Below are 229196 nucleotides of genomic sequence, written 5' to 3'. Positions count from 1 at the left end.
CCAGCCCTTCGGCAGCCCGATCGAGAAGCCCTGGGCGCTCCTGTACGTCTGCGCGACGGCGGAACCCGAGCCCGACGCCGACCCGTCGTCGCCCTTCGAGCCGCCCGACGCGCTCGCGTCCTCCCCCGGGGAGGCCTTCTCGCCGTCCTTCGCATCGGAGCCGGAGTCGGAGCCCGACTTGCCGCCGCTGCCGCCGTCCTTGCCGGTGGCGTCGTCGGCCTTCTTGGTGTCGTCGCCCTTGTCGCTTCCGGACGTCGCCCCGCTGGAGGTCGTCGTCTTCGCGCCGTCGCTCTCGCCGCCCTTGGCGCCGTCGTCGCCCCCGCCGCCGAGGGTGAGGGCCAGTACGGTGCCGAGCACGGCGAGCGCCACGGCCACCGCGATGATCACCAGCGTCCGGCGCGGCACGACATCCGTCAGCGACGCCTTCGGAGCCGGCCTCGGCGGCCGCTCGGGGGCCACCGGCCACCCGGACCCCGAGCCGCTCCGCGTACCGGCGCCACCCGCCGATCCCGTGCCCCCGGCCGAACTGGAGTTCACCGACGTACGGTCACGACCGCCCGCCCTGCCCGGCGCGGAGGAGCTCGGCGAGGCGGACGGCACGGAGGCGCCGCCGGCCGTCCCGGCGGAGTCCGGATCGCCGGAGGACTTGGCTCGGGCCGTCGCCGCCGCCCCAGCCGCCGTCGCGGCCTTGCGCACCGAACGCAGCGCTCCGCGCAGCCGCTCCGGGCCCTCCGGGCTCTCCGGCAGCGGCGGCATGGCCACGACCTTCGTCGCGTCCGGCGGCTCCGGCACGGAAGGCTCGGGCTCGCGCAGCACCTCGACGAGCATCGCCCGCGCGCCGGCGTCGTCGAGCCGCTGCTCGGGGTCCTTGGCGAGCAGGCCGTAGATCACGTTCTCCAGCGGGCCCGCGTTCTTCGGCTGCTCCACCGGCTCGGTCATCACCGCGGTGAGCGTCGCGATCGCGGAGCCCCTGTCGTACGGCGGCACGCCTTCCACCGACGCGTACAGCAGACCGCCCAGCGACCACAGGTCGGCCGCGGGTCCGGGCTTGTGGCCGCGCGCCCGCTCCGGCGAGATGTACGAGGGCGCTCCGACGAGCATGCCGGTCGAGGTGATGGACGGGTCGCCCTCCACCTGCGCGATGCCGAAGTCGGTGAGCACGACCCGGCCGTCATGGTCGATCAGCACGTTCGACGGCTTCACGTCCCGGTGCAGGATGCCCTCGCCGTGCGCCGAGCGCAGCACGTCGAGGATGGCCAGGCCCACCTCGGCGGCGCGCTTGGGTGTGAGCAGGCCGTCCTCACGGATGGCCTCGGCGAGGGACTTGCCCTCGATGAGCTCCATGACGATCCACGGCCGGTTGTCCTCGTCGACCACGTCGAAGACCGTCACCGCGCCGTTGTTGCGGATCCGCGCGATCGCCTTGGCCTCCCGCAGCGTGCGCGTGATCAGCCGGCGCTTCTCGTCCTCGTCGATGGCCGACGGGAACCGCAGCTCCTTCACGGCGACCGTCCGGCCCAGGGTCTCGTCCTGCGCGCGCCACACGGTGCCCATGCCGCCGCGGCCGAGAACATCCCCCAGCCGGTACCGCCCGGCGAGGAGACGTTCGCTCTTGTCCTGACGGGATGCTCCCGCCCGCTCCGCCTCCGACATGCGTCCCCTCATGCAACCCGCCCTGACAGAGCCTTCATTGTCCCTCACCCGACAAGTGCCCAACGCCCTGGGGGCCCCTGGAACCGCAACGGCTCAGCCAGGGGGACTTCCGAACCCCGGCCGACGGTTCACCAACCGGCACACATCGCACCCACCCGCCTCTCCGGGCCCGGAGCCCGGCGCACCCGCCCCGTGTGGCCCGCCACCCCACCCCCGGCACAGAAACGTGCCCCATGATGGGCCGCGACACGGAAGGACCCGCCCATGCCACAGCCCCGGACACCTCGGACACTCCTGTCCATATCCGTGTCCATCGCGCTCGTCGGCATGGCCCAAATCGGTCTGCCGGCAAGAACCCTGGCCGCCTCCCAGGGCCCTGTCACCCCGGCCTCGGACACCGCGCTGGCCCGCCTCACGACCCGTGGCGGTGCTCCGGCCGCCGCCCTGCTGGCCGACGAGGAGTCCGGGACACGCTTCACGAGCGCCGGATACGGAATCTCCCGCTCCGACCATTTCCGGGCCGGGAGCATCACCAAGTCGTTCATCGCGACGGTCGTCCTGCAACTCGCCGCCGAACACCGGCTGTCCCTGTCCGACTCCGTCGAGGACCACCTGCCCGGCCTGGTGCGCGGCGCGGGCCACGACGGCCGCCGCATCACACTGCGCGCCCTGCTCCAGCACACCAGCGGGCTCCAGGACTTCACCGCGGTCACCCGGGGGGCCGTCCCCGTGACCCCGCTTCAAGCCGTGCGCACGGCGCTCACCCTCCCCCCTGCCGACCTCGGCCGTTTCACCTACTCCAACACCAACTACGTGGTCCTCGGCATGGTCGTCGAGCAGGTCACCGGCCACTCGTACGCCACCGAGGCCGAGCGCCGCGTCATCACCCCTCTCCGTCTGACCGGCACCTCCTTCCCCGGTGCCCGGGCATCGCTTCCCGCGCCGCACGGACGCGCCTACGCGCCCGACGGCTCCGACGTCACCGAACTCGACCCGCGCGTGGCCGGCGCGGCGGGTGAGCTGGTGAGCACGCTGGCCGATCTGGACCGCTTCTACGCGGCCCTGCTCGGCGGCCGGCTGCTGCCCCCGCGCCAACTGCGCGAGATGCTCGACACCCGTGCCGCACACGGCTCGTACGGCATGGGCCTGTTCCCGGTGAAACTGCCGTGCGGGACCACGGTGTGGGGGCACAACGGCCGTATCTCCGGCAGCTACGTGCGCAGCGCGGCCACCCTCGACGGTCGCCGTGTCCTCACCTTCCGGGTGAACACGGACAGGGTCACGGATCCGGCACTCGAACCGGCCCTGCTCGCCGCCGAGTTCTGTCCCCGCACCCCGTAGAACGACTGGGCCGCGAGCGAAGATCCCAGCTCACAGCACTCGTTCGAGTGAGTTTCGAGTGAGCGCGAGCGGGTCGGCGGGGACGGACCCGACGAGCGGGAACCGGCGGTCAGAACGGCACGATGTCCGGCGCCCCGAGCCGTGCCGCGTCCGCCGTCAGGTCGTCCGGCTGGCGCTGGGACTCGCGCTCGGCCTCGACCCGCTTCTCGTAGTGCTCCACCTCGCGCTCGATCTGGTCCTTGTCCCAGCCGAGGACCGGCGCCACCAGCTCCGCCGCCTCCCGGGCGCTGCGGGTGCCCCGGTCGAAGGTCTCGATGGAGATGCGGGTGCGCCGGGTCAGGATGTCGTCCAGGTGCCGGGCGCCCTCGTGGGAGGCCGCGTAGACGATCTCGGCCCGGAGGTAGTCCTCGGCGGCCGGCAGCGGCCGGCCGAGGGACGGATCCGCCGCGATGAGGTCGAGGAGCTCCTCGGCGAGGGCCCCGTACCGGTTCAACAGGTGCTCCACACGCGCGACATGGATGCCGGTGCGCGCCGCGATCCGCGCTCGCGCGTTCCACAGCGCCCGGTACCCCTCGGCGCCGAGCAGCGGGATGTCCTCGGTGACGCACTCGGCGACCCGCTGGTCGAGACCGTGCACCGCCTCGTCCACCGCGTCCTTGGCCATCACCCGGTAGGTCGTGTACTTGCCGCCGGCCACGACCACGAGTCCGGGCACCGGGTGGGCCACGGTGTGCTCACGCGACAGCTTGCTGGTGGCGTCCGACTCCCCGGCCAGCAGCGGCCGCAGCCCCGCGTACACCCCCTCGACGTCGTCGCGGGTGAGCGGGACGGAGAGCGCCGAGTTCACGTGCTCCAGCAGGTAGTCGATGTCCGCGCTGGACGCGGCCGGGTGGGCCTTGTCGAGGTCCCAGTCGGTGTCGGTGGTGCCGATGATCCAGTGGCGGCCCCACGGGATCACGAACAGCACGGACTTCTCGGTGCGCAGGATCAGGCCCGTGGAGGAGTGGATCCGGTCCTTCGGCACGACCAGGTGGATGCCCTTGGACGCGCGGACGTGGAACTGGCCCCGCTCCCCGACCATGGCCTGGGTGTCGTCGGTCCACACGCCCGTGGCGTTGACGATCTGGCGGGCACGGATCCTGTACTCGCCACCGCCCTCGACATCACGCACCGTGGCCCCGACCACCCGCTCGCCCTCGCGCAGGAACCCGGTGACCCGCGCGCGGTTGGCGACCTTCGCGCCGTACGCCGCCGCGGTGCGCACCAGCGTCGCCACGTACCGGGCGTCGTCCATCTGCGCGTCGTAGTACTGAAGGGCGCCGACCAGCGCGTCCCGCTTCAAGGCCGGTGCGACGCGCAGTGCGTGGCGACGGGTCAGATGACGGTGGGAGGGCAGTCCGCGCCCGTGGCCGCGGGCCATCGACATGGCGTCGTACAGCGCGACGCCGGAGCCCGCGTACAGCCGCTCCCAGCCCTTGTGCTGGAGGGGGTAGAGAAAGGGGACGGGCTTCACCAGGTGCGGGGCGAGCCGTTCGAGCAGCAGGCCGCGCTCCTTCAGCGCCTCCCGGACGAGCGCGAAGTCGAGCATCTCCAGATAGCGCAGGCCGCCGTGGATCAGCTTGCTGGATCTGCTCGACGTGCCCGATGCCCAGTCACGCGCCTCGACCAGCCCGGTGGACAGTCCACGTGTCACGGCGTCCAGCGCGGTGCCCGCGCCGACCACGCCCGCGCCCACGACCAGCACGTCCAGCTCACGCTCGGCCATCTCCGCAAGTGACTCGGCGCGCTCCGCCGGCCCCAGTGTCGCTGTCCTCACCACTGCCTCCCGCTGTTGGTCGCGCCCGGCCGCGCCTGTCCGGCGACGCCCGGCTCACATCCCCCTTGCCCAAAGTCTGACCGCCTTGCCCCTCATCGGCCACCGTCCGCCCACGGCCTGTGGACAACTCTCGGCGACGCGCAAGGATTCTTGATCGACAATCCAGCAAATCGGTCATATTTACTCCTAGTCTGACATTGCTCTCGCCCGTCCTGTCCACAGGGCTTGCGCACCTGTCCCGCTTCGGTTACTGGGAAGGACGGCCCACTCCATGCCCGCAGACCTCGCCGTCATCGGACTCGGTCATCTCGGCCTGCCCCTGGCCCAGGCCGCCGTCGCCGCCGGTATCTCCACCCTCGGCTACAAAACAGGGCCGGAAGGCGGCTCCCTCACCCCCGCGGAACTGCGCCGGATGCTCGCGGGGGGCTTCCGGCCGACCACCAACCCGGTCGAGCTGGGCCGGGTACGCACCGCCGTCATCTGCGCCCCGACCCCGCGGGGCGCGGACGGCACCCTGGACCTCGGCCAGGTCGAGGCGGCCGCCCGCACCCTGGCGGCGCGGCTGCGCCCGCACACCACGGTGATCCTGGAGTCCGCCGTGCACCCCGGCACCACCGAGGGATTCCTGCGACCGCTCCTCGAACAGGGCTCCGGACTGCGCGCCGGACGCGACTTCCACCTCGCCTATTCGCCCAGCCGGGTCGACCCGGGCAACCGTGACTTCACCCCCGCGAACACGCCGAAGGTCATCGGCGGCCTGACCCCCGCGTGCACCGAGTCGGCCGCCGCCTTCTACGGGCGGCTCACCGACAAGGTCGTCCGCGCGCGCGGGCCCCGCGAGGCGGAGACCGTGCAGGTCCTGGAGACCAACTTCCGGCACGTCAACATCGCACTCGTCAACGAGATGGCCGTGCTCTGCGACGACCTGGGCGTGGATCTCTGGGACGTCATCCGCTGCGCGGAGACCAAGCCGTTCGGTTTCGAGTCGTTCCGGCCCGGACCGGGAGTGGGCGGCCCCGCGATCGCCCAGGACCTCGGCGGCTCGGGGCGCCCCCTGCGGATGGTCGAACTGGCCCGGCAGGTCAACAACCACATGCCCCAGTACGTCATCCAGCGCGCAGCCACACTGCTCAACGAGCACGGCAAGTCCGCCCGCGCCGCGCGCGTGCTCCTCCTCGGCGTCACCTACAAGGCGGACATCGCCGACCAACAGGGCGCCCCCGCCCACGAGATCGCCGTACGCCTGATGGAACTCGGCGCGTCCGTCAGCTATCACGACCCGTACGTCCCCGCCTGGAGCGTCCTCGGACGGCCCGTGCCGCGGGCGGACTCCCTCTACGAGGCCGCGGCCCACGCCGACCTGACGATCCTGCTCCAGCAGCACCGCACGTACGACCTGCAAGGACTGTCCGTGAAGGCCCAACTCCTCCTGGACACCAGGGGAGCGACCCCGACCGGGGCGGCACACCGGCTCTGACCTGGCGAAACCCCCTCCCGGACGGGCAATCCGGCCTGCTAGTGTGCGGCAACTCTCGTACGCGTGTGCGCCCCTTTCCCAGGTGCCCTCAGCCGTACGCGACAGTTCACGCGCGCTCCACGGGTGCGCCCGCGTCCCTGGGGGGAACCACATGAGTCAGTCGACGCCGCCGTCCGGTCCACCGGTCGACGACACCCTGGCCGCGCCCGACGCCCCGGCGCCCAGCGACCGGCCGCCCATACCCCGGCGGGCCTTCGCTCAGAGCGCGCCCCGGGCGGGCTTCCGGGGCGCGCCCGTCGCCCCGGCCGCCCCGGCGCGCGGCGACTTCGCGCTCGGTCTCGCCGCCGCCGTAGGTGCCGGCCTGGTCTCCGCCGTCCTGTACGCCATCGTCATCGGCCTGACCAAACACGAGTTCGTCTACGCCGCGATCGGGGTCGGCATCCTTGTAGGCATCGCCACGGGCCGCGTCGGCGGCCGCAGCGAGACCCTGCCGGTCGTCAGCGTCATCGTCGCCGTCGCGGCGACCTACCTCGGCCAGCTGGCCGGCAAGGCCATGCTCATCGCCAAGGAGGTCGGCGTCGGCTTCGACGAGGTCTTCTTCGACCACATCGACGTGGCTCAGGCGGCCTGGAAGGCCGATGCCCGCCTGAGTACCTTCGTCTTCTTCGGGTTCGCGGCGTACATGGCCTTCCAGTGCGCGCGCACGGCCACGCGCTGACGGAACGGGCCAACGGCCGAAGGGCCCGCCCACCGAGTGGTGGGCGGGCCCTTCGGCCGTACAGACCTGCGGGTCAGCGCTTGTGCTGCGCGTCCGCGACCGTCACCTCGACGCGCTGGAACTCCTTGAGCTCGCTGTAGCCGGTGGTGGCCATCGCGCGGCGGAGGGCACCGAAGATGTTCATCGAGCCGTCCGGGATGTGCGACGGGCCGGTGAGGATCTCCTCGATGGTGCCGACGGTGCCGAGGTCGACCTTCTTGCCGCGCGGCAGCTCCTCGTTCACCGCCTCCATGCCCCAGTGGTTGCCACGGCCGGGCGCGTCGGTGGCGCGCGCGAGCGGGGAGCCCATCATCACGGAGTCCGCGCCGCAGGCGATCGCCTTCGGGAGGTCGCCGGACCAGCCGACACCGCCGTCGGCGATGACGTGCACGTACCGGCCGCCGGACTCGTCCATGTAGTCGCGGCGGGCCGCGGCGACGTCCGCGACCGCGGTGGCCATCGGGACCTGGATGCCCAGCACGTTGCGCGTGGTGTGCGCGGCGCCGCCGCCGAAACCGACGAGGACACCGGCGGCGCCGGTGCGCATCAGGTGCAGGGCCGCGGTGTACGTGGCGCAGCCGCCGACGATCACCGGGACGTCCAGTTCGTAGATGAACTGCTTCAGGTTCAGCGGCTCGGCGGCACCGGAGACGTGCTCGGCCGAGACCGTCGTACCGCGGATGACGAAGATGTCCACGCCCGCGTCGACGACGGCCTTGGAGAACTGTGCCGTGCGCTGCGGGGACAGGGCGGCGGCGGTGACGACGCCGGCGTCGCGCACCTCCTTGATGCGCTGCCCGATCAGCTCCTCCTTGATGGGAGCCGCGTAGATCTCCTGGAGGCGGCGGGTCGCGGTCTCCGGGTCCAGCCCGGCGATCTCGTCGAGCAGCGGCTGCGGGTCGTCGTACCGCGTCCAGAGCCCTTCCAGGTTCAGGACGCCCAGGCCGCCCAGCTCGCCGATACGGATCGCGGTGGCCGGGGAGACGACCGAGTCCATCGGGGCGGCCAGGAAGGGCAGCTCGAAGCGGTACGCGTCGATCTGCCAGGCGATCGAGACCTCCTTCGGGTCCCGCGTACGGCGGCTCGGGACGACGGCGATGTCGTCGAAGGCGTACGCCCGGCGGCCGCGCTTGCCGCGCCCGATCTCGATCTCAGTCACGTTGTGGCCTTTCCGTCTTCGTTTCTGCGCCTCCCAGTATCCCCGACGCCCACGACAAGGGCGGCCCCGGAACCTCCGGGACCGCCCTTGTCGGTTGCTTCACGCACGCGTGTGACGTCTTTTCACGTGTACGGGTGACCGCTTGTCCGTACGGGTGACTACTTGAGGCGGCTGTAGTTCGGCGCCTCGACCGTCATCTGGATGTCGTGCGGGTGGCTCTCCTTGAGACCCGCCGAGGTGATCCGGACGAACCGGCCGCGGTCCTGGAGCTCGGGCACGGTGCGGCCGCCGACGTAGAACATCGACTGGCGCAGACCGCCGACCAGCTGGTGCACGACCGCGGAGAGCGGGCCGCGGTAGGGCACCTGGCCCTCGATGCCCTCGGGGACGAGCTTCTCGTCGGAGGCGACACCCTCCTGGAAGTAGCGGTCCTTGGAGAAGGAGCGCTGCTCGCCACGGGACTGCATGGCGCCCAGGGAGCCCATGCCGCGGTACGACTTGAACTGCTTGCCGTTGATGAACAGCAGCTCGCCCGGGGACTCCTCGCAGCCCGCGAGCAGCGAGCCGAGCATCACCGTGTCGGCGCCCGCGACCAGGGCCTTCGCGATGTCGCCGGAGTACTGGAGGCCGCCGTCGCCGATGACCGGGACACCGGCCGCCTTGGCGGCGAGCGACGCTTCGTAGATGGCCGTCACCTGCGGTACGCCGATGCCGGCGACGACGCGGGTGGTGCAGATGGAGCCGGGACCGACACCGACCTTGATGCCGTCGACGCCCGCGTCGATGAGCGCCTGCGCGCCGTCACGGGTGGCGATGTTGCCGCCGATGACGTCCACGCCGGAGGAGTTCGACTTGATCTTGGCGACCATGTCGCCGACCAGGCGGGAGTGGCCGTGCGCGGTGTCGACGACGATGAAGTCGACGCCCGCCTCGATCAGCGCCTGGGCGCGCTCGAAGGCGTCGCCGGCGACGCCGACGGCCGCGCCGACCAGCAGGCGTCCCTCGGAGTCCTTGGCGGCGTTCGGGTACTTCTCGGCCTTGACGAAGTCCTTGACCGTGATGAGGCCCTTGAGCACGCCCGCGTCGTCCACCAGCGGAAGCTTCTCGATCTTGTGGCGGCGCAGCAGCTGCATCGCGTCGGCGCCGGAGATGCCTACCTTGCCGGTGACCAGCGGCATCGGCGTCATGACCTCGCGCACCTGGCGCGAACGGTCCGTCTCGAACGCCATGTCGCGGTTGGTGACGATGCCGAGCAGCTTGCCGCCGCCGTCGGTGACCGGCACACCGGAGATGCGGAACTTGGCGCAGATCGCGTCGGCCTCGCCGAGCGTCGCGTCCGGGTGCACGGTGATCGGGTCGGTCACCATGCCGGACTCGGAACGCTTCACCAGGTCGACCTGGTTGGCCTGGTCCTCGATGGACAGGTTGCGGTGCAGAACACCGACGCCGCCCTGACGGGCCATCGCGATCGCCATGCGCGATTCGGTGACCTTGTCCATGGCGGCGGAGAGCAGCGGGATGTTGACCCGCACGTTCTTCGAGATGTGCGAGGCGGTGTCGATCTGGTCGGGCGCCATGTCCGACGAGCCCGGCAGCAGCAGCACGTCGTCGTAGGTCAGCCCGAGTGTCGCGAATTTGGCGGGCACTCCGTCGACGTTGGCAGTCATGACACCTTCCCCAAATGGCCTTGATCGGTGCGGATGTCCATGCTAACGGGAAGCATGGCTCTCTCATTCCACGGTTGCGGATGGTCTGCGGCTTCGTATGTTCGTACGGGACGGCGGTCGTCCGCGTTCAGGCCGGCGCCCGGAGAAGCGCTCCGCGCCCGCTCGGACGGGCCCGGACCCGGACGGGCGGACACCGACCGGCGCCCTGACCCGTGCCCCTGAAGCGGCCCGGAGGCGGCCTGGCCGTACGGTTCGGCGGCGCCGGGGTCCGCCACCTTTTGCCTGCAATTTGCGGAGGAGGCCTCCGGCGCGCGGAGGTGCCGGTCGATCGCGGTGACCGGCATCACCGGAACGTGTCCTGCCCAACGAGACACGGCGGACGTGCCAGCACCCGGACTCGTGGGTCCGCACCGGGACCCCGTGGGTCGCGGCGGGACCGCGCGGTCGCTCAGGACGTGCCGCCCCGGTCGCGGCGTCACCGCGACCGGACCCGGATCCCTACTGCTCCGCCAGTGCCCGCAGCCGGCTCAGCGCCCGGTGCTGGGCCACCCGGACGGCACCCGGTGACATGCCCAGCATCTGACCGGTCTCCTCCGCCGTGAGGCCCACCGCGATGCGCAGAAGGAGCAGCTCGCGCTGGTTCTCGGGGAGGTTGGCCATGAGCTTCTTGGCCCATTCGGCGTCGCTGCTGAGCAGCGCGCGCTCCTCCGGACCGAGGGAGTCGTCGGGCCGCTCCGGCATCTCGTCGGAGGGAACGGCCGTGGACCCCGGATGACGCATCGCGGCACGCTGCAGGTCGGCGACCTTGTGCGCGGCGATCGCGAAGACGAACGCCTCGAAGGGACGCCCGGTGTCCTTGTAGCGCGGCAGCGCGAGGAGCACCCCGACGCAGACCTCCTGCGCCAGGTCCTCCACGAAGTGCCGCGCGTCGCCCGGAAGCCGGGACAGCCGGGACCGGCAGTAACGCAGCGCGAGCGGATGTACGTGGGCGAGCAGGTCGTGGGTGGCCTGCTGATCGCCGTCGACCGCGCGATGGACGAGCGCACCGATCCCCGTCGTCTCGTCTTCACGCATCGGTCCATGGTGCCTTGGCGTCTTCCTGTCCGTGGCACCGCGTCCATAGTTGTGCACCGAAGCGTTATGAGCAGGTGCGCCGGAACTCATCTCCTGCGCCCTCCCCTTTCGCTCGACCGACTTGTCCCCAAGGAACTCCACACCTCAAGGATGCGGCATCCGCCGGGAAACGGGGATCGGACACCGGAGAGGCACTCTCCGAGGACCCGGCCCTGCCCGCCGTACGGCGGGCAGGGACTACTTCCGTCATACCCGCGAGGCGGCTCACCTAGCGGACCAGACCCCACCGGAATCCGAGCGCGACCGCGTGCGCCCGGTCCGAGGCGCCGAGCTTCTTGAAGAGCCGCCGGGCGTGGGTCTTGACCGTGTCCTCCGAGAGGAACAGCTCACGTCCGATCTCCGCGTTCGAACGGCCGTGGCTCATCCCCTCGAGCACCTGGATCTCACGCGCGGTGAGCGTGGGCGCCGCGCCCATCTCCGCCGAACGCAGTCTGCGCGGCGCGAGCCGCCAGGTGGGGTCGGCGAGCGCCTGGGTCACGGTGGCGCGCAGCTCCGCCCGTGAGGCGTCCTTGTGCAGATAGCCTCGGGCGCCGGCGGCGACGGCGAGTGCCACACCGTCCAGGTCCTCGGCGACGGTGAGCATGATGATGCGCGCACCGGGGTCGGCGGACAGCAGCCGCCTCACCGTCTCGACGCCGCCCAATCCGGGCATGCGTACGTCCATCAGAATCAAATCCGAACGGTCGGCTCCCCAGCGGCGGAGGACTTCCTCGCCGTTGGCCGCCGTCGTCACGCGCTCGACACCGGGCACGGTCGCGACCGCACGGCGGAGCGCCTCTCGGGCAAGCGGGGAGTCGTCGCAGACGAGGACGGATGTCATGACCGTCCTCCGCAGCTGATGCGCGTCACCTTGAGCCTCCAGGCTGTTACGAATCGTCACCTGTGCGGTCCACACTCGCCGACGGATATGGCCGTCTGTCCGAGCGCTTGTTCCTTCAACCGCTTCAGCCAACTCAACGATGGTCACTCGAAAGAGTTACGGGGCAGTCGGCCGTCATCGGCACTGTACGTGAGGGCGCGGACACGAAGCAGACATGCGCGCCGACCCTCAACGTTTCATCACAACCGATGCCCCATTTAGCCTGTTTTCTTCCCATTTGCTGGTGTCTGAGGCTAGATTCGCAATGAGTCATATTTTCATCTCCTTAGATCGTAGATGTACGGTCGGTGGGCACAGAGCAGCCCAGAACGGCAACAAGGGGACACGCAATGGCAGATTTCTCCCGCCTTCCCGGTCCGAACGCGGACCTCTGGGACTGGCAGCTCCTCGCGGCCTGCCGTGGGGTCGACAGCTCACTCTTCTTTCACCCGGAGGGCGAGCGTGGTGCGGCACGGAGCGCTCGCGAGAACTCGGCCAAAGAGGTCTGCATGCGGTGCCCGGTACGCGCGGAATGCGCGGCGCACGCGCTGGCGGTGCGCGAACCGTACGGCGTGTGGGGCGGACTGACCGAGGACGAGCGCGAAGAGCTCATGGGACGGGCACGCAACCGGCTGGTCTCGGCATCGGCCACGGGAAGCGGTCCCGCTTCGAACAATTGAAGGAACGTTTCTTCGCGGTAGTAGCCCAGAACCGCTTACGGGACGGCCCAGTAGAGGACGGCCGCGTAGAGAACGGCCGCGTACGGGATCGGGACGGCCGCGTACGGACAGCGGCCCAGGGGAGAGACGGCCGGCCACGGACGGGACGGTCACGTGCGGGGCGGCGGGCCGGCGACAGGGGCGGACCCATCGCGTAGGCACGTGTCCCGTGGAGACAGGGGTCTAGCGGGCCGCCGCCCGCGCCAGCCGGTCCAGTGTCGCGGCCACCGCCGGCACCTCGGCGAGGTCGGGGAGGGTGAGAGCGACGATCTCGCGGCGCACGGCGGGCTCCACCGTCACGGTGCGCGCCCCCTTCGGACGTACGGACTCGATCGCGAGTTCCGGCAGCACGGCGACACCCAGTCCCGCGCCCACGAGCCCGACCACCGCCGGATAGTCGTCGGTGGCGAAGTCGATGCGCGGCTCGAAGCCGGCCACGCGGCAGACCTCGACGAGCTGACCGCGGCAGCGCGGGCAGCCGGCGATCCAGGCCTCACCGGCGAACTCGCCGATCGCCACGGCCTCCGCTCCGGCCAGCCGGTGCCCCTCGGGCACCAGGCCGACGAGACGGTCCATCAGCAACGGCCGTACGACGAGGTCGTCCCACTCCTCCACACCGGGCGCGCCCTCGTACCGGAACGCGAGCGCGATGTCGCAGTCGCCGGCCCGCAGTTTCTCGACGGACTCGGGCGGTTCGGCCTCCTCCAGGGAGACGCGGGTGCCGGGGTGGGCGGCGCGCAGCGAGGCGAGTGCCGTGGGGACGAGCGTGGAGCTGCCGCTGGGGAAGGACACCAGCCGGACGCGGCCCGCGCGCAGACCGGCGATCGCGGCGACCTCCTCCTCGGCCGCCGTGAGTCCGGCCAGGATGGTCGTCGCGTGCTTGACCAGAGCCTCACCTGCCTGGGTGAGGCGCATCTCGCGTCCCGTCCGGACGAGCAGCGGGGTGCCCACGGACGACTCCAGGGCCTTCATCTGCTGGCTGACGGCGGGCTGGGTACAGCCCAGTTCGCGGCCCGCCGCCGAGAAGGACCCGGTGGTGGCCACGGCACGCAGGACTCGGAGATGACGGGCCTCGATCACCCTTCGAGCATAAGCGAGTCTTGGATGCCGAGGCGAATAACGCATCGACGCTTTGGGCGCTATCGCCTAGCTTGGTGCCATGAAGCTTCTGTCGCTGAACGTCGGCCGGGCGCGGCCCGTCGCCTACACGGACCAGCCGGAGGGCGTGACCGGTATCGACAAGCGGCCGGTCGACGGGCCGGTGCGCGTGACGGCACCGGGACCCAAGGGGACCGGCGGGAGCGGGCTCGCCGGGGACACGATCTGCCACCTGCGCCATCACGGGGGTGACGACCAGGCGGTGTACGCGGTCGCGCGCGAGGACCTCGACGACTGGGAGCGCGAGCTGGGCCGGGTCCTGCCGAACGGCGTGTTCGGCGAGAACCTGACGACGCTCGGGCTCGACGTGTCCGGCGCGCTGATCGGCGAGCGCTGGCGGATCGGTGCCGAGGTCGTCCTGGAGGTCACCTGCGGGCGCATCCCCTGCCGTACCTTCCAGGGACATCTCGGCGAGAGGGGCTGGGTGAAGCGGTTCACGGAGCGGGGCGCGCCCGGCGCTTACCTGCGGGTGATCGAGCCCGGTGAGATCCATTCCGGGGACCCGGTGGAGATCGTGCACCGGCCCGGCCACGACGTCACCGTCGCCGTGCAGTTCCGCGCCTCGACGACCGAACGGCGGTCGCTGCCGAGACTGCTGGCGGCGGGCGACGCGCTGCATCCCGAATCGCTGGCGGCGGCTCGGGAGTACGTGGCGAAGTACGGCGGATAGAGGTCGCCCCCGGCCCGGCCTGACGGGGTGCCGAGAACTCCCGGACGCGGTCCGGTCCGGTCCGGCGCCGGGCGGCGGGGGCTCGAGCCGGTCACTAACCTTGCGCCATGACTACGGCTCTGATTACGGGATCGACCGCGGGGATCGGTGCCGCCTTCGCGCGGCGGCTGGCGGCGGACGGGCACAACCTCGTGCTGGTGGCGCGGGACACGAAGCGTCTGCGGGAGCAGGCGACCGAGCTGCACGACCGGCACGGCATCGAGGCGGAGGTGCTCACGGCGGACCTGTCGACGGACGCGGGCATCGAAGCGGTGGCCGCCCGGCTCTCCGACCGCAGGAACCCGGTCGATCTGCTGGTGAACAACGCCGGCTTCGGCAACAAGGGCCGCTATCTGGACGTGTCGATGGCGGACGAGCTGATGATGCTCAAGGTGCACTGCGAGGCCGTGCTCCGGCTGACCTCGGCGGCGGCGGAGGCCATGCGGGAGCGCGGCCGGGGCGGCGTCGTCAACGTCGCGTCGGTGGCCGCGTTCGTGCCGCGGGGCACGTACGGGGCGTCGAAGGCCTGGGTCGTGCAGTTCACGCAGGGCGCGGCGAAGGATCTGGCGGGCACCGGCGTCCGGCTGATGGCGCTGGCTCCCGGTTTCGTGCGCACCGAGTTCCACGAGCGGGCCGGCATGGGCACGGACAACATCCCGAACTGGATGTGGCTCGACGCCGACAAGCTGGTCGCGACCGCGCTCGCCGATCTGGCACGCGGCCGGACCCTGTCCGTTCCGGACCCCCGCTACAAGGTGCTGATGGGCGTGGTGAAGGTGACTCCGCGCGCCCTGCTGGGCGGCATCACGTCGAAGACCGGACGGAAGTACGGCCCCCAGTAGGAGCGTTCGCGCGGGTCGGACGGCGGTGCTCGCGCGGCCCCCGGCAGGGATCCGCGCGGCTCCCCTCAGGTACTCACGCGTCGGGTACGCGCACGTCAGGGCATTCGCGCGGGTCGTGCGGTGGGTGGTGTCGCCTCTCCGGTGGGACGATTGGAGGTGATGCGACCGGACCAGTGGCCGGAGGCGACGCCATGACTTTCGTACAGCTGATCGACTGCAGGACCAGTCGGTTCGACGAGATGAACCAGCTGATGGACACATGGGTCGAGAAGACCAAGGGGCGAAGGACCGCGACGCACAGCGTCATCGGCATGGACCGCTCCGACAAGAACCACTTCGTGGAGATGGTGGAGTTCCCGTCGTACGAAGAGGCGATGCGGAACTCGAGCCTTCCGGAGACCGAGCAGATCTTCCAGGAGATGGTGGCTCTCTGCGACGAGATGCCCACGTTCACGGATCTCGAGGTGGTACGAGAGGACCAGCTCCACGCGGCGAACATCCGGAGGTTCTTCGAGACGATCGCCGCCCCGGGTGAGCTGGCGCCGTTCAACGACCTGATGGCGGAGAGCTATCACGACCACGATCCCGCCAACGAGCAGGACACCATCGGGCTCGACGCGATGCGCCGCGAGATGGCCATGTGGCGCGGCGCCTTCGACTTCGCGTTCACCGTCGAGGACCAGATGACGGAAGGCGACCGTGTCTGCACCCGGTGGACCTGGAACGGCACGCACACCGGCGACTTCATGGGGATCCCGGCCTCCGGGAAGCAGGTCTCCATGACCGGCACGACCGTCTTCCGGTGCGGGGAGGACGGAAAGATCGCCGAGGGCTGGTGGCAGTACGACCGGCTGGGGCTGATGGCCGGCCTCGGAGCGCTGGACGCGCTGGCGGACTGACCCACCGGCTCCCACGGACCCGCGAGGGGCGGAGCCCCTGGTCCCGGTTTCCGGGGCCGGGGGCTTTTCCGGGCTTGCGGCCCGCTTCGGCGGCCACGGCGTGGGCGTGCCGTCCGATGCCGGGCATGCCGTCACAGCCGCCGGAGCCCGAGTCCGTGTCATCGGCCTCGTCCGTCTCGTCCTCGTCGTCCGGGGGCACCACGTCCTGCCGCTCGAACGGGAGGTCCTCGCGGCCCGCCTCGGTATCGGGGATACGGGCATGTCAGCCGCCTTCCGGAGTCCGATGACCCCGGTGACGCGCTGCCGCGCCCTGGTGATCTGCGCTTCCCGCGCACGTCGCGCGGGCCGGCCGCCACCAGGGGCGTCCCGCACCCGGGTGTGATGCCGTCCAGCGGAACAGGGTTGACGCCTGATCACATGACCGAGCCGGAAGCCAACACCCGCACCGGTCTTCCGCGAGATCTTCACAAACCCTTGCCGCCAAGGTCGCGATCATGAAATCTTGCGGCCTGGCGGCTCCGGTCGATCCCGGCCGGGGCGAGCACCGATCTCCCTGCACGGTCCGTAAGGGGGTCTTCGTTCCGAGGAGGCCTTGTGCACCCCAGCGAAACAGCCGTCACGCCCCGCAACTGGGACCTGTACCGGACCGCGGTCGTCGACATCCGGTTCCGGGACCGGATCGTTCGCGTCGAACCGCGCCCCCCGGGCACGGCCGGGGGCTCCTTCCCCGAACCGGCCGGCGGCGCCACCATCCATGTGATCACCGCGTGGAACCCCCTCGGCCGTGACGCGTCCCCCGAGGCCAACGCCGGCGCCCACCGCCTGCTGCGCGCCGAGGTCCGCGGCCGTGGTCTCACCTGGTGGCCCGCGGTGGGCGGCGACGTGTCCGGGACACACCGCGAGGAGAGCCTCGCCATCGCCGGTCTGAGCGACACCGCCGCGCGCGACCTGGGCCGCCGCTTCGGACAGGACGCGGTCTTCGCCTGGGCTCCGGACGCGTGGCACGTCCTGGCGTGCGACACCGACGCCGCCGCGGTGAGCGGCTGGGCGGCCGCCGAGAGGGCCGCTCTCCAGGTGCGGACAGGCGTCGAGGCAGGGGGAGTCGAGTGATGGGCATGTAACCGATGCGCACGCCGGACCACTGTCCGCACTGCGGCAGGCGCCTCGACGGTCCACCGGCCGAGCGGGTCAGGGCCGACGACTTCCCGGCCGAGGTGACCTACGCGACCGATCCGGTGTGCGGTGCCCGCCGGCGCGTCCGGGACAGGACGTCACCCCCGCGCCGCCTGGCCCGCCCGTATGCGGAGGGCCCGGGCTGACGTCCCGCCGCGCCGGGATGCGGCGGCCGGCTTCCCCCGGCTTCCCGTGGGGCGGACGTACCGCCCCCGCCCGACATCCCCGCACCCGCACCCGGATGCGACCCGGACGACACCTCCGCCCCAGCACTGGACCCCGGGCCCCGCCTCACCGGCACCCGGGAGTGCGAAGGCCGCCACGGACACCCCCATACTCTTCCGGCCGACCGGCGACGAGACGCTCTGCCCGCGCTGCACGGGCTGAACCACATGACCCACGGCGCCCGCGGGATGGGAATCGCGCGGACTCCCGGCCACAGTGGACTTGCCCGATCGAAGGATGTCGTGGCGGGGAGGGAAGGCCGATGGCGGAACCCGGTCCGTTCGAGCCGGAGACCGCCGTCGTGGGGCAGCCGAAGCGTTCACGGTGGCGCAGGTACACGGGGCCCGACCTGGTCGTGTCCGCCGCGAACGGGGTCCCGCTCGCCCATGGCAAATCACGGAGACCGATCCGGACGGGGCCCGACGCCGGAGATTTTCGGCCGGGTCACCGTCGAGCCGGCCGCGAACGCCGTCATCCACGGTCGGGTGCCCGGCCGGGACGCCGAACTGCGCCTCACCCAGCTCGACGGCACCGGCCATCTCCGGGTCGAGGTCAGTGACGCACGAGGGGAGCGAGCCCCTCCCGCGCACGGACGGCGAGCGCGGTCTCGTCCTCGTGGCGGCGTTCGCCGAGGACCGGGGTGTCGCTCCTCGGCCCGGCGCGCCCGTGTGGGCATCGGGGGTCACGGCCGTAAAGAGCCGCCCGTCACGGAACGTCCTACTTGACGAACCTGCCGTCGCCCACGACGACATGCGGTCGGCTGTTGATCGCGTCCTGCGCCCATTCCAGGATGGAGACCTCGACCGTGATCGTGCCGGCCCGGCTCACGTCCTCCGTCACGTCGTACACCTTGCCGGTCCGCAGCGTGAGGCTCCTGAGCGTGGATCCGTCGCTTCGCGTGATCCTGACCGACGCCACGTAGCCGGGCAAGGTCTCCTTGTCGAGCCCGACCTTCGCCTCGAAACCGGTCAGGCCGGTGGGAACGTTGAAGGAGAGGGGTTTCACCACCTTGTTGAAGACCCCGGGCGAGAACACGATGCTCTTCGGGTGCGGAACGTCACCGAGCGCCATGGCGTCCTCCCTCTCGTTGTTCCCGTATCCGCCGATGGGCCCGTCATCGGTCAGGTACCGCACCTTCACGTCCGTCAGTGCTTCGGCCGACGGCCCTTCAGCGTCGCCGCCGGGATCGGCGGGAGCCGTGGCTCCCCCGTCGCCCCCGTCGCCCGTGTCGCCCGTGTCACCCGTGTCACCCGTGCCGTCCGAAGCGGAATCGCCGGGGCCCGGCCGCGCCGAGGACGGGTCCGCGGGAGACTCCGGCGTCCGGGACTCCTCCGGAGCCTCGGGGCAGGCGGCGGCGTCCACGCACACCTTGCCGTCCCGTCCGGCATGTTGATCGATGTTGTTGGTGTCCCCACATCCCGCGACCGCGGGTACCAACACACACAGGAGAACGGACCCACAGACCGCTCTTCTCCAGGTTCGCATGTCCCCTGCCTCGGTCATCTGCGGACGACCGGGGCGCCCACTGCCCCGTGGGCCCCGCCGAGCCCCCCGTCGAAGGAAATCCTCAGCAGCCCGACCTTCGAGACGTCGAAGCCCCTGAGGGCGTAACTCCTGCCGTATTCGAGCGTCTCTGAGTACAGGACCTTCCCCGTGCCCTGGTCGACCAGGTTCACCTTCAGCGTCTCCGTCCTGTCGGTGCCCGGGGAATCCGCGGCGATCCCGAACGTCGCGTCGAATTTCGCGTACTTGCCCGCCAGCTTCATCTGGAAGTAGCCGCTCTCGTTCTCCCCGCAGGCGATCGTGCACTCGATGACGAATGCGGTACGGAAGGACTTCGCTCCGACGACCACGTCGTCGGAGCTCCATGAGGTGCACGTGCCCATCACGCAGCCGTCCGCGGAATCCCGGACACCGTCCGGGAGGTTCCCACCCGACAACTCGACGCTGACTGGAGCGACTTCGCCTTCCACCGAACCGGCTTCCCCCTCCTCACGGCCCGCGCCACCGTCCGCACCGTCACCGCTCGGCCCGTCACCGCTCGGCCCGTCGCCGGAGTCCGCGCCGCCCTCGTCGGTGCCGCCTCGCTCCCCCGAACTCCCGGCGGACGCGTCCGACTCTGGCGCGGAGGAACTCCCGGCCGACGGGTCGTCCGAGGCGTCCGAGTCGTCATTCCCGGAGCAAGTGGACCCCTGGACGCAGGCGTTGGCATCGCCGTCCGCCTTCTGATTGATCGTGGTGTCCTTGCACGAGGCGACCGCGAGCACGGACAGCGCCACGAGCGCCGACACGCGGACCACACTTCGCCATCCCCGCATGATTCCCATTGCCTAGCATTTCGACTGGACGCAGACCGTGCCGTCTCTGCCGGTCTTCTGGTCCACGCTGGTGCTGTCCGACTTCATGAGACCAGTGATGACCGCAGCGATGATCACAGCCAGAGCCCCGACAACACCGACAATGATCTTGATCTTGTGATCATTGGTCCACCCCGCCATACGCCCAACCTTCCTATGACAAATGAAGGTTGATGGTGACACAGAGGCACGGGTGATCACTGCGGAATACCGGACACATGCGGTCCTGTGGCCCGCTCGTTACAGGACCGGTCAAAACGGTGCGCGACCGCTCCGTCGGCACGGCTTCCGCCCATGCCTCGCTCTCCACCGACGAATGGCGGTACGCGAGGCGGAGTTCGCCGAGGCCAGGGACTGGGTGATCGGCACCTCGCCGCCCGGCAGAACCTCGCGCTGTTCCTCCAGGAGTACCGACGCGTCCGATGTCACCCGCCGCCCGACGGACCGACCCCCGAGGTCCTCAAGACAGCACTTCGCCCCGCCGCGATGCGGCGGGGCGAAGTGGTCGGGCCCGGGTCGGCCGTCGGTGTCACCCGGGAGGGGTGCCGGCGGCTGACGTGCGGCCCGTGGGAGTTCCCGGACTGCGTCAGTGCGAGTGGCCGTGGCCGCCGTGGCTGTGACCGGCGTCGCCCTCGTCCTCGGCCGGCTTCTCGACGACCAGGGTCTCGGTCGTGAGGAGCAGGGAGGCGATGGAGGCGGCGTTCTCCAGGGCGGAGCGGGTGACCTTGACCGGGTCGATGACGCCGGCCTTGACCAGGTCGCCGTACTCGCCGGTCGCGGCGTTGAAGCCCTGGCCCTTGTCGAGCTCGGCGACCTTGGAGGTGATGACGTAACCCTCCAGGCCGGCGTTCTCGGCGATCCAGCGCAGCGGCTCGACGGCGGCCTTGCGGACGACCGCGACACCCGTGGCCTCGTCGCCGGTCTTGCCGAGGTTGCCCTCGAGGACCTTCACGGCGTGGACGAGCGCGGAGCCACCACCGGAGACGATGCCCTCCTCGACCGCGGCGCGGGTCGCGGAGATGGCGTCCTCCAGACGGTGCTTCTTCTCCTTGAGCTCCACCTCGGTGGCGGCGCCGACCTTGATCACGCACACGCCGCCGGCCAGCTTCGCGAGGCGCTCCTGGAGCTTCTCGCGGTCCCAGTCGGAGTCGGTGTTCTCGATCTCGGCCTTGATCTGGTTGACGCGGCCGACGACCTCGTCGGAGCTGCCGGCACCGTCGACGATGGTGGTGTCGTCCTTGGTGACGGTCACGCGGCGGGCGCTGCCCAGCACGTCCAGGCCGACCTGGTCGAGCTTGAGGCCGACCTCCTCGGCGATGACCTGACCACCGGTGAGGGTGGCGATGTCGCCGAGCATGGCCTTGCGGCGGTCACCGAAGCCGGGGGCCTTCACGGCGACGGCGTTGAACGTGCCGCGGATCTTGTTCACGACCAGGGTCGACAGGGCTTCGCCCTCGACGTCCTCGGCGATGATCAGGAGCGGCTTGGAGGCGTTCGCCTGGATGACCTTCTCCAGCAGCGGCAGCAGGTCCTGGATGGAGCTGATCTTGCCCTGGTGGATGAGGATGTACGGGTCGTCGAGGACGGCCTCCATACGCTCCTGGTCGGACACCATGTACGGGGACAGGTAGCCCTTGTCGAAGGCCATGCCCTCGGTGAAGTCCAGCTCCAGACCGAAGGTGTTGGACTCCTCGACGGTGATGACACCGTCCTTGCCGACCTTGTCCATCGCCTCGGCGATGAGCTCGCCGACCTGGCTGTCCTGGGCGGAGAGCCCGGCCACGGCCGCGATGTCGGACTTGTCGTCGATCGGGCGGGCCGTCGCGAGGAGCTCGTCGCACACGGCCTTGACCGCGGCGTCGATGCCCTTCTTCAGGAGGGCGGGCGACGCGCCGGCCGCGACGTTGCGCAGGCCTTCGCGTACGAGCGCCTGGGCCAGCACGGTGGCGGTGGTCGTACCGTCACCCGCGATGTCGTTGGTCTTGGTCGCCACCTCCTTCACCAGCTGGGCGCCGAGGTTCTCGTACGGGTCGTCGAGCTCGACCTCACGGGCGATGGTCACACCGTCGTTGGTGATGGTGGGGGCGCCGAACTTCTTGTCGATGACGACGTTGCGGCCCTTGGGACCGATCGTCACCTTCACCGTGTCGGCAAGCTTGTTGACGCCGCGCTCAAGGGCGCGACGGGCGTCCTCGTCGAACTTCAGGATCTTCGCCATGGGAGCGGTTCAGCCCTCTCGGAAAACTCGGGAGATAAAACGAACGGCGCCCCCAGCGCCCGGTTCATCGAAAGTAGCGGGGGCCAGGGGCGCAGTTCACTGCAATGCTCGGTGCGGGGTTGTCCGGGGAATGACCCCGAACTCCCTATACCGGGTGAATTACTTCTCGATGATCGCGAGCACGTCGCGAGCGGAGAGGACGAGGTACTCCTCGCCGTTGTACTTCACCTCGGTGCCGCCGTACTTGCTGTAGAGGACGATGTCGCCGACGGCGACGTCGAGCTCGACACGCTTGCCGTCCTCGATGCGGCCCGGGCCCACGGCCAGGACGACGCCCTCCTGGGGCTTCTCCTTGGCGGTGTCCGGGATGACCAGGCCAGAGGCCGTGGTCTGCTCGGCGTCGAGCGGCTGGACCACAATGCGGTCCTCGAGCGGCTTGATGGCAACCTTGGAGCTGGTGGTCGTCACGATCCGACCTCCCCCTTCGGAGATCTCACGGGGTTAACTGTCTGGGGTGGCGACCAGGTGGATCCGTCGTCGCGGGTGCCGGACCTGCCTGTCGCTGTTGGCACTCTCCAGGGGGGAGTGCCAGACCTGAGACTATGACCGCGATTAGCACTCGGTCAAGCGGAGTGCCAAAGGCGTCGGCGTGGCGTGGGACGGAAACGTGCCGGAAGGGTGCCCGACCGCACCGGCCCGGCGCCCCCGGAAGCCTCCGGCGGGACCTGGGTCCCGCCGTCGCGGGGCAGGCGGGAAGGTGACCACAGGGCCTAGAGGTAGTTCTCCAGCCGGGCCGGGGTGAGTCCCTCCGCCTGGATGCGCCGGAGCAGCCGGACCGTGGCGTCCGCGAGGTCGGGTTCGCCGAATCCGCGCAGGATGTCGCCCGGCCTGAGCGGGCGCGCGTCCACCGCCCGGCCGAGGACGACGGCGGTGACCCCGCAGTCGGCGGCGGCGCGCAGGGTGGTGCCGTCGTATCTGCCGTAGGGGGGACGCAGCAGCCGGGGCCGCACGCCGAAGCGCTGCCGGAGCTTGTCCTGCTGTCCGCAGATCTCGGCGCGCTGGCCGACGTAGGGCAGGCCGCGCAGGGCGGCGTGGTCGAGGGTGTGGTTCTGGATCGCCGCGCCGACCGCCCGCAGCCGGGCGAGGTGTCCGTACCCCGGCCCGACGACCCGGTCGGTGAGGAACACGCTGACCGGCAGCCGCAGTTCGCGGACCAGGTCGAGGAACCGCGGATCGCGCTCCGCCCCGTCGTCGTAGGTCAGGAAGACCACCTTGTCGCGGGTGCGCACGTGGTCCACGACGGAGGGCAACCCCGGGCCCGCGGTGCGCGCGGTGGTCCGGGCGGGCACCTCGGGCGGCGCGGCCAGCGGGGCGGCCAGGCCCCAGCGGCGGTACGCCGGCTCCTGCGGACGCACCCGCTGGGCCGCCTTCTTGCCGAGCCGTTCGATGGGGTCGACGGACTGGGCGCAGCCGCTGAGCAGCACCGCCGCGAGCAGCCCGGCGACCGGCACGCGCGCTCTCACCGCCGCCGCCCCCCACCCCCGCCGCGCCACCCCGGCCGTGGCCCTGCCCTCGGCCCCGGTCCCGGCCCTGCTCCCGGCCCTCACAGGTAGTCCTCCAGGCGCGCGACCGCGTATCCCTTGCCCGTAACCGTCCGCAGGAAGCGGCGGATCATGTCGGTCATGGTGCCCTTCCAGTCCTCGCGGCCCCGGAAGTGGGTGAGGACGATGTCGCCGGGGTGCAGGTCCCGGTCCTCCTCGCGGTACTCCCAGTGGTCGACGAAGACCTCCTCGTTCCAGATGGGCGCGTACTCGATGCCGCAGGACTTGGCGGCGCGCAGGGTGTCCTGGTCGTAGTTGCCGTAGGGCGGGCGGAAGAGGGTCGGGCGCTTGCCGAACTGTCTCTTCATCACCGCCTGCATGCCGCAGATCTCGTGCTTCTGCCGCGCGTAGGAGAGCGCCGGCAGATAGGGGTGGTGCAGCGTGTGGTTGTTGAGGGTGATGCCGCGGTCGCGCATCCTCCGGAAGTACCCGTAGTCGTCGTCGACCAGGTAGTCGCTGAGGAAGGCGGTGTACGGGATCTTCAGATCGCTCATCATCCGCAGGAACGCGGGGTCCTTCTCCTCGCCGTCGTCGATGGTGAGGAAGACGACCTTGTCCTTCGTGGGGACGGTCGTGAAGACCGGCGGCAGCCCCAGCTCCTTCTGGCCGTCCACCTCGAATCCCTTGCGGGCCTTGATCACCGGCTTGTCGGCGGGCGGCGGCGGGGGCGTCAGCGGCACCTCGGCCAGTCCCCAGCGCCTGGCGGCGGCGACACGACGGGCCTGCGCGGCGCGCAGCCGGGTGGCGTACGCGTCGAGGGCGCGGGCCGGCGGCGCCTGGAGCCCGGCCCGCCGGCCGTGGGCCGGCCTGGCGGCGTCGGCACCGGAGCCCGAAGCGGTACCCGAGCCGGTCTCGGCGCAGCCGGAGACGAGGAGGCCGAGGGCGATCATGCCCACTCCCCAGCGCGCACCGGCCCCGTTTGCGCCGCTTTTATCATTTTGTCGTACGGGTCCCATGGGGCCGGATCCTCCCAGGTCACCGCCCCGCGGCGGCCCCGACACCGCCTCCTGAAGCACACCGTCCACCGACTGGCCCACAATGGCCGGGTGAACGACGTCTCCTTCGCCCCCCTCCTCACCGCCGAGGGCCGCGCCCTGCTCGAAGAGGTCCGCGACACCGAACCGGCACGGGAACTGGCCGTCGCCACCCGGCTGCGCCGCGAGCACCCCGCCGAACTCGTCTCGGCGGCCCTCGGACAGGCGCGGCTGCGGCAGCGGGCGGCGGTGAAGTTCGGGGCCGAGGACGCCGGGCGGATGTTCTTCACGCCGAACGGGGTCGAGCAGTCCACCCGGACGAGCGTCGCGGCGTACCGCGCCGAGCGGCTGCGCTCGCTGGGAATCCGCTCCGTCGCCGACCTGTGCTGCGGCATCGGCGGCGACGCCATCGCGCTGGCCCGCGCCGGGATCCGCGTCCTCGCCGTCGACCGTGATCCGCTCACGGCCGCCGCCGCCCGCGCGAACGCCGACGCGCTCGGACTCACGGACCTGATCGAGGTGCGCGAGACGGACGTCACCGAGGTGGACACCTCTTCGTACGACGCGGTGTTCGTGGACCCGGCGCGCCGCGGCGGCCGCGGCCGGATCTTCGACCCGGAGGCGTACTCGCCGCCGCTTTCCTGGGCGGTCGGGGCGGCCGCGCAGGCTCCCGTCGCCGCGCTGAAGATCGCTCCCGGCATCCCGCACGAGGCGGTCCCCGCCGAGGCGGAGGCCGAGTGGATCTCGGACGGCGGAGACGTGAAGGAGGCCGTCCTGTGGTTCGGCACCGAGCCGGGCCTGGTGCGCGCCACCCTGCTGCCGGGCCCGCGCGAACTGCGCGGACGCGGACTGCCCGATCCGGCGGTGCGGGCGGTCGGGCGCTATCTGTACGAGCCGGACGGCGCAGCCATCCGCGCCCACCTCGTCGCCGAGGTGGCCGAGGAACTGGACGGCGGGCTCGTCGACGAGACGATCGCCTACATCACCGCGGACGAACTGCGGCCCACGCCGTACGCCACCGCGTACGAGATCACCGATCGGCTGCCCTTCAACCTGAAGAAGCTGAAGGCGCTGCTGCGCGAGCGGGAGGTCGGTGTCCTGACCGTGAAGAAGCGCGGGTCGGCCGTCGAACCGGAGGAGCTGCGGCGGAAGGTGAAGCCGCAGGGGCCCAACTCCGCGACCGTGTTCCTGACCCGGGTGGCGGGCGCCCCGACCATGCTGGTGGGGGCGCCCGCGACACCGCCTACTGGTGGTGGACCGTCTTGAGGGGGGCCAGGTTCGGCTCGGCGCCGACCGGGCCCGACCTCACGGCCTCCGTCGCGGCCTGACCGCCGTCCGCGCGGAGCGTGAAGGCGCTCTGCGGCGAACTCGCGGGCACCTGGCCGTTGTAGTACGGGTGGTACACGAACTGGCTGCTGCTCGCGGCGATCGAGCTGCCCGCCGTGTCCAGCGCGCCCGCCGCGATCGACGCGGTGCCGCCGAAGCCGACCACGGTCTGCGTGCTCGCGGACTCCCGCAGCAGATAGCCCTTGGCCTCGCTCGACAGGGTGTCGCGCGAGGTCCACAGGACGGGTCCGAAGACGTTCATCGCCCCGGCCGCCGACACGCCGCCGCGCCAGCTGTTCGTGTAGGCGAGGGCGGCCATGGTCGGCGCGCTCCACCAGAACTTGGCGACCGCCACGGAGGTGGCCTCGTTGCCGCTCGCCGTGACCGGGTAGTACGAGTACGTCGACGGCCACTTGGAGAGGTACGTGTGCGTCAGCGCGTACTTGGCCGAGGCACCCACCGTGATGATCATGGTGTTGTTCGGGTTCAGGCTGTTGAGGTACGCCTTCACCGAGTCGGTCAGCTTGTTGCCGTCGTTGAGGACGACACCGCCCGCGCTTCCGGTGCCGTCGGCACCGGCCGCGGCGGCCGCCGCGAGCGCCGAGTGGTAGTCGGTGCCGGTGGCCAGGAACACGTACTTCGGCGTGCTGGTCACGGACTTCGCCACGGCGACCGAGGTCGAGTAACGGGACGTCCCCGCCAGCCGCTTCGGCGTGAAGCCGAGCGCGGAGACCTGCGAGGAGACCGAGCTGCTGAGGATGGACGTCCCGCCGATGAGGTAGACGTTCGCACCCGGCTTCAGCACCCGCTTGAGCTCGGCCTTGGCCGCCGAGGACAGCCCGCTCTTCGGGGTCGTCAGCACGGGGCCCTGCTTCTTGCCGGCCAGCGCGGGCGCGGTCAGCGAGTACGCCTCGGAGTCCTGGTTGATCAGCACCGCGGCCTTGGCGTCCATCAGGCCGGGCACGCTCCCGCCGACCGTGTTCCAGGTCCAGCGCGAGGAGGCCGTGTTGGTGGCGTAGGTGTCGGCGCCCCAGACCCGTGCCGTGGAGTTCTTGCGCAGCGGCTGCCAGCTGGGGTTGGAGCCGGAGTTGCCGGCCGGGTCGGCGGGCACCTTGGTCAGCTCACCGGTGGCCAGGTCCACGTACTCGATGGTGTGCACGTCGGAGCTGTCGCCCGAGGTGTGCACGTCGAAGATGATCCGCTTGCCGGTGGGCGACCAGGACGGGTTCGCGTAGCCCCGGGGGCCGGTGGTGACCTGCTGGACGTTCGTGCCGTCCGCGTTCGCCGTGAAGACCTGCGACATCCCGCCGTCGACGTGCCGGACGAACGCCAGCTTGGTGCCGTCCGGTGAGTAGGCGGGCTGCGCGGCGTCGGTCAGCACCCGCTTGACCGTCTTCGCCGTCGAGTCGTAGACCCAGACGCCGTCGTTGTCGTAGCAGCCGTAGTTCTTGCGCCGCTCGAACGCCACGAGCCCGGTCGTGCTCACGGTCGGGTCGGTGTCACAGACGGTGGACGGCTCCTGGGTGGCCGTCAGCAGTGGCTCGGGCGCCCACGAGGCGTCGGAGGGGCCGTAGGCGAGCTGGCCGCCGGTCGAGAAGACGACGTAGCGCCCGCCCCAGCCGAAGGTCAGATCCTCGTACGCGGCGCTGGACCGGACCCCTGTCGCCCAGGGCAGGGTGATCTGCGTGGAACCGCTCGGCCTGATGCTCGAGATCTGGCTCCAGGTGCTGACGAGCCGGCTGCCGTCCGGTGCCCAGGCGGCATCCCACCCCGACTGGTTGGGAACCGGGGTGGCCTTGCCCGTGGCGGGATCGATCAGGAGCGGGCCGTCCACGAGGATCTTGCCCTCGGTGCCCGGCCAGGGCCCGGCTTCGTCGGCGACGGCACCCGGGGCCGTCGCCAGGGTGGCCGCGGTGATGGCCACCGCGGTCGCGAGCGCCGCACCGCCGCGGCGCTTGAACATGCTCAAATTGACCCCCCATGGATCAGAAACGTCGGAATCGCCGCTCACTCGCCGGGCCGGTGCCTCTCCCCCGGAGGCTCACAGTCGCGTCATGGCAGCCGGGTCACTGTAGTTCGTGAAGTGACCAAGGGGAACAGAGTTACGAGAGCGCTTCCCACCGGGCCGCTGAACGGCGGGTCAGCGGCACTCGCGCGCCCGTGCCGTCAGCAGCTCCCGCTCCCGCTCGTTGCGCGCCAGCGAGGCCGCCCGCTCGAACTCCGCACGGGCCTCGGGCGTACGCCCCAGCCGTGCGAGCAGGTCACCGCGCACGCTGGGCAGCAGGTGGTAGTCGCGCAGGGCGGGTTCGCCGACGAGGGCGTCCACGATCTCCAGGGCGGGGCCGGGCCCTTCCGTCATCGAGACGGCCACGGCGCGGTTCAGCTCGACCACCGGGGACGGTGTGCGGGCCGCCAGCAGGCCGTACAGGGTGGCGATCCGCGGCCAGTCCGTGTCCTCGTAGGTGTAGGCCTGCGCGTGGCAGGCGGCGATGGCGGCCTGGAGGACGTACGGCCCCGGGCCGCCGACGGCGACGGCGCCCGCCCGGTCCAGCGCGGTGAAGCCCCGGCGGATGAGCATCCGGTTCCAGCGGCGGCGGTTCTGGTCCTTGAGCAGGACGGGCTCGCCGCCGGGTCCGGTACGGGCCGCCGCCCGGGACTCCTGGAGTTCCAGCAACGCGGCGAGGGCGTGCACCTCGGGTTCCTTGGGCATCAGCTCGGCGAGCACCCGGGCCAGCCGGAGCGCGTCCTCGCACAGTCCCGGACGGAGCAGGTCGTCGCCGGCCGTGGCCGCGTACCCCTCGTTGAAGACGAGGTAGATGACCTCCAGGACGGATCCGAGCCGGGCCTCGCGCTCGGGACCGTAGGGGACCTCGAAGGCGACGCCCTTCGTCGCGAGTGTCCGCTTGGCCCGCACGATGCGCTGGGCGACGGTCGCCTCGGGGACGAGGAAGGCGCGGGCGATCTCGGGGGTCGTCAGGCCGCCGAGCAGCCGCAGGGTGAGCGCGATGCGGGCCTCGGCGGACAGCACGGGGTGGCAGGCGGTGAACACCAGGCGGAGCAGGTCGTCGTCGATGTCGTCCGGGTCGGCGGGTTCGTCGAGGTGGTGGGGCGCCGACTGCGAGAGGTCCCGCCCGACCTCCGTGAGCTTGCGCGCGTAGCGCTCCCGACGGCGTACGAGGTCGATCGCCCGGTGCTTGGCCGTGGCCGTCAGCCAGGCGCCCGGGTTGTCCGGAACCCCGTCCCGGGGCCACTGCTCCAGCGCCGCGACCAGGGCGTCCTGGGCGAGTTCCTCGGCGATGCCGACGTCACGGACGATACGGGCGACGGCCGCGATGACGCGGGGCGACTCGATCCGGAAGATGGTCTCGACGACCGCGTCGACACCACCGGCGGAGACCGGACCGGCACCGCTGCCGGGGGCCGCGTCGGCGGCACCGGCGGGTGCCGTGTCCACTCCGTCGGCGGGTGCCGGATCGACGCCACCGGCGGGTGCCGGGATGGGCTGTTGTTCCACGCCCTCCATCAGACACCCGCGGCGGCCCCGGGCCAAGGAGCGGCTCAGCCCTCGGCGATCTCCCGCACCTCGCAGGTCACCGTCCAGTGCTCCTCGTGCACCTTCAGGAAGCGCTTGGTCCACTCCAGTGCCTCGGCCATGTCCTTGCACTGCATGATCGCGTAGCCGCCGACGACCTCTTTGGACTCGGTGAAGGGGCCGTCGGTGACGGACAGCTCCCCGCCCGACCAGTGCACGCGCTTGCCCTGCGCGGTGGAGGTGAGGCCCTGGGTGTCGAGCATGACGCCGGCCTTGGTGATCTCCTCCATCAGCTCGCCCATCCGCCGCATCAGTTCGGGGCTGGGGCCTTCGGCGGGGGCGGTGCGCTCGTCGATCTGGACCAGGGAAAGGTAGCGGGGCATGGTGGCTCCTCGTGTCTGTGGCACCTCGGGGCGGGGCTTCTTCCCGCCTCTCACCCGTGCGTCGAACGGGAGCCGCCGGTTTTCGACACGGTCCCCGGAATTCTTCGGATTCTTTTCCCCGGCGAGGCGGGACGGGTCAGTCGGCGAAGTCCTTGAGCTTCTGCGTGTCCAGCGTGAACCCGACCGGATCGGGCAGCTCGATCACCGCGCCGAACGCCCGAGTGGTGAGCGAGCGGTAGACACCGCCCTCGGGGTCGCCGTGCACGGTGACACTGTCCGTATCCCGGTCGATCAGGAGGTACACGGGGATGCCGGCGGCCGCGTATCCGTCGGGCTTCTCGATCCGGTCACGCCGGTCGGCGTCCCGGTCGTGCGAGGTGACCTCGACGACCATCAGAACACCCGCGGGCTCGGACCACTCGCCCTTTCCGGCGAAATACTCCTCGGGCGCCAGCGCACCGTCCGGCCGGGCGCGCCCCTTGCGATACGCCTGGATCTGGAGACCTTGCTCCGGAAAGAGGAAGAGTTCGGGGCGGTGCTGCATGCAGTGCTTGAGGAGCCAGGCGACGATCTGAGCGTGGTTGCCGTCCGGCATGGGCTTGACCCCGATCTTTCCGTTCAGGAATTCCAGCCGCGCCGACTCGGGCGCGTGACGAGCGAGCTCCTCGAACTCCTCGACGAGCATCTGGGGCCGGTCGGACGTGCTGGGGGTCATTGCGTCGCCTCCTCCCGTCCATCCTGCCCCGGTCACGGGCGGACCGTGCTGCGAGGTCGTCATGTGCCTGCGCCTTTCTCCGTCATCGCTCCGCGGGTCCCGCTCCTCAGGGCGGCGCGCAGCCGCCCGGCGTGGGCGCGCACCTCGTCGGCCGCGAGGGCGGGTTGCCCGCCCCAGCAGCCTCCGCACAGCCCGCCCCGCAGCTCCACACCGTCCCCGCCCGGCTTCCCGCACGCCGTGCACACCACCTCGTACCGGGGCGCCGGTGGCTGCGGCTCGGGCAGCGGGGGCAGTTTGGCGAGGAGCCGGGCGCGTACGAAGCCGTACGCGTGCGCCACGGGCTCCGGGAGCCCCGCCGTCAACGCCTGGACGAGTTGTGGCTCACCCGCGCCCCGCGCGAACCACTCGGCGGCCGGCTCCTCCAGTGCCGCGCACTCCCCCGCCGACAGCGTCAGCCGGGCGTCGATCCGGCCGAGCCGGGCCAGCACGCTGTAGGCGGTCGATCGCGCCGCCGCTGCCACGGGCCGCTCGGTCACCGGCGTCTCCCCGGCGAGGAGGGCGTTCCACCAGGTGTCGTCGCGAGCGGTGCGCGAGAAGAAGGTGTGCCAGACCCAGCGGGGGCAGCCGTCGACGGTGACGGGGCGTCGTACGCGGCGCAGATGACCCGCCGCCGAGAGGTTCTTGAGGGCGGTGGAGAGGGCGCACTGGCCGTACGGGAGGTGCTTGGCCAGGGTCTTGATCGAGAGGTCGGACTCGTCGGCGAGCCGGTCGATGTACGTCGCGATCGAGGCCTCGCGGGTGGACAGATGCGCGAAGTCGCGACCCGTGCGAGGGGTTTGGTCGGGCGCCGACCGTTTTCCGTAGCCCGGATTGGCGAGGGGATGGGCGGAGGGGCGCGGGGCAGCACTAAGCTGGCTTACAGCCATGGATCGAGCCTCTTTCGCTCTGTTGGCTAGACCCCCGCGTGGTGCTCCTAACACCCGTGGGGGTCGATGCGTTTCGAGGCGCACGCTATACGGACGCCACGCAACGCCGCCACCCGATCACGAAAAGTCATATCCCCTGGCCCGGACGGCACTTCGGCCGTCGGCAAGGGAGGGAGGGTGGGTTGAGCCTCCCACCCGATCCATACAAAAGAGGCTCGAATCCCGGGCCCCGAAGCTCAAGTCCCCGGAGCCGCGTCCTCGTTCATTTGAGCGATGCCCAAAGATCGCTCGCCTCCGGCTCGTTCGCGATCACCCGGTTGTGGTCCGAGGGCGCCGTCACCACCGGCATCATCACGGTCTCGACCTCGTCGGAGGAGAGGGACTTCAGGCTCTGGCCGAGTTTCGTCAGTTCGCCGAGCGAGTCCAGACCGGTGTCCGTCGTCAGACTGCCGGTCACCGCGTTCGCGACCTTGTAGAGCTTGGCCGGGTCGGTGAGCAGGTCGGTGGCGGCGATCTGCTCCAGCAGGGCCTTGACCAGCTTCTGCTGGAGGCCGATGCGGCCGAGGTCGCTGCCGTCGCCCACACCGTGCCGGGTGCGGGCCAGGGCCAGGGCCTGCTCGCCGTTCAGATGGTGGGTGCCCGCGACGAGGTGCAGACGGCTCTTGTCGTCGTCGATGTCCTGGTCGGTGGTGACGGTGACCCCGCCGAGGGCGTTCACCAGCTTCGCGAAGCCCGAGAAGTCGATCTCGATGTAGTGGTCCATCCGGACGTCCGTGACCGACTCGACCGTCTTCACCGCGCACACCGGACCGCCCACCGAGTAGGCGCTGTTGAACATCGCGCTGTACGCCGGTGCCGTCGAACTCCCGGACGCCAGCGGGCAGGACGGGCGGGTGACCAGCGTGTCCCGCGGGATGCTGACGACCGTGGCCGTGGTGCGGCCCGCGTCGATGTGCACGACCATCGCCGTGTCGGAGCGCGCGCCGGAGCTGTCTCCCCCGCCGAGCTTCGCGTTCGCCTCGCCGCTGCGCGAGTCCGAGCCCAGGACCAGGATGTTCAGAGCGCCACTGGGCAGCGGGGCGGCGGTGGCAGAAGCCGGGGCGGAGGCCGTGGCCGACGGTGTCACCACCGCCCTCGCCGGGCGGTCGTCGCCGAGCGCACTGTTGATGTCGACGCTTCGGATGTTCTGGTTCAGATGCCAGTACGCCCAGCCCGCCGCGCCGGCCCCCACCACCAACAGCCCCGCCAGGGTGAGGCCGACGGCCTTCAGCGTCCTCGGCCGCCGGCCCCGCTGTCTGTTCTCGTCGCCGTTCTCGTCGCCGCTCTCGTCATGTCCGGTCACGGACAGGAACGTAAGTCCGAAATATTAGGGGACTGTTAGGGAAAGAGGCGCGGGACGGTTTTCTTCGGAGAATCTCATCCTTCTCAGCCCGGACTCGGCGCCGAGTCGGGCCGGGACCGGGCGTGCGGTCGGCCGGGACCCGGCCCCGACTCGGCGCCGGTTCAGCCCAGCGTCACCGTGGGGGCCGGATTGCTGCCGCTCCAGGAGGCGTTGAACCCGAAGGTCACCGAACCGCCGTCCGGGACCGTCCCGTTGTACGAGGCGTTCGCGCAACTCACGACCGTGCCGGTCTGGGTGCAGGTCGCGTTCCAGGCCTGGGTGATCCGCTGCCCCGCGCCGTACGTCCAGTTCACCTTCCACGACGCCAGCGCGGCCCCCGAGCACGCGATGCGCACCTGCCCGGTGAAGCCCGTGTTCCACTGGCTCTGGACGCTGTACGTCGCCGTGCACGCGCCCGTGGGCGGTGGGGTCGAGGTCCCGCCGAGCGAGGTCGCGATCGCGTTGTAGGCCGGTTTGGGCGCGTAGTTCTCGTCGTACGGTGTCGCCGCGCCGTAGCCCGAGAAGACGTCCGGGATCCAGGAGTCGGAGTCGGTGAAGCCCCAGACGGTCACGCCGTGGCAGCGGGTTACGGCGACGCAGGCGTCGAAGACCGCCTTGTAGTCGGCGGCCTGCTGGGCCAGTTTCGCGCTGTCGGAGGGGAGTTGCATCCGGATGTCCAGCTCGGTGATCGCGACGTCCACGCCGAGGTCGGCGAAGCGCTGGATGTTCTGCTGGAGCGTGCCGGGGACCTGGCCGACGATGAGATGGGCCTGGAGGCCGACGCCGTCGATCGGGACGCCGCGTTCCTTGAGGGACTTGACCAGGTTGTAGAGGGCGGTGCTCTTCGCGTTGACGCCCTCGACGTTGTAGTCGTTGATGTAGAGCTTGGCGCTCGGGTCGGCGGCGTGCGCCCAGGTCAGCGCCTGGGCGATGTAGTCCGTGCCGAGGCCGTTGTACCAGAGGGTCGAGCGGTAGGTGCCGTCCTCGTTGAAGGGCTCGTTGACGACGTCCCAGGCCGCCAGCTTGCTTTTGTAGCGGGTCACTTCGGTGGTGATGTGGTTCTGGAGCAGGCCGCTCAGCTCGGCGGTCGTCCAGGTGCCGTTCGTGAGCCAGCTCGGGTTCTGGCTGTGCCAGACCAGGGTGTGACCGCGTACCTGCTGGTGGTGGGCCTGCGCGAAGGCGACGATCTGGTCGGCCTCGGCCCAGTTGAAGCTGCCCCGGGTGGGCTCGACGCTGCCCCATTTCATGGCGTTGCCCGGCGTCAGCGAGTTGAACTGGGCGCCGGCGATGTCGCCGTACGTCCCCGTCAGCTTGGAACCGGTGACGGCGGTGCCGATGACCTTGCCCTTGGCGGCCGCGAGGTCGCGCAGCGGGGTGTCGGCGGCGTGCGCCGTCGTGCCGGCCGCCAGCAGGGCGGCCACCGTCAGGGCTCCGGTGAACAGGGCAGCGACGCGGCAGCGTAAGGACCTGGTTCGGGAGGAACTGGTTCGGGAGGTTCTCATGGCGGGTGCCTCCGAAAGTTTCGGTCGTACAACCGATTGACTTCGCAGGAGTGTGGAGGGGGATGCCCCACCCGTCAACACCGTCCCCGCGCCAACTTCCGGCAAGCTCCGGCACCTTGGCCCCACGACCGACTCGGGCCCCCGGCCGCACCCTTCACCCTCCCGCCCGCACCCGGCGCCGGGCCGCTCACGCCGGAGGCGCCCCCGTGCTGCTGCGGACCACCAGGCTCGTCGCCAGTTCCATCCGCGTCCCGGCCGACGGCCTCTCCTGGCGGCTCAGGTCGAGCACCAGCTTCGCCGCCGCCTCGGCCATCTCCGTCAGCGGCTGCCGTACGGTCGTCAGCGGCGGCCCCACCCAGCGCGCCACCGGCAGATCGTCGAAGCCCACGACGCTCAGGTCCTCGGGGATGCGCAGCCCGAGCTCGCGGGCCGCCTCGTAGAGGCCGAGCGCCTGGAGGTCGTTGCCGGCGAAGACGGCCGTCGGCCGGTCGGGGCGGCGCAGCAGGTCGAGGCCGATCCGGTGGCCGGCCTCGTGGTGGAAGTCCCCGGCGACGATCAGCGAGGGGTCGACGGGCAGCCCTGCCGTCTCCAGCGCCGCACGGTAGCCGTCGACCCGCGCCCGGCTGCACATCATCCGGGACGGCCCGCTGATGGCGCCGATCCGGGTGTGGCCGAGCTCGACGAGGTGGCGGGTGGCGGCGAGGCCGCCCTGCCAGTTGGTGGCGCCGATGGAGGGCACGTCGACGCCCGGGTCGCCCGCCGGGTCCATCACCACGAACGGGATGGACCTGCTGGTCAGCAGGGCGCGCTGGGAGTCGTCGAGACCCGAGAGGACGAGGACCACGCCGTGCGGGCGGCGGGCGGCGACCTGGTCGGCCCAGGTCCGGCCGGGGGTGAGCCGCCCGGCGGACTCGGAGAGCACCACACTGAGCCCGGCCTCCCGGGCGACGTTCTCCACGCCCCGGATGACCTCCATCGCCCAGGCGCTCTCCAGCTCGTGGAAGACCAGGTCGATCAGCGGCGAGCGGGAAGCCTCGGCCCGGCGGCGCCGGTAGCCGTACGCGTGCAGCAGCTCCTCGACGCGGGAGCGGGTCGCGGGGGCGACGTCGGCGCGACCGTTGAGGACTTTCGAAACAGTCGGAGCCGAGACGCCGGCCTCCCGAGCGATCTCGGCCAGCGTCGCCGTCTGTGGTTCTGCGGACTTCCCAGGCTTCATGGCGGCGATCGTATCTCTGCGCCACCCCTTGACGGGCCCATCAGATCGTCTTACGTTCCCGGAACATTCGAAAAATGACTCGAAACATTCGCGATGGATCATCGGCGATCCTTCGCGCTTACCGAGAGGTGCCGTCCTATGGAGTCCTACAGCAGACGTTGGTTCCTCGGCGCGGGCACGGCCGCCCTGGCCTCTGTCGGCGGGCTCACCGCCTGCGGCTCCGGCAGCGGCTCGGGCGGCGACGAGACGCTCACCGCGTTCGTCTACGGGGACGACGCGGCGAAGATCCAGGTCAAGTCCGTCAACCGGTTCAACGCCTCGGCCGCCGCGAAGAAGGCCAAGGGCACGATCAAGCTGCAGAAGGTGCCCGCCACCGACTACCCGGCCAAGCTGCGCACGGCGATGGGCTCGCCCAACGCCCCCGACGTGTTCTTCAACTGGGGCGGCGGCTCCATCAAGGCCTACCGGGAGGCCGGCCAGCTGCTCGACCTGACCGACGTCATCGCGTCCGACCCGGTGCTCAAGAGCGGCTTCCTGCCGTCGGTGCTGACGGCGGGCGGACTGGACGGCAAGAGCTACGGCGTGCCGATGCGCGGCATGCAGCCCGTGATCCTCTTCTACAACAAGACGGTCTTCGAGGAGCACAAGCTCCAGCCGCCCACCACCTGGGACCAGTTGCTGGAGATCAACAAGAAGCTGAAGAAGGCGAACATCACCCCGTTCGCCCTGGGCGGCGCGGACATCTGGCCCGAACTCATGTGGCTGGAGTACCTGGTCGACCGGATCGGCGGCCCCCAGGTCTTCGAGAAGATCAAGAACGGTGACGCCTCGGCCTGGGGCGACCCGGCCGTCCTCAAGGCCGCCCAGACGGTCAAGGAGCTGATCGACGACGGCGCCTTCGGCAAGGGCTACAGCTCGGTCGGGTACGGCAACGGCGGCGCTCCCGCGGTCTTCGCCAAGGGCAAGGCGGCGATGCACCTGATGGGTTCGTGGGAGTACTCCACGCAGCTCGGCAAGTTCCCCGACTTCGCCAAGAAGAACCTGGGCTGGTGCGCCTTCCCGCAGATCGAGGGCGGCGCCGGCGACATCCGCAACGTGGTCGGCAACCCGACCAACTACTGGTCGGTGAACGCCCGCACCTCCAACAAGGACGCGGCGATCGCCTTCCTGCGGGACTCCGCCTCCCTGGCGTACACGAAGGAACTCATCGCCAACGGTGACGTCCCGGCCACCTCGAACGCGGCGACCCTCCTGGACGCCTCGCCGAACCCGGAGTTCGCCAAGTTCCAGTACCAGATGGTGCAGAAGGCCCCGGCGTTCACGCTGAGCTGGGACCAGGCGGTCGACCCGAACGTGGCGACCCCGATGCTCACCGAGGTCAACAAGCTGTTCGTGGGCAAGTCCTCGCCGACGCAGTTCGTGGCGGCGCTCAAGGAGCTGAAGTGAGCGTCACGCAGGTCAAGGGCGGCCCGCACGACGACGCGGGCCGCCCCCGCTCCGCCCGGCGGGGCAGGGCCGGCCGCCCGAGCGCGGCACTGGCCGTTCCCGGTGTGCTGTTCTTCGCGTTCTTCGCCATCGCCCCGATGGTCCTGGCCTTCTATCTGTCGTTCACCAAGTGGAACGGCCTGGGCGACCCCGAGCCGGTCGGTCTGGCCAACTGGCGCAAGCTGCTGAGCGACGACCGACTGACCCAGTCGTTGACGGTCACCGTCTCACTGACCGTGGTGAGCTGGGCGTTCCAGACGGTGATCTCGCTCCTGCTGGGAGTGTGGGCGGCGGGCAGACAGCGCAACCGCGCGGTGCTCTCGGCGATCTTCTTCGTACCGTTCCTGCTGTCGTCGACGGCGATCTCACTGCTGTTCTACGCGCTCCTCGACCCGAACTTCGGCATCATCCACCGGGACACCCTCGGCACGACGAGCGGCGCGTTCCTCGCGATCGTGTTCGTCGGCGGCTGGCAGTTCATCCCGTTCCACACCCTGATCTACCAGGGCGGGGCACGGCAGATCCCCGAGGTGCTCTACCAGGCCGCGGCGATCGACGGGGCCGGACGCCTGCGCCAGTTCTTCTCGATCACCCTGCCGCAGCTCCGCAACACCGCGACGACGTCGAGCGTGCTGATGATCGTCGGTTCGCTGACCTACTTCGAGACCGTCCTGATCCTCACCCAGGGCGGTCCGGGCACCGACACGGCGATCCTGCCGTACCTGATGTACCAGGCCGGCTTCAAGAGCTACGACTTCGGCTACGCGAGCGCCGTCGCCTCGTTCCTGGTGCTCGCGGCGACCGCGCTGTCCCTGCTGATGGTGAAGCTGTCCGGCTTCGGCGCGATGCGCAGTACCAGGGAAGGGATGTGACGTCATGTCACACGACACTTTGCCCCGTCCCGTGAAGACGGACTCCGCCCCGACGGCCGAGCGGCCCGCGCGCCGCCGCAGGCACTGGGCCAGGCGCGCCAACCCGCTCGCCGGCGCCGGCTCGCTGATCTGGCTGGCCGTCGTGATCATCCCGATCTACGCGATGTTCTCGGCCTCGCTCACCCACCAGGACGAGGCGCTGGGCCACAACGCCCTGAAGCCGCCGTCCCATCCGACCCTGGACAACTACAACACCGTCCTGCACAACGGCTTCGGCCACCTGCTGTGGAACACCGTGCTGGCGGCGGCCGGCGTCGTCCTGATCGTCCTGGTGCTGTGCGTCCCGCTGTCCTACGTGGCCGTACGGACCCGCAGCGTCTGGTCGGGGGCCGCGTTCCGGCTGTTCCTGCTGGGCGTGGCGATCCCCGCGCAGGCCGTCGTGGTGCCCCTCTATCTGATGATCGCCAAGCTGAACCTCTACGACAGCCTGCTCGCGATCGTCCTGCCGACCGCCGCGTTCGCCATGCCGGTGTCGGTGCTGGTCCTCACCGGCACCCTGCGGGACATCTCGGAGGAGATGTACGAGGCGATGGCGCTGGACGGCGCGTCCACCACCCGGATGCTGTTCCAGCTCGTCATCCCGATGTCCAAGGGCGGCATCAGCACCGTCGTCATCTACGCGGCGCTCCAGGCCTGGAACGGCTTCCTCTTCCCGCTGATCTTCACCCAGTCCGACGGGCCACGGGTGCTGACCCTCGGCCTGTTCAACTACGTGAGCGAGTTCGGCGTGAACATCCCCGCGATCCTCGCCTCCGTCGTCCTCTCCGGTGTCCCGATCTTCATCGTGTACCTGGTGGCCCGCCGCGCGCTGGTCGGCGGCCTCATGGGTGTGGGCGGCAAGTGAACGTGTACGACCAGGGGCGGTCGACCCCCCCCCTTTCCCCGACAGGAGTTCCATGACCACCGCTCCCTGGCGCGACCCCGCCCTGCCCGCCGCGACCCGCGTCGACGACCTGCTCTCCCGGATGACCCCGGAGGAGAAGACCGCCCAGCTCTACGGCGTGTGGGTGGGCGCCGCCACGGACGGCGACGGAGTCGCCCCGCTCCAGAGCGAGATGTCCTCCTCGTACGACTGGGACGAGCTGATCACCCGTGGCCTCGGCCAGCTCACCCGCTCCTTCGGCACCGCCCCCGTGGACCCGGTGCTGGGCGCGCAGGCCCTGGCCCGCGCCCAGCGCCGGATCGCCGAGGCGGGTCGCTTCGGCATCCCCGCCGTCGCCCACGAGGAGTGCCTGGCGGGCTTCACGGCCTGGCGGGCGACGGCGTACCCGGTCCCGCTGGCCTGGGGCGCCGCCTTCGACCCGGAGCTGGTGGAGGAGCTGGGCCGGCGCATCGGCGACGACCTGCGCTCGGTCGGTGTCCACCAGGGCCTCGCCCCGGTCCTGGACGTGGTCCGCGACCTGCGCTGGGGCCGGGTGGAGGAGACGATCGGCGAGGACCCGTACCTGGTCGCCACCGTCGCCACCGCCTATGTACGGGGCCTGGAGTCGGCCGGGATCGTGGCCACGCTCAAGCACTTCGCCGGGTACGCGGCCTCGGCCGGCGCCCGGAACCTGGCGCCGGTGCGGGCGGGTGTACGCGAACTCTCCGACATCACGCTGCCGCCGTTCGAGATGGCGCTGCGCGAGGGCGGCGCCCGTTCGGTGATGGCCGCCTACAACGACATCGACGGCGTCCCGGCGTCGGCCGACCCGTATCTGCTGACCGAGCTGCTGCGCGAGAAGTGGGGCTTCACCGGCACGGTGGTCTCGGACTACTTCGGCGTCGGCTTCCTCCAGAGCCTGCACCGGGTGGCCGGCAGCGAGGCCGAGGCGGCGCACAGGGCGCTGGAGGCCGGCATCGATGTCGAACTGCCCACGCTGAAGTGCTACGGCGAGCCGCTGGTGGCCGCCGTCCGCGAGGGCACCGTCCCCGAGTCGCTGATCGACCGGGCGGCCCGCCGGGTGCTGCTCCAGAAGTGCGAACTCGGACTGCTGGACGAGGACTGGCGGCCGGAGACCGGCCGCCGGGTCGACCTGGACTCCGCGGGCAACCGGGCGCTCGCCCGCAAGCTCGCCGAGGAGTCGGTGGTCCTGCTGGACAACGCGGACGGGGTGCTGCCGCTGGCCCCGGACACCCGGATCGCGGTGGTCGGCCCGCGCGCGGACGACCCCCTGGCCATGCTCGGCTGCTACTCGTTCCCCTCGCACGTGCTCACGCACCACCCCGAGGTGCCCACCGGTGTGGACATCCCGACCGTGCTCGAAGCGCTGCGCGCCGAACTGCCGGACGCCAAGGTGACGTTCGCGCGGGGCTGCGGGGTCACGGAGCCGGACCGCTCCGGTTTCGAGGAGGCGGTGGCACGGGCCACCGAGGCCGACGTGTGCGTGGCGGTGCTCGGTGACCGGGCCGGACTCTTCGGCCGGGGCACCTCCGGCGAGGGCTGCGACGTCGCCGACCTCGGCCTGCCGGGCGTGCAGGGCGAGCTGCTCGACGCCCTGGTCGCCACGGGGGTCCCGGTGGTCCTGGTGCTGCTCACCGGCCGCCCCTACGCGCTGGGCCGCTGGCAGGAGCGTCTCGGCGGCGTGGTCCAGGCGTTCTTCCCGGGCGAGGAGGGCGGCCCCGCCCTGGCGGGCGTGCTGTCCGGCCGGGTCGGCCCGTCGGGCCGACTGCCGGTGAGCGTGCCGCGCGACCCGGGCGGCCAGCCGTGGACCTACCTCCAGCCGCCGCTGGGCCTGAAGGGCGAGGTCAGCAACCTGGACCCGACACCGCTGTACCCGTTCGGCCACGGCCGCTCGTACACGTCGTTCGACTGGGAGGCGGCCGAGGTGCCCGAGGCGGAGATCGGCACCGACGGCTCGTACGACGTGTCGGTGACCGTCCGCAACACCGGTGGGCGCGCGGGCGCCGAGGTCGTCCAGCTCTACCTGCACGACCCGGTGGCCTCGGTGACCCGCCCGGACGTGCGGCTGATCGGCTACCGGCGCCTGGAGGTGGCGCCGGGCGAGGCCCGCCGGGTGACCTTCCGCTTTCACGCGGACCTCTCGGCGTTCACCGACCGCACCGGCACCCGGATCGTCGAACCGGGCGCCCTGGAACTGCGGCTCGGCGCCTCCAGCGCGGACGTGCGCCGCACGGTCCGGCTGAACCTGGCGGGTCCGGTGCGGCGGTTGGGCACGGACCGGCGCATGCGCTGCGAGACCGAGGTCGCGCGGGTGTCCTGACCCGGCGGAGGGACCGCTGCGGTGGCCGGCAGCCGGGTGAGGACCCGGCGGTCGGCCACCGGCGCACGCCGCCGGTGCGTCCGGCCGTGCGCGCACGGGACGCACCGGCCGGACGGCCGCCCGTCAGTCCACCGCCTCGAAGCGCCACCTGTGCACCGTCCGGGCCACCAACTCCCCGTCCGGCTCGGGGAGTTCGGGCAGCTCGGCGTCGTACGCCGCGTCCCACCAGGTGATGACCAGCACCCGGTCCTGGGGCGCCCGCAGGATCTCCCGTCGTACCGGCTCTCCGGGGACCGTCTGCTCCCGCACCCAGGCGAGCAGCTCCTCGCCCCGGCCGGTGACGGCCCGCGCCTCCCACATCAGCGCGACGGTCACGAGTACAGGTTCTCCTTGGCGACCTCGTGCACGTGATCGTGCGTGTGCGCCTGCCCGCGCCCCGGCACGTGCGGGTCCGTCACCGGCAGCGACGAGTCGGCCGACAGGTCCCAGTCGGAGGCGGCCCGGTTCCGGGCGACCATCTCGGCGCCCAGCGCGGCCACCATCGCGCCGTTGTCCGTGCACAGCTTCGGGCGCGGCACCCTGAGCCGGATCCCGGCGGCCTCGCAGCGCTCCTGGGCGAGCACGCGCAGCCGCGAGTTCGCGGCCACACCGCCGCCGATCATGAGGTGGTCGACGCCCTCGTCCTTGCACGCCCGGACGGCCTTGCGGGTGAGCACGTCCACCACGGCCTCCTGGAAGGACGCGGCCACATCCCGCACCGGCACGTCCTCCCCCGCCGCCCGCTTCGCCTCGATCCAGCGGGCCACGGAGGTCTTCAGGCCGGAGAAGGAGAAGTCGTAGGCCGGGTCGCGCGGGCCGGTGAGTCCGCGCGGGAACGCGATGGCCTTCGGGTCGCCCTCCTTCGCGTACCGGTCGATGACCGGACCGCCCGGGAAACCCAGGTTCAGCACGCGCGCGATCTTGTCGAAGGCCTCGCCGGCCGCGTCGTCGATGGTCGCGCCCATCGGCCGCACGTCGGAGGTGATGTCGGTGGACAGCAGCAGCGAGGAGTGGCCGCCGGACACCAGCAGGGCCATCATCGGCTCCGGCAGCGCGCCGTGCTCCAGCTGGTCCACGCAGATGTGCGAGGCGAGGTGGTTGACGCCGTACAGCGGCTTGCCCAGCGCGTAGGCGTACGCCTTCGCGGCCGAGACCCCGACGAGCAGCGCCCCGGCGAGACCGGGACCGGCCGTGACGGCGATGCCGTCCAGGTCCCTGGCCGACACCCCCGCCTCCTTCAGCGCCCGTTCGATGGTCGGCACCATCGCCTCCAGATGCGCGCGGGAGGCGACCTCCGGCACGACCCCGCCGAAGCGCGCGTGCTCGTCGACGCTCGACGCGATCGCGTCCGCGAGCAGGGTGGTGCCGCGGACGATGCCGACGCCGGTCTCGTCGCAGGAGGTCTCGATGCCGAGGACGAGGGGTTCGTCAGCCATGGGTCTCTGTTCCTTGTACGGAGGCGGAGGGGTCGTGCAGGCGCATCACCAGGGCGTCCACGTTCCCCGGCTGGTAGTAGCCGCGCCGGAAGCCGATGGGCTCGAAGCCGAAGCGCTCGTACAGCTTCTGCGCGCGGACGTTGTCCACCCGGCATTCGAGCATGACCTCGGCGCAGTCGAAGTCGCTGGCGGCCCGCAGCAGTTCGGTGAGCAGCCGGGCGCCGAGGCCGGTGCCCCACTGGTCCCGCCGCACCGCGATGGTCTGCACGTCGCCCAGGTCTCCCGAGGCGGCGAGCCCGGCGTACCCGACGATCCGGTCGGCCTCGCGGGCGATCAGGTAGCGCCGGGTGGCCTGCGGCCCGCGCGCGTGGGCGAGTTCGGACCAGAACATGCCCCGGGACCAGGCGTCCACGGGAAAGAGTTCCTTCTCCAGCTCCAGGACGGGATCGATGTCCCACCAGCGCATCTCGCGCAGCTCGGCGGTCACTTGGGGGTGACCACCTTGTAGTTCTTGGGCACCTGGGCGTCCGGGCGGCGCAGGTACAGCGGCCGGGCCGGTTCCGGCTCCTCGCCCGCGGCCAGCCTCTCGGCGGCCAGGGAGGCGAGCGCGGCGGCGGAGACGTTCTCGGGCGCGCGGGCGTCCGTGAAGATGTCGGGGTAGAGGAGCGCGCCGCCGCCGACGGCGGGCAGCGCGGTGACCGACGGGTCGATCTCGGCGGGGCGGTCCACGGCGGGCTCCGACAGCCGGGTGCGGCGGTCGGCGTAGCGCGCCCAGTAGACCTCCTTGCGCCGGGCGTCCGTGGCGACGACGAACGGCCCCTCGAGGCCGGTGTCGTCGACCGCGTACGCGAGGGCGTCGAGGGTGCACACACCGTGCACGGGCACGCCGAGCGCGAGCCCGAAGGTGTCGGCGGTCATGAGGCCGACGCGCAGCCCCGTGTACGGGCCGGGGCCGACGCCCACGACGATGCCGGTGACGGCGTCCAGTCCGAGGCCTGCCTCGGTGAGCACCCGGTCGACGGCCGGCAGCAGCAGCTCTCCGTGCCGGCGCGCGTCCACCTGGCTCGACGAGGCGATGACGGACGTGCCGTCGTGCAGGGCGACGGTCACGGCGGGGGTGGCGGTATCCAGAGCGAGCAAGAGCACACAAACAGCCTACGGCGCCGGAGCCCGACGCAAGGCCGCCCGGGACTCCCGTCCCTCGGCTGCTACCGTCAACGCAAGTACGTACGAAGGTCGAGAGGTGGGCACACAAGGTGGCTAGGAGCAGCTCGGGAATCGTGGCCGGGCTCACCGTGGCGGCGATCGCCACCGTCGGCTTCCTCGCCTTCCAGGCGTCCGCGAATGTTCCGGACACGCTGGGCGAACCGCACGCGAGCCCGTCGTCCACGTCCTCCGCGCCCAAGGCGGCACCCCGGGACAAGAAGAAGGACCCGGAAGCGCTGCCCTCCTCGTCCGGCTCCGGTGAGCGGGTCGTCTACTCGACCGGCGAGGACCGGGTCTGGCTGGTCGGCGCGGGCAACAAGGTGCGGCGCACCTTCGAGGTCACCCCGGGCACGGTCGACCCGGCCGCCGGCACGTACGCCGTCACGTCGCGGACGGGCTCGACCCCCGGGTCCGACGGAACACAGATCGAGCACGTCGTACGGTTCACGTATGTCGACAGCGTCCCCATCGGCTTCAGCGCCGCGGTGAACGGCTCCACGGAAGCCCCGGAGCCCGAGAAGAAGGTCGGCGGCATCCGCGCCTCGCGCGCCGACGGCGACGCGATGTGGGCTTTCGCGACCGTGAACGCGAAGATCGTCGTCGTCAAGTAGAGGCGCGTCGGCGCACCGACGCCGGGTGGGGGCCCGCGGGCACCCGGTCGCCGTCAGGCGGCCTTCGCGGGCCGCTCGGCGGCTCGCGGCCCGGACAGCGGCGCGCCGGGCGGCCTGGACACCGCCTCGGCCGCGGCGCAGGCCGCCAGCAGCTCCCGCATCGACACCCCGGCCACCGCGCGCGGCGCCGCCGGCACGTCACCTTCTGAAGCCGGCACTGCGGTCGGCTCTGAAGCCGCCATGGACGCCTCCTCGCGCTTCGGGGGCACGCGTGGTTAGGTAGACCTAACCACGTACTGGTGTCCATGTGACCACGGCCGGGACACCGAACGCAACATCTTGCCGACGCCCTGTCGGAACGTTGGCCGAATGTACGAGCGGAAGACGCCCGTCGGGCGAAGGGCCCACGGACCGCGAGCACGCGACGGACGGACCCCGGGTGCTTCCTCCCTCTCCGGACCCCGAGCACCTCATACCTCGCCGGACCCCGGGCACTTCCCGTAGGACCGCGTGCCCGTCGCCGTCAGGCCGTCAGCCCGGCCAGATCCTCCGCGGCCCAGCGCTCGCCGAGTCCCGTGACGCTCACGTGCCGCACCTCGTCGGTGGTGTCCCCGACGGCCCGGTGGATGACGAGGTGCAGACGGTCCTCGGTCAGCTCCTCGACCTTGCCCTCGCCCCATTCCACGACGATCACCGAGTCGGAGAGCGAGACGTCCAGGTCGAGGTCCTCCATCTCGTCGAGCCCGCCGCCGAGGCGGTACGCGTCCACGTGCACGAGCGGCGGCCCGTCGCCGAGGGAGGGGTGCACGCGGGCGATGACGAAGGTCGGCGAGGTGACCGCGCCGCGGACGCCGAGCCCCTCGCCGAGTCCGCGGGTCAGCGTGGTCTTGCCCGCGCCCAGCTCGCCGTTCAGCATCACGAGGTCGCCCGCGCGCAGCAGTTCGGCCAGTCTCAGGCCCAACTCCCGCATCTGCTCGGGTGAGTTGACGGTGATCTGCACGCCGACGCCGTCCTGGGCGGGCTCAGCCGGGTTGTGCGCTGCTGCTGGTGCTTCCATAGCCGCCAACGGTAGCTCCTGCCGGCACGGCTCCCGCGCGCACGAGGAGATCGGCGAGGCGGTCTATGACGACCTCGGGATGCTCCAGCATGACCAGGTGTCCGGCGTCGGGGACGAGCACCAGTTCCGCGTCCGGCAGCAGGTCGGCGATGGCCTCGCTGTGCTCGCTCGGCGTCACCAGGTCCTTGACCCCGGCCAGCACGAGGACGGGCATCCCGGTGAACCGGGCGAGCGCGGCGGTCTTGTCGTGCTCGGTGAACGCCGGGTAGAACTCGGCGACCACGTCGATCGGCGTGCCCTCGATCATCCGTTCGGCGAACCGCTCGACGGCCGGGTCGACGTCCCGGCTCGCGAACGAGTAGCGCTTGATGACCCCGGCGAACAGGTCGGCCGTGGCCCGCCGCCCCCGCTCCACCAGGGCGGCCTGCTGCCCGAGGGCCTTCAGGACGCCCGGGAGCACGCGCCGCACGGCGTTGACGCCCGCGACGGGAAGGCCGAAGTTGACCTCGCCGAGCCGCCCCGACGACGTCCCGACCAGGGCGACGGCGACGACCCGGTCGCGGATCAGGTCGGGGAACTGATCGGCGAGCGCCATGACGGTCATGCCGCCCATGGAGTGCCCGACGAGCACGATCGGCCCCTCGGGCACCGCCGCCTCGATGACGGCCAGCAGGTCGCGGCCGAGCTGGTCGATGGTGACCGGCTTCCGGTCCTCCAGCTGGGCGACACCCCGCCCGGACCGCCCGTGGCTGCGCTGGTCCCAGTGCACCGTGCGCACGACACCGCGCAGCGCGGCGCGCTGGAAGTGCCAGGAGTCCTGGTTGAGGCAGTAGCCGTGGCTGAAGACGACGGTGACGGGGGCGGGGGCCTTGCGGCCGAAGAGCCTGCGCCGACGCGGGGTGTGCGAGGCCTCCGGCTCGGCCTCGTCGACCTCGTAGTACAGCTCCGTGCCGTCGTCGGCGTACGTCTTGCCCGGCGTGCCGCGCAGCGCGCCGTAGGGGCCGGTCGAGTCGAGGGCCAGGCGGGCCTTCATGCGCATGCCGCGGCCGACCGTGAGCCGCTCGATCACGACTCCGGCCGCGGCCCCCGCCGCGACCACGCCTATCGCGGCGCCGGCGACTCCGGCCCTGCGCCAGTTCCCGGTGGAGGCGGCCGCTGCCGAGGCCGCCTCCACGACGGCCTCCGCGCTGCTCTCGCTCACGTTCCGCTCCTCTTCGCTCCGGCTCTCGGGTGTCGGGTGTCGGGTGTCGGCTCCGGGCTGTGCGCGCTCCGGCCGGCTTCCGCCCGCCGTCCACGACCCGCCGCTGTCCGCCCGCCGGGCCCCGCACGTCTGTTCGCCTAAGGGGTGTTACCCGTCTTGTTCCTCATTCACCTTCACGTAGACGCGCGGCACGCGGGTTCCGATGCGCGTGACGATCTCGTACGCGATCGTGCCCGCCGCGTTCGCCCAGTCCTCGGCGGTCGGCTCGCCGCCGTCGCCGGGCCCGAAGAGGACCGCCCGGGCGCCTGGCTCCGGCTCGTCGCCGCCGAGGTCGACGACGAACTGGTCCATGGCGACCCGGCCCGCGACGGTACGCCACTTGCCGCCGACCAGGACGGGACCGGTGCCGGAGGCGTGCCGCGGGACGCCGTCCGCGTAGCCGACGGGGACCAGGCCGAGCGTGGTCTCGCCGGGGGTGACGTAGTGGTGGCCGTAGCTCACGCCGTGGCCCGCCGGAACGTGCTTCACCAGCGAGAGCGACGCGCTCAGCGTCATCACCGGACGCAGTCCGAGGTCGGCCGGGGTGCCGAGCTCCGGGCTCGGCGAGATCCCGTAGACCGCGATCCCGGTCCGTACGAGGTCGAAGTGGCTCTCGGGAAGGGTCAGGGTCGCGGGTGAGTTGGCGATGTGCCGGACCTCCGGGCGGACGCCCTGCTCCTCGGCGTACGCCAGCATCTCGCGGAACCGCGCGAGCTGGGCCTGGATCGAGGGGTGGCCCGGCTCGTCGGCGCAGGCGAAGTGGGACCAGAGTCCGGTCACGGTGATCAGCCCGCGCGCCTCGGCGGCCAGGGCCTCGGCGACGAGCTCGGGCCAGTCGGCGGGCTGACAGCCGGCACGGCCGAGGCCGGTGTCGGCCTTGAGCTGCACCCGGGCGGGCGCGCCGACGGCCTCGGCGGCGGCCGTGACCTCGCGCAGCGCCCACATCCCGGAGACCGACACGTCGAGATCGGCCCCGATGGCCTCGGCCCAGGGGCCGCCCGGGGTCCAGAGCCAGCACATGATGCGGCCCGGGAGTCCGGCCGCGCGCAGCGCGAGCGCCTCCTCCGGGGTGGCCGTGCCGAGCCAGGCGGCGCCCGCCTCGCGCGCCGCACGGGCGCACGGGACCGCGCCGTGGCCGTACGCGTCGGACTTGACCACGGCCATCAGCGCAGCGGTCGGCGCCTGGGCGCGCAGGGTCCGCACGTTGGCCCGCAGGGCGGCCAGATCGATCTCGGCGCGGGCGCGCAGGGGCGCCGTCCGCGGGTGTGGTGTCTCTGTCATCGCGCCCCAGTGTCTCAGAGGCCCCGGGCGGCCTTCCGGCACCGGTCCCCTGGACGGCGCCGGGAACCGAGAACCGGTACCCGCCCGGACCGGGGCCGATGCCCGCCCGGACCGGCACCCGAACCGGTCCCGGCACGTGGACTGGTACCGGCCCCCCGGACCGGGCCGGGGCCGCGACGCCCTAGGTGCCGGACCTCCGGCCCCAGACGTAGACACGGTCACCCGTCCTGAGCACGTTCCAGAGTCCGCGGGCGTCGGCGAGCCGCAGGTTCACACAGCCCATCGAGCCGCCGGTCGTACGGATGCTGTCGCGGACGGCGTGGAAGGCCTGGCCGCGGCTGAAGAACTGGGCGTACGGCATGGGGGTGTTGTACAGCGTCGACCAGTGTTGCCGGTGCTTCAGGTAGATCTTGAACCAGCCGGTTCTGGTGCGGTGCCCGACCCCGCCGCTGCGCATCGGCACCGGCCCGAACAGGATCCTGCCGCCCTGCTGCACCCAGGTGACCCGGCGGGTGAGGTCGACGCAGGCGACCCGGTAGGAGCGGGCCGGGCAGCCGGTGCCGGTCGTGGGGACGTTGGTGGTGTCCGGGGCGCTCCGGGCGGACAGCAGCCGCACGCGGGCCCAGGTCAGCGGCCCGGCGAAGCCGCTGGTCGGCCGGATGCCCTGCTTCGCCTGGAAGGCGCGGATGGCCTCGCAGTCGGACGCCGACTGCTTCCCGTCCTCCTTCAGCCGCAGCCACCGCTCGACCTGCCGCTGGTAGGGGCCCGTCCGCTCGTCGCACGCCCTCGCCGGACGGACGTCCGCACCGCCGAAGGGCGGGTACCCGCCCGGCGCGGAAGGGGCCGGGGCGGGGCTCCCGGACGTGCCCGCGGACGTGCCCCGCGGATCTCGCGCGCCCTGCCCGGCGGTGGACGTCTCCGCGCCCGGCACCGGCATCGGCACCGGGCTCTCGCCCCACCAGGACGGATACGGTCCCCTCATCGCACGGGAGACCTGCTCACCGACGGGCCCGGCCACCGGCACCGGCGGCACGGGCGCCGCCACCGCCGTCCCCAGCGGCATGGCCGCCGCCACCGTCAGCAACACCGCGATCCCCCGGGACACCCTTCGTCTGATCATCATGCGATCAGCCATACGCAACGACGGGGCACCCTCGGGTGAGCCGCGCGGAAGACGCCACAAAGGTCCCCCGATCCGGCCAACGCGACCGGCGGCCCCGACCGGCCGGGGCGGCACGGATCCGACGCCCGGGGCCGGTGGGCCGCCGGTCGGACGGAGACGGATCAGGCGGGCCGCCCCGGGCGGACGACGCCGGAACAGGTCGGCCGCCGGGCGGACGCCGACGGAACACGCGGGCCGCCCGGCGGACAGCGACGGAACGGGCCGGCCGCCGGGCGGTCAGTCGTGTACGTCGCGCCACGCCTCCGGGATCGCGGCGGCCACGTCATGTGCCCCGGCGGGCGCGCCGTCCGCCGCGAAGCGCCCCGCGAGGCCGTGCAGATACGCGGCCACGCTCCCCGCGTCGATCGCGGAGAGTCCCGCCGCCAGCAGCGACCCCGCCAGCCCCGACAGGACGTCCCCGCTGCCCGCGGTGGCCAGCCATGCCGTCCCCGTCGCGTTCACCCGCACCGCCCCGCCCGCGGGGTCGGCGACCAGCGTCGTCGACCCCTTGAGCAGCACGGTCGCCCCGTACAGCGCCGCCAGCTCCCGCACGGAGACGAGCCCGGCCGCCTCCACCTCCTCCCGCGCGACCCCGAGCAGCGCGGCCGCCTCCCCGGCGTGCGGGGTCAGCAGCGTCGGCGCGCTGCGGGCCCGTACGGCCTCCCGCCCGGCGAGCCGCAGCCCGTCCGCGTCCACCAGCACCGGAACGTCCGCCGCCAGCACCTCCCCGACCGCCGAGGCGTCGTCCCCGGCCCCGGGACCCACCACCCAGGCCTGGACCCGGCCCGCCTCCGACGGCCCGCCGTCGGACACCAGCACCTCCGGAAAGCGCGCGATGACGGCGTCCGCCGCGGGCCCGACGTAGCGCACGGCCCCGGCGCCCCCGCGCAGCGCCCCGGACACGGCGAGGACCGCGGCTCCGGGGTAGCGGGCGGACCCCGCGGCGATCCCGACGACACCGCGCCGGTACTTGTCGCTGGCCGCCCCGGGCAGCGGCAGCCGGGCCGCCACGTCGGCGTGCTGCAGGGCTTCCAGATCGGCCGGGTCGGGCAGGTCGAGCCCGATGTCGACGAGGCGTACGGACCCGGCGTACCCGCGCGCCGGGTCGATGAGCAGCCCCGGCTTGTGGGTGCCGAAGGTGACGGTCAGATCGGCGCGGACCGCCGCGCCGAGCACCTCTCCGGTGTCCACCTCGACCCCGCTCGGCAGATCGACGGCGACGACGGCGGCACCCGACGCGTGCGTGAGTTCCGCGAGCCGCGCGGCATCCGGCCGCAGGCCGCCCCTGCCCCCGATCCCGACGATGCCGTCGACGACGAGGTCGGCCCGCCGCACGAGCGGTCCGGCGTCGGCCGGCGCCACCCGGGCGCCCCCGGCGCGCAGCAGCGCCGCGAGTCCCCCGGGGTGGGTCCGTTCCGGGGCGAGCAGTACGGCGGTGACGCCGGCGCCGCGCCGGGCGAGGCGCGCCCCCGCGTACAGGGCGTCGCCCCCGTTGTCCCCGCTGCCCACCAGCAGCACCACCCGGCGGCCGTACACCCGGCCGAGCAGGTCCGCGCAGGCGGCGGCGAGTCCGGCGGCCGCCCGCTGCATCAACGCCCCCTCGGGAAGCCGTGCCATCAGCTCCCGTTCGGCGGCCCTCACGGTCTCCACGCTGTACGCAGTACGCATGGTGCCGAGTCTCCCGCACCGGGGCACGCCGTGCCGCCCCGGTCACCGGGACCCCCGCCGCCCGAAGCCTCCCCGAACCCGAGGAACCCTCGTGACCTCCGGAAACCTTCGTAACCCCCGGAACCCTGGAACCCCCGGAGCTCCCGGAGCCCGGAACTCACGGAGCCCCCAAACTCCTCTGAACTCCTGAACCCCTGAACGCCCCTGGACTCCGGTTGGAGGACAGGTCCCGGCCCGGCGCTGTCCTAGCCCTCCGCAATCACCACCGCCGAGGCCACCCCGGCGTCGTGACTGAGCGACACGTGCCAGGACATGACGCCCAGTTCGGCGGCGCGGGCGGCCACCGTGCCCTTCACCCGCAGGCGGGGCCGGCCGCTGTCCTCGACGTAGACCTCGGCGTCCGTCCAGTACAGCCCGGGCGGGGCACCCAGCGCCTTGGCGAGCGCCTCCTTCGCCGCGAACCGGGCCGCGAGCGAGGCGAAGCCCCGGCGTTCGCCGCTGGGCAGCAGCAACTCCCTTTCCACGAAGAGGCGTTCGGCCAGTCCGGGCGTCCGCTCCAGCGACGCCCGGAACCGGTCGATCTCGGCCACGTCGATACCGACCCCGATGATGCTCATGCCCGCACCCTAGGGGCTCGCGGCGCGGCCCCGGGCCGCGGCACCGCTCACTCCACCGTCACCGACTTCGCCAGGTTGCGCGGCTGGTCCACCTCGTTGCCCCGGGCCGTGGCCAGTTCGCAGGCGAACACCTGCAGGGGGACGGTCGCCACGAGCGGCTGGAGCAGCGTCGGCGTGGCCGGGATGCGGATCAGGTGGTCGGCGTAGGGGACGACCGCCTCGTCGCCCTCCTCCGCGATGACGATCGTGCGGGCGCCCCGGGCCCGGATCTCCTGGATGTTGGAGACGATCTTGTCGTGCAGGACCGAGCGGCCGCGCGGCGAGGGGGCCACGACCACCACCGGCATGTCGTCCTCGATCAACGCGATAGGCCCGTGCTTCAGCTCGCCCGCCGCGAAGCCCTCGGCGTGCATGTACGCCAGCTCCTTGAGCTTCAGGGCGCCTTCGAGGGCGACCGGATAGCCCACGTGCCGCCCGAGGAAGAGCACCGTGTCCTTGTCGGCGAGGGAGCGGGCGAGTTCCCGTACCGGCTCCATGGTCTCCAGGACCCGCTCGACCTCGCGGGAGATGCGGGACAGCTCCCGGATCACGGCCCGGATCTCGTCGCCCCACTTGGTGCCGCGCACCTGGCCCAGGTACAGCGCCACCAGGTAGCAGGCCACGAGCTGGGTCAGGAACGCCTTGGTGGAGGCGACGGCGACCTCGGGCCCGGCGTGCGTGTACAGCACCGCGTCGGACTCGCGCGGGATCGTGGAGCCGTTGGTGTTGCAGATCGCCAGCACCCGGGCGCCCTGTTCGCGGGCGTGCCGCAGGGCCATCAGCGTGTCCATGGTCTCGCCGGACTGCGAGATGGCGATGACGAGCGTCTGCCGGTCGAGGATCGGGTCCCGGTAGCGGAACTCGCTGGCCAGCTCGACCTCGCACGGGATGCGTGTCCAGTGCTCGATGGCGTACTTGGCGATCAGTCCGGCGTGGAAGGCGGTGCCGCAGGCGACGATGACGACCTTGTCGGCCTCGCGCAGCGCCTGGACGGGGATGCGCACCTCGTCGAGCCTGAGCGAGCCGGCCGCGTCGATCCGTCCGAGCAGGGTGTCGGCGACCGCCTTGGGCTGCTCGGCGATCTCCTTGAGCATGAAGTAGTCGTAGCCGCCCTTCTCCGCCGCCGACGCGTCCCAGTCGACGTGGTACGAACGGACCTCGGCGGGGCTGCCGTCGAACCCGGTGACGGTCACCCCGTCCCGGCGCAGCTCGACGACCTGGTCCTGCCCGAGTTCGATCGCGGAGCGGGTGTGGGCGATGAACGCGGCGACGTCGGAGGCGAGGAAGGCCTCGCCGTCCCCGACCCCGACCACGAGCGGCGAGTTGCGGCGCGCGCCCACGACCACGTCCGGATCGTCGGCGTCCACCGCGACCAGGGTGAACGCGCCCTCCAGCCGTAGGCACACCAGCCGCATGGCCTCCGCCAGGTCCGCGCAGGAGGAGAACTCCTCGGCCAGCAGATGGGCCACGACCTCGGTGTCCGTCTCGGACGTCAGGTCGTGGCCCCGTTCGGCCAGCTCGGCCCTGAGCTGGGCGAAGTTCTCGATGATGCCGTTGTGCACGACGGCGACCCGGCCCGCGTTGTCGAGGTGCGGATGGGCGTTGGCGTCCGTGGGGCCCCCGTGGGTGGCCCAGCGGGTGTGCCCGATGCCCGTCGTCCCGGCCGGAAGCGGCCGGTCGCCCAGCTCCTTCTCCAGGTTGACCAGTTTCCCGGCCTTCTTCGCCGCGGCGAGGCCGCCGTCCGCCAGGACGGCGACACCCGCCGAGTCGTATCCCCGGTACTCCAGCCGCTTCAGTCCGGCCATCACGACATCGAGCGCCGACTGCGACCCCACATATCCCACGATTCCGCACATGCCCGGCAGCCTAAGGTCCGGCGTCCGCCGGAAAGAGCCGCCGCGTGCCCGAAATCGGAAATTCCTACCGTGGCACGAACGCCCCGGCGGACCCTCGCCGGCGACTGCCGGGCGCCGGACGGTCAGCCGAGCTTGGCGACCTGGGCGTCGACGATCTCCGTGGGGAAGTCCCAGTCCTTGCCGGTCACGGCGGAAGCCATGTCGACGGCGGGGAAGTAGGCGAGGGTGGACCCCTTACGGACGACGACACCCTTGGCCGGCGCGTCGGCACCCTCTTCCAGCTGGAGACTGACGGTCACGGCGAAGGCTTCGTCACCACCCTTGGGCGCGTCGGTCTTGACGACCTTCAGAACCTTGCTCGTGTCGCCCTCCGCCGTGAAGCTGTAGCCTCCGGCGCACTTCTCGGCGGCCGCGTTCAGGTCCTTCATCGCCTGCTCGGCACCGCCGCCCTCGTAGGAGGCGAGCGTCACCACGGCCATGGTGCCCACACCCGCGAAGAGCTTCTCCTCGTCAGTGGCGTCCGCGGCGGGCTTCTTCGGGTCGCCCGTCCACTGGCGCGCCACGGTGGCGGAGGGCTTGCCGACGTAGGAGCCGGTCTGGAGGTAGGCGAGCGGGGCGCAGGCCTTGTCGGCGACCTTCACCTTGTCCTGCGCGACGGTCGCCGTCGCCGGCACCTTCGCGGAGACCTTGCCGGTCTTGACGTCCGCCTGCGTGAGCGCGGCCTTCTCCAGCTCGGCGGCGGTGAGCGCCTCGGCCGCCGGGGCGGAGGACGCGGCCGCACCGCCCTTGTCCTCACCGCTTCCACCCTTGTCGGCCTTGTCGTCTCCGCCGCACGCGGTGACGAGCAGGGCGAGGGCCGCCGCGGAAGCGGCGAGGGCGGTACGACGGACGGCGGTGGATCTCAAGGCGGAAGCTCTTTCTGTCGGTCTCCTGTGTGCACACCGTGCACATCCGTCGAGCACGCTAGCCAGAAGATCATTCCGCCGGCCGTCCACAAGATCACTCGACATCCGATCGTGACGCCGACGTGATTCGGCACCGGCCGCCCCGACCCGGGGCGGCGCGAACACCTCTCGCCGACGGCGGGGCGCGACACCCCACCTGCGTCCGGTCACACCCGACAGGCACTCAATCACCGTCACACGCAACCGAGTTCAGGCCGAGAGCCCGCGCGGGTCGACCCGACGGGCCAACACCGTGAGCCAACTCGCCACCTCACCTGCCCCCACCTCGAACGCATTCGGCGCCAACCCGGCCCCACCAGCGCCCCCTTGGCGCGAACCAGCTCCCCATGAGGTCGAAAATCAGCCGATCTCGAAGGGAGTTCACGCACGACATCCCGCCCACTCTCATGGGAAACACACAGAAAACCCTTGGTCACACACATGCGCGCACAGCACCCACCGGCCATGACGGGTCGTTGATTTCGCGCCAGTAACACACGTCACAGAAGCGAACTCTCGTGCGATTCTGCGTACGCATGCCTATAGTTGCGCCGATGTGACGCCGGATCTGACCCTTCCGTCCTCACATCGCTCACCCAGTGACCGGGGGAACACCGTCACTCACGGGGAGGGGCCGCTTCGGCATGCCGTCCTGCTCGGGCCGGCTGCTGCAGCGGCCGCCGCCGTCGCGAGCGTGAACTCGCTTACGAGAGAGCGCCTCTGAACACCTCTCGGCGAAGCCCTGACCCGCCCTGTGCTCGTCACCACTCCCCATGGTCCCGTCCTCACACGATGGAGGGACACCACTCTTGCGTTCCAGATCACCGATGCTCCCGCACCCGAGACCGGGCCGGCGCGGCCCCTTCTCCCGCGTCGTCCTCACGGACATGCTCGGGATGCTCACCTCCGCCGTCACCTCGGCAGCCGCGCTGGCCGTCCTCGCCGCTCTCGCGGTACAGCCCGGCTCGATCAGGCCGAACACCGAGCCGGTGGCCGGCTCCTACCCCTGGTACGACGACACCGCCGCCGAGCAACTGCGTCAGGACCAGTGCCTGATGGCCGACGTACTGCGCCTGGGCGGCTCGTCGATGGCCGCGACCGCGCAAAACGGCCTCAACCAGACGCCGGACAAGCTCCACGTCCTGGCCGACCGTAAGAACTGGGAACAGACACCGCTCGCCGTCGCGTACAACAACGACCGCGACGCGGCGGACAAGGAGATGGACGCACTCTCCGCTCAGCGCGCGGGGTGGAAGAAGCCTCTGGACGGTCTTGCGACTCCCGGCGGGTTCACCGACACCGACTTCCACTGGCCGCCCGACGGCGACAAGAGCTTCTACTCCCAGACCGGTCTGTCCGCCTGGGTCGCCGACCGGTTCTGGAAGACCGACTCCGACTTCTACGACGACGCCACCCCGAAGGCCGACGACAAGACCCTCAAGGCCGTCGACCAGGTGGGCAACCCCCTCTACGGGAAGGACCCCGATCCCGCGGGGACGACGCAGGCGGAGTGGAATCGCGCGCTCGCCGAGCGCAGCGCCTTTCAGTGGATGCACGGGGGGCCCGCGACGAACGCCGGCGCGGACGACGCCCGTCTCTTCCTGTCCTCCGGCGGCTTCCCGCGCAGCGCGCCGCAGCCGGGCACGCCGGAGTACCGCGTCGCCGTCGAGGACGTGAAGTCGCGTTTCGCAGCGTGTGGTTGGCGGGATCCGGTCGACCCGGGCGGCGTGCTGGGTGACATCACCTCCGCGGCGGCCGGCGAGTGGCAGCAGGAGGTCGCTTCGCAGGCCGCTCAGCGCAACCAGGTCCTGGACGCGAACAAGGACGCGGTCAACGCCCTTTCCAAGGGTGCGAAGGCTTTGAGCGACATGCTGGGCCAGTCGTGGACCGCCGACCATCTGACCCGGTGGCAGGACTACTGGATGCCGGGCGGTCTGGGCTGGGTGGGCGACAGCCCCACCGTCATCGAGGTGCACGCCGCGAAGGACAAGTGTCTCGACGTCCAGGGCGGCAAGAAGGACAACGGCACACCGGTCCAGGTCTACACCTGCAACGACTCCGCGGCGCAGAAGTGGGTGCTGTTGGGCAGCGAGGACAAGCTGCACCTGCAGAACGTCAACTCGCTCAAGTGCCTGGACGTGGCCGGAAACGACACGGCGAACGGGACGAAGATCCAGATCTCGTCGTGCAAGGAATCCACGTCGCAGACCTGGACGTCCGAACTGCGCGGCGCCACCAGCCTGAAGAGCGTCGGTACGGGCAAGTGCCTGGACCTTCACACCTTCGACAACGGCAACGACGCCAAGCTCTACACCTGCAACGACAGCGCCGCTCAAAAGTTCGACATCAAGCCGTCCGGCCACAACGGCACCGGACAGCTGAACTACCCGGACAAGGCGCAGTTCACCAAGGCGACGGCCGGCATCGCCGCCGCGCAGGCCGCCGCGAAGAAGCAGCTCGCCGTCCTGAAGACCCAGCTGACCACCGCGCAGAAGGCCGCGACGACCTCGGACACGGCGGTCCAGGCCGCCTACGGCATCGCCGACACCAACGGCGCGCCCCGTGGCCGTGGCCTGCTGGCCGGACTGCAGAAGGACCAGGTCACCAAGGGTGCCGCCGCCGCGCTGACGGCCCTGGAGAAGGCCGGTGAGACGGCCGAGGCCGCCACCCGCGCCTCCGCCGGGGACAGTGCGACCATCGCGCAGCGCGCCCTCGCCCAGACCGCCCAGTCGAAGGCCGAGTTCCGCAAGAAGGCCGCCGAGACGGCCGAGTTGCAGGCCAAGGCCGCCGCCGACGCGGCCAAGGTGCACCGGGACAACGCCAAGAAGGACAAGGAGACCGCGGAGGCGAGGCTCACCGACGCGCTGAAGGCCGAGGGTGACGCCAAGGCGGCCGCCGCCGACGCGCACGCCAAGCGCCTCTCCGCCGAGGCCGAGGAGAAGACGGCCAAGGCGGAGAAGGCGAACGCCGCCGCCAGCCGCGCCGAGGCCGCCGAGCACCGCCAGAACGCCGAGTCCGAGGCGACGAAGGCGAAGAACGCCAAGGACAAGGCGGAGGCCTCCGAGAAGACCGCCCAGGACCGGCGCGACGACGCGGTCAAGGCGAAGGACAACGCCAAGTCCCTGCGGGACGACGCCTGGGACGCCGAACAGAAGGCCGACGCCTCGCGCGCCAAGGCCGACGCCAAGGACGCCTACGCCGAATCGCTCGACGCCGGGGACGCGGCGACCGCGGCCCGCGCCGCCGCGAACGACGCGGATCACGCGGCCGACGCCGCCGAGACCGCCGCGGGCAAGGCCCGCTCCGAGGCCGACGCCGCCACCCGGGCGGCGGCCGACGCGGACGCCGCGGCCACCCGCGCCGAGGCCGCCGCCAAGCGCGCCCGCTCCGACGCGGACGCCGCCCACGCCGACAAGCTGAAGGCCGACGCGGCCGTCAGGACCGCCACCAGCGCGGTCGCCGACGCCATCAAGGCTTCGAAGGACGCCTCCGCCGAGGCCAAGGCCGCGGTCAAGCTCGCCGACGAGGCCCAGCAGCACGCCAAGGACGCCAAGACCCAGGCGAACACCGCCAACGCGGAGGCCGCCAAGGCACTCGCGGCGTCCGCCAAGGCCGCCGGCTTCGCGCACGTCACCGCCCAGGCCGCCGTGGACGCCGCGGAATCGGCCGGACAGGTGGCCGACCCGGCCAACGACGCCATCCAGCTCGGCTCCCCCTACGTCGACAACGACTCGGCGGCCGGTCTGATCGTCCTGACCGGACAGGCCTCGAAGTCCATCGCCGACCAGCAGGTGGCCGTCGCCGACGCCCACGCCAAGAACGCGGCGGCCGAGGCCCAGGCGGCCAAGAACCTCGCCGACCAGGCCAAGGGCGACGCCAAGGAGGCCTACCAGCACGCGGCCAAGGCCGCCCAGTACGCGTCCGACGCCCGCGCCTACTCCAAGGACGCCCTCGGCTACGCCGCCGACGCGGCCAAGGCGGCGTCCTCCGCCGCGTCCTCACTGGCCCGCACCATCGAATACGACAACCGGGCCACCGAGGACGCCGCAGCCGCCGACAAGGCCGCCGGCAACGCCGAGGGCTACGCCAAGGACGCCCGCGACTCCGCCGACGCCGCCGAACTCGACGCCGCCGCGGCCCGCTCAGCGGCCGCCCAGGCCGAACAGGACGCCAAGGACGCCCGCGCCGCCGCCGGTCGCGCCGACACCGCCGCCACCGAGGCCGAACAGGCCGCGAAGGACGCCGACAAGTACGCCACGGAGGCACAGGAGGCCGCCGACAGGGCCGAGAAGGCGGAGAAGGCCAAGCAGATCAACGACGGAACCGTCCCCGACGAGAACGGCCACTCGATCGGCAACGTCTTCCACGTCGTCGACCACATCGAGAAGATCGGCGATCCGGAGGTCATCAGCAAGACCGGCGGCTGCGACCACTGGTGGGACCACCTCGCCTACAAGGGCAACTGCACGATCACCTCGAAGATCAAGTACAAAGAGGTCCTCGACCTGTACCAGTGCAGTGCCGAGGGCATCGACCCGCAGAAGTTCATGTGCCCGACCGAGGCCACGACGTATCTCGGCGAGATCACGACCGACGAACTGTCCCAGGAGGTCACGCACACCATCACGATCGCCGAGTGGCAGGACGGCGTCGATCCCGTCGACATCCTCTTCGGCAGCTGGATCAAGTGCGCCCAGAAGTTCACCTCCGGTTTTCAGAGCGGCAGCTGGAGCGGATGCGCCTGGGCGGGCCTGGACGTCGCGAGCCTGTTCGCCGGCAAGATCATCCGACCCATCGCCGATGCGATCAAAGCAGCAGACGCGGCCGCCCGGACCGGCATCGGATTCGCCGACGCGTGGAAAGCCCTGCGCGCTCTCCCCCTGAGCGAAGAGGCCATCGCCGGTATCGGCGCCAGGGCCCTCCAGGCACTGGGCAAGGCGTGCGGCAAGCCCCGCGTCGCCGCTCTCGCACGCACCGTCAGCGGCGAGTTCTGCTGGGTTGAGCTCGGTGGACCCGGCAGATGGTTCACCGAGAAGGAGTCGATGAAATCAGCCGACGCCGCCTATCAACGTGTGGTGACGGACGGGGTGCCTGAAGGCTTCGTGTACAAGGTTCCCGCCTCCACACCGAGTGGTTTCGTCAAGTTCGACGGCTATAAGAACGGGAAACTCATCGACGCCAAGAACCTGCACTATCCCGACAATTTCATCAACCCGAGCACCGGCAAGCTCAAGTTTCCCACCGCGGAGACCACAACGATGAAGAAACAGGTCGCGGCAGCCAATGGTGTGCCCGTCGTGTGGTACATGAACAACGAGCGAACCGCCACTGCTTTGCGACTCTGGGCGATCGACAACGACGTCAAGGGCATCGAGTTCGTATTCAGACCCGTCCCGGTCACGGGCTGAGCGACGGGTGTCTCCCCCTGTAGGAAGGGGGAGACACCCGTCGCCTTCCTGACGAGCAAGAGGAGTGAAATGAGTTACAGTCTGGGGCTCTATAGGTTCGTGGACGGTGAACTCGTTCCGCCTGACATGGACGTGGTGCGGACGGTTCTCGCTCCGTACGGTGTCGTGCCCGGGAAATCGACGGCCAACGGTATGGAATTCTGGATCCGCGCGGATGACGGCGGAGAAGCCGAACTGTCTGTCTCTGACAACATCATCGGGGTCGAGCGTCCCGCCATGGGCGAGATCCGTGGTGTCATCGCTGAACTCGCCGACAGGATCGGGGCGGGCATTCTCACCCCCCGTGGTGCGTTCCTCTTTCGTGAGGACAGCCGAGACCACCTACCCGAGGGGATGAAGAACGATTCCGTCTTCGTTCCCGAGATCACCCGCGAAGCCCTTGAAGGCGTCGAGGCTCGGACCGCATAACCGAGTTCGTCCGAGTGGCCGTGCCCAGGAGGGCCTGCGCGGAGACACCTGACATTGATCCTCCAGGCTGCTGCACAGGCCGCCTCAGCGGTCCGTCCGAACGGAAAGACGATCGACTGCTGGACCCTGCGTAGGGCCCTGCCGGTGCTTTGGCCTCGGCAGGGCCCAAAGCGTTGTCTCAGTTGCGGGCTCCGTATAAACGCGGCGGGCGGGTAGGTGAGACGGATCCCCCTTCGAAGACCATGACTGTTCGTGATCTACGTAGCGTGTCCGGAAGAGAGCTCACCCGGCCCTTCGCAGCGGGTCATCCACGGGAACGGTCAGCCCGACCAACAGGACTCAGGCCGGCGGCCGCCTCACCAGCACACCTGGACACCGGTTCTTCGTGACCGGCCGCGGCTGGACCCCGGCCTCCGGACTTCGACCCGGAAACGCGCTGCGCACCCCGGACGGCGAACGCACCGTGGCCGCGCTGACCGACCGGCGCGAGGCGAGGCCCCGGACGGTGTACGACCTGACCGTCTCCGGCCTGCACACCTTCTACGCCGTGGCGGGTGACAGCCCGGTCCTGGTCCACAACTGCAACGACCTCGTGGCCGACGGACGGGCGTTCTCCGGGCTGGCTCACACGCTCGACGAGCACACGGCCGGGCTCGTCAGCGTGCAGGAAGCCGTGGACCTTGCCATAAAGAAGACGGCGAAGCTCAATCGCACCACGCCCAACAGTCTGTTCGTCGACCAGCAGACCGCGCAGCAGGTCGTCGACTACGCACTGGCCAACAACGCGAACCGGATCAAGAACTGGCTCACCAAGACCAGGGACCCGGATCTGGACTTCGAGTGCTTCTTCGGGCAGAGGAACTCGCTCGGCAAGGTCTACTACCCGGACAGGTCCGTGAAGGTGGCGGGCAACGGGTACTACATCAAACTCGTGCGCGCCAAGGGGCACAAGGCCGGCTTCTACGTGCAGACGTGTTACCCGAAGTGACAAGGAGAGGCACGATGCCACGCTTCACGCTTTTCGACTTCGGTGTGTCGAGAGTCATGTCCTCCTTCCACCAGGACTGGATCCACGACGGGGACACGGCTGCCGACGTCGTCGCCAAACACCTCGCGGAGTCGGTCGACGAGGAGGCCCTGGCAGTACGTCGTGACGCACACGTTCTCGGCAACCTTCCTTCGTCGACCTCGGAGGTGCTGTGGGACGCCGGAGCGCAGTACATGCCGAGCCACGAACTCCTGGGGGGAGGAGCCGAGTGGACGCGGACGGTCGTCGCCCTGTGCGACGCGCGACTGTCGGCGAACGCGGATGTGCGCCCGCTCGCGGGGGCGGACGTCGAGGACGGCATGGCCTGCCTCGACGCGGTCGTCGCCGAGATCGAGGCCACGCAGTTCCTGGAGGCCGAGGTACGCGCGGCGCTCACCGACTGCGCGATCCGCTGCACCCCGGACCTGGCGTTCCGGATATTGCTGAGAGCGATCAGATGCGCCTCTGACTACCCCACGCTGTCCCCCGAGCAGTACGCGAGGCTGGAGGCCATCGGAGTGGCTCTCCAATACGGCGAGTTCCTCGTGGACTTCGTCAGGTACCTGATCGAACAGCCATAGCGGCCCGAACGGCGTTCCTCTCCTGGACCACATCGGAGAGGAACGCCGTCCCGGCAGGAAGTCGCGGCGCGATCCGTCCCTCGTAAAGGACAGCTCCATCTGCCTGTCGTCCTTCGGTCAGAAGCGGATCCGGGTTCGTGCTGGGCCGAAGCGTCACAGCTGATCGCGGCGGGGAGGATCCCTTCGGATCCGGCTTCGAACGCGAAGAACACAACGTCATCCGGACCAGCCGCCCGCAGTCGTGGACGGACCGTCTCCACGACCGTCGACAGATGACGGACAAGGTGGGGCGGACCTCGCGGAGGGCGAGATTCGCCCCACCGGCGACCTGCCCAGCGCTCATGGCCGCCACCTCACGTGACGCACCCCACCCCCCACCCCGTTCAAACTCCGTTAACAATGGACTGTGATCTCTCCGGTCCCCCCGTCGCCGCGGAGCGCCCACCGGTCCAGGCCGGAGGCGACTCCCTACGTCGACCTCACCCGTGCCGAGTGGAGCGCTCTTCGCGAGAAGACGCCGCTCACGCTGAACGCCGAGGAGCTCGAGAAGCTGCGCGGCCTGGGTGATGTCATCGACCTGGACGAGGTGCGGGACATCTACCTGCCGCTGTCCCGGCTGCTGAACCTGTACGTCGGCGCCACGGACGGGCTCCGGAGCGCTCTGAACACCTTCCTCGGCGAGAAGGGGTCCCAGTCCGGCACCCCCTTCGTCATCGGCGTCGCCGGTTCCGTGGCCGTCGGCAAGTCCACCGTCGCCCGACTGCTCCAGGCGCTGCTCTCCCGCTGGCCCGAGCACCCCCGTGTCGAGCTGGTCACCACGGACGGCTTCCTGCTCCCCACCAAGGAGCTCGAAGCGCGCGGGCTGATGTCCCGCAAGGGCTTCCCCGAGTCGTACGACCGCCGGGCCCTGACCCGGTTCGTCGCCGACATCAAGGCGGGCAAGGCCGAGGTGACGGCCCCCGTCTACTCGCACCTGATCTACGACATCGTGCCCGGCGACCGGCTCACGGTCCGCCGCCCCGACATCCTCATCGTCGAGGGCCTGAACGTCCTCCAGCCGGCCCTGCCCGGCAAGGACGGCCGCACCCGTGTCGGCCTCGCGGACTACTTCGACTTCAGCGTGTACGTCGACGCCCGCCCCGAGGACATCGAGCGCTGGTACCTGAACCGCTTCCGCAAGCTCCGCGCCACCGCCTTCCAGAAGCCCGACTCGTACTTCCGCAAGTACACCCAGGTCTCCGAGGAGGAGGCCCTCGACTACGCCCGCACGACCTGGCGCACCATCAACAAGCCCAACCTGCTGGAGAACGTGGCCCCCACCCGGGGCCGGGCGGCCCTCGTCGTGCGCAAGGGACCCGACCACAAGGTGCAGCGCCTGAGCCTGCGGAAACTCTGAGAACCCCCGCCCACTACGCTGCGGCCATGCTGCATCTGCGCCTGATCACCCCTGCCGGACGGACCGACGACGTGGTGCGTCTGATCGAGGGGACGGTCGGCACCACCCATCTCGTGGTCCTGCCGGGCGTCGCGCGCGATCCGGCCGGGGACGTCGTCCTGTGCGACGTCGCCCGGGAGGCGGGCGACGAACTCATCGGCGGGCTGCGGGAACTGGGCATCGACGACGACGGTTCGATCGCGGTCGAGGACATCGACCTGTCCCTGTCGAAGCGTGCCGACAGGGCGGAGGCCGACGCGCCGGGCGAGGGCGTCGACGCGGTCCTGTGGGAGCACCTGGAGGAGGCCACGCACGAGGAGTCGACGCTGTCGGTCACCTACGTCGCCTTCATCACCCTCGCCACGATGATCGCGGCCTGCGGTGTGGTGCTCGACAACGCGATCCTGATCGTGGGTGCCATGGCCGTGGGCCCGGAGTTCGGCCCGCTGGCCGGTGTCTGCACCGCGATCGTGCAGCGGAGCAGACGTCTTGCCCTGAGGTCCGCGAACGCGCTGCTGGCCGGTTTCGCGATCGCCATGGCGGTGACGGTGCTCTTCAGCCTGTTCATGGACGGGGTGAACCTGTTCAGCGAGGCGCAGTTGGAGGCGGCGCGCCCCAACACCGGGTTCGTGTACGCGCCGGACTGGTTCTCGTTCGTCGTCGCCGTGCTCGCGGGCGCCGCCGGCATGCTGTCGCTGACGTCCGCGAAGTCCGGGGCCCTGGTCGGCGTCGCGATCTCCGTGACGACGGTGCCGGCCGCCGCGAACGCCGCCGTGGCCCTGAGCTACGGGGACATGGGCCAGACCTGGGGATCGACCAAGCAGCTGCTGTTCAACCTGCTCGGCATCGTGGTCGCCGGCACGCTCACCCTGCTCGCCCAGAAGTGGTTCTGGGCGTCCCCGCGCAAGCAGCCGGTCACGTAGGGCCGGCCCCGTTCTCCCGCGAAGACCCGCACAGCACCGCCCCGCACAGCCGTGAGGCCCGGCGCTCCAGGAACGTGTCCTGGAACACCGGGCCTCACGGCTTCGGCTTCCGCGGCCTAGCCGAGCGCCGACTTCACGACGTCGGCGAGGCGGGCGGCCACCGACCGGGCGTGGTCGATGTCGGCGGCCTCGACCATCACGCGGACGAGCGGCTCGGTGCCGGAGGGGCGCAGCAGCACCCGGCCGGTGGAGCCGAGTTCCTGTTCGGCCTCGGCGACCGCGGCACTCAGCTCGGGGGAGGTCTTCACCCGCGACCGGTCGACGTCGGGCACGTTGATGAGGACCTGCGGCAGCCGCTCCATGACCGAGGCCAGGTCGCGGAGCGTACGGCCGGTCTGGGCGACCCGGGCCGCGAGCAGCAGGCCGGTCAGCGTGCCGTCGCCGGTGGTGGCGTGGCCGAGGATGATGACGTGTCCGGACTGCTCGCCGCCGAGCGCGTAGCCGTGCCGCTTCATCTCCTCCAGGACGTAGCGGTCGCCGACCGCGGTCTGGATGAAGGCGAGGCCTTCGCGCTCCATGGCGAGCTTGAAGCCCAGGTTGGACATGACCGTCGCGACAACGGTGTCGGAGCGCAGCTCCGAACGCTCCCGCATCGCCAGCGCGAGTACGGCCAGGATCTGGTCGCCGTCGATCTCCTCGCCCGTGTGGTCCACGGCGAGGCAGCGGTCGGCGTCACCGTCGTGCGCGATGCCGAGGTCGGCGCCGTGCTCGACGACGGCGGCCTTGAGGAGCTCCAGGTGGGTGGAGCCGCAGCCGTCGTTGATGTTGAGTCCGTCGGGCTCCGCGCCGATCGTGATGATCTCGGCACCGGCCCGCGTGAAGGCCTCGGGCGAGACCCGGGCGGCCGCGCCGTGGGCCTCGTCGAGGACGACCTTCATGCCGTCGAGACGGTTCGGGAGGACACCGATGAGGTGGGCGACGTACTGGTCGAAGCCCTGGTCGTAGGAGTTCACCCGGCCGACGCCCGCGCCGGTGGGGCGGTCCCAGGGAGCACCGGTGCGGTGCTCGTCGTAGACGCCCTCGATCCGGTCCTCCAGCTCGTCGGCGAGCTTGTGCCCGCCGCGGGCGAAGAACTTGATGCCGTTGTCGGGCATGGCGTTGTGGCTGGCGGAGAGCATCACGCCGAGATCGGCGCCGAGCGCGCCGGTGAGATGCGCCACCGCCGGAGTGGGCAGCACTCCGACCCGCAGGACGTCGACGCCGGCGCTGGCGAGGCCGGCGACCACGGCGGCCTCCAGGAACTCCCCGGACGCGCGCGGATCCCGCCCGACCACGGCCACGGGCCGGTGGCCTGCGAAGGTGCCCGCCTCGGCGAGTACGTGCGCCGCCGCCACGGAGAGTCCGAGCGCCAGCTCGGCCGTCAGATCCGCGTTGGCGACACCGCGCACGCCGTCCGTGCCGAAGAGTCGTCCCACTTGTCCTCCTGAGAAAGCCGCAGAGTACGGAAGCCCCCCGAAGAATACGGAAGTCATCCGATCACATGAGCCTTTGAGCACCTTGTGCCGTTATACGCCCAACGTTGTTGATAAACGAACGCCCCGGCGGCACTGTGTCGTGCCGCCGGGGCGTTCGGACGTGCTGTGACGCGTACTACGCGTACGGGCAAGCGGTGAAGATTAACGCTTGCTGTACTGCGGAGCCTTACGGGCCTTCTTGAGACCGGCCTTCTTGCGCTCGACCGCACGGTCGTCGCGCTTGAGGAAGCCGGCCTTCTTGAGGGCGCCGCGGTTGTTGTCCACGTCGGCCTCGTTCAGCGCACGGGCCACGCCGAGGCGCAGGGCACCGGCCTGACCGGAGACACCGCCACCCGAGATGCGGGCGACGACGTCGTAGCGGTTGTCGAGCTCGAGCACCTTGAAGGGCTCGTTGACTTCCTGCTGGTGCACCTTGTTGGGGAAGTAGTCCTCAAGGGTGCGACCGTTGATCTTCCACTTGCCGGTGCCCGGAACGATCCGGACGCGGGCGATGGCGTTCTTGCGACGGCCCAGGCCGGCGGCCGGCTGCGGGTCGCCGAAGCGGCCTTCGAGCGACTCCGAGGTGTACTCGCCCTCGACGGGCACCTCGGACTCGGTGGTGTAGCTCTCGATGTCGACGAGCTCAGTCTCTTCGACCGGCTGCTCAACGGTGGTCTCGGCCACGATTCTCCTCAGATTTCTTTATGTCTTAGGGGGTGGCCGGAACTACTGCGCGACCTGGGTGATCTCGAACGGGACCGGCTGCTGAGCAGCGTGCGGGTGGTTCTCGCCCGCGTAGACCTTCAGCTTCGAGAGCACCTGACGGCCGAGGGTGTTCTTGGGAACCATGCCCTTGATGGCCTTCTCGACGGCCTTCTCGGGGTTCTTCGCCATCAGCTCGTCGTAACGGACGGAGCGCAGACCACCCGGGTAACCGGAGTGGCGGTACGCCAGCTTCTGGGTCTTCTTGTTGCCGGAGAGGTGCACCTTGTCGGCGTTGATGATGATGACGAAGTCACCAGCGTCGACGTGGGGCGCGTAGATCGGCTTGTGCTTGCCGCGCAGAATGTTCGCAGCAGTGGTCGCCAGACGGCCCAGGACGACATCCTGGGCGTCGATGACGTACCACTGGCGAGTGATGTCGCCGGGCTTGGGGCTGTACGTACGCACGGTCGTAGCCTTCGCTTCTTCAGTGAGTGGGTCCTGACATGGCCACCACGGACGATCACGACAGCCTTGACCGCACTGCGGTGACGCATACCGCGTGCTGGTCGCTGGTCATCAGCCCCGGTGGACCGGTGTAAGGGCCCCTCACGTGAGAATGAGCAAGCCAATACACATAACGAACCGCAAGCTTACCCGCGGTGCCCCGGAAGGGTCAAAACGCGAGTGCTCACGCCGTCCTGGCCCGTCGTCCCCGTCGCGGAGCGACGGAGTGGTCCGGGTTGCCGAACGGCAGATGCCGGGGGCGCCGAAGCGTCACCGATGCAGTCAATACAGACAGGGTAAAGCAGTCCGGGAGGGAACGTCGTGCCACCGGCTCCGGCCAGGGCCGGCCGGCACGTCCCGGAACGGGCCGCCCGAGGCACCGGCACCGGTGAGGAGCGGGGCTCCCCGGCTCCCGGACCGGGCCGCGACAGCCCGCGGGGAGCGTCCGGCGGTCGTACGACGGCAGGGCCACCAGGAACGCCGAGCGCACCGGAAGACCGGCGGGCCCCACGCGCCCCGGAGGCCCCTGAACACCGCGTGACCGGCGGCGATGCCCACCGAGGGCCTCGCCGCGACCCAGGCGGGCGGAGCGCCGCGGAGGACGGCACCCGAGCCGCGGAGGCACGGCCGCCGAAGATCGCCCGTACGGACGTACGCATCCGCCGCGCCCCCGGACAGGAACGACGGCGCCCGTGTGACGAAGCCCGCAGGATCGGGCACCCGGGGAGCCGCCCCGCCGGACGCCACACCCGGCACCGGGCCACGCCGGGCACCGGGCCACCCCGGCCGACCCCGCCACCGGCGCGCGGACAACGGACAGCGGCGCCCGGCGACGCTCGTGTCGTCCGCCACGCCACCCACAGGTGCCGCACGACACCACGAACAGGGGAACGGCGGCGTGCCCCACACCTCACGCGGCGCCCCGCCCGACACCGTTCACGCGCGCCCGAAGGCATGACGTACCAACCACCCGGAGATGTCACTTTTGCCCGTGCGCACTCAGATCACGCTAGGGGCTCAAGTGACCGGTGCACCTGACCGGTACCCCCCAACCCCCGTCTAAGATGCGGCGCATGAGCTATGGGCAGGGTGGGCAGGGGCAGCCCCCATGGGATCCCTGGAAGTCGGGTTCTCAGCAGGAACCCCAGTGGAGCGCCGGTCAGCGTTCCGGCCGGAATCCCGACTGGGCCGCGATGGCGGAGGCTTCCGAAACGCGCAACAAGCGCCGCAAGGTGCTGTTCATCGTGGGCGGGGCGTTGGCCACCGTCGCGGTCGGCACGGCCGTCGCGATGGCCGTCGTCAACGCGAACGGGAACAACGACGCCTCGAACCAGCCGTCAAATCTCCCCGCCACCACGGCCATCCCGAGTTCCACCGCACTGGACCCGACCTTCGCGCCGACCTCGGCTCCGCCGCCGCTGGATCCGAAGGAGTTCATATCCAGCGCGCAGAAGGACACGGCACCGCTGAGCCCGGACATCCTCTTCCCGGGCACGCAGCTCACCATGGGTGACCGCGTCTACCGCAAGGGTCCGACGGCCGACACCAAGAACTGCGCCTCGGCCGCGAAGGACACACTGCCGCCGATCCTCACCAAGAACGACTGCACCCGCTTCATGCGCGTCACCTACACCAAGGACGGGGTGGCGGTGACGGTCGGCGTCGCGGTCTTCGACACCGAGGCGCAGGCGAACAAGGCCAAGGCCGACACGAACGACAAGAGCATCATCGCCTCGCTCGCCGGCAACGGCGTCAAGCCGTTCTGCAACTCGGCCGTCTGCCGTTCGACCCGCAACGCCTACGGCCGGTACGCCTACTTCACCCTCGCCGGGTTCACCAACGGCAAGGACGTGACGACGAAGGACACCAAGGTGTTCACGACCGGCAACGACCTCGCCGAGTTCGCCTTCCGTCAGATCCGCCGCCGGGGCGAGGCCCAGGCGTCGGCCGCGGCCGACCAGTAGCGGCCCGGGGCGGCGGCCCGCGACCCCGGCCGCCGCCCCGCCGAAACCGTCACGACCGTCCACGGCCGCCAAGTGGACGGTGAAGAGACGCAGTTGCGCCTCCCGACCCAGGCCGTGCGCACCGGATCCGGGACGAGCCAGGTCCGACAGCACCTAGCAGTTCTCGCACCCCGCGGCACCCGGCAACGTCCGCTTGTTCCGCGCCTCCTTGTTCCGCGCGGCGAGCAACTCGTCGGCCGGGTAACCGACTTCTTCGAGGGTCAGCCCGTGCGGCCGTACGACGTGGACGGCCGAGTCCCGTACGGCGGCGGCCAGCACCTTGCCCGGCCAGTCGGGCCCGCGGTGCCCGTCCCCCACGAACAGCAGGGCCCCGATCAGCGACCGCACCATGTTGTGGCAGAACGCGTCGGCCCGCACGGTGGCGGTGATGATGCCGTCCTCGCCTCGCACCAGGCTCAGTTCCTGGAGCGTGCGGATCGTCGTCGCGCCCTCGCGCCGCTTGCAGTAGGCGGCGAAGTCGTGCTCCCCCAGCAGTCGCTGGGCCGCCTCGTTCATGGCGTCGACGTCCAACGGCCAGTCGTGCCACAGGACATGACTGCGCAGCAGCGGGTCGGCGCCACCCGGTTCGTCGGTGACGCGATAGGCGTAGCGCCGCCAGATCGCCGAGAACCGCGCGTTGAACCCGGGCGGCGCCTCGGTGAGCGACCACACCCGTACGTCCTTCGCCAGCCTCCCGGCCAGCCGCTTCAGCAGCTTCTCGCGGTGCTCGGCCCACAGGTCCCCCGGCAGGTCGACATGGGCCACCTGGCCGCGCGCGTGCACCCCGGCGTCGGTCCGCCCGGCCACCGTCAGCTCGTACGTGGTGTCCTTCGACCGGGTCACCGTCCGCAGCGCGTCCTCGATCTCCCCCTGGACCGTCCTGCGCCCGCCGGCCTGCTTGGCCCACCCGGAGAACTCGCTGCCGTCGTACGACAGGTCCATCCGCACCCGTACGAACCCGGGCTCCGCTTCGTCACTCACACCTAGATCCTCTCAAGCCCGGGGTTCCTCCCCGGAAACGCGAAAGCGGGCCCGCCCCGAAAGGGACGGACCCGCTCACAGCAAGGCAGTGCCTCAGGCGTCCTTCGACTCCTCGGCGGGAGCCTCGGTGGCGTCCTCGGCCTTGGTCTCCTCGACCTTGGCCGGAGCCTCGGCGTCCTTGGCGGCACGCTTGGTGGCCGCCTCGGCCTCACCGGTGGCCTGCTGGGCCACGGTCAGGGCCTCCACCAGCTCGATGACGGCCATGGGCGCGTTGTCGCCACGGCGGTTACCGATCTTGGTGATACGGGTGTAGCCACCCGGGCGGTTCTCGTAGCGCGGGCCGATCTCGGTGAAGAGCGTGTGCACGATGCTCTTGTCCGTGATCACCGAGAGCACCTGACGGCGGTTGTGAAGGTCACCCTTCTTCGCCTTGGTGACCAGACGCTCCGCGTAGGGACGCAGGCGACGGGCCTTGGCCTCGGTGGTGGTGATGCGGCCGTGCTCGAAGAGCGACTTCGCGAGGTTCGCGAGGAGCAGCTTCTCGTGCGCGGCGCTGCCGCCCAGACGGGCACCCTTGGCGGGCTTCGGCATGTTCTCTCCTAGGTGTCTGCCCCGGCCGTATCAGGTACCGGGGACAGTGTCCGAGCGGGCGATTGCCCGTCGAAGATCCGGGGTCCCGAAGGACCCCGGAGGACGGAAGCCGTCCCAGTACTGGCTCAGTACTGCTCGGTCTCCACGAATCCCGCGTCCGCGTCGTCGTCGGCGCCGAAGGCGTCGGCGGCGGCGGTCGGGTCGAATCCGGGCGGGCTGTCCTTGAGGGCCAGGCCCATGCCGGCCAGCTTCGCCTTGACCTCGTCGATGGACTTCGCACCGAAGTTGCGGATGTCCAGGAGGTCGGCCTCGGAGCGGGCGACGAGCTCACCCACGGAGTGGATGCCCTCACGCTTGAGGCAGTTGTACGACCGAACGGTGAGCTCGAGCTCCTCGATCGGCAGGGCGAGATCGGCGGCGAGGGCGGCGTCCGTGGGGGACGGGCCCATGTCGATGCCCTCGGCGTCGATGTTGAGCTCGCGGGCCAGACCGAACAGCTCGACCAGGGTCTTACCGGCCGACGCCATGGCGTCACGGGGACGCATGGCCTGCTTGGTCTCGACGTCGACGATCAGCTTGTCGAAGTCGGTGCGCTGCTCGACACGGGTCGCCTCGACCTTGTACGTGACCTTCAGGACCGGCGAGTAGATCGAGTCGACCGGGATGCGCCCGATCTCCTGACCGACCTGCTTGTTCTGGACGGCGGAGACGTAGCCGCGACCGCGCTCGACGGTCAGCTCCATCTCCAGCTTGCCCTTGCCGTTGAGCGTGGCGAGGACGAGGTCGGGGTTGTGGACCTCGACACCGGCCGGGGGCGCGATGTCGGCGGCGGTGACCAGACCCGGGCCCTGCTTGCGCAGGTACATCACGACCGGCTCGTCGTGCTCCGAGGAGACGACCAGCTGCTTGATGTTGAGGATCAGGTCGGTGACGTCCTCCTTGACGCCCGGCACGGTGGTGAACTCGTGCAGGACACCGTCGATGCGGATGCTGGTGACAGCGGCTCCGGGGATCGACGAAAGGAGGGTGCGGCGCAGGGAGTTGCCGAGGGTGTAGCCGAAGCCCGGCTCCAGCGGCTCGATCACGAACCGGGAGCGGAATTCGTCGACGACCTCTTCGGTCAACGAGGGACGCTGAGCGATCAGCATGTGTGGATCAGTCCTTCTTTTCGTGGACGCCCGCTATTTGACGCCCGACGGAACAGCGCCTCGAAAGACGCCGGGTACAGCAAGGGTACGGGCGATACGGCCCTTTTACGGAGCCGTACCGCCCGGAAACCTCAGACCGACACAGGGCCGTCGAGATCGACGACCGAGCAGCCGTGCGTCAGACGCGGCGGCGCTTCGGCGGACGGCAGCCGTTGTGCGGGGTGGGGGTGACGTCCTGGATGGAGCCGACCTCGAGGCCAGTGGCCTGGAGGGAGCGGATCGCGGTCTCGCGACCGGAGCCCGGGCCCTTCACGAAGACGTCGACCTTGCGCATGCCGTGCTCCTGCGCGCGACGGGCGGCCGACTCGGCGGCCATCTGCGCGGCGAAGGGGGTGGACTTGCGCGAGCCCTTGAAGCCGACGTGGCCGGCGGAGGCCCAGGAGATCACGTTGCCCGAGGGGTCCGTGATCGAGACGATCGTGTTGTTGAACGTGCTCTTGATGTGGGCGTGCCCATGAGCGACGTTCTTCTTTTCCTTGCGGCGCACCTTCTTGGCAGCGCCCTGACGACCCTTGGGGGGCATCTATTTCTCCTACGGGGAGGTGGTCGGTCCTACAGCGAAGACCGCTGGTGAAGCGTTGTCCGCTGAGGACTACTTCTTGCCCGGCTTCTTCTTGCCGGCGATGGCGCGACGCGGGCCCTTGCGGGTACGAGCGTTCGTGCTGGTGCGCTGACCGTGGACGGGCAGGCCACGACGGTGGCGCAGACCCTGGTAGCAGCCGATCTCGACCTTGCGGCGGATGTCGGCCTGAACCTCGCGACGGAGGTCACCCTCGGTCTTGATGTTGGCGTCCACGTACTCGCGGATCTTGACCAGCTCTTCCTCGGAGAGGTCACGAACGCGCGTGTTGGGGTTCACGCCAGTCTCGGCCAGCGTCTGCTGGGAAAGGGTCCGGCCGATGCCGAACACGTAGGTGAGGGCGACCTCCACACGCTTTTCGCGCGGGATGTCGACACCGGAAACGCGTGCCATTCAATGGCTCCAGTTGTCGTTCGGAGGTCTTCCGCAGAACCGGATCCCGCCCGCCGTCGTCCCCTGATCCGAGGGATCGAGGATTCGGTACGGGCCAGGTCCCCGGCCTCCGACCGGGGGTGTCAGGTCTGATGAGACTCAGGCCTGGATCCTGCGTATGAACATGTACTGCTTGCGTCGCGCGAAGTATCTGCGAGGTGCAGAAGGTGCGGTCGTGCGTCAGCCCTGGCGCTGCTTGTGGCGCGGGTTTTCGCAGATGACCATGACCCGACCGTGACGGCGGATCACCCTGCACTTGTCGCAGATCTTCTTGACGCTCGGCTTGACCTTCATTAGGTGAGGTTCTCCGGGTCAGTGCCACCCCCCGCGTCCCGGAACCGGGAGCACGGAGCAAGGCAAGATCTACTTGTAGCGGTAGACGATCCGGCCACGCGTGAGGTCGTACGGAGACAACTCCACCACGACCCGGTCATCAGGGAGGATGCGGATGTAGTGCATGCGCATCTTGCCGCTGATGTGCGCCAGGACCTGGTGGCCGTTCTGGAGCTCAACCTTGAACATGGCGTTCGGAAGAGACTCGACGACAGTGCCCTCGATCTCGATGGCACCTTGCTTCTTGGCCACGCTTTGCCCTTCGAATCGACTACCTTGATCGACTTCGTGCTGGCGCATGTAGACATGCGGGTGCACGAGAGCCGACGAGTCAGTCTACGTCAGGGCCCCCGGAAAGACGAATTGGTCCCGGTCTTCTCCGCCACTCATGACGATGCCCCACCCTTCGACGCGGTATGCGTGAGGGGCGGGGCCGACCGTCCAGGGGTGGCGGGGAATCGGAGCGGGGAAAGAAAGAGTGAAATCGAACGCAAGATCGAAATCAAAGGATCTTGCCGGCTCCGTTCCCGAGCCGGGCCTCAGCCCGCGAGGGGATCGGGCGCGGCCGTGATGCCGAACTCGGCGAGCTTCGCCCTGCCGCCGTCGGGCGCCGTGAGGACCAGCGGCCCTTCCTCGGTCAGCGCCACGGAGTGCTCCCAGTGCGAGGACCATGTCCCGTCCGTGGTGATCACGGTCCAGTCGTCCTCGAGCACCTCGGTGCGCGGCGTGCCGAGCGACACCATCGGCTCGATCGCGAGGCAGAACCCGGGGACCAGCTTGGCCCCCTTGCCCCGCTTGCGCTCGACGTAGTTCAGCAGGTGCGGGTCCATGTGCATCTCGGTGCCGATGCCGTGGCCGCCGTAGTCCTCGACGATCCCGTACTTGCCGCCGCCCGGCTTCGGCTGGCGGCGGATGTAGGTCTCGATGGCCCGCGAGATGTCCACCAGCCGGTTGCCCAGCTTCATGGCCGCGATGCCGGCCCACATCGACTCCTCCGTCACCCGGGAGAGCTCGAGGAGCTCCGGGGCGTGGCCGGAGCCCACGAACGCGGTGTACGCGGCGTCGCCGTGCCAGCCGTCCACGATCGCGCCGCAGTCGATGGAGATGATGTCCCCGTCCTTCAGGACGGTCTTCTCGTCCGGGATGCCGTGGACGACGACCTCGTTGACCGAGGTGCAGATCGTCGCGGGGAAACCGCCGTACCCGAGGAAGTTCGACTTGGCGCCGTGCTCGGCGAGCACCTTGCGCGCGACCTCGTCCAGGTCCCGGGTGGTCGCGCCGGGAACGGCCGCTTCCCGCGTGGCCGCATGGATGGCCGCGACGACCAGCCCCGCCTCACGCATCTTGGCGATCTGCTCGGGGGTCTTGATCTGCACCATGGTGGCTGCGGCCTTTCTGGACCGGAACGACGGACTACTCCAACGATACGGGGGACGGGCCCCAGCCCGCCCGGGGTACCGGACCCCGTCCCGCGCGGGGTTCTCGCCCCCGCCTCGCACGTCGGCCGCGGCACCCGGAAGGGTGCCGCGGCCGATGCGACGTACTGCTTCACCAGCGCCCGCGGTACGCGCGTACCGCGGAAGGGTCCCGCAGGGGCGCCTAGCCGTCCTCGCGGGCCAGCGCCTCCATCGAGCGCGCCGTGACCTCTTCCACCTTGCCGAGCGCCAGGATCGTGACGACCAGGCCCTGAGCCTTGTAGTAGTCGATGATCGGCTCGGTCTGCGTGTGGTAGACCTCCAGCCGCGTACGGACGGTCTCCTCGGAGTCGTCGTCGCGCTGGTAGAGCTCGCCACCGCAGACGTCACAGACGCCCGCGTTCTTCGGCGCCTTGTACGACACGTGGAAGACGTGCGCCGAGTCGTTGCGGCAGATGCGGCGGCCCGCGATACGGCGGACCACCTCGTCCTCGGGGACCTCCAGGTCCAGCACCGCGTCCAGCTTCATGCCCGCGGTGCTCAGCATCCCGTCGAGCGCCTCGGCCTGCGAGACGTTGCGGGGGAAGCCGTCGAGCAGGAAGCCGCTCTCCGCGTCGGGCTGCTCCATGCGGTCCTTGGCCATGGCGATGGTGACCTCGTCCGGTACCAGTTCGCCCTTGTCCATGTAGGACTTCGCCAGCTTGCCGAGTTCCGTCTGCCGAGAGATGTTGGCGCGGAACAGGTCGCCCGTGGAGATGTGCGGGATACCGAGGTTCTTGGCAAGGAACGCGGCCTGCGTTCCCTTCCCGGCACCGGGCGGCCCGACGAGGACGATTCGCATCAGCGGAGGAACCCTTCGTAATTGCGCTGCTGAAGCTGACTCTCGATCTGCTTCACCGTCTCCAGGCCGACACCCACGATGATCAGGATGCTCGTGCCACCGAACGGGAAGTTCTGGTTTGCCCCGAAACCAACCAACGCCACTGTCGGTACGAGAGCGATCAGCCCCAGATACAGCGAACCCGGCCAGGTGATCCGGTTGAGTACGTAACTCAGGTACTCAGCGGTCGGCCGGCCAGCCCGGATGCCCGGGATGAAGCCACCATACTTCTTCATGTTGTCGGCGACTTCCTCGGGGTTGAACGAGATCGCCACGTAGAAGAACGCGAAGAAAACGATCAGGAGGAAGTACATCGTGATGTAAATCGGGTGGTCACCCTTGGTCAGGTTGGCCGTGACCCAGGTTTTCCACGCGGAATCGCTCTTCGAGAACTGGGCGATCAGGCTCGGAATGTAGAGCAGCGACGAGGCGAAGATGACAGGGATCACACCTGCCTGGTTGACCTTCAGCGGAATGTAGGTCGACGTGCCGCCGTAGGACCGGCGGCCGATCATGCGCTTCGCGTACTGGACCGGGATCCGGCGCTGCGCCTGCTCGACGAAGACCACCAGTCCGACCATGCACAGACCCACGGCGATGACGGTGCCGAACTCGATCCAGCCGCCGGCCAGCTTGCCCTGGATCTTGACGGTCCACAGCGCGCTCGGGAAGGTCGCGGCGATCGAGATGAACATCAGGATCGACATGCCGTTGCCGATGCCGCGGTCGGTGATGATCTCACCGAGCCACATGACGACACAGGTACCGGCGGTCATCGTGATGACCATCGTGATGGTCGTGAAGATCGACTGGTCCGGCACGATCTGGGAGGCCACGGGGCACCCGGAGAACAGGGCGCCGCTGCGGGCGGTGGCCACCAGGCCGGTGCCCTGGAGGATGGCGAGAGCCACCGTCAGGTACCGGGTGTACTGGGTGATCTTCGCGGTGCCGGCCGAGCCCTCCTTCTTGAGGGCCTCCAGCCGTGGGATGACCACGGTCAGCAGCTGCAGAATGATGCTCGCGGTGATGTACGGCATGATGCCGAGCGCGAAGACGGTGATCTGCAGCAGCGCGCCGCCGCTGAACATGTTGATCAGGCTGAAAAGCCCACGGTTCGAGTCGGCCTGGTCAATGCACGTCTGGACATTCTTATAGTTCACGCCGGGGATCGGAATGTGGGTACCGACCCGGTAGATCACGATGATGCCGAGCGTGAAGAGCAGCTTCTTGCGCAGGTCGGGCGTCTTGAACGCCCGGGCGAACGCGGTGAGCACGGTGCCTCCTGCGACCCCCGCGCTACTGCGTCAGAGGTGACGGTCTTGAGGTTCGACGGATGACTGACAGCTAACCAACAGTCAAAACCCGTCCGGAGTTCCCTTGAGGCACGCCGGACGAAAATCAACAGTGCAGGCCACCTTACCGGCGACACTGCCCCCCTAGGAACGACCAACCGGGGATGCCCCTTTTGTGGGCATCCCCGGTTGGGATCGTTCAGGTCATCGAGACGCCTGCTGAAATCAGACGAGCTCGGTGACGGTACCGCCGGCGGCGGTGATCTTCTCCTTGGCGGAGCCGGAGACGGCATCGACCGTCACCTGCAGCGCCACGGAGATCTCGCCCTGGCCGAGGACCTTGACGAGGCTGTTCTTGCGAACGGCACCCTTGGCGACGAGACCCTCGACGGTGACCTCGCCACCCTCCGGGTACAGCGCGCCCAGCTTGTCGAGGTTCACGACCTGGAACTCGGTCTTGAACGGGTTACGGAAGCCCTTCAGCTTCGGAAGGCGCATGTGGAGGGGCATCTGGCCACCCTCGAAGCGCTCCGGAACCTGGTAACGGGCCTTCGTGCCCTTGGTACCACGACCAGCCGTCTTACCCTTCGACGCCTCACCACGACCAACACGGGTCTTGGCGGTCTTGGCGCCCGGGGCGGGACGGAGGTTGTGGATCTTGAGCGGCTTGTTTTCCGCCATGATCTAGTCGACCTCCTCGACCGTCACGAGGTGGCGGACGGTGTGAACCATTCCGCGGAACTCGGGGCGGTCCTCCTTGACGACCTGCGTGTTGATGCCCTTGAGACCAAGGGAGCGCAGGGTGTCACGGTGGTTCTGCTTGCTGCCGATGTACGACTTCGTCTGCGTGACCTTGAGGCGAGCCATTACGCACCCGCCCCGGCACGTGCACGAAGGAGAGCCGCGGGGGCGACGTCCTCGAGGGGCAGACCACGGCGAGCCGCGATCTCCTCGGGACGCTGCAGGCCCTTGAGGGCCGCCACGGTCGCGTGCACGATGTTGATCGCGTTCGAAGAACCGAGCGACTTCGACAGGATGTCGTGAACGCCGGCGCACTCGAGCACAGCACGCACCGGGCCACCGGCGATGACGCCGGTACCGGGGGAAGCAGGCTTGAGCAGGACGACGCCCGCGGCCTTCTCGCCCGTGATCGGGTGCGGGATGGTGCCCTGGATACGGGGGACCTTGAAGAAGTGCTTCTTGGCCTCTTCAACACCCTTGGCGATCGCGGCCGGCACCTCCTTGGCCTTGCCGTAACCGACACCGACGGTGCCGTCACCATCGCCTACCACGACAAGCGCGGTGAAGCTGAAGCGACGACCACCCTTCACAACCTTGGCGACGCGGTTGATCGCGACAACGCGCTCAACGTACGCGGTCTTCTCGGCAGCAGCGCCGCCGTCACGGCCCTTCCGGTCCCGCCGCTCGCCGCCACCGGCACCGCTTCCGCGGCGCTGGGGTCCAGCCATTGGATTACCTCTCTCTTTTTCCGCTAGCTACGCAGCGTCAATGAAGTCACTGCGCGACGGGCGACTCAGAACTTGAGTCCGGCTTCGCGGGCGGCGTCCGCCAGGGCGGCGATGCGCCCGGCGTACTGGTTGCCACCACGGTCGAATACGACAGCCTCGACACCGGCGGCCTTGGCGCGCTCGGCGACCAGGGCGCCGACCGACTTGGCCTGCGCGGACTTGTCGCCCTCGGCACCGCGGACCGTGGTGTCCAGGGTCGACGCCGACGCGAGGGTGTGACCCTTAACGTCGTCGATGACCTGGGCCACGATGTGACGGTTGGAGCGCGTCACGACCAGGCGCGGACGCTCAGCCGTACCCGAGATGTGCTTACGGATCCGGATGTGACGACGCTTGATGGCAGCACGCTTGTAAGCGTCGCCCTTAGCAATCTTGACACCGTATGCCATGGCTTACTTACCCGCCTTTCCGACCTTGCGGCGGATGACTTCGCCTTCGTACTTGACGCCCTTGGCCTTGTACGGGTCGGGCTTGCGCAGCTTGCGGATGTTGGCCGCAACCTCTCCGACCTTCTGCTTGTCGATGCCCTCGACCGAGAACCGCGTGGGGTTCTCGACCTTGAAGGTGATGCCCTCGGGGGCCTCGACAGTGATCGAGTGGCTGTAGCCGAGCGAGAACTCCAGGTTGGAGCCCTTCGCCAGGACGCGGTAACCGACACCGCTGATCTCGAGCTTCTTCACGTAACCCGTGGTCACGCCGGTGATCATGTTCGCCACCAGCGTGCGGGACAGGCCGTGCAGGGCCTTGTTCTGACGCTCGTCGTTCGGGCGGGTGACATTGAGAATGCCGTCCTCACCCTTGGCGACCTCGATCGGCGCCGAGACGGTGTGGGAGAGGGTGCCCTTGGGGCCCTTCACCTGGACCGTACGGCCGTCGATGGTGACGTCCACGCCGGCGGGAACCGTGATGGGGAGCTTGCCAATACGCGACATAGCTGTTTCCTCCGTTCCCTTCTACCAGACGTAGGCGAGGACTTCTCCGCCTACGCCCTTCTTGCCGGCCTGCTTGTCGGTGAGGAGACCGTGCGACGTGGAGATGATCGCCACGCCGAGGCCACCGAGCACCCTGGGCAGGGAGGTGGACTTCGCGTACACACGCAGACCCGGCTTCGAGATCCGCTTGATGCCCGCGATGGAGCGCTCACGGTTCGGGCCGAACTTCAGCTCGAGGACGAGCTTCTTGCCGACCTCGGCGTCCTCGACCTTCCAGCCGGTGATGAAGCCCTCCTGCTGGAGGATCTCTGCGATGTGCGACTTGATCTTGCTGTGCGGCATCGCGACATCGTCGTGGTACGCCGAGTTCGCGTTACGCAGACGGGTAAGCATGTCTGCGATGGGATCAGTCATGGTCATGAATTGGCCTTCGGCCTCTCTCGCCGGGGTTTCCTGTATGCGCCATCCCTCTCCCCACTCAGTGGCGGGACGGGTGCGGTGCGGGGACCTACGGCGTAGTAAGCGTTTGAAGTGGGCTATGCCCACGGGCGTCTGAGCATCAGGCGCCCAACCCTCCTAGCCTAAGCCATGGAGAGGTGGGCACCTGACAGAGCCCTTTACTTACCGAGAGTCCTGGATCCCTGAATTACAGGGACTACCAGGAACTCTTGGTCACGCCCGGCAGCTCGCCACGGTGAGCCATCTCACGAAGGCAGATGCGGCACAGGCCGAACTTGCGGTACACGGAGTGCGGACGACCGCAGCGCTGGCAGCGCGTGTAGCCACGCACACCGAACTTGGGCTTACGAGCAGCCTTGGCAATCAGAGCCTTCTTCGCCATCTCGCTTACGCCTCCTTGAAGGGGAAGCCGAGGTGACGGAGAAGGGCGCGGCCCTCAGCGTCGTTGGTCGCCGTGGTCACCACGGTGATGTCCATGCCCCGGGTACGGTCGATCTTGTCCTGGTCGATCTCGTGGAACATGACCTGCTCCGTGAGACCGAAGGTGTAGTTGCCACGGCCGTCGAACTGCTTGGGGGACAGACCACGGAAGTCGCGGATGCGCGGAAGCGCGAGCGACAGGGTGCGGTCCAGGAACTCCCACATGCGGTCGCCACGAAGCGTGACGTGGGCACCGATCGGCTGACCCTCACGCAGCTTGAACTGCGCGATGGACTTGCGGGCCTTGGTGATGGCCGGCTTCTGACCGGTGATCGTGGTCAGGTCACGGACGGCACCGTCCATGAGCTTCGAGTCACGGGCGGCGTCGCCGACACCCATGTTGACCACGATCTTCACGAGGCCCGGGGTCTGCATGACGTTCTCGTAGGAGAACTCTTCCTGCAGCTTGCCCGCGATCTCCTCGCGGTACTTCGTCTTGAGACGCGGAGTGGTGGTAGCCATCAGATGTCCTCACCCGTCCGCTTGGCAACGCGGATCTTGTTGCCCTCGTCGTCGAAGCGGTAACCGACGCGCGTGACGACCTTGTTGCCGTCCTTCTCAACGACCAGCTGGACGTTGGAGACGTGGACGGGCGCCTCGGTCGTGACGATGCCACCGGCCTGCGAACCCTTGGCGGTCGGGCCGGCCTTCGTGTGCTTCTTGACCCGGTTGACACCCTCGACCAGGACGCGCTCGTCGCGCGGGTAAGCGGCAATGACCTTGCCCTGCTTGCCCTTGTCCTTACCGGTGATGACCTGAACCAGGTCGCCCTTCTTGATCTTCATGCTTACAGCACCTCCGGCGCGAGCGAGATGATCTTCATGAACTTCTTCTCGCGCAGCTCACGGCCGACAGGGCCGAAGATACGGGTGCCACGAGGGTCGCCGTCGTTCTTCAGAATGACGGCGGCGTTCTCGTCGAAGCGGATGTACGAGCCGTCCGGACGGCGGCGCTCCTTGACGGTGCGAACGATGACAGCCTTGACGACGTCACCCTTCTTCACATTGCCGCCGGGGATCGCGTCCTTGACGGTGGCGACGATGACGTCACCGATGCCCGCGTAGCGGCGACCGGAGCCACCGAGCACACGGATGCAAAGGATTTCCTTCGCACCAGTGTTGTCGGCGACACGCAGTCGCGACTCCTGCTGGATCACGTCTATCTCCTGTTTGTCTGCCGGTTCCCGGGGTGGGACCGTCTGGGACGGTCCCACCCCGAGCCTGGCGGAACGAACCTGAGGGGCCCCCGGGAATTTCTTCCCGGGGCCTCAGAGAATTACTTGGCCTTCTCGAGGATCTCGACGATGCGCCAGCGCTTCGTCGAGGACAGCGGCCGGGTCTCCATCAGGAGGACGCGGTCGCCGACGCCGGCGGCGTTCTGCTCGTCGTGGGCCTTGAGCTTGTTCGTACGGCGGATGACCTTGCCGTACAGCGCGTGCTTCACGCGGTCCTCGACAGCGACGACGACGGTCTTGTCCATCTTGTCGCTGACGACCAGACCCTCACGGGTCTTGCGGAAACCGCGGTCGGTCTTCTGCTCAGTCACGTTGCTCTCGCTCATCAGGCGCTCTCCACCGTCTCGATGCCCAGCTCGCGCTCACGCATGAGGGTGTAGATCCGCGCGATGTCCTTGCGGACGGCCTTGAGCCGACCGTGGTTCTCGAGCTGACCGGTCGCCGCCTGGAAGCGGAGGTTGAACAGCTCTTCCTTGGCTTCGCGGAGCTTCGCGAGAAGCTCCTCGTCACCCAGTTCGCGCAGCTCGGACGCCTTGGTACCGGCCGACATCACGCTTCACCTGCCTCGCGCTTGACGATCCGGCACTTCATCGGCAGCTTGTGGGCTGCGCGAGTGAGGGCCTCACGGGCGATCTTCTCGTTGGGGTAGGACAGTTCGAACATGACCCGGCCCGGGTGCACGTTCGCGACCCACCACTCGGGGGAACCCTTACCGGAACCCATGCGGGTCTCGGCGGGCTTCTTCGTGAGCGGGCGGTCCGGATAAATGTTGATCCAGACCTTGCCGCCACGCTTGATGTGGCGGGTCATCGCGATACGAGCGGCCTCGATCTGGCGGTTCGTCACGTACGCCGGCGTGAGGGCCTGAATGCCGTACTCGCCGAACGAAACCTGCGTGCCGCCCTTGGCCTGACCACGGCGCTTCGGGTGGTGCTGCTTGCGGTGCTTGACCCTACGGGGGATCAGCATGTCGGTCAGGCCTCCGTTCCGGTGCTCTCAGCCGGAGCGGCAGCCGGAGCCTCGGCCTTGGGGGCCTCGGCAGCGGGAGCCGTCTGCGGCTTACGACCGCCGCGACCGCCACGCTCGCCACCGCGGCCACCACGGCCGGCCGGGCGGTCGTTGCCGCCACGGGCCGGGCGGTTGCCGGCACGGGCAGCGGCGTTCTCGGCGCGAACCTCGGCGATGTTCTTGACGTCGCCCTTGTAGATCCAGACCTTCACACCGATACGGCCGAAGGTCGTCTTGGCCTCGAAGAAGCCGTAGTCGACGTTCGCACGGAGCGTGTGCAGGGGCACGCGGCCCTCGCGGTAGAACTCCGAGCGGGACATCTCGGCGCCGCCGAGGCGGCCGCCGCACTGGATCTTGATGCCCTTGGCGCCGGCCTTCATCGTGCCCTGCATGCTCTTACGCATGGCGCGACGGAAGGAGACGCGGGAGGAAAGCTGCTCGGCAACGGCCTGGGCGACCAGCTGAGCATCGGTCTCGGGGTTCTTGACCTCGAGGATGTTCAGCTGGACCTGCTTGCCCGTGAGCTTCTCGAGGTCGCCGCGGATGCGGTCGGCCTCGGCGCCACGGCGGCCGATGACGATGCCCGGACGCGCGGTGTGGATGTCCACCCGCACGCGGTCACGGGTGCGCTCGATCTCAACCTTCGAGATGCCGGCGCGCTCCATGCCGGACGTCATCATCCGACGGATGGCGACGTCTTCCTTGACGTAGTCCTTGTACAGCTTGTCGGCGTACCAGCGGGACTTGAAGTCCGTGGTGATGCCGAGCCGGAACCCATGCGGGTTAACCTTCTGGCCCATTACCGGGTTCCTTCCTTGCTGCTGACGACCACGGTGATGTGGCTGGTCCGCTTGCGGATCCGGTAGGCGCGGCCCTGGGCACGCGGACGGAACCGCTTCAGGGTCGGGCCCTCGTCGACGTAGGCCTCAGAGATGACGAGGCTGCCGGCGTCGGTGTGGTCGTAGTTGTGTGCGGCGTTGGCAATGGCGCTGTCAAGCACCTTGCCGACCGGCACGCTCGCGGCCTGCGGGGCGAAACGCAGGACCGCCTGAGCCTCCGTGGCATCCATGCCACGGATAAGGTCCACCACTCGGCGGGCCTTCATGGGCGTAACGCGGATGTACCGCGCCTGGGCCCTGGCTTCCATGGTTGTCCTTCCAGTGTCTGTCATGGTCGATTCCACCCCGCGTTAGCGGCGCTTCGACTTCCGGTCGTCCTTGACGTGACCCCGGAAGGTGCGCGTCGGCGAGAACTCGCCGAGCTTGTGGCCGACCATCGACTCGGTGACAAACACCGGGATGTGGGTCTTGCCGTTGTGCACCGCGATCGTGTGGCCGAGCATGGCCGGGATGATCATCGAGCGACGGGACCAGGTCTTGATGACGTTCTTGGTGCCGGCTTCGTTCTGTACGTCCACCTTCTTTACGAGGTGGTCGTCGACGAAGGGCCCCTTCTTGAGACTGCGCGGCATCTAAACCCGCTCCTAGCGCTTCTTGTTCGTCTTGCGGCGGCGGACGATGTACTTGCTCGAAGCCTTCTTCGGCGAACGAGTACGACCCTCCTTCTGACCCCACGGGGAGACCGGGTGGCGACCACCGGAGGTCTTGCCCTCACCACCACCGTGCGGGTGGTCGACCGGGTTCATCGCGACACCGCGGACGGACGGGCGAACGCCCAGCCAGCGCTTACGGCCGGCCTTACCCCAGTTGATGTTGCTCTGCTCGGCGTTGCCGACCTCGCCGACCGTGGCGCGGCAGCGCTGGTCGACCAGGCGGATCTCACCGGAGGGCATACGAAGGTGGGCCATCGTGCCCTCCTTCGCGAGCAGCTGCACGGAGGTACCGGCGGAACGCGCGAACTTGGCACCGCCACCGGGGCGGAGCTCGATCGCGTGGATCGTGGTACCGACCGGGATGTTGCGGAGCGCCAGGTTGTTGCCCGGCTTGATGTCGGCCCCGGGACCGTTCTCGACGCGGTCACCCTGCGACAGGTTGCGGGGGGCGAGGATGTAGCGCTTCTCGCCGTCCGCGTAGTGCAGCAGCGCGATGCGCGCGGTGCGGTTGGGGTCGTACTCGATGTGCGCGACCTTCGCCGGCACGCCGTCCTTGTCGTGACGACGGAAGTCGATCACTCGGTAGGCGCGCTTGTGTCCGCCACCCTGGTGGCGAACGGTCACACGACCGGCGTTGTTACGGCCGCCCTTGCTGTGCAGCGGGCGGACCAGCGACTTCTCCGGCGTGGACCGCGTGACCTCGACGAAGTCGGCGACGCTGGAGCCACGACGGCCCGGCGTAGTCGGCTTGTACTTGCGGATTCCCATTTCTCAGTCCTCGTCCGATATTCGGACCAGGGCGCTCCGTTAGGAGGCCTGGCCGAAGATGTCGATACGGTCGCCCTCAGCGAGGGTCACGATCGCGCGCTTGGTGTCAGCACGCTTGCCGAAGCCCGTCTTGGTGCGCTTGCGCTTGCCCTGACGGTTGATCGTGTTGACCCCGGTGACCTTGACCGAGAAGACCGCCTGGACGGCCTGCTTGATCTGGGTCTTGTTGGCCCGCGGGTCCACGACGAAGGTGTACTTGCCCTCGTCCAGCAGCGCGTAGCTCTTCTCCGAGACGACCGGCTTGAGGAGGACGTCACGGGGATCCGTGAAGCTCTTGCTCAGCGGGGTCTCGACGGTGTTCTTGCCTTCGAGCTCGTGGCGCTTCGCCTTGGCGACGCGTGCGACCTTCTTGGCCTTGGCGGCCTTCGAGGCAATGCTCGGGTGACGCGTAGCCATCAGGCTTCGCTCCCTTCGGTGTCAGCGGCCTGGGGGCCAGACACGAAGGACTCGAAAGCGGCCTGGGTGAAGACCACGTCGTCCGAGACGAGAACGTCGTACGTGTTGAGCTGGCCCGGCTCCAGGATGTGGACCTGGGGCAGGTTGCGCGCGGAGAGCAGCGCGGCCTCGTCGGAGCGCTCGATGACCAGGAGCACGTTCTTGCGCTCGCTGACCTTGCCGAGGAAGCTCTTCGCGGCCTTGGTGGAGGGGGTCTCGCCCTCGATCACGCCGGTGATGACGTGGATGCGAGCGTTGCGGGCCCGGTCGGTGAGGGCGTGGCGCAGGGCCGCGGCCTTCATCTTCTTCGGGGTCCGCTGCGAGTAGTCACGCGGGGTGGGGCCGTGGACGACGCCACCGCCGGCGAACTGCGGCGCGCGGGTCGAACCCTGACGGGCGCGGCCGGTGCCCTTCTGGCGGTAAGGCTTGCGGCCACCACCACGGACCTCGCCACGACGCTTGACCTTGTGCGTGCCCTGACGGGCGGCGGCCAGCTGCGCGACGACGACCTGGTGAAGCAGCGGAATGCTGATCTTCTCTACGTCGAAGATCTCGGCCGGGAGCTCAACGGTCCCGGCGGTGTCGCCGGAGGGCGACAGAATGTCAATGGTGCTCATGTCCTCAAGCCCCCTTGGCCGCGGTACGGACCAGGACGAGGCCGCCGTTCGGACCCGGGATGGCTCCCTTGATGAGGAGCAGGCCCTTCTCCGCGTCAACGGCGTGAACGGTCAGGTTCTGGGTGGTGACCCGCTCGTTGCCCATGCGGCCCGCCATGCGGACGCCCTTGAACACACGACCCGGGGTGGCACAGCCACCGATGGAGCCGGGGGAGCGGTGCTTGCGCTGGACACCGTGACCGGCGCCGAGGCCCTTGAAGTTGTGACGCTTCATGACACCGGCGAAGCCCTTGCCCTTGCTCTTGCCGGTCACGTCCACCTTGACGCCGGCCTCGAACACCTCGGCGGTGATCTCCTGGCCGAGGGTGTACTCGCTGGCGTCAGCGGTACGGATCTCGACGAGGTGGCGGCGGGGAGTGACGTCGGCCTTGGCGAAGTGACCCTTGAGGGGCTTGTTCACCTTGCGAGGGTCGATCTCGCCGAAGGCGATCTGGACCGACTCGTAGCCGTCGGAGTCATTCGTACGGACCTGGGTCACGACGTTCGGACCGGCCTTGACGACGGTGACGGGAACAACGCGGTTGTTCTCGTCCCACACCTGCGTCATGCCGAGCTTCTCGCCCAGGATGCCCTTGATCTGCTTAGCCATTCTCAGATCACCGATCCCTAGAGCTTGATCTCGATGTCGACACCGGCCGGGAGGTCGAGTCGCATCAGAGAGTCAACGGTCTTCGGAGTCGGGTCGAGGATGTCGATGAGGCGCTTGTGCGTGCGCATCTCGAAGTGCTCGCGCGAGTCCTTGTACTTGTGCGGCGACTTGATGACGCAGTACACGTTCTTCTCAGTGGGCAGCGGCACCGGGCCCGCGACCGACGCACCAGTTCGCGTCACCGTCTCGACGATCTTCTTCGCCGAGGAATCGATGACCTCGTGGTCGTAGGCCTTGAGCCGGATGCGGATCTTCTGTCCCGCCATGGCTACTAGTAGTCCTTTGTCTCGAAAAAAACGCTCTGGTACCCGAGGACTGGCGTCCTGGTCTCCGACCCACGCGGTCGGGTGTGTCGCGCTCCTGCCGACAGAGATCTCCGAAGAGGATTTCCCTACGAGGGACGCGGCCCGCCCTAAAGCAACCGCAGGACCGGGGGCAGGCTGCGTTGAACTTCCCAACGCAAGGCCACCGGGCACCTGGTCTGCACCCCGCTGACACTTCCCGGAAGATTCCCGTACGTCCGCCCCAGCGCTGCCTCACGACAGATTGGGCGACGAGTACTGTGGGACTCGCTTCCAGTCCTCCCGACGGGAGGCGCGCAGCATCGGCGCTCGACCGAGCAACCCCGCTAGTCTGCCATACGGGACGGGGGGCTGGCCAATCGAGCCGGAGATCGTACCCCCAAGGTGACGAAGGTCAAACCCCGGCACGACCAAGATCCCGGGACCAAGATCCCGGGGCGAGTCCCACCGAAGCCCGAGCCCGAACCGGCACCCTTCCGTGATGGCGTGAACATGCCGTGAGAGTGGGCCGGCGCTGCACGGAGAGATCGCGTTGCGGAAGGATCACCGACGTGGCGCGAGAAGGCATACCCCTGGACGAGATGGCAGAACTGCTGGAGCACCGCAGCCGGTTCTGGTCGGCAGAAGGGCTCCAGGCGTCCCCCGTGCTGTGGACGGACGACCGCGAGCACCTGGCCCTTCAGATCGCATCGACCGACTGGCACGTCCGTCTGACCGTGGAGTTGCACCGGAGCGGCTGGGCCGACCTCTTCTTCATCTCCCCCACCCATACCGGCCAGGAGCCCCGCCGTGTCCGCTCCCTCGATGCCTGGAGCTCCCTCCTGGACGAGGCGGTCACCCGGGCCTCTCGGCTGCGTCTGCTCCCCGCCCGCCTCCTGGCCCGTACCTGTACGACGGGGTGGCTGGACTGGATACACGGCGAACTGCTGCTGCTCCCGGACGCTCTGATCCGCGTGCGCAGAGGCCTGATGGATTCCGTGGCGAACTCGATGAGCGGCTCCGGAGTGACGGCGAAGGACCCTTACCAGGTGGTCGCCTACGACGCGGAGAGCATCCGGTCGGCCCACCGCACGAACAAGGTGATCGCCCTGGCGGAGCTGTCGGAGGCGCGCCTCCACAGGGGCCTCACGACGTCCGGGATGACGGCGACGATGCGGGACGGCACTCGCCACAAGCTCCTGTGGCTGTCGTCGGAGCCCGCGAGACAGCTGCTGAGGGATCGGTTGTTGCCGGTCCTGGGGCAACGGCTGACGCACTAGAGGCCGTCGTTCGGGTCGAGCCCGACCCCCGTGCCGGCCATGCGACTTCGACGGAGGACTCCGTATGGAAGTCGGTCCTTCACCGTGCCCCGGGCGACGCTCCCCAACGGGTACAGCCGCTTCGCGGCTTCCCAGGATTGCTCTGGCGTCACACGCGCCCCCATCGGTGGTCAGCGCCTTCGGCGCAACCATCGCCAGGTGTCACCGACGGCATCCTTGGACCGCATCCACAGGTACTCCAGCTTGTCCAGCACTCTCATCCGCGCCGTCTGCCACCTGAACCACGGCGGCAGCTGCCCGAACGGCACGAACGTGAGCGTGTCCCTGATGGCGTTGTCGGCGATGCCACCAGGGCCCTCGGCACGCAGCGCGGCGTACAGCTCCGGTGTCAACGTGCCGTTGAGCCGCGGCGCCCGCCTCCGCACACCGGCGCGGTGGGTCCCTGCCTAGCGGATTCCCTCGACCAGTTTCTCCAGCGCCCGGTCCGCGGTTTCCGCGAGCAGCGTGACGCTGTCCATGCCGATGAAGACCGCACCGTTCGGAGCGATGCCCAGGTAGCTGTTGCGACGGTCGGCTTCCCCGATCGGGTAGAGATCGGCGCCGGCCTCTTCGCTGAGTACGTCAAAGATTTCGTCGTCCCACTCGGCCACGGTCGGGTCGAGCCTGAACCCCATGCGGGCCATGGTTTTCCCCGGCCCTCGCTCGTTGCTCTCCAGCCCACCGAACTCGGCGAGGAACCTCCGAGCGCTCTCGTGCATCTCGAAGCCGCCGCGCTCGCGGAGCGCGCTTTCCCACTCGCCGGTGGGTACCGATCGGCCCGGCTGCCAGCCAGCCCCCCGCAAAACGCGATCCGTCTCCGCGGACCACCGCGAATTGATCTCCTGGCCCATTTCTAAGTCACCGCCGTAATCCCGAGCTGATCAAGCACATGTTGGCATGAGGAGCACGGCGCCTTGGGCACGCCGTGCTTTGGATTGCCTGCGGCACGTACGTCCACAGAGGCCATTACACCGCCCCGCGGATCCACCCCGGCATTCATGGCGTCCGACAGCGCCTCCGCCTCGCCGCATCGCCCGTGCTGATTGCCCGCCGGGCGCTGTCCCAGCGGAACCCGATCGTAGGCAGCCCGCACGTCCGGATGCAGATTGTGGTCGCCGCCGCCCTTGATACTGGCACCGCTGAACGGTGCGTCATGCCCCGGAACGGAAAGCCCGGCGGCACTTGTGGGCCTGGTGTCCTTGTTGGCCCCCGGCCGCGCCTGCTCTTGGTCGGCCCGCCGTCGGGCGGCATCGCGCGCGGCATTCTCACAAGCCGGCGAAAGCCCGAACGGGTCCACGGCGGTGAATGGATTCTGGACATATCCACGGGGATTCGGCCCTGGTGCAAGACCAAGGGGGTCCAAGGAGACGTACTGGCCGGTCTCCGGATCATAGTGCCGCTGGTAGTTGTAATGGAGTGCCGTTTCAGGGTCTCGGTACTGGCCCGGAAAGGCCAGAGGGCAGTACACGCCGGCGGAACCACGACCCTCGAGCAACGCCCCCCATGCCGTCGCTCGCGCCTTCCACCCCAGCTCCCCGTGCTCATCGACGAGTTCGGTGGGAGTTCCGACGAGATCGGTCACGATGCCGTGGAACTGCTTGTCCACCCACTCCTGGGAGAGATCTTCCGAGAGCACCCTCTCCACCTGGGTGACAGGACTGAACCGATCCCGTTCCCAGTCCCACACGGTGCATGTGGACGCTCCGTCGTCCGACCTGACGACCTGCTCGGCCAGGACGAATCCGTCCCAGGTGAAGGTCACCTCTTCGACCACCGTCTCGCCGGCGCCGGCGAGACGCTGTTTGGCGATACGCCGCCCGAAGGGGTCGTACCGATAGACCCACTTGGTGCCGTCGGGCGTGGTCACCGCGACCAGGCGATCCTGGCTGTCCCAGGTGTAATGCCAGACATCGGCCTTGCGCGACAGGCGCTTCTTGCGCCTGACTGTCACCCGGCCTTGGCCGTCGTATTCGTAGCGGATGTCCCCGACCCTGCGAACCCACCCGCTTTCGTTCTGCCGTGCGGGTCGGGCAGCCGTGTTCTGTCGGCATTCGCCTTGCAGAACGTTGCCTGCGGCGTCGTACGCATAGCGTTCCGACCAGACCGCCGCCGTGATACCGGTGATCCGGCCCACGTTGTCGACATCGACGGCACGATCGCCGTCGAGCGAGTCACTGATCGCGGCGACCGCGCCATCCGGGTGATATCGGTATACGCGGTGCTGGATCAGGTCCGGTTCGAACTGCTCCGAGGGACGCGAGGTCAGTGTCTGCGAGTTCAACCTGCCGCCCGCTCCCCAGGTCTGGCTCAGTGCGGTGGCGCCCAAGCGGCGCTCTACCTCCCGCCCGACCTCGTCGTACGCGAACGTGACGGTTCTGCCTGCCGTCCGCAGCAGCACCGGTCTGTCCCGTCCGTCGTACTCCCAGATGCTCTCGGCATTCGAGGGGGTCACCCGGCGGGTGCGTCTGCCGAGCGAGTCGTAGGTCGAGCGCACGGTGGCGCCGTTGCAGGTTTCGGCGAGCACCCGGCCGCGGGCATCACGCTCGTACGTCAGCTCCGTCTGACCGCTGACCACGCGATACACGTTGCCGACCGGGTCATAGGCATAGGTCGTGACCCCTTCGGGTGTCCGCTGCTCCACTACCTTGCCGTAGTGGTCGCGAACGTAGTCGATGGACTGGTTCTCGCCGTTGGTCTGCCCGGTGAGCCGACCAGCCGCATCGAACCGATAGCTCTGTGAACGGCCACCGAAGTCCTGCTCGCGGACCAACCGGCCCGAGGCGTCATAGAAGTAGCGCCATGCGAGGCCGAGTTGGTTGCTGACCGAAGTGACGCGCAGTTCGCCGTCGTAGGAGAACTGCAGGCGGGAGCCGTCGGAGTCGATTCGAGCCACAGGCAAATCGAATCCGCCGTACTCGAAGCGTGTCACCTGTTCCAGGGCGTCCGTGCGCTCAAGGACGTTGCCCTCGGCATCGTAGACACGGCGTTCCGTGCCACCGTCAGGCAGAACGCAGTGGCTCAACCAGCCCTCCCGCGTCCAACCGAATCGGGTCACCGCCCCGTCCGGGGCGGTCTCGGCAACTACTCTGCCGAACGCGTCACGCTCGTACCGCGTCGTCGCACCCTCGGCGTCAGTGGACGCGACGGGCAGCCCTGTCGCGTCGGGTTCCACCAGAGCGGTGCGGCCGCCGGCGTCGGTCACTGCGGTGAGCGCACCGATCGCGTTGTACCGGTAGGAGATCCGGGCTCCCGTGGGGTCCGTCTCGGCTGTCAGGTTCCCGAAGGTGTCGTACTCCATCCGCCAGACGTGGCCGTCGGCCTGGATCACCGACACGGGCTGGCCGAACGCATTGTTCTCTGCCGACTCCCGATGGCCGTCCGGCCGGATGACCGCCGTCGGCGCGCCGTGATCGTCGTACTCGTAACGCGTCGTCTGACCGAGCGGATCCGTACGCGACAGCAGTCGGTCGTAACGGTCCCACTCCGAATACGTCGTGTGGCCAAGAGGATCCGTCACGGCGACGAGTTGGTACAACTCGTTGTGCCGATAGGCCGTCGTGTTGCCGAGTGCATCGGTGTATCGCGTATCGAGGTGTTCCTCGTCGTACGCGATCGTGCAAGAGAGGAGGCCGTCGGCGCCCTCGCCACGTATGCAGCGGTCCTGGTCGTCGTAGGTGAAGCGATACCAGCAGCCGTTCCGGTCGGTCCACGACGTGATGCGTGCATGGGTGTCGTACGTGAGCTTCAACGGCAAACCGCTGGAGTTGTAGATCTCGGTCAGGTCGCCATCGGGGCTGTAGCCGTAGCGCCTCAGGACCGAGCCCTCCAGGCCGTCCTCCGGGTTGCGCAGACGAAGCCGGACGACGCGGTCGCCCTCGGTGTCGACGTGGAGATACCGACCGCCGGAATCACGTACCGCGACAGGGACGCCGCCTGCATCACGGTCGAAGTCGATGCGGAGGCCATTGCGGTCGGTGATCGCGGCAACGGGAAGTGTGAATGCTTCGTCGGCTGTGGCCGGAGCCGCCCGAGGGGCGAAGTGCCGGGTGATACCTGTGACCGGGTTGGTGATGCGCATCGGGGTATCGGGCGTGCCGTCCCAGTCCAGCGGCCAGCGGGGGCCCTCCAGCGGCATGACCGTGGCGCCCGGTTCAGGCACCGGGTAGAGAAGAATCATGCCGTCCTCTACCGCGAACGCTGCGCCCTCTTCGTCCAGCTCAAGGCGTTCGTCCAGGGTCGAAGCCCAGGATGCGCCGAAGGAACGGCCCCACCGGTACGTCGAAAGATGCGTACGCCGCAGGACCAGTGGGAGCAGCCCCGGCAGTTCGACGTCGGTCTCCTCCATCAGCATCTCGCCGGAGACCATGTCAATCGGGTCGCCCTTTTTGGTGCGTCCCAGGGCTCGCTTGCCCTTGCTCACCGCGTCGTCGATCCCGCGCCGGAGACCGCCCTTCCCCAAGCCCATCGCCATGGCCTTGAGCCCGCCCTTGCCGAGGGTTTTCATGCCCTTGGCGAGTCCGCCGAGCGTGGTGAGCCCCTTCATGCCCGGTATGCAGTCCAGCGCGGCGAAGGCCACATCCCATAGGGACGCCTGCCCTTTCGCGTACTTGTTGAGCGTGTCGGCGAGCACGACCAGCGCCGCGATCAGCACGATCGCACCGAGGATCGGCCCCCCGATGATCATCGCGATGACGCCCAACACCGCCACGACGACCTTGCACACCGTGACGATGGTGTCCCAGTTGTCGGAGAACCAGTCCCCGACCTCCTCCCACCACTTCCGGTTGTGAATACCGGCGTCGGACGCCTCATCGATCTTGTTCTTGGCGTCCCGCGCCGCCTCCTCCCGCATCCTGCGGGCGTCCGCCGCCATCTTCTTCGCCGCGTCCAGCGCACTGTTCGCGTCCGTCACATCCGACTGAGCCGAGGTCTGCGCCGACTTCGCGTGCTGGGCGTCCCGCGTCGCGGCCCGCACCTTCGCCTCGTCCGGCTTCTCGGTGTCCTTGCTGCCGGTCGGATCGTCCTTGTACTTGTCCGCTTCCTTGCCGGCCCGCGTCACCCACGAATCGGCGGACGACAGACGGGACTTGGCGGAGGTCAGGTCGGACTGGGCCTCGCGGCCCTTGGCGAGAGCCTTGTCCGCCAGCGCCTGCGCACGCTCCAGCTTCGGCCAGTAGTCGGCGAGCGCGTCCCCCGCCATCTCGTACGACTTCTTCAGCTTCCTCAGCTGCTTCGGAACACTCGAGAACTCGTCCTGGAACGCCTTCGCCGACTTCCCCGCCCACTGCAGGACAGCGTCCTCGTCCGCCATCCCCTTGATCAGGCGCAGCGCGTCCGACACGTCGTCCGCGAAGTCGTGCAGATTCTTCGAGAGCTGCCGCACCCGGTCCGGATCCCCCGGCGTCGGGTCCTTGTCCAGGTCCAGGACATGCCAGTCCCCCGGCCGATTTCCCGCCATGCCGCAACCCCCGTCACGTCCAGTTCGACAACGCCCGTACGCACAAGTGAACTTACAGGGAACGCCGATTCGACACGGCGGCCACCTCACGGCAGGGCACCGTGCGCGACCCCGCTTCCTCGGTCAGTACGCCACCGGCCCCGCCCGACCGGGATGCGTCCCATGTCCCTTGATCACAGGTCTCGTCGAGCCCGTAGCCTCACCCCATGTCTCGCACCACTCCCCCGCGGCCCCTGGACATCACCACGCTGTTCCCCGAGCTCGCACCCCTGGCCCGTACCGCCGTCCGACTGCATCCGCGTCCAAGTACCCCTACGGTCAGGGACAGTTCGATCGGCGGCCCCCTCCTGTGGCCCGCCGACGAGCCGTGGCCCACCTGTCCGGATCATGACGCGCCCACGCACAGCGGTCTGGCCCCCGACGACGTACGGCTACGGCGGCGCATCCTCGCCGACGGCTGGACCCGGCCTCGTGCCGAGGGCGCCGACTTCCTCACCCCCGAGGAGCGCGTGATCGTCGACCGTGCCGTCGCGAAGACGCGGATACCGCAGGACGGCCCGGTCCCGCTCATCCCCGCGGTCCAGCTCTACGCCGCCGACATCCCCACGCTGCCCCGCCCGGCCGGCACCGACCTGCTGCAAGTCCTCTGGTGCCCCTTCGACCACGACGAGGACCACCTCCCCGCCGCCGAGCTGTACTGGCGGGCCTCCGCCGACGTCACCGACCCGCTCCCCGCGCCCCCGGAGCCGTCGGTGATCGGCAGCGACGACTACCTGCCCGAACCGTGCCTCCTCCACCCCGAGACGGTCACCGAGTACCCGGCGCCGCACGAACTCCCCGAGGAACTGGCGGACCGGATCGAGGCCTGGGAGGACGAACAGGACCCGGACGACGAGAACCCGGACGACGAGGACGACATCGAGGTCGTCGACTACCAGTACGACCTCAGCGTCGCCCCCGGCTGCAAGCTCGGCGGCCACGCGCCCTGGAGTTTCAGCGATCCGTTCCCGATGTCCTGCCCCGAGTGCGGCGCGGACGTCCGCCCGTTGCTCACCGTCGACGGCTCCGAATGGGACGGCGGCAGCGGCAGCTGGCGACCCCTGGAGGACGCCGAGTACGACGGCCTGCATTTCCTCGGCCCGGCCTGCGCCACCCGGCTCAACATCGGCCGCGGCTACAGCATGCAGATCTACGTGTGCGTGTCCTCGTACGACCATCCGCACGTGCAGAACATGCAGTGACCGCTCTCCCAGCGGGCCTCAGAACGGCGCGAGCAACCGCTCCAGCTCCGCGTCGTACGCCCTGTACCCCGCCTTGCCCTGCTCCGGCGCACCGGAGTCCGGGCGCAGGGTGTCCGGCAGCTCGGCCACCCGCCACATCCGGAAGACGCCTTCGGGAGTGTTGCGCCCGGTGTCGCCCACGAGCTCACAGGCGACGCGGATGATCCCGGCGACCAGGCTCCCGCCCTCCTCGGCGTCCACTCCGGCCGCGATGCCGGCGGTCACCAAGGCGTCCAGCAGATTGGCCAGTTGGAGATCCGCGCCCATGCGGCACATCCGGCGTACGACGTGCGGCTCCTCCAGATACGCGACGTTCTCCGCCGACTCCGGAACCCAGGTGACTCCCGCCGACCAGAGCAGGAGGAACGGCGCCTCGACCGGGTGCTCGCGCAGGTATCCCAGCTCGTCCGAGATGGCCATCACGGGCGCGTCGAACCGGCCGATCGTCCGGACCGCCGCCATGATCCGTGCGATGTCCTCGCCCCTGGGCGCCAGGAAGTCCCCCACCGAGACATCGGCCAGGTCCCAGGTGCCGGCGTGGTTCACCGCGCCGATCTCGACGACTCCGCCCAGGGCGGCGAACACGGTACGGGCGTAGCTCTGCGGGTGGATCGCCGCTCCCTCGGTCAGTCCTGGGCGACGAAGCCGATGAACGCCGACCAGGCGGTGGGGGCCGTCGCCAGGCGTGCGCCGCCCGGGTTCTTGGAGTCGCGGATGTGGATCGCGGTGGGGGTGGGGGCTATCTCGACGCAGTCGTTTCCGTTGCTACTGCTGCTGTATGTGCTCTTGGCCCACCGCAGTCCGGAATCAACGCGGGCCGACGTCTCGCGGGTCATGTCTCCCCCAGCATTTGCTCGATGAAGGCCAGGGACTCCTCGGGCGAAAGGGCCTGGGCCCGGATGATGCCATAGCGCAGTTCGAGGACCCTGAGTTGCCTCGGTTCGGATACCGGTCGGCCTCCGAAGTCACCGTCGGTACGCCCCACTCCCGAGCCGTCATGGAACTTCAGCACCTCGACCAACCCACCCGTTCCCGGATGATTCGCGTGCGCTGTCGGCATCACTTGAAGCTCCACGAACGGCAATCGGGCCACCTCCAGCATGTGCTCGAGCTGGCGGCGCAGCACCATTGTGCCCCCGACAGGTCGGCGCAAGGTCACCTCTTCTTGGACGAAGCCGAGTTCGGGAGCCGGCGACCGCTCGAAGACAGACTTGCGGGCCACCCTCGCGGCAACCATCCGCTCCAGCTCGTCCGGCGAATAGGCCGGCCGCCAGGTGCCGAGCAACGCACGCGCGTACTCGGGCGTCTGCAACAACCCATGGATGTTGTGGTTGCTGTACAGCAGCAGTTCGACCGCCCGCTCCTCCAGCATCTTCAGCTCGCGGACCTTCTTCGGGTACCGGGCCTTCTCCATGTCCTCCGTGAAGGCCCGGAGATGCCCGCCGGCGTCCAGGACGTCGTCCGCGCGGTCCAGGAAGTCCGCCCGGGGAATCCGCGCCCCACGCTCCACCTTCCGGACCAGGTCCTCCCCGTACCCGATCGCCCGCCCGAACTCGACCACCCGCATCCCGGCCGCCTCTCGCCAGAGCCTGACCTGGCGGCCGGTCGCCTCGACCACCGGGGCGATCTCGTCCTCGGGGCTCACGTCCCGCCCCGGCTCGTCCGCACTCTCGCTGCTCACGCCCACCCACCTCCAACGCGCACCGTTCCCGTACGACACCCAGGACAGCCGGGACAGATCGGGACAACGACCGGACAAACCCCGTACGCACCGACGTCATCGCAGCTCACCGTAGGCGGAGTCGGACACGCTGAGTGACGTGAATCAGGAAACCGCCGGGCCCGAGGCCCAACGCGTCGAACCCGTCCGCAACTTCAGCGTGCTGCTGTCCCCCACGCCACGCGGTGCCCGTCTGGCCAGGCTGCTCGCGACCGAACAACTCCGCTCCTGGGAGCTGCCGTTGAACCCGGCCGACCAGATCGTCGCGGAGCTCGCGACGAACGCGGCGACACACGGACGCGTGCCGGGACGCGACTTCCGGCTCACGCTGTACGTCGTCGGCGACACCCTCCGCATCGAGGCGACGGACACCGTGGGTGACCGGCTTCCCCGACTCGGTGCGGCGGAGGCCGACATCGACTCGGGCCGCGGCCTGCTCCTCGTGGACGCGTTCGCGGACCGCTGGGGCGTGACACCGGGACCCGCCCCGCGCAAAACGGTCTGGGCCGAACTGCGCCTCGCGACCACGGCACCCGCCCCCGCACTCACCGGATCGCGGAGTTCCACGACCCGGTGAGCCGCGACGCGGCCGCCCACGACATCAAAGGCTTTTGAAAACCCCGAGGTGAGAACCCCCTACCAACCCACCAGCCTCCCCGAGGCCGGCTCATCACCCGCAAGGGTGACAATCGCCAACCGGGCTGGATTTAGAGGCTATTGCCGGGCATATGCTCGCGGCGGCAACACAACCGCAGACAGACAACGGCCCCCGGCCGGGACTGGCATCCCGATCGAGGGCCTCACCAACAAGGAAGCAGAACCCTTCCCGATGGATACCCAGAACTTTAGCGCGCCCCCGTGCGCCCAGCCCCGGATTCTGCGGGGCGTCACCCACATCAACGTCCGCCACACCACGCGGTTCACGACGGTCGGCAACCACCTCACCCAGCACCGCGCGCTCTCCCTGACCGCGATCGGGCTCGCCGTCCACATCCAGTCGCTGCCCGCCGGGGGCCGCGTCGACATCAAGTCGCTCGCCGCGCGTTTCCGGGAGGGCGAGACGCGCATCGCGGCGGGTCTGCGGGAGCTGGAGGCCCACGGCTATCTGTCCCGCAGGCGGGAGCGGCTACCGAGCGGCCGGGTCGTCACGCACACGGTGTCGTACAACCAGCCACAGAGGCCCGCCGTTCCCGCCCCCCGGCCGACGGCATCCGAGCCCGCCCCGGCACCGGGAGCGCCCCGGAGACCCGAGCGCGAGCGCGCGGCCGTGTCACCGGCGGCCGGACTCCCTCCCACACCGGCGCCCACCACCGCAACCACAACGGCACCGCATACGGCACCGGTACCGGGCCCGGCACCAGCACCAGCACCAGCACCAGCACCGATGCCAAAACGCCCCCTCCCCACCCCCGGTACCCACGACCCGGGCCGCCACCACACGGCCACCGTGCTCCTCGCGAGCCTCCACCGGGAGGACCCGCGTCTCCTGCTCTCGGAGCGCGACGTGAACCGCCTCGCTCCGGCCGTCAGTGCCTGGCTGGAACGCGGTGTCGCGCCCGAGGCCGTACGGGCCACGCTGACCTCGGGCCTCCCTCGGGAACCGCTGCGCCATCCGGCGGGCGTCATGTCGCACCGGCTCACGGAGTCGCTGCCGCCCCGGACACCCACCGTCCCGGTGACCGCCCGCCCGCACCCGCTCCAGAACTGCGACGGCTGCGACCGCGCCTTCCGCGCACCCGAACCGGGCCGCTGCGCCCGCTGCAGACACCGGTCCGATCTCCACGGCGAACCTGCCGCTGCACCCGAACACCTGACCCGGCCTCGGCCCGCCCTCCACAGCCACGGAACTCGCAGGAAGGCCTCCACTTCCTCTCCGTGACAAGGGCTTGTGGGACCGCCGTGCCGGTTCGATGATCCGGTCCATGTACAAACGAAGACGCATAGTAGGCACGTACCTCGGTGCGGCCCTCTCCGTCGCCGCGCTGCCCGGCATCTCCCTGATCGTCGAGGACCCGCCCTGGGAAGTGGTCCTGAGCGGTGTCGTCTTCCTCCTCGTGAACCAGCTCGTCCACACCTACCCCAGCGCCGTCCGCACCGCTCCCCCGGGCGCGGTGCTCGCACTCGCCGCGATCGGGATCGTCCAGGACACGTTGCTCTGGCTGCTCGTCTCCTGGATCGGCTCGCAGATGGACTACGGCGTCCATGTCGACGGCCTCCTCGCGGCGCTGGCCGGCGGCGCCGTCATGCGGCTGACGGTCCTCGCCGTGATGGCCATCGGCCCGCAACCGGTTCCCGAGACTGCCTGAGCCCGGACATGACGAAGGGCCCGTACGGCCGAGGCCGGTCGTACGAGCCCTTTCCGGAGTCCGGCCCCCGTCAGATCACACCCTGCTCCAGCATCGCGCCCGCGACCCGCTCGAAGCCCGCGATGTTCGCGCCGCTGACGTAGTCGCCCGCGACGCCGTAACGCTCGGCGGTCTCGTGGCAGACGTCGTGGATGCTGTTCATGATGTCGGTCAGCTCGCCCTCGACCCGCTCCCGCGACCACGAGGTGCGCGCGTGGTTCTGGCTCATCTCCAGCGCGCTGACCGCGACACCGCCCGCGTTGGCCGCCTTGCCGGGGCCGAAGGCGACGCCCGCCTGCTGGAACAGGTGGACCGCGTCGGGAGTGGTGGGCATGTTGGCGCCCTCGGAGACCGCCTTGACGCCGTTGCCGATCAGGGTGGCCGCCGCGGCCGCGTCCAGTTCGTTCTGGGTCGCGGAGGGCAGCGCGACATCGCCCGGCACGTCCCAGACGCTGCCGTTCGCGACGAACCGCGCCGACGCGCCGCGCCGGGCCGCGTAGTCGGAGATCCGCCCGCGCTCGACCTCCTTGACCTGCTTGAGCAGCTCGACGTCGATGCCCTTGTCGTCGACGACGTAGCCGCCGGAGTCGGAGCAGGTCACCGCGTTGGCGCCGAGGGCGGTGAGCTTCTCGATGGTGTAGATCGCGACGTTGCCGGAGCCGGAGACGACCGCGGTCTGGCCCTCCAGGTCCTCGCCGCGCTCCCGCAGCATGGCGGCGGCGAACAGGACGTTGCCGTAGCCGGTCGCCTCGGGCCGGATCAGCGAACCGCCCCAGTGCGCGCCCTTGCCGGTGAGGACACCGGCCTCCCAGCGGTTGGTGATGCGCCGGTACTGGCCGAACAGGTAGCCGATCTCCCGGCCGCCCACGCCGATGTCGCCCGCCGGCACGTCCGTGTGCTCACCGATGTGCCGGTACAGCTCCGTCATGAACGACTGGCAGAACCGCATGACCTCGGAGTCCGACTTCCCGCGCGGGTCGAAGTCGCTGCCGCCCTTGCCGCCGCCGATGCCGAGACCGGTCAGCGCGTTCTTGAAGATCTGCTCGAAACCGAGGAACTTCACGATGCCCAGGTTCACCGACGGGTGGAACCGCAGACCGCCCTTGTACGGGCCCAGCGCGCTGTTGAACTCCACGCGGTAGCCCCGGTTGACGTGGACCTTGCCGTGGTCGTCCTGCCACGGAACACGGAAGATGATCTGCCGCTCGGGCTCCACCAGCCGTTCGACGAGGGCCGAGTCCGCGAGCTCCGGGCGCTGCGAGAGGGCCGGAGCCAGCGTTTCGAGCACCTCGTTCGCGGCCTGGAGGAACTCGGGCTGCGCCGGATTGCGTCGCTCGATGTCGGCGAGCATGGACGCGATACGGCTCTTCGTGTCAGGACGTGTCACCTGGGGTCCCTTCTGATGGGGTTGCCGGAACGACAGACCAGAGGTCGGTTCTACCGGATGGTTTCCGGCGGCATCGGCATAGCGGGCCAGGACACGCCCGTACACGGGCGGACGCCTGAGACCCCGTCATCCGTACGACCGGCGGGGCTGCGCTCGGCGCCGTTGCCGGTGCGCGGACCGGTGAAGCCCCCGCGCGAGGCGGGAGATCGCCCCCACAGTGTTACCTCTAAATTTCGGCCGCGTTACGTGATTTCACATACACACGCCGAAGAGTCGCTTCACCTGCGGGGATTGTCTTTCGCACCGTAGCTTTGCTCGTTCTTCGTATACATGCGTGTCCACCCCGCGAGACGGAGGCCTGCCGGTCACTCGCCGGGCGCGACCGTTCCGGACATGCGAGAGGGCCCGTACGACCGAAGTCGTACGGGCCCTCTCCGGAGCTCGGGAAGAGCTACCAGGTCATGCGGTCAACAATTACTTGTTGATCTTGGTGACCTGGCCGGCGCCCACGGTCCGGCCACCCTCACGGATGGCGAACTTCAGGCCCTCTTCCATGGCGACGGGCTGGATGAGCGAAACGGTCATCTCAGTGTTGTCGCCCGGCATGACCATCTCGGTGCCCTCGGGGAGGGTCACGACGCCGGTCACGTCCGTGGTGCGGAAGTAGAACTGCGGACGGTAGTTGTTGAAGAAGGGGGTGTGACGGCCACCCTCGTCCTTCGACAGGATGTAGGCCTGGGCCTCGAACTCGGTGTGCGGCGTGACCGAACCGGGCTTGATGATGACCTGGCCGCGCTCGACGTCCTCGCGCTTGATGCCACGGAGGAGCAGACCGACGTTCTCGCCCGCCTGGCCCTCGTCGAGCAGCTTGCGGAACATCTCGATGCCGGTGACCGTGGTGGTGGTCTTCTCCTGCTTGATGCCGATGATGTCAACGGTCTCGTTGACCTTCAGGACACCACGCTCGATACGGCCGGTGACGACCGTACCGCGACCGGTGATCGTGAAGACGTCCTCGACGGGCATGAGGAACGGCTTCTCGGTGTCACGCGGCGGGGTCGGGATGGCCTCGTCGACGGCGGCCATGAGGTCCAGAACGGTCTGGCCCCACTCCTTGTCGCCCTCGAGCGCCTTGAGCGCCGAGACCTTGACGACCGGAAGGTCGTCGCCCGGGAACTCGTACTCGGAGAGGAGCTCACGGACCTCGAGCTCGACGAGCTCCAGGATCTCCTCGTCGTCCACCATGTCGGCCTTGTTCAGGGCGACGACGATGTACGGAACGCCGACCTGGCGGGCCAGGAGCACGTGCTCCTTGGTCTGCGGCATCGGGCCGTCGGTCGCGGCGACGACGAGGATGGCGCCGTCCATCTGCGCCGCACCCGTGATCATGTTCTTGATGTAGTCCGCGTGACCGGGGCAGTCGACGTGGGCGTAGTGGCGGCCCTCCGTCTGGTACTCGACGTGCGCGATCGAGATCGTGATACCGCGCTGGCGCTCCTCAGGAGCCTTGTCGATCTGGTCGAAGGCCGAGGCCTCGTTCAGGTCCGGGTACGCGTCGTGCAGCACCTTGGTAATGGCGGCCGTGAGGGTCGTCTTACCGTGGTCGATGTGACCGATGGTGCCGATGTTGACGTGCGGCTTAGTCCGCTCGAACTTTGCCTTCGCCACTGGGGTCCTCCTGCGGAGTGGTTCTGGTACGCCTTACTCATCGGCGCCAGGTGATCTTTGCTGGGATGCCGCCCGCCGGGATTCTCCCTTACCGGTCGAAGCCCGGCGGTCGGTGTCAAGCCTAAAGCGTGTAAACGGGGTGTGTTACTCGCCCTTGGCCTTCGCGATGATCTCCTCGGCGACGTTCCTGGGAACCTCGGCGTAGGAGTCGAACTGCATCGAGTAGCTTGCGCGACCCGAGGTCTTGCTGCGGAGGTCTCCGACATAGCCGAACATCTCCGAGAGGGGCACGAGGCCCTTCACGACGCGAGCGCCGCTGCGCTCCTCCATGGCCTGGATCTGGCCACGGCGGGAGTTGAGGTCGCCGATGACATCGCCCATGGACTCCTCGGGCGTGGTGACCTCGACGGCCATCATCGGCTCGAGAAGCACGGGGGACGCCTTGCGAGCGGCCTCCTTGAACGCCTGCGAACCGGCGATCTTGAACGCGAGCTCGGAGGAGTCGACCTCGTGGTAGCCACCGTCGAGAAGCGTGACGCGAACGCCCGTCATCTCGTAGCCGGCCAGGATGCCGAACTGCATGGCCTCCTGCGCACCGGCGTCCACCGACGGGATGTACTCCCGCGGGATACGGCCACCGGTCACCTTGTTCACGAACTCGTACGCCGGACCATCGGTCTCGGTGATGGGCTCGATCGCGATCTGCACCTTGGCGAACTGACCGGTACCACCGGTCTGCTTCTTGTGGGTGTAGTCGTGACGCTCGACGGTCTTGCGGATCGTCTCACGGTACGCGACCTGCGGCTTGCCGACGTTGGCCTCGACCCGGAACTCGCGCTTCATACGGTCGACCAGCACCTCGAGGTGCAGCTCGCCCATACCGCCGAGAATGGTCTGGCCGGTCTCCTCGTCCGAGTGAACGTGGAAGGAGGGGTCCTCCTCCGCGAGACGCTGGATGGCTACACCCAGCTTCTCCTGGTCACCCTTGGACTTGGGCTCGATGGCGACCTGGATGACCGGCGCCGGGAAGTCCATGGACTCCAGGATCACCGGGTTCTTGTCATCGCAGAGCGTCTCACCGGTCGTGGTCTGCTTCAGACCCATCACGGCGACGATGTCGCCGGCGCCCACCGCTTCGATCTCCTCACGCTTGTTCGCGTGCATGCGGTAGATCTTGCCGATGCGCTCCTTCTTGCCCTTGACGGAGTTCAGCACCGCGGTGCCGGTCTCCAGGCGGCCCGAGTAAACCCGGACGAAGGTGAGCTTGCCGAGGTGCGGGTCGCTCATGATCTTGAAGGCGAGCGCGGACAGCGGCTCGTCGATCGACGGCTTGCGCTTGACCACGGTCTCCGGGTCCTTCACGTCGTGGCCCTCGATGGCCTCGACGTCAAGCGGAGTCGGGAGGTAGCGCACGACCGCGTCGAGCAGGGGCTGAACACCCTTGTTCTTGAACGCGGTGCCACAGAACACCGGGGTGACCGTGACGCCCTCGGACTTGCCGGACGCGATGGTGACGCGACGGACCGCGGCGTACAGCTGCTCCTCGGTGGGCTCCTGGCCCTCCAGGAACAGCTCCATGATCTCGTCGTCGTGCTCCGCGACGGTCTCGACCAGCTGACCGCGGTAGAGCTCGGCGGCCTCGACGTGCGTGGCCGGGATGTCGACGACGTCGTACATCTCGCCCTTGGCCGCCTCGGCGGACCACACGAGCGCCTTCATGCGGACCAGGTCCACAACGCCCTTGAAGTCCATCTCGGCACCGATGGGGAGCTGCATGACGATCGGAACGGCACCGAGCCGGTCCTTGATCATGTCCACACAGCGGTGGAACTCGGCGCCGGTGCGGTCAAGCTTGTTCACGAAGCAGATGCGCGGCACGCCGTAACGGTCGGCCTGACGCCACACCGTCTCGGACTGCGGCTCGACACCGGCGACACCGTCGAACACCGTGACGGCACCGTCGAGGACGCGGAGCGAACGCTCCACCTCGACCGTGAAGTCGACGTGCCCCGGGGTGTCGATGATGTTGATCGTGTAGTCGTCGTCCTCGAGCGGCCAGTGACAGGTGGTGGCAGCAGAGGTGATCGTGATGCCACGCTCCTGCTCCTGCTCCATCCAGTCCATGGTGGCGGCGCCGTCGTGGACTTCACCGATCTTGTAGCTGACGCCGGTGTAGAAGAGGATCCGCTCAGTGGTGGTCGTCTTGCCCGCGTCGATATGAGCCATGATCCCGATGTTGCGGACCCTGGCCAGGTCAAGTGAAGTGGTAGCCATAAGGCTTCAGTCTTCTCTCGGTCTCGATGTGGGTAACGACTACCAGCGGTAGTGCGCGAAGGCCTTGTTGGACTCGGCCATCTTGTGGGTGTCCTCACGCTTCTTCACAGCGGCACCAAGGCCGTTGGAGGCGTCGAGAAGCTCGTTGAGCAGACGCTCGGTCATGGTCTTCTCGCGACGGGCGCGGGAGTAACCGACGAGCCAGCGCAGCGCGAGCGTGTTGGCGCGACCGGGCTTGACCTCGATCGGAACCTGGTACGTCGCACCACCGACACGGCGGGACTTGACTTCGAGCGTGGGCTTGATGTTCTCCAGCGCGCGCTTCAGCGTGATGACCGGGTCGTTGCCCGTCTTCTCACGCAGACCCTCCATGGCGCCGTAGACGATGCGCTCGGCGGTGGAGCGCTTGCCGTTCAGCAGCACCTTGTTGATGAGGGAGGTCACCAGAGGGGAACCGTAGACCGGGTCGATGATGACCGGGCGCTTCGGGGCGGGGCCCTTACGAGGCATTTTCTACTTCTCCTTCTTGGCGCCGTAGCGGCTGCGGGCCTGCTTGCGGTTCTTGACACCCTGGGTGTCCAGGGAACCTCGGATGATCTTGTAGCGAACACCCGGCAGGTCCTTCACACGGCCGCCGCGCACGAGCACGATGGAGTGCTCCTGCAGGTTGTGTCCCTCACCCGGAATGTAAGCGGTGACTTCGATCCCGCTGGTCAGACGCACACGCGCGACCTTACGCAGGGCCGAGTTCGGCTTCTTCGGGGTGGTCGTGAACACACGCGTGCAGACGCCACGACGCTGGGGCGAACCCTCGAGTGCGGGCGTCTTGTTCTTCTCGACCTTGTCCTGCCGGCCCTTCCGGACCAGCTGCTGGATCGTAGGCACTACTTCTCCGGTTTCTGTGTGCCGAATGGTGAAGCTAACCTGGAACGTCGCCGACCCACGCGGTCGGGTGTGTCGAACACTGCGGACCCCCGCCGTAAAGCGGAAAGAGCGCAGATTGCGGTGGCCGCTTACGACTCTCGGTTGCGGTTCGAAGGCACGCACGAGAGCCAGGGCACACCCCAGGCACAAGGTAAGAGCGTACCTACCTCACGGACTCCGGTCAAAACAAATGCCGTCCCGCCCGACACGCCGGACTTCTACCGATCCATTCTCGGGGGTCCAGGCGCCTCTCGCAGCTTCTCGTCGGTGAAAGTCCCGGATTCCGTGCTCATGGCACACCCTGGGTGAGTACGTTGACCGGTTGCTGTGCATCGGTCACCGTGCGTCGGCCACGGTGACCCTCGGGGGACAGGGGATGGATTCATGACGGCTGCGCCCTTACCCGGGGACGAGAGCCTGGACGACCGCGTGCCGTTCCTGGCACGGCTGGAGAACGAGGACCGGTCCGCCCTGCTGTCCCTCGGGCGCGAGCTGTCCTTCACGACCCGGATGGTGCTCCTGCACCAGAGCGAGCCCTCCTCGCACGTGCTGATCGTCACACACGGCTGGACCAAGGTGACGGCGTCCGCGGCCAACGGCTACGAGGCACTGCTCGCGCTGCGGGGCCCCGGCGACATCATCGGCGAGTCCGCCGCGCTCACCGGCCGGCCGCGCTCCGCGACGGTGACGGCCCTGGAGCCGGTCCGCACGGTCGCGGTCGTACGCGAACACTTCACGGACTTCCTCGCCCGTTCCCCCGCCGTCTCCTTCGCCCTCCTCGGCCTCACCTCGGACCGCACCCGCGCCGCCGACCGCCGCCGGCTGGAGTTCGCCTCGATGAGCGTGCGGGAGCGCTTCGCGGCGCTCCTCCTCGACCTGGCCCGTACGAACGGCCGCCGCACGGAGGAGGGCATCGAACTCTCCGTCCCGCTGAGCAAGCAGGAGCTGGCGGGCTCGGTGGGGGCCTCCCGGGAGATGGTCCAGCGTCTGCTGAAGGAACTCCGGGAACGGGACGCGGTGCTGACCGGCCGTCGGACGATGGTGATCCTGCGGATGGACGTGCTGCGCCGGATCGCCCGGGGCTGAGCGGAACCCACCCGAACGCCCCCGACGGCCCCGCCCGTCACCCGTGAGGTGCCGGCCCCGTACGCACACGCGGGCCCCGGTCTCCCCCGGAGAGGGGCGGTCCGCACAGACCTGCGACCCCGTCCGTCACCCGCGGAGGGGCGGCCCTGCACGGATGTGCGAATAACGGCCGTCACTCCGGTCTCCTGGGCACCGCAGGGATCACCCGAGATCCCTCCGGACCACGTGAAGAGCACCCCGTGGGGACGTGCGGGACCTCCCGGACAGGTGGGCCGCCCGTGACCGCGGACCGCTTCTGTGCACACGGTCACACTTCGAGTGGGACATCCGTCCTCACGCCGGGTCCATCGGTGACGCCACCCTGCTTGCCAGGCGAGGCCCCCACCGAAAGGCGACCATGACCGACCCCGTGAGCCGGACGATCCTCCTGCTCGACATCGAGAAGTACAGCGACCGGGACGACGTCGAGCAGGCCTACCTGCGCCGGATGCTGTACGACATCACCGACCGCGCGCTGGAGAGCGCCGGCATCGACGAGCGCCTGCGCCTGCGGGCGGACCGCGGTGACTCGGTGATGGAGCTGATCGACGCGGGTGCCCCGGTCACCGCCCTGCTGCGCGCCCTGCTCACCGAGGTCCCCGCCCAGCTCCGCGCGGTCAACCGGATGGCCTCCAGCTCCGCCCAGATCCGTCTGCGCGGAGTCGTCGCCGCCGGATACGTGGCCGTCGACGGCCACGACGGCTGGGTCGGCTCCGACCTCAACCACGCCTGCCGGCTCCTCGACGCCGAGACGCTGCGCGCGGCCCTGCGGGAGCGGCCGGACGACTTCGCCCTGTGCGTCTCGGAGAACGTGCACGCCGGGATCGTGCGGCACGACCACCCGGGCATCCCGGCGGACACGTTCCACCCGGTGACGGTGGACAGCAAGAACGGCCCCCTGCGGGCCTGGCTGCACGGCCCGGTCCCGCACGGGGCGGACGGCCGCGCCCGAGGCGGCCACGGTGAGAACCACAGTGAAGAGGGGGGAGCGCCGGCGCCGGGCGGCTCGGGGGAGAGCCCGGCGCCGGGCGCGGCCACCGCTCCGGAGACCCCCGAACCGGACCGTCCGAAGGCACCGACACCGGCACCGGAAGCGGCGGGACAGGCCCCGGCGGAGGCGGAGCCCGTCGCCCCCGCCGCGCCTCCCGCGAACGTCGTCTTCAACTTCACCGGCGGCTCGCCCGGCTTCGGCGGCAGCCTCGTCGCGGGTGACCAGCACGGCGTGTCCGGCGGCCGGGTCACCGGTGACGTCCACCTGGGCCGGAGCGGGAGTGAGCCGGCGTGACGGCACCGCACGCCACGGCGCGGGACGCCTCCGACGACGTACCAGCGCCGGCACCGAAGGCACCGGCGGGACCGGGGGACCCCCGTCCGGTGTCCGAGGCGCACACCGAGTCCGGCGAGCCCGAGGAGCGGACCCAGGAGGCGAGGGCGGCACAGCGCGAGCTCGTCGCGCACACCCCGGGATTCATCTTCGACGAGGCCGCGTCCTTCGGCGGCAGCCTGGTCGGCGGGGCCCAGCACGGGGTGTCGGCCGGCGGCTCGGCCCGTGACGTGTTCATGGGCGGCAAGACGGAGATCCACCACCACGGCACGGCGTCCGCCTCGGCGGCGCACACCTCCGGGGAGATCCCGCGGCAGCGCCTCGACGCGCTCGCCGGAGTCTTCGTCGAGGGTCCCGCCTTCGCCGCCGCGCTGACCCGGCTGCGCGACGAACGCGTCCTCGTCCTGGCCGGCGCCCACTCCACCGGCCGCCACGCCGCCGCGCTGATGCTCCTGCACCGGCTCGGCGTCCCCTCCGTGCACGCCCTGTCCGCCGAGACCGGCCCGGCGAACCTCGGCGCCCAGCTCTCCGCGCCCGGCGGACACGTCCTGCGCGACCTGCCGCTGAGCCGCAACCGACCGCTGCGGGACACCCACCTGTACGCGGCCCGCGACCGGCTCGCGAAGACCGACGGCTATCTGGTGGTGACCGTCGAGAACTCCCCCTTCCTGCTGGGGGTCGCCCCGTCCTCCTGGGAGCCGCCAAAGGCCGCGACGGTACTGCGCGCCCACCTGGCCGACCTGCGGAAAGACCCGGCGGGGCCCGAGGGTGCAGGAGGGCCGGCCACGACGGAAGCGGCGGGAACCACAGGAGTGGCGGGAGCTACGGGAACGGCCCGGGACATCGACGGACTGCTCGCCCTCGGCCCGGTCCACGACTTCCTCGCGCGGGGCGCCCACCGCCCCTCCGAGGTCGCCCGCTTCGCCGTGGAGGTCGCCCGCTACGACGGCGGCGAGGAGGCGGCGGCCCGCCTCGCCGACTTCGGGCACGCGGCCGTGGAGCAGCAGTGCCGGGAGTGGCTCTGCGACCCCGAGGCCACCCTGCGCGACAAGGCCTTCCTCATCTCGCTCGCCGTCTTCGACCAGGCGCCGTACGTGCTGGCCGCCGAACTCGCCGACAAGCTGTACGTGCACTTCCAGCGGCTCCAGCATCCCGAACAGCCGCCGGAGATCCCGGTGTTCGGGCTCCCCGCCGAGACCCGGCTGGAACGGGCGTGGGCCGACGGCGAGGTACGGGTCGAGGAGACGGCATGGGGCTCGGTGCCGCAGTTCACCGCCTACTTCAAGAAGGAGAACACCCCTCGTCTCCTGCTCGCCGAGGTGTGGACGGGCCACCCTTCGGCCCGGCCCGCGCTGGTCGCCTGGCTCAAGGAACTGGCCCGCGACAGCCGTCCGGTCGTCCGGACCCGGGCCGCCGCGGCCACCGCGCTGCTCGCCCGCGCCGACCTGCCCTCGGCGATGGAACTGCTGATCGACGGCTGGGCGGTGTCGAAGGCCTTCGGCCCCCGCGTCACCGCGGCGAACACGCTCACGCTCGCCCAGTTCCTCGACACGCCCGTCGTCCTGCGCCTGCTCACCCAGTGGTGCACGGACTCCCACTGGGGCCGCCGCTGGACCGCGATCCGCGCCTTCGGCCTGCTCACCCCGCTGCGCCCTGACCTCGCGGGACCCGCGCTGAGCGCCCTCGCCGCCCGCGCCCGCGCCGGCGGCAGCAACGAGACCGAGGCGAACAACCTGGTCGACTCGACGGCCCTGCTGCTCTCGGTGGGCGCCCGGCGCGGCGAGATGCTCTCCGAGCTGGTGCGCCTGCTCCACCACGACACCCCCTCGGTCCGCGCGCTCGCGCTGGGGGCGTTCGTCCGCGCCTGCGACAACGCCGAGGAGGGCGCGCTCGTCGAGTGGTACGCCGACACGGGCATGTACGAGGAGGACTCGGCCCGTGACCTGGCCACCCTGTGGCGGACCGCGCTCGGCGACCGCGGGCACACCCGTGGCGCCCTGTACGCCGTGCACACCTGGGTGCACCTGGCCGAGCGCCGGGCGGACGTCTCGCAGGCACTGGAACTGCTGCTGCCCGCCCTGGTCGTCACGGCCGACGACCAAAAGCGCCTGAGCCACGAACTGCTCAACCTGCGCGCCCCGGACGGCGGCCCGCGCCCACCGGTGGCCGACCGCCTGCTCGGCCGCCTGCTCCCCTCCACCGCAGCCACGTCAGATCCATCGAGGAGTTGAACCATGGCGGAGTTCCGCCGTCAGCCGGAGTGGCAGCAGAACGCCAACCGGCACACCGCGCTCATCGACCCGGTGCTCACCGTGCGGCCGATCGCGCGCTTCGACTACACCGTCCGCCGCGCGGTCACCGCGATCGACCACGCGCTGGTCTTCGTGACCGCGAAGGGCTCGTACGACGTCTACATGCCGCCGAACCGGCCGAGCCGCGCGGACGCGGCGACCCGCCGCTACACCTCGGTCTACGAGGTGGACATGGGCAGCCACCCGGTGCAGCTCGCCCTGGAGGTGCCGAGCGACGACGACGCGTTCTCCTTCGGCGCCACCGCCGACCTCACCTGGCGGGTCGCGGACCCCATCGCGTACGTGGCGAGCGGCGAACGCGACGTGCCGACGCGGCTCACCCGTGAGCTGCACCAGCTCGCGCGGCCGGTGAGCCGCGGCTTCTCCATCGAGGACAGCCCGGCCGCCGAGCGCGCGGTCCAGCGGGCCGTGGAGGCGGACGGTTTCGCCGCGGGCATCGGACTCGCCGTGACCTGTGTCGTACGACTGCGGCTCGACGACGAGGCGATCGCGCACCGGCGACGGCAGCGGAGCCTGCGCTACGAGTCCGACATGCTCGACCCCGAGCACGAGTTCCGGCTCCGGCTGGCCCACCAGCAGCACGAGCTGGAGGTGCTGCGGCAGCGGCAGGACCACCATCTGATCACCGAGAAGATCAACTTCTACCAGTACCACCTCCAGCACGGGGGCGTCGCCGCCTGGGCCCTGCATCTGGCCCAGCACCCCGAGGACACCAGGATGGTCATCGGGTCCATCGAGAAGGACCAGCTGTCGGCCATCAGGGGCCAGCTGCAGGTCATCGCCGGGGACACCCTGGAGGACTTCCAGAAGGCGGAATCGGCTCGCTCGACCCTGCGCGCCGTCGACGAGCTGATCCAGCAGCAGACGCCGTCGGCGCAGGGGGCGCTTCCCGCCGGGGCGGCACCCGGTCAGCCGCAGACACCGCCCCGGCCGCCGTACCCCGGCCAGTCCCCGCAGCCCCCTTACACCGGGCAGCCTCCCTACGCGGGGGGCCCGCCGCCGTACTCCGGCGGACAGCCTCCGTACGCCGGCGCCCAGCCCCCTCTCACGGGCGCCCAGCCTCCGTACACGGGTGCCCAGCCTCCGTACGGGAACTCCCAGCCTCCGTACGCGGGGCAGGAGCCGTACTCCGGTGGGCGGGTGCCGTACGCCGACGACAGGACCCTGTACGCCGGGCCCCCGCACACGGCGCCCCCACCGGCGTACGCCGCCGGTCCGGACGCCGGTCCCCCCGCGACGCCCGGGCCGCCCGACGGTCCCGTCCCGTACGGACAGCCCGCCACGACGCCGTACGCCGCCGCCGGACCGGCTCCCGCGGTGCCTCCGGTGCCCGGCGTCGGCACCGCGCGCGAGGACACTCCGGGGGCCGAGCCCGCGTGAGCACCCCCGACACGGCGCCTCCCCACGTACCCGCTCCTCCCCCGCCGTCCGCGCCCGAGCCGCCGTCCGCACCCGAGCCGCCGTCCGTCGCCCCGGCGCCGCCCGTACCGCCCCTGCCGGCCGTTCCGCCGCCCTCCGGGGCCGGCGGCCGCACCGCGGAGCGGCTCCTGACCGAGCTGCGGGGAGAGATAGCCAGGGCCGACAGCAAGGCCTCCGTGCTCGTGGCGGCGCTCGGGATGACCGCCGGGGCGTTCAGCGCGCTGCTGGCCGGACGCGGCTGGACGCCGACCGAACTGTCCCGGGCCGGCACCGGCCTGTGGTGGTCGGGGGCGGCGGCCCTGGGGCTGTCCCTGTTCGCGCTGCTGCTCGCCGTGCTGCCGCGCTACAGCCGGGACACCTGGGCCCCCGGCCGGCCTCTCTGCTACTTCGGCGACATCCAGCAGGCCCTGCGCGAGGGCCGGCTGGCCGCGGCGCTGGCCGACACCGATCGCGACCCCGCCGCCGGACTCACGGCGGCACTCATCGAGACCAGCCGCATCGCCGCCCGCAAGCACCAGTGGATCCGCACCGGGCTGATCGCCTTCTGCGCCGGAACCGCGCTGCTGCCGACCGCGCTGCTCATCGGCTGACGTCCCCGCACCGAAGGAGTCCCCATGTCCCAGCCTCCAGGCCCGGGCCCCGCGTCCCCGGAACCCCCGTACCCGGGAGCGGCGGCCCCGCCGCCCCGGTACCCCTCGTCCTCCGCTCCCCCGCCTCCGTATCCCGAGGGCCCGGGGCCCGGCGGCCCGGGATCCCCGTACCCGGGAGCGGGCGGCCACCCCCCGCGGTACCCGGCAGCGGACGGCGCCGCACCCCCGTACCCGGGGACCGGAGGCCATCCACCCCGGCATCCGGGTCCCGCGGGCCCGCCCCCGTACCCGGGAACCACCGGCGGACCGGCCCCCCAGTACCCGGGAACCGCGGGCGGACCGGCCCCCCAGTACCCGGGAACCGCGGGCCCGGCCCCCTACCCAGGGACCGCCGCCTACCCGCAGACGGCGCCCGCTCCCCCGCAGTACCCGGGGCCGGACCCTCGGTACGCGGGGCAGCAGCCGGCGCCGTTCGTGCCGCGGCCCGCCGTCGCGCCCGACGACCTCGACTACCGTCACCAGGGCGCGCGCGTCCACCTCGCGAGCCACCAGCGCGGTGCCGACGCCACCGCCATAGGCCAGCTGGCGACGCAGATCCCGGGGTTCCTGGTGAGTCTCGCCGTGGTGTCGTCCCTCGCGCTGGGGCTGTTCGGCACCGTGGTGGGCTGGCTGGCCGTGGTGGGCTGGCTGGCCTCCGGGGCGCTCGTCTTCCACCGGCCCACCGAGCTGCGCTTCGCCCGGCACGTGCTGAAACTGCGGACCCCGCTGGCCGCGGAACGGGCCCGGCTGGAGCCGATCTGGCGCGAGGTCACCGCCCGGGCGGGCATCGAGGCGGACACCTACGAGCTGATGGTGGAGAACAGCGACGACCTGAACGCGGTCGCGGCCGCAGGCCATGTCGTCGGCGTCACCACCTACTCCCTCAACCGGATCCCCAGCAGCAACCTCGCCGCCGTACTAGCCCATGAACTCGGCCACCACACGGGCGGTCACGCCTGGGCGGGCCTCCTCGGCTACTGGTACTCGCTGCCCGGCCGGCTCGCCTGGGCCTTCACCCGCGCCATGGCCAGGATCGCGCTCGCCGTCGCCGGGGTCTTCTCCGCGGCCGCGACCGGCCTGCTGATCCTCTTCATGGGGATGTTCGTCGTCGCCGGGTTCCTCGTCGCCTGGTACATCACCGTCCCCCTCGTCGTCGCGCCCTACCTCCTCGCCTGGGCGGGCCGCCTCGGCGAGCTCCGCGCCGACCAGCAGGCGGCCGCCCTCGGGTTCGCATCGGAGATGGCCCAGGTCCTCCAGCACTTCCAGGCCGAGGAGGACGCCGCGAAGGCGCACGCCGTCGCCCAGGGCAAGAAGCTCCAGGAGCCCGGCGGCCTCGCCAAGCTGCTGTCCACCCACCCCGACAACTACACCCGGCTGCGCGCCCTGGAGCCGTACCTCCAGCTCCCGCGCTAGCACCGGGTCCCCGGGGCACGGGGAAGCGGACCGGGAACGCCGAAGGGCGGTCACCCCCACCGGGGATGACCGCCCTTCGTCTTACTGCCTACTGCCTACTGCCAACCGCTCACTGGTTGTACGGACCGTAGTCGTAGTCCTCCAGCGGGACGGCCTGGCCGGAGCCCGTGCCGAACGGCGAGTAGTCGATGTCGTCGTAGCCGACGGCCGAGTACATCGCGGCCTTGGCTTCCTCGGTCGGCTCGACCCGGATGTTGCGGTAGCGGGACAGACCCGTACCGGCCGGGATGAGCTTACCGATGATGACGTTCTCCTTGAGGCCGATCAGGGAGTCGGACTTGGCGTTGATCGCCGCGTCCGTCAGAACCCTGGTCGTCTCCTGGAAGGACGCCGCCGACAGCCACGACTCGGTCGCCAGCGAGGCCTTGGTGATACCCATCAGCTGCGGACGGCCGGAGGCCGGGTGGCCGCCTTCCTGGACCACACGACGGTTCTCGGTCTCGAACTTCGAACGCTCGACCAGCTCGCCGGGCAGCAGCTCCGCGTCGCCCGACTCGATGATCGTCACGCGGCGCAGCATCTGCCGGATGATGATCTCGATGTGCTTGTCGTGGATCGACACACCCTGCGAGTTGTAGACCTTCTGGACCTCTCCGACCAGGTGGACCTGGACGGCACGCTGACCCAGGATGCGCAGCACGTCGTGCGGGTTGGTGGCACCCACGGTGAGCTTCTGGCCCACCTCGACGTGCTCGCCCTCCGACACCAGGAGACGGGCACGCTTCGAGATCGGGAACGCCGTCTCGTCGCTGCCGTCGTCCGGGGTGACGACGAGCTTCTTGGTCTTCTCGGTCTCCTCGATCCGCACGCGGCCGGAGGCCTCGGAGATCGGGGCGACACCCTTCGGCGTACGAGCCTCGAAGAGCTCGACGACACGGGGCAGACCCTGGGTGATGTCGTCACCGGCCACACCACCGGTGTGGAAGGTACGCATCGTCAGCTGGGTACCGGGCTCACCGATGGACTGGGCGGCGATGATGCCGACCGCCTCACCGATGTCGACCAGCTTGCCGGTGGCCAGCGAGCGGCCGTAGCACATGGCGCAGGTGCCGACGGCGGACTCGCAGGTCAGGACCGAGCGGGTCTTGACCTCCTCGATGCCGTGCTTGACGAGCTCGTCGATGAGGACGTCGCCGAGGTCGGTGTTGGCCGGGGCCAGCACCTTGCCGTCGACGGTGATGTCCTCGGCCAGCGCACGTGCGTACACGCTGGTCTCGACGTTCTCCGTCTTGCGCAGCACGCCGTCCTCGCCACGCTGGGCGATGGCCAGACGCAGACCGCGGTCGGTGCCGCAGTCCTCCTCGCGGATGATGACGTCCTGCGAGACGTCCACCAGACGACGGGTGAGGTAACCCGAGTCGGCGGTACGCAGGGCGGTGTCCGCCAGACCCTTACGGGCACCGTGGGTCGAGATGAAGTACTCGAGCACCGACAGGCCTTCACGGAAGGAGGCCTTGATGGGACGCGGGATCGTTTCGTTCTTGGCGTTGGACACCAGACCACGCATACCGGCGATCTGACGCATCTGCATCATGTTGCCTCGGGCGCCCGAGTTCACCATCATCGAGACCGGGTTGGTCTTCGGGAAGTTCGCGTTCATCGCCTCGGCGACCTCGTTGGTCGCCTTGGTCCAGATCGCGATGAGCTCCTGCGTGCGCTCTTCCTTGGTGATCAGACCACGCTCGTACTGCTTCTGGACCTTCTCGTCCAGGTCCTCGTAGCCCTTGACGATCGCGCGCTTCGCATCCGGAACGACGATGTCGGAGATGGCCACGGTGACGCCGGAACGGGTCGCCCAGAAGAAGCCGGCCGCCTTCAGGTTGTCGAGCGTCGCCGCCACGATGACCTTGGGGTAGCGCTCGGCGAGGTCGTTGACGATCTCGGAGAGCTGCTTCTTGCCGACCTCGTAGTCGACGAACGGGTAGTCCTCGGGCAGCAGCTCGTTGAAGAGCGCGCGGCCCAGGGTCGTCCGCAGGCGGAAGGTGTCACCCTGCTGCCACTCCGGGTCGCCCTCCTCCTGCGCCGGCGGGGTCCAGCCGCGCGGCGGGATGGTGCCCACCGGGAAGCGGATGTCCACGCGCGACTGCAGCGAGAGCTCGCCGGCGTCGAACGCCATGATCGCCTCGGCCACGGAAGCGAAGGAGCGGTCCTCGCCCTTCACGTTCCGCAGGTCGCCGTCGGTGGTCAGGAAGAACAGACCGAGGACCATGTCCTGGGTCGGCATCGTGACCGGGCGGCCGTCGGCCGGCTTGAGGATGTTGTTCGAGGACAGCATCAGGATGCGGGCCTCGGCCTGCGCCTCCGCGGAGAGCGGCAGGTGCACGGCCATCTGGTCACCGTCGAAGTCCGCGTTGAACGCGGTGCAGACGAGCGGGTGGATCTGGATGGCCTTGCCCTCGACCAGCTGGGGCTCGAAGGCCTGGATGCCGAGGCGGTGCAGCGTGGGCGCACGGTTCAGCAGAACCGGGTGCTCGGCGATGACCTCTTCGAGGACGTCGTACACGACCGTGCGGCCGCGCTCGACCATCCGCTTGGCGCTCTTGATGTTCTGCGCGTGGTTCAGGTCGACCAGGCGCTTCATCACGAACGGCTTGAAGAGCTCCAGCGCCATGGCCTTGGGCAGACCGCACTGGTGCAGCTTCAGCTGCGGACCGACGACGATGACGGAACGCGCGGAGTAGTCCACACGCTTGCCGAGCAGGTTCTGACGGAATCGACCCTGCTTGCCCTTCAGCATGTCGCTGAGGGACTTCAGCGGACGGTTGCCGGGGCCCGTGACCGGGCGACCACGACGGCCGTTGTCGAACAGCGCGTCGACGGCCTCCTGGAGCATGCGCTTCTCGTTGTTCACGATGATCTCGGGGGCACCGAGGTCGAGAAGGCGCTTCAGGCGGTTGTTGCGGTTGATCACACGGCGGTACAGGTCGTTCAGGTCGGAGGTCGCGAAGCGGCCACCGTCCAGCTGCACCATCGGGCGAAGGTCCGGCGGGATGACCGGCACGCAGTCGAGCACCATGCCCTTGGGGCTGTTGCTGGTCTGCAGGAACGCGGAGACGACCTTGAGGCGCTTGAGCGCTCGGGTCTTCTTCTGGCCCTTGCCGGTGCGGATGATCTCGCGGAGGCGCTCGGCCTCCTCGTCGAGGTCGAAGGACTCCAGGCGCTTCTGCAGCGCCGCGGCACCCATCGAACCGTCGAAGTACGTGCCGAAGCGGTCACGCAGCTCGCGGTAGAGGAGCTCGTCGCCCTCCAGGTCCTGGACCTTGAGGTTCTTGAAGCGGGTCCACACCTCGTCGAGACGGTCGATCTCGCGCTGCGCACGGTCGCGCAGCTGCTTCATCTCACGCTCGGCGCCCTCGCGCACCTTGCGGCGCACGTCGGCCTTGGCACCCTCGGCCTCGAGCTCGGCCAGGTCGGTCTCGAGCTTCTTGGCGCGGGCCTCGAGGTCGGCGTCGCGGCGGTTCTCGACCTGCTGACGCTCGACGGAGACGTGGGCCTCCAGCGAGGGCAGGTCACGCGTGCGGCGCTCGTCGTCGACGTACGTGATCATGTACGCGGCGAAGTAGATGACCTTCTCGAGGTCCTTCGGGGCGAGGTCGAGCAGGTAGCCCAGCCGCGACGGAACGCCCTTGAAGTACCAGATGTGGGTGACGGGAGCGGCCAGCTCGATGTGGCCCATCCGCTCACGACGCACCTTGGCGCGAGTGACCTCGACGCCGCAGCGCTCGCAGATGATGCCCTTGAAGCGGACACGCTTGTACTTACCGCAGTAGCACTCCCAGTCCCGGGTCGGACCGAAGATCTTCTCGCAGAAGAGTCCGTCCTTTTCGGGCTTGAGGGTGCGGTAGTTGATGGTCTCGGGCTTCTTGACCTCGCCGTGGCTCCACTGACGGATGTCGTCAGCGGTGGCCAGACCGATCCGGAGCTCATCGAAGAAGTTGACGTCGAGCACTATGCGTCAATCCCTCTCAGGGTTGTAAGTCTTAGGGGTCTGATACGGGGGTCCTGGGGCCGGCGGGCCTTGATCACCTTTTCCACAGGTGTTCAAGGCCCCCCGGACTCCCGTCAGACCTCTTCGACGCTGCTCGGCTCGCGCCGCGACAGGTCGATGCCGAGCTCCTCCGCCGCGCGGAAGACGTCCTCGTCGGTGTCACGCATTTCGATGGACATACCGTCGCTGGACAGCACCTCCACGTTGAGGCAGAGAGACTGCATCTCCTTGATGAGCACCTTGAAGGACTCGGGGATGCCGGGCTCGGGGATGTTCTCGCCCTTGACGATGGCCTCGTAGACCTTCACGCGGCCGGTGACGTCGTCGGACTTGATGGTCAGCAGCTCCTGGAGGGCGTAAGCGGCGCCGTACGCCTCGAGCGCCCACACCTCCATCTCGCCGAATCGCTGGCCACCGAACTGGGCCTTACCACCCAGCGGCTGCTGGGTGATCATCGAGTACGGACCGGTCGAACGGGCGTGGAGCTTGTCGTCGACCAGGTGGTGGAGCTTGAGGATGTACATGTACCCGATGGAGATCGGGTCCGGGAACGGCTCGCCGGAGCGGCCGTCGAACAGCCTCGCCTTGCCGGACGGGAGGACCAGACGGTCGCCGTCGCGGTTGGGCAGGGTGTGCTCGAAGAGACCCGCGAGCTCGTCCTCACGCGCACCGTCGAAGACGGGGGTGGCGACGTTGGTGCCCGGCGCGACCTGGTCGGCCCCGATGGACTGCAGGCGCTGGGCCCACTCGTCACCGAGACCGGAGACGTCCCAGCCGCGGCTGGCGAGCCAGCCGAGGTGGATCTCCAGGACCTGTCCCGGGTTCATTCGGGACGGGACACCCAGCGGGTTGAGGATGATGTCGACCGGGGTGCCGTCCTCCAGGAACGGCATGTCCTCGATCGGCAGGATCTTCGAGATGACACCCTTGTTGCCGTGGCGGCCGGCGAGCTTGTCACCGTCCGTGATCTTGCGCTTCTGCGCCACGTAGACACGAACCAGCTGGTTCACGCCCGGCGGCAGCTCGTCGCCCTCTTCACGGTCGAAGACGCGGACACCGATGACCTTGCCGATCTCGCCGTGCGGGACCTTCAGGGAGGTGTCGCGGACCTCGCGGGCCTTCTCACCGAAGATCGCGCGCAGCAGGCGCTCCTCCGGCGTCAGCTCGGTCTCACCCTTGGGCGTGACCTTGCCGACGAGGATGTCACCGGCGACGACCTCGGCACCGATACGGATGATGCCGCGCTCGTCGAGGTCGGCGAGGACCTCTTCGGAGACGTTCGGGATGTCCCGGGTGATCTCCTCCGGGCCGAGCTTGGTGTCACGGGCGTCGACCTCGTGCTCCTCGATGTGGATCGAGGAGAGGACGTCGTCCTGCACGAGGCGCTGCGACAGGATGATCGCGTCCTCGTAGTTGTGACCCTCCCACGGCATGAACGCCACGAGCAGGTTCTTGCCCAGCGCCATCTCGCCGTCCTCGGTCGCGGGACCGTCGGCCAGGACCTGGCCCTCGATCACGCGGGCGCCCTCGTCCACGACAACCTTCTGGTTGACGGAGGTGCCCTGGTTCGACCGGGAGAACTTGTGCAGGCGGTACGTGGTGTACGTGCCGTCGTCGTTGGCGGTGGTGATGTAGTCCGCGGAGACCTCCTGGACCACACCGTCCTTCTCCGACTTCAGGACGTCACCGGCGTCGACCGCGCAGCGGTACTCCATGCCGGTGCCGACCAGCGGCGCCTCGGACTTGATGAGGGGCACGGCCTGACGCATCATGTTCGCGCCCATGAGGGCACGGTTGGCGTCGTCGTGCTCCAGGAACGGGATCATCGCGGTCGCGACCGACACCATCTGGCGCGGGGAGACGTCCATGTAGTCGACGTCGTCACCGGGGACGTAGTCGACCTCTCCGCCACGACGGCGGACCAGGACGCGGGTCTCCTCGAACCGGAAGTCGTCGCCGAGCGGCGCGTTGGCCTGCGCGATGACGAAGCGGTCCTCCTCGTCGGCCGTCAGGTAGTCGACCTCGTCGGTGACGACACCGTCGGTGACCCGGCGGTACGGCGTCTCGACGAAACCGAACGCGTTGACGCGGCCGTAGGAGGCGAGCGAGCCGATCAGGCCGATGTTCGGGCCTTCAGGCGTCTCGATCGGGCACATGCGGCCGTAGTGCGACGGGTGCACGTCACGGACCTCGAAGCCGGCCCGCTCACGGGAGAGACCACCCGGGCCAAGCGCCGACAGACGGCGCTTGTGGGTGAGACCCGACAGCGGGTTGTTCTGGTCCATGAACTGCGACAGCTGGCTGGTGCCGAAGAACTCCTTGATGGAGGCGACGACCGGCCGGATGTTGATCAGGGTCTGCGGCGTGATCGCCTCGACGTCCTGAGTCGTCATGCGCTCGCGGACGACGCGCTCCATACGAGCCAGACCCGTGCGGACCTGGTTCTGGATGAGCTCGCCGACGTTGCGCAGACGACGGTTGCCGAAGTGGTCGATGTCGTCGGTCTCGACGACGATCGAGGTGCCGTTGTCACCAACGGTCTCGGTCTCACCGGCGTGCAGCTTCACCAGGTACTTGATCGACGAGATGATGTCCTCGACGGTCAGGATCCCGGCGTCGAGCGGGGCGTCGCCGCCCAGCTTCTTGTTGACCTTGTACCGGCCGACCTTGGCGAGGTCGTAGCGCTTCGGGTTGAAGTAGAGGTTCTCCAGAAGCGTCTGCGCGGCCTCACGGGTCGGCGGCTCGCCCGGACGCAGCTTGCGGTAGATGTCCAGCAGCGCGTCGTCCTGGCCCTGGGTGTGGTCCTTCTCCAGGGTGGCGCGCATGGACTCGTACTCGCCGAACTCTTCGAGGATCTGCTCGGTGGTCCAGCCGAGAGCCTTCAGGAGGACGGTGACGGACTGCTTGCGCTTGCGGTCGATGCGGACACCGACCATGTCGCGCTTGTCGATCTCCATCTCCAGCCAGGCACCCCGGGAGGGGATGACCTTGGCCGAGAAGATGTCCTTGTCGGACGTCTTGTCGATGGAGGAGTCGAAGTAGACACCCGGCGAGCGGACCAGCTGCGACACGACGACACGCTCGGTGCCGTTGATGACGAAGGTGCCCTTGTTGGTCATGAGCGGGAAGTCGCCCATGAAGACCGTCTGGGACTTGATCTCGCCGGTCTCGTTGTTGGTGAACTCGGCGGTGACGAAGAGCGGGGCCGCGTACGTGAAGTCGCGGTCCTTGCACTCGTCGATGGAGTTCTTGGGGGGCTCGAAGCGGTGGTCCCGGAACGTCAGGGACATCGACCCACTGAAGTCCTCGATCGGGGAGATCTCCTCGAAGATCTCCTCCAGACCGGACTTGGTGGGGACGTCCTGTCCGCTGTCCAGAGCCGCCTCGACACGAGCCTTCCACGCGTCGTTGCCGAGCAGCCAGTCGAAGCTCTCGGTTTGCAGCGCAAGAAGGTTCGGAACCTCGAGGGGCTCCTTGATCTTTGCAAAGGAGATGCGCAGCGGGGCGGTGCTGGCGCCGTTGTTCATATTCGCGGTCGAGGCAGTGCGCGAGGCGGCCAAGAGGGGGTCCTTCCGAGGGCTCGGACTCACTACGCGCGTACCGGTCCCATGTCGGACAAAGCGTCGGGCCGTTCCTGGTCCAGCCGGATAAGGCCAGGTCAGGGATGGTCCAACCGTCGATGCTCAAACACGGGCATGCCCCTGGTGACGGGCAGGAGGCAGCTAACAGGCAGCGCAAAGGGTCAGTGTAGCCAGTAGGCTCACTGATGTCCAGTCCCGATTTTTTGAGACCCTCATCGTGCTCAACACCTGCGGCAAGCCACGCCCTCAATGCACATCGATACTGCCCTCTTCGTCAGCGATCCATGCCTCGGATACGGATCGTTGTGACGACGCGTCCTGAGAATTGCGCGCTGCGTGCGGTTCGTCAAGGCCCCCCATGCCCAAAGCGAGTGCCGCGATCGTCACGTGCGGCCCACCTTGCAACCCGTCTCTCTGCCTGTCACGGGTGGTCGGACGCACAACGAAGATCACCATACTCGTCGCGGCCCGCAGCGCAAGGCTGCCCTTCGGGGACCCCCTGGAACGCCGAAGAGCGACCACCCAGTTGGGTGATCGCTCTTCGGTGCGTCAGCGTTACAGCGCTACGGGAGCGGCTGTGACAGCTTCACAGGAGTCCTCGGGGGACTCGTCGAGTTACTTGACCTCGACGGAGGCGCCGGCGCCCTTGAGGGACTCGGCAGCCTTCTCGGCGGCCTCCTTGGCGACCTTCTCGAGGACGGGCTTCGGAGCGCCGTCGACGAGGTCCTTGGCCTCCTTCAGGCCCAGCGAGGTGAGCTCACGCACGACCTTGATGACCTGGATCTTCTTCTCGCCGGCACCCGTGAGGATGACGTCGAACTCGTCCTGCTCCTCGACGGCCTCGACGGCGGCGGGGCCGGCCGGACCGGCAACGGCGACCGCGGCGGCGGCGGTGACGTCGAACTTCTCCTCGAAGGCCTTCACGAACTCGGAGAGCTCGATGAGGGTGAGGTTCTCGAACTGCGCGAGCAGCTCTTCCTGGGACAGCTTCGCCATGATGGCGTCCTTCCACTCATTCGGCAGGTGCCGGTATGTACTGGTGAGGCGGGCGTACGTTCGGCCCGCTGCGACCGTCGCCGTCAGGCGGCGGTCAATGCGCGAGCCGAATTACTCGGCACCGCCCTGCTCGGCCTGCTTGACACGAAGCGCCTCCGCGGTGCGGACGAACTTCGAGGGCAGCGCCTGGAAGAGACGAGCAGTCTGCGTCTGCTTGCCCTTGAAGGCACCCGCCAGCTTGGCGAGCAGAACCTCGCGGGACTCGAGGTCCGCAAGCTTCTTGATCTCGTCGGCGGACAGCGCCTTGCCGTCAAGGACACCGCCCTTGATGACGAGGTTCGGGTTGTCCTTGGCGAAGTCACGAAGACCCTTCGCCGACACCACCGGGTCACCGGTGATGAAGGCGACCGCCGTCGGACCGTTGAACAGGTCGTCGAGCGTAGAGATCCCGGCCTCGTTGGCCGCGATCTTGGTCAGCGTGTTCTTCACCACGGCGTACTGGGCGTCTTCACCGAGCGAACGGCGCAGCGTCTTGAGCTGCGCCACGGTGAGACCCCGGTACTCGGTCAGCACGGCGGCGTTCGAGCTGCGGAACTGGTCCGCGAGCTCGGCTACCGCGGCAGCCTTGTCGGGCCTTGCCATAAGCGTGGCCTCCTTCCGGGTGATGAGGACCGCTCAGAAGGACTGACAAAACGAAACGCCCCGGCGCAGGCGCACGGGGCGTGGCTCAACCGGATTCCTCCACACGCTGGGCGTGTGAACTCCGGGAACACTTCCACGAACACCTACGCGGGTCGTCCGCAGTTTCAGCGGATCCTTCGGTCACCCCGTCCTCTTGCGAGTTCGAGGCAACGACCAGCGGTCTTTGGCTTCTCGAGGAGAGTACGTGAAGTGGACTCCGTCAAGCAAATCCGGCCGAACGGGCTCAGTCCTGCTGGGCGATGTCCTTCATCATCCCGGCGAAGTCGACGGTGTCCTCGGCGGGCGGGGCCTTCACCGTCACCGGCTTGTTGAAGTCGAGGAAGGTGACGGTCATGTCGAGCGGGCCCTTGTCGGCGGTCCCCCGCATCCGGAACTGCCGGGTGTGGTCGTCTCCGTCGACCCACATGTCCATCGTGAGCGCGTCGACGCCCATCTCCGTGTACTGGTCGAGGGCCTTCTCCCGCTGCTCGCGCGTGTCCTTGTCCTCGCCCTTGAGGGACTTGCGGAACGCGTCGACGGTGACCGTGCCCTTGTAGTGCGTGGTCCTCACGCCCTCGACGGTCTCGGTGCCGACCTTCTTCACGTCCTTCGCGCCCGTGAGGAAGGTGGACTCCGTGGCGGGGTTCTTGTCTGCCTGTCCGGCGCCCAACTGCCCCTGGTCCAGCTCCTTGTCCCCGGCCAGCGCGGACATGTCGAACTTGATCCAGCTCTTGCCGTCCATCTCCTTGGCCGCCTGGGCGCCCCCGCCGATGTACATCGCCCTGCCGACGACCCTTATCTCGACCGGACCGTCCACCGCCTGGTCCTCGACGGTCATCTTCATGCTCATGGCCGGCGGCTTCACGCTCATCGCCGCCTCACCGCTGACACGGCCCTCGCCCGGGCTCCTGCCCGACATCCGGTAGCGCAGGGAGGTGACGTCCTCGCTCTTCTCCGCCGCCTTCGCCACGGCCGCGGCGGGTGTGAGCGCCGGGGACTGCGCGGTGTCCTTCGTGCAGGCCACCGCGCCCCCGCCGAGGACCAGCGCCACGAGTGCCGCGCCGGTCGCCCGGTTCCGTACCGAGCCACGCACAGCAGAACTCACGTTTCCCCCCAGGGAACAGATGGTTGGTACACAGATTCGGGCGCGAGCGTATCCGAACGGGCTTGGTCGATCATCCCGATTTCCGGGACCGGCCATGCCTTCACGCGCCCGGCGGGAGGACGGGCCCGGGCTCCGGGAGCGGCCGACCGGGCTCCTGGGGGCCCGCCCCGGCACGCGGGCCCGGGACGGCCCCGGGCCGGGCTCAGGACAGGGCGCCGCCGGTGGCCCCCTGCGTCTTGAGCAGGTCCTTGAAGTCGGCGGTGTCGCCCACCGGGGGTTCCTGCGTGGAGACCTTGGTCCCGTAGTCGCTGTAGTACGCCGTCGACGTCATCGTCCCGCTCGTCAGCTCGCCCTTCTCGACCTTCTTGACGAGCAGGTCGTCGCCGTCGACCCAGATGTCGACCTGCTCCGTGCTGACCCCGGCCGCCGTGAGCTGCTTCCTGAGATCGGCGAGCTGGCTCGCGCTGAGGTCGGAGGACTTGGTCGCCAGGTCCGCGACGTCGACCGTGCCGGAGTAGTGCGTGGTCCGCCGACCGCGCACGGTCTCCGTGCCGACCTTCTCGACGTCCCCGGAGGCCAGCAGGAGCTTCACGGACTGGTTCGGTGTGGTGTTCTGCATCTGGTCCTTGAGGTACGCGCCCGAGCTGCCGCCCACCTCGGCGAGGTCGTCGTACCCGTACCGGATCCAGTGCTTGCCGCCCGCCTGCTGGGCGAACTTGTCGCCCATCCGCGCGTAGTAGGCGTCGGACAGATAGCGGGCCTGCATCGAGGTGCTGCCGGTCCGGCGCATCGTCTCGGCGAGCGTCCCGCCCGTGTACGTGATGGTCATGGTGCCGGTGAGCCCGTCCGCCCAGCCCAGGACGCCGTCGGCCTTCATGGACATCAGCGTGCCCATGGTGGTGGTGGACTCGACCTTGGCGGAGTCCGCGCCGTCGGTGGACCGCTCCGCGGAGCGCAGGGCCGCCACGGGGCTGACCCGCGTGCTGCCCCTGTGCCCAGCCTTGTCGTCGCCGCCCGAACCCCCTGAGGAATCCGAGGAGTTGCAGGCCGTCACCCCCGCCAGCGCCGCTGACAGCGCGATCGAGACGGTCACGCGGCGCGCCATCGTGCTCTTCATTCGTCCCACCCCCAGGTGAATTTCCTGCACCGCACGCTAGCGCGGCCCACTGACACACGTCTCCGGATTTCGTCCGGGGCGCCGGCCCCGGAAGAGCCTCCGGAAATGGGGACGGGCCCCGCACCTCGAAAGGTTGCGGGGCCCGTTCACAAATCGCGTGCGCGACGCGGTCACCGGGGTGAGCGGAAGGCTCAGACGGCGGCCGGGTCCTCCTCGACGAGGAGGTTGCGGGTGCGGTTGGGGTCGACGGGGACGCCGGGGCCGACCGTGGAGCTGATGGCGGCCTTCTTGATGTAGCGGCCCTTGGCGGCCGACGGCTTCAGACGAAGGATCTCGTCGAGGGCCGCACCGTAGTTCTCCACCAGCTGGGTGTCACCGAAGGACACCTTGCCGATGATGAAGTGCAGGTTCGAGTGCTTGTCGACGCGGAACTCGATCTTGCCACCCTTGATCTCGGTGACAGCCTTGGCGACGTCCGGGGTCACGGTGCCGGTCTTGGGGTTCGGCATGAGACCACGGGGACCGAGCACGCGGCCGAGGCGGCCGACCTTGCCCATGAGGTCCGGGGTGGCGACGACGGCGTCGAAGTCCAGACGGCCCTTCGCCACCTCGTCGATGAGCTCGTCGGAGCCGACGATGTCGGCGCCCGCGGCGATCGCGGCCTCGGCACGGTCACCGGTCGCGAAGACCAGGACCCGGGCGGTCTTACCGGTGCCGTGCGGGAGGTTCACGGTGCCACGGACCATCTGGTCGGCCTTGCGCGGGTCGACACCCAGGCGGAAGGCGACCTCGACGGTGCCGTCGTACTTGCTCGTGGAGGTCTCCTTGGCGAGACGGACGGCCTCGAGCGGGGCGTAGAGCTTTTCCCGGTCGACCTTGGCGTCCGCAGCGCGGAGAGACTTGCTGCGCTTGCTCACTACTGCTCCTGATGTGTTCTGAGGAGTCGTGGTACGGGCCGAGCAGGCCCTGCCACGTGCGGCCGGAGCCGCGTGGTTCCTACGAAGGTGGGTGTCAGCCCTCGACCGTGATGCCCATGGAACGGGCGGTGCCGGCGATGATCTTCGACGCGGCGTCCAGGTCGTTGGCGTTGAGGTCGGGCAGCTTGGTCGTGGCGATCTCACGGACCTGCGCCTGGGTGATCTTGGCGACCTTGGTCTTGTGCGGCTCGCCGGAGCCCTTCTCGACACCCGCGGCCTTGAGGATCATCTTCGCGGCCGGCGGAGTCTTGGTGATGAAGGTGAAGGAGCGGTCTTCGTAGACCGTGATCTCCACCGGGATCACCCAGCCACGCTGCGACTCGGTCGCGGCGTTGTAGGCCTTGCAGAACTCCATGATGTTGACGCCGTGCTGACCGAGCGCGGGGCCGACCGGCGGGGCGGGGTTCGCCGCACCGGCGTTGATCTGGAGCTTGATGAGCCCCGTGACCTTCTTCTTCTTGGGAGGCATTCCGGGTCCTCTTTCGTTTTCGCCTTCCTACGTCCGAGTCGCCCCGGACGGCTGCCTTCAGCCGAGGTGATGATCCGGATGAAGGCATACCGCACAACGATAACGGGTATCTGCGTGCGGCTAAAAACCGAGCAGGTCAGACAGGCTGCGATAGCCCGTCTGACCTGTTCGGAAGACGTACGTCCAGAAGGTGCTAGTTCTTCTGGATCTGGTCGAAGGAAAGCTCGACCGGGGTCTCGCGGCCGAAGATCTCGACGAGGCCCTTGACCTTCTTCGAGTCGGCGTTGATCTCGTTGATCGTGGCCTGCAGCGTGGCGAACGGGCCGTCGGTGACGGTGACCGAGTCGCCGACCTCGAAGTCCAGCACCTGGACCTCGACCTTGCGCTGCGGAGCGGGCTTGCCCTCGGCCTCGGCGGCCTCACGGGCGGCCTTCTCCTCGGCCTCCGGGGCGAGCATCTTGACGATCTCGTCCAGGGTCAGCGGGTACGGGTCGTAGGCGTTGCCCACGAAGCCGGTGACGCCGGGCGTGTTGCGAACGACGCCCCAGGACTCGTTCGTCAGGTCCATGCGGACCAGGACGTACCCCGGGAGCTTGTTCTGCTTGATCGTCTTGCGCTCGCCGTTCTTGATCTGCGCGACTTCTTCCTGCGGCACCTCGGCCTGGAAGATGAAGTCCTCGACGTTCAGCGAGACGGCACGCTGCTCGAGGTTGGTCTTCACGCGGTTCTCGTAACCGGCGTACGTGTGGATGACGTACCACTCGCCGGGGAGCCTGCGGAGTTCCTCGCGCAGGGCGGTCACGGGGTCGACGGGCTCAGCCTCTTCTTCGGCTTCCGCCTCGCCGGCGTCCTCGGTGTCGTCGTCGGCGAGCGCCTCGTCGGCGTCCTCGTCCTCGACGTCCTCACCGGACTCGTCCTCGACGTGCAGGGCCGCGTCCTCGGCGGGCTCGCCGGCGGCGGCATCGGCAGCCTCGAACTCGTCCGCGACGTCCGCTCCCTCGACGATCTCGAGTTCGTCGTCAACGGACTCGACCGACTCGGTGGCGTCGTTCAGGTTCGGGTCAGACACGGTGGCTGCTTCTTCCTGGATACATGGGGGTGGAACACGCGAAAAGGGGCGCCGGTGACGGCGCCCTTCGCTGTCGGCTCAGCCGAAGACGTACTTGGCGGCGTGGTTGAGCCCATAGTCAATCACGGTAACCAGGCCGATCATGATGACGACGAACACAATCACCACGGTGGTGTACGTCGTCAGCTGATTGCGAGTGGGCCAGACGACCTTGCGGAGTTCCGCGATGATCTGGCGGTAGAAGGTGGCGAGGCGCTTCAGCGGGCCCTTCTTGGCACGCTTACCGCCCTTGCGGGCCTTCTTTTTGGACTCCGGCGCCTCGGCATCAGGCATGTCGATGGAGCCCACGGCGTCCGTCACTCGTCCTCACCTGATTCCCGGGTCGTGACCGTGCCGCGCCCGGTATGAGCCGCACGGCGGTGCATTGCAGTACGTACACGCGCACACATCCTGGTGAAAGGAGTGTGTAGCAGGGCCGGAGGGACTTGAACCCCCAACCGCTGGTTTTGGAGACCAGTGCTCTACCAATTGAGCTACGACCCTTTGATTTCCCCCAACGTACCGCATCCGACCGGGTGCTCGGTGTGCACCGGTTGAGTGCGGCCGGTGAAGGCCAACGAGGTGAGAGTGTACGTGGTCCGGAGCCGGGCGTCGAACAGAAAGTGTCCGTACGTGCCGTCTCCGCAGAAGATCGACTGGTGGGGCCCGCGGATCCGGACGGATGTTCTGTCGCTGTTCAGTCTGTGAAACCCGCGTGCCGGGGGCGTTTCCGGTCTGAAACGATGGGACCCATGAGCCCTGCAACCCCTCCCACCGAGCGCCGGGTCTCCGCCCGAGTCGGCGCGATCTCCGAATCCGCCACCCTCGCCGTGGACGCCAAGGCCAAGGCACTCAAGGCCGCGGGACGTCCGGTGATCGGTTTCGGCGCCGGTGAGCCCGATTTCCCCACCCCGGACTACATCGTCCAGGCCGCCATCGAGGCCTGCTCGAACCCCAAGTACCACCGCTACACGCCGGCCGGCGGGCTCCCCGAGCTGAAGGCCGCGATCGCAGCGAAGACCCTGCGCGACTCCGGCTACGAGGTGGAGGCCGCCCAGGTCCTCGTCACCAACGGCGGCAAGCAGGCCATCTACGAGGCCTTCGCCGCGATCCTCGACCCGGGCGACGAGGTCATCGTCCCGGCGCCGTACTGGACGACCTACCCGGAGTCCATCCGTCTCGCCGGCGGGGTCCCCGTGGACGTCGTGGCGGACGAGACCACCGGTTACCGCGTCTCGGTCGAGCAGCTGGAGGCCGCCCGCACCGAGAACACCAAGGTGCTGCTCTTCGTCTCCCCGTCCAACCCGACGGGCGCGGTCTACACCCGCGAGCAGATCGAGGAGATCGGCCGCTGGGCCGCCGACAAGGGCCTGTGGGTCCTCACCGACGAGATCTACGAGCACCTGGTCTACGGCGACGCCGAGTTCCACTCCCTGCCCGTCGTGGTGCCCGAGCTGCGCGACAAGTGCATCGTCGTCAACGGTGTCGCCAAGACCTACGCGATGACCGGCTGGCGCGTGGGCTGGGTCATCGGCCCCAAGGACGTCATCAAGGCCGCGACCAACCTCCAGTCGCACGCCACCTCGAACGTCTCGAACGTGGCCCAGGTCGCCGCGCTCGCCGCCGTCTCGGGCGACCTCACGGCCGTCGCGAAGATGCGCGAGGCCTTCGACCGCCGCCGCAAGACCATCGTGCGCATGCTGAACGAGATCGACGGCGTGCTGTGCCCCGAGCCCGAGGGCGCCTTCTACGCGTACCCCTCGGTGAAGGAACTCCTCGGCAAGGAGATCCGCGGCAAGCGCCCCGCGGACACGGTCGAGCTCGCCGCCCTCATCCTGGAGGAGTCCGAGGTCGCGGTCGTCCCGGGCGAGGCCTTCGGCACGCCGGGCTACCTGCGCCTCTCGTACGCGCTCGGTGACGAGGACCTCGTCGAGGGCGTCAGCCGGATCCAGAAGCTGCTGGCCGAGGCGCGGGACTGACGCTCTCCGCACACAGGCGAAGCGAACGGGGCACCCGGGGCATCACCCCCGGGTGCCCCGTTCGTGTGTGCGAGCAAGACCACGATCGGGGAAACGGCTACCGGGATGACCGCGACGTACGGCAAAATCCTTGGATGGAGCGTGTACGTGATGTCTCTGAACTGCCGAAAGCCCATCTGCACCTGCACTTCACCGGTTCGATGCGGCACACCACCCTGCTGGAGCTGGCCGACAAGCACGGGATCCACCTGCCCGACGCGCTGACCGGTGGAGAGCCGCCGAAGCTGCGGGCCACGGACGAGCGCGGCTGGTTCCGCTTCCAGCGTCTGTACGACGCGGCGCGGTCGTGTCTGAGAGATCCCGAGGACATCCAGCGCCTGGTGCGCGAGGCCGCGGAGGAAGACCTCAAGGACGGCTCCGGCTGGCTGGAGATCCAGGTCGACCCGACCTCGTACGCCCCTCGCCTGGGCGGTCTGATCCCCGCGCTGGAGATCATCCTGGACGCGGTGGACACGGCCTCCAGGGAGACCGGACTGGGGATGCGCGTCCTGGTGGCGGCGAACCGGATGAAGCACCCGCTGGACGCCCGCACGCTGGCCCGGCTGGCCGTGCGGTACGCGGACCGGGGCATCGTCGGCTTCGGCCTCTCGAACGACGAGCGGCGGGGTATGGCGCGGGACTTCGACCGGGCCTTCGCCATCGCGCGCGAGGGCGGACTGCTGGCCGCGCCGCACGGCGGCGAGCTGACCGGGCCCGCCTCGGTCCGTGACTGCCTGGACGACCTGCACGCCTCCCGGATCGGCCACGGGGTGCGGGCCGCCGAGGAGCCGCGGCTGCTGAAGCGCCTGGCGGACCGCGGGGTGACCTGTGAGGTCTGCCCCGCCTCGAACGTCGCCCTGGGCGTCTACGAGAAGCACGCCGATGTCCCCCTGCGCACTTTGTTCGAAGCCGGTGTCCCGATGGCCCTCGGCGCCGACGACCCGCTGCTCTTCGGCTCCCGGCTCGCCGCCCAGTACGAGATCGCCCGCCGCCACCACGCCTTCACGGATCCGGAACTCGCCGAGTTGGCCCGGCAGTCCATCCGCGCCTCGGCCGCACCGGAGGACACCCGGGCGAAGCTGCTGGCCGGCGTCGACACCTGGCTGACCTCCTAGGAACCGCCCCGCCCCGGGAGCCGTCCCTGGCGCGCCCCATCGCCTACCGGGGCGAACCTGCGGAGACATCGCCTACCGGGCGAGCCTCCAGGCCCTTCAGAGGCTGGCGTTCACCGTCACCGGCTCGTTCACCAGGGTGATCCCGAAGGCGTCGTGGACACCGGCGACGACCTCCCTGGCCAGCACGAGGAGATCCTCGGTGGTGGCCCCGCCGCGGTTGGTCAGGGCCAGCGTGTGCTTGGTCGAGATGCGCGCGGGCCCGGTCCCGTAGCCCTTGGTGAAGCCCGACCTGTCGATCAGCCAGGCCGCGGAGGTCTTGGTGTGGCCCTCTCCGGCCGCGTACGCGGGAGGTACGGCGTCGGCGCCGAGCCGCTCCTTCACGCGCGCGTGGAACGCGGCGAACGCCTCGTCCGTGAGGATCGGATTGGTGAAGAACGATCCGGCGGACCAGGTGTCGTGGTCCTCGGGGTCGAGCACCATGCCCTTGCCCGCGCGCAGCTTCAGGACGGTCTCGCGGGCGGTGCCGAGGGCCACCCGGTCGCCGGGCTCCACGCCCAGGACACGGGCCGTCTCGGCGTACTTGACGGGCGCCGACAGCCCCCGCGCGTCCTCCAGCTCGAAGCGCACGCGCAGCACCACATGACGGTCGGGCTCCGCCTTGAAACGGCTGTGCCGGTACGAGAAGGCGCACTCGGCATTGGTCAGCGTGACCGTCTCACGCGTCTGCCGGTCGTAGGCGACCACCTCGGTGATCGTCGACGACACCTCCTGCCCGTACGCGCCCACGTTCTGGATCGGGGTCGCGCCCGCGGAGCCGGGGATACCGGCGAGGCACTCGATCCCGGCGAGCCCGGCCTCGACGGTGCGGGCGACCGCGTCGGTCCACACCTCGCCGGCGGCCAGTTCCAGCCTCGTGCCGTCGAGGGAGAAACCCTCGGTGGCGATCCGCAGGGCGGTCCCGGCGAAGCCCTCGTCCCCGATGACCAGGTTCGATCCGCCGCCGATGAGCAGCAGCGGCGTACCGGCGGCGTCGGCCTCGCGCACGGCGTCGATCACCTCGGCGTCGGTGGTCGCGGTGATGAGCCGGGTCGCGGGCCCGCCCAGCCGGAAGGTGGTCAGTGGGGCGAGGGGGGTGTCGTGGAGTTCCTGCACAGGCCCAAGACTACGAGACGGTCCCGACGGCTCCGGGCGCACGGGGTGACGCGGGCGCCGTGGGCGAGCGTCGTGGGGCGGGCGCACGCGTACGGCCCCGCCTTGGTCGACGGGGCCGTACGCGTGCGTGCCCGATGCTCCGTGCCCGATGCTCAGCGGCTCGCGGTCTCCAGCACCGGGGCGGACCCGGCGGGGTCGGACGGGGCCGCGTCCGACCCCGCCGTGTCCCGAGCGGTGCGGCGCCCGGCCGGGATCACCAGGGCGGCGATTCCGGCGACGGCCACGACCGCGGAGCCGGTGACCAAGGCGGGCCGCAGTCCGTCCACGAAGGCCTCGCCGGACTCGTATCCGCCCTGGGCGGCGAAGATCGACGACATGATCGCGATGCCGAGCGCGCCGCCCACCTCGCGCAGCGCGTTGTTGGCGCCGGAGGCGATGCCCTGCTCCTGCGGGCGGACGCTGGACATGACCAGGCTGGCGGCCGGGGCGAAGTACAGCGCCATGCCGACACCGCTGATGATCAGCGCCGGCAACTGGGCGCCGTAGGAGGCGTGGGCGGTGGCCACGACGGCCATGTAGCCGAGACCGGCGGCCTGGAGGAAGAGGCCCGCGGCGACGACCGGGCGGCCACCGATGCGGTCGGACAGGATGCCCGCGATCGGCGCGACCAGCATCGGCATGCCGGTCCAGGGGAGCATCCGCAGCCCCGCCTCGGTCGGCGTGTAGCCGAGCACGCCCTGCATGTACTGGCTGAGCAGGAAGATCGAACCGAACATCCCGAGGAACATCAGCAGACTGGCCGCGTTGATCCCGGCGAAGGCGCGGGAGCGGAAGAGCCGCATGGGGAGCATCGCGTTCTCGGACCGGACGCCGTGGACGACGAAACCGATGAGCAGAGCGGATCCCGCGATCAGGCCGGTCAGGACGAACGTGCTGGTCCAGCCGTCGGCGGGCCCGCGGACCAGGCCGTAGACGATCCCGAAGAGGCCACCACTGGCGAGCAGGGTGCCGGGGAAGTCGAGCCGCGCGCCGGCGCCGAACGACTCGGACAGCCGCAGCCGGGCGAGCGGGAGCACCGCGAGCCCCAGCGGAACGTTCAGCCAGAAGATCCAGTGCCAGGAGACGTGTTCGGTGAGGCTGCCGCCGATGAGGGGTCCCGAGGCGACCGCGAGTCCGTTGACCGCGCCCCATATCCCGTAGGCCATCCCGCGCTTCGCGGGCGCGACCGCGGCCGTCAGCAGGGTCAGGGTCAGCGGCATCATGATCGCCGCGCCGACGCCCTGGACCGCGCGGGCGGCGATCAGCGAGTCGATGCCGGGCGCCATGGCCGCGGCGGCCGAAGCGCCGGTGAAGATGCTCAGTCCGACGAGGAAGAGCCTGCGACGGCCGAACCGGTCGCCGAGCGCCGCGCCGAACATCAGCAGGACGGCGAAGGTGAGCGTGTACGCGCTCACGGTCCACTCCAGGTCGCCCAGCCCTCCCCCGAGGTCCTCGCGGATCGAGGGCAGGGCCGTGGTGACGACGAGATTGTCCAGGGCCGCCATGAAACCGGCGACGCCGGTGATGACGAGCGCCCACCCGGCCCCACCCCGACGCCCGGCCGAAGCGGTGACCGGATCGGCCGCCCCTTCGGCCGACGCCTCGGGCGACCCCTTGGCCTGCGCCGAGGCCGGGGCCGGGGCCGGTTCCGGTGCCGTGGCCGGTCCGGCGGGTGCCGCCGCCCCGTCCCTTGCTGTCTTTGGCTTCCGCTGAGACATCGCTCCCCCAGAGATGATGTGATCGCGTCGATGATTAGTTATTGATGACTAACTTTTGTCCCCAGAAAAAGGCCCGGAACTCCGCCCTCTCCCTGGCGCTACTTCTCCAGCCGGCCCGTGATCCGCGCCGAGGGATAGAGCCCTTCCCAGACCCGGTGCTCGGGCGGGAACCCCATCGCCACCAGGCAGTTGATGAGCATCCCGTACGCCATGAAGGTCGTGGTCCCGTCGACGTCCGCGCCGAGCGGCACGTGGACCGTGTCCCAGAGCCGCATCCAGCCGGCCCGGGCGGCCTCGCCGAGTTCGTGATCGCCGGCCTCCTCGGCGGCCGCCACGGCGACGTACAACTGCATCTGCATGAGCAGCCGCTCCGGGTGCTCCGCGATGACCTTGATGTAGGCGTTCGCCATGGCGTGCTGGGCTTCCTCGCCCTCCAGCCCCTCGGAGGCCTCCTCCATGGTGTGCCGCGCGAGCTCCATGCAGTGCTCGGCGGCCGCCAGGAAGATCGCCTTCTTGCCCGGGAAGAGCCGGAAGAGGTACGGCTGCGAGACGCCCACGCGCTTGGCGATCGTCTCGGTGGACGTGCCGTAGTAGCCGCCACGGGCGAACTCGCTCATCGCCGCGCGAACGACGCTCTCGCGCCTCTCCTCTGCGCTCATCCTGACCATGCGACTAAGTTAGTACTCAATCACTAACTAGGTCAAGCGGGCGGAGACTCCGGCCACAGAATCCTCTGGACCGGAGCCCGAGCGCCCAGGCCCGCGAGCCGCAGGCCGTCGCACCGTGACACCGCCGGACCGCCACGCGGTCGCTCCTCCCCCTCTGCGACTGAAGCGCGCCCCCGGAGAGCCGCACCGGGGAACGAGTGAGGGGCGCCCGTCTGGACGGGCGCCCCTCACATCGACATCCCAGGGGCTTCCAAAGCCGTGCGACCAGCGGAAGTGGCCTCGGCCACCTCCGAGCCTCTGCGACTCCGAGCCCCAGGCGCGACCTCGGCCGCCCCGAGCGGCCTCACGAACTCCGAGACCCCACGCACCCACGCGTCGCCTCGGTCGCCCCGAGGGCTCCGGAGAGCCCCGAAGACCGCCGGAGGGCCCGTGGACCGGCTCAGGCCAGCCGTACGACCGCTCGCGACATCCCCAGCACCTTCTGGCCGCCGCTGGTCGCCACGAGGTCGACGCGGACGGTGTTGTCGTCGAGCTTGGCCGCCACCTTGCCGCTGACCTCGATGGTGGCGCCCTTGTCGTCGTTCGGGACGACGACGGGCTTGGTGAAGCGGACGCCGTACTCGACGATCGCGCCCGGGTCGCCGACCCAGTCGGTGACCACGCGGATCGCCTCGGCCATGGTGAACATGCCGTGCGCGATGACGTCGGGAAGGCCCACCTCGACCGCGAACTTCTCGTTCCAGTGGATCGGGTTGAAGTCCCCGGAGGCCCCCGCGTACTGCACGAGCGTGGCACGGGTCACGGAGAACGCCTGGGCCGGCAGCTCGGTGCCGACCTCGACGTCCGCGTAGGAAATCTTCGCCGCCATGTCAGCCCACCTCCGCCGCGCGCGCCACAAGCTTCGTGACGGCCGTCACGACGTGTTCGCCCGCCTCGTCGTGGACCTCGCCACGGATGTCCACGATGTCGTTGCCCGCGAGGGACTTGATCGACTCGATGGTCGAAGTGACCGTGAGGCGGTCACCCGCGCGCACCGGGCGGGTGTACGCGAACTTCTGGTCACCGTGCACCACCCGGCTGTAGTCGAGGCCCAGTTGCGGGTCCTGGACGACCATGCCCGCGGCCTTGAACGTGATGGCGAACACGAAAGTCGGCGGGGCGATCACGTCGGGATGCCCGAGCGCGCGTGCGGCCTCGGGGTCCGTGTACGCAGGGTTGCTGTCCCCCACGGCCTCCGCGAACTCGCGGATCTTCTCCCGGCCGACCTCATAGGGGTCGGTGGGCGGGTAGGACCGCCCTACGAAGGACTGGTCGAGCGCCATGGGCTCGGCACCTCCTGGTTGTCGTCGTCGTCGCACTGGATCGTCACAGCCGGAGCGACAGTCTTGGCCGGACGGCCTATCTTCGCCCCGGATCGCCGGGCCCACGCCCCACGCCGCGTCCTCGCCGGACATCGGTTCCACAACGACGCGAGGCCGCCCCCCGTGAAGGGGACGGCCTCGTGTACGAGCCTGAATTTATCGCGTTTCGCGGTGCGCGGTGTGCGCCTTGCAACGCGGGCAGTGCTTCTTCATCTCCAGTCGGTCCGGGTTGTTACGCCGGTTCTTCTTGGTGATGTAGTTCCGCTCCTTGCACTCCACGCAGGCCAGCGTGATCTTGGGGCGGACGTCGGTGGCAGCCACAGGAGTGCTCCTTGACGAACGGATGGGACATTAACGCATAGAAGAGTAGCCGATCGAAGGACCGACCCCGCAATCGGCTACTGTCAGTAGCGGTGACCGGACTTGAACCGGTGACACAGCGATTATGAGCCGCTTGCTCTACCGACTGAGCTACACCGCTTTGATGTGATCGGCCCCGCCTTGCGACGGGGACTCTCACACCAGAGCCCCAATACGGAATCGAACCGTAGACCTTCTCCTTACCATGGAGACGCTCTACCGACTGAGCTATTGGGGCGAGCGATGAAGACATTACACGGTCCTCCGCCGATCGCCCAAATCCGTTTCGCGGCCCCCTCCCGGGCCTGTTCGCAGGTGTTTTCCCCGGGCTTTCCCAGAACCCCTCACAGGCCCCTCACGCCTCCTGGACCACTCGTGTGACGGCCATCCGGTCGCCCCCGGCATCCGGCCGCCAGAGCCCGCCGGAGCAGGGGCGGACGGCCGGGACCCGGGAGGGGGACCCGGGCGACCGGAGGAGTCCGGTCCGGCGGACGGAGGGCGGCTCGGCGGCAGCAGGACGCGCCGGGTCCTGAGGGATCCGGACCCGCCCCGCGGCGGCCGCTCCCCGGCCCGCCCACGGGCCACACCGGTACGACTATTGCGCTCCTCCCCGACGTTGACGGGTCGCCGCCCTAGGCTCGACTCACGCTGCGTGATCTTGTGTCCCCACGCTCCGTAGTCGTCCCTCCCGCAGCCGCCCCGAGCCCCAGGAGTGCGATGCCCGACAGTCAGCAGCAGCCGCCGCGCTCCTCGGCGGGACAGACCGACCCGGCCGCCTTCCTGCTGTGCGGGGCGCGGCTCACCGACGGCCGTGCCGTGGACGTACGGCTGGGTGGCGGGCGCATCGAGGCGGTCGGTACCGCGGGAAGCCTCACGGCGGGTGCCTCGGGGGCTCTCGCCGCGAAGGTGAACCTCGACGGCTACCTCCTGCTGCCGGCCCCCGCGGAGGCCCACGCGCACGGCGACACGGCCCTGACGGCCGACGGCGACGGCCCTCTCGCGTACGACGACAAGGAGATCCAGCGCCGGGCCACCGAGGCGGCGCTGCTGCAACTAGGGCACGGCGCGACGGCGTTGCGGTCCCATGTGCGCGTGGGCGATGTGCAGGGGCTGGACGCGCTGGCGGCGGTGCTCCAGGTGCGGCGGTCGTTGAGGGGGCTCACGGAGCTGACGACGGTGGCGATGCCGCGCGTACTGACCGGCGCGGCGGGCGCCGACGGACTCGCGATGCTGCGGGACGCCCTGAAGATGGGCGCTTCCGTGGTGGGCGGCTGTCCGGACGCGGATCCCGATCCGACGGGGTACGTGGAGTTGGTCCTGGAACTCGCCTCCGAACACGGCTGCCCGGTCGATCTGCACACGGACGCCGCCGATCCCGCCCGGCTCTCCCGGCTCGCGGCGATGGCGGGCGGTCTGCGGCCCGGGGTGACGCTCGGTCCGTGCGCCGGGCTCGGCCGGCTGCCTTCCGAGGTGGCCTCCCGCGCCGCGGACCAACTCGCGGCCGCCGGAGTGACGGTGGTGTGCGTCCCGCAGGGCGGCTGCGGGTCGGCGGACCGGCGCGGCACCGCTCCCGTACGGCTGTTGCGAGCGGCCGGGGTACGGGTCGCGGCGGGCAGCGGAGCCCTGCGCGACACGTCCAACCCGGTGGGGCGCGGAGACCCCTTGGAGGCCGCCTACCTGCTGGCCTCACGACACGGGCTGCGCCCCGAGGACGCCTACGACATGGTGAGTTGTACCGCCCGGGCCGCCCTCGGTCTGCCCGAGGTGCGCGTGGAGGCCGGGTTCCCGGCCGAGTTGCTCGCGGTGCGCGGGGACCGGCTCGCGGGGGCGCTGTCTCTCGCGTACAGCCGGATCGTGGTGCACCGCGGACGCGTCGTGGCGCGGACGAGCGCGGTACGGGAGTACTGCAACTCGGCCACCGACCCGGGAAGGGAACTGCCCCGCCAGGGCCGGGGAGAGCCCTCCTAGCGGGGTACGGCCGCGGGGCGAAGGCCGGGCGGCCGTAAGGAGAACAGGCGGACGCGGACGGCCGGCACGGGCCCGCCGACGGACGGATGGGTGCGAACGGGCGGCCGGTGCGGGCGAATCCACGCGGACGCGCGGGCGGTACGGTCGGCCGGCGAACGGATCCGTGGGACGGGCCCGTGCGGTTTCCCGGCTTCGGCAAGGGCCCTGTCACCGGCCTCGGGCCAGAGCCGGGACCGCGGGCCACACGCGCGTGGGCGTGGGCGTGCCCGGGCGGCGCCCCGAGCACCCGGCGGCCGTCAAGCGCGCCGGCACGGGCACTGGCACGCGCATTGGCAGGCGCATTGGCACGGGTACCTGCACCCACCTGCACCAGCAGAACACCCGGGAACGGGACCGGAACATCAAGGGATCGCGGTCCCACGCGCGTGAAGGTCGTCGTGCGACCTCCACGCGTGTGGGATTTCCTGCTGGCCGCCCGCCGGGCAACGCGGCTGGCGGCGTCGCTCCACAGGGCGCATCAGGGCACACGGCCTCCGCGACCACCCAGGAGCACCACCGGACGTCGGAACGCCCCTGGTCCTCTCCTGGGCCTCTCGCCGGCTCGCGTCCGTGGCTCTAGAACCCGCCGCCGCCCAGGAGGAAGCCACCCAGCGCGTTGCCCCCGGGAACCTTGCCCACGGGCATCTCGGTGGCCCCCGACGGCGCGCTGACGTCGCCGGCCTCCGAGAACTTCAGGACGAGCGGGAGCCTGGCCTTCTTGGAACTGTCGGCGAGGACGGCCAGGTCGACCCTGACCTGCCGGAGGTCGCCGTTCTCCAGGGTGAAGTCGACGGCGATCTTCTTGTCCGGAGCATCCTTGAGGTCCTTGGCCGAGGGAAGTTCGGCGCCCTCCGGAAGTTCGTCCTGGAGCGGGCGGAGCTTGTCGAAGACGCCGGTGAGCAGGTCCCGGAGGTTGCCCGTGGCGATGACGTGCTCGACACCGTCGGTGCCGCCCTTCGTCCGGAAGGTGACCTCGTGACCGATGACACGGCTCACGGCGTCGAGGATCTTCTTCTGGGTCCTGGCGTCGATGTCGTCCGCGCCGGCGGGCCCCTTCGAGGCGCCCGCGCCGGTCTTCCGGGACTTCTCCAGCTTCTTGGTGTCGACCTTGGTCCAGTCGCCTTCCAGGACCTTCTTCAGCTCCTTCTCGCTCGCGGGGAGGTCCTCGGCCGAAGGCATAGGCATGCCCATGACCTCGCCGACCGCCTTCAGGTCCGCGCGGTAGTACGTGAAGTCGCCGACGACCCGGTACTCGGCCAGGACACCATCGGTCCCCGTGACCTTCATGCTCGTACCGATGATGTCCTTCTCGCCCGAATCCGCCAGCGGCTTCTTGGACTTGACGGAGACATCGACACGCAGCCCGCTGAGGAACTTCGCGAACTCCGGCGGAAGGGCCTCGTCGGGACCGGACTCGCTCATCAGCGTGTCGATCTCCTCGGGGGCGGCGTCGAGGTCCAACTGGAAGGACATGGACTTCTGTTCGCCGAGGCGATCGAAGGCGTGGTCCACCTTCTGTCCCGCGGTGAGGTTCTCGACCGTGCCGCAGGCGGCCGCCGTTGCGAGCAGGACGGCAGCGCAGCCGGCCGCGGTGACGGTCTTGCGTATGGCGGTGATGATGGTCTCCCCTTCGACGCCGCACAGGCCCGCACGGCGTTCTTCTGTTCGTGTGTTCACCCGCTTTCGCGGTGATCGCCACTGCTTCCACGGCGATCACCCATGTGACTCACGAGTCGCCCACAGGGTTGTGCGGCGAACACTCTCGTCCGGGCGTACGGTCGGGAGCATGCGCATTGTCATCGCTGGTGGTCATGGTCAGATCGCGCTACGGCTGGAGCGGCTGCTCTCCGCGCGCGGAGACGAGGTCGCGGGGATCATCCGCCGTGCCGAACAGGGCGACGATCTGCGGGCCGCGGGCGCCGAGCCGGTCCTGTGCGATCTGGAGACGGCGTCCGCGGAGGAGGTCGCCGCGCACCTGCAGGGCGCTGACGCGGCCGTCTTCGCGGCGGGCGCGGGCCCCGGCAGCGGCGCGGACCGCAAGGAGACGGTGGACAAGGGCGCCGCGATCCTGTTCGCGAGCGCCGCGGAGCGGGCGGGCGTACGCCGGCATGTGGTCGTCTCCTCGATGGGCGCGGACCCCGCCCACCAGGGCGACGACATCTTCGACGCCTATCTGCGCGCCAAGGGCGAGGCCGACGAGTTCGTACGCGGCCGTACGGGCCTGGACTGGACGATCCTGCGCCCCGGCGGCCTGATCGACGACGCCGGGACCGGACTCGTACGCCTGGAGGCCTCCACGGGCCGTGGAATGATCCCTCGCGACGACGTGGCCACGATCCTCGCCGAACTGGTCGACACTCCGGCCACGGCGGGTCTGACACTGGAAGCGGTCAGCGGTTCGACGCCGATCTCGGTCGCGGTGAAGTCGGTGGCGGGGAATTAGACGACGCCCGTCCTGCGGGCCTCGCTCAGAACAGCGGGAGCTGGCCCGGGAATTCCGGCACGGCGTACCCGTCCAGCGCGGGCTGCGCGGCTCCGATGAGGGCCTGCCTGCGCGAACCCGGGCACGAGATCATTTCCCCGTTCCCCCGGACGCCGGGCGGATCGTGCCGGGCGAACCGGCCCGCGACGACGGCGATCTCCCGACGGCACTCCGGGCAGTTCCTGCGACGCGATGACATGGGATCAGTGTGCCTCGTGGAGGTCGGCCCCCAGTGACACCCCACCACCGCCCCGTACGCACGGAACCGCCGCCCACGAGCAGTGAACGACGGCTCCACGACCCCACTCGACCCGGACCGGACCGGGACCGGACCGGCTCCGATCGGCGGCCCAGCCGGAGCCGGCACCAGGCGGGTCGCTACCGGGTGGGTGGTACCCATCGGGTCAGGACCAGGCGGATCGCTACCAGGTGGGTCGGTACCGGTCGGGTCAGTACCAGGCGGTGCAGATGGTCCGGTGACCGCTCGTGTCACCGCATGCCCGCACCTTGTGCGGCGAGCCGTCGAACAGCAGGCTGTTCTGCGGCGTCTGCGTCGACCTCGACGAGCTGGTCGTGAGCTGGCGCGCGGTCCAGCTCGACCCGCCGTTGATCGAGTCGTCCATCCACACCCGCGCACGCGAGGCGCTGGAGCTGCCGGAGATGATCCCCTTGGCGTAGTCGTGCCCGTCCGGGCACCGCCAGATCTGAAGGATCACCGAGTCCCCGCTGCCCGAGGCCGTCCGCTGCTTCGAGTACGTGCAGTCCCCGGTGCCGTACGCGTTCGCCGTACCGGTCGCGGCCACCACTCCGCCGACGGCCAAGGCGAGAGTTGTGACGATGCTGCCTACTGTCTTCTTCATCGGTTACCCCGTTCCTTGCATCACGCGTCGCAGCGTGAACCCCCTTGGTCAATTGGGGGGTTGTGCCCGATTGTAGCCTTCAAGATCATCTGGTTGACCCCGGAGGGGGCCGTGCCGGGCACAGTTCGACGGTCTCGCCAGGATCACCCGCCGCTGACCGGGAGCGCCGCAGAACGGGACCGACCCGCACCGGCCTGACGTCCGGTGAGTTATCCCCAACCGGATTTCGTCGCGCTCGAGTTGGACCGCGTACGACACGGCAAGGGTCGGGACTCCCGCCACGGGACGCCTCGGAGTCGTTCACGAGCAGGCGCCCCGGCTGCGACACCGCCCCCCGCCCGTGCCGCACGCTCCACCCAGCCACCTGCACCACGTGCGTCATGTGCGCCACATGTGCTGCGCGGCCGACCGAAGCAAGCGGGCAGCTCACCTGGCCCAGTCCCGGCGGCGTGGGTCCCACAGCCCGCCCCGGAGCGGGCCTGTCGCAGCACGGACGCACTTCTCCCGGGCACCGGCCTCCCACCGACCGCACACCTTGGGACACGGCGTTCGAAGGCGGGGTAGCGCGATACGGCGCGTCGATCGTCCAGAAGGTACGGCTAAGGGCCCGCAACCTGCTGTTAAGCAGGCCACGGGCTCTTAGGCACTGTCCTGGCGATCTTCGGAGTCAGTAGGCTTGCTGTAGACGCCGGACCTGACGCCCCAGTTCGGCGAACGACGGGGAGGGCCGGCGATGCGGGTCGAATACGACGCCTCGGCAGATATGGCGTACATCTACCTCGTCGACACGATTGGCCCGGGAGAGGCCGTGCGGCAGGTACCCGCGGAGGACAACACGGCGATACTCGACTACGACTCGGACGGACGGCTGCTGGGCATCGAACTGTTCAGCGCCAGACGCCGGCTGCACCCCCATCTGCTGGGCACTGCCGAGAGGATCGACCGTGAGCCGGGTCCGCCGAGCGCGTGAGTCGTCGACAGGGCTACGGGGAGTAGGGGCGATCCGACGGATGCCCAGTGGGAGCGGCTCGAGCCGCTTCTGCCCGTGAGCAATCGTCGTTGCGGCAGGTGGCGGGACCATCGGCAGGTGGTCAACGGAGTGCTGTACCGCATTCGGACCGGTGTGCAGTGGCGGGATCTGCCGGATCGGTACGGGCCGTGGAAGACGGTGCAGGAGAGGCATCGCCGCTGGTCGGCGGACGGTACCTGGGAGCGCTGCTGCAGCAGGTACAGGCCGAGGCGGACGCGGTCGGCGACATCGACTGGGACATCTCCGTCGACTCCACGACCGTGCGCGCACACCACCATGCCGCCGAGGCTCGCAACGTGCCGCCGCCCGCCAAAAGGGGCTCGGCACAAACGGTCAGGACCGCTCGGATCCGGGCCGAGCTGATCGGCCTGCTGGCGGAGGTGGTGCGGGAGGTGAAACGCTCGGCCGCTCGCGTGGCGGCTTCACCACCAAGCTCCATCTGAGCGCGGACGGCCGCTGCCGGGTGCTGTCGCTGGCCATCACACCTGGTCAACGGGCCGACTGCACCCAGTTCGAGTCGGTCATGGACAAGATCCGCGTTCCCCGGCTGGCCATCGGCCGGCCTCGCACGAAGCCCGACAGCGTCAGTGCGGACAAGGGCTGCAGCAACCGTCGGACCCGCCGCTACCTGCGGAAACGGTCGATCCGGCACGTCATCCCGGAGAAGGCCGACCAAGCGACCCACCGCATCAGACACGGCAGCTCCGGCGGCAGGCCGGCCGGCTTCGACAAAGAGCGCTACAAGAAGCGCACCACTGTTGAGCGGGCGATCAACCGACTGAAGAACTTCCGTACAGTCACGACTCGATACGACAAGCGCGCCTACATCTTCCTCGGCACGGTCACCACTGCGGCTCTGTCGGTTCGGCTCCACCCATGATCGCCAGGACAGTGCCTAGATGCCGCCCCGCTTGCAGACCATGTGGGCGACCTCCCGCAGTTTGGTGTTGCTCTCTTGCGAGTAGCGGCGCAGCACGTCGAACGCCTGTTCTTCGGTGAGGTCGTGGCGGTTCATGAGGATGCCCATGGCTTCACCGATGGTGTGCCGGGTGGCCAGAGCGTGCTCCATCTGGGCATGCGTGCGGGCGCTTGAGAGAGCGACAGCCGCATGGGAGGCGAGCAGGAGGCCGGCCTGTTCGCTGTCGGCGGTGAACAGGCCGGTCTTGCGGGAGTAGAAGTTGAGTGCGCCGAGGTCTTCGGCATCGGTGAACAGCAGGAAGCCCATCATGCTTCCCACGCCCAGTTCGTGGGCCTGTGGAGCGAAGAGCGGCCAGCGCGGTTTCGCTTCGGTGAGGTCGGCGATGCGGAAGACCCGTTCCCCCCGCGCGCTGTTTGCCGCATCGAAGCACGGCCCTTGTCCCAGCTCTGCCTGTAGCCGATCACTGTCGATGACGAGTCGTTCGGTGGGGGCGAGGGATTCCACCTGATGGTCGTGCAGCACGAGGATGCCCGCCGCGTCGCAGCCCTCGACCAATTCCGTGGCCGATGCCGTGATCCGCTGAAGTGTGGCATCGAGCGAATCCTGGGCCAACAGGTCCCGCGCCATCGCCGCCAGCTGCTGCCCGAACTGGCCCCAGTCCACTTCGTCCTCCGCCTCACGCATGGTCAGGACATACCTGATGCCCATCTTCCAGGCCCTCACGACAGGGGCTGGGCCAGTACTGCTGGAGGGTGGGGGCGGGTCACCAAGGCAGAAATGCCGCTGGTGCAACAGGCCGGCACTTCGATTCTCGGAAGATGGTCAGAACGGGGCCTCTCCTTCACCGAGGAAGGACACGGGTGTCTCGTCGTAGCGGCCGACCAGAAGATGGATCTGACGTACCTGATCGTTCTGCAGCCGCAAACGAACTTCAGCATCCCTCATGGTTCCCGCCAGCGCTGCCGGAAGGTTCTGCAGGACGCCGCCCCACAACTCCGTGACAGGGAAGCATGCACAGGTCGACCGCCACGGGTATCTGCTGATCACCCAGGAAGAGCCGGCCGTCTTCAGAACGCAGGTGGGCCGCCATGCCCCCGCACTCCACCCGTGACAGGCCTAACGGACGCGACATACGGCAGCCGCCATGAGCCACATCATCCAGCCGGGCCCTGCCAAGGATGAGGCCACAGGTTCAAATCCTGAGACTCCGACTACGCCGTGCGCCGCCCGCTCACCGTCGAGCCGCAGCGTGACGCAGCTCACACCACCGTGCCACGGCCGTGCCAGAACGAGCGGGGAACCCCGGAGACCGCCAGGGCGATCAAACGAAATCAGCCCCTGACCAAGTTGCTGGTCAGGGGCTGAGTTCCCACTGTGGCGGCGCGTGGATTCGAACCACGGAAGGCTGAGCCGGCAGATTTACAGTCTGCTCCCTTTGGCCGCTCGGGCACACCGCCAGGGATGCTGCCCCTGAGCCCCGCTTTTGTGCGGTGCTCCTTGGCAACGACGTAAACGATACCTGATGCTCGGGGATGGTTCGCCACCCAATTGATCGACACTTGAGGGGAGGGGGGTGGCTAGGCTTATGCGGATGCGGCCGGAGGCCTACGCCGGGCTCGACGACCGCCCCTACGCACCCGATACAAGGAGCCACAGGACATGGCCGACTCCAGTTTCGACATCGTCTCGAAGGTCGAGCGGCAGGAGGTCGACAACGCCCTCAACCAGGCCGCCAAGGAGATCTCGCAGCGCTACGACTTCAAGAACGTCGGCGCCTCCATCTCCTGGTCGGGCGAGAAGATCCTCATGGAGGCGAACTCCGAGGAGCGGGTGAAGGCCGTCCTCGACGTGTTCGAGACCAAGCTGGTCAAGCGCGGTATCTCGCTGAAGGCGCTGGACGCCGGTGAGCCCCAGCTCTCCGGCAAGGAGTACAAGATCTTCGCGACGATCGAGGAGGGCATCTCCCAGGACAACGCGAAGAAGGTGGCGAAGATCATTCGCGACGAGGGCCCCAAGGGCGTGAAGCCCCAGGTGCAGGGCGACGAGCTGCGCGTCACCTCGAAGAGCCGTGACGACCTTCAGGCCGTTCAGGCGCTCCTCAAGGGCAAGGACTTCGACTTCGCCCTGCAGTTCGTGAACTACCGGTAGCCCTGGCCCGACGAGCCCCGTCAAACACCGCCGGTACGTCGCCGACCCGCCTCAGGGACCAGGTCGTCGCGGGGCGGACTATTGACGGGCCGCTGCGTCGTAGGGACCGGAACCGGCCGCGGACGTGGCCGACGGTACGGGCGAGGGTGGGCACCGTCGTGCCCACCCTTCTCGGTTGCCGGGATCGGACACGAGGTCGGACCCGGGAACGGCGTCAGCGGCGCGAGTCGCCGAACAGGACGCGGTAGACGATCAGCAGGACGAGTGCGCCGCCGATGGCGGCGGCCCAGGTGGCGCCGTCGTAGAACTGCTTGGTGATGGGGTGGTCAAGCCAGCGGGCCGAGATCCAGCCGCCGATGAACGCCCCCGCGACACCGATGACGGTCGTTCCGATGAAGCCTCCCGGGTCGCGTCCCGGTAGCAGGAACTTGGCGATGGCCCCGGCCAGCAGCCCCAGAATGATCCAGCTGATGATGCCCATGCCCTGAACCCGCCCTTCCGTACTGTGCTCACGCTGTCCCGGCCCTGTGGTCTCGGTCCTGCCCGGCCGTGGTCGAGCTGTCCGTGGCCGGTGGGGCGGGGTCGTACGTGTTCCGGTGCTCCGTCGATGGACAGGACGTGACAACGGTCCCGCCGGTTGCGCGGATCAGTAGGGTGCGGCTCATGACTCAGTCAGGTCCCGAGTTGCGCCGCACCCTGGGTGTCGGGGACGCCGTGCTCGTCGGGCTCGGCTCGATGCTCGGCGCCGGGATCTTCGCCGCGCTCGGCCCCGCGGCCCGGGCGGCCGGATCCGGACTGCTGCTCGGCCTCGCGGTCGCCGGCGCCGTCGCCTACTGCAACGCGATGTCCTCCGCACGGCTCGCCGCCCTCTACCCCGCTTCCGGCGGCACGTACGTCTACGGACGTGAGCGGCTCGGCGCCTTCTGGGGGTACCTGGCGGGCTGGTCGTTCGTCGTCGGTAAAACGGCCTCCTGTGCGGCGATGGCGCTCACCGTGGGCACCTATGTCTGGCCGGGGCAGGCGCGCGCGGTGGCGGTCGCCGCCGTGACAGCGCTGACCGCCGTGAACTACGGCGGCATGCGGAAGTCTGCCGCGCTGACGCGGGGGATCGTGGCGGTGGTCCTGGCCGTCCTCGTGTCCGTGGTGGTCGGGTGCGTCGGCTCGGAGTCCTCCGACGCCGGACGGTTGGGCGTCGGACTGTCGTCCGGCGCCTACGGGGTGCTTCAGGCGGCCGGGCTGCTGTTCTTCGCGTTCGCCGGGTACGCGCGGATCGCGACACTCGGTGAAGAGGTACGGGACCCCGCGCGCACGATTCCTCGCGCGATCCCGCTGGCCCTCGGCATCGCGTTCGTGGTGTACGCGGCGGTCGCGGTCGCCGTCCTCTCCGTGCTCGGGCCGGTCGGGCTGGGGCTCGCCCCGGCACCGCTGGCGGACGCCGTCCGGGCCGCCGGACTGCCCGGACTCGTACCGGTGGTGCGGGTGGGAGCCGCCGTGGCCTCGCTCGGCTCCCTTCTGGCCCTGATCCTGGGTGTTTCGCGGACCACGCTGGCCATGGCCCGCGATCGTCGTCTGCCGGGGGTCCTGGCAGCCGTGCATCCGCGGTTCCAGGTGCCGCACCGGGCGGAACTGGCCGTGGGCGCGGTGGTCGTCGCGCTGGTCGCGACCGTGGATGTGCGCGGCGTGATCGGGTTCTCCTCCTTCGGCGTGCTGACGTACTACGCGATCGCCAATGCCTCGGCCTGGACATTGAGTTCGGCCCCGGCATCCCGGTTCCTACCGGTGCTGGGACTGGCCGGGTGCGTGGCGCTGGCGTTCGCTCTGCCGGGGGTTTCGGTGATCGTGGGCGCGACCGTCCTGGCGGTGGGAGCGGCGGCCTACGGCGTACGGCTGCGGGTGGCTTCGCGGTAGACGTGGGCGGACATGCTGGCGGCCGGGGGGGCGGACGCCGTGACGTGGGAGGTGGTGGCGTGGGCAGGCGGACCTCGCGTCCGGGCGTGATCGAGCGCCGAGGTCCCGGGGTACCAAGTTCACGCGTGCCCAGGTTGCGCCGGAGCCCCGGTGCCCGGGCACCGAAAGGGATCGGCACCCGTGCTCTCCGTGACCGCTCAACAGGTCAGGCCTTCGGCCCGGTCAGACCGTCAGTCGCTCAGCCCGTCAGCCGCCCGTCCGGTCACGAGACCCGAGTCGTCGTACGTATGCGGAAGTCGGGCCAAGCGGGGAGGTCCGCGCCGTCGTTGGACTCCTCGTACCAGCCCGTTCCTTCGATCCAGGTCTCCAGCCATGTCGTGAGGTCGGGTGCGTCCACGTACCAGGCGTGGTCGGCCTCGTCGGCGTTCGGCTCGTAGAGCAGGACGGTGCCGTCGGGGCTGTGGCAGTCCACGCACGCGTACATCCCGCAACCCCAGTGGGATATCGGCAGGACGCCCTCGGGCCATGGCCAGTCCGGGTCCTTGCGGCCGCTCTCGCGGCTCGCGAGGTACTGCGGAACGACCGCGGGCTCGCCGGAGGGTGGACCGTCGAGCAGGGGCAGCAGGCCGTAGCTCGGACCGAATCCGCCGTCCCCTATCCGCAGGTAGAGCGAGGCGAGCAGCGCGGGCAGCGGGAAGCCGAGGACGGCCTCGGCGCGGGCGACCTCGGCCGTGCCCACGGGCGCGGGCAGTGAAGGCCAGCCCCACGGGCGGGTGTTACGGGCCTCCACGGCCACCCGTGCCAGCAACTGCTCGATTTCGGTCATGGGTTCATCATGCAGCGCGGCACCGACAATCGGGCAGCCTGTGGAAAACCCTCACGCCGGCCGGTCGCCGACGCCGGTTTCGGCGAGGAGATCGGGAAGTCCCAGGTGTTCGTCGAAGGCCGGCCGGGGGCGAGCGCGTGCGATTCCGTCAGGACCACGGCCGCGCGCCGGGAGCGAGGGCGGGCGCGGTCAGCTCGACGCGAACGGCTGGTCCGTGGGCACGATTTCGCGTCCCAGCGGGAACAGCGAGACCGGGATGAGTTTGAAGTTGGCGATTCCGAACGGAATTCCGATGATCGTGATGCACATCGCGATGCCCGTGACGATGTGGGTCAGGGCGAGCCACCAGCCCGCGAGGACCAGCCACAGGACGTTGCCGACGCAGGACGGCGCGCCCGCGTCGTGGCGCTCCACCGTCGTATAGCCGAACGGCCACAGGGCGTAGACGCCGATACGGAAAGCGGCGATGCCGAACGGAATGCCGATGATCGTGATGCACAGGATGACGCCCGCGGCCAGATACCCGAGGAACAGCCAAAAGCCGCTCAGGATGAGCCAAATGACGTTCAGAATTGTCTTCACTGGTGACGACCTGCCATCTGTTCGAGCCGGGCGATACGCTCCGCCATCGGCGGATGCGTAGAGAACATCTTCGACATTCCCTTTCCCGGGCGGAAGGGATTCGCGATCATCATGTGGCTCGCGGTCTCGATGCGCGGCTCGGGAGGCAACGGGAGCTGCTTGGTCCCGGCGTCGAGCTTGCGCAGCGCGCTCGCGAGGGCGAGGGGGTCGCCGGTGAGCTGGGCGCCGGACGCGTCCGCCTCGTACTCCCTGGAGCGGCTGATGGCGAGCTGGATGACGGAAGCGGCGAGCGGGCCCAAAATCATGATCAGGAGCATTCCCAGAATGCCGGGACCGTCGTCGTCGTTGGAACGGCCGATCGGGATCAGCCAGGCGAAGTTGACCAGGAACATGATCACGGAGGCGAGGGCGCCGGCCACGGACGAGATCAGGATGTCGCGGTTGTAGACGTGACTCAGCTCGTGGCCGATGACACCGCGCAACTCGCGCTCGTCCAGGATGCGCAGAATCCCCTCGGTGCAGCACACGGCCGCGTTGCGCGGGTTGCGGCCCGTCGCGAAGGCGTTCGGAGCTTCCGTCGGCGAGATGTACAGGCGCGGCATGGGCTGGCGTGCCTGGGTGGAGAGCTCACGGACCATGCGGTACAGGGCCGGGGCCTCGAACTCGCTCACCGGGCGGGCGCGCATCGCGCGTAGAGCCAGTTTGTCGCTGTTCCAGTACGCGTACGCGTTCGTCCCGAGCGCGACGAACAGAGCGACGATCAGGCCGGTGCGCCCGAAGAAGCTGCCGATGAGGATGATGAGTGCGGACAGTCCCCCGAGGAGTACGGCTGTCCTGAGCCCGTTGTGCCGGCGGTGCACGGTACGCCCTCCAAGTGGTGCGGCAGGGGAACCCTTTGCCTACTGATGCTCTGCTTCCACTCTTCAGTGGACCCTCCCGTACTGGTCAACGCCAGACGGAGAGCACTAGTTCCCTTGTGCGCGCTGCCCGGCGCGTGGGCCGTCCGGGTGATTCGAACAGCGGTTCACGCGCGCGGCTGCCCCGTCCGCGGGGCGGGAAGACAGGTCGCCGGTTCAGAAGAGGCCGGTCTGCGAGAAGCGCAGGATCAGCTGGGGCGCACCGGACAGGACGATGCCCAGGACGGCCGTCAGGACGATGGCCGCGGTGAGCGGAACGGGGGCGCGGTGCGTGCCCGGCTCGCCCTCGGGTGCCCGGAAGAGCAGCGTCGTCCACTGGAGGTAGTAGAAGAGCGCGATCACCACGTTGACGGCCATGACCACGGCCAGCCAGCCGAGCCCGGCGCCGACGGCCGCCGAGAAGACGGTCACCTTGGCGAAGAGCCCGATGATGCCCGGCGGCAGTCCGGCGAGGCAGAGCAGGAAGAAGCCGAGGACCAGCGCGGAGAGGGGACTCTCGGCGTACAGGCCCCGGTAGTCGCTGATGCGGTTCAGGGGGCTTCTGCGGGCCACCAGGGCGGCCACCGCGAAGGCGCCGAGGTTCACCGCGGCGTACATGAGGGCGTAGGCGACCGTCGAGCCGATCGCCTTCTCGGGGTCCTTGGAGTAGGCGGCGGCCGCGATCGGGACCAGGAGGTAGCCGGCCTGTCCGACGGACGACCAGGCGAGCAGGCGTACCGCGCTGGAGGCGCGCGTCGCCCGCTGCCGCAGGGCGCCGACGTTGCCGACCGTCATGGTGAGGGCCGCCAGCACCGCCAGCGCCGGGCCCCAGACGTCCGCGTACGAGGGGAAGGCGATGACGGTGACGAGGATCAGCCCGGAGAAGCCGACCGCCTTGCCGATGACCGACAGGTAGGCGGCGATCGGCAGGGGCGCTCCCACGTACGTGTCGGGCACCCAGAAGTGGAAGGGCACGGCGGCCGTCTTGAAGGCGAAGCCGACGAGGGTGAGGACGACGCCCGCCTGGGCGAGGGTCTGGAACTGCCCGTCGACGTGCTGGATCCGGTCCGCGATCCGGGTGAGGTAGAGGGTGCCGGTCGTCGCGTAGACGAAGCTGACGCCCATCAGGCTCACCGCGGTCGCGGTCACGGACGACAGGAAGAACTTGAGGGCCGCTTCGGAGGACTTCTTGTCGCCGCGCTTGATGCCGACGAGGGCGAAGGCGGGCAGCGAGGCGACTTCCAGGGCGACGATGAGGGTCGCGAGGTCGCGGGAGGCGGGCAGCAGGGCGGCTCCGGCGGCCGAGGAGAGCAGCAGGAACCAGTACTCCCCTTCGGGGAGTTCCTTGTTCGCGTCCTTCAGCGCGGTGACCGAGAGCAGGGCGACGAGGAGCGCGCCGCCGAGCACCAGGAGCTGGATGGCCAGGGTGAAGGGGTCCGCCACGTAGCTGCAGGTGTCCGTGTCGCCCGTCAGGCAGAACGTCGCCCGGTCGCCGTTCCGCAGGGGCAGCAGCAACAGCGCGGACGCGGCGAGGCCCGCCACGGACAGCCGGCCGAGTACGGCCTTCCTCGCGTCGCCGACGAAGAGGTCGGCGACGAGTACGACGAGTCCGACGACCGCCGCGAGGGTGGGCGGCGCGATGGCGAGCCAGTCGACGGACTGGACCTGGGAACTCATCGGGTGCCTCCTGCGAGGAGCTGCTGTACGGCCGGGTCGGTCAGCCCGAGGAGGGCCCGGGGCCACAGTCCGGCGACGACGGTGAGGGCGACGAGTGGCGTCCAGGCGGCGAACTCGTAGTTCTGGACGTCGGCGAGCGTCGGCGTCTCCTGCGATGTCCCGCCCATGCAGACCCGGCGGACCACGATGAGCATGTACGCGGCGGTGAGCAGGGTGCCGAGCGCGGCGATCGCCATGAAGGTGAGATACGCGGGGCGGCTGAGTCCGGCCGCGGGCTCGAACGCGCCGAACAGCGCGAGCATCTCGCCCCAGAATCCGGCGAGGCCCGGCAGGCCGAGCGAGGCGACGGCGGCGAAGGCCAGCAGGCCGCCGAGGCGGGGGGCCTTGCCGTACAGGGCGGCGCCCGTCCCCTCGGCGAGGGCGTCGAGGTCGGTGGTGCCCGTGCGGTCCTTCAGCGCTCCGACGAGGAAGAACAGGAGGCCGGTGATGAGGCCGTGGGCGATGTTGGCGAACAGCGCGCCGTTCACGCCGGTCGGGGTCATCGTCGAGATGCCGAGCAGGACGAAGCCCATGTGACCGACGGAGGAGTAGGCGATGAGCCGCTTGAGGTCGCCCTTCGCGCCCTGCTTGGCGAGAGCCAGACAGGCCAGGGAGCCGTAGATGATCCCGACCACCGCGAAGGCGGCGAGGTAGGGGGCGAAGGTGCGGAAGCCGTCCGGGGTGATGGGCAGCAGGATCCGGACGAACCCGTACGTTCCCATCTTCAGCATCACACCGGCGAGCAGGACCGAGCCGACGGTCGGGGCGGCCGTGTGGGCGTCCGGCAACCAGCTGTGCAGCGGCCACATCGGCGTCTTGACCGCGAGCCCGATCCCGATCGACAGAGCGGCGATGACCTGCACGGACATGGTCAGCGACCGGCCGTTGTCGGTGGCGAGTGCCACCATGTCGAATGTGCCCGCCTTGATTCCGATCAGGAGCAGGCCCAGCAGCATGACGACCGAACCGAGCAGGGTGAAGAGGATGAACTTCCAGGCCGCGGCCTGGCGCTGGGCACCTCCCCACCGGGCGATGAGGAAGTACATCGGGATGAGGACCGTCTCGAACGCGAGGAAGAACAGCAGCAGATCGAGGACGGCGAAGGTCGCGAGGGTGCCGGACTCGAGGACCAGCAGCAGCGCGACGAACGCCTTCGGGGTCGGGCCCGCGGGCATCTTGAAGTAGGAGTACAGCGCGCACAGGAAGGTCAGGAGCGCGGTCAGGACCAGGAGGGGGAGGGAAATGCCGTCGATGCCGAGGTGGATCCGCACGTCGAGTGCGGGGATCCAGCTGATGTCCGTCGTGGCCTGCATCTTCGACGGATGGTCGTGGTCGAAGCCGAACGCGAGGACGATCGCGGCGATGAGCACCACGCCGGTGACGGTCACTCCGTGCCGCAGCACCGCCTGTTCGGGCGACTTCCCCTTCAGTCCGGGCGGAGCCGGCAGAAGGGCCGCGGCGGCCCCGATGAGCGGACCGACGACGATCAACGCGAGAAGAATCTGCATCACGGACTCACTGATATGGATCACGCCTGCTCACGCTCCCGTGGCGACGAGGAGGGCGGCGACCACCAGGACGACGGTGCCGGCGAGCAGCGCGCTCACATAGGTCTGCACATTGCCGGTCTGCGCCCGCCGTACGGCGATGCCGAGCCAGCGGGGTAGGGCGCCCGCGCCGCGTACGTAGGTGTCGACGACCTCGCGGTCGAGGAAGCGGACGAGCGAGGCTCCGGCCTGGACCGGGCGGACGAACAGCGCGTGGTACACGGCGTCGAGGTGGAAGCCGACGACCGCGTGCCGGTGCAGCGGTCCGAGCAGCAGCCGGCCCGGATCCGCCGGGTCGGGGGCGCTCGCGACGTCTCCGTACGCGGATGCGTGGGTGGCGATGGCCTCGGCCTCCACGTGTCCGGCGTCGGCGTCCGGGTGGGCCGCGACCGCGCCCAGGGGGACGCGAACCGCCAGGGCCGTGGTGTGCCGCCAGGCTCCGTAGGTGACGATCCCGCCGACCAGGGCGAGTCCCGTGCCGAGCATGGAGGTGGTGAGGACCGGTGTCAGGTCGTGGCCGTCGAACCAGTCGGGCAGCGGGCCGATCGCCAGGCCGAAGGCGAACGACGGGAGGGCGAGCACCCACAGCACGGCCGTCATGGTGAGCGGTTGCCTGCCGTGGTCCGGTGCCTCGGCTCCGCGTCCGCGGAAGGCCAGCAGCCACAGCCGGGTGGCGTACGCGGCGGTGAGGACCGCGGTGACCAGACCGGTGATCAGGACGATCCAGCCCGCGGGGCCGGGGGCCTGCTCGGTGTGACCGGTGGCGACGTGCTCGGCGGCTCCGAGGACGGCCTCCTTGGAGAAGAAGCCGCTGAAGGGCGGGATCGCGGCGAGCGCGAGCAGCGCCACGGTCATCGTCCAGAAGGCGTCGGGGACGCGGGCGCGCAGGTCCTTCATACGGGACATGACGGCCAGCGAGTTGGTGCCGGAGGCGTGGATGATCACGCCGGCGGCGAGGAACAGCAGCGCCTTGAAGGCGCCGTGCGCGAGGAGGTGGAAGACGGCGGCACCGCGGTCGCCGACGGCGAGGGCGCCGGCCATGTAGCCGAGCTGGCCGATCGTCGAGTAGGCGAGGACCCGTTTGATGTCGTCCTGGGCGAGCGCGGCGAGTCCCGAACCGACCATGGTGACACCGGCCATGACGGCGAGGACGACCATCGCGGCAGAGGAGGCCTGGAACACGGGGAGGAGCCGGGCGACGAAGTAGATGCCGGCGGCGACCATCGTCGCGGCGTGGATCAGCGCGGACACGGGTGTGGGACCGGCCATCGCGTCGGGCAGCCAGGTGTGCAGCGGGAACAGCGCCGACTTGCCCGCCACGCCCGCGAGGAGCAGCAGGGCGACCAGCGTCGGATGGTGCAGTCCGCCGCTCGCCACGGTGCCGAGGACCTTGGTGATCCGGAAGGAGCCGGCGTCGGTGGCGAGCGCGAACAGGCCGATGAGGAAGGGGACGTCGCCGAGTTTGGTGACCAGGAAGGCCTTGAGGGAGGCGGCGCGCGCTTCGGGCGTCTCCCAGTAGTGGCCGACGAGGAAGTACGAGCAGATGCCCATGATCTCCCAGCCGACCAGGAGCACCATCAGGTCACCCGAGTAGACGACGAGCAGCATCGCGGAGGTGAACAGGGAGACGAGGGCGGCGTACGAGGGGTAGCGCGGGTCCTCGCGCAGGTAGCCCGTCGAGTAGATCTGCACGCAGGTGGCGACGACCCCGACGAGTACGGCGACGAGAGCGGCGAAGCCGTCGATGTGCAGGCTCAGTTCGATGGGGACCGAGCCGGTCGGGGTGAGTTCGGTGTGGGAGTCGACGGCCTGGCCGCCGCCCTGGCGCACGGCGACCAGCACGGCGAGGACGAGCGCCGCGAGGGGCGGCAGTACGGCGAGCGGGCGGACGAAGCCCGGAGAGGTGCGGCCGAGGAGGAGTCCGGCGGCCGCGCCCAGGAAGGGAAGGAGGGGGACGAGGACGGCGAGGGTGGTCGTGGTCACGCGGTGGCCTCAGCCTTCTCGGCCGCGGGGGCGTCGGGGTTGTCGCTGTCCGGAGCATCTCTGTCCGGGCCGTCACTGTCCGGGTCGTCGGGGCCGTGGCCCTCGGCGGTGTCGCGGAGCTTGTCGATGTCCGAGGTGCCGCGGTTGCGGTACACGGCGAGGACGATCGCGAGGCCGATGCCGATCTCGGCGGCGGCGATGGCGATGGTGAACAGGGTCAGTGCCTGGCCCGAGTGCAGCGTGTCGCGGGCGGCCTTGGACAGCCAGACGTCGAAGGCGACGAGGTTCAGGTTGACGGCGTTGAGCATCAGCTCGACCGACATGAGGACCAGGATGGCGTTGCGGCGCGCGAGCACTCCGTAGAGGCCTGTGCAGAACAGGAGGGCGGCGAGCACGGCCGGGTAGGCGAGGTGCATCAACGGACCCCTTCCGTGTCCTGCGGTTCGTCCGTGGCCCGCTTGCCGCCGCGGCTGCCGGGAAGGTGCGGGTTGGTCGTCGCGGGGGTGTCCTCCGTCGCCTTGCGGGAGAGGACGATCGCGCCGACGAGTGCGGCCAGGAGAAGGACGGAGAGCGCTTCGAAGGGGAGGACCCAGTTCTGGAAGAGGCTCGCTCCCGTCACCTCGGTGGAGCCGGCGGCGGCGCCGCTCAGGTCGACCCACGTCGTGCGGAAGGCGTCCACGACGACCCAGACCAGGGCGCCGGCCGAGGCGACGGCCACGGTCAGGGCGGCCCAGCGGTTGCCGGAGTCGGCGTCCGGGGAGCGGCCGATCGGGGCCCTGGTGAGCATCAGGCCGAACAGGAGGAGGACGACGACGGAACCGACGTAGATGAGGACCTGCACCCAGGCGATGAACTCGGCCGTCAGCAGCAGGTATTCGACGGCCAGACCGCCGAGTGCCACCACCAGCCACAGGGCCGCGTGCACCAGCTGTTTGGTGGTGACGGTCACGAGCGCGGCGCCGAAGGTGACCAGGCCGACGAGGAGGAAGGCGATCTCCACGCCGGTCGGGGAGAGGAAGCCGGGGTGTTCGGCGGCGACGTCGGTCGTCACCCGGGCCGCCGTCGCCGCGGTCGTGGCTGCTGCGAAGGTCATGCCTGTCCCTCCTGCGGACCGGAAGGCGGGGTGCCCGGAGGCTCCGACTGCCCGGCGGGGTCAGTCTGTGCTACCTCGTCAGGCTGTTCGGGCTGCTCTGCCCGTGCGGCCTGTTCCGCCTGCGCTGCCGCCTGTTCGGCCGCGAGCTTGTCGGCGGTCTTGCGGGCGGCGGCGATCTCCTTCGGTTCCTCGGCGCCGGGGTCGAGGGCCGGTGGAGCCGGGACGGTCCACATCCACTCGCGGAGCTTGTCGCGTTCGTGGGTGAGTTCGTGGATGTCGGTCTCCGCGTACTCGAACTCCGGGGACCAGAACAGCGCGTCGAAGGGGCAGACCTCGATGCAGATACCGCAGTACATGCAGAGGGAGAAGTCGATGGCGAAGCGGTCGAGGACGTTGCGGCTGCGCTCGCGGCCACCCGGGGCGGCGGGTGGGACCGTTTCCTTGTGGGAGTCGATGTAGATGCACCAGTCCGGGCACTCGCGGGCGCACAGCATGCAGACCGTGCAGTTCTCCTCGAAGAGGCCGATGACGCCACGGGTTCGGGGCGGCAGTTCGGGCTGGACGTCCGGGTACTGCGCGGTGACGGTCTTCTTCGTCATCGTGCGGAGGGTGACGGCCAGGCCCTTGACGAGTCCGGAGCCGGGAATGCGGGGACGGGCGGGCGGGAGGGGCTCAGCCATGGTTACGCGATCACCACCTTGACGATGCCGGTGAGGGCGATCTGGGCGAGGGACAGGGGGACGAGAAGGGTCCAGGAGAGTTTCTGGAGCTGGTCCTCGCGCAGGCGGGGGTAGGTGACCCGGAGCCAGATGACGACGAAGGCGAGGATCGCCGCCTTCAGGAGCGTCCAGACCCAGCCGAGGCCGTCCGCGCCCCAGGGTCCGTGCCAGCCGCCCAGGAAGAGCACGGTGGTCAGGCCGCACAGGACAACGATTCCGGCGTACTCGGCGAGCAGGAACAGGGCGAAGCGCAGCCCCGTGTACTCGGTGTACGCGCCGAAAATGATCTCGGAGTCGGCCACGGGCATGTCGAAAGGGGGCCGTTGGAGTTCGGCGAGGCCGGCGACGAAGAACACGATCGCGCCGACGATCTGCCAGGGCAGCCACCACCACTGGAAGGCGTCCACGATGCCGGGGAGCGAGACCGTGCCCGCCGCCATCGCGACCGAGGCGGCGGTCAGGAGCATCGGGAGCTCGTACGCGAGGAGCTGGGCGGCGGTGCGGAGGCCGCCGAGGAGGGAGAACTTGTTGGCCGACGCCCAGCCCGCCATGAGCGAACCCAGGACGCCCACGCCCATGACGGCGAGGACGAAGAAGATGCCCGCGTCGACGACCTCGCCGACCGCGCCCTCGCCCGGGCCGATGGGGACGGCCAGGAGGACCAGGAGATACGGGAGGAGGGCCACCGCGGGGGCCATCTGGAAGATACGGCGGTCCGCGCCCGTGGGGACGATGTCTTCCTTCTGGGCGAACTTGACTCCGTCCGCGACGAGTTGGGCCCAGCCGTGGAAGCCGCCCGCGTACATCGGGCCGAGGCGGCCCTGCATGTGGGCCATCACCTTGTGCTCGGTCTGGCCGACGATCAGGGGGAACGTCAGGAACACGACGAAGACGACGAGGAGGCGTAGGGCGACGTCGAGAGCGTCGTTCACTGCGTACCTCCGGAGGGGCCTTCAGGGCTGGGTGCGGGCTTCGACGGTTTCGAGGGTTCCGCGGACTTCGCGGACTCCGACGGCTCCGACGGTTTCGAGCCCGGAGCGGGTGTCGACTCCGAATCGGGAGCATCCCGCCCGGAATCCACCTCGGGCGTGGCCTCAGGCTCAGGCTGGGCTCGTGGCTGAGGCTCGGACGCCGACTCGGGCATGGGCGTGCGCTGGGCCTGCGGCTCAGGCTCGGACACCGGGCCCGCTCCCGGTTCCGGCGTCGGCGTCGGCGTCGGCGTCGGCGTCGGCGTCGGCGTCGGCGTCGGCGTCGGCTCAGACTTCGGGGTCCGTTCCGGCTTCGCGGCTCGTTCCGGCTTCGGTTCCGAGTCGTCGAACGCGGGCTTCGGCTGGTGCCACGGAGCGTCGGAGCTGCGCGGTGCGGCAGGCCTTCTGACGGCCTTCGTGTCCGAGTCGGGCTCGGCTGCCCGCGAAGCGCTCGCCGGAACGGCCGACTCGGGGGGTGCTGTCGAGTCGGAGGGCGCTGCCCGTTCGGCGGGTGCCGCCGACTCGGAGGGCGCCGCCGGTTCCGTCGCGGCCGTCGGCTCGTTCGCGGCCGGTGGTTGGGTGACGGCCGTCGGCTCGTTCGCGGTCGGCGGTTGCGGGGCGGGCGTCCGGGCCGGAGGTGTCGTCTGCTGGGCCTGTTGGCTGGCGGAACCCTGGCTCGCGCTGCGCGACCGGCGTGCGGGCCGCGCGGCTTCGGCACCGGAGGCGGCGGCACCGGCTGCTGCTCCGGCGGCGGCCGCGGGCGCCGTCCCGGTCGCCCCGGCAGACGCCGTGCTGTCCGTGGCGGCCGGTGTGCCGGGTGCGGCCGGGGTCTGGCTGGCCGAACCCTCTCCCGCCGTACGGGCCCTGCGCACCGGGCGGTCGCCGGCGGGGCGGGCCGCGCCACGGGCCGGACGGGACGGCGCCGGGGGGAGCTGGCCCTTGAGGGGGCCCCACTCGTTGGGGTCGGGGACTCCGGGCGGAAGCATCTGGCGGCGCTTCGGGCCGCCGTGCTCGGACTCGCCGGGCTCCTTGGCGCCGGGCCAGGCCTTGGCGACCCGGGCCGCCAGGACGAAGTCCTTGCGGAGGGGGTGGCCTTCGAAGCCGTCGGGCAGAAGCAGCGGGTCGAGACCGGGGTGGCCCTCGAACGTCACCCCGAACATCTCGTGGGTCTCGCGCTCGTGCCAGGCGGCGCCCGCGTAGACCGAGACCGCCGACGGGAGGACCGGGGCCGCGTGCGGGACGGTCGTACGGACGAGGAGGCGGCGTACCGGGGACAGGGCCGCGACGTGGGCCGAGACGCGGAAGCCCGTGCCCGGTTCGTCGACGGCGCTCAGCCAGTCGAAGTAGGTGCAGCCCAGCGCGTCACGAGCCGTGCTCAGGGCCTCGATCCAGGACGCGGGGGGCACGTCGACCGTCAGGACCTCGTACGACTCCTCGGCCGTGGCGTCGGGGCCGAAGAGTTCCTCAGCGGGGCCGGGGAGCCAGCCGACGGTCATCGGTCCTCCTCACCGGGGGCGGCCGGATCCGCCTCGGCGGCGCTCGTCGCCGAAGGGACCGGCGGTTTCACCAGGCCGCTCTGGAGTGCGGCGGCCGACGGTCGCGGCGCGTCGGACCCGTAGCGCTCCCCCAGCGACTCCCGGGCGATCTTCTCCTGGAGCTTGAGGATGCCCTGGAGCAGCGCCTCGGGACGGGGCGGGCACCCGGGGACGTAGACGTCGACGGGGATGATCTGGTCGACGCCCTTGGTGACGGAGTAGGAGTCCCAGTAGGGGCCGCCGCAGTTGGAGCAGGCGCCGAAGGAGATGACGTACTTCGGCTCGGGCATCTGCTCGTAGAGGCGCTTGACGGCGGGCGCCATCTTGTCCGTGACCGTGCCCGACACCACCATCAGGTCGGCCTGGCGGGGACCCGGCGCGAACGGGATCACGCCGAGGCGGATGAAGTCGTGGCGGGCCATCGACGCGGCGATGAACTCGATCGCGCAGCAGGCGAGGCCGAAGTTGAAGACCCAGAGCGAGTAGCGGCGGCCCCAGTTCAGGATCACCTTCATGGGCTCCGGGGCGAGGCGGGCGAGCGCGCCGAGCCGCTTCGGCTCGGGCAGCGGCACCGGCGCCGACTGTTCCGGGGCGGCAGGGGTCACGTCCATGTCAGGACGCCCTTCTTGTATGCGTACAGCAGGCCCACGGCCAGGAAGCCGAGGAAGATGAACATCTCGACGAGCGTGGCGGCGCCGTAGCCGGGAGCGGCGAAGACCGTGGCCCAGGGGAAGAGGAAGATCGAGTCGACGGCGAAGATGACGTAGAGGAAGGCGTACACGTAATAGCGGACCTGGGTGTGGGCCCAGCCCTCGCCCACGGGGTCGACGCCGCATTCGTACGTCATGAGTTTCTCGGGGGTGGGGACCACGGGCCGCAGCAGGCGGCCTGCCCCGAAGGCGACGGCGACGAACAGCACGCCGACGACGGCGAGCAGCCCCACGACCGAGTAGGACTGGAAGTAGTCCGCCGCGACGACGGCCCCGGTCGCCGTGACAACGGTCGGTTCCGGCACGTCAGCCCCTCACTCCCTGACCTCGTGGCGCCCCGTCGTGCACCGTCGCGCACTCTGTGATGCGCCATGTTCGACGATCTGTACGGACGGGAGTCTAGGGCCTGCTAAAGAGAGCGTAAGCAGCCCGTCACACCTCGACCATCCCCCGACCACCGGGGACACGTTCACGTCTCACGGTGTGAACGCGTCCCGGAAGCACCTCACCGTCCCGTCCGGTCACACCCGTGAGGGTGGGGGACGTGGCGTCCGCCGGGACCCTCGAGGCGGACGCCGTTCCCCGCGGCCCGCGCCGAGGGGGCGGGAGCCGTGCACGTCCGGCCCGCGCCCGGAGGCGGGAGCCGTCCTGTTCGGCGCGCGTCCCAGGGGGTGGGGTTTTCCCCAGTGCATCGTGGAGGTCCGCCTCATGGCGCGGCGGCGCGCCGCCGGGCAGGCTAGCGGATATGACCGAACGCATGACTCCCGCCAGTCCGCCGGACGATCCGTCCGACGACCACCGGCCGCCCGCCGTACGCATCGCCCTCGAGCCGGTGACCTGGAAGGAGATCTCCCATCTTCTGGTGAATCTGCCGGCCTCGCTCGTCGGATTCGTCTACGTGGTGACGATGGTGGCCCTGGGCGCCGGGCTCGCCGTGACCGTCGTCGGGCTGCCCCTGCTCGCGGGCGGACTGCGGGGCGCCCGGCAGCTGGGCAAGGCGGAGCGGGCGCGGGCGCGGGCACTGCTGGGGCTGCGGATCGACGAGCCGAGCCCGTTGCCGGTGCGCCGGACCGGCTTCTTCGGCTGGCTCTGGTCGAGTCTGAAGGACCCGGTGGGCTGGCGGGCGGTGCTGTACGGCTTCATACGGCTGCCCTGGGGCATCGTCACGTTCACGATGACGCTCGTGTCGCTGTTCGTGCTGTGGCCGGTGCTGCCGTTCATCGCGCGCGGGCTGAGCAACGTGGACCGGGCACTGGTGCGCGGTCTGCTGTCCCCCTCCGACGAGCTGGAACGACGTATAGCCGAACTGGAGTCGGACCGCGGGGTCGTGATCGACACGGCCGCCGCCGACCTGCGCCGTATCGAGCGCGATCTGCACGACGGGGCGCAGGCCCGGCTCGTCAATCTCGCGATGGGCCTCGGTCTGGCGAAGGAGAAGCTCCTGGAGGACCCCGACGCCGCGGCGCTCATGGTCGACGAGGCGCACGGCGAGGTGAAACTCGCCCTCAAGGAACTGCGCGATCTGGCCCGCGGCATCCACCCGGCGGTCCTCACCGACCGGGGTCTGGACGCCGCTCTGTCCTCGATCGCCTCGCGGTGCACCGTGCCCGTGAAGGTGACCGCCGATCTGGACGCACGGCCGGCCGCCGCCATCGAGGGCATCGCCTACTTCACCGTGTCCGAGCTGCTCCAGAACGTCAGCAAGCACAGCGGGGCAAGGTCCGCGGCCGTCGACGTCTGGCGCACGGACGAGCGTCTGCTCATCCAGGTCCGGGACGACGGGCGCGGCGGGGCGGGCCTCGACGGCGGTACGGGCATGGCGGGGCTCGCGGACCGGCTCGGCGCGGTGGACGGACTGTTCGTGGTCGATTCTCCGGTCGGCGGCCCGACGGTCATCACGGCCGAGCTGCCCTGGCGGGACCGCCAGAACGAGCCCGCGCAGCAGTAGCGACAGTCGCGGCGGCAGCGGTCGTGGCATGGGCCGGCGGTAAGGCGTGACCGGCGGCAGGCGTAACGGTGGCTGCGGCGGTTGCTACGGCTACGGCGGTGGGAGACGAGCGACGGGGCCACCGGCGCGCGCCGGGAAGTGCGAAGCCGTGTGCGGGAGCAGACGGCCCGGCGCGGGAACGGGCCGCCGGGCGCGGGGAGCGGGCCGCCGGGCGCGGGGAGCGGGCCGCCGGGGTAGGGAAAACCCCCCGCTCAAGACGCCGATCCGCTCCATGTCCGGCAGGCGTCCCGGACGGCAGGGTTGAGTGCAGGAGCCGAGGCGCGGAACGAGTCGAGGCGCGGGACGGGACGAGAGGACGGACGAGCCGATGGCCACGGAGTACGGACACGGATACGGGCACCGGAGCGGACCCGGATTCGACGGGCCCGGATTCGACGGTGCGGGTACCGGCGGGCGGCGGCACCGTCTTCCGGCCCCGCTGCGGGCCCCGATCGAGGCCCGCAGCTGGCGCGAGTTCGGCTACGTGATGCTGAGCCTGCCGCTCGGGATCATCATGTTCGTGTTCGCCGTCACGATGATCTCGCTCGGCGCCGGGCTGCTGGTCACCTTCCTGGGCATTCCGGTGCTCGCCGCCGCGCTGGCCGGCTGCCGCGCTTTCGGCTCGCTGGAGCGGGCTCGGGCACGGGGAATGCTCGGCGTCGAGGTGGCCGAGCCCGAACCGCTGCGGATGAGGAAGCACGGGGCGATGGCGTGGATGGGCGCCGTGCTCAAGAGCGGCTCCTCGTGGCGGCATCTGCTGTACACGGTGGTCCAGTTCCCGTGGTCGGTGTTCTCCTTCGTCGTGGCGCTGAACTTCTGGGCCTACGGGTGGGCGCTGCTGACCTACCCGCTGTGGTTCTGGGTCTTCCCGATGTACGGCGGCCAGGACGGCCTCCAGCTGTACGGCGACGAGACGCACTCCGTCTACCTGGACAACCCGTTCGAGATCGCGGTGGCCGCGCTGGTGGGGCTGCTCTTCACGATGGCGACCCCCTGGATCGTGCGGGCGCTGACGAGCGTGGACCGGCTGATGGTGCACGGGCTGCTCGGCCCCTCGCGGCTGGCCACACGGGTGGTGGAGCTGGAGTCGGACCGTGGGGTCGTGGTCGACACGGCCGCCGCCGACCTGCGCCGTATCGAGCGCGATCTGCACGACGGGGCGCAGGCCCGGCTCGTCGCCCTGGCGATGGATCTGGGGCTCGCCAAGGAGAAGCTGACCGAGGACCCCGAGGCCGCGGCGCGGATGGTGGACGAGGCGCACGGCGAGGTCAAGACGGCGCTGCAGGAGCTGCGGGATCTCGCCCGGGGGATCCATCCGGCGGTGCTGACCGACCGCGGACTCGACGCGGCACTGTCCGCGGTGGCCTCGCGGTGCACGGTGCCGGTCCAGGTGGAGGTGGATCTGCCGGCGCGTCCGGCGCCCGCGATCGAGGGGATCGCCTACTTCACGGTGTCCGAGCTGCTCCAGAACATCAGCAAGCACTCCCGTGCGACGCGGGCGACCGTGGATGTGTGGCGGGTGGAGAACCGGCTGATGATCCAGGTCGGCGACAACGGGGTCGGCGGCGCCGATGTCTCCGAGGGGTCGGGCCTGGCGGGGCTGACGGACCGGCTCGACGCGGTGGACGGAATCCTGGTGGTGGACTCGCCGCCGGCCGGCCCCACCCGGATCACGGCGGAGCTGCCCTGGCGCGGCTGAGCCCCCTTCGCCGCGATACCCCGGTGGACCCCCACCGGGGTATCGCGGTGCGGTGCCCCGAGTGCGTACCTCGTGGGGGTGTCCGAGGGCGTACCCCAGCGGGGTAGCTGTGCCCCTGCCCCTGCCCCTGCCCGTTCCCGTCGTGGGGCCAGTGACCGGGCGCGGCCCGGCGCGAGCGCAGACGCCTGTGCCGGCACAGGCACAGGCAGCGCACCGGCGAGTCGCCGGTTTTCCGAGACAGAATGTTCAACCCCCTAGCGGGACCCCCTAATCACGTCGCCCGGGCGCATCCCGGTCCGAATGCTGGAATGCTGGGGTCTGTCGTACGAGCGGGAGCGGATCCGGCCGGTCCGGAGTCGGCCCGGGGTGGGCTCTGGGGGGCCGAGAAATCGTGGAGGACAGAGTGCGAGTGGTCATCGCCGAGGATTCAGTGCTGCTCAGGGAGGGCCTGACCCGGTTGCTGACCGACCGCGGGCACGACGTGGTGGCGGGGGTCGGGGACGGTGAGGCGCTGATCAGGACCATCACCGAGTTCGCGGCACAGGACGCGCTGCCGGACGTCGTGGTCGCGGACGTGAGGATGCCGCCGACGCACACCGACGAAGGCGTGCGGGCGGCCGTGCAGTTGCGCAAGGCCCATCCGGGACTCGGTGTGCTCGTGCTGTCGCAGTACGTGGAGGAGCGCTACGCCACCGAACTGCTGGCCGGTTCGAGTCGCGGCGTCGGCTATCTGCTCAAGGACCGGGTCGCCGAGGTGCGCGAGTTCGTGGACGCGGTCGTGCGGGTGGCCGAGGGGGGTACGGCGCTGGACCCGGAGGTCGTGGCGCAGCTGCTCGGCCGCAGCCGCAAGCAGGACGTGCTGGCCGGGCTGACACCCAGGGAGCGGGAAGTGCTGGGGCTCATGGCCGAGGGCCGGACGAATTCCGCCGTGGCCCGCCAGCTGGTGGTCAGTGACGGTGCCGTCGAGAAGCACGTCAGCAACATCTTCCTGAAACTGGGCCTTTCGCCGAGCGACGGGGATCACCGGCGTGTTCTGGCCGTCCTGACCTACCTGAACTCATGACCGGCTGACACTGTGTCAGTCGTCGAGCGGAACCAAGCCGAAACAGAACCAAGGGGTGGGCCGGGGGCGTCATTCGAGGAGAAGGCCGGGGGCGGGAAAAATCGTGAGAAGTCAGGGCGCCGGGTCGTCTCAAAATCGTGTCCAATATGCGAATGACCCAAGGAAGGCGACCCTTACCGACGTAGGGTTGAAAGCGGAAGGGTCTGTGGGAAGGCCCCTCCCGGACAGCCGCCTCAAAGGAGGTCCAGTTCAGTGACGAGCAAGGTCAGCAGCCCAACGGAACAGGCCGACGAAGCAGTCGTAGGAGAACAGCGCAAACCACCGGGGACGAAAGACGTCCGTCGGCTCGACCGGGTCATCATCCGGTTCGCGGGGGACTCCGGTGACGGTATGCAACTCGCCGGCGACCGCTTCACCTCGGAAACGGCCTCCTTCGGCAACGACCTCTCGACCCTGCCGAACTTCCCTGCCGAGATCCGCGCACCCGCGGGCACCCTGCCCGGTGTCTCCTCGTTCCAACTGCACTTCGCCGACCACGACATCCTCACTCCGGGCGACGCGCCCAACGTCCTCGTGGCGATGAACCCGGCGGCCCTGAAGGCGAACATCGCCGACGTCCCGCGCGGTGCGGAGATCATCGTCAACACGGACGAGTTCACCAAACGGGCGATGCAGAAGGTCGGTTACGCGGCCAACCCGCTGGAGGACGGCTCGCTGGACGGCTACAACGTCCATCCGGTCCCGCTCACGACGATGACCGTCGAGGCGCTCAAGGAGTTCGAGCTCTCCCGCAAGGAGGCCGAGCGGAGCAAGAACATGTTCGCGCTCGGACTGCTGTCGTGGATGTACCACCGGCCGACCGAGGGCACCGAGAAGTTCCTGCGGACCAAGTTCGCCAGGAAGCCCGACATCGCGGCCGCCAACCTCGCCGCGTTCAGGGCCGGTTGGAACTTCGGCGAGACGACCGAGGACTTCGCCGTCTCCTACGAGGTCGCACCGGCCTCCCAGGCCTTCCCGACCGGCACCTACCGGAACATCTCCGGGAACCTCGCCCTGTCGTACGGCCTGATCGCCGCCTCGCGGCAGGCCGATCTGCCGCTCTACCTGGGCTCCTACCCCATCACCCCGGCCTCCGACATCCTGCACGAGCTCAGCAGGCACAAGAACTTCGGGGTGCGCACCTTCCAGGCCGAGGACGAGATCGCGGGCATCGGGGCGGCACTCGGCGCGGCGTTCGGCGGCTCGCTCGCCGTGACGACGACGTCCGGACCGGGCGTGGCGCTGAAGTCGGAGACGATCGGACTCGCCGTCTCGCTCGAACTCCCGCTGCTCGTCATCGACATCCAGCGCGGCGGACCCTCGACCGGCCTGCCCACCAAGACCGAGCAGGCCGACCTGCTCCAGGCGATGTACGGGCGCAACGGCGAGGCTCCGGTGCCGATCGTCGCGCCTCGGACCCCGGCCGACTGCTTCGACGCGGCGATGGAGGCGGCCCGCATCGCGCTGACGTACCGGACGCCCGTACTGCTGCTCTCCGACGGCTACCTGGCCAACGGCAGCGAACCGTGGCGCGTCCCGGAGACCGACGAACTCCCCGATCTGCGGGTGCAGTTCGCCCAGGGGCCCAACCACACGCTGGACGACGGCACCGAGGTCTTCTGGCCCTACAAGCGGGATCCCGCGACCCTCGCCCGCCCCTGGGCCGTCCCCGGAACACCCGGGCTCGAGCACCGCATCGGCGGTATCGAGAAGCAGGACGGCAGCGGCAACATCTCGTACGACCCCGCCAACCACGACTTCATGGTCCGCACCCGCCAGGCCAAGATCGACGGCATCGACGTCCCCGACCTCGAGGTCGACGATCCCACCGCGGGCACCGACACGGCGGCCAACACCCTCGTCCTGGGCTGGGGTTCGACGTACGGCCCGATCACCGCGGCGGTCCGCCGGCTGCGCGCCGCGGGGGAGCACATCGCGCAGGCCCATCTGCGCCACCTCAATCCCTTCCCGCGGAATCTGGGCGCGGTGCTGGGGCGTTACGACAAGGTGGTGATCCCCGAGATGAACCTCGGTCAGCTCGCCACTCTCGTGCGGGCGAGGTATCTGGTGGACGCGCACTCCTACAACCAGGTCAACGGCATGCCGTTCAAGGCCGAGCAGCTCGCCGCGGCTCTCAAGGAGGCCATCGATGGCTGACACGTCAACGGAAGGCACGGGCACGATCGAGGCGCTTTCGCTCGTCCCCAAGGCCGAGGCCAGGCAGTCCATGAAGGACTTCAAGTCCGATCAGGAAGTGCGCTGGTGCCCCGGCTGCGGTGACTACGCGATCCTCGCCGCCGTACAGGGCTTCATGCCCGAACTCGGCCTGGCGAGGGAGAACATCGTCTTCGTCTCGGGCATCGGCTGCTCGTCCCGCTTCCCGTACTACATGAACACCTATGGGATGCACTCCATCCACGGCCGCGCCCCGGCCATCGCGACCGGCCTCGCCTCCTCCCGCCGCGACCTGTCCGTGTGGGTCGTCACCGGCGACGGCGACGCCCTGTCCATCGGCGGCAACCACCTCATCCACGCCCTGCGCCGCAATGTGAACCTGAAGATCCTGCTCTTCAACAACCGCATCTACGGGCTGACCAAGGGCCAGTACTCCCCGACGTCCGAGGTCGGCAAGATCACCAAGTCGACGCCGATGGGCTCCCTGGACGCACCCTTCAACCCGGTGTCGCTGGCGATCGGCGCCGAGGCGTCCTTCGTGGCCCGGACCGTGGACTCCGACCGCAAGCACCTCACCGAGGTGCTGCGGCAGGCCGCGGCCCACCCCGGCACGGCCCTGGTGGAGATCTACCAGAACTGCAACATCTTCAACGACGGCGCCTTCGAGGTCCTCAAGGACCGGCAGCAGGCCGAGGAGGCCGTCATCCGCCTGGAGCACGGGCAGCCCATCCGGTTCGGTGCCGACGGCGCCCGCGGCGTGGTCCGCGACCCGGCCACCGGGGACCTGGAGGTCGTCACCGTCACCCCCGACAACGAGGCGCGGATCCTCGTCCACGACGCCCACACCGCGTCCCCGACCACCGCGTTCGCGCTGTCCCGCCTCGCCGACCCGGACACCCTGCACCACACCCCCATCGGGGTGTTCCGCTCGGTCGACCGGCCGGTCTACGACGTCCAGATGTCCGACCAGCTCGACGCCGCCATCGAGCAGAACGGCAAGGGCGACCTCGCCACGCTCCTCGCCGGCGGCGACACCTGGACGGTCGTCGGCTGAGCCGGCGGGCGTCGTACGACGCCGCACCGCGCGCTTCGGGACCCGGCCGGCCGCCGGGGTCCCGGGAGCGGGCGGGTTCTAGGCCCGGGCCTTGAGTGCCCGGGCCTCGTCGTACGCGGCGCGGGAGCGCTCGACGTCGGCCATGCGGTCACTGGTCCACAGCGCCAGCGACCGCACCTGCTCGGCGGCCTCCCGGCCCAGCTCGGTGAGGGAGTAGTCGACGCGCGGCGGGATGACCGGCTTGGCGTCGCGATGGACGAGCCCGTCGCGCTCCAGCGTCTGGAGGGTCTGGGTGAGCATCTTCTCGCTGACCCCTCTCCCGATCCTGCCGATCGCCCGGCGCAGCTCGCTGAAACGGTACGGGCGGTCCAGCAGCTCGATCAGGACCAGGACACCCCAGCGACTGGTGACGTGTTCCAGGACCAGTCGGTAGGGGCACATCGCCTCACCGGCATCGCGCGCGTCCACTGCCTTGTTACTTACGGCCATGCCAGTACCTTACTTCAAGGTGGGTACTTTCCAGAAGTTAGTGCACCTCCTAGGGTGAGTGTCATCCGCACCCCACAAGGAGATTCACGTCATGAGCATTGTCGTCACGGGAGCCACCGGACACCTCGGCCGTCACGTGGTCGAGCAGCTGCTGGAGAAGGTCCCGGCCGAGCAGATCACCGCTGTCGTGCGCGACGAGACGAAGGCCGCCGACCTCGCGGCCCGCGGCGTACGGCTCGCGGTCGCCGACTACAACACGCCCGAGACCTTCGACGGCCTGTTCGCAGCCGGCGACAAGGTGCTCCTGATCTCGGGCAACGAGTTCGACAAGGGCCGCGTCCAGCAGCACCGGGTCGTCATCGACGCCGCCGGGGCGGCCGGAGTGTCCCTGCTCGCCTACACCAGCGCCCCCGGTGACCTGACCGCGGCGCTGGCCGACGACCACCGCGCCACCGAGGACGTCCTGCTCGCCTCCGGCGTGCCCTACACGCTGCTGCGCAACGGCTGGTACCACGAGAACTACACCGAGAACCTCGCGCCGGTGCTGGAGCACGGCGCCGTCGTGCAGGCCGCGGGCGAGGGCCGGATCGCCTCCGCCGCGCGCGCCGACTACGCGGCCGCCGCCGTCGCGGTGCTGACCGGCGAGGGCCACGAGAACCGGACGTACGAGCTGAGCGGCGACACGGCGTGGGGCTTCACCGAGTACGCCGCCGAGCTGAGCCGGCAGACCGGCAGGGAGATCGTCTACAACCCGGTCTCCCCCGAGGCCTTCGCCGGGATCCTGACCGGCGCCGGGCTGCCCGAGGCCTTCGCCGGGATCCTCGCGGGCGTGGACACCTCCATCGAGAAGGGCGAGCTGGCCGGCACCTCCGGCGACCTGTCGCGCCTGGCGGGCCGTCCGACCACGCCGATCGCCGAGGCCGTCGCGGCAGCACTGAAGGGCTGACTCCCCCGCGGAGACCGGGCGCCGCTCCCCCACCCCGCCTGTCATGACCGTATGGCGATACGGGCATGACAGGCGGGGGTCTCCGGCGCTACCTTCTTCCAGGCTGTCCGGAAATTCCCGAACCCATGGGGCCCTCCGGAGCACAGGGACGCGACAGGCGTCCGAGGTCTTGGAAGAAGGAGACGCCGGTGGCCGGCAAGGCGAGGGGCGAGCAGCACATAGGTCTGCTGAACGGCTTCGCGGCCTATGGCATGTGGGGGCTCGTCCCCCTGTTCTGGCCGCTGCTGAAGCCCTCCGGAGCGATCGAGATCCTCGCCCACAGGATGGCGTGGTCGCTGGTGGTGGTCGGTGTCGTGCTGCTGGTCATGCGGCGCTGGGCCTGGGCGGGCGAACTGCTGCGGCAGCCGCGCAAGCTGGCGCTGATCACGGTCGCGGCGGCGGTCATCACCGTCAACTGGGGCGTCTACATCTGGGCGGTGAACTCCGGGCACGTGGTCGAGGCCTCGCTCGGCTACTTCATCAACCCCCTCGTCACCATCGCGATGGGCGTGCTGCTCCTCAAGGAGCGGCTGCGTCCGGTGCAGTGGGCGGCGGTGGGCATCGGCTTCGCGGCCGTCCTCGTCCTGACGATCGGCTACGGCCACCCGCCGTGGATCTCCCTCTGCCTCGCCTTCTCCTTCGCCACGTACGGCCTGGTGAAGAAGAAGGTCAACCTCGGCGGCGTCGAATCGCTCGCCGCCGAGACCGCGGTGCAGTTCCTGCCGGCCGTGGCGTACCTGCTGTGGCTGGGGTCGCGGGGCGACGCGACGTTCAGTACCCAGGACCCGGGCCACGCCGCGCTGCTCGCGGCGACCGGCGTGGTGACCGCGATCCCCCTGGTCTGCTTCGGCGCCGCCGCCATCCGTGTGCCGCTGTCCACCCTGGGCCTGCTCCAGTACATGGCCCCCGTCTTCCAGTTCCTCCTCGGGATCCTCTACTTCCACGAGGCCATGCCGGCCGAGCGGTGGGCCGGGTTCGCGCTGGTGTGGCTCGCGCTGTCGCTCCTGACGTTCGACGCGCTGCGCGCCGCACGGCGGGGCGCCCGGGCGCTGCGGGAGTCGGCCCGCACGAACGTGTCCGAGGCCGCCTCGGACACCACCGCCGGCTCCGCTCCGGCCGGTCCCGCCGTGGCTCCGGCCGACATTGCCGTCGGCGCCGGTTCCGACGGCCTCACCCTTGCCGCGGACGCCGCCGCCCTGACCACGGGCGGCACCTCGGCGTCCGGGGCGCAGGCCACCGCCTGAGGAACGTGACCGGGGGCGAGGCCTGGCCTGGGGCGCGCGAGGCGCCGCCCCGGGGCTGAGGGCCCCTGGGCCCGGTGCCGGAGTGCCTGGCCCCGGCGACGGGGGCGGCCGTCGGACGCGTACGGCATCGGGTGCGGTCCACGGCGCCACGGTCGCCGCCACGACGGACGAGACCGGGTCGGGTCCGGCGATTCCGTTGCCCGCCCGGTCGCCGAACCACTATGAGTGGGTCCATGACGTCCACTCCCGTGCCCGCACCCACGCCCGTCCACTGGAAACTCGTCATCGACTCCGCCGATCCGCACGCGCAGGCCGACTTCTGGTCCGCGGCCCTCGGTTACACGGTCGAGGACAACAGCGCCTTCATCGAGCGGCTGCTGGATCTCGGCGCCCTTCCCGCCGAGGCCACCGTCGACTTCCACGGCCGCCGCGCCTTCCGGGACCTGATCGCCGTACGGCACCCCGACGACCCCTTCGACGAGGAACGCGGCACCGGCCTCGGGCGGCGGCTGCTCTTCCAGCGCGTTCCCGAGGCCAAGACCGTGAAGAACCGCCTCCACCTCGACCTGCACCCGGGCGAGGGACGACGGGCCGGCGAGGTCGGGCGTCTGACGGCGCTGGGGGCGAGCGTGCTCCGGGAGGTCAAAGGAGCGGCGGGCGAGTGGGTGGTGATGGCGGACCCCGAGGGGAACGAGTACTGCGTCCACTGACGCCGGAGCCGCGCGCCCCGGGGCGCCCTGGTCATCCTGGGCGCCCCGTCGCCCCGGTCACGGCGTTCTCCTCTGACAACGAGTTCTCACCCGGCACCCGGGCACCCCGAGCACCCAGGCACCCCAGGCACCCCAGGCACCCCAGGCACCCCAGGCACCGAAGCGTTCGCCCGGCTCCTGTTCCACGCGTTCTGGTCGTCACTCGCCGTGGGGGCGGGGGGTCCGGTCGTACGGATTGTCCGTCGTGGCGCGGGCGCGTTCGGCGAGGCGGCCCATCCGGGTGCGGGCCGACTCGAGCTGTTCGATGTCGTCGGCGGCGGGGCCGCCGTCGGCCGTGAGCTCGGTCCACACCCCGATCAGTTCCCGCCCGAGGTGCAGACCCTGGAGCGGGTCGCGGACGGCGCGCCACGCGGCGGCCGCGCTCTGGACGTTGCCGTAGGCGGCGCGCCCGTCCCGGTGGCGTCGGCGGACCCTCGCCAGGTCGAGCGACAGATGGAACGACCTGAGCGCGTCGCCTGCCAAGTAGGCGATGTAGGCGGTCAGCTCGCGCAGCTTCAGCACCTCGGGGTGTTCCTGGCCCAGCGACCGCGCCGCCTCCGCGACGACGCCCTCCGCCATCGCCGCGGCGGACTCGATACGGCCCGTCTTCACGGCCTCGTTGATCCGGGCGACGGGCTCCTCGAGGAATGCCGCCGCCGCGTCCCGTCCCTCCGTGGAATCCTCCGGGCTCTGTCCGAGCACCGCCTCGGCGACGGCGTCGAAGCCGCGCACGGGAGCGGGCTTCGGTTCCGGTTCCGGCTCCGGGGCAGGCAGGGACAGCGCCTCCATCGCCGGGGTCGGCCTCCGCTCGGGAACGGGCAGGGGTTCGGGAAGAGGCAGGGGCTCGGGCGTCGGTGCCGGCGTCCGCTCCGAGGCGGGCTCCGCCCCGGAGGCGGGACCGACCAGCGGGGGCGGTCCGAATTCCCCCGTCGGAACGGTCACCGTCGCGGCCGCCGACTCCGGCACCGCGCGCAGTACGTGCGTCGACGCGCTCCCGGGCAACGGCCTCGGCTCCGGTACCGCCCGCAGGGCGTGCGTCTCCTTGTCCCGGCGCGGGGCACCCGGCGTCCCCTCGGCCCCCGTCGACCGCCCGGTGGGCGCGGGAGCGGGCGGAAGCGGCGGCTCGGGCGGCGCCGGACGCCGCTGGGCCGGCGGCCAGGGTGCGGGGGCGGGCGGCTCCGGCACGCCGCGGACCGGCGCCCGCGGGGCGTCCCCGACCGGATGCCCCGGGCGTTCCTGGGCCGGTGGCCGCGGGGTGTCCCGGTCCGACCGGTGCGGGGGCTCCTGAACCGGGGGCCGACCGAGATCCCTTACCGGGGGCTGGGCGAAGTCCCTGGCCGGGGGCCGGGTCTGGCCCTCGGCCGGGGCGTGCCGGTGCTCCTGCGCGGCCGGAGGCTGCCCAGGCCGGTGGGATTCCCGCTCGTGCGACTGCTCGTGCGACGGGGGGTGCGGCTGGGCGTGCGGCTGCTCACGCGGCTGCGGTTCGGGCCACGCCCGCGGTGCCAGGCGCACGGGCTCCCCCGTGTAACGGCTGGAGCCGTCCACCTGCACCTGGAGCGGTACGACGAAGCCGATGCTCTCGTCGTGGATGGTGGCGAGAACCGGGTGTCCGGTGGCGAGGGCGAGACGGTGGAGGTAGTTCAGCACCGCGCCCTGCACGGCCTCCCCGGGCGCGGCGACGACCGGCACCCCACCGACGGTGGCACCGCTCGGGACCCCGCCGGCACCCCGGAACGGGTCACTCTCCGCGTCGTCAGCCGACGCCGGCACATGGACCTCGATCGGCGTCGTTCCGCTGGTCGGCCGCCCCCCGGCACCGGCCGCCGGGCGCTGCCGATTGATTTCCCGCTTCTGTTCGCGGCTGAGTCGAGACATCGGTTCCTCACGAAGGGGTGAACGAGAACGAGGAGGGCAGGGACGAGAGCGAGGAAGGCACCGAGGAACGCGACGAACGCGGCGCGCTCACCGCATCACGATGGTCCCGCGGGCCACAGCCCGTCAACGCCGGAACCCCGGTCACGGACACGACCGGCGGCGCGGCGGCTCTCCTGGCGCGTACCCGCGCGGACCAGGGCGCACCCCTGTGGCACCCGGGGAACGTCCCGCCCCGGTCCGGCGCCTCGTCCGCCCCGCCATCCGAGCCCAGCCCGGCGCCCGCCCCGCCCGGCGCTCCGCTCCCCGCCCGTCATGACCGCCGGCAAGGTCAGCACGGCCGGAGCGCCGTCGGCCACCCGGGTCAGGGTGGATCCGCCCCCGCTGGACATCCGCCCCCGCCTGTCACGTTCCGGTCTCGGGTACACGCGGTCGAGTCTCGCGGCTCCCGCCCGCTCCTCGCGTCACCACCGCGTCACAGACTCGTCCCAGGAACCCACGCCCCATTACCCGACACGGTCGGGCACCGGCAGGATCGGGAAACCGGCGAGGTGAGAACACCCATGCGGGAGATCGGACTAGTGTTCGGCACGAATGAACCAGGGGGTGGCCGTGCACGGGAACGAGGAAGCGCGGGTACTCGGGAGCGGCCCGGGCGGTCCAGGCAGTCCGGACGGGCGAGGCGGGCCGGAGATATGGCTCCGCGGGCCGACCGGCGAACCGGAACGGCCGCACACGCCCCACGAAGAGGGGCGCCTGCACATGGCGAGCGCCCGGCGGTTCTCCTGGGTCGCCACCCACGGCGGAGCCGGCACCTCGACGCTCGCCACCGTCTTCGGCGGCCATGACGCGGGCCGCGCCTGGCCGCGCCCGGACCGGGGCGAGCCGTGCTCGGTCCTGCTCGTCGCGCGGACGCACGCGGCGGGCCTGGACGCCGTCACGCAGGCCCTCGGCGTCTTCCGTCGTGGCGAAGCGCCGCCGGGACTCGATCTCGACGCCGTCGTCCTGGTCGCCGACGCGCCCGGCCGGCTGCCGCGCCCGCTGGCCCGGCGCGTCGAGATGATCGACTCGGTCATCGACGTCTACCGGGTGCCGTGGATACCCGCGTGGCGCACCGGCGACCTTCGCGGGCCGTTGCCGCGCGGCATCGCGCCATTGGCCCGGCTGACCGGAAGGACCGCGCCGTGACCCCCCTCCGCGCGATCACCGCCCGGGCGTAGCCCGGAAGTCCGCCACCCGGTGCCGCCGAAGGCCTCGCCGGTGTCGTGGATGTCCCGCGGCGGCCCTTCACCCCCGGCTCCGCGATCACCTGGACATTTAAATGCATGCGCATATATTGTTCATGCATACAGTCGGGCCGTTCGTGGCGCGCGCACCCCAGGGGGGACCATGACCCGCAGTTTCCTGTTCCTGCTCGGCAGCAGCCGCGCCGGAGGCAACACCGAGCGGCTGGCCCGCAAGGCCGCCGAGCAGCTGCCCGCCGATGTCGGGCGGCGCTGGCTGAGCCTGGCCGAGCATCCGCTGCCCGACTTCGTGGACCTGCGCGGCGACGGCGACCACGCCCGTCCCGCCGCCGGGAGCACCCCGGCCCTGTTCCTCGACGCCACGCTCGCGGCCACCGACATCGTGATCGCCTCCCCGCTGTACTGGTACTCGGTGTCCGGACAGGTCAAGCGCTACCTGGACCACTGGTCGGGCTGGCTGCGCACCCCCGGCGTCGACCTCAAGGCCACCCTGGCCGGGCGCACCCTCTGGGGTGTGACCACGCTCGCGCACGAGGAGAACGAGGTCGCCGACCCGCTGATCGGCACGCTGAACCACACGGCGGCGTACATGAGGATGCGCTTCGGCGGGGTCCTGCTCGGCAACGGCAGCGGGCGCGAGGACGTGTTGAACGACGCCGAGGCGCTCACCCGCGCGAAGACCTTCTTCGCCCAGGAACCGCAGGCCGCCCGCTTCCCGTACGAGGTGTGAGGCGCCGTCTCGCCAGGTCCCGTCGTCACCTTCGCGCCTGCCCCGCGGGCGACGACGGGAAGGTGACGAACGGGACCTAGGCGGCGATGTCCTTCGTCGTGAAACGCGCCCACGCCGCCGACCCGAACACCGCGGCGTACAGGCCCTGGAGGCCCAGGTCGCGGACCAGGTCGTCCCAGTAGACGGGGTCGCGCATGAGGTCGGCGAAGGACAGCCAGTAGTGGGAGAAGAAGTACGGCTGCAGCGCGTGCAGCTGGGGGATCTGGTCGAGGATCTGGACCGTGACGAGGAGGCCGACCGTCGTGGCCATGGCCGCGATGCCGCTGTTGGTGAGGGTGGAGACGAACAGCCCGAGCGCGGCGACACCGGTCAGGGACGCGGCGACGACGAGAGCGATGAGCAGCGCTCTGCCGAGTCCCTCGGCGAATCCGATGCGGGTCCCGGAAATGGTGGTCAGCTCGCCCAGCGGGAACAGCAGAGCGCCCACCAGGAGCGCCGAGACGGCCACCATCAGGGTCGCGACCAGGCAGAACGTCATCGTCGTCGCGTACTTGGTGAGCAGCAGCCGGGTACGCCCCGCGGGTGCGACGAGGAGATAGCGCAGGGTCCCCGCGTTGGCCTCACCGGCGATCGCGTCGCCCGCGACGACACCGATCGCCATCGGCAGGAAGAAGGGCAGGGTCGCGGCCAGCGCGGTGAACACCAGGAACAGGCCGTTGTTGGTGATCTGCGCGATGAACGCCGGCCCCTCACCACCGCCGCCACCGGCCCTCGAACCGTCGCCCGTCTCGATCCTGACGGCGATGCCGATGAGCACCGGGACGGCCGCGAGCACGCCGAGCAGCGCGAGCGTCCGCCAGCGCCTGAACGTCGTGAGGAGCTCACTGCGGAAGAGGCCGAATGTCCACAGCGGACTCGGCGCCCGCCCCGTCCCCGTCCCCGCGCGCGCGGTCACCGCCCCTCCAGCCGTGCCGCCCGTCTCCGCGTCCGCGCCCCTCCTCGTACCCGCACCCGGACTTGTACGCGTACGCGCGCCCACGGTCGCGGTCACCGTGCCTTTCTCCGCCGCCGTCCCCGCGCCCGGCGTCGGCCGACCCTCAGCCCGCGACATCGAATCCCTCCCCGGTCAGCGCCACGAACGCGTCCTCCAGTGAGGCCCGCTCGACCCCGAAGCCACGGACCCGGACGCCCGCCGCGACCAACGCGGCGTTCAGTTCGGCGAGTTCGCCCCCGGGCGGCTCCGCGGTCACCCCTGTCCCGGTCACCACGAGATCGGCGACGCCCTGTTCCTTCAGGACCCGTGCCGCGTCGCCCGCGTCCGGGGTGGTCACCACCAGCCGGCCCCGGGCACTCGCCGCGAGATCGGCCACGGGGCCCTGGACGACGAGCCGACCCCGCGCCATCACGGCCGCGTGCGTGCAGACCTGCTCGATCTCGTCGAGGAGGTGCGAGGAGAGGAAGACGGTCGTGCCGTCCGACGCCAGCTCCCGGACCAGGGAGCGGATCTCGCGCATTCCCTGGGGATCGAGTCCGTTGGTCGGCTCGTCCAGGACGAGGAGCCGACGGGGCTGGAGCAGCGCGGCCGCGAGTCCGAGCCGCTGCTTCATGCCCAGGGAGTACGCCTTCGCCTTCTTGCCCGCGGCGGCGGTGAGGCCGACCCGGTCCAGGGCGTCCGCGACGCGCCGGCGCCGGGTGCGGGGGTCGGCCGTCGGGTCTGCGGCGTCGTACCGGAGCAGGTTGTCCCGCCCGGAGAGGAACCCGTACAGCGCGGGGCCCTCGATGAGCGCCCCGACGTGCGGGAGCACGGCTCGCGCGGACCGGGGCATGGGCCGCCCCAGCACGCGCGCGGTGCCCGAGGTCGGCTCGATCAGCCCCATCAGCATGCGGATGGTGGTGGTCTTGCCCGAGCCGTTCGGGCCGAGGAAGCCGAAGACGCTGCCCGCCGGGACGGTCAGGTCCAGGCCGTCGACGGCGAGCTGCCCGCCGCGGAACCGCTTGCTCAGTCCGCGTGTGGCGATCACCGCGTCGGCCGGCCCGGGAGGGGATCCGGAACCCGGATCGGCCCCGGGTCCGGAGTCAGATCCGAAGTCAGGTCCGCACCCGGACCCGAGATCGGGTCCAGGACCGGACCCGGGCTCGGACCTCGGATCGGACCCGGGCTGGGCGGCGGACAGCTCCTCCATGCGCTCCCTCGGTTCGGTCTGCCGGTGGACCTACTGGGCCGCGTTGGCCGCCTTCACCAGCGCGTCCTTGGTGACGGCGCCGGCGTACACCTTGCCGTCGTCGGTGATCAGCGCGTTGACCAGGCGGGTCGAGAAGACCGTGCCCGAGCCGAACTTGCCGGTGACGTGGTCGCCGAGGGAGTTCAGGAAGCCGTCGACGTCACTGTTGCCGGTCGATCCGGACCCGCCGGACGGCAGGCCCTGGCCGTCGGTGTCGAACACGGCGATGGAGTTCCAGCCCTCGCCGATGGTCTTCATACCGGCGAGGCCCTCGCCGGGCCCTTCGCCGCCGTCGGGCCGCGCCTTCTCGGCGCCCTTGGGCGCGTCGCCCTTCACGCCGTCGCGGTCGTGGCTCTTCACGCCCTCGTGGTCGTCACTCTCGGTGACCTTCGCGCCCTTCGGCGGGGTGAAGGCGAACGTCGAGGCGGCCGGCTCGGAGAAGTCGACCCGGGTGAAGCCCGCGTCCACGACGGCCGCGCCGCCGCTCGCCGGGGTCAGCGTGAACTTGAGCGGAAGCCCGGTCCTCGCGTCCACCGCGATGCTGATCGCGCCGACCGTGGAGCCCGACTGCCTGGGCTTGACGACCAGCTTGTAGGCGTCGCGCCCGGCGACGTGCGCGGTGCCGTCGACGGTCACGGAGGTCGTGTCGTCCACGGACTTGAGGACCTCGTCGGCGAAGTCCTTGGGGGTCGCCGGGAGATCCCGCGGCGCCTTCTCCTCGGCGCCCCCGGACTCGGCGGACGTCACGTGGTAGACCTCGTTCGACTTGCTGTCGTACGCCCACACGTCCTTGCCGTTGTGGATGACGCTGTACTCGGCGGCGTTGTCGAGGAGCGAGACCTTGCCCTTGTCCGGGCCGTCGGCGGCGACGCGCAGCGTGTGCGTGCCCGAGGCCAGTTCGAGGAGCTTGGAGCGGGGATCCGCGGAGGAGCCGTCGTCGCCCCGGACGGCGCCGGAGGCGAAGCCGCTCGTCAGGCCGCCCAGGTCGGGCAGTCCGAGATCGGTGCTGATCTTGACCGTGCCGGACACCTGCTGGACGTCCGACTTGGCGATCTTCTCGATGAGTTGCTGAGCGGTGACCTTCGGCAGGTCGGGGTCCCCGGAGTCGGCGAGCGCCGGGACGAGCCCGATGGTCGCCGCCGCCACCCCCACCACCGCGACCGGAACGACGTACCGCGCGGCCCTGCGGCGCCCGGCGCGCATGTCGTCGGTGTCCGCGGCCTCTGCGGCCCTCGCGTTGTCGTCGGAATCGTACGGTGCCATGTGTGCCTTACCTCCGTCGTCGGCGGCGGCCATACCGTCGTGCCCTGTTCCACCCCTGAGCCGCCATTCTCACCCGAACCGGTGAGGAGTGGTGTTCTCAATCTGACCAAATCGGCCGGAGGGAAGCGTCAGCCCCCGGGCTCAACTCCTCGTACTCCTGCGGTATGACGTGAGAGGGCGGCGCCTCCCCCGACCCGTAGGGGTCGTGCCGGGAAAGACGCCGCCCTGGTCCACGCGCCCGGCCGGAACCCGGTGGGCTTCCGGCCGGTCACGGCACTCAGCGCTGCACGAACACGTAGTCCGCCCGGTAGGGGACGCCCACGATCGTGCCCGGCGAGCAGGAGCCGGCCGGGGCGACGCCGCCCACGGTGTTGAGGCGCAGGATCTCCTGCGTGTGGGCCAGCAGGCCGTGGTGACGGCCCGTCCGGGTGGCCCTGAGGTCGAGTTCGGGGATGTTCGTTGCGCCGTTCGGGGTCTTCGCGATCAGCGCGCCGGTGACCGCGCTGCGGTCGGGCGCGACCCACTGCGGGGTACCGGAGTTGGGCTCCACGAACGAGTGAGCGATGTGGCCGCCCAGCCGGGCCTCGACGTCACGCTGGGCGAAGGCGTAGCCACCGCCCTCGGCCGGCTTGCACTCGTAGATCTGCTTGCCCTCGACCACGGACGCCTGGAAGTTGTGCAGGGCGTTCCTGAAGTCGAAGGTGCCCGTGACCTTGTGGAGCTGACCCCGGACGGCGCCGCCCGGGAACGCGCTGGTGTGCAGGTTGGCGTAGAACGAACCGGGGTCACTCTTCAGTGTGTCGAGCAGGGCCGCGTCCTCGACCTTGACGGTCCCGACGACGCTGTGACCCTTGATCCGGCCCAGCAGCTTGCCGAAGTCGATCCTGACCCCGCCGTTGACGCCCTTGGCTCCCTGGTGGAGGTGGAGCAGGGTGGGCCTGCCGGTGCCGCGCCAGGACACGGCCACGGACACCTCGTCGCCCTCGACCTTGATGAACTCCAGCGCCGCGCCGTCCTTGTCACCGACGGCCGGACCGCCCGGGACCGGCACCTCGCTCGCGCCGCGCAGACTGGCGGCGAGGATGGTGCCGCCGGTGCCGCCCATGACTCCGTGCCGGGTGACGACGGTCCGGTCGTCGCCTCCAAAGTGGTCCACGGCGCCGGTCCCGCCACGGCTCGCCCCGCCCTCCCCGCTCGCCTTGCTCCCGCCGGTCTCGCTGTCGCTCGCGCTGTGGCTCGCACCGCTCTTCCCGCCGCGGCCGCCGTGGTCGGCGGCGACCGCCGGGACGACTGCGGCGACGACACCTGCCGCCGCCGCGACACCGGCCAGGATCAGGCTCTTGCGACGCGCCGTGAACGTGGCGTTAGATCCCATGATTCTGTTTTCTCCCCGTACGCGGCCGACGCCCCCTGCGTCAGCTTCTGCGCAGGGGTACGGGCCCGACCCGACCCCGAACTCAATCCAGGGAAAGTGGCGCCGGTCACATTCTCAGAACCAATCAAATCAGGCGCCTATTCGAGCAAAAAGTGGCGTGAATCCGTACTAAGGGGTGGCAGCAGCGATCGGCATCGCCCGGTACTCCAGGGTGACGGATCGAGGATCGAGGAATCGCCATGCCCGGCAAGGGACACATCGCGGGATACGCCGCCACGGGCGCCGCCCTCCTGGCACTCACCCTCTCCGGATGCGGAGGGGGCGGAAGCGGGAACGGGGGCGGCTCCCCGCCGAGCACCGGCTCCACGGGATCGGCGTCGGCCACGCTGACCACCGCCGAGGTCGGGAAGCTGGGCACGGTCGTGACGGACGGCAAGGGATTCGTCCTGTACCGCTTCGACGCGGACTCGGCCGATCCGACCGAGGTCAGCTGTTACGACACCTGCGCCAAGGTCTGGCCGGCGGCCACGGCCCCGGGCACCGTGACGACGAAGGGGATCGACAAGAACCTGGTCTCCACGGTGGAACGCGCCGACGGCGGAACCCAACTGACCCTCGCCGGCTGGCCTCTCTACCGCTACGCCGAGGACGGGAAGCCGAAGGAGGCGCACGGCCAGGGAGTCGACGGGACGTGGTTCGCCGTGTCACCGACCGGAGCGAAGATCACCACACCGGCGCCGGCGTCGACCTCCCCGACCACGGGAGGCGGGGGCTACTGACCGGCAGATCCCCTCTCGCCCGCCGCCAGACGCGGACACGGCTCTTACCGGCCCAGGCGCCCACGGACCCGGTCCGCCGCGCCCCGCTCGAGCGGGCGCCGATGTCATCAGCCCCCGGCACACGACGACGGTCCCGTTCCGCCCGGCACTCCACGGACCCGGTCCGGCCCGGCCTGCGGCCACCGCGAGGCCGGTCCCACCCGACCCGTCACACCGCAAGGCCGGTCCCCCTCGAACCCGCGCGGCCCGAGGTCGGACCCACCCGAACCCGCACACCCCGAGGCCGGTCCCGTCCGGCGCCGTACGCCGTCAGGCCGGTATCAGCCCGCCCGGTGCACCACGGCGTCCACCAGCTCGACCAGGGCGGCCTTCGCGTCGCACTCGCGCAGCGGGGCCAGCGCGGCCCGCGCGTCCTCCGCGTACCGCACGGTGTCCCGGCGCGCCTGCTCCAGCGCCGGATGCTCCCGCAGCCGGGCCAGCGCCTCCGCGTGCCGCGCGTCGTCCGTCAGGTCGGAGTCCAGCAGCTCGCACAGCGCGATGTCCTCGGCGAGTCCCAGCCGCTCCGCGCGCTCGCGCAGCCGCAGCACCGGGAGCGTGGGGATGCCCTCGCGCAGATCGGTCCCCGGCGTCTTCCCGGACTCGTGCGAGTCGGACGCGATGTCGAGGACGTCGTCCGCGAGCTGGAAGGCGACGCCCAGCCGCTCGCCGTACTGCGTCAGCACGTCCACGACGGTCTCGTCGGCGCCCGACATCATCGCCCCGAACCGGCACGCGACGGCGACCAGCGAACCGGTCTTTCCGCTGAGCACGTCGAGGTAGTGATCGACCGGGTCGCGCCCGTCGCGCGGCCCCGCGGTCTCCAGGATCTGCCCGGTGACGAGCCGCTCGAACGCCTCGGCCTGGATCCGGACGGCCTCGGGCCCGAGGTCGGCCAGGATGTACGAGGCACGGGCGAACAGGAAGTCACCGGTCAGGACGGCGAGCGAGTTGCCCCAGCGGGTGTTGGCGCTCTCCACCCCGCGCCGCACCTCCGCCTCGTCCATGACGTCGTCGTGGTACAGCGTGGCGAGATGGGTCAGCTCGACGACGACGGCCGAGGGCACGACACCCGGCGCGTAGGGGTCACCGAACTGCGCGGCGAGCATCACGAGCAGCGGCCGGAACCGCTTCCCGCCGGCCCGCACGAGATGCTGGGCGGCTTCCGTGATGAAGGGGACCTCGCTCTTGGTGGCTTCGAGCAAGCCCTCCTCGACAGCCGCCAATCCGGCCTGGACATCGGCTTCGAGAGCCTGGTCCCGCACGCTCAGCCCGAACGGCCCGACGACGGTCACGAGAGGTTCTCCTGTCTGCTGACGATCACATGGCGAACTCGGTCGATGACACGGTTTGTCGATGTGTCGCTGCCATCACTCAAGTCAGCGTATCCGGTCACGTTTCGATCACCACGAGCGCCCACCGTCCCCTGGCCGACTTCGCTCCGCCAGCAGGTATACGGGAGTACACCCGTAAGGCACACGAGATGTACCTGCCCGCCCCAACGACGAGTACCCCGACGCGCGGGCACATGCGGATCACCGGCGGTATGTTCATGATCAGTAGATTTGGACCGGTGTCCGACGCCCCACGGAGAAGTCCCCGGAAGGGCTGACCGCGTCCCGCAGCCCCGCCGGAACGAGCCAGGCCCGCCCGCGCCCCTCCTCTCCTCTCTTCCCCGGCCGCGCCACACGATGCACCCCGTCCTCCGAGGTGACGCCCATGCGTATCCGTACGTCCTTCCCCACGAGATCACTCACGAGGACGTCCTCGTCCCCCTCTCGGACGGCACCCGTCTGTACGCCAGGATCTGGCCTCCGCTGACCGAGGACCCCGTACCGGCCGGCGCTCCTGGAGTACCACCCGCATCGCCCGACCGACGGGACGGCCCCGCGCGACCGGCAGCGGCACCCCTGGTACGCCGGTCATGGTTACGCCTCCGTCCGCGTGGACACGCGCGGGTACGGCAACTCGGAGGGCGCGCCGACGGACGGGTGCTCGGAGACCGAGCCGGCCGACGGCGTGGAAGTGATCGGCTGGCCGGCCGACCGGTCCTGGTGCACCGGCAGGGTCGGCATGTTCGGGATCGCCTGGGGCGGCTGCGACTCCCTCCGCATCGCCGCTCCCGCGCCCGAGCCGCCAGGAGACGCTGCGCTGGTGGGACCACCGGCTCCGGGAAGAGGACACCGGCGCGCTCTCCGCTCCTCTCCTGCGTTCGTACGTGATGGACGCGCACCCCCCGGCGGCCGTGCACGGGGACCTTGCGGGCCGCCGGGTCGGCGGCCCGGCCTGGCCCTCGCCCTCGGTGACCCAGGTCGCGTACGCGCTCCAGGGTGCCCCGGTGCCGGTGCGGTCCCCTCAGCACACGGGGATCGACGCGGGCCGCCTCCTCCCCTCCGGCGACGACGCCGACCTGCCGCCGGACCAGCGGGAGGAGGACGCCCGGTCGGCCTGCTTCGAGTTCGCGGTGCCGGCGGAGACCTGGGTGCTGGGCCGCCCTCGGGTCTCACTGCGGCTGACGTCCGGCCCACCCGGGGGCCAGGTGATCGCCCGCCTGTGCGACGTGGCCCCGGACGGAGCGTCCACCCTCGTCACCCGCGGCGCCCTGAACCTGTCGGCCCGCCGGGACCGCGACCGGACGGTCCCCTGGAGTCCGGGCACCACGGAGAACGTGATGTTCGACCTGTCCGCCATCGGCTACGCGTTCCCGGCGGGCCACCGCATCCGGCTGAGCGTCTCCTCGGCGTACTGGCCCTGGATCTGGCCGCGGCCGGGCTCGGCGGCGGGCTTCACCCTCGAACCGATCGGCAGCACCCTCGAACTCCCCTTACGGACAAGGGCGTCGGACCCGTCCATCACGTTCGGGGAACCGGAGGAGGCGGAGCCCCTCGGCGCGACCGACTCCGAGACGCTGGACGAACCGCGCCCGCGGCGCCTGGTTTTGCGCGACGTGGCCGCGGGCACCTGGCGCCTCGAGGCGAACCCGCGCCACGGCGGCACCCGCGTGCATCCCGACGGCCTCGAACACACGGAGGACGCGCGGGAGACGTACACGATCGACGAGTCGGACCCGTCGTCCGCCCGCGCCCGCTCGACCTGGTCGATCCGGCTGCACCGCCCGGACCTGCCGTGGGACGCCCGCGTCGAGACGACCTCCGCCATCAGGTGCGACGCGCGGGACTTCGTCCTGTCCGACGAGCTCGTCCGCAAGGACGGCGACGAGGTCGTCTTCCACCGGACCCGGGAGAAGAGGACCCCGCGCACGGCCGGCTGACAGAACCGGACGAACAGGGCTTACGGGTAAGGGAGTTCCCTCTCGTCGCCCCCTCGGCGCACGACGTCACCCGCCCTGGTCCGACCCTGCCACGCGCCCCGCGGCCCGCACCCCTCCGCAAGGGGCTCGCCGGGCGCCTTGAGGCGTCCCGACACCCCACCCCCAAGGGCGCAATGCCCGACTTGCCCGGCATGCCGCGTTGATGACCCTCGACCTCGTGAGTTGAGTCACCCGCGAACCGGTCCGCCGCCTCGCACCCCTCCCCCGCCAACCCGTTCACCAAAGGCAAGTTGAGGATTCAATTCCGCCTTAATCGGACGTTTCCCCCTGGCTCTAAACAGGCGAAATAGATCTTCAAAGCCAAATCTGGCCTTGTTCCGGACATGTGCTCTCGCATACGTTTCCGTCGATCCCGGGCGGATCGCCGAATCCTGCCGCCGCCCGGAAACCCACCCACCCACGCACGGCAGGAGCGGGGGAACCACAGGTAAGCCGCCGATCCGGACACACCGGACCGGCTGGGGTGAAGCCGCGCCCGAAAACGCGGCCGGGCATCTCCCGCCCGAACCCGACAGCTCACCTCGCAGGCGTCGGAGAGGACACCAGTCATGCCCGCACGAGGCAAGCACCGCCACACGAAGTCCAACATCATCACTCGGGGCATGATCGCCGCCGGTACGGGTGGCATAGCCCTCGCCCTCCCGCTCGTGAGCGCGACCGGCGCCCACGCGGCCACCCCGGCGCAGGCCCCCCAGGTCACCAAGGCCGCGAAGACCGCGGTGGTCCCCAACGTCCAGCTCATCACCTACAAGGTGGTCGCGGGTGACACCCTCTCCAAGGTGGCGCAGAAGCACCCCGAGAGCGGCGGCTGGAAGAAGCTGTACCAGGCGAACCGCGCCGTCATCGGCGACAACCCCGCGTTGATCAGCCCGGGCCTGAAGCTGACCGTGGGCACGAAGACGCTGAAGCCGACGGCCGCGGGCACGACGGCGAAGGCCACCCCGGCAGTCGCCAAGAAGGCCGCGACGACGGCCGTCCAGGCCTCCGCCAAGACGTACACGAACGACCTCGACGGCTGGATCAAGCACTCGCTGGACATCATGGCCCAGCACGGCATCCCGGGCAGCTACGACGGCATCCACCGCAACGTGATGCGCGAGTCGTCCGGCAACCCGCTCGCCATCAACAACTGGGACTCCAACGCCGTCGCGGGCACCCCCTCCAAGGGCCTGCTCCAGGTCATCGACCCCACGTTCCGGGCCTTCCACGTCCCCGGCACGTCGATGGACCCCTACGACCCGGTCGCGAACATCACCGCGGCCTGCAACTACGCGGCCAAGACCTACGGCTCCATCGACAACGTCAACGGCGCCTACTGATCACACCGCGGCACCGATCGCACCCGCACCCGTCGGCGGCCCGTACCCGGGCCCGCCGACGGGTGCGTCGTCGTGGGCGCCGCACGCCGACTCGCCGGCGTCGGGCCCCTCGGCCGACGACCCCTAGAAGCCGAAGAGGCGCTCCAGGACGACCGCGATCCCGTCGTCCTCGTTCGACAGCGTGACCTCGTCGGCCACCGCCTTCAGTTCCGGATGGGCGTTGGCCATCGCCACGCCACGGGCGGCCCAGTCGAACATCGGGATGTCGTTGGGCATGTCTCCGAAGGCGAGCGTCGCCGAGGGGCTGAGCCCCAGATGCGCCGCCGCCAGAGCGAGGCCCGTCGCCTTGGTCACCCCGCATGGCTGGAGTTCGACGGTGCCGGGCCCGGACATCGTGACCGTCGCGAGCGAGCCGACCACTCCTCGCGCCGCCGACGCCAACTCGTCGTCGGACAACAAGGGGTGACGGAGCAGCACCTTGCTGATCGGCTCCGACCAGAGGTCGTCCCGCCGCCGCACCCGCACCGCCGGCAGGGTCGGATGCGGCATCACGTACCCCGGCTCGATGAGCGTCAGCCCGTCCACGCCGTCCTGGTCGACCGCCGCGTACAGCATCCCGACCTCCGCCTCGATCTTGCCGAGCGCCGTCTCCGCCAGTTCCCTGTCCAGGGTCACCGACCAGAGCATCCGGTCCGCCCCGGCGTCGTACAGCTGCGCCCCCTGTCCGCACACCGCCAGTCCCTCACCGCCGAGTTCGTCGAGCAGCGGTCGCACGCGCGGCGCGGGGCGGCCCGTCACCACGAGGTGCCGGGCACCCGCCTGGGCCACCTTCGCCAACGCGGCCCGCGACCGGTCGGAGAGAGTGTCGTCGCCGCGCAGCAGCGTTCCGTCCAGGTCAGTGGCGATGAGTGAATATGCAGTCGGAGCGGCCATGATCCGAAGAATACGGATCGAACGACACATGGGCCCGGCGTGAACCGGACGACGTCCGGTATCCCGTCAGCAACGCCGTTCACCGTACGGTGGTAAGCGCGTTGCGACCGCTTCGGATCACGCACCGTCCGCTTCCGCCCACACCGACTTTCCCGCACACGACCGACCACAACACCTCAACACCGCCCGGTGACAGGCGAACTCGGCGGCCGCCAGCCCTCGACGCCGGCCCAGCGTGACCGCCGAGACCGGCCCGCGACGGGAATCGCCCGCCACTTTCCACAAGTCATGGGAAAAACATGCCACTTGAGCCTTCCGCGACGCGGCCTCCGCTTGCCTCCGGCGCGGTGACCCCGTTCCGGCGCCATCTCCGCTCCGCCGCCGAAGCCGTGATCCGGCGCTTTCCGGAATCCCTGCGCCCGGAGATCTACGCCCTCTCCTTCCGGATCTGGCGGATCGACGGCGACGAGCGCCACCCGTACGTGGCCATCGGCTACAACACCGAGTCCCGGTACGAGCGGGAGAGCTACCCCGAGGACCCGGGCGAGGCCCGCTGGAACTACGCCCTGTGGCTGCTCGACGGCTTCGAGACCCTGGGCAACGTCCCGGAGGACCCGGCGGGAAGTCCCTTGTACGGGGAGGAGGTCAGGGAACTGGGCATCTGGTTCGACGGTGAATACGACTTCCTGACCATGGATCTCCCGGAGGAAGAGGAGGAAGAACTGGACGCCCTGTCCGACCTCCTCCGCCTCCACTTCTCCGACGCCGTCATCGACCTCGCCCGCCACCTGCACGCCGACGGTCTGCTCACCGAGATCTTCGGCCGCGACCTGCCCGTCGTCGTCTTCGACATGGACAGCCCCGGATGGGAGATCGAGGCCACCAGGGCCGCCAACCCGCCCGAGTCCGTAGCGGACTTCATGGCCTGGCAACAGGGAGCCGTCTACGAGAGCGCGCCGAGGACGGAGGAGTTCCTCCTCCGCCTCGACGCGGAGTGGCTCGACTACTTCCGCGCCATGGCCGACGTCCTCGTGACCCGCTTCGGCATCTCCCGCGCGCAGGCCGTCGCCAGGATCAACGAGCGCTTCGCGGCGGAGGAGATCAAGCCCATGGGCGAAGACCTCCTCGGCCACGAACTCCCCGAGTTCTGGGCGTACCACCTCTACTTCGAACCGGACTCCCGAGGCCTGCTCCCCTCGGCCTCCCCCGGGTCCGAGGACGACCTCGGCGCGTGGACCGTCCGCCCCGCCCCACCCCGGGACTCGGCCGCCTGGACCCTCGCGGAGGAGTCCTGACGGCCACGCCCACCACCTCGCCCACCGGTGCCGTCACCGACATCGGCCCCGGCACCGTCACCCGTGCGCGGCCACCAGATGCCTGGCCAACCGTGGTGAGGCGAACTCCGTCCCGCACACGAAGCGCATCACCGGCCCGTAGGAGGCCGCCGCCGGCAGCCCGGTGAAGTACAGGCCGGGTACGGAGGACCGGTACCCCGCCCCCAGCTTCGGTGTACCGCGGCTCACCGCCAGCGCCGCGCGGAGCTCGTGCCCGAGGAAGTCCATCGCGGCGAGGTCGACGCGGTAGCCGGTCGCGGCGATGACGTGATCGGCGGAGAGCTCTTCCACCCGGCCGCCGTGCGTCTGCACCGTGAGAACGGGACTGCCGTCGGAGGCCGTGGCGCCGACGATCCGGCGGACCTCCCGGACCGTGACCTTGCCCTCGAAACGGTCACGGAGCCACCAGGCGCCGAGCGGACCGAGCACGCGGCGGACCAGGTAGTGCCGGGCCTGGGCGGGCAGCCGGCGGTAGGGCTGCGGGTAGTAGCTCAGCGCCCACAGGGACCAGGCGCGCCCGAACGGCGACTCCGGGCGCAGCCTGGGCTGCTGCCACGGCGGCGCTCCGAAGTCGACGGCGCCCTTGCCCCGGGACACCACCCGCACCTGCGCGCCCGCCTCCGCCGCGAGCGCCGCCGTCTCCAGAGCGGACTGACCGGCGCCGACGACTATCAGGTCCTTGCCGGAGAAACGGCTCAGGTCGTGCTCCTGCGAGCTGTGCGAGACCGGGCCGCTCGGCGTGGGCCCGTCCGGCGCCGCCCCCGCAAGCTCGGGCGGCAGATGCGCCAGCCCGGACAGTCCGGTGGCCACCACGACCGCCCGCGCGGTGAACGACTCCCCCGAATCCAGCTTGATCTCGAACCCACCGGACCCGCCCGCCCCCTCGTGACCGCCTTCCCGGCCGCCCTTCCGGTCGACGGAAACCACCCGCACGCGCTCCAGGTCGGGCACGAGCTTCTGCTGGAACCACTCGCCGTACGCGATGAACGTCTCGACCGGGATGATGTCCTCGTCCGTGACCAGGCGCGGCTTTCCCGCCGCGTCGCAGTAGTCGGCGAGCGTGTGGCCGCGCTGCGGGGCGTCGATGCTGGAGGCGGCCGGAGTCGATTTGAGGAGCATTCCCACGGGCATGTGGTCGCGCCAGCTCACCATGGGCTCGCCGAACACACGCACCGGGACACCACGGGCCCGCAGATGGGCTGCGGTGGACAGCCCGAACGGCCCCGCACCGATGACTGCTACCGGATGAATCACGAAGTCCCTCCCCAGGACGTACTACGTCTACTTCGCGGTAGAACTGTTCGTGCTGCCACGGCGGTTGGTCCGCCACAGCTGATACAGGTGTTTGGCGCCCGGCCGCACGAAGCGCGCCAGCATCATGAAGAACGGCCGCAGGTCGTCACCCGCTAGCCATGCCAGCTCCGTGCCGCTCGCACGGGCCGGCGCGTGCGGTGTCGTGTAGCCGCTGCGCCGGTAGGCGAGCAGGGCCGGCAGGTCGATGTTCTCCACGATGTACCGGTGACCGGCCCGTTGTTCCCCCTCCGGAACACCGCGCCCGGTCAGGTCCGCGTGCATGGCACGGACGACGTCGATCCCCGACTCGTTCTCGAAGAGCCGGAACTGCGCGCCCATGCGTGGGTTGAAGTCGAGGAGCTTGTACTGACCGTCACGGCGGTCGAAACGCAGGTCGAGGTCGATGATTCCGCTGAAGCCGATCTGCTTGATGAAACGTGCGGCCAGGTCCGCGAGTTCCGGATTGTCCACGACGTACGCGTTCGCCGTCATGCCCGCGTGCGGCGGCCACGAACGGACCTTCACCCCCGTGAACATCGCGAGCGGCGTCGAGTCCGCGTCGAAGTACGCGTGCACGATCCAGTCCTCCGCCTCCTCCCTCGGCAGGTACTCCTGGAGGATCACTCCCGGCCGCGCGCCCCAGTCCCGGGCGAGCGCGAGCAGCCCCTCACGGGTCGCGATCCTCGTCGTGCCGCTGACGGCGGGCCGGCTGCGGCGGACGAACGCCTCGCGGTTCTTGGCGACGAGCGGGAAGCGGGCCTTCTCGGCGAAGGCCTCTATCTCGTCGTACGACTGCGGAAAGGCCGCCGCCGGGGTGGGGATACCGTGCTCCAGGCACAGTTCGTGCAGCCCCTGCTTGCTGGCCAGCCGACGTGGCAGCTTGGCGTCCACCCGCGGGAAGAGGAAGGGGCCGGCCAGCTCCTCCTGGTGCTCCGCGATCAGGACGGCGGCCTCCTCGTCCGTCGGGACGAGAACCGTCGGACGGCCGATGCGCCGACCGATGCACAGCAGTCCCTCGACCAGCCGCTCGGGTTCCTCCGTCCCGGTGGTCGGCCAGACGAAGGCGCGGCGCAGATAGCGCGAACTCGCGGCCGGTGTGTAACGGTCCTCGGTGATGGCATACATCGGTATGCCGAGCCGCCCCAGACTCCGTATGGCGCCCACACCGCCGTGGTGCAGCGGATAGTCGCCGAACTTCACTATGAGGCCCGGAACTTCCCGGTCGACGTCGGCCGGCACACTCCTGGAGCTCCTGGCCATGGGTCCCCCCACATGTCCCCCCTACGGACCGGACCCACCCCGTCCGTGTCCCCCAAAGGACGCTAAGCCGGAATTGCCACATCCGACAAGGCCAATTCGGACATTGCAAACTCTTTAGGCACTGCCACAGCATGGTCACTCCCCCGTAACGTGTGCCCCGACCACATGAAACGCGTGGAACGCATGGATCACATGGCGAGTACGAATCCGAAAGCGAGGCACCAACCGATGCCCCCCTTCGATGTCCCCGAGGGCGATCCCTTCGGCCCGCACAACCTGCCGTACGGCGTGTTCTCCCTGACCGGACCGGACGGCGGCCCCGAACGGCGCGTCGGCGTACGGCTCGGCGACCACGTGCTCGACGCGGGCGCCGCGGCCCGGGCGCTCGGCTCCCCGTACGCCGGGCTGCTCGCGCAGCCGACCCTCGATCCGTTGCTCGCCGCGGGCCGCACCGCCTGGTCCGACGTCCGGCGCGCGCTGACGGCCTGGGTGACCGTCCCGGCCCACCGGGAGACCCTGGCTCCCCATCTCCACCCCCTCTCCGGGGTGACGCTGCACCTCCCGTTCACCGTCGCGGACTACGTCGACTTCTACGCCTCCGAGAACCACGCCCGGAACGTCGGCCAGATCTTCCGCCCCGACGCCGCCGACTCCCTCACCCCCAACTGGAAGCACCTGCCCATCGGCTATCACGGCCGGTCAGGCACGATCGTGGTCTCCGGCACGGACGTCGTACGCCCTTCGGGCCAGCGCAAGGCCCCCGCCGACGCCGCCCCGGTCTTCGGCCCGTCGGTCCGCCTGGACATCGAGGCGGAGGTCGGCTTCGTGGTCGGCACCCCCTCGGAGATGGGCCGGCCGGTACGCCTGAGCGACTACCGCGACCACGTCTTCGGGCTCTGCCTCCTCAACGACTGGTCGGCGCGCGACATCCAGGCGTGGGAGTACGTCCCCCTCGGACCCTTCCTCGGCAAGTCGTTCGCCACCTCCGTGTCGGCGTGGATCACCCCGCTGGACGCCCTGGACGACGCCCGTGTGGCGGCCCCCGCCCGCACGCACCCCCTGCTCCCCTATCTCGACGACGCCTCAGAGGACCCGGGCGGCTACGACCTCTGGATCTCCGTCGCCATCAACGGCCACGTCGTCTCCGAGCCCCCCTTCTCCACCATGTACTGGACGGCCGCCCAGCAGCTCGCCCACATGACGGTCAACGGCGCCTCCCTGCGCACCGGTGACCTCTACGGCTCCGGAACCGTCAGCGGCGCGTCCGAGGGCGAGCGCGGCTCCCTGCTCGAACTCACCTGGAACGGCCGCGACGCCCTCGAACTCCCCGACGGCAAGCGCACCTTCCTGGAGGACGGCGACGAGGTCACCCTGACGGCCTGGGCCCCCGGGCCGGGCGGCACCCGGGTGGGTCTCGGCGAGGTGCGGGGCCGCATCACGCAGGCCGTCCCCCAGTAGGACGAGGTCCGCGTCACGGTGGTCGGGATCCTGACCACCGTGACCCCGCGGAAGCGGACCGCCGACGCCCCGGGGCGCCCCACCGGACCCGCCCGCCGCACCTTCACCCGACGACAGCACGAACGCCCGCGAAGGCCGTCCGCGGCTTCCGGTCCTCTACATCCAGTCCTCGGGCTCCGGCTCCTGGTCCATCTCGGGCCAGTCCAGGTCGGGCCACTCACCGGGGGCCGCGGTCCCCGTGACCGGGGCGACCGAACGGGTCGCGGCGACCGGAGCGCCCGGTCCCGACGGAGCGGTCGACGGGGCCGGGGCGGCGGCTCCGGTGACCGCGGGCGAGCCGTCGCCCAGCGCGGCCAGCACCGTGATCACGCCCTCCCCGTACGTCGCCAGCTTCTTCTCGCCCACCCCGCTGATGCCGCCCAGGTCCTTCACGGACGTGGGCCACACGGTGGCGATCTCCCTCAGCGTGGCGTCGTGGAAGATCACGTACGCCGGGACGCCCTGCTCGCGCGCCTGCTCCGCCCGCCACGCGCGCAGCGCCTCGAACGCGGGAACGAGCTCGGCGGGGAGTTCGGCCGCGGCCGTCTTGGCCTTGCGCTCGCCCTTGGCGCCCGAGGACCGGGCCACGGTCGGCTTCGGGGGCTCCTTGCGCAGCGGCACATCCCGTTCGCGCCGCAGCACGGTCCCGCTGGCGTCGGTCAGCACCAGCGTGCCGTACTCGCCCTCGACCGCGATCAGCCCCTGGGCCAGCAACTGCCGTACGACGCCCCGCCATTCGGACTCGGCCAGCTCCTCGCCGATACCGAAGACGGACAGCTGGTCGTGGTCGAACTGGATCACCTTGGCGCTCCGCCGCCCCAGCAGGATGTCGACGATCTGCCCGGCGCCGAACTTCTGCCCCCGCTCGCGCTGGAGCCGTACCACCGTGGACAGCAGCTTCTGCGCCGCGACCGTGCCGTCCCAGGTCTCCGGGGGCGCCAGGCAGGTGTCGCAGTTGCCGCAGGCCGGGGTGTTCGGGTCCTGGCCGAAGTACGCGAGCAGCTGGGAGCGCCTGCACTCGACCGTCTCGCACAGGGCGAGCATCGAGTCCAGGTGGGCCGCCGCCCGCCGCCGGAACGCCTCGTCGCCCTCGGAACCCTGGATCATCTTGCGCTGTTGGACCACGTCCTGAAGGCCGTACGCCATCCAGGCGGTGGACGGCTGTCCGTCACGGCCGGCGCGGCCCGTCTCCTGGTAGTAGCCCTCGACCGACTTGGGCAGGTCGAGGTGGGCGACGAACCTGACGTCCGGTTTGTCGATGCCCATGCCGAAGGCGATCGTCGCGACCACCACCAGGCCCTCCTCCCGCAGGAAGCGTGACTGATGGGTGGCGCGGGTGCCCGCGTCCAGGCCCGCGTGGTACGGCACCGCCTCGACGCCGTTGCGGGACAGGAACTCGGCTGTCTTCTCCACCGAGTTGCGCGAGAGGCAGTAGACGATGCCCGCGTCGCCCGCGTGCTCCTCGCGCAGGAAGGACAGCAACTGCTTCTTCGGGTCGACCTTGGGAACGATCCGGTACTGGATGTTGGGGCGGTCGAAGCTCGCCTCGAAATGGCGGGCCGTGGGCATGCCCAGGCGCTGCGTGATCTCCTTGTGCGTCGCGCGCGTGGCCGTGGCCGTCAGCGCGAGACGGGGAACGTCCGGCCAGCGCTCGCCGAGCAGCGAGAGCGCCAGGTAGTCGGGGCGGAAGTCGTGACCCCACTGGGCCACGCAGTGCGCCTCGTCGATCGCGAAGACGGAGATCTTCGCGCGGGACAGCAGGTTCAGTGTGTTGTCCAGCCGCAGCCGCTCCGGGGCGAGGTAGAGCAGGTCGAGCTCTCCGGCCAGGAGTTCCGCCTCGACCAGACGCCGCTCGTCGAAGTCCTGCGTGGAGTTCATGAACCCGGCGCGCACGCCCAGCGCCCGCAGGGCGTCCACCTGGTCCTGCATGAGCGCGATGAGCGGGGAGACCACAACGCCCGTGCCCGGTCTGACCAGGGACGGAATCTGGTAGCAGAGGGACTTGCCGCCACCGGTCGGCATCAGGACGACGGCGTCACCGCCCGCCACCACGTGCTCGATGATCGCTTCCTGCTCACCGCGGAAGGCGTCGTATCCGAAGACCCGGTGGAGGGTGGCCAGCGCCTCGCTCTCACCCAGCGTCTCCGTCGCGTCCGCTTCGGTCATCACACCCGTCCCGCCCATCATCCTGTCCCCCGTACGTCGCGCCTCGACCACTGCGTCCACGATAGGGGTCAGCGCCGACAGTCCGAGAGTTGTCCACAGGCTGCGAGGGACCGGCTTCCCTACGCATCGGCCGATCAACGGCCGGACGGCCTTCGGCCGGCGTCGGCGACCGGCCCCGCCCCATCCGCCGGACGACTCGGCCCGTCGGACGGCCCGGCCCCGCCGCGTTCAGCCCGTTGGCCCCGCTCACATAGCGGCCCTCCGGGCCCGAGGGACATGCTGCTCGGGCGGGACGACGGACCCGCAGCCGACGGAACCGGCGCCGTCACGGCCGCCCCCACTCGCGCCTTCAGGAGTCCTCGCATGTCCCAGCGCCCTCTCAGGACCGTCATCACCCTCGTGACAGCCGCTACCGCGGCGCTCGCCCTCGCCACCGCTCCCGCCCCGGCCGCGTCCGGCCCGGTCGACCCGAAGGCCGCGCGGGACCTGGCCAGGGCCTACGCGGCCAGTGCCCGGTACCTCGACGAGAAGGCCGCCCTCGCCGACGGGTACGTCCCCCATCAGTGCTCCGCGGACCCCGCTGGCCACGGCGCCATGGGTTACCACTACTTCAACGAGTCCCGCTACGGCTCGCTCGACCCGGCGAAGCCCGCGGCCCTCCTCTTCGAGGACGGGAAGGACGGACGGCGCAGGCTCGCCGGAGTGGAGTGGATCGTGGTGGACGCCGACCAGAACCCGAGGACGTCCGGCGACCGGCCCTCGATGTTCGGCGGCCAGAAGTTCGAAGGCCCGATGCCCGGGCACTACCCCGGCATGCCGGTCCACTACGACCTGCACGTCTGGCTCTGGAAGCACAATCCCGAGGGGCTGTTCGACCGGTGGAATCCCCGGGTGAAGTGCCCGGCCGCCCCGGTCCGCCCCGGCCCGTCGCACGCGGCCCACTCCGGCGCACACTCCGCCACCCACTGAGAACGGCTCGGGCCCCACTCCCCCTGGGGGGAGTGGGGCCCGAGCCGCGCGAGGCCCTGCTCAGCGCACGAAGACCCCGGCCTGGCTCGCCAGGTCCAGGAAGTACTGCGGCGCCACACCCAGCACCAGCGTGACCGCCACGCCGAAGGCGATGGCCGTCATCGTCAGCGGCGACGGCACGGCGACCGTCGGCCCCTCCGGCTTCGGCTCGCTGAAGAACATCAGCACGATCACGCGGATGTAGAAGAACGCCGCGATGGCGGACGAGATCACACCGACCACGACCAGCGCGCCGGCGCCGCCCTCGGCCGCCGCCTTGAACACGGCGAACTTCCCGGCGAATCCGGAGGTCAGCGGGATGCCCGCGAAGGCCAGCAGGAAGATCGCGAACACCGCGGCCACCAGCGGTGACCTGCGTCCGAGTCCCGCCCACTTGGACAGGTGCGTGGCCTCGCCGCCCGCGTCCCGTACCAGCGTGACGACGGCGAAGGCACCGATCGTGACGAAGGAGTACGAGGCCAGGTAGAAGAGCACCGACGAGACCCCGTCCGGCGAGGTCGCGATGACACCCGCGAGGATGAATCCGGCGTGCGCGATCGACGAGTACGCCAGCAGTCGCTTGATGTCGGTCTGGGTGATGGCGACGATCGCACCGCCCAGCATGGTGACGACCGCCACCGCCCACATGACCGGCCGCCAGTCCCATCGCAGGCCCGGCAGGACGACGTACAGCAGGCGCAGCAGCGCGCCGAACGCGGCCACCTTCGTCGCCGCCGCCATGAAGCCGGTGACCGGAGTGGGGGCGCCCTGGTAGACGTCCGGCGTCCACATGTGGAAGGGCACCGCGCCGACCTTGAAGAGCAGCCCCATGACGACCAGGGCGGTGCCGATGAGCAGCAGTACGTCGTTGCCCATGGTGCCGGCGAGCGCCGGGTCGATGTTGGTGACCGTGCCGTCGACGACATGCGCGATGTCCGCGTACGACACCGAGCCCGCGTAGCCGTACAGCAGGGCGATGCCGAAGAGGGTGAACGCGGAGGCGAAGGCACCGAGCAGGAAGTACTTGACCGCCGCTTCCTGCGACATGAGCCGCTTGCGGCGGGCCACGGCGCACAGGAGGTACAGCGGGAGGGAGAAGACCTCCAGCGCGATGAACAGTGTCAGCAGGTCGTTGGCCGACGGGAAGACGAGCATGCCGCTGATCGCGAAGAGCAGCAGCGGGAACACCTCGGTGGTGGTGAAGCCGGCCTTCACGGCGGCCTTCTCGCTGTCGCTGCCGGGCACCGAAGCGGCCTGCGCGGCGAAGGAGTCGACCCGGTTCCCGTGGGCCTCCGGGTCGAGGCGCCGCTCGGCGAAGGTGAACACGCCGAGCAGACCGGCCAGCAGGATCGTTCCCTGCAGGAACAGGGACGGTCCGTCGACCGCGATCGCGCCCATCGCGGCGATGTGCGCCTTCGTGGTGCCGTATCCGCCCGCCGCGAGCGCGACGACCGCGGCGAACGCCGCGGCGAGCGCGACGACGGCGACGAACACTTGTGTGTAGTAACGCGACTTGCGCGGCACGAAGGCCTCGACCAGCACCCCGATGACGGCCGCACCGAGAACGATCAAAGTGGGCGACAATTGCCCATATTCGATCTTCGGTGCGTCGATCTTGGAGATCGGCTCGGTCGCGGCTGCCGCCGTTGTCCACAGGCTGTGGACGGCTGATGCGCTCACTTGGCCGCCTCCACCTCGGGCTGGGGGTCCGTCTCGTGTACGTCTGACATGGTCTGCTTGACCGCCGGGTTGACGATGTCGGTGACCGGCTTCGGGTAGACGCCCAGGAAGATCAGCAGAACGATCAGCGGGGCGACCACCAGGAGCTCGCGCACCCTGAGGTCCGGCATCTCGGCCACCTCCGCCTTGACCGGGCCCGTCATCGTCCGCTGGTACAGGACGAGGGTGTAGAGCGCGGCGAGGACGATGCCGAAGGTGGCGATGATGCCGACGGCCGGGTAGCGCGCGAACGTGCCTACCAGGACCAGGAATTCACTCACGAAGGGCGCGAGACCCGGGAGCGAGAGGGTCGCGAGGCCGCCGATCAGGAAGGTGCCCGCGAGCACCGGGGCGACCTTCTGCACCCCTCCGTAGTCGGCGATCAGACGCGAGCCGCGCCGCGAGATCAGGAAGCCCGCCACCAGCATCAGGGCGGCGGTCGAGATCCCGTGGTTGACCATGTAGAGCGTCGCGCCCGACTGGCCCTGACTGGTCATCGCGAAGATGCCCAGGATGATGAACCCGAAGTGCGAGATCGACGCGTAGGCGACCAGTCGCTTGATGTCCCGCTGTCCGACCGCCAGCAGCGCCCCGTAGATGATGCTGATCAACGCCAGGACGAGGATCGCGGGCGTCGCCCACTTGCTCGCCTCCGGGAAGAGCTGGAGGCAGAAGCGGAGCATCGCGAAGGTGCCGACCTTGTCGACGACCGCCGTGATCAGCACGGCGACCGGCGCGGTGGCCTCACCCATGGCGTTGGGCAGCCAGGTGTGCAGCGGCCACAGGGGCGCCTTCACCGCGAAGGCGAAGAAGAAGCCGAGGAAGAGCCACCGCTCGGTGTTCGTCGCCATGTGCAGCGACCCGTCGGCCCGGGCCTGGACGATCTCCTGGAGCGAGAAGTTCCCGGCCACCACGTAGAGGCCGATCACGGCCGCCAGCATAATCAGACCGCCGACCAGGTTGTACAGGAGGAACTTCACCGCGGCGTACGAGCGTTGGGTGGCCGCCGCCTCGTCCCCGTGCTCGTGGGCACGGTCCCCGAAGCCGCCGATGAGGAAGTACATCGGGATCAGCATGGCTTCGAAGAAGATGTAGAAGAGGAAGACGTCGGTGGCCTCGAAGGAGATGATCACCATCGCCTCGACGGCCAGGATCAGGGCGAAGAAGCCCTGGGTCGGCCGCCAGCGCTTGCTGCCGGTCTCCTGCGGGTCGGCGTCGTGCCAGCCCGCCAGGATCACGAACGGCATCAGCAGCGCGGTGAGCGCGACGAGCGCCACCCCGATGCCGTCCACGCCCAGTTCGTAGCGCACCCCGAAGTCCGCGATCCAGGGGTGGGACTCGGTGAGCTGGTAGCGGTCACCACCGGGGTCGAAGCGCACCAGGGTGACCGCGGCGAGCGCCAGGGTGCCGAGGGACACGAGCAGCGCCAGCCACTTGGCGGCGACGCGCCGTGCGGCCGGCACGGCGGCCGTGGCGATCGCCCCGAGGGCCGGGAGCGCCGCCGTCGCTGTCAGCAGAGGAAAGGACATCGGTATCAGACCGCCCTCATCAGCAGGGTCGCGGCGACGAGGATGGCCGCACCGCCGAACATCGAGACCGCGTAACTGCGCGCGTAGCCGTTCTGCAGCCTGCGCAGCCGTCCGGAGAGGCCGCCCACCGAGGCCGCCGTTCCGTTGACGACTCCGTCGACCAGGGTGTGGTCGACGTACACCAGGGAGCGGGTGAGGTGCTCACCGCCGCGCACCAGCACGACATGGTTGAAGTCGTCCTGGAGCAGGTCGCGCCGGGCCGCCCGGGTGAGCAGGGAGCCGCGCGGGGCGACGACCGGGACGGGTCCGCGGCCGTACTGGAGGTAGGCGATGCCGACGCCGACGACCAGCAGCACCATGGTGGCCGCGGTGACCGTGAGGGCGCTGACGGGCGAGTCGCCCTCGGAGTGCCCGGTGACCGGCTCCAGCCAGTGCAGGAAGCGGTCGCCGATGCTGAAGAATCCGCCGGCGAAGACCGAGCCGAAGGCCAGCACGATCATCGGGATCGTCATGGACCTCGGCGACTCGTGCGGGTGCGGCTCGTGGCCGTCCGCATCGGGCTGCCAGCGCTCCTCCCCGAAGAAGGTCATGATCATCACGCGTGTCATGTAGTACGCGGTGATCGCCGCGCCCAGCAGGGTCACGCTGCCGAGGATCCAGCCCTCGGTGCCGCCCTTGGCGAAGGCGGCCTCGATGATCTTGTCCTTGGAGAAGAAGCCGGACAGGCCCGGGAAGCCGATGATCGCGAGATAGCCGAGGCCGAAAGTCACGAAGGTGACCGGCATGTACTTCCTGAGGCCGCCGAACTTCCTCATGTCGACCTCGTCGTTCATACCGTGCATGACCGATCCGGCGCCGAGGAAGAGCCCGGCCTTGAAGAAGCCGTGCGTCACCAGGTGCATGATCGCGAAGACGTAGCCGATGGGGCCGAGTCCCGCCGCGAGGATCATGTAGCCGATCTGCGACATGGTCGAGCCGGCGAGCGCCTTCTTGATGTCGTCCTTCGCGCAACCGACGATCGCACCGAACAGGAGCGTGACCGCGCCGACGACGGTGACGACGAGCTGGGCGTCGGGGGCTCCGTTGAAGACGGCCGCCGACCGGACGATCAGGTACACGCCCGCGGTCACCATGGTGGCGGCGTGGATGAGGGCCGAGACCGGGGTCGGGCCCTCCATCGCGTCCCCGAGCCAGGACTGCAGCGGCACCTGGGCGGACTTGCCGCAGGCCGCGAGCAGCAACATCAGGGCGACGGCGGTGAGTTTGCCCTCCGTGGCGTCCCCGACCAGCCCCGGGTGCTCCTCGGTACCGAGCATCGGCCCGAAGGCGAACGTCCCGAAGGTCGTGAACATCAGCATGATGGCGATGGACAGACCCACGTCGCCGACGCGGTTGACCAGGAAGGCCTTCTTGGCGGCGGTGGCGGCGCTGGGCTTGTGCTGCCAGAAGCCGATGAGCAGGTACGAGGCGAGACCGACGCCCTCCCAGCCGACGTACAGCAGCAGGTAGTTGTCGGCGAGGACGAGCAGCAGCATCGCCGCCAGGAACAGGTTCAGATAGCCGAAGAAGCGGCGGCGGCGCTCGTCGTGCTCCATGTACCCGATCGAGTACAGGTGGATCAGCGAGCCGACGCCGGTGATCAGCAGAACGAACGTCATCGACAGCTGGTCGAGCTGGAAGCCGACGTCGGCGCGGAAGTCCCCGACGGCGATCCAGCTGTACAGATGCTGTGTGAGGGTCCGGTCCTCGGGGCTCTTCCCGAGCATGTCGGCGAAGAGCACGGCGCCGATCACGAAGGAGGCCGACGCGAGCGCGGTGCCGATCCAGTGACCGACGGCGTCCAGCCGCCGTCCGCCGCACAGCAGTACGGCCGCTCCGAGCAGAGGCGCCGCGATCAGCAGCGCAATGAGATTGTCCACGATTCAGCGACCCCTTACAGCTTCATCAGGCTGGCGTCGTCGACCGAGGCCGAGTGGCGGGAACGGAACAGCGACACGATGATCGCGAGCCCGACCACGACCTCCGCGGCGGCGACGACCATCGTGAAGAACGCGAAGATCTGACCGTCGAGATTGCCGTGCAGGCGGGAGAAGGCGACGAAGGCGAGATTGCAGGCGTTCAGCATCAGTTCGACGCACATGAACACCACGATCGCGTTCCGTCTGATCAGCACACCGGTGGCGCCGATCGTGAACAACAAGGCTGCGAGGTAGAGGTAGTTGACCGGGTTCACTTGGACGCCTCCTCCGGCTTCGTGCGCTCCAGGCGCTCCTCGGCGCGCTGCTCCAGCGCCTTCAGGTCGCTCAGCGCCTGCGCCGACACGTCACGGACCTGACCGCGGTCACGCAGCGTCTTGCTGACGGTCAGCTCGGAAGGAGTGCCGTCGGGGAGCAGGCCCGCGATGTCCACCGCGTTGTGCCGGGCGTAGACGCCCGGCGCCGGCAGCGGCGGTACGTGCTTGCCCTCGCGCACGCGCTGCTCGGACAGCTCGCGCTGGGTCTTCGGTCGCTCGGTGCGCTCGCGGTGCGTCAGCACCATGGCACCGACGGCGGCCGTGATGAGCAGGGCGCCGGTGATCTCGAAGGCGAACACGTACTTCGTGAAGATGAGGGCGGCGAGGCCCTCCACGTTGCCGTTCGCGTTCGCCTTCGCCAGGCCGTCGAAGTCCTCGATGGACGCGTTGCCGATGCCGGCGAACAGCAGGATCCCGAAGCCGAGTCCGCAGAGCAGGGCCAGCCAGCGCTGCCCCTTGATGGTCTCCTTCAGCGAGTCCGCCGCGGTGACACCGACGAGCATGACGACGAAGAGGAAGAGCATCATGATCGCGCCGGTGTAGACGACGACCTGCACGATGCCCAGGAAGTACGCGCCGTTGGCGAGGTAGAACACCGCCAGGATGATCATGGTTCCGGCGAGACACAGGGCGCTGTGCACGGCCTTCTTCATGAAGACGGTGCACAGGGCGCCGATCACCGCCACGGTGCCGAGGACCCAGAACTGGAAGGCCTCTCCGGTGGAGGTCGAGTAGGCGGCCAGGTCGGTCATGCCTCCGCCCCCTCTCCGGAAGCCGTGCCCGGCCCGGTCGCCGAGGGGTGCAACTCGCCCTGGGAGACGGCCACCTGGCGCTCCGTGCCGGGCGCCGCCTCGGTCACAAGACCCCGGTAGTAGTCCTGCTCGTCCGTGCCCGGGAAGATCGAGTGCGGTGTTTCCACCATGCCCTCCTCCAGACCCGCGAGCAGCTGCTCCTTGGTGTAGATGAGGTTGGCGCGGCTGCTGTCGGCGAGCTCGAACTCGTTCGTCATCGTCAGCGCGCGCGTGGGGCACGCCTCGATGCACAGACCGCACAGGATGCAGCGGGCGTAGTTGATCTGATAGACGCGGCCGTAGCGCTCACCCGGGGAGTAGCGCTCCTCCTCGGTGTTGTCCGCGCCCTCCACGTAGATCGCGTCCGCGGGGCAGGCCCAGGCGCACAGCTCACAGCCGACACACTTCTCCAGGCCGTCCGGATGGCGGTTGAGCTGGTGCCGGCCGTGGAACCGCGGAGCGGTGGTCTTCGGCTGTTCCGGGTACTGCTCGGTCAGCCGCTTCTTGAACATGGCCTTGAAGGTCACGCCGAAACCGGCGACGGGGTTCTGGAAACCCGGTTTGGTCTCCTTCGGCTCCTCAGCCATCGGACCCCTCCTTTCGGTCACGAGATCCGGCGATCGATCCGTCACTCGCAGTATCGGACCCGCCACTGACAACCAACTCCCGCTCACGGCGCGGGCGGCGGCGCGGAACCGGCGGCAACTCCTGCCCGGGCAGCGGGGGCACCGGGAATCCACCGGCCATGGGATCGAAGGCGGCGGGCTCGGCGGGCTTCGCCTGGGCCTCCTGCTTGTCGCGGAAGATGTCCGCCACGAACGACAGCAGCAGCAGGACGAGGACGCCTCCGCCGACGTACAGGCCGATGTCCGCGAAGTCGTAGTTCTCGTTGCGCAGCGTCCGCACCGTCGCGACGAGCATCAGCCAGACCACGGAGACCGGGATGAGGACCTTCCAGCCCAGTTTCATCAGCTGGTCGTAGCGGACGCGCGGCAGCGTGCCGCGCAGCCAGATGAAGAAGAACAGCAGCAGCTGCACCTTCACCACGAACCAGAGCATCGGCCACCAGCCGTGGTTGGCGCCCTCCCAGAAGGTGCTGATCGGCCACGGGGCCCGCCAGCCGCCCAGGAAGAGCGTCGTCGAAACGGCCGAGACCGTCACCATGTTCACGTACTCGGCGAGCATGAACAGCGCGAACTTGATCGACGAGTACTCGGTGTTGAAACCGCCGACCAGGTCGCCCTCGGACTCCGGCATGTCGAACGGGGCCCGGTTCGTCTCACCGATCATCGTCACGATGTAGATGAGGAACGACACCGGCAGCAGGACGATGTACCAGCGGTCGTGCTGCTGCTCGACGATCGTCGAGGTCGACATCGACCCGGAGTAGAGGAACACCGAGGCGAACGCGGCACCCATGGCGATCTCGTACGAGATCATCTGGGCGCAGGACCGCAGACCGCCCAGGAGGGGATAGGTGGACCCGGAGCTCCAGCCGGCGAGCACGATCCCGTAGATGCCGACCGAGGCCACCGCGAGGATGAAGAGCATCGCGATCGGCAGGTCGGTCAGCTGCATCGTGGTGCGCTGGCCGAAGATCGAGATCTCGTTGTCGGCCGGGCCGAAGGGGATCACCGCGATCGCCATGAAGGCCGGGATGGCCGCGACGATCGGCGCGAGGACGTAGACCACCTTGTCCGCGCGCTTGACGATCAGGTCTTCCTTGAGCATCAGCTTTACGCCGTCGGCGAGCGACTGGAGCATGCCCCAGGGGCCGTGCCGGTTGGGGCCGATGCGCAACTGCATCCAGGCGACGACCTTGCGCTCCCACACGATGGAGAAGAGCACGGTCACCATCAGGAAGGCGAAGCAGAACACCGCCTTGACGACGACCAGCCACCAGGGGTCGTGGCCGAACATCGAAAGGTCTTCAGCGGCGAGGTACGGCGTCATGCCTCCACCTCCTTGGGAGCCTCGGCGGCGGCGGTCGCCGGGCCGATGCGGACGAGTGCGCCGGGCAGCGCCCCGGTGTCGGAGGCGACGCCCGTGCCGGTCGAGTTCAGCGGGAGCCAGACCACGCGGTCGGGCATCTCGGTGATCTGCAGCGGCAGTTCGACCACTCCGGCGGGACCGCTCACGGCGAGGACGTCACCGTTCTTGATCCCGGCCTCGGCGGCCGTGGCGGCCGACACGCGCGCGTGGGCGGCGTGCCGGGTCCCGGCGAGCGCGGTGTCGCCCTCCTGGAGCCGCCCCTGGTCGAGCAACAGCCGGTGCCCGGCCAGTACGGCCTCCCCGGCGGCCGGACGCGGCAACTGCGCCCCGGACTCCAGGGGGTCCGTGGCGTGCGGTCCGTCCCAGGCGCCGAGCCGGTCGAGCTCTCCGCGCGCGGTGCGCAGGTCCGGCAGCCCCAGGTGTACGTCCATGGCGTCGGCCAGCATCTGCAGGACGCGGAGGTCGGCGGGCGCCAGGCGCCGGGTCATCTGTTCCGGCTTGAGGGCCGCCTCGAAGGAGCGGACCCGGCCTTCCCAGTTGAGGAAGCTTCCGGGCTTCTCGGCGACCGCGGCGACCGGCAGGACGACGTCCGCGTGCTCGGTGACCTCGCTGGGCCGCAGTTCGAGCGACACGAGGAAGCCCACCTCGGACAGTGCCGCACGCGCGCGTGCCGGGTCGGGGAGGTCGGCGACCTCCACACCCGCGACCAGAAGGGCCCGCAGTTCACCGCCGACGGCGGCCTCCACGATCTGGCCGGTGTCGCGGCCGTAACGGTGCGGCAGTTCGGAGACTCCCCAGGCTGCCGCGACCTCGTCCCGCGCGCGCGGGTCGGTGGCCGGGCGTCCGCCCGGCAGCAGCGACGGCAGCGCGCCCGCCTCGATCGCGCCGCGCTCCCCGGCCCGGCGCGGAATCCACACCAGGTGGGCGCCGGTGGCGGTGGCAGCCCGTACGGCCGCGGTGAGCCCGCCCGCCACGGCGGCCAGCCGCTCGCCGACGGCGATCACCGCGCCCTCGGTACGCAGGGCTTCGGCAGCCTTGGCGCCGTCGCCTTCCAGGCCGACACCGCTGGCGAGCGCGTCCAGCCACTCGGTCTCGGTGCCGGGCGCGGCCGGCAACAGCGTGCCGCCCGCCTTCTCCAGGCCGCGGGTGGCGTGCGTGGCGAGGGAGAAGGTCTGCTGCCCGTGCCCGCGCCATGCCTTGCGCAGCCGGAGGAAGACTCCGGGAGCCTCCTCCTCGGACTCGAAGCCCGCGAGCAGGACGGCGGGCGCCTTCTCCAGAGAGGTGTACGTGACACCCGTACCGTCGAGGTCCCGGCCGCGTCCGGCGACCCGGGCGGCCAGGAAGTCGGCCTCCTCGGAGCTGTGCACGCGCGCGCGGAAGTCGATGTCGTTCGTGTCGAGGGCCACGCGCGCGAACTTGCTGTACGCGTAGGCGTCCTCGACGGTGAGCCGGCCGCCGGTGAGGACACCGGCCCGGCCGCGGGCCGCCGTCAGCCCCTGCGCCGCGGCCTGAAGGGCCTCGGGCCAGGACGCGGGCTCCAGGACGCCCGCGGCGTTGCGCACCAGCGGCGTGTCGAGGCGGTCACGCTGCTGCGTGTACCGGAACCCGAACCGCCCCTTGTCGCAGAGCCACTCCTCGTTGACCTCGGGGTCCGGGGCCGCGAGGCGCCGCATCACCTTGCCGCGCCGGTGGTCGGTGCGCGTCGCGCAGCCGCCGGAGCAGTGCTCGCACACGGAGGGCGAGGAGATGAGGTCGAACGGACGCGAGCGGAAGCGGTACGCCGCCGACGTGAGCGCGCCGACCGGGCAGATCTGGATCGTGTTCCCGGAGAAGTACGACTCGAACGGGTCGCCGTCACCGGTGCCGACCTGCTGGAGCGCGCCCCGCTCGATCAGTTCGATCATCGGGTCGCCGGCGATCTGGTTGGAGAAGCGGGTGCAGCGGGCGCACAGCACGCACCGCTCGCGGTCGAGCAGCACCTGCGTGGAGATCGGAACCGGCTTCTCGTACGTCCGCTTCCTGCCCTCGAAGCGGGACTCGGCGTTGCCGTGCGACATCGCCTGGTTCTGCAGGGGGCACTCACCGCCCTTGTCGCAGACCGGGCAGTCCAGCGGGTGGTTGATGAGGAGCAGTTCCATCACACCGTGCTGCGCCTTCTCGGCGACCGGCGAGGTGAGATGAGTCTTGACGACCATCCCGTCCGTACAGGTGATCGTGCACGACGCCATGGGCTTGCGCTGGCCCTCGACCTCGACGATGCACTGGCGGCAGGCGCCGGCCGGGTCGAGGAGCGGGTGGTCGCAGAACCGGGGGATCTCGATGCCGAGTTCTTCGGCGGCCCGGATGACCAGGGTGCCCTTGGGCACGCTGATCTCGACGCCGTCGATCGTCAGCGAGACGAGGTCCTCCGGGGGGACCGCCGCTTCCCCGCCTCCGGAGGGAGCGCTGGTGGTCACTGTCATGCGTTCACCTCCGTGTGCTTGTCCGCCCAGAGGGTCGACCGGGCGGGGTCGAAGGGGCAGCCGCGGCCCGTGATGTGCTGCTCGTACTCCTCGCGGAAGTACTTGAGCGAGGAGAAGATCGGCGAGGCGGCACCGTCGCCGAGGGCGCAGAAGGACTTGCCGTTGATGTTGTCGGCGATGTCGTTCAGCTTGTCGAGGTCGGACATGGCGCCCTTGCCGGCCTCGATGTCGCGGAGCAACTGCACGAGCCAGTAGGTGCCTTCGCGGCAGGGCGTGCACTTGCCGCAGGACTCGTGGGCGTAGAACTCGGTCCAGCGGGTGACGGCGCGTACGACACAGGTCGTCTCGTCGAAGCACTGGAGTGCTTTCGTGCCGAGCATGGAACCCGCGGCGCCCACTCCTTCGTAGTCAAGAGGGACGTCGAGGTGCTCGTCGGTGAACATCGGCGTCGAGGAGCCGCCCGGCGTCCAGAACTTCAGCCGGTGACCGGGGCGCATCCCGCCGCTCATGTCGAGGAGTTGGCGCAGCGTGATGCCGAGCGGAGCCTCGAACTGGCCGGGGCTGGCGACATGGCCGCTGAGCGAGTAGAGCGTGAAGCCCGGGGACTTCTCGCTGCCCATCGACCTGAACCATTCCTTGCCCTTTTGCAGAATTGCGGGAACCGACGCGATCGACTCGACGTTGTTCACAACAGTCGGGCACGCATAGAGCCCAGCGACAGCAGGGAAAGGGGGGCGGAGCCGCGGTTGTCCACGGCGGCCTTCGAGCGAGTCGAGCAGCGCGGTCTCCTCACCGCAGATGTACGCGCCCGCGCCCGCGTGCACGGTGAGCTGGAGGTCGAGTCCGCTGCCCAGGATGTTCTCGCCGAGGTAGCCCGCCGCGTAGGCCTCACGTACGGCCTCGTGCAACCGCCGCAGTACGGGGACCACTTCACCGCGAAGATAGATGAACGCATGCGAAGACCGGATGGCATAACACGCGATCACAATGCCCTCGATGAGGCTGTGCGGGTTCGCGAAGAGGAGCGGGATGTCCTTACAGGTCCCCGGCTCCGATTCGTCGGCGTTGACAACTAGATAGTGTGGCTTTCCATCACCTTGAGGAATGAACTGCCATTTCATTCCCGTGGGGAATCCCGCCCCGCCGCGGCCCCTCAGTCCGGATTCCTTGACGTACGCGATCAAGTCGTCCGGTGACATGGCGAGGGCCTTGCGCAGCCCCTCGTACCCCTCGTGCCTCCGGTAGACGTCCAGCGTCCAGGACCGGTCCTCGTCCCAGAAGGCCGACAGCACGGGTGCGAGCAACTTCTCGGGACTCGTTTCGTTGATCTCGGCTGCCAAGGTCATCACTCCCCCTCCTCTGCGACAGGACCCGCCGGGTGGGACGGGTCGGAGGCCGACGTGTCCTGCGGCGCGTCGTGCGAACTCGGGTGCTCGGCGGGCCGCTGGTTCTGGGGTGCTCCTCCGCCCCGCGGGTGCACCACGCGCGCGGGGGTGCTCTCCCCCTTGGCCAGGCGCAGTCCCACCAGTGACGCGTGGCCGGCGCTGCCGCCACCGTCGACGGCACCCTCCCGCTCGTCGGGGAAGCCGGCCAGGATCCGGGCGGTGTCCTTGAAGGTGCACAGACGGGCACCGCGGGTGGGCTCGACCTCGGCTCCCGCGCGCAGGTCGTCGACGAGGTGCTTGGCCGACTCGACGGTCTGGTTGTCGAAGAACTCCCAGTTGACCATCACGACGGGAGCGAAGTCGCAGGCCGCGTTGCACTCGATGTGCTCCAGGGTGACCAGGCCGTCGCCGGTGGTCTCCCCGTTGCCGACGCCCAGGTGATCCTGGAGCGCCTCGAAGATGGCGTCACCGCCCATGACGGCACACAGGGTGTTGGTGCAGACACCCACCTGGTAGTCACCGCTCGGCTTGCGCCGGTACATCGAGTAGAAGGTCGCGACCGCGTTGACCTCGGCCGTCGTCAGACCCAGTACCTCCGCGCAGAACCGCTGTCCCGTGCGCGTGACATGGCCCTCCTGCGACTGCACGAGATGCAGCAACGGAAGGAGCGCCGAGCGGGAGTCGGGATAGCGGGCGATGATCTCGCGCGCGTCCGCCTCCAGCCGGGCTCGGACATCGGCCGGGTAGTCGGGCGCGGGCAGTTGGGGCATGCCCAGGCTGACGCCCTCGGGGGTCGTGGTCACCGGTCGACGCCTCCCATCACGGGGTCGATGGACGCGACGGCGACGATGACGTCGGCGATCTGGCCGCCTTCACACATCGCCGCCATGGCCTGCAGGTTGGTGAAGGACGGGTCGCGGAAGTGGACCCGGTAGGGGCGGGTGCCTCCGTCGGAGACGACGTGCACCCCGAGCTCGCCCTTGGGCGACTCGACCGCCGCGTACGCCTGTCCCGGCGGGACGCGGAAGCCTTCGGTCACCAGCTTGAAGTGGTGGATCAGGGCCTCCATGGAGGTGCCCATGATCTTCTTGATGTGGTCGAGCGAGTTGCCGAGACCGTCGGGGCCGAGCGCGAGCTGGGCGGGCCAGGCGATCTTCTTGTCGGCGACCATGACCGGGCCGGGCTGGAGCCGGTCCAGGCACTGCTCGACGATCCGCAGCGACTGGCGCATCTCCTCCAGGCGGATCAGGAAGCGCCCGTAGGAGTCGCAGGTGTCGGCGGTCGGGACCTCGAAGTCGTAGGTCTCGTAGCCGCAGTACGGCTGGGACTTGCGCAGGTCGTGCGGGAGGCCCGCCGAGCGCAGGACCGGGCCGGTGGCACCGAGGGCCATGCAGCCGGCGAGGTCGAGGTAGCCGACGTCCTGCATACGGGCCTTGAAGATGGGGTTCCCGGTGGCGAGCTTGTCGTACTCGGGAAGGTTCTTCTTCATCTTCTTCACGAACTCGCGGATCTGGTCCACCGCGCCCGGGGGCAGGTCCTGGGCGAGTCCGCCGGGGCGGATGTACGCGTGGTTCATCCGCAGGCCGGTGATCAGCTCGTAGATGTCGAGAATGAGTTCACGATCACGGAATCCGTAGATCATGATCGTGGTGGCGCCCAGCTCCATGCCACCGGTGGCGATGCACACCAGGTGGGAGGAGAGCCGGTTCAGCTCCATGAGGAGCACGCGGATGATCGAGGCGCGGTCGGGGATCTCGTCCGTGATGCCGAGGAGCTTCTCGACGCCCAGGCAGTACGCCGTCTCGTTGAAGAACGGCGTCAGGTAGTCCATGCGCGTCACGAACGTGGTGCCCTGGGTCCACGTGCGGAATTCGAGGTTCTTCTCGATGCCGGTGTGGAGGTAGCCGATGCCGCAGCGGGCCTCGGTGACCGTCTCGCCGTCGATCTCCAGGATGAGCCGGAGCACACCGTGGGTGGACGGGTGCTGCGGACCCATGTTGACGATGATGCGCTCGTCGTCGGACTTGGCCGCCGACTGGGCGATCTCGTCCCAGTCGCCACCGGTGACCGTATATACGGTGCCCTCGGTCGTCTCGCGGGCCGAAGCGGCTGATGCCCCGGAAGGGGTCTGCGTGCTCATGAGTACGACCTCCGCTGGTCCGGAGCCGGGATCTGGGCGCCCTTGTACTCGACGGGGATGCCGCCGAGGGGGTAGTCCTTGCGCTGCGGGAACCCTTGCCAGTCGTCCGGCATCATGATCCGCGTCAGCGCCGGGTGACCGTCGAAGATCAGCCCGAAGAAGTCCCACGCCTCGCGCTCGTGCCAGTCGTTCGTCGGATAGACGGAGACGAGCGAGGGGATGTGCGGGTCCGCGTCGGGGGCGCTGACCTCCAGCCGGATCAACCGGTTGTGGGTGATCGAGCGCAGGTGGTACACGGCGTGCAGCTCGCGGCCCTTGTCGTGCGGGTAGTGGACGCCCGAGACGCCGGTACACAGCTCGAAGCGGAGGGCCGGGTCGTCGCGCAGGGTCTGCGCGACGCGGAGCAGGTACTCGCGTTCGACGTGGAAGGTCATCTCGTCACGGTCGACGACCGTCTTCTCGATGACGTTCTCGGGGACGAGCCCCTGTTCCTCCAGGGCGCCCTCCAGCTCGTCGGCCACCTCGTCGAACCAGCCGCCGTAGGGACGGTTGGCCGCGCCGGGGAGCCGGATCGAGCGGACCAGGCCGCCGTAGCCGGAGGTGTCGCCGCCCTTGTCGGCGCCGAACATGCCGCGCTGGACGCGGATCTCCTCGCCCTTGTCGCCTCGCTGGCCGGGGAGGTTGGAGGCGCCCAGGTCCTTCTCGGGGTTGACCCCGTTGCCGTTCGCGTCGCTCACCGCAGCAGGCCCTTCATCTCGATGATGGGGAGCGCCTTGAGCGCCGCTTCCTCCGCCTCGCGGGCCGCTTCCTCGGCGTTCACGCCGAGCTTGGAGCTCTGGATCTTCTGGTGGAGCTTGAGAATCGCGTCCATCAGCATCTCGGGCCTCGGCGGACATCCGGGCAAATAGATGTCGACCGGGACGATGTGGTCAACTCCTTGCACAATGGCGTAGTTGTTGAACATTCCGCCCGATGAGGCACAAACACCCATGGAGATGACCCACTTGGGGTTGGGCATCTGGTCATAGACCTGCCGCAGCACCGGCGCCATCTTCTGGCTCACCCGGCCGGCCACGATCATCAGGTCGGCCTGGCGGGGCGACCCGCGGAAGACCTCCATACCGAAGCGCGCCAGGTCGTAACGCCCCGCGCCGGTCGTCATCATCTCGATGGCGCAGCAGGCGAGTCCGAACGTCGCGGGGAAGACGGACGCCTTGCGCACCCAGCCCGCGGCCTGCTCGACGGTGGTCAGCAGGAATCCGCTCGGCAGCTTTTCTTCGAGTCCCATGCTTAAAGGCCCCTCAGTCCCATTCCAGGCCGCCGCGCCGCCATACGTACGCGTACGCGACGAAGACGGTGAGCACGAAGAGCAGCATCTCCACGAGCCCGAAAACACCCAGGGCGTCGAAGGTGACAGCCCAGGGGTAGAGGAAGACGATCTCGATGTCGAAGACGATGAAGAGCATCGCCGTCAGGTAGTACTTGATGGGAAAGCGCCCACCGCCGACAGGCGTGGGGGTCGGCTCGATGCCACACTCGTAGGCATCGAGCTTGGCGCGGTTGTACCGCTTCGGACCGATCAGCGTGGCCATGACCACGGAGAAGATCGCAAAGCCTGCCCCGAGGGCTCCCAGTACGAGGATCGGCGCATACGCGTTCACGCTCCTCGCTCCTCTCAGTCGGCACTGACTGGTGGCGGTTCGGCGAGCCTGCACCCCTGCCCCATCAGCACCGCGAACCCCGCCTGTCCCGACGAAGATCGCGGACATGTGAAGCAGGTCACAAGCCCAACTGCCTCGCATCTTATGCCCGGCGGTCTGTGATCTGCGACACGGGGTATTGCACAAGCTTTGTGATCTCCACCACCTGACGAACGATCATGAAGTCGGATGAGCGGTGATCTTCGTACGCGAAGCGTCAGGTCGATCACTAGATGTGACATTTTCGCTCATCACCGCAGGTCGAGGGCGGCGTCTCACTATCAAGAGACTTCCTGTGCATGCAAATTGGTGCTGGGCGCGACCCCCTGATAGTGGAGCGCGTTCACACTTCAGGGTGGCCGCATGGACGGGTGTGGACACGTGCACGCGTTCACGAGCGGGGGGCGACTGCGGTTCACGCGGGGGACGCGGCGGTCCGAGCGATCGTTCCGTGACCTGCGTCACACCTACCTGTGGGTCAGATAAGCCGGGCTTGGCCATCGGCTTCAACCGGTGGTAGGTGGCGGGCAATTCGGACGTAATACTGAAAGACCATGATCAAGGGCTTGGTGGACGGTGTCCGCAATGCCCGTTACGGCGTCAATAAAGAGTGACGCGCGACGAATTCGGGCGTGGATTGAACAACTGTGGCGCACCACACGTTTCTTGAAGGTATGGAGGATGCCCTGGTACCGCTTGTTCCCATGTCCCACACCGCTCACATACGAAGCCACCGGAAGCCCCGCCGCAACGCCTCGTCGCTCGCGATGCGCGCCGGAGTTGCCGGTGGCGTTCTCAGCACCCTGGCAGTGGCCGGGGCGGCGGGTTCGGCGAACGCAGCCGAGTCCGTGACGCAGACCTTCGAACTGCCCACCCTGACGGCCGACCTGGCCACTCAGGTCGCGCAGTCCGCGGACGCCACGCAGCAGGCCGCGGCCGACTACCAGCTCCAGGCGGAGCGTGACTCGGCCGCCGCCAAGGCCGCCAAGCAGGCCAAGGCCGACCTGGCCGACGCCAAGGCGGAGGCCAAGCAGAAGGCCGAGGCCGCTCGGAAGGCCGCGGCGGCCGAGGCCGTCTCGCGTTCCTCGGCGCGGACCGTCCTGTCCGCCGGCACGTCGACGTCCACGAACGTCGCCGCCCCGGCCAGCGGCAGTGTCGCGACCGTGGTCGCGTTCCTCAAGGCCCAGGTCGGCGACGCGTATGTCATGGGCGGCACCGGGCCCAACGCGTGGGACTGCTCCGGTCTCGTCCAGGCGGCGTTCAAGCAGGTCGGCGTCGACCTGCCGCGCGTCTCGCAGGACCAGTCGACGTCCGGTACGCCGGTTTCGCTGTCGAATCTCCAGGTCGGCGACATCCTGTACTGGGGCTCGGCCGGTTCGGCGTACCACGTCGGGGTGTACATCGGTGGCGGGCAGTACCTGGACGCGGCGAACCCTTCCAAGGGTGTCGTGATTCAGGATCTTTCGGGCTACCCGGCGACGGGCGCGGTGCGCGTGCTCTGACCCGCGGGGTTTCTTCCCGAGGACCGCTTCCTGTTCGGGGAGCGGTCCTTCGGGCTGTTCGCGTACACGGCACGGCGAGCCGCGGGAGTGCGGGCATCGGTGCCGGATCGAGCGACCCCTACGGCCGGCTGTTGACCACTCACCGCTGACCACTCACCGCTGACCGCTCACTGCTGGCCGCTCACTGCTGGCCGGCGAGGGCGACCGGTGAGGGCAGGCCACCGGCCCACCACGGCGCCGTCGCGCCCGGAGGGGACAGGGACACCCCATGGGTGCGCCGGCCGTCCAGGGGACCGGTCTCGGTCGCTTCCCTGCCCTTCCCCCTGCCCTCCGCTCACGCCGGCGGGTCACCGCGGAGCCGGCCGGTGGAGCCACCGAGGTCCGGGAAGCGACGCCGCCGACCGCTCGGGCGGTCGGCGGAGCCACTCGGTGGCCGCTCGGGCGGCCCGGCCGGTCAGGCCTTGGGGGCCACCTTCGAGAGGCCGTTGATGATGCGGTCCATCGCGTCGCCGCCCGTCGGGTCGGTGAGGTTCGCGAGCATCTTCAGCGTGAACTTCATCAGCAGCGGGTGGCTCAGACCGCGCTGCGTGGCGATCTTCATGACCTTCGGGTTGCCGATGAGCTTCACGAAGGCGCGACCGAGCGTGTAGTAGCCGCCGTAGGTGTCCTTGAGGACGCGCGGGTAGCGCTGGAGGGCCAGTTCGCGCTGGCCGGGGGTGGCGCGCGCGTGGGCCTGGACGATGACGTCGGCGGCGATCTGGCCGGACTCCATGGCGTAGGCGATGCCCTCGCCGTTGAAGGGGTTCACCAGACCACCGGCGTCACCCACCAGCAGCAGGCCCTTGGTGTAGTGCGGCTGCCGGTTGAAGGCCATGGGGAGGGCGGCGCCGCGGATCGGGCCGGTCATGTTCTCGGGGGTGTAGCCCCAGTCCTCCGGCATCGAGGCGCACCAGGCCTTCAGTACCTCGCGCCAGTCGAGTTCCTTGAAGGAGTCGGAGGTGTTGAGGACGCCGAGGCCGACGTTCGAGGTGCCGTCGCCCATGCCGAAGATCCAGCCGTAGCCGGGCAGCAGCCGGTCCTCGGCACCCCGGCGGTCCCACAGCTCCAGCCAGGACTCCAGGTAGTCGTCGTCGTGACGCGGCGAGGTGAAGTAGGTACGGACGGCGACGCCCATCGGGCGGTCCTCGCGGCGGTGCAGGCCCATCGCGAGGGAGAGGCGGGTGGAGTTGCCGTCGGCCGCGACCACCAGGGGCGCGTGGAAGGTCACCTCCCGCTTCTCCTTGGAGTCGGCGTCGCCCAGCTTCGCGTTGACGCCGGTGATGCGGCCGGTGCGGTCGTCGATGATCGGGGCACCGACGTTGCAGCGCTCGTACAGCCGCGCGCCCGCCTTCTGCGCCTGCCGGGCGAGCTGCTCGTCGAAGTCGTCCCGCTTCCGCACGAGTCCGTAGTCGGGGAAGGTGGCGAGATCCGGCCAGTCGAGCTGGAGGCGTACGCCGCCGCCGATGATGCGCAGGCCCTTGTTCCGGAGCCAGCCGGCTTCCTCGGAGATGTCGATGCCCATCGACACCAGTTGCTTGGTGGCGCGCGGGGTCAGCCCGTCCCCGCAGACCTTCTCGCGCGGGAAGGCCGTCTTCTCCAGGAGCAGGACGTCGAGTCCCGCTTTCGCCAGGTAGTACGCGGTGGTGGAACCGGCTGGCCCCGCCCCGACGACGATGACGTCGGCGGTGTTTTCGGAGAGGGGTTGGGGCTCGGTCACGGCGGGGTCTCCCCAAGACTCGAAATCAACGTGCCGACGGGCACTGGACATGGGCAGTCTATGCAGCGGTACCGATCACCTGGCTGAAGGGCTGCCCCGTGAACCGAGCTCTCCCCGATGTACGACTGCGCGTCCCCACCGACGAGGACGCGTCCGCGTGGGCCAGGGTCTTCGACGACCCGGAGGTCATGGAGTTCCACGGCGGCCGTGCGGCCGAGCCGTCGGTGTACGAGGAACTCACGGCGCGCCAGCGGCGCCACGACGCGGAGCACGGCTTCTGCCTGTGGACGATGGTCGGCCCCGGGGACGAGGTGTTGGGCTTCACGGGCGCGCAGCCGTGGCCGCACGACTGGGGACCGGCGGGGCAGATCGAGATCGGCTGGCGGCTGGGGCGGGCGCACTGGGGCAAGGGGTACGTCACGGCGGCGGCCCGCATCACCCTGGAGCGGGTTCGCGCGGCGGGCGTCACGGATGTCGTCGCCATGGTCAACGCGGGCAACACGCGTTCCATCGCGGTGACGAGACGACTCGGGATGGAACTCGCGGAACGGTTCACGCTGCCCTCGTCGAAGCAGGAGGGTCACCGCTACCGGCTCGCCCTCTGACGGAGCCCGGCAGGGCTCCGCACGGCCGGCCGGGAGTCCCGGCTGCCTGGCCCCACGGTCCCGCGGGCCCATGAGCCCGCGGGAGAAGCGGAGTCCTCAGAGCCGGGCGCGCCGGACGAGTTCTTGGGTTCAGGCCTGCTTGTAGCCGCGGTGGAGCGCCACGATGCCGCCCGTCAGATTGCGCCAGGCGACCTTCGACCAGCCGGCCTCGAGCAGTCGGTCGGCCAGTTCCGGCTGGGTCGGCCAGGCGCGGATGGACTCGGCGAGATAGACGTACGCGTCCGGGTTGGAGGACGCGGCACGGGCGACCGGGGGCAGCGCGCGCATCAGGTACTCGGTGTAGACCGTGCGGAACGGCGCCCAGGTGGGGTGCGAGAACTCGCAGATCACGACCCGGCCGCCGGGCTTCGTCACGCGGTACAGCTCACTGAGCGCCTTGTCGGTCTCCTGCACGTTGCGCAGCCCGAAGGAGATCGTGACGGCGTCGAACGTGTCGTCCTTGAACGGCAGTCGGGTGGCGTCACCGGCCGTCAGCGGCAGCCAGGGGTGGTTCCGCTTGCCGACGCGGAGCATCCCGAGGGAGAAGTCGCAGGGGACGACGTAAGCGCCGGTGCGGGCGAAGGGGAGGGACGAGGTCGCGGTACCGGCCGCGAGGTCCAGGATCTTCTGTGCGGGGCGCGCGTCGACCGCCTTCGCGACCTCCTTGCGCCACACCCGGTCCTGACCGAGCGACAACAGGTCGTTCGTCAGGTCGTACCGTTCCGCCACGTCGTCGAACATCGAGGCGACTTCGTGCGGCTGCTTGTCCAGGGATGCGCGGGTCACGTTCCCATTGTGGCAGTACGGGCCGGACGGCTCTCCGGCGCCCGGCCGCGGATGCGGGCACGGATGCGGGCGGGATGCGGGCACGGATGCGGACGGGAAGCGCGAACGGACGCGACGCGGAGCCGGGCACCGCCGCGGCGCTGGTCCGGAACCCTGCCCCGAGACGGTTCTCCGCGCGGGTCAGACCCGTACTCGGACTACGCGGAAGCGCCGCACCCGCCCCATCGATCGTGGGGAGGGTACGGCGCTCGGCGGTGGCTCCGGTCTCCGCCGCCTGTCCGTCACCGGCCGGTCTGCCTCCGGGGTCGGCTCGGGCCGGTCGTCGGCCGCTCGTTCCTACCGCGCGGTCTCCGGGATCTCGGTGAACAGCGCGGTGAGGGTGTGGGCGGCGTTCATGGTGATCGTGTAGTTCGGCGTGGTGTCCGCCTGGGTCACCCCGTCGACCTGCCAGCCGCTGAACTGGAAACCGGGGTTGGGCGTGGCCGTGACGGTGACCTGCGCACCGGGGTCGTACGGGCCGTATTCGCTCGGGTCGAGCATGCCTCCGGCGACGGGGCTGGAGGTCATGGCGAGAGACACCCGGTTGGTGACCCGGGAGACCCGGTAACCGGCGACGAACTCGGCGGCCCTGGTCGCCACGGCGGCGTTGTTGTTGTTCTCGTCCCCGAGGGGCTGGTCGCCGAGCTGGTTCACGGTGTTCGAGTACTGGTTGACCACCGCACACGGCTGGGTGCAGGCGTTGGAGTAGGCCATGATCGTGTGGTGCTGCTGGTTGGGGGTGACCCAGCCGTAGTTCTGGGTGCCCACGGGCGTGGTGCCGCCCTGGGACAGCACCGTCTTGCGGTCGTGCATCAGACCGAAGTTGTGACCGATCTCGTGCGCGAGGTTCTCCCATCCCGTGATGGAGAAGGCGCTGGTGACCGAGAAGGCGTTGTTGCTGGTCGCCGGGCCCGCGGCGGGGCTGGGCAGGTTGGCCTGCCCGGAGCTGTCCTCCGGGGGGATGGCCGCGATGAGCGCCACCAGGTCCGCGCTGAAGGCCGCCCGCTGGGCCGCCGCCGTGATCCCGAGAGTCACGTTCGTGGGGTTGCTGATCATGTTCAGCAGGGTTCCGGCGTTCTCGCGGGGGACTCCGGTCGCCTGGGTCTGGTAGGTGTTGACGACGTGCACGCTGGCCGGGACGCGGCTGGTCGCGAGCGCCCTGTTGAGCTGGTTCACGCCGTAGTCGATCCGGCTCTGGACGGCCGCGACCCCGCCGAGTTCGGTGACGGTCTCCGGGGTGTAGGCGACGACGAGGTCGATGGCCGCGGGGTTGTCGGGAGTGGCGACCCGCAGACCCGGCTTGTGCGGCTTGCTCGACCTGGTCGGAGGCAGGGTCACGGTGTCGACGCCGTGCCCGCTGGGTGGCAGTTTCAGGGAGTCGATCTCCTGCAGCAGGTATCTGCCCGGACGCTTGAGCAACGGTTTGTACAGGTACTGGCGGAAGCCGGCCTCGATCTCACCCGAGAGGGTGACCGGCCCGGAGGAACACGCTCCGATGATGGACACGGAGATGGTGTTCTCGGGGTGTCTCGGGTCGTGGCCGGACCAGAACACCGTGCCGTCCGCCTCCTGGCGCCTGAAATCCTCGATCGCGGTGAAGCCCTTGCCGTGCTTGAAGAGCGGGAAGGTGCGGCGCTCGGGAACCCCGTCCTTCTGCTTGCGGCACAGCGAGTGGAAGTCCTTGGGGTTCGTGCGCATCACGGCACTGCGCTTCACCCAGGGCTCGGGGTCGTGCCCTGGGCCGACTCCGGCGGCTGCGGGTGTGTTCAGGGCCAGCGACAGTGCGGCGGTGAGGGCGGTCGCCGCGGTGGTGGCGGCGATCATGGAACGACGCATGGGGTGTGTCAGCCTCTCTTCGGGGGGAGTTTCTCCCATGCTCCGTAGACAAGATCGCTACTGGCTCGCTGTAGGCGCCCACGCACGGCCAACCGGGGCGAGGTTCACTCGGATACCGTCCCGGCCGAGGCGTGTCGGTCCCACACCTCGGCCGCCCGACGCCCTCCTCGACGGCCCGCCACCACCCGGCCCGGCCCCCTCCGGTCCGGTCCTGCTCCGCCCGTTCCGGTCCCGACCCGTCCCGTCCGCTACGGCAGCAGTCGGGGTCGCTTGCGGGCGGCCACGTCCTCGACCCAGCCGAACAGCGGGATCGCGGTCCAGATCAGCAGCCAGCCGACGGCGAACATGAACCACTGGCTCTCCAGCGGCAGCCACTTCTCGAAGGCGGGCACCTTCCAGAACTGGTCGATCAGCGGGACGGCCAGGATCAGCGCGATCTCGTGCCACAGGTAGATCGTCACCGCCCGCCCGTTGAAGATCGTCACCACGCGGTCCAGTCTCCTGAAGCGGGCGAGCCGGGCGAAGTCGACGTCGTAGTACGCCTTGAAGTACATCAGCAGCGTCACGAAGCCCGCCGACCAGAAGGTCTGCGCGAGGGGGATCTCGTCGAGGTCGTACGTGCCGTACTCCGCCTGGTGCGCGAGGGCGTACCAGGCGCCGTAGGCGAGGGCGGCCAGCGACCCGAGGACCACCGCCGCCGGCTTCAGCCGCTGGAGGACGCCCTCGCGGTGCGCGAAGCCGACGAGCCAGCAGAAGAGGTAGGTGGCGAGGTCCGTGAGGGCGCTGCCGAGGCGGTCGTCCGGCGGCCGCGGGCCGTACTGGAGGACCACGACCGGAACGAGGGAGAGGAGCAGGACCGGAACCGGCGCCCTGCGGAAGACCTTCAGGAGGAGCGGGGAGAGCAGCACGAACCAGAGGTACGTCCGCAGGTACCAGAGGATCTCCCAGGCCTGTACGCCCCAGTCGTCGCCCGGCGGGTCGCCGACCGGGACGATCCAGAACACGATCTGCCAGCCCGGCATCCAGCCGTGGATCATCATCGCCACGACGACGAACAGGCCCCAGAACCAGAACGGGGGCAGCAGCCGCCGCATCCGGCCCCTGACCACCTGGAGAGCGGGACGTTCCAGGGACCGGGCCATCAGCGTTCCGGCGAGTGCGAACATCACGCCCATGGAGGGGAAGACCAGGCCCGCCCAGGCCCACCCGAAGGTGTGGTAGCTGACGACGCGGATCAGCGCCACGGCGCGCAGCGCGTCGAAGTAGCGGTCGCGGCCCCCCGTTCCCGCCTTCCGGGCGGGCTCCTCCGGGAAGTCCTCGGCCGGCGCTCCGGGAGCCTCGTCGGGTACCGCCTCCGGAACCCCGTCGGAACCTGCCCCGGGAGAAGGCCGGGAAGAAGCGTGGGGAGGGGGCTGGTCAGAGTGGTGCGGAGACGGCTGCGCGGACGGCTGCGGAGACATCCGGGGAGGGGCCGCCGGACCGGGTTCGGAACCGTACCGCCACGGCTCCTCGCCCGGCACCGGCTCCACGTACGGCACCGCGCCTTCGAACCGGACCCGATCCTGGGTCCGGCCCGGTTCCTCGTGCCGGACCTGTTCCCCGTACGGCAGAGTCCGCTCGGCCGGGAGCGCGTGTCCGTGGCCGTACCCGTGGCCACCGGCCGTGTATCCGTACCCGTGCCCCTCGCCGTACCCATACGCCTCGCCGTACCCATACGCCTCGCCGTACCCGTATCCCTCGCCGTCGCCGTAATCCTGCTGCCCCTGCTGCCCGTGCTGCCCCTGCCGGCCGTGCGGTTCCTGCTGCCCTTGTTGTTCCGCGCCCCAGCTCATCTAGCTCACTCCTGCCGGGGTCCCGACCTCGCCCGTGCGTTTGAGTTTCTGCCAGCGGAGTCGGCCGCCGGTCAGGGCCGTGACGCAGGAGTGGATCAGGACCAGGTACATCATCTGGCGGTAGGCGAGTTGCTGCAGCGGCAGCATCGCGAGGTAGCGGTACTTCTCCCTGTCGATGCGGAACGCGTAGGCGGCGCAGACCAGTTGGACCGCGAGGACGGCCAGCCAGGCGAGGAGCGCGGCCCGGAAGTCGATGAAGACCATCGAGTAGACGGTGAACACGTCGATGAGCGGGGCGAAGACCGGCGTGACGATCTGGAAGAGGACCACCAGCGGCATGCCCACACGACCGAAGCGGCCCGACGGCCCCTTGTCCGTCAGGGACTTGCGGTGCTTCCACAGCGCCTGCATCGTGCCGTAGCTCCAGCGGTAGCGCTGCGACCACAGCTGCTTGAGCGAACCGGGCGCCTCCGTCCAGGCCTTGGCGTGCTCCTGGTAGACGACCCGCCATCCGGCGCGGTGCATGGCGATCGTGATGTCGGTGTCCTCGGCGAGCGTGTCCTCGCTCATGCCGCCGACCTCCAGCACCGCGTCCCGGCGGAACGCCCCGATCGCGCCGGGGATGGTGGGCATACAGCGCAGCAGGTCGTACATGCGGCGGTCGAGGTTGAAGCCCATGACGTACTCGATGTGCTGCCAGGCGCCGATCACCGTGCCGCGGTTGCCGACCTTGGCGTTGCCCGCGACCGCCCCGATCTCCGGGTCGGCGAAGGGCTGCACGAGCTGGTGCACGGCGTCCGGCTCGAAGACGGTGTCACCGTCCATCATCACGACGATGTCGTGACTCGCTTGACGGACGCCGTTGTTGAGCGCGGCCGGCTTGCCCGCGTTCTCCTGGCGGACGACGCGGACGTTCGGCATGCCGAGCGACTCGGCGATCGCCGCCGTGTCGTCCTCGGAACCGTCGTCGACGACGATGATCTCGATCGGATGCGTGCTCTTCGCCAGCGACTTCAGGGTGTTGGCGATGCACTCCTTCTCGTTGTACGCGGGGACGATCACCGTCACGGGCCGGGTGACCGTCGGCCCCCAGCTGAACCTGCCGCCCCGGCCGCTTCTGCGGGTGCGGTTGCGCTGCCGGAAGTGGCGGCGGGCCAGGACCAGCATCATCCCGAACCGGCCCATGACGGCGACGCCGACGACGACGAGGAACCAGGAGAGCGCGGGGACGACCCATTCCGCGACCGCCACGGCGTAGACGAGCGCCTTGCCCTCGTAGAGGGTCGCGCCGGTGGCCTTCCGCTGGGCTGCCTGCGCGGCGCCGCTCACGGTGCCTCCCGCCGTCGAACCGGGGCCCACCTGCTGCCCGTTCACCTGCCCGCCGCTCGACTGCCCGCCGCTCACCGGCGCGTCCGGAGGCGGGCTCGACCCGGTGGCCGCTCCGGTGCCGCGGGCCTGTGCCGCGGCCCGGTCGAGCTTGGCCCGGGCGCCGCTGACGCTGGTGAAGGCGTAGCCCTTCGCCTTCATCTTCTTGATGTACGCCCCGAGCGCCTCGACCGTCTGGGACCGGTCGCCGCCGGCGTCGTGCATGAGGACGATGGCGCCCTCGTTCTTCTTCGGCGTCGCCCACCGCACGATCTTCGAGACGCCCGGCTTCTTCCAGTCGTCGCTGTCGGTGTCGACGAACACGCTGGTGTAGCCGAGGCCGCCCAGCTCCTTGTAGACGGGCCAGCTGTAGTTGTCGACGGCGCTGATCTCCGACGAGTACGGGGCGCGGAACAGCGTCGTGGTGACACCGGCCGCCCCAGCGAGCGCCAACTGTGTCTGCTTCAGCTCACGTTGGAGGCGCGCGGTGCTCTGGTAGGAGAGGTCGACGTGGGTGAAGGTGTGGATGCCGACCTCGTTCCCCTGCTTCACCAGGGTCTTCACCACGTCCGGATAGCGGGAGACCATCGAGCCGACCATGAAGAAGGTGGCCTCGACGTCGTTCTCCTCCAGGACCTCGAGGACCTCGGGCGTCCAGTTCGCGGTCGGCCCGTCGTCGAAGGTCAGCACGATGGTCTTCTTCGGCACGGACTGCGTCTTCGCGGTGCCGTTCTCGAAGGTGAGGATGGGCCCGCCGCCGAGGATCTTCTCGGGCACCTTGTCGTAGGCCGCTCCGTCCCGCACCCGCGCGTCGTTGCCGATCTCGGAACGCAGGTAGCCGTCCAGCAGCATCACGCTGATGAGCCCCAGCAGGAGCAGGAGGGCGAGGATGACACGTGGTTTCTGCAGCGCGGCGGCCTTGCCGGCGGCCCGCTCCATCCTGGAGGGGGCGCGCCGACGGCCGCGCGCGGGCGTCGTCGTGGTCATGAGAGTGGGTGCGTCCCCGTCAGTCGGTGCCGGCGGAGGCGGACGCCCCGGCGGTGGTCGTGGGATCGGAGGCGGGCGGGGAGGAGGGCCCGGCCCCGGTGGGCGCACCCGACGGCGGGGTGCCGGTGGGCGCCCCGGACAGGGCGCCTCCGGGCTGCCGGACGCCGTCGCGGCCGCCGGGTGCGGAACCGGCCCGGCCGCCGTCGAAGGGGAGGAGCGAGGACGGCGTCAGTGAGGTGCCCCAGCCCATGAAGGCCATGCCGAGGACGACGGCGTAGCCGAGGCAGACGACGCCGGCGAGCGTGCCGACTCTGCGCAGCAGACGGGCGCGGCGCCCGGAGTTGTCCACGAACACGGGGCCGTCCACGGCCCCGCTGCCGCGTTTGCGGCGGCGGCCACGTACCTGGGCACGGTTTTCGATGGCGGACTCGGATTGCATTCCCCAGACGTTAGGACGCCTCTATGTGCCAGAAACTCTGCTTTCCGTGTGAGCGGCCCATGAGAGATGCCTCAACCTGTACTTTCTCTATGAGAATCAAGAACCATATGCGCAGCTCAGGGCCAATGAATATGGGAGATATGAACCATTTGGAAGCGTCGATCGCCCTATTTGCCGGACTCATCCTCCGTGATCCCCTTGCGTGATCTCCATTCGGCATTCCGGTCCGGATATGACACATTTCCCGTCGGGGAACGACCGTTTGTTTCCGTCCTGAGACAGACATCACGAGAGCGGGAGCGTACACAATGAGGAGTTTCCTCAAGCCTGTCGCGGGGATCGTCTGCCTGGTCGCCCTGACCTGTGCGGGGTGCTCCTCGGACGGCGGCGACGGCTCCGAAGCGGCGTCCGCACGCCCCGGAGGAACGGCTTCGGCCCCGGACCCGAGCACGGGCGCGACGGACTCGTCGGCCACCTCGTACGCCCCGTACGTGAGTGCCACGACCCCCGCCGACACCGACGCGGCGGGCTCGCCGACCACGTACAACCTGGCCTTCGTGATCTCCGACGGCAGCGCCTGCGCGCCGAAGTGGGACGGGACGTACGCCGTCGACGACACGGCCGTGAAGTCCCGGGCCTCGGCGCTCAAGAAGTCCGGCGCGAGCGTGCGGGTGTCGTTCGGCGGCGCGTCCGGCAAGGAGCTGGCGTCGACGTGCGACAGCGCGAGCGGCCTCGCGGCGGCCTACGGCGCCGCGCTGGACGCCGTGGGCTCCGAACAGGCCGACTTCGACGTCGAGGGCGCCCAGTTGGCCGACTCCGACGCGGTCGCGCTGCGCTCCGAGGCGATCGCGCTGCTCCAGAAGGAGCGACCCGGCCTGAAGGTGTCCTTCACCCTGCCCGTCATGCCGTCCGGCCTCGACGCCGACGGCCTGGCCCTCCTGGAGTCCGCCAACGACCACTCGGTGGACGTCTCCACGGTCAACATCATGACCATGAACTACGGCAGTTCGTACGCCGACGACATGGGCGACTACGCGATCGCGTCCGCCGAGAAGACCCACGCCCAGCTGAAAAAGGTGTTCGGGCTGTCGGGCGCCGACGCCTGGCAGGGGCTCGCGCTCACGTCGATGATCGGCGTCAACGACGTGGACAACGAGACGTTCTCCCTCTCGGACGCCGCGCAGGTAAGGGAGTTCGCGGAGCGGAAGGGGGTGGCCTGGGTGTCGATGTGGTCGACGTTCCGGGACCGGCAGTGCGACAAGGGCAGCGCCACGGCGGGCGACGCGGCGACCGACTGCAGTGGGGTGAAGCAGAGTTCGGGAGCGTTCGCGAAGGCCCTCGCGGGGTGATCCGGCGTCCTCCCCGGCCCGAGCGAGCCGTGATCAGCCCGCGCGGTACACCAGCCGCCCGCCGATGACGGTCGCCACACAGGTCCCGGCCCCGCGCAGGACCAGTTCGGCGCGGTCCTCGACGTCGAACACGGCGAACCGGGCGGGACCGCCGGGCACCAGACCCGGCAGCAGGATCAGCGGGGTCGGGGACAGCGACGGCGGGCCCTGGAGGCGGTCCGGCCGCCGCCCCGTCGCGAGCCCGGCCCGGCGGATCCGGTCGACCGCGACCCGCGACCGCAGGTCCCCGGCCACCGCCACCGTGCCGTGCGCCAGCATCCGCTGCACCCCGCGCCGCACGCTCGCGCCGAGGCGGGCGGGGTCGGCGCGGAAGAGCTCCTGGGCCCGCTCCCCGCCGATGGGCTCGGTGCCGAGGGTCTCGGCCTCGCGCGGGTCGGGGTGGTAGGTGGCTTCCAGCAGCTCCGGACCGTACGGGTTCAGCAGCCCGGGCAGCAGGATGCCGGGCCAGCGTCGCACCCTCGCCCGCGGTTCGGCGGAGGCCAGCTCCTCGTACGGGCCGACGGCGGCGACGGATGCCCCGTCGACCAGGACCGCCGACTCGGGGGACCGCTCTGCGATGTGAAGTGTCAGCACGTGAAGTCGGCTCTGATCGGCTCTAGTTGGAGGCGAGGAGCTTCAGCTCGGGGTGTGCCGTGCCGCCCTCGATCGCCGTCGAGGAGATGTGGGACATGACGCGCTCGTCGACCGGGTCGTCCGCCGGGTCGTCGTGGACGACGATGTGCTCGTACGTCGTGGTCCGCTGGGCGGGCACGCGGCCCGCCTTGCGGATCAGGTCGATGATCTCCATGCGGTTGGAGCGGTGCTTCGCGCCGGCGGAGGAGACGACGTTCTCCTCCAGCATGATCGAGCCGAGGTCGTCCGCGCCGTAGTGCAGGGAGAGCTGGCCGACCTCCTTGCCGGTGGTCAGCCAGGAGCCCTGGATGTGGGCGACGTTGTCGAGGAACAGCCGGGCGATCGCGATCATCCGCAGGTACTCGAAGAGCGTCGCCTGCGTACGGCCCTTCAGGTGGTTGTTCTCCGGCTGGTAGGTGTACGGGATGAAGGCGCGGAAGCCGCCCGTCCGGTCCTGGACGTCACGGATCATCCGCAGGTGCTCGATGCGCTCGGCGTTGGTCTCGCCGGTGCCCATCAGCATGGTGGACGTCGACTCGACGCCCAGCCCGTGCGCGATCTCCATGATCTCCAGCCAGCGCTCGCCGCTCTCCTTGAGCGGGGCGATCGCCTTGCGCGGGCGGGCCGGCAGCAGCTCGGCGCCGGCACCCGCGAACGAGTCGAGCCCGGCGGCGTGGATCCGCGAGATGGCCTCTTCCACCGTCACCTTGGAGATGCGGGCCATGTGCTCGATCTCGGAGGCGCCGAGGGAGTGGATGACCAGCTCGGGGTACGCGCCCTTGATCGCGGCGAAGTGCTTCTCGTAGTACTCGACGCCGTAGTCCGGGTGGTGCCCGCCCTGGAACATGATCTGCGTCCCGCCGAGTTCGACCGTCTCCGCGCAGCGGCGCAGGATGTCGTCGAGGTCGCGCGTCCAGCCCTTGGCGGTGTCCTTGGGGGCGGCGTAGAAGGCGCAGAACTTGCACGCCGTCACGCAGACGTTCGTGTAGTTGATGTTGCGCTCGATGATGTACGTCGCGATGTGCTCGGTACCCGCGTACCTGCGGCGGCGCACGGCGTCGGCGGCGGCGCCGAGCGCGTGCAGCGGGGCGTCGCGGTAGAGGACGAGCGCCTCTTCCGGAGTGATCCGCCCACCCTCGGCGGCACGGTCCAGCACGGACTGAAGGTCGGCCTTCTCGGTCACCGGGAGCGTCCCTTTCGTAAGGGTTGTGGACAGACTCAACCACCCTACGCCAGCCCCCCGCGTCGGCCGACGTCAGCCCGCCCAACCTCGCCGCCCCGGCCGCCGTCAGGCCGCGTACGCCCCGATCAGGACCCCCGTGTACGCCCCCGCGATCAGGAACGGGCCGAAGGGGATCGACGTCTTGCGCCCGGCGCGTCGGACGATCACCAGCCCCAGCCCGTACAGCCCGCCGAACAGGAACCCGGCGAAGGTCCCCAGGAACACCGTGCTCCAGCCGTACCAGCCGAGCACCGCCCCGAGTCCGAGCGCCAACTTCACGTCGCCGAAGCCCATGCCGTTCGGGTTGACGAGGAAGAGCACGAAGTACGCGGCGCCGAGCGCGAGCGCCCCCAGCAGCGCCGTGAGCCAGTGCCCCGCGTGCTCGGGCAGCAGGGCGGCCACCCCGAGCAGCGCGAGCGCCGCCACCGCGAGCGGCAGGGTCAGCACGTCCGGCAGCCGCTGGACCCGGAAGTCGACCACGGCGAGCAGGACACCGAGCGGCGCGAGCAGCAGCCAGGCGCCCAGTTCCGGCCGGGTACCGGTCGCGAGGGCGAGCCCGGCACAGACCAGGGCGGTGGCCAGGCAGACGAGGAGGGTGCCGGGACCGTAGCGGGCGCCGCCCGGCGACCGGGCGGGGCCGAGCCATCCGCGTGCCGCCCCGGTGATCGGCCGCCCCTCGGGGCAGCGGTCACGCCACGGCTCGTCCGGGTCGACGGAGAGGCGGTACGCGGGCCGGGGTACCAGCGACCCCGCCGCCGCTCCCCAGAGCACGGCGCCGACGATGAGCCAACGGTCGAGATCCACGCGTTCCCCCCGGAAGAGTTCGATACGTCCGATAAGGCGGCCGGAACACCCGGCCGCGCGACGTCCCGCACGACCGCGGCACCGGGCCCGTCACGAGACGGCCCCGGCCTGCGACCCGAGGCCGCGACCGGTTCCGGATCCCGGAACCGGACCCGGAACCCGGGACCGGCGAGACGGCCCCGCTCCCGATCGGGACCGGGTCCCGTCAGTACGACTCCCGGTCCCCGTCGGCCCGGTCCCGATCGCTGCAGCCCACGGTCCCGGTCAGTTCCGATCCAGGTCGGTGCGGCTCCCGGTCCCGGTCGCCCACCGAAGCCGCAGCGGCGCCGTGCCTCAGCCCACCGAGGCCTCGCCGCTTCGCCAGGTCGGCAGCAGCTCGTCGAGCAGGGCCTCCGTGCGGGGCGGCAGACCGCGCGCCCCGCTGCGGGCGACCAGATCGGCGGCGAGCCGCCTCAACCGGTCGTCGTCCCCCGTCGCGTGCGTCGCGCGGAGCAGCTCGTTCCACAGCCGCTCGTCGGACGGTGCCGAGTTCATCGAGGCGTTCAACGCCTCGATCGCCTTCTCCGCCCGGTCCTTCTCCAGGTGGAACGCGGACAGGGCGAGCCCGATGTCCGCCACCAGCAGCGGAAGTTGGGCGTCGATGATCTCGTGGGTGAGCCAGCCGTAGCGCCCCTCGGGACGTCCGTCGAGCAGCGGGCCGCGGACGAGGACGAGCGCGTCGGTGAGCAACCGCCCGCGCACCACACGGCTGTCGACACCCTTGCCCTGCGTCGCCTCGTGGTAGAGGGAGCGCAGCACGTCCAGGTCGGAGACGACGGACTTGGCGAGCGTGAGCCGCCCGGTCGCGTCGGTGCCGAGCCGGGGCGCGCCGTCCGGGTCGGCGCCGAGCCAGCCGCGCAGCCGCTCGACGAGCGCGTCACGCACGTCCTCGGTGACACCGCGCGGCCACAGCGCGGAGGACAGCACCCGCGGGTGCACCCCTTCGCGGTGCAGCAGGAGCAGCGCGAGTGCCTCGTGCAGCAGCGGACTGCGTTCGCCGTCGGGCGTCTCCAGACCGATGATCTCGTACGGGCCCACGAGCCGCGCATAGACGGCGGGCCGCCCGTGCTCGCTGATGTCGACCAGGAACGGCGGGGAGTTCGTCGGCCCGTCCGGGCCGCGGTCCGGGTCCGCGTCGACGAACAGCTCCACGACCGCCCGCTGCTGCGCGACCGGCAGCATCTGCGCGTCGAGTTCGAGGCCGAGCAGCGGCGCGAGCAGCTTGCCCTCACCGGTGATCTCCATCTCCCAGGCGGCGCCGGGCAGTTCGCCGGACTCGGTGCCGACGAGGTAGCCGATCCCCAACCGTCCCGCGTCGGCGGCCAGTTCCGCGAGCCTCAAGGCGTCCTCGGCGGACGGTTCGGCGGCGAGGAGGACGAGGTGCGGGGCCCAACGGGTGTGCTGGGCGGGCCCGGTACGGCCGGTGAGCACGGAGTCGTGTCCGGCGGCGCCGAGTGCGCCGCGCCGCTGCCGCGTCTCCGCCTCCATGGTCTCGACGAGGGCTTCGACGTCGTCGAGGTGGCGCAGCCGGCTGGGCGCGAGCGGCGTCAGGTCCTCGCCGAAGCCGACGAGCGTGATCGTCATGCGGTCCGACCAGCCGTTGGTGGCCAGTTCGGCGGCGACGGAGGCGAAGACCGCGGCACGGTCGGAGGCGCTCCCGCTCAGGGAGACGATGCCCGGCACGGCCTCCAGGTTGAGCAGCAGCCGTGAGTCGTCCATGGTGCCGAGGCTGACGAGGCCCGGATACGGGGCGGCCGTGTCGACCTCCTCGTACCGTTCGGCGTCCGCCCGTGCCAGCATCCAGAACGTCTGGTCCTGCCCGAGCTGCCAGGGCACGGGCGGCTTCCCGGCCGGCTGGGCGAGCTGGAGGTGCAGATCGCCGTTGTCGCCGAGCCAGGCCGCGTAGACGGTGGGCAGCGGACGCGACTCGGCGGCGAGAGCGGACGACAGTCCGCGCAGCGACAGGTCGAGGAGGCGTACGCCCTCGGGGTCGGCGCCGACGAGCAGCGCGTCCTGGGCGTCCGCGGCGGACCCGGCCGGGACCGGCGGCTCCATGCCGCGCCGCCCGGCGACCGAGCCGAGCGCCGACTGCCACAGGGCCTGCCGCCGGCGCCGGCCGAGGGCGCCGAGGAGCCCGGCGGCGAGGAGCGGCGCTCCGACGAGGGCCTCGGGCAGCCCGAAGGAGGATCCGCTCTCCTCGGAGGCCGTCCCCGTGGCCGCCGGGGCCGGTTCGTCCTGTCCGTCGCGGTCGTTCCGCGCGCCCTGTTCGTCGGCGGCACGCGCCGCGGCCTCGGAGGAGGCGGCGTCCCGTTGCCGGGGCAGGTGGATGTGCGCGGTGTCCCGGTCGCCCTGGCCGCTCCCCCGGCCGTCGGCGGCGCTCTGTTCCCCGCCGCCCTGCTGGTGGTCGCCGGTCCTGGCGTAGTCGTGGATCTGCTGCTTGACCTGCTCCGGGACCGCGGGGGCCGCGTCGGGCATCTCGACGAGTTCGCCGCCGTGCGCGTCGCCGGGCATCTCCATGATCCAGCCCGGCCGGATGAGGCTGGCCTCGGACAGCCTGGACCCGTCGGGCTGCGCGCGGTCCTTGTTGAGCTGGTAGATCTCCTTGTACCGGCGCCCGTCACCGAGGTGCCGCTGCGCGATCTCCCAGAGCGAGTCGTGGTGCCGGCCCTCGGGGGGCTGGATCCGGTAGTACTTCGTGTCGCCGTGCCGGGCCGACGCGCCGCTGTCCGCGGCGGACGCGGCGTCGGCCGCCGCGTCGGCGGCCTGCTCGGCGACCGCCGCGGCGGCTCCGGCGGCCTGTTCCCGCTGCTGCCCGAACAGCCCGCCCGGCGTCTGCTGCGCGGCCGCGACGGAGCCGTGCTGGTTGCCCTCCAGGCTCTGGCCGAGCTG

General features: G+C 70.0%; 205 protein-coding genes, 4 tRNA genes, 2 pseudogenes and 2 riboswitches (2 of these 213 running past the window's edge). Of the genes and pseudogenes, 59 read left to right on the top strand and 152 right to left on the bottom strand.

Annotated elements, in window-relative coordinates; translation table 11 throughout:
- A protein-coding gene (locus ACFYW7_RS31485) for a serine/threonine-protein kinase (protein WP_389508602.1) crosses the window boundary here: on the bottom strand, positions 1-1653 show its 5' portion. It extends 372 nt beyond the left edge of the window; 1653 of the gene's 2025 nt are visible here — the first part of the coding sequence; the start codon lies at positions 1651-1653; its stop codon lies beyond the left edge, outside the window.
- Positions 1654-1917: 264 nt separating this feature from the next.
- On the opposite strand from ACFYW7_RS31485, the gene ACFYW7_RS31480 reads away from it, so the two are divergent.
- Positions 1918-2994, top strand: coding sequence for a serine hydrolase domain-containing protein (locus ACFYW7_RS31480; protein ID WP_389508550.1), 1077 nt, complete (start codon positions 1918-1920; stop codon positions 2992-2994).
- 109 nt (positions 2995-3103) lie between these two features.
- On the opposite strand, the gene ACFYW7_RS31475 is transcribed toward ACFYW7_RS31480, so the two are convergent.
- Positions 3104-4810, bottom strand: a complete 1707-nt coding sequence (locus ACFYW7_RS31475) for a glycerol-3-phosphate dehydrogenase/oxidase (protein ID WP_389508548.1) — start codon at positions 4808-4810, stop codon at positions 3104-3106.
- Positions 4811-5081: 271 nt separating this feature from the next.
- On the opposite strand from ACFYW7_RS31475, the gene ACFYW7_RS31470 reads away from it, so the two are divergent.
- Positions 5082-6287: a nucleotide sugar dehydrogenase gene (locus ACFYW7_RS31470; RefSeq protein WP_389508546.1), complete on the top strand. Its 1206-nt coding sequence runs from the start codon at positions 5082-5084 to the stop codon at positions 6285-6287.
- A gap of 151 nt (positions 6288-6438) precedes the next feature.
- Positions 6439-7005 carry a hypothetical protein gene (locus ACFYW7_RS31465; protein ID WP_389508544.1) on the top strand — a complete coding sequence of 189 codons (567 nt, stop codon included), beginning with the start codon at positions 6439-6441 and terminating at the stop codon, positions 7003-7005.
- Positions 7006-7078: 73 nt separating this feature from the next.
- Here ACFYW7_RS31465 and ACFYW7_RS31460 read toward each other — a convergent pair whose 3' ends face one another.
- From ACFYW7_RS31460 to ACFYW7_RS31445, 4 genes are all read right to left on the bottom strand, one after another.
- Positions 7079-8203, bottom strand: coding sequence for a GuaB3 family IMP dehydrogenase-related protein (locus ACFYW7_RS31460; protein WP_389508542.1), 1125 nt, complete (start codon positions 8201-8203; stop codon positions 7079-7081).
- A 158-nt stretch (positions 8204-8361) separates the two neighbouring features.
- Positions 8362-9870, bottom strand: coding sequence for an IMP dehydrogenase (gene guaB, locus ACFYW7_RS31455; RefSeq protein ID WP_389508540.1), 1509 nt, complete (start codon positions 9868-9870; stop codon positions 8362-8364).
- Positions 9871-10368: 498 nt separating this feature from the next.
- Positions 10369-10944, bottom strand: coding sequence for a sigma-70 family RNA polymerase sigma factor (locus tag ACFYW7_RS31450; RefSeq protein ID WP_389508538.1), 576 nt, complete (start codon positions 10942-10944; stop codon positions 10369-10371).
- A 268-nt stretch (positions 10945-11212) separates the two neighbouring features.
- Positions 11213-11824 (bottom strand): response regulator transcription factor, encoded by a 612-nt coding sequence (locus tag ACFYW7_RS31445; RefSeq protein ID WP_003948568.1) that lies wholly within the window; start codon positions 11822-11824, stop codon positions 11213-11215.
- 389 nt (positions 11825-12213) lie between these two features.
- On the opposite strand from ACFYW7_RS31445, the gene ACFYW7_RS31440 reads away from it, so the two are divergent.
- Positions 12214-12543, top strand: coding sequence for a WhiB family transcriptional regulator (locus ACFYW7_RS31440; RefSeq protein ID WP_389508536.1), 330 nt, complete (start codon positions 12214-12216; stop codon positions 12541-12543).
- Positions 12544-12765: 222 nt separating this feature from the next.
- Here ACFYW7_RS31440 and ACFYW7_RS31435 read toward each other — a convergent pair whose 3' ends face one another.
- Positions 12766-13662: a LysR family transcriptional regulator gene (locus ACFYW7_RS31435; RefSeq protein WP_389508534.1), complete on the bottom strand. Its 897-nt coding sequence runs from the start codon at positions 13660-13662 to the stop codon at positions 12766-12768.
- 79 nt (positions 13663-13741) lie between these two features.
- On the opposite strand from ACFYW7_RS31435, the gene ACFYW7_RS31430 reads away from it, so the two are divergent.
- The 4 genes from ACFYW7_RS31430 (at position 13742) to ACFYW7_RS31415 (ending at position 17300) form a co-directional block, all read left to right on the top strand.
- Positions 13742-14410, top strand: coding sequence for an MOSC domain-containing protein (locus tag ACFYW7_RS31430; protein ID WP_389508532.1), 669 nt, complete (start codon positions 13742-13744; stop codon positions 14408-14410).
- A gap of 107 nt (positions 14411-14517) precedes the next feature.
- Positions 14518-15291 (top strand): SDR family NAD(P)-dependent oxidoreductase, encoded by a 774-nt coding sequence (locus ACFYW7_RS31425; protein ID WP_389508529.1) that lies wholly within the window; start codon positions 14518-14520, stop codon positions 15289-15291.
- 191 nt (positions 15292-15482) lie between these two features.
- Entirely contained in the window at positions 15483-16190 is a 708-nt protein-coding gene (locus tag ACFYW7_RS31420) for an ester cyclase (protein WP_389508527.1), read from the top strand.
- Positions 16191-16505: 315 nt separating this feature from the next.
- Positions 16506-16613: riboswitch (SAM riboswitch) on the bottom strand.
- 171 nt (positions 16614-16784) lie between these two features.
- On the top strand, positions 16785-17300 hold the full coding sequence (locus ACFYW7_RS31415) for a DUF3293 domain-containing protein (RefSeq protein ID WP_389508525.1): 516 nt from the start codon (positions 16785-16787) through the stop codon (positions 17298-17300).
- Positions 17301-18305: 1005 nt separating this feature from the next.
- Here the strand turns inward: ACFYW7_RS31415 and ACFYW7_RS31410 are convergent.
- The 6 genes from ACFYW7_RS31410 to ACFYW7_RS31385 form a co-directional block, all read right to left on the bottom strand.
- Positions 18306-18950: a hypothetical protein gene (locus ACFYW7_RS31410; RefSeq protein WP_389508523.1), complete on the bottom strand. Its 645-nt coding sequence runs from the start codon at positions 18948-18950 to the stop codon at positions 18306-18308.
- Between the two features lie 137 nt (positions 18951-19087).
- Positions 19088-19879, bottom strand: coding sequence for a hypothetical protein (locus ACFYW7_RS31405; RefSeq protein ID WP_389508521.1), 792 nt, complete (start codon positions 19877-19879; stop codon positions 19088-19090).
- Positions 19880-20531: 652 nt separating this feature from the next.
- Positions 20532-22163: a chaperonin GroEL gene (groL, locus tag ACFYW7_RS31400; RefSeq protein WP_389508519.1), complete on the bottom strand. Its 1632-nt coding sequence runs from the start codon at positions 22161-22163 to the stop codon at positions 20532-20534.
- A gap of 159 nt (positions 22164-22322) precedes the next feature.
- Positions 22323-22631, bottom strand: a complete 309-nt coding sequence (gene groES / locus ACFYW7_RS31395; protein WP_266761820.1) for a co-chaperone GroES — start codon at positions 22629-22631, stop codon at positions 22323-22325.
- Between the two features lie 302 nt (positions 22632-22933).
- The gene (locus ACFYW7_RS31390) at positions 22934-23686 is read right to left on the bottom strand and encodes a polysaccharide deacetylase family protein (protein WP_389508517.1); all 753 of its coding nucleotides are present in this window, start codon (positions 23684-23686) and stop codon (positions 22934-22936) included.
- Between the two features lie 80 nt (positions 23687-23766).
- Entirely contained in the window at positions 23767-24654 is an 888-nt protein-coding gene (locus ACFYW7_RS31385; protein WP_389508516.1) for a polysaccharide deacetylase family protein, read from the bottom strand.
- Positions 24655-24810: 156 nt separating this feature from the next.
- Here ACFYW7_RS31385 and ACFYW7_RS31380 point away from each other — a divergent pair, with 156 nt between their 5' ends.
- Positions 24811-26004, top strand: a complete 1194-nt coding sequence (locus ACFYW7_RS31380) for a methyltransferase domain-containing protein (protein WP_389508514.1) — start codon at positions 24811-24813, stop codon at positions 26002-26004.
- Here the strand turns inward: ACFYW7_RS31380 and ACFYW7_RS31375 are convergent.
- The 8 genes from ACFYW7_RS31375 to ACFYW7_RS31340 all read right to left on the bottom strand — a co-directional run bounded on the left by ACFYW7_RS31375 (position 25982) and on the right by ACFYW7_RS31340 (position 35719).
- Entirely contained in the window at positions 25982-28027 is a 2046-nt protein-coding gene (locus tag ACFYW7_RS31375) for a cell wall-binding repeat-containing protein (RefSeq protein WP_389508512.1), read from the bottom strand. The two genes, ACFYW7_RS31380 and ACFYW7_RS31375, sit on opposite strands and share 23 nt — an antisense overlap.
- Positions 28028-28204: 177 nt before the next feature.
- Complete coding sequence (locus ACFYW7_RS31370) at positions 28205-29425, bottom strand: RNA polymerase sigma factor (protein ID WP_389508600.1); 1221 nt, start codon at positions 29423-29425, stop codon at positions 28205-28207.
- 197 nt (positions 29426-29622) lie between these two features.
- Positions 29623-29979 carry a YciI family protein gene (locus ACFYW7_RS31365; protein ID WP_389508510.1) on the bottom strand — a complete coding sequence of 119 codons (357 nt, stop codon included), beginning with the start codon at positions 29977-29979 and terminating at the stop codon, positions 29623-29625.
- Between the two features lie 136 nt (positions 29980-30115).
- Positions 30116-30694, bottom strand: coding sequence for a Uma2 family endonuclease (locus ACFYW7_RS31360; RefSeq protein ID WP_389508508.1), 579 nt, complete (start codon positions 30692-30694; stop codon positions 30116-30118).
- 59 nt (positions 30695-30753) lie between these two features.
- Positions 30754-31620: a hypothetical protein gene (locus ACFYW7_RS31355; protein ID WP_389508506.1), complete on the bottom strand. Its 867-nt coding sequence runs from the start codon at positions 31618-31620 to the stop codon at positions 30754-30756.
- A 262-nt stretch (positions 31621-31882) separates the two neighbouring features.
- Positions 31883-32962, bottom strand: coding sequence for an LCP family protein (locus ACFYW7_RS31350; RefSeq protein ID WP_389508505.1), 1080 nt, complete (start codon positions 32960-32962; stop codon positions 31883-31885).
- A 161-nt stretch (positions 32963-33123) separates the two neighbouring features.
- On the bottom strand, positions 33124-34503 hold the full coding sequence (locus tag ACFYW7_RS31345; protein ID WP_389508503.1) for an endo-1,4-beta-xylanase: 1380 nt from the start codon (positions 34501-34503) through the stop codon (positions 33124-33126).
- Positions 34504-34690: 187 nt separating this feature from the next.
- Complete coding sequence (locus ACFYW7_RS31340; protein WP_389508501.1) at positions 34691-35719, bottom strand: LacI family DNA-binding transcriptional regulator; 1029 nt, start codon at positions 35717-35719, stop codon at positions 34691-34693.
- Positions 35720-35857: 138 nt separating this feature from the next.
- On the opposite strand from ACFYW7_RS31340, the gene ACFYW7_RS31335 reads away from it, so the two are divergent.
- The 4 genes from ACFYW7_RS31335 to ACFYW7_RS31320 are packed head-to-tail and all read left to right on the top strand — an operon-like array spanning position 35858 to position 41339.
- Positions 35858-37165 (top strand): ABC transporter substrate-binding protein, encoded by a 1308-nt coding sequence (locus tag ACFYW7_RS31335; RefSeq protein WP_389508499.1) that lies wholly within the window; start codon positions 35858-35860, stop codon positions 37163-37165.
- Positions 37162-38076, top strand: a complete 915-nt coding sequence (locus tag ACFYW7_RS31330; RefSeq protein ID WP_389508496.1) for a carbohydrate ABC transporter permease — start codon at positions 37162-37164, stop codon at positions 38074-38076. Before ACFYW7_RS31335 ends, ACFYW7_RS31330 begins: the two co-directional genes overlap by 4 nt.
- A 4-nt stretch (positions 38077-38080) precedes the next feature.
- On the top strand, positions 38081-38980 hold the full coding sequence (locus tag ACFYW7_RS31325; RefSeq protein WP_389508493.1) for a carbohydrate ABC transporter permease: 900 nt from the start codon (positions 38081-38083) through the stop codon (positions 38978-38980).
- A 52-nt stretch (positions 38981-39032) separates the two neighbouring features.
- Positions 39033-41339 carry a glycoside hydrolase family 3 N-terminal domain-containing protein gene (locus tag ACFYW7_RS31320; RefSeq protein ID WP_389508491.1) on the top strand — a complete coding sequence of 769 codons (2307 nt, stop codon included), beginning with the start codon at positions 39033-39035 and terminating at the stop codon, positions 41337-41339.
- Positions 41340-41462: 123 nt separating this feature from the next.
- On the opposite strand, the gene ACFYW7_RS31315 is transcribed toward ACFYW7_RS31320, so the two are convergent.
- From ACFYW7_RS31315 to tsaB, 4 genes are read right to left on the bottom strand one after another with little or no spacing between them, the layout of a single operon-like run.
- Positions 41463-41714, bottom strand: a complete 252-nt coding sequence (locus ACFYW7_RS31315; protein WP_389508489.1) for a hypothetical protein — start codon at positions 41712-41714, stop codon at positions 41463-41465.
- Positions 41711-42814 (bottom strand): tRNA (adenosine(37)-N6)-threonylcarbamoyltransferase complex transferase subunit TsaD, encoded by a 1104-nt coding sequence (tsaD, locus tag ACFYW7_RS31310; RefSeq protein ID WP_389508487.1) that lies wholly within the window; start codon positions 42812-42814, stop codon positions 41711-41713. The genes ACFYW7_RS31315 and tsaD overlap by 4 nt, the downstream gene beginning before the upstream one ends.
- Complete coding sequence (rimI, locus tag ACFYW7_RS31305) at positions 42807-43280, bottom strand: ribosomal protein S18-alanine N-acetyltransferase (protein WP_389508598.1); 474 nt, start codon at positions 43278-43280, stop codon at positions 42807-42809. Before rimI ends, tsaD begins: the two co-directional genes overlap by 8 nt.
- A gap of 17 nt (positions 43281-43297) precedes the next feature.
- Positions 43298-43960 carry a tRNA (adenosine(37)-N6)-threonylcarbamoyltransferase complex dimerization subunit type 1 TsaB gene (gene tsaB / locus ACFYW7_RS31300; protein ID WP_389508485.1) on the bottom strand — a complete coding sequence of 221 codons (663 nt, stop codon included), beginning with the start codon at positions 43958-43960 and terminating at the stop codon, positions 43298-43300.
- A gap of 110 nt (positions 43961-44070) precedes the next feature.
- Here tsaB and ACFYW7_RS31295 point away from each other — a divergent pair, with 110 nt between their 5' ends.
- The gene (locus ACFYW7_RS31295) at positions 44071-44631 is read left to right on the top strand and encodes a hypothetical protein (protein ID WP_389508483.1); all 561 of its coding nucleotides are present in this window, start codon (positions 44071-44073) and stop codon (positions 44629-44631) included.
- 53 nt (positions 44632-44684) lie between these two features.
- Here ACFYW7_RS31295 and ACFYW7_RS31290 read toward each other — a convergent pair whose 3' ends face one another.
- From ACFYW7_RS31290 to ACFYW7_RS31250, 9 genes are all read right to left on the bottom strand, one after another.
- Positions 44685-44873 (bottom strand): hypothetical protein, encoded by a 189-nt coding sequence (locus ACFYW7_RS31290; RefSeq protein ID WP_389508481.1) that lies wholly within the window; start codon positions 44871-44873, stop codon positions 44685-44687.
- Between the two features lie 281 nt (positions 44874-45154).
- Complete coding sequence (tsaE, locus tag ACFYW7_RS31285; RefSeq protein ID WP_389508479.1) at positions 45155-45688, bottom strand: tRNA (adenosine(37)-N6)-threonylcarbamoyltransferase complex ATPase subunit type 1 TsaE; 534 nt, start codon at positions 45686-45688, stop codon at positions 45155-45157.
- Positions 45654-46889, bottom strand: a complete 1236-nt coding sequence (locus ACFYW7_RS31280; RefSeq protein WP_389508477.1) for an alpha/beta fold hydrolase — start codon at positions 46887-46889, stop codon at positions 45654-45656. Before ACFYW7_RS31280 ends, tsaE begins: the two co-directional genes overlap by 35 nt.
- A gap of 147 nt (positions 46890-47036) precedes the next feature.
- Entirely contained in the window at positions 47037-48209 is a 1173-nt protein-coding gene (gene alr / locus ACFYW7_RS31275; protein ID WP_389508475.1) for an alanine racemase, read from the bottom strand.
- Between the two features lie 181 nt (positions 48210-48390).
- Positions 48391-49332 (bottom strand): L,D-transpeptidase family protein, encoded by a 942-nt coding sequence (locus ACFYW7_RS31270; RefSeq protein WP_389508473.1) that lies wholly within the window; start codon positions 49330-49332, stop codon positions 48391-48393.
- 276 nt (positions 49333-49608) lie between these two features.
- Positions 49609-51039, bottom strand: coding sequence for an NAD(P)H-hydrate dehydratase (locus ACFYW7_RS31265; protein WP_389508471.1), 1431 nt, complete (start codon positions 51037-51039; stop codon positions 49609-49611).
- A 245-nt stretch (positions 51040-51284) separates the two neighbouring features.
- A complete protein-coding gene (locus tag ACFYW7_RS31260; RefSeq protein WP_389508469.1) occupies positions 51285-51656 on the bottom strand; it encodes a holo-ACP synthase in 372 nt (123 codons plus the stop codon).
- Positions 51657-51703: 47 nt separating this feature from the next.
- On the bottom strand, positions 51704-53551 hold the full coding sequence (gene glmS / locus ACFYW7_RS31255; protein ID WP_389508467.1) for a glutamine--fructose-6-phosphate transaminase (isomerizing): 1848 nt from the start codon (positions 53549-53551) through the stop codon (positions 51704-51706).
- A 122-nt stretch (positions 53552-53673) separates the two neighbouring features.
- Positions 53674-54456: a hypothetical protein gene (locus ACFYW7_RS31250; protein ID WP_389508465.1), complete on the bottom strand. Its 783-nt coding sequence runs from the start codon at positions 54454-54456 to the stop codon at positions 53674-53676.
- Between the two features lie 926 nt (positions 54457-55382).
- Here ACFYW7_RS31250 and ACFYW7_RS31245 point away from each other — a divergent pair.
- From ACFYW7_RS31245 to ACFYW7_RS31220, 6 genes are all read left to right on the top strand, one after another.
- Positions 55383-59903, top strand: coding sequence for an RICIN domain-containing protein (locus ACFYW7_RS31245; RefSeq protein ID WP_389508596.1), 4521 nt, complete (start codon positions 55383-55385; stop codon positions 59901-59903).
- A 69-nt stretch (positions 59904-59972) separates the two neighbouring features.
- Positions 59973-60371, top strand: a complete 399-nt coding sequence (locus ACFYW7_RS31240) for a hypothetical protein (RefSeq protein WP_389508463.1) — start codon at positions 59973-59975, stop codon at positions 60369-60371.
- 385 nt (positions 60372-60756) lie between these two features.
- Positions 60757-61359, top strand: coding sequence for an RNase A-like domain-containing protein (locus tag ACFYW7_RS31235; protein ID WP_389508461.1), 603 nt, complete (start codon positions 60757-60759; stop codon positions 61357-61359).
- A gap of 14 nt (positions 61360-61373) precedes the next feature.
- Complete coding sequence (locus ACFYW7_RS31230; protein ID WP_389508459.1) at positions 61374-61979, top strand: hypothetical protein; 606 nt, start codon at positions 61374-61376, stop codon at positions 61977-61979.
- Between the two features lie 406 nt (positions 61980-62385).
- Positions 62386-63375, top strand: coding sequence for a type I pantothenate kinase (gene coaA / locus ACFYW7_RS31225; protein WP_389508457.1), 990 nt, complete (start codon positions 62386-62388; stop codon positions 63373-63375).
- 26 nt (positions 63376-63401) lie between these two features.
- The gene (locus ACFYW7_RS31220; protein ID WP_389508455.1) at positions 63402-64337 is read left to right on the top strand and encodes a DUF389 domain-containing protein; all 936 of its coding nucleotides are present in this window, start codon (positions 63402-63404) and stop codon (positions 64335-64337) included.
- Positions 64338-64453: 116 nt separating this feature from the next.
- Here the strand turns inward: ACFYW7_RS31220 and glmM are convergent, their stop codons facing one another.
- From glmM to rplM, 3 genes are all read right to left on the bottom strand, one after another.
- Positions 64454-65812 (bottom strand): phosphoglucosamine mutase, encoded by a 1359-nt coding sequence (glmM, locus tag ACFYW7_RS31215; RefSeq protein ID WP_389508452.1) that lies wholly within the window; start codon positions 65810-65812, stop codon positions 64454-64456.
- A gap of 201 nt (positions 65813-66013) precedes the next feature.
- Positions 66014-66535, bottom strand: coding sequence for a 30S ribosomal protein S9 (gene rpsI / locus ACFYW7_RS31210; RefSeq protein ID WP_261705341.1), 522 nt, complete (start codon positions 66533-66535; stop codon positions 66014-66016).
- Positions 66536-66577: 42 nt separating this feature from the next.
- Positions 66578-67021: a 50S ribosomal protein L13 gene (gene rplM / locus ACFYW7_RS31205; protein ID WP_389508450.1), complete on the bottom strand. Its 444-nt coding sequence runs from the start codon at positions 67019-67021 to the stop codon at positions 66578-66580.
- Positions 67022-68133: 1112 nt separating this feature from the next.
- Between rplM and ACFYW7_RS31200 the strand changes: the two genes are divergently transcribed.
- Positions 68134-69024 (top strand): hypothetical protein, encoded by an 891-nt coding sequence (locus ACFYW7_RS31200; protein ID WP_389508448.1) that lies wholly within the window; start codon positions 68134-68136, stop codon positions 69022-69024.
- A gap of 153 nt (positions 69025-69177) precedes the next feature.
- On the opposite strand, the gene truA is transcribed toward ACFYW7_RS31200, so the two are convergent.
- The 31 genes from truA to rpsJ form a co-directional block, all read right to left on the bottom strand.
- Positions 69178-70044, bottom strand: a complete 867-nt coding sequence (gene truA, locus ACFYW7_RS31195; protein WP_389508445.1) for a tRNA pseudouridine(38-40) synthase TruA — start codon at positions 70042-70044, stop codon at positions 69178-69180.
- A 93-nt stretch (positions 70045-70137) separates the two neighbouring features.
- The gene (gene rplQ, locus ACFYW7_RS31190; protein WP_389508443.1) at positions 70138-70635 is read right to left on the bottom strand and encodes a 50S ribosomal protein L17; all 498 of its coding nucleotides are present in this window, start codon (positions 70633-70635) and stop codon (positions 70138-70140) included.
- 125 nt (positions 70636-70760) lie between these two features.
- On the bottom strand, positions 70761-71783 hold the full coding sequence (locus ACFYW7_RS31185) for a DNA-directed RNA polymerase subunit alpha (RefSeq protein ID WP_003966937.1): 1023 nt from the start codon (positions 71781-71783) through the stop codon (positions 70761-70763).
- Positions 71784-71961: 178 nt separating this feature from the next.
- Entirely contained in the window at positions 71962-72366 is a 405-nt protein-coding gene (rpsK, locus tag ACFYW7_RS31180) for a 30S ribosomal protein S11 (RefSeq protein ID WP_003956432.1), read from the bottom strand.
- A 69-nt stretch (positions 72367-72435) separates the two neighbouring features.
- Entirely contained in the window at positions 72436-72816 is a 381-nt protein-coding gene (gene rpsM / locus ACFYW7_RS31175) for a 30S ribosomal protein S13 (RefSeq protein ID WP_351126538.1), read from the bottom strand.
- Positions 72817-73035: 219 nt separating this feature from the next.
- The gene (gene rpmJ / locus ACFYW7_RS31170; RefSeq protein WP_003998809.1) at positions 73036-73149 is read right to left on the bottom strand and encodes a 50S ribosomal protein L36; all 114 of its coding nucleotides are present in this window, start codon (positions 73147-73149) and stop codon (positions 73036-73038) included.
- A 69-nt stretch (positions 73150-73218) separates the two neighbouring features.
- Complete coding sequence (infA, locus tag ACFYW7_RS31165) at positions 73219-73440, bottom strand: translation initiation factor IF-1 (protein ID WP_003948620.1); 222 nt, start codon at positions 73438-73440, stop codon at positions 73219-73221.
- A 287-nt stretch (positions 73441-73727) separates the two neighbouring features.
- Positions 73728-74567, bottom strand: coding sequence for a type I methionyl aminopeptidase (map, locus tag ACFYW7_RS31160; protein WP_389508440.1), 840 nt, complete (start codon positions 74565-74567; stop codon positions 73728-73730).
- Between the two features lie 220 nt (positions 74568-74787).
- Positions 74788-75444 carry an adenylate kinase gene (locus tag ACFYW7_RS31155; protein WP_389508438.1) on the bottom strand — a complete coding sequence of 219 codons (657 nt, stop codon included), beginning with the start codon at positions 75442-75444 and terminating at the stop codon, positions 74788-74790.
- The gene (gene secY / locus ACFYW7_RS31150) at positions 75444-76757 is read right to left on the bottom strand and encodes a preprotein translocase subunit SecY (protein WP_389508436.1); all 1314 of its coding nucleotides are present in this window, start codon (positions 76755-76757) and stop codon (positions 75444-75446) included. Before secY ends, ACFYW7_RS31155 begins: the two co-directional genes overlap by 1 nt.
- 243 nt (positions 76758-77000) lie before the next feature.
- Positions 77001-77456, bottom strand: coding sequence for a 50S ribosomal protein L15 (rplO, locus tag ACFYW7_RS31145; RefSeq protein WP_190037513.1), 456 nt, complete (start codon positions 77454-77456; stop codon positions 77001-77003).
- A 3-nt stretch (positions 77457-77459) separates the two neighbouring features.
- The gene (gene rpmD, locus ACFYW7_RS31140) at positions 77460-77642 is read right to left on the bottom strand and encodes a 50S ribosomal protein L30 (protein ID WP_055553514.1); all 183 of its coding nucleotides are present in this window, start codon (positions 77640-77642) and stop codon (positions 77460-77462) included.
- A complete protein-coding gene (rpsE, locus tag ACFYW7_RS31135; RefSeq protein ID WP_055513610.1) occupies positions 77642-78244 on the bottom strand; it encodes a 30S ribosomal protein S5 in 603 nt (200 codons plus the stop codon). Before rpsE ends, rpmD begins: the two co-directional genes overlap by 1 nt.
- 65 nt (positions 78245-78309) lie before the next feature.
- A complete protein-coding gene (gene rplR / locus ACFYW7_RS31130; RefSeq protein ID WP_168510320.1) occupies positions 78310-78693 on the bottom strand; it encodes a 50S ribosomal protein L18 in 384 nt (127 codons plus the stop codon).
- A 3-nt stretch (positions 78694-78696) separates the two neighbouring features.
- On the bottom strand, positions 78697-79236 hold the full coding sequence (gene rplF / locus ACFYW7_RS31125; RefSeq protein ID WP_389508433.1) for a 50S ribosomal protein L6: 540 nt from the start codon (positions 79234-79236) through the stop codon (positions 78697-78699).
- Between the two features lie 21 nt (positions 79237-79257).
- Positions 79258-79656, bottom strand: coding sequence for a 30S ribosomal protein S8 (rpsH, locus tag ACFYW7_RS31120; RefSeq protein ID WP_261705332.1), 399 nt, complete (start codon positions 79654-79656; stop codon positions 79258-79260).
- 235 nt (positions 79657-79891) lie between these two features.
- Positions 79892-80077, bottom strand: a complete 186-nt coding sequence (locus ACFYW7_RS31115; protein WP_261705331.1) for a type Z 30S ribosomal protein S14 — start codon at positions 80075-80077, stop codon at positions 79892-79894.
- A 5-nt stretch (positions 80078-80082) separates the two neighbouring features.
- Positions 80083-80640: a 50S ribosomal protein L5 gene (gene rplE / locus ACFYW7_RS31110; RefSeq protein ID WP_389508594.1), complete on the bottom strand. Its 558-nt coding sequence runs from the start codon at positions 80638-80640 to the stop codon at positions 80083-80085.
- The gene (rplX, locus tag ACFYW7_RS31105; RefSeq protein WP_007494760.1) at positions 80637-80960 is read right to left on the bottom strand and encodes a 50S ribosomal protein L24; all 324 of its coding nucleotides are present in this window, start codon (positions 80958-80960) and stop codon (positions 80637-80639) included. Before rplX ends, rplE begins: the two co-directional genes overlap by 4 nt.
- Before the next feature lie 2 nt (positions 80961-80962).
- A complete protein-coding gene (rplN, locus tag ACFYW7_RS31100) occupies positions 80963-81331 on the bottom strand; it encodes a 50S ribosomal protein L14 (RefSeq protein ID WP_003998823.1) in 369 nt (122 codons plus the stop codon).
- A gap of 119 nt (positions 81332-81450) precedes the next feature.
- Positions 81451-81735: a 30S ribosomal protein S17 gene (rpsQ, locus tag ACFYW7_RS31095; RefSeq protein WP_266761752.1), complete on the bottom strand. Its 285-nt coding sequence runs from the start codon at positions 81733-81735 to the stop codon at positions 81451-81453.
- Positions 81735-81959, bottom strand: a complete 225-nt coding sequence (gene rpmC, locus ACFYW7_RS31090) for a 50S ribosomal protein L29 (RefSeq protein WP_003998824.1) — start codon at positions 81957-81959, stop codon at positions 81735-81737. The genes rpsQ and rpmC overlap by 1 nt, the downstream gene beginning before the upstream one ends.
- Positions 81959-82378, bottom strand: coding sequence for a 50S ribosomal protein L16 (gene rplP, locus ACFYW7_RS31085; protein WP_099500627.1), 420 nt, complete (start codon positions 82376-82378; stop codon positions 81959-81961). The genes rpmC and rplP overlap by 1 nt, the downstream gene beginning before the upstream one ends.
- A gap of 5 nt (positions 82379-82383) precedes the next feature.
- Complete coding sequence (gene rpsC / locus ACFYW7_RS31080; protein ID WP_389508430.1) at positions 82384-83217, bottom strand: 30S ribosomal protein S3; 834 nt, start codon at positions 83215-83217, stop codon at positions 82384-82386.
- Complete coding sequence (gene rplV, locus ACFYW7_RS31075) at positions 83217-83564, bottom strand: 50S ribosomal protein L22 (protein ID WP_006604878.1); 348 nt, start codon at positions 83562-83564, stop codon at positions 83217-83219. The genes rpsC and rplV overlap by 1 nt, the downstream gene beginning before the upstream one ends.
- 42 nt (positions 83565-83606) lie before the next feature.
- Complete coding sequence (gene rpsS, locus ACFYW7_RS31070; RefSeq protein ID WP_215069815.1) at positions 83607-83888, bottom strand: 30S ribosomal protein S19; 282 nt, start codon at positions 83886-83888, stop codon at positions 83607-83609.
- 12 nt (positions 83889-83900) lie between these two features.
- Positions 83901-84737 carry a 50S ribosomal protein L2 gene (gene rplB, locus ACFYW7_RS31065; protein ID WP_389508428.1) on the bottom strand — a complete coding sequence of 279 codons (837 nt, stop codon included), beginning with the start codon at positions 84735-84737 and terminating at the stop codon, positions 83901-83903.
- 39 nt (positions 84738-84776) lie between these two features.
- On the bottom strand, positions 84777-85193 hold the full coding sequence (gene rplW / locus ACFYW7_RS31060) for a 50S ribosomal protein L23 (RefSeq protein WP_389508426.1): 417 nt from the start codon (positions 85191-85193) through the stop codon (positions 84777-84779).
- On the bottom strand, positions 85193-85849 hold the full coding sequence (gene rplD / locus ACFYW7_RS31055) for a 50S ribosomal protein L4 (RefSeq protein ID WP_037627000.1): 657 nt from the start codon (positions 85847-85849) through the stop codon (positions 85193-85195). Before rplD ends, rplW begins: the two co-directional genes overlap by 1 nt.
- Before the next feature lie 4 nt (positions 85850-85853).
- Positions 85854-86498, bottom strand: a complete 645-nt coding sequence (gene rplC, locus ACFYW7_RS31050; RefSeq protein ID WP_389508424.1) for a 50S ribosomal protein L3 — start codon at positions 86496-86498, stop codon at positions 85854-85856.
- Between the two features lie 17 nt (positions 86499-86515).
- Positions 86516-86824: a 30S ribosomal protein S10 gene (gene rpsJ / locus ACFYW7_RS31045; protein WP_003948644.1), complete on the bottom strand. Its 309-nt coding sequence runs from the start codon at positions 86822-86824 to the stop codon at positions 86516-86518.
- Positions 86825-87411: 587 nt separating this feature from the next.
- Here rpsJ and ACFYW7_RS31040 point away from each other — a divergent pair.
- Complete coding sequence (locus ACFYW7_RS31040) at positions 87412-88119, top strand: hypothetical protein (protein WP_389508422.1); 708 nt, start codon at positions 87412-87414, stop codon at positions 88117-88119.
- A 170-nt stretch (positions 88120-88289) separates the two neighbouring features.
- Here ACFYW7_RS31040 and ACFYW7_RS31035 read toward each other — a convergent pair whose 3' ends face one another.
- The 3 genes from ACFYW7_RS31035 to ACFYW7_RS31025 are packed head-to-tail and all read right to left on the bottom strand — an operon-like array spanning position 88290 to position 93616.
- Complete coding sequence (locus tag ACFYW7_RS31035; protein WP_389508420.1) at positions 88290-88511, bottom strand: hypothetical protein; 222 nt, start codon at positions 88509-88511, stop codon at positions 88290-88292.
- Positions 88512-88565: 54 nt separating this feature from the next.
- Entirely contained in the window at positions 88566-89009 is a 444-nt protein-coding gene (locus ACFYW7_RS31030; protein WP_389508417.1) for an SUKH-3 domain-containing protein, read from the bottom strand.
- Between the two features lie 2 nt (positions 89010-89011).
- Entirely contained in the window at positions 89012-93616 is a 4605-nt protein-coding gene (locus ACFYW7_RS31025; protein ID WP_389508414.1) for a DUF6531 domain-containing protein, read from the bottom strand.
- 206 nt (positions 93617-93822) lie between these two features.
- Here ACFYW7_RS31025 and ACFYW7_RS31020 point away from each other — a divergent pair, with 206 nt between their 5' ends.
- Complete coding sequence (locus tag ACFYW7_RS31020) at positions 93823-94857, top strand: hypothetical protein (RefSeq protein WP_389508412.1); 1035 nt, start codon at positions 93823-93825, stop codon at positions 94855-94857.
- A gap of 18 nt (positions 94858-94875) precedes the next feature.
- Here the strand turns inward: ACFYW7_RS31020 and ACFYW7_RS31015 are convergent, their stop codons facing one another.
- From ACFYW7_RS31015 to ACFYW7_RS31005, 3 genes are read right to left on the bottom strand one after another with little or no spacing between them, the layout of a single operon-like run.
- The gene (locus ACFYW7_RS31015; protein ID WP_389508410.1) at positions 94876-95481 is read right to left on the bottom strand and encodes a hypothetical protein; all 606 of its coding nucleotides are present in this window, start codon (positions 95479-95481) and stop codon (positions 94876-94878) included.
- 41 nt (positions 95482-95522) lie between these two features.
- Entirely contained in the window at positions 95523-95732 is a 210-nt protein-coding gene (locus ACFYW7_RS31010) for a DUF397 domain-containing protein (protein WP_389508408.1), read from the bottom strand.
- Positions 95729-96577: a helix-turn-helix domain-containing protein gene (locus tag ACFYW7_RS31005; RefSeq protein WP_389508406.1), complete on the bottom strand. Its 849-nt coding sequence runs from the start codon at positions 96575-96577 to the stop codon at positions 95729-95731. Before ACFYW7_RS31005 ends, ACFYW7_RS31010 begins: the two co-directional genes overlap by 4 nt.
- 139 nt (positions 96578-96716) lie before the next feature.
- Between ACFYW7_RS31005 and ACFYW7_RS31000 the strand changes: the two genes are divergently transcribed.
- The 3 genes from ACFYW7_RS31000 to ACFYW7_RS30990 all read left to right on the top strand — a co-directional run bounded on the left by ACFYW7_RS31000 (position 96717) and on the right by ACFYW7_RS30990 (position 98922).
- Positions 96717-97193, top strand: a complete 477-nt coding sequence (locus ACFYW7_RS31000; protein ID WP_389508404.1) for an ATP-binding protein — start codon at positions 96717-96719, stop codon at positions 97191-97193.
- Between the two features lie 807 nt (positions 97194-98000).
- Positions 98001-98495, top strand: coding sequence for a hypothetical protein (locus tag ACFYW7_RS30995; RefSeq protein ID WP_389508402.1), 495 nt, complete (start codon positions 98001-98003; stop codon positions 98493-98495).
- Between the two features lie 43 nt (positions 98496-98538).
- Complete coding sequence (locus ACFYW7_RS30990; RefSeq protein ID WP_389508400.1) at positions 98539-98922, top strand: hypothetical protein; 384 nt, start codon at positions 98539-98541, stop codon at positions 98920-98922.
- A 70-nt stretch (positions 98923-98992) separates the two neighbouring features.
- On the opposite strand, the gene gdhA is transcribed toward ACFYW7_RS30990, so the two are convergent.
- The 5 genes from gdhA to rpsL all read right to left on the bottom strand — a co-directional run bounded on the left by gdhA (position 98993) and on the right by rpsL (position 105175).
- Positions 98993-100348, bottom strand: a complete 1356-nt coding sequence (gdhA, locus tag ACFYW7_RS30985; protein WP_389508398.1) for an NADP-specific glutamate dehydrogenase — start codon at positions 100346-100348, stop codon at positions 98993-98995.
- A gap of 474 nt (positions 100349-100822) precedes the next feature.
- A complete protein-coding gene (tuf, locus tag ACFYW7_RS30980; protein ID WP_389508396.1) occupies positions 100823-102016 on the bottom strand; it encodes an elongation factor Tu in 1194 nt (397 codons plus the stop codon).
- A 144-nt stretch (positions 102017-102160) separates the two neighbouring features.
- Positions 102161-104290: an elongation factor G gene (gene fusA / locus ACFYW7_RS30975; protein WP_389508394.1), complete on the bottom strand. Its 2130-nt coding sequence runs from the start codon at positions 104288-104290 to the stop codon at positions 102161-102163.
- 39 nt (positions 104291-104329) lie between these two features.
- Positions 104330-104800, bottom strand: coding sequence for a 30S ribosomal protein S7 (rpsG, locus tag ACFYW7_RS30970; RefSeq protein ID WP_003974303.1), 471 nt, complete (start codon positions 104798-104800; stop codon positions 104330-104332).
- Between the two features lie 3 nt (positions 104801-104803).
- Positions 104804-105175, bottom strand: a complete 372-nt coding sequence (gene rpsL, locus ACFYW7_RS30965; RefSeq protein ID WP_003948652.1) for a 30S ribosomal protein S12 — start codon at positions 105173-105175, stop codon at positions 104804-104806.
- A 423-nt stretch (positions 105176-105598) separates the two neighbouring features.
- Here rpsL and ACFYW7_RS30960 point away from each other — a divergent pair, with 423 nt between their 5' ends.
- The 6 genes from ACFYW7_RS30960 to ACFYW7_RS30935 all read left to right on the top strand — a co-directional run bounded on the left by ACFYW7_RS30960 (position 105599) and on the right by ACFYW7_RS30935 (position 113436).
- Positions 105599-106300, top strand: coding sequence for a Crp/Fnr family transcriptional regulator (locus tag ACFYW7_RS30960; RefSeq protein WP_389508392.1), 702 nt, complete (start codon positions 105599-105601; stop codon positions 106298-106300).
- A 397-nt stretch (positions 106301-106697) separates the two neighbouring features.
- Complete coding sequence (locus ACFYW7_RS30955; RefSeq protein ID WP_389508390.1) at positions 106698-107624, top strand: hypothetical protein; 927 nt, start codon at positions 106698-106700, stop codon at positions 107622-107624.
- The gene (locus ACFYW7_RS30950; RefSeq protein WP_389508388.1) at positions 107621-109894 is read left to right on the top strand and encodes a hypothetical protein; all 2274 of its coding nucleotides are present in this window, start codon (positions 107621-107623) and stop codon (positions 109892-109894) included. Before ACFYW7_RS30955 ends, ACFYW7_RS30950 begins: the two co-directional genes overlap by 4 nt.
- 3 nt (positions 109895-109897) lie before the next feature.
- The gene (locus ACFYW7_RS30945; RefSeq protein WP_389508386.1) at positions 109898-111355 is read left to right on the top strand and encodes a PE-PGRS family protein; all 1458 of its coding nucleotides are present in this window, start codon (positions 109898-109900) and stop codon (positions 111353-111355) included.
- Between the two features lie 113 nt (positions 111356-111468).
- A complete protein-coding gene (locus ACFYW7_RS30940) occupies positions 111469-111984 on the top strand; it encodes a Pycsar system effector family protein (RefSeq protein ID WP_389508592.1) in 516 nt (171 codons plus the stop codon).
- 474 nt (positions 111985-112458) lie between these two features.
- Positions 112459-113436, top strand: coding sequence for a M48 family metalloprotease (locus ACFYW7_RS30935; protein WP_389508384.1), 978 nt, complete (start codon positions 112459-112461; stop codon positions 113434-113436).
- A gap of 109 nt (positions 113437-113545) precedes the next feature.
- Here the strand turns inward: ACFYW7_RS30935 and ACFYW7_RS30930 are convergent, their stop codons facing one another.
- The 11 genes from ACFYW7_RS30930 to ACFYW7_RS30880 form a co-directional block, all read right to left on the bottom strand.
- Complete coding sequence (locus ACFYW7_RS30930) at positions 113546-117445, bottom strand: DNA-directed RNA polymerase subunit beta' (RefSeq protein WP_389508382.1); 3900 nt, start codon at positions 117443-117445, stop codon at positions 113546-113548.
- Positions 117446-117558: 113 nt separating this feature from the next.
- Entirely contained in the window at positions 117559-121044 is a 3486-nt protein-coding gene (gene rpoB, locus ACFYW7_RS30925; RefSeq protein ID WP_389508380.1) for a DNA-directed RNA polymerase subunit beta, read from the bottom strand.
- A gap of 636 nt (positions 121045-121680) precedes the next feature.
- Positions 121681-122061: a 50S ribosomal protein L7/L12 gene (gene rplL, locus ACFYW7_RS30920; RefSeq protein WP_389508378.1), complete on the bottom strand. Its 381-nt coding sequence runs from the start codon at positions 122059-122061 to the stop codon at positions 121681-121683.
- Between the two features lie 111 nt (positions 122062-122172).
- A complete protein-coding gene (gene rplJ / locus ACFYW7_RS30915) occupies positions 122173-122703 on the bottom strand; it encodes a 50S ribosomal protein L10 (protein ID WP_153289132.1) in 531 nt (176 codons plus the stop codon).
- A 283-nt stretch (positions 122704-122986) separates the two neighbouring features.
- The gene (locus tag ACFYW7_RS30910; protein ID WP_389508590.1) at positions 122987-123835 is read right to left on the bottom strand and encodes a DUF1396 domain-containing protein; all 849 of its coding nucleotides are present in this window, start codon (positions 123833-123835) and stop codon (positions 122987-122989) included.
- 214 nt (positions 123836-124049) lie between these two features.
- Positions 124050-124964 carry a hypothetical protein gene (locus ACFYW7_RS30905; protein ID WP_389508375.1) on the bottom strand — a complete coding sequence of 305 codons (915 nt, stop codon included), beginning with the start codon at positions 124962-124964 and terminating at the stop codon, positions 124050-124052.
- A gap of 191 nt (positions 124965-125155) precedes the next feature.
- Positions 125156-125881 carry a 50S ribosomal protein L1 gene (gene rplA, locus ACFYW7_RS30900; protein WP_389508373.1) on the bottom strand — a complete coding sequence of 242 codons (726 nt, stop codon included), beginning with the start codon at positions 125879-125881 and terminating at the stop codon, positions 125156-125158.
- A 94-nt stretch (positions 125882-125975) separates the two neighbouring features.
- Positions 125976-126410: a 50S ribosomal protein L11 gene (rplK, locus tag ACFYW7_RS30895; RefSeq protein WP_006383482.1), complete on the bottom strand. Its 435-nt coding sequence runs from the start codon at positions 126408-126410 to the stop codon at positions 125976-125978.
- A 193-nt stretch (positions 126411-126603) separates the two neighbouring features.
- Positions 126604-127479 (bottom strand): transcription termination/antitermination protein NusG, encoded by an 876-nt coding sequence (gene nusG / locus ACFYW7_RS30890; RefSeq protein WP_389508371.1) that lies wholly within the window; start codon positions 127477-127479, stop codon positions 126604-126606.
- 78 nt (positions 127480-127557) lie between these two features.
- Positions 127558-127839, bottom strand: a complete 282-nt coding sequence (gene secE, locus ACFYW7_RS30885; RefSeq protein ID WP_103549158.1) for a preprotein translocase subunit SecE — start codon at positions 127837-127839, stop codon at positions 127558-127560.
- 110 nt (positions 127840-127949) lie between these two features.
- A tRNA-Trp gene (locus ACFYW7_RS30880) sits at positions 127950-128022 on the bottom strand.
- Between the two features lie 248 nt (positions 128023-128270).
- Between ACFYW7_RS30880 and ACFYW7_RS30875 the strand changes: the two genes are divergently transcribed.
- Together ACFYW7_RS30875 and ACFYW7_RS30870 are read left to right on the top strand one after the other, a co-directional pair.
- Positions 128271-129497 (top strand): pyridoxal phosphate-dependent aminotransferase, encoded by a 1227-nt coding sequence (locus tag ACFYW7_RS30875; protein WP_389508369.1) that lies wholly within the window; start codon positions 128271-128273, stop codon positions 129495-129497.
- Between the two features lie 134 nt (positions 129498-129631).
- A complete protein-coding gene (locus ACFYW7_RS30870) occupies positions 129632-130651 on the top strand; it encodes an adenosine deaminase (protein ID WP_389508367.1) in 1020 nt (339 codons plus the stop codon).
- Positions 130652-130747: 96 nt separating this feature from the next.
- Here ACFYW7_RS30870 and ACFYW7_RS30865 read toward each other — a convergent pair whose 3' ends face one another.
- The 8 genes from ACFYW7_RS30865 to ACFYW7_RS30830 form a co-directional block, all read right to left on the bottom strand.
- Positions 130748-131803 carry a UDP-N-acetylmuramate dehydrogenase gene (locus ACFYW7_RS30865; protein WP_389508365.1) on the bottom strand — a complete coding sequence of 352 codons (1056 nt, stop codon included), beginning with the start codon at positions 131801-131803 and terminating at the stop codon, positions 130748-130750.
- A 152-nt stretch (positions 131804-131955) separates the two neighbouring features.
- Complete coding sequence (locus ACFYW7_RS30860) at positions 131956-133560, bottom strand: DHA2 family efflux MFS transporter permease subunit (RefSeq protein ID WP_389508363.1); 1605 nt, start codon at positions 133558-133560, stop codon at positions 131956-131958.
- 98 nt (positions 133561-133658) lie between these two features.
- Positions 133659-134228: a TetR/AcrR family transcriptional regulator gene (locus tag ACFYW7_RS30855; protein WP_389508361.1), complete on the bottom strand. Its 570-nt coding sequence runs from the start codon at positions 134226-134228 to the stop codon at positions 133659-133661.
- Between the two features lie 439 nt (positions 134229-134667).
- On the bottom strand, positions 134668-135096 hold the full coding sequence (locus ACFYW7_RS30850) for a MaoC family dehydratase (RefSeq protein ID WP_389508359.1): 429 nt from the start codon (positions 135094-135096) through the stop codon (positions 134668-134670).
- A 1-nt stretch (position 135097) separates the two neighbouring features.
- A complete protein-coding gene (locus ACFYW7_RS30845) occupies positions 135098-135550 on the bottom strand; it encodes a MaoC family dehydratase N-terminal domain-containing protein (RefSeq protein ID WP_389508356.1) in 453 nt (150 codons plus the stop codon).
- A 195-nt stretch (positions 135551-135745) separates the two neighbouring features.
- The gene (gene rpmG / locus ACFYW7_RS30840) at positions 135746-135910 is read right to left on the bottom strand and encodes a 50S ribosomal protein L33 (RefSeq protein WP_006347275.1); all 165 of its coding nucleotides are present in this window, start codon (positions 135908-135910) and stop codon (positions 135746-135748) included.
- 87 nt (positions 135911-135997) lie between these two features.
- Positions 135998-136070: transfer RNA gene (locus tag ACFYW7_RS30835), tRNA-Met, on the bottom strand.
- A 44-nt stretch (positions 136071-136114) separates the two neighbouring features.
- Positions 136115-136187, bottom strand: a tRNA-Thr gene (locus ACFYW7_RS30830).
- A gap of 479 nt (positions 136188-136666) precedes the next feature.
- Here ACFYW7_RS30830 and ACFYW7_RS30825 point away from each other — a divergent pair.
- On the top strand, positions 136667-137917 hold the full coding sequence (locus ACFYW7_RS30825) for a hydrolase (protein ID WP_389508353.1): 1251 nt from the start codon (positions 136667-136669) through the stop codon (positions 137915-137917).
- Between the two features lie 615 nt (positions 137918-138532).
- Here the strand turns inward: ACFYW7_RS30825 and ACFYW7_RS30820 are convergent.
- Complete coding sequence (locus ACFYW7_RS30820) at positions 138533-139633, bottom strand: hypothetical protein (RefSeq protein WP_389508351.1); 1101 nt, start codon at positions 139631-139633, stop codon at positions 138533-138535.
- A 109-nt stretch (positions 139634-139742) separates the two neighbouring features.
- Here ACFYW7_RS30820 and ACFYW7_RS30815 point away from each other — a divergent pair, with 109 nt between their 5' ends.
- Entirely contained in the window at positions 139743-140399 is a 657-nt protein-coding gene (locus ACFYW7_RS30815; RefSeq protein WP_389508349.1) for an SDR family oxidoreductase, read from the top strand.
- Between the two features lie 25 nt (positions 140400-140424).
- Here ACFYW7_RS30815 and ACFYW7_RS30810 read toward each other — a convergent pair whose 3' ends face one another.
- Positions 140425-140637, bottom strand: a complete 213-nt coding sequence (locus ACFYW7_RS30810; protein ID WP_389508347.1) for a hypothetical protein — start codon at positions 140635-140637, stop codon at positions 140425-140427.
- Between the two features lie 250 nt (positions 140638-140887).
- Positions 140888-141298, bottom strand: coding sequence for a hypothetical protein (locus ACFYW7_RS30805; RefSeq protein ID WP_389508345.1), 411 nt, complete (start codon positions 141296-141298; stop codon positions 140888-140890).
- A 733-nt stretch (positions 141299-142031) separates the two neighbouring features.
- Here ACFYW7_RS30805 and ACFYW7_RS30800 point away from each other — a divergent pair.
- Together ACFYW7_RS30800 and ACFYW7_RS30795 are read left to right on the top strand one after the other, a co-directional pair.
- Entirely contained in the window at positions 142032-142268 is a 237-nt protein-coding gene (locus ACFYW7_RS30800; RefSeq protein ID WP_389508343.1) for a DUF2283 domain-containing protein, read from the top strand.
- Positions 142269-142337: 69 nt separating this feature from the next.
- Positions 142338-143208, top strand: a pseudogene (locus ACFYW7_RS30795) (IS5 family transposase).
- Positions 143209-143223: 15 nt separating this feature from the next.
- On the opposite strand, the gene ACFYW7_RS30790 reads toward ACFYW7_RS30795, so the two are convergent.
- Entirely contained in the window at positions 143224-143931 is a 708-nt protein-coding gene (locus tag ACFYW7_RS30790; protein ID WP_389508341.1) for a GAF and ANTAR domain-containing protein, read from the bottom strand.
- Positions 143932-144622: 691 nt separating this feature from the next.
- Positions 144623-144704: transfer RNA gene (locus ACFYW7_RS30785), tRNA-Tyr, on the bottom strand.
- 202 nt (positions 144705-144906) lie between these two features.
- Between ACFYW7_RS30785 and ACFYW7_RS30780 the strand changes: the two genes are divergently transcribed.
- Positions 144907-145395, top strand: coding sequence for a YajQ family cyclic di-GMP-binding protein (locus ACFYW7_RS30780; protein ID WP_389508339.1), 489 nt, complete (start codon positions 144907-144909; stop codon positions 145393-145395).
- Between the two features lie 214 nt (positions 145396-145609).
- Here ACFYW7_RS30780 and ACFYW7_RS30775 read toward each other — a convergent pair whose 3' ends face one another.
- Positions 145610-145876: a GlsB/YeaQ/YmgE family stress response membrane protein gene (locus tag ACFYW7_RS30775; RefSeq protein WP_389508337.1), complete on the bottom strand. Its 267-nt coding sequence runs from the start codon at positions 145874-145876 to the stop codon at positions 145610-145612.
- A 182-nt stretch (positions 145877-146058) separates the two neighbouring features.
- On the opposite strand from ACFYW7_RS30775, the gene ACFYW7_RS30770 reads away from it, so the two are divergent.
- Positions 146059-147303, top strand: coding sequence for an APC family permease (locus ACFYW7_RS30770; RefSeq protein ID WP_389508335.1), 1245 nt, complete (start codon positions 146059-146061; stop codon positions 147301-147303).
- A gap of 262 nt (positions 147304-147565) precedes the next feature.
- Here the strand turns inward: ACFYW7_RS30770 and ACFYW7_RS30765 are convergent, their stop codons facing one another.
- From ACFYW7_RS30765 to ACFYW7_RS30705, 13 genes are all read right to left on the bottom strand, one after another.
- The gene (locus tag ACFYW7_RS30765; protein ID WP_389508333.1) at positions 147566-148129 is read right to left on the bottom strand and encodes an SMI1/KNR4 family protein; all 564 of its coding nucleotides are present in this window, start codon (positions 148127-148129) and stop codon (positions 147566-147568) included.
- Between the two features lie 189 nt (positions 148130-148318).
- Positions 148319-148711, bottom strand: coding sequence for a YccF domain-containing protein (locus tag ACFYW7_RS30760; RefSeq protein WP_389508331.1), 393 nt, complete (start codon positions 148709-148711; stop codon positions 148319-148321).
- Entirely contained in the window at positions 148708-149571 is an 864-nt protein-coding gene (gene htpX / locus ACFYW7_RS30755; protein WP_389508328.1) for a zinc metalloprotease HtpX, read from the bottom strand. The genes ACFYW7_RS30760 and htpX overlap by 4 nt, the downstream gene beginning before the upstream one ends.
- 213 nt (positions 149572-149784) lie before the next feature.
- On the bottom strand, positions 149785-151284 hold the full coding sequence (locus ACFYW7_RS30750) for an NADH-quinone oxidoreductase subunit N (protein ID WP_389508326.1): 1500 nt from the start codon (positions 151282-151284) through the stop codon (positions 149785-149787).
- On the bottom strand, positions 151281-152855 hold the full coding sequence (locus ACFYW7_RS30745) for a NuoM family protein (RefSeq protein ID WP_389508323.1): 1575 nt from the start codon (positions 152853-152855) through the stop codon (positions 151281-151283). The genes ACFYW7_RS30750 and ACFYW7_RS30745 overlap by 4 nt, the downstream gene beginning before the upstream one ends.
- Positions 152856-152861: 6 nt before the next feature.
- Positions 152862-154853, bottom strand: a complete 1992-nt coding sequence (locus ACFYW7_RS30740) for an NADH-quinone oxidoreductase subunit L (protein ID WP_389508321.1) — start codon at positions 154851-154853, stop codon at positions 152862-152864.
- Positions 154850-155269, bottom strand: coding sequence for an NADH-quinone oxidoreductase subunit NuoK (gene nuoK / locus ACFYW7_RS30735; RefSeq protein ID WP_389508319.1), 420 nt, complete (start codon positions 155267-155269; stop codon positions 154850-154852). Before nuoK (ACFYW7_RS30735) ends, ACFYW7_RS30740 begins: the two co-directional genes overlap by 4 nt.
- Positions 155269-155946, bottom strand: a complete 678-nt coding sequence (locus ACFYW7_RS30730) for an NADH-quinone oxidoreductase subunit J (protein ID WP_389508317.1) — start codon at positions 155944-155946, stop codon at positions 155269-155271. Before ACFYW7_RS30730 ends, nuoK (ACFYW7_RS30735) begins: the two co-directional genes overlap by 1 nt.
- Positions 155943-156626 (bottom strand): NuoI/complex I 23 kDa subunit family protein, encoded by a 684-nt coding sequence (locus tag ACFYW7_RS30725; protein WP_389508315.1) that lies wholly within the window; start codon positions 156624-156626, stop codon positions 155943-155945. The genes ACFYW7_RS30730 and ACFYW7_RS30725 overlap by 4 nt, the downstream gene beginning before the upstream one ends.
- A gap of 2 nt (positions 156627-156628) precedes the next feature.
- Positions 156629-157597: an NADH-quinone oxidoreductase subunit H gene (locus ACFYW7_RS30720; RefSeq protein WP_389508313.1), complete on the bottom strand. Its 969-nt coding sequence runs from the start codon at positions 157595-157597 to the stop codon at positions 156629-156631.
- Positions 157594-159129: an NADH-quinone oxidoreductase subunit C gene (locus ACFYW7_RS30715; protein WP_389508311.1), complete on the bottom strand. Its 1536-nt coding sequence runs from the start codon at positions 159127-159129 to the stop codon at positions 157594-157596. Before ACFYW7_RS30715 ends, ACFYW7_RS30720 begins: the two co-directional genes overlap by 4 nt.
- Complete coding sequence (locus ACFYW7_RS30710) at positions 159126-159779, bottom strand: NADH-quinone oxidoreductase subunit B (protein ID WP_389508309.1); 654 nt, start codon at positions 159777-159779, stop codon at positions 159126-159128. The genes ACFYW7_RS30715 and ACFYW7_RS30710 overlap by 4 nt, the downstream gene beginning before the upstream one ends.
- Positions 159770-160183 (bottom strand): NADH-quinone oxidoreductase subunit A, encoded by a 414-nt coding sequence (locus ACFYW7_RS30705; protein WP_389508307.1) that lies wholly within the window; start codon positions 160181-160183, stop codon positions 159770-159772. The genes ACFYW7_RS30710 and ACFYW7_RS30705 overlap by 10 nt, the downstream gene beginning before the upstream one ends.
- Before the next feature lie 440 nt (positions 160184-160623).
- Here ACFYW7_RS30705 and ACFYW7_RS30700 point away from each other — a divergent pair, with 440 nt between their 5' ends.
- From ACFYW7_RS30700 to ACFYW7_RS30680, 5 genes are all read left to right on the top strand, one after another.
- Entirely contained in the window at positions 160624-161826 is a 1203-nt protein-coding gene (locus ACFYW7_RS30700; RefSeq protein WP_389508305.1) for a sensor histidine kinase, read from the top strand.
- Positions 161827-162193: 367 nt separating this feature from the next.
- On the top strand, positions 162194-163564 hold the full coding sequence (locus ACFYW7_RS30695) for a sensor histidine kinase (RefSeq protein ID WP_389508303.1): 1371 nt from the start codon (positions 162194-162196) through the stop codon (positions 163562-163564).
- Positions 163565-163967: 403 nt separating this feature from the next.
- On the top strand, positions 163968-164627 hold the full coding sequence (locus ACFYW7_RS30690; protein WP_389508301.1) for a response regulator: 660 nt from the start codon (positions 163968-163970) through the stop codon (positions 164625-164627).
- A 252-nt stretch (positions 164628-164879) separates the two neighbouring features.
- Complete coding sequence (locus ACFYW7_RS30685) at positions 164880-166823, top strand: 2-oxoacid:acceptor oxidoreductase subunit alpha (RefSeq protein ID WP_389508299.1); 1944 nt, start codon at positions 164880-164882, stop codon at positions 166821-166823.
- The gene (locus tag ACFYW7_RS30680) at positions 166816-167895 is read left to right on the top strand and encodes a 2-oxoacid:ferredoxin oxidoreductase subunit beta (protein WP_389508297.1); all 1080 of its coding nucleotides are present in this window, start codon (positions 166816-166818) and stop codon (positions 167893-167895) included. Before ACFYW7_RS30685 ends, ACFYW7_RS30680 begins: the two co-directional genes overlap by 8 nt.
- Positions 167896-167973: 78 nt before the next feature.
- Here ACFYW7_RS30680 and ACFYW7_RS30675 read toward each other — a convergent pair whose 3' ends face one another.
- Positions 167974-168384, bottom strand: a complete 411-nt coding sequence (locus ACFYW7_RS30675) for a winged helix-turn-helix transcriptional regulator (RefSeq protein WP_389508296.1) — start codon at positions 168382-168384, stop codon at positions 167974-167976.
- A gap of 91 nt (positions 168385-168475) precedes the next feature.
- Between ACFYW7_RS30675 and ACFYW7_RS30670 the strand changes: the two genes are divergently transcribed.
- From ACFYW7_RS30670 to ACFYW7_RS30660, 3 genes are all read left to right on the top strand, one after another.
- Positions 168476-169330, top strand: coding sequence for an SDR family oxidoreductase (locus tag ACFYW7_RS30670; protein WP_389508294.1), 855 nt, complete (start codon positions 168476-168478; stop codon positions 169328-169330).
- Positions 169331-169518: 188 nt separating this feature from the next.
- Positions 169519-170613: an EamA family transporter RarD gene (gene rarD, locus ACFYW7_RS30665; protein WP_389508292.1), complete on the top strand. Its 1095-nt coding sequence runs from the start codon at positions 169519-169521 to the stop codon at positions 170611-170613.
- A 233-nt stretch (positions 170614-170846) separates the two neighbouring features.
- Positions 170847-171323 carry a VOC family protein gene (locus ACFYW7_RS30660; protein WP_389508290.1) on the top strand — a complete coding sequence of 159 codons (477 nt, stop codon included), beginning with the start codon at positions 170847-170849 and terminating at the stop codon, positions 171321-171323.
- 198 nt (positions 171324-171521) lie between these two features.
- Here ACFYW7_RS30660 and ACFYW7_RS30655 read toward each other — a convergent pair whose 3' ends face one another.
- On the bottom strand, positions 171522-173051 hold the full coding sequence (locus ACFYW7_RS30655) for a hypothetical protein (protein ID WP_389508288.1): 1530 nt from the start codon (positions 173049-173051) through the stop codon (positions 171522-171524).
- 777 nt (positions 173052-173828) lie between these two features.
- Here ACFYW7_RS30655 and ACFYW7_RS30650 point away from each other — a divergent pair.
- Positions 173829-174422 (top strand): DUF6668 family protein, encoded by a 594-nt coding sequence (locus ACFYW7_RS30650; protein WP_389508286.1) that lies wholly within the window; start codon positions 173829-173831, stop codon positions 174420-174422.
- A 201-nt stretch (positions 174423-174623) separates the two neighbouring features.
- A complete protein-coding gene (locus ACFYW7_RS30645; protein ID WP_389508284.1) occupies positions 174624-175208 on the top strand; it encodes a flavodoxin family protein in 585 nt (194 codons plus the stop codon).
- A gap of 76 nt (positions 175209-175284) precedes the next feature.
- On the opposite strand, the gene ACFYW7_RS30640 is transcribed toward ACFYW7_RS30645, so the two are convergent.
- From ACFYW7_RS30640 to ACFYW7_RS30625, 4 genes are all read right to left on the bottom strand, one after another.
- Positions 175285-176319, bottom strand: a complete 1035-nt coding sequence (locus ACFYW7_RS30640) for an ABC transporter permease (protein ID WP_389508282.1) — start codon at positions 176317-176319, stop codon at positions 175285-175287.
- Positions 176306-177391: an ABC transporter ATP-binding protein gene (locus ACFYW7_RS30635; RefSeq protein ID WP_389508280.1), complete on the bottom strand. Its 1086-nt coding sequence runs from the start codon at positions 177389-177391 to the stop codon at positions 176306-176308. The genes ACFYW7_RS30640 and ACFYW7_RS30635 overlap by 14 nt, the downstream gene beginning before the upstream one ends.
- Before the next feature lie 30 nt (positions 177392-177421).
- On the bottom strand, positions 177422-178693 hold the full coding sequence (locus ACFYW7_RS30630) for an outer membrane lipoprotein carrier protein LolA (protein ID WP_389508278.1): 1272 nt from the start codon (positions 178691-178693) through the stop codon (positions 177422-177424).
- Positions 178694-178970: 277 nt separating this feature from the next.
- Positions 178971-180068, bottom strand: a complete 1098-nt coding sequence (locus ACFYW7_RS30625) for a CHRD domain-containing protein (protein ID WP_389508275.1) — start codon at positions 180066-180068, stop codon at positions 178971-178973.
- Positions 180069-180307: 239 nt separating this feature from the next.
- Here ACFYW7_RS30625 and ACFYW7_RS30620 point away from each other — a divergent pair, with 239 nt between their 5' ends.
- On the top strand, positions 180308-180847 hold the full coding sequence (locus ACFYW7_RS30620; RefSeq protein WP_389508272.1) for a hypothetical protein: 540 nt from the start codon (positions 180308-180310) through the stop codon (positions 180845-180847).
- 320 nt (positions 180848-181167) lie between these two features.
- Here ACFYW7_RS30620 and ACFYW7_RS30615 read toward each other — a convergent pair whose 3' ends face one another.
- Positions 181168-182178, bottom strand: coding sequence for a polyprenyl synthetase family protein (locus ACFYW7_RS30615; RefSeq protein WP_389508270.1), 1011 nt, complete (start codon positions 182176-182178; stop codon positions 181168-181170).
- A gap of 424 nt (positions 182179-182602) precedes the next feature.
- Here ACFYW7_RS30615 and ACFYW7_RS30610 point away from each other — a divergent pair.
- Positions 182603-184154, top strand: a pseudogene (locus tag ACFYW7_RS30610) (CocE/NonD family hydrolase).
- Positions 184155-184598: 444 nt separating this feature from the next.
- Positions 184599-184759: riboswitch (cyclic di-AMP (ydaO/yuaA leader) on the top strand.
- Positions 184760-184762: 3 nt separating this feature from the next.
- Positions 184763-185533, top strand: a complete 771-nt coding sequence (locus ACFYW7_RS30605) for a transglycosylase SLT domain-containing protein (RefSeq protein WP_389508268.1) — start codon at positions 184763-184765, stop codon at positions 185531-185533.
- A gap of 123 nt (positions 185534-185656) precedes the next feature.
- On the opposite strand, the gene ACFYW7_RS30600 is transcribed toward ACFYW7_RS30605, so the two are convergent.
- Positions 185657-186466: an HAD family hydrolase gene (locus tag ACFYW7_RS30600; protein ID WP_389508266.1), complete on the bottom strand. Its 810-nt coding sequence runs from the start codon at positions 186464-186466 to the stop codon at positions 185657-185659.
- Between the two features lie 347 nt (positions 186467-186813).
- Here ACFYW7_RS30600 and ACFYW7_RS30595 point away from each other — a divergent pair, with 347 nt between their 5' ends.
- Positions 186814-187761, top strand: coding sequence for a hypothetical protein (locus ACFYW7_RS30595; RefSeq protein ID WP_389508264.1), 948 nt, complete (start codon positions 186814-186816; stop codon positions 187759-187761).
- A 57-nt stretch (positions 187762-187818) separates the two neighbouring features.
- On the opposite strand, the gene ACFYW7_RS30590 is transcribed toward ACFYW7_RS30595, so the two are convergent.
- Together ACFYW7_RS30590 and ACFYW7_RS30585 are read right to left on the bottom strand one after the other, a co-directional pair.
- A complete protein-coding gene (locus tag ACFYW7_RS30590; protein WP_389508262.1) occupies positions 187819-189054 on the bottom strand; it encodes an FAD-dependent oxidoreductase in 1236 nt (411 codons plus the stop codon).
- A gap of 27 nt (positions 189055-189081) precedes the next feature.
- On the bottom strand, positions 189082-190353 hold the full coding sequence (locus ACFYW7_RS30585) for an ATP-grasp domain-containing protein (protein WP_389508260.1): 1272 nt from the start codon (positions 190351-190353) through the stop codon (positions 189082-189084).
- A gap of 228 nt (positions 190354-190581) precedes the next feature.
- Between ACFYW7_RS30585 and fahA the strand changes: the two genes are divergently transcribed.
- Positions 190582-191811, top strand: coding sequence for a fumarylacetoacetase (fahA, locus tag ACFYW7_RS30580; protein WP_389508258.1), 1230 nt, complete (start codon positions 190582-190584; stop codon positions 191809-191811).
- 156 nt (positions 191812-191967) lie between these two features.
- Here the strand turns inward: fahA and recQ are convergent, their stop codons facing one another.
- Positions 191968-194034 carry a DNA helicase RecQ gene (gene recQ, locus ACFYW7_RS30575; RefSeq protein WP_389508588.1) on the bottom strand — a complete coding sequence of 689 codons (2067 nt, stop codon included), beginning with the start codon at positions 194032-194034 and terminating at the stop codon, positions 191968-191970.
- Between the two features lie 345 nt (positions 194035-194379).
- Between recQ and ACFYW7_RS30570 the strand changes: the two genes are divergently transcribed.
- Positions 194380-194985 (top strand): hypothetical protein, encoded by a 606-nt coding sequence (locus ACFYW7_RS30570; protein ID WP_389508256.1) that lies wholly within the window; start codon positions 194380-194382, stop codon positions 194983-194985.
- Positions 194986-195045: 60 nt separating this feature from the next.
- Here ACFYW7_RS30570 and nuoN read toward each other — a convergent pair whose 3' ends face one another.
- Genes nuoN through ACFYW7_RS30500 form a run of 14 tightly spaced genes read right to left on the bottom strand, consistent with a single transcriptional unit; the run spans position 195046 to position 210996 of the window.
- A complete protein-coding gene (gene nuoN, locus ACFYW7_RS30565; protein WP_389508254.1) occupies positions 195046-196704 on the bottom strand; it encodes an NADH-quinone oxidoreductase subunit NuoN in 1659 nt (552 codons plus the stop codon).
- Positions 196701-198272: an NADH-quinone oxidoreductase subunit M gene (locus ACFYW7_RS30560; protein WP_389508252.1), complete on the bottom strand. Its 1572-nt coding sequence runs from the start codon at positions 198270-198272 to the stop codon at positions 196701-196703. The genes nuoN and ACFYW7_RS30560 overlap by 4 nt, the downstream gene beginning before the upstream one ends.
- Positions 198273-198277: 5 nt before the next feature.
- The gene (gene nuoL / locus ACFYW7_RS30555; protein ID WP_389508250.1) at positions 198278-200191 is read right to left on the bottom strand and encodes an NADH-quinone oxidoreductase subunit L; all 1914 of its coding nucleotides are present in this window, start codon (positions 200189-200191) and stop codon (positions 198278-198280) included.
- Positions 200192-200205: 14 nt separating this feature from the next.
- Positions 200206-200505 (bottom strand): NADH-quinone oxidoreductase subunit NuoK, encoded by a 300-nt coding sequence (gene nuoK / locus ACFYW7_RS30550; protein ID WP_081218793.1) that lies wholly within the window; start codon positions 200503-200505, stop codon positions 200206-200208.
- The gene (locus ACFYW7_RS30545) at positions 200502-201317 is read right to left on the bottom strand and encodes an NADH-quinone oxidoreductase subunit J (protein WP_389508246.1); all 816 of its coding nucleotides are present in this window, start codon (positions 201315-201317) and stop codon (positions 200502-200504) included. Before ACFYW7_RS30545 ends, nuoK (ACFYW7_RS30550) begins: the two co-directional genes overlap by 4 nt.
- Positions 201314-201943 (bottom strand): NADH-quinone oxidoreductase subunit NuoI, encoded by a 630-nt coding sequence (gene nuoI / locus ACFYW7_RS30540; RefSeq protein ID WP_389508244.1) that lies wholly within the window; start codon positions 201941-201943, stop codon positions 201314-201316. The genes ACFYW7_RS30545 and nuoI overlap by 4 nt, the downstream gene beginning before the upstream one ends.
- Positions 201936-203309 carry an NADH-quinone oxidoreductase subunit NuoH gene (nuoH, locus tag ACFYW7_RS30535; protein WP_389508242.1) on the bottom strand — a complete coding sequence of 458 codons (1374 nt, stop codon included), beginning with the start codon at positions 203307-203309 and terminating at the stop codon, positions 201936-201938. Before nuoH ends, nuoI begins: the two co-directional genes overlap by 8 nt.
- Positions 203306-205810 (bottom strand): NADH-quinone oxidoreductase subunit G, encoded by a 2505-nt coding sequence (locus tag ACFYW7_RS30530; protein ID WP_389508240.1) that lies wholly within the window; start codon positions 205808-205810, stop codon positions 203306-203308. Before ACFYW7_RS30530 ends, nuoH begins: the two co-directional genes overlap by 4 nt.
- The gene (gene nuoF / locus ACFYW7_RS30525) at positions 205807-207159 is read right to left on the bottom strand and encodes an NADH-quinone oxidoreductase subunit NuoF (RefSeq protein ID WP_389508238.1); all 1353 of its coding nucleotides are present in this window, start codon (positions 207157-207159) and stop codon (positions 205807-205809) included. The genes ACFYW7_RS30530 and nuoF overlap by 4 nt, the downstream gene beginning before the upstream one ends.
- Positions 207156-207998, bottom strand: coding sequence for an NADH-quinone oxidoreductase subunit NuoE (nuoE, locus tag ACFYW7_RS30520; protein ID WP_389508236.1), 843 nt, complete (start codon positions 207996-207998; stop codon positions 207156-207158). The genes nuoF and nuoE overlap by 4 nt, the downstream gene beginning before the upstream one ends.
- A complete protein-coding gene (locus ACFYW7_RS30515) occupies positions 207995-209335 on the bottom strand; it encodes an NADH-quinone oxidoreductase subunit D (RefSeq protein ID WP_389508234.1) in 1341 nt (446 codons plus the stop codon). Before ACFYW7_RS30515 ends, nuoE begins: the two co-directional genes overlap by 4 nt.
- Entirely contained in the window at positions 209332-210072 is a 741-nt protein-coding gene (locus tag ACFYW7_RS30510; RefSeq protein WP_389508232.1) for an NADH-quinone oxidoreductase subunit C, read from the bottom strand. Before ACFYW7_RS30510 ends, ACFYW7_RS30515 begins: the two co-directional genes overlap by 4 nt.
- On the bottom strand, positions 210069-210623 hold the full coding sequence (locus ACFYW7_RS30505; protein ID WP_266761563.1) for an NADH-quinone oxidoreductase subunit B family protein: 555 nt from the start codon (positions 210621-210623) through the stop codon (positions 210069-210071). The genes ACFYW7_RS30510 and ACFYW7_RS30505 overlap by 4 nt, the downstream gene beginning before the upstream one ends.
- A 13-nt stretch (positions 210624-210636) precedes the next feature.
- Positions 210637-210996 carry an NADH-quinone oxidoreductase subunit A gene (locus tag ACFYW7_RS30500; RefSeq protein WP_037627175.1) on the bottom strand — a complete coding sequence of 120 codons (360 nt, stop codon included), beginning with the start codon at positions 210994-210996 and terminating at the stop codon, positions 210637-210639.
- Between the two features lie 713 nt (positions 210997-211709).
- On the opposite strand from ACFYW7_RS30500, the gene ACFYW7_RS30495 reads away from it, so the two are divergent.
- Positions 211710-212537, top strand: a complete 828-nt coding sequence (locus ACFYW7_RS30495) for a C40 family peptidase (RefSeq protein ID WP_389508229.1) — start codon at positions 211710-211712, stop codon at positions 212535-212537.
- Between the two features lie 454 nt (positions 212538-212991).
- On the opposite strand, the gene ACFYW7_RS30490 is transcribed toward ACFYW7_RS30495, so the two are convergent.
- Positions 212992-214293 carry a geranylgeranyl reductase family protein gene (locus ACFYW7_RS30490; RefSeq protein ID WP_389508227.1) on the bottom strand — a complete coding sequence of 434 codons (1302 nt, stop codon included), beginning with the start codon at positions 214291-214293 and terminating at the stop codon, positions 212992-212994.
- Positions 214294-214391: 98 nt separating this feature from the next.
- Between ACFYW7_RS30490 and ACFYW7_RS30485 the strand changes: the two genes are divergently transcribed.
- Entirely contained in the window at positions 214392-214898 is a 507-nt protein-coding gene (locus tag ACFYW7_RS30485; RefSeq protein WP_389508225.1) for a GNAT family N-acetyltransferase, read from the top strand.
- Between the two features lie 129 nt (positions 214899-215027).
- Here the strand turns inward: ACFYW7_RS30485 and ACFYW7_RS30480 are convergent, their stop codons facing one another.
- From ACFYW7_RS30480 to ACFYW7_RS30460, 5 genes are all read right to left on the bottom strand, one after another.
- Entirely contained in the window at positions 215028-215723 is a 696-nt protein-coding gene (locus ACFYW7_RS30480; RefSeq protein ID WP_389508223.1) for a demethylmenaquinone methyltransferase, read from the bottom strand.
- Between the two features lie 336 nt (positions 215724-216059).
- Positions 216060-217598: a reprolysin-like metallopeptidase gene (locus tag ACFYW7_RS30475; protein WP_389508221.1), complete on the bottom strand. Its 1539-nt coding sequence runs from the start codon at positions 217596-217598 to the stop codon at positions 216060-216062.
- A gap of 248 nt (positions 217599-217846) precedes the next feature.
- Entirely contained in the window at positions 217847-219058 is a 1212-nt protein-coding gene (locus ACFYW7_RS30470) for an acyltransferase family protein (protein WP_389508586.1), read from the bottom strand.
- A 372-nt stretch (positions 219059-219430) separates the two neighbouring features.
- Positions 219431-221782, bottom strand: a complete 2352-nt coding sequence (locus ACFYW7_RS30465; RefSeq protein WP_389508219.1) for a bifunctional polysaccharide deacetylase/glycosyltransferase family 2 protein — start codon at positions 221780-221782, stop codon at positions 219431-219433.
- 19 nt (positions 221783-221801) lie between these two features.
- The gene (locus ACFYW7_RS30460; RefSeq protein ID WP_389508217.1) at positions 221802-222221 is read right to left on the bottom strand and encodes a hypothetical protein; all 420 of its coding nucleotides are present in this window, start codon (positions 222219-222221) and stop codon (positions 221802-221804) included.
- Positions 222222-222529: 308 nt separating this feature from the next.
- Between ACFYW7_RS30460 and ACFYW7_RS30455 the strand changes: the two genes are divergently transcribed.
- Positions 222530-223570 carry a chitinase gene (locus ACFYW7_RS30455; protein ID WP_389508215.1) on the top strand — a complete coding sequence of 347 codons (1041 nt, stop codon included), beginning with the start codon at positions 222530-222532 and terminating at the stop codon, positions 223568-223570.
- A 33-nt stretch (positions 223571-223603) separates the two neighbouring features.
- Here ACFYW7_RS30455 and ACFYW7_RS30450 read toward each other — a convergent pair whose 3' ends face one another.
- The 4 genes from ACFYW7_RS30450 to ACFYW7_RS30435 all read right to left on the bottom strand — a co-directional run.
- Complete coding sequence (locus ACFYW7_RS30450) at positions 223604-224203, bottom strand: hypothetical protein (protein WP_389508213.1); 600 nt, start codon at positions 224201-224203, stop codon at positions 223604-223606.
- A gap of 22 nt (positions 224204-224225) precedes the next feature.
- The gene (gene mqnC, locus ACFYW7_RS30445; protein ID WP_389508211.1) at positions 224226-225425 is read right to left on the bottom strand and encodes a cyclic dehypoxanthinyl futalosine synthase; all 1200 of its coding nucleotides are present in this window, start codon (positions 225423-225425) and stop codon (positions 224226-224228) included.
- Between the two features lie 105 nt (positions 225426-225530).
- Positions 225531-226268, bottom strand: coding sequence for a prepilin peptidase (locus ACFYW7_RS30440; protein WP_389508209.1), 738 nt, complete (start codon positions 226266-226268; stop codon positions 225531-225533).
- A gap of 333 nt (positions 226269-226601) precedes the next feature.
- A protein-coding gene (locus ACFYW7_RS30435; RefSeq protein WP_389508207.1) for a BTAD domain-containing putative transcriptional regulator crosses the window boundary here: on the bottom strand, positions 226602-229196 show its 3' portion. The gene runs 450 nt beyond the window's last position; 2595 of the gene's 3045 nt are visible here — the last part of the coding sequence; its start codon lies off the right edge, out of view — the gene reads right to left on this strand; its stop codon occupies positions 226602-226604.

The sequence above is a fragment of the Streptomyces sp. NPDC002580 genome (assembly GCF_042889485.1).
In the GTDB taxonomy this organism is placed as follows: domain Bacteria; phylum Actinomycetota; class Actinomycetes; order Streptomycetales; family Streptomycetaceae; genus Streptomyces.
Note: the sequence above shows the minus strand (reverse complement) of the source record. Positions and strands in the feature narration are given on the sequence as shown.

What these genes read in the sequence shown, in the direction of transcription:
- ACFYW7_RS31480 (WP_389508550.1), top strand. Translation starts at nt 1,918, where the DNA reads ATGCCACAGCCCCGGACACCTCGGACACTCCTGTCCATATCCGTGTCC.
- ACFYW7_RS31470 (WP_389508546.1), top strand. Translation starts at nt 5,082, where the DNA reads ATGCCCGCAGACCTCGCCGTCATCGGACTCGGTCATCTCGGCCTGCCC.
- ACFYW7_RS31465 (WP_389508544.1), top strand. Translation starts at nt 6,439, where the DNA reads ATGAGTCAGTCGACGCCGCCGTCCGGTCCACCGGTCGACGACACCCTG.
- guaB (WP_389508540.1), bottom strand. Translation starts at nt 9,870, where the DNA reads ATGACTGCCAACGTCGACGGAGTGCCCGCCAAATTCGCGACACTCGGG.
- ACFYW7_RS31450 (WP_389508538.1), bottom strand. Translation starts at nt 10,944, where the DNA reads ATGCGTGAAGACGAGACGACGGGGATCGGTGCGCTCGTCCATCGCGCG.
- ACFYW7_RS31445 (WP_003948568.1), bottom strand. Translation starts at nt 11,824, where the DNA reads ATGACATCCGTCCTCGTCTGCGACGACTCCCCGCTTGCCCGAGAGGCG.
- ACFYW7_RS31440 (WP_389508536.1), top strand. Translation starts at nt 12,214, where the DNA reads ATGGCAGATTTCTCCCGCCTTCCCGGTCCGAACGCGGACCTCTGGGAC.
- ACFYW7_RS31430 (WP_389508532.1), top strand. Translation starts at nt 13,742, where the DNA reads ATGAAGCTTCTGTCGCTGAACGTCGGCCGGGCGCGGCCCGTCGCCTAC.
- ACFYW7_RS31425 (WP_389508529.1), top strand. Translation starts at nt 14,518, where the DNA reads ATGACTACGGCTCTGATTACGGGATCGACCGCGGGGATCGGTGCCGCC.
- ACFYW7_RS31420 (WP_389508527.1), top strand. Translation starts at nt 15,483, where the DNA reads ATGACTTTCGTACAGCTGATCGACTGCAGGACCAGTCGGTTCGACGAG.
- groL (WP_389508519.1), bottom strand. Translation starts at nt 22,163, where the DNA reads ATGGCGAAGATCCTGAAGTTCGACGAGGACGCCCGTCGCGCCCTTGAG.
- ACFYW7_RS31385 (WP_389508516.1), bottom strand. Translation starts at nt 24,654, where the DNA reads ATGATCGCCCTCGGCCTCCTCGTCTCCGGCTGCGCCGAGACCGGCTCG.
- ACFYW7_RS31375 (WP_389508512.1), bottom strand. Translation starts at nt 28,027, where the DNA reads ATGTTCAAGCGCCGCGGCGGTGCGGCGCTCGCGACCGCGGTGGCCATC.
- ACFYW7_RS31365 (WP_389508510.1), bottom strand. Translation starts at nt 29,979, where the DNA reads ATGCCCCGCTACCTTTCCCTGGTCCAGATCGACGAGCGCACCGCCCCC.
- ACFYW7_RS31360 (WP_389508508.1), bottom strand. Translation starts at nt 30,694, where the DNA reads ATGACCCCCAGCACGTCCGACCGGCCCCAGATGCTCGTCGAGGAGTTC.
- ACFYW7_RS31355 (WP_389508506.1), bottom strand. Translation starts at nt 31,620, where the DNA reads ATGGCTGTAAGCCAGCTTAGTGCTGCCCCGCGCCCCTCCGCCCATCCC.
- ACFYW7_RS31345 (WP_389508503.1), bottom strand. Translation starts at nt 34,503, where the DNA reads ATGAGAACCTCCCGAACCAGTTCCTCCCGAACCAGGTCCTTACGCTGC.
- ACFYW7_RS31340 (WP_389508501.1), bottom strand. Translation starts at nt 35,719, where the DNA reads ATGAAGCCTGGGAAGTCCGCAGAACCACAGACGGCGACGCTGGCCGAG.
- ACFYW7_RS31335 (WP_389508499.1), top strand. Translation starts at nt 35,858, where the DNA reads ATGGAGTCCTACAGCAGACGTTGGTTCCTCGGCGCGGGCACGGCCGCC.
- ACFYW7_RS31325 (WP_389508493.1), top strand. Translation starts at nt 38,081, where the DNA reads ATGTCACACGACACTTTGCCCCGTCCCGTGAAGACGGACTCCGCCCCG.
- ACFYW7_RS31320 (WP_389508491.1), top strand. Translation starts at nt 39,033, where the DNA reads ATGACCACCGCTCCCTGGCGCGACCCCGCCCTGCCCGCCGCGACCCGC.
- tsaD (WP_389508487.1), bottom strand. Translation starts at nt 42,814, where the DNA reads ATGGCTGACGAACCCCTCGTCCTCGGCATCGAGACCTCCTGCGACGAG.
- rimI (WP_389508598.1), bottom strand. Translation starts at nt 43,280, where the DNA reads ATGCGCTGGTGGGACATCGATCCCGTCCTGGAGCTGGAGAAGGAACTC.
- ACFYW7_RS31290 (WP_389508481.1), bottom strand. Translation starts at nt 44,873, where the DNA reads ATGGCGGCTTCAGAGCCGACCGCAGTGCCGGCTTCAGAAGGTGACGTG.
- tsaE (WP_389508479.1), bottom strand. Translation starts at nt 45,688, where the DNA reads ATGGAAGCACCAGCAGCAGCGCACAACCCGGCTGAGCCCGCCCAGGAC.
- alr (WP_389508475.1), bottom strand. Translation starts at nt 48,209, where the DNA reads ATGACAGAGACACCACACCCGCGGACGGCGCCCCTGCGCGCCCGCGCC.
- ACFYW7_RS31270 (WP_389508473.1), bottom strand. Translation starts at nt 49,332, where the DNA reads ATGATGATCAGACGAAGGGTGTCCCGGGGGATCGCGGTGTTGCTGACG.
- ACFYW7_RS31265 (WP_389508471.1), bottom strand. Translation starts at nt 51,039, where the DNA reads ATGCGTACTGCGTACAGCGTGGAGACCGTGAGGGCCGCCGAACGGGAG.
- ACFYW7_RS31260 (WP_389508469.1), bottom strand. Translation starts at nt 51,656, where the DNA reads ATGAGCATCATCGGGGTCGGTATCGACGTGGCCGAGATCGACCGGTTC.
- glmS (WP_389508467.1), bottom strand. Translation starts at nt 53,551, where the DNA reads ATGTGCGGAATCGTGGGATATGTGGGGTCGCAGTCGGCGCTCGATGTC.
- ACFYW7_RS31245 (WP_389508596.1), top strand. Translation starts at nt 55,383, where the DNA reads ATGCTCGGGATGCTCACCTCCGCCGTCACCTCGGCAGCCGCGCTGGCC.
- ACFYW7_RS31240 (WP_389508463.1), top strand. Translation starts at nt 59,973, where the DNA reads ATGAGTTACAGTCTGGGGCTCTATAGGTTCGTGGACGGTGAACTCGTT.
- ACFYW7_RS31230 (WP_389508459.1), top strand. Translation starts at nt 61,374, where the DNA reads ATGCCACGCTTCACGCTTTTCGACTTCGGTGTGTCGAGAGTCATGTCC.
- ACFYW7_RS31220 (WP_389508455.1), top strand. Translation starts at nt 63,402, where the DNA reads ATGCTGCATCTGCGCCTGATCACCCCTGCCGGACGGACCGACGACGTG.
- ACFYW7_RS31200 (WP_389508448.1), top strand. Translation starts at nt 68,134, where the DNA reads ATGAGCTATGGGCAGGGTGGGCAGGGGCAGCCCCCATGGGATCCCTGG.
- rplQ (WP_389508443.1), bottom strand. Translation starts at nt 70,635, where the DNA reads ATGCCGAAGCCCGCCAAGGGTGCCCGTCTGGGCGGCAGCGCCGCGCAC.
- ACFYW7_RS31185 (WP_003966937.1), bottom strand. Translation starts at nt 71,783, where the DNA reads ATGCTGATCGCTCAGCGTCCCTCGTTGACCGAAGAGGTCGTCGACGAA.
- rpsK (WP_003956432.1), bottom strand. Translation starts at nt 72,366, where the DNA reads ATGCCCCCCAAGGGTCGTCAGGGCGCTGCCAAGAAGGTGCGCCGCAAG.
- rpsM (WP_351126538.1), bottom strand. Translation starts at nt 72,816, where the DNA reads ATGGCACGCGTTTCCGGTGTCGACATCCCGCGCGAAAAGCGTGTGGAG.
- rpmJ (WP_003998809.1), bottom strand. Translation starts at nt 73,149, where the DNA reads ATGAAGGTCAAGCCGAGCGTCAAGAAGATCTGCGACAAGTGCAGGGTG.
- map (WP_389508440.1), bottom strand. Translation starts at nt 74,567, where the DNA reads ATGGTGCAGATCAAGACCCCCGAGCAGATCGCCAAGATGCGTGAGGCG.
- ACFYW7_RS31155 (WP_389508438.1), bottom strand. Translation starts at nt 75,444, where the DNA reads ATGCGAATCGTCCTCGTCGGGCCGCCCGGTGCCGGGAAGGGAACGCAG.
- rplO (WP_190037513.1), bottom strand. Translation starts at nt 77,456, where the DNA reads ATGGCGGAAAACAAGCCGCTCAAGATCCACAACCTCCGTCCCGCCCCG.
- rpmD (WP_055553514.1), bottom strand. Translation starts at nt 77,642, where the DNA reads ATGGCTCGCCTCAAGGTCACGCAGACGAAGTCGTACATCGGCAGCAAG.
- rpsE (WP_055513610.1), bottom strand. Translation starts at nt 78,244, where the DNA reads ATGGCTGGACCCCAGCGCCGCGGAAGCGGTGCCGGTGGCGGCGAGCGG.
- rplR (WP_168510320.1), bottom strand. Translation starts at nt 78,693, where the DNA reads ATGGCATACGGTGTCAAGATTGCTAAGGGCGACGCTTACAAGCGTGCT.
- rplF (WP_389508433.1), bottom strand. Translation starts at nt 79,236, where the DNA reads ATGTCGCGTATTGGCAAGCTCCCCATCACGGTTCCCGCCGGCGTGGAC.
- rpsH (WP_261705332.1), bottom strand. Translation starts at nt 79,656, where the DNA reads ATGACCATGACTGATCCCATCGCAGACATGCTTACCCGTCTGCGTAAC.
- ACFYW7_RS31115 (WP_261705331.1), bottom strand. Translation starts at nt 80,077, where the DNA reads ATGGCGAAGAAGGCTCTGATTGCCAAGGCTGCTCGTAAGCCCAAGTTC.
- rplX (WP_007494760.1), bottom strand. Translation starts at nt 80,960, where the DNA reads ATGAAGATCAAGAAGGGCGACCTGGTTCAGGTCATCACCGGTAAGGAC.
- rpsQ (WP_266761752.1), bottom strand. Translation starts at nt 81,735, where the DNA reads ATGAGCGAGAGCAACGTGACTGAGCAGAAGACCGACCGCGGTTTCCGC.
- rpmC (WP_003998824.1), bottom strand. Translation starts at nt 81,959, where the DNA reads ATGTCGGCCGGTACCAAGGCGTCCGAGCTGCGCGAACTGGGTGACGAG.
- rplP (WP_099500627.1), bottom strand. Translation starts at nt 82,378, where the DNA reads ATGCTGATCCCCCGTAGGGTCAAGCACCGCAAGCAGCACCACCCGAAG.
- rpsC (WP_389508430.1), bottom strand. Translation starts at nt 83,217, where the DNA reads ATGGGCCAGAAGGTTAACCCGCATGGGTTCCGGCTCGGCATCACCACG.
- rplV (WP_006604878.1), bottom strand. Translation starts at nt 83,564, where the DNA reads ATGGAAGCCAGGGCCCAGGCGCGGTACATCCGCGTTACGCCCATGAAG.
- rpsS (WP_215069815.1), bottom strand. Translation starts at nt 83,888, where the DNA reads ATGCCGCGCAGTCTCAAGAAGGGGCCCTTCGTCGACGACCACCTCGTA.
- rplB (WP_389508428.1), bottom strand. Translation starts at nt 84,737, where the DNA reads ATGGGAATCCGCAAGTACAAGCCGACTACGCCGGGCCGTCGTGGCTCC.
- rplW (WP_389508426.1), bottom strand. Translation starts at nt 85,193, where the DNA reads ATGGCTACGCGTCACCCGAGCATTGCCTCGAAGGCCGCCAAGGCCAAG.
- rplD (WP_037627000.1), bottom strand. Translation starts at nt 85,849, where the DNA reads ATGAGCACCATTGACATTCTGTCGCCCTCCGGCGACACCGCCGGGACC.
- rplC (WP_389508424.1), bottom strand. Translation starts at nt 86,498, where the DNA reads ATGGCTAAGCAGATCAAGGGCATCCTGGGCGAGAAGCTCGGCATGACG.
- rpsJ (WP_003948644.1), bottom strand. Translation starts at nt 86,824, where the DNA reads ATGGCGGGACAGAAGATCCGCATCCGGCTCAAGGCCTACGACCACGAG.
- ACFYW7_RS31030 (WP_389508417.1), bottom strand. Translation starts at nt 89,009, where the DNA reads ATGGGCCAGGAGATCAATTCGCGGTGGTCCGCGGAGACGGATCGCGTT.
- ACFYW7_RS31025 (WP_389508414.1), bottom strand. Translation starts at nt 93,616, where the DNA reads ATGGCGGGAAATCGGCCGGGGGACTGGCATGTCCTGGACCTGGACAAG.
- ACFYW7_RS31020 (WP_389508412.1), top strand. Translation starts at nt 93,823, where the DNA reads ATGTCTCGCACCACTCCCCCGCGGCCCCTGGACATCACCACGCTGTTC.
- ACFYW7_RS31010 (WP_389508408.1), bottom strand. Translation starts at nt 95,732, where the DNA reads ATGACCCGCGAGACGTCGGCCCGCGTTGATTCCGGACTGCGGTGGGCC.
- ACFYW7_RS30995 (WP_389508402.1), top strand. Translation starts at nt 98,001, where the DNA reads ATGCCAAAACGCCCCCTCCCCACCCCCGGTACCCACGACCCGGGCCGC.
- ACFYW7_RS30990 (WP_389508400.1), top strand. Translation starts at nt 98,539, where the DNA reads ATGTACAAACGAAGACGCATAGTAGGCACGTACCTCGGTGCGGCCCTC.
- fusA (WP_389508394.1), bottom strand. Translation starts at nt 104,290, where the DNA reads ATGGCTACCACTTCACTTGACCTGGCCAGGGTCCGCAACATCGGGATC.
- rpsG (WP_003974303.1), bottom strand. Translation starts at nt 104,800, where the DNA reads ATGCCTCGTAAGGGCCCCGCCCCGAAGCGCCCGGTCATCATCGACCCG.
- ACFYW7_RS30960 (WP_389508392.1), top strand. Translation starts at nt 105,599, where the DNA reads ATGACGGCTGCGCCCTTACCCGGGGACGAGAGCCTGGACGACCGCGTG.
- ACFYW7_RS30955 (WP_389508390.1), top strand. Translation starts at nt 106,698, where the DNA reads ATGACCGACCCCGTGAGCCGGACGATCCTCCTGCTCGACATCGAGAAG.
- ACFYW7_RS30945 (WP_389508386.1), top strand. Translation starts at nt 109,898, where the DNA reads ATGGCGGAGTTCCGCCGTCAGCCGGAGTGGCAGCAGAACGCCAACCGG.
- rplL (WP_389508378.1), bottom strand. Translation starts at nt 122,061, where the DNA reads ATGGCGAAGCTGTCCCAGGAAGAGCTGCTCGCGCAGTTCGAGAACCTC.
- rplJ (WP_153289132.1), bottom strand. Translation starts at nt 122,703, where the DNA reads ATGGCAAGGCCCGACAAGGCTGCCGCGGTAGCCGAGCTCGCGGACCAG.
- ACFYW7_RS30905 (WP_389508375.1), bottom strand. Translation starts at nt 124,964, where the DNA reads ATGAAGAGCACGATGGCGCGCCGCGTGACCGTCTCGATCGCGCTGTCA.
- rplK (WP_006383482.1), bottom strand. Translation starts at nt 126,410, where the DNA reads ATGCCTCCCAAGAAGAAGAAGGTCACGGGGCTCATCAAGCTCCAGATC.
- ACFYW7_RS30875 (WP_389508369.1), top strand. Translation starts at nt 128,271, where the DNA reads ATGAGCCCTGCAACCCCTCCCACCGAGCGCCGGGTCTCCGCCCGAGTC.
- ACFYW7_RS30870 (WP_389508367.1), top strand. Translation starts at nt 129,632, where the DNA reads ATGGAGCGTGTACGTGATGTCTCTGAACTGCCGAAAGCCCATCTGCAC.
- ACFYW7_RS30860 (WP_389508363.1), bottom strand. Translation starts at nt 133,560, where the DNA reads ATGTCTCAGCGGAAGCCAAAGACAGCAAGGGACGGGGCGGCGGCACCC.
- ACFYW7_RS30855 (WP_389508361.1), bottom strand. Translation starts at nt 134,228, where the DNA reads ATGGTCAGGATGAGCGCAGAGGAGAGGCGCGAGAGCGTCGTTCGCGCG.
- ACFYW7_RS30850 (WP_389508359.1), bottom strand. Translation starts at nt 135,096, where the DNA reads ATGGCGGCGAAGATTTCCTACGCGGACGTCGAGGTCGGCACCGAGCTG.
- ACFYW7_RS30845 (WP_389508356.1), bottom strand. Translation starts at nt 135,550, where the DNA reads ATGGCGCTCGACCAGTCCTTCGTAGGGCGGTCCTACCCGCCCACCGAC.
- ACFYW7_RS30825 (WP_389508353.1), top strand. Translation starts at nt 136,667, where the DNA reads ATGCCCGACAGTCAGCAGCAGCCGCCGCGCTCCTCGGCGGGACAGACC.
- ACFYW7_RS30815 (WP_389508349.1), top strand. Translation starts at nt 139,743, where the DNA reads ATGCGCATTGTCATCGCTGGTGGTCATGGTCAGATCGCGCTACGGCTG.
- ACFYW7_RS30810 (WP_389508347.1), bottom strand. Translation starts at nt 140,637, where the DNA reads ATGTCATCGCGTCGCAGGAACTGCCCGGAGTGCCGTCGGGAGATCGCC.
- ACFYW7_RS30805 (WP_389508345.1), bottom strand. Translation starts at nt 141,298, where the DNA reads ATGAAGAAGACAGTAGGCAGCATCGTCACAACTCTCGCCTTGGCCGTC.
- ACFYW7_RS30800 (WP_389508343.1), top strand. Translation starts at nt 142,032, where the DNA reads ATGCGGGTCGAATACGACGCCTCGGCAGATATGGCGTACATCTACCTC.
- ACFYW7_RS30790 (WP_389508341.1), bottom strand. Translation starts at nt 143,931, where the DNA reads ATGCGTGAGGCGGAGGACGAAGTGGACTGGGGCCAGTTCGGGCAGCAG.
- ACFYW7_RS30780 (WP_389508339.1), top strand. Translation starts at nt 144,907, where the DNA reads ATGGCCGACTCCAGTTTCGACATCGTCTCGAAGGTCGAGCGGCAGGAG.
- ACFYW7_RS30775 (WP_389508337.1), bottom strand. Translation starts at nt 145,876, where the DNA reads ATGGGCATCATCAGCTGGATCATTCTGGGGCTGCTGGCCGGGGCCATC.
- ACFYW7_RS30770 (WP_389508335.1), top strand. Translation starts at nt 146,059, where the DNA reads ATGACTCAGTCAGGTCCCGAGTTGCGCCGCACCCTGGGTGTCGGGGAC.
- ACFYW7_RS30765 (WP_389508333.1), bottom strand. Translation starts at nt 148,129, where the DNA reads ATGACCGAAATCGAGCAGTTGCTGGCACGGGTGGCCGTGGAGGCCCGT.
- ACFYW7_RS30750 (WP_389508326.1), bottom strand. Translation starts at nt 151,284, where the DNA reads ATGAGTTCCCAGGTCCAGTCCGTCGACTGGCTCGCCATCGCGCCGCCC.
- nuoK (WP_389508319.1), bottom strand. Translation starts at nt 155,269, where the DNA reads ATGCACCTCGCCTACCCGGCCGTGCTCGCCGCCCTCCTGTTCTGCACA.
- ACFYW7_RS30730 (WP_389508317.1), bottom strand. Translation starts at nt 155,946, where the DNA reads ATGACCTTCGCAGCAGCCACGACCGCGGCGACGGCGGCCCGGGTGACG.
- ACFYW7_RS30725 (WP_389508315.1), bottom strand. Translation starts at nt 156,626, where the DNA reads ATGGCTGAGCCCCTCCCGCCCGCCCGTCCCCGCATTCCCGGCTCCGGA.
- ACFYW7_RS30715 (WP_389508311.1), bottom strand. Translation starts at nt 159,129, where the DNA reads ATGACCGTCGGCTGGCTCCCCGGCCCCGCTGAGGAACTCTTCGGCCCC.
- ACFYW7_RS30710 (WP_389508309.1), bottom strand. Translation starts at nt 159,779, where the DNA reads ATGGACGTGACCCCTGCCGCCCCGGAACAGTCGGCGCCGGTGCCGCTG.
- ACFYW7_RS30700 (WP_389508305.1), top strand. Translation starts at nt 160,624, where the DNA reads ATGACCGAACGCATGACTCCCGCCAGTCCGCCGGACGATCCGTCCGAC.
- ACFYW7_RS30695 (WP_389508303.1), top strand. Translation starts at nt 162,194, where the DNA reads ATGGCCACGGAGTACGGACACGGATACGGGCACCGGAGCGGACCCGGA.
- ACFYW7_RS30680 (WP_389508297.1), top strand. Translation starts at nt 166,816, where the DNA reads ATGGCTGACACGTCAACGGAAGGCACGGGCACGATCGAGGCGCTTTCG.
- ACFYW7_RS30675 (WP_389508296.1), bottom strand. Translation starts at nt 168,384, where the DNA reads ATGGCCGTAAGTAACAAGGCAGTGGACGCGCGCGATGCCGGTGAGGCG.
- ACFYW7_RS30670 (WP_389508294.1), top strand. Translation starts at nt 168,476, where the DNA reads ATGAGCATTGTCGTCACGGGAGCCACCGGACACCTCGGCCGTCACGTG.
- ACFYW7_RS30660 (WP_389508290.1), top strand. Translation starts at nt 170,847, where the DNA reads ATGACGTCCACTCCCGTGCCCGCACCCACGCCCGTCCACTGGAAACTC.
- ACFYW7_RS30650 (WP_389508286.1), top strand. Translation starts at nt 173,829, where the DNA reads ATGAACCAGGGGGTGGCCGTGCACGGGAACGAGGAAGCGCGGGTACTC.
- ACFYW7_RS30645 (WP_389508284.1), top strand. Translation starts at nt 174,624, where the DNA reads ATGACCCGCAGTTTCCTGTTCCTGCTCGGCAGCAGCCGCGCCGGAGGC.
- ACFYW7_RS30640 (WP_389508282.1), bottom strand. Translation starts at nt 176,319, where the DNA reads ATGTCGCGGGCTGAGGGTCGGCCGACGCCGGGCGCGGGGACGGCGGCG.
- ACFYW7_RS30635 (WP_389508280.1), bottom strand. Translation starts at nt 177,391, where the DNA reads ATGGAGGAGCTGTCCGCCGCCCAGCCCGGGTCCGATCCGAGGTCCGAG.
- ACFYW7_RS30630 (WP_389508278.1), bottom strand. Translation starts at nt 178,693, where the DNA reads ATGGCACCGTACGATTCCGACGACAACGCGAGGGCCGCAGAGGCCGCG.
- ACFYW7_RS30625 (WP_389508275.1), bottom strand. Translation starts at nt 180,068, where the DNA reads ATGGGATCTAACGCCACGTTCACGGCGCGTCGCAAGAGCCTGATCCTG.
- ACFYW7_RS30620 (WP_389508272.1), top strand. Translation starts at nt 180,308, where the DNA reads ATGCCCGGCAAGGGACACATCGCGGGATACGCCGCCACGGGCGCCGCC.
- ACFYW7_RS30605 (WP_389508268.1), top strand. Translation starts at nt 184,763, where the DNA reads ATGCCCGCACGAGGCAAGCACCGCCACACGAAGTCCAACATCATCACT.
- ACFYW7_RS30600 (WP_389508266.1), bottom strand. Translation starts at nt 186,466, where the DNA reads ATGGCCGCTCCGACTGCATATTCACTCATCGCCACTGACCTGGACGGA.
- ACFYW7_RS30585 (WP_389508260.1), bottom strand. Translation starts at nt 190,353, where the DNA reads ATGGCCAGGAGCTCCAGGAGTGTGCCGGCCGACGTCGACCGGGAAGTT.
- fahA (WP_389508258.1), top strand. Translation starts at nt 190,582, where the DNA reads ATGCCCCCCTTCGATGTCCCCGAGGGCGATCCCTTCGGCCCGCACAAC.
- recQ (WP_389508588.1), bottom strand. Translation starts at nt 194,034, where the DNA reads ATGGGCGGGACGGGTGTGATGACCGAAGCGGACGCGACGGAGACGCTG.
- ACFYW7_RS30570 (WP_389508256.1), top strand. Translation starts at nt 194,380, where the DNA reads ATGTCCCAGCGCCCTCTCAGGACCGTCATCACCCTCGTGACAGCCGCT.
- ACFYW7_RS30560 (WP_389508252.1), bottom strand. Translation starts at nt 198,272, where the DNA reads ATGTCCTTTCCTCTGCTGACAGCGACGGCGGCGCTCCCGGCCCTCGGG.
- ACFYW7_RS30545 (WP_389508246.1), bottom strand. Translation starts at nt 201,317, where the DNA reads ATGACCGACCTGGCCGCCTACTCGACCTCCACCGGAGAGGCCTTCCAG.
- nuoI (WP_389508244.1), bottom strand. Translation starts at nt 201,943, where the DNA reads ATGGCTGAGGAGCCGAAGGAGACCAAACCGGGTTTCCAGAACCCCGTC.
- nuoH (WP_389508242.1), bottom strand. Translation starts at nt 203,309, where the DNA reads ATGACGCCGTACCTCGCCGCTGAAGACCTTTCGATGTTCGGCCACGAC.
- ACFYW7_RS30530 (WP_389508240.1), bottom strand. Translation starts at nt 205,810, where the DNA reads ATGACAGTGACCACCAGCGCTCCCTCCGGAGGCGGGGAAGCGGCGGTC.
- ACFYW7_RS30515 (WP_389508234.1), bottom strand. Translation starts at nt 209,335, where the DNA reads ATGAGCACGCAGACCCCTTCCGGGGCATCAGCCGCTTCGGCCCGCGAG.
- ACFYW7_RS30505 (WP_266761563.1), bottom strand. Translation starts at nt 210,623, where the DNA reads ATGGGACTCGAAGAAAAGCTGCCGAGCGGATTCCTGCTGACCACCGTC.
- ACFYW7_RS30495 (WP_389508229.1), top strand. Translation starts at nt 211,710, where the DNA reads ATGGAGGATGCCCTGGTACCGCTTGTTCCCATGTCCCACACCGCTCAC.
- ACFYW7_RS30475 (WP_389508221.1), bottom strand. Translation starts at nt 217,598, where the DNA reads ATGCGTCGTTCCATGATCGCCGCCACCACCGCGGCGACCGCCCTCACC.
- ACFYW7_RS30470 (WP_389508586.1), bottom strand. Translation starts at nt 219,058, where the DNA reads ATGTCTCCGCAGCCGTCCGCGCAGCCGTCTCCGCACCACTCTGACCAG.
- ACFYW7_RS30465 (WP_389508219.1), bottom strand. Translation starts at nt 221,782, where the DNA reads ATGACCACGACGACGCCCGCGCGCGGCCGTCGGCGCGCCCCCTCCAGG.
- ACFYW7_RS30460 (WP_389508217.1), bottom strand. Translation starts at nt 222,221, where the DNA reads ATGCAATCCGAGTCCGCCATCGAAAACCGTGCCCAGGTACGTGGCCGC.
- ACFYW7_RS30455 (WP_389508215.1), top strand. Translation starts at nt 222,530, where the DNA reads ATGAGGAGTTTCCTCAAGCCTGTCGCGGGGATCGTCTGCCTGGTCGCC.